At 69.4% G+C, this 230,686-nt stretch carries 194 protein-coding genes, 4 tRNA genes and 1 other RNA gene (2 of these 199 only partly in view); 79 read left to right on the forward strand and 120 right to left on the reverse strand.

Annotated features, from left to right (window positions below):
* The 5 genes in view from LSF15_RS11385 to LSF15_RS11405 are tightly spaced (at most 10 nt apart) and all read left to right on the forward strand, a layout consistent with a single transcriptional unit that may run on beyond the window.
* Positions 1–325 carry the final stretch of a biotin transporter BioY gene (locus tag LSF15_RS11385; protein WP_232498658.1) on the forward strand. The gene continues 341 nt to the left of window position 1, outside the view, so the window shows 325 of its 666 coding nt (coding positions 342–666); its start codon lies off the left edge, out of view; its stop codon occupies positions 323–325.
* Between the two features lie 10 nt (positions 326–335).
* Positions 336–1,574 (forward strand): AMP-binding enzyme, encoded by a 1,239-nt coding sequence (locus tag LSF15_RS11390; protein WP_232498659.1) that lies wholly within the window; start codon positions 336–338, stop codon positions 1,572–1,574.
* Positions 1,571–2,731: a thiolase family protein gene (locus LSF15_RS11395; protein WP_232498660.1), complete on the forward strand. Its 1,161-nt coding sequence runs from the start codon at positions 1,571–1,573 to the stop codon at positions 2,729–2,731. The genes LSF15_RS11390 and LSF15_RS11395 overlap by 4 nt, the downstream gene beginning before the upstream one ends.
* The gene (locus tag LSF15_RS11400; RefSeq protein WP_232498661.1) at positions 2,728–3,408 is read left to right on the forward strand and encodes an energy-coupling factor ABC transporter ATP-binding protein; all 681 of its coding nucleotides are present in this window, start codon (positions 2,728–2,730) and stop codon (positions 3,406–3,408) included. Before LSF15_RS11395 ends, LSF15_RS11400 begins: the two co-directional genes overlap by 4 nt.
* Positions 3,405–3,998: an energy-coupling factor transporter transmembrane component T family protein gene (locus tag LSF15_RS11405; protein ID WP_232498662.1), complete on the forward strand. Its 594-nt coding sequence runs from the start codon at positions 3,405–3,407 to the stop codon at positions 3,996–3,998. The genes LSF15_RS11400 and LSF15_RS11405 overlap by 4 nt, the downstream gene beginning before the upstream one ends.
* 72 nt (positions 3,999–4,070) lie before the next feature.
* Here the strand turns inward: LSF15_RS11405 and LSF15_RS11410 are convergent, their stop codons facing one another.
* Positions 4,071–9,890 carry a peroxidase family protein gene (locus LSF15_RS11410; RefSeq protein ID WP_232498663.1) on the reverse strand — a complete coding sequence of 1,940 codons (5,820 nt, stop codon included), beginning with the start codon at positions 9,888–9,890 and terminating at the stop codon, positions 4,071–4,073.
* A 330-nt stretch (positions 9,891–10,220) separates the two neighbouring features.
* On the opposite strand from LSF15_RS11410, the gene LSF15_RS11415 reads away from it, so the two are divergent.
* Positions 10,221–10,619, forward strand: a complete 399-nt coding sequence (locus LSF15_RS11415; protein ID WP_232498664.1) for an META domain-containing protein — start codon at positions 10,221–10,223, stop codon at positions 10,617–10,619.
* Positions 10,620–10,685: 66 nt separating this feature from the next.
* On the opposite strand, the gene LSF15_RS11420 is transcribed toward LSF15_RS11415, so the two are convergent.
* The 5 genes from LSF15_RS11420 to LSF15_RS11440 all read right to left on the reverse strand — a co-directional run bounded on the left by LSF15_RS11420 (position 10,686) and on the right by LSF15_RS11440 (position 25,249).
* Positions 10,686–10,758, reverse strand: a tRNA-Lys gene (locus tag LSF15_RS11420).
* Positions 10,759–10,926: 168 nt separating this feature from the next.
* Complete coding sequence (locus LSF15_RS11425) at positions 10,927–16,410, reverse strand: cell wall-binding repeat-containing protein (RefSeq protein WP_232498665.1); 5,484 nt, start codon at positions 16,408–16,410, stop codon at positions 10,927–10,929.
* A 201-nt stretch (positions 16,411–16,611) separates the two neighbouring features.
* Positions 16,612–18,828, reverse strand: a complete 2,217-nt coding sequence (locus tag LSF15_RS11430; protein ID WP_232498666.1) for an MMPL family transporter — start codon at positions 18,826–18,828, stop codon at positions 16,612–16,614.
* A 118-nt stretch (positions 18,829–18,946) separates the two neighbouring features.
* Positions 18,947–24,634 (reverse strand): cell wall-binding repeat-containing protein, encoded by a 5,688-nt coding sequence (locus LSF15_RS11435; protein ID WP_232498667.1) that lies wholly within the window; start codon positions 24,632–24,634, stop codon positions 18,947–18,949.
* A 234-nt stretch (positions 24,635–24,868) separates the two neighbouring features.
* Positions 24,869–25,249, reverse strand: a complete 381-nt coding sequence (locus tag LSF15_RS11440; RefSeq protein WP_232498668.1) for a hypothetical protein — start codon at positions 25,247–25,249, stop codon at positions 24,869–24,871.
* A 121-nt stretch (positions 25,250–25,370) separates the two neighbouring features.
* Between LSF15_RS11440 and LSF15_RS11445 the strand changes: the two genes are divergently transcribed.
* Positions 25,371–26,225 (forward strand): inositol monophosphatase family protein, encoded by an 855-nt coding sequence (locus tag LSF15_RS11445; protein ID WP_232498669.1) that lies wholly within the window; start codon positions 25,371–25,373, stop codon positions 26,223–26,225.
* Between the two features lie 107 nt (positions 26,226–26,332).
* On the opposite strand, the gene ssrA is transcribed toward LSF15_RS11445, so the two are convergent.
* Positions 26,333–26,702: a transfer-messenger RNA gene (ssrA, locus tag LSF15_RS11450) on the reverse strand.
* 177 nt (positions 26,703–26,879) lie between these two features.
* Between ssrA and LSF15_RS11455 the strand changes: the two genes are divergently transcribed.
* Complete coding sequence (locus LSF15_RS11455; protein ID WP_232498670.1) at positions 26,880–27,569, forward strand: SIMPL domain-containing protein; 690 nt, start codon at positions 26,880–26,882, stop codon at positions 27,567–27,569.
* Positions 27,570–27,587: 18 nt separating this feature from the next.
* Here LSF15_RS11455 and LSF15_RS11460 read toward each other — a convergent pair whose 3' ends face one another.
* From LSF15_RS11460 to ftsE, 4 genes are all read right to left on the reverse strand, one after another.
* Positions 27,588–28,325, reverse strand: a complete 738-nt coding sequence (locus tag LSF15_RS11460; protein WP_232498671.1) for a tyrosine-protein phosphatase — start codon at positions 28,323–28,325, stop codon at positions 27,588–27,590.
* Positions 28,326–28,389: 64 nt separating this feature from the next.
* Complete coding sequence (gene smpB, locus LSF15_RS11465) at positions 28,390–28,866, reverse strand: SsrA-binding protein SmpB (RefSeq protein ID WP_232498672.1); 477 nt, start codon at positions 28,864–28,866, stop codon at positions 28,390–28,392.
* An 85-nt stretch (positions 28,867–28,951) separates the two neighbouring features.
* The gene (ftsX, locus tag LSF15_RS11470) at positions 28,952–29,863 is read right to left on the reverse strand and encodes a permease-like cell division protein FtsX (protein WP_232498673.1); all 912 of its coding nucleotides are present in this window, start codon (positions 29,861–29,863) and stop codon (positions 28,952–28,954) included.
* A complete protein-coding gene (gene ftsE / locus LSF15_RS11475; RefSeq protein WP_232498674.1) occupies positions 29,860–30,999 on the reverse strand; it encodes a cell division ATP-binding protein FtsE in 1,140 nt (379 codons plus the stop codon). The genes ftsX and ftsE overlap by 4 nt, the downstream gene beginning before the upstream one ends.
* Before the next feature lie 109 nt (positions 31,000–31,108).
* On the opposite strand from ftsE, the gene LSF15_RS11480 reads away from it, so the two are divergent.
* Positions 31,109–31,861 (forward strand): gamma-glutamyl-gamma-aminobutyrate hydrolase family protein, encoded by a 753-nt coding sequence (locus LSF15_RS11480; RefSeq protein ID WP_232498675.1) that lies wholly within the window; start codon positions 31,109–31,111, stop codon positions 31,859–31,861.
* Between the two features lie 86 nt (positions 31,862–31,947).
* Here the strand turns inward: LSF15_RS11480 and LSF15_RS11485 are convergent, their stop codons facing one another.
* Both LSF15_RS11485 and prfB read right to left on the reverse strand, forming a co-directional pair.
* Positions 31,948–32,388 (reverse strand): iron chaperone, encoded by a 441-nt coding sequence (locus tag LSF15_RS11485; protein ID WP_232498676.1) that lies wholly within the window; start codon positions 32,386–32,388, stop codon positions 31,948–31,950.
* Between the two features lie 186 nt (positions 32,389–32,574).
* Entirely contained in the window at positions 32,575–33,684 is a 1,110-nt protein-coding gene (prfB, locus tag LSF15_RS11490) for a peptide chain release factor 2 (protein ID WP_232498677.1), read from the reverse strand.
* A 63-nt stretch (positions 33,685–33,747) separates the two neighbouring features.
* Here prfB and LSF15_RS11495 point away from each other — a divergent pair, with 63 nt between their 5' ends.
* From LSF15_RS11495 to LSF15_RS11505, 3 genes are all read left to right on the forward strand, one after another.
* A complete protein-coding gene (locus tag LSF15_RS11495) occupies positions 33,748–34,674 on the forward strand; it encodes a hypothetical protein (protein ID WP_232498678.1) in 927 nt (308 codons plus the stop codon).
* Between the two features lie 34 nt (positions 34,675–34,708).
* A complete protein-coding gene (locus tag LSF15_RS11500) occupies positions 34,709–35,998 on the forward strand; it encodes an MFS transporter (protein WP_232498679.1) in 1,290 nt (429 codons plus the stop codon).
* Positions 35,999–36,106: 108 nt separating this feature from the next.
* A complete protein-coding gene (locus LSF15_RS11505) occupies positions 36,107–36,703 on the forward strand; it encodes an NADPH-dependent FMN reductase (RefSeq protein WP_232498680.1) in 597 nt (198 codons plus the stop codon).
* Between the two features lie 5 nt (positions 36,704–36,708).
* On the opposite strand, the gene LSF15_RS11510 is transcribed toward LSF15_RS11505, so the two are convergent.
* From LSF15_RS11510 to LSF15_RS11540, 7 genes are read right to left on the reverse strand one after another with little or no spacing between them, the layout of a single operon-like run.
* Positions 36,709–37,155 (reverse strand): pilus assembly protein TadG-related protein, encoded by a 447-nt coding sequence (locus LSF15_RS11510; protein WP_232498681.1) that lies wholly within the window; start codon positions 37,153–37,155, stop codon positions 36,709–36,711.
* Positions 37,155–37,646 carry a TadE family protein gene (locus LSF15_RS11515; protein WP_232498682.1) on the reverse strand — a complete coding sequence of 164 codons (492 nt, stop codon included), beginning with the start codon at positions 37,644–37,646 and terminating at the stop codon, positions 37,155–37,157. Before LSF15_RS11515 ends, LSF15_RS11510 begins: the two co-directional genes overlap by 1 nt.
* Positions 37,621–38,019 (reverse strand): TadE/TadG family type IV pilus assembly protein, encoded by a 399-nt coding sequence (locus LSF15_RS11520; RefSeq protein WP_232498683.1) that lies wholly within the window; start codon positions 38,017–38,019, stop codon positions 37,621–37,623. The genes LSF15_RS11515 and LSF15_RS11520 overlap by 26 nt, the downstream gene beginning before the upstream one ends.
* A gap of 17 nt (positions 38,020–38,036) precedes the next feature.
* On the reverse strand, positions 38,037–38,204 hold the full coding sequence (locus LSF15_RS11525; protein ID WP_232498684.1) for a hypothetical protein: 168 nt from the start codon (positions 38,202–38,204) through the stop codon (positions 38,037–38,039).
* A gap of 60 nt (positions 38,205–38,264) precedes the next feature.
* Positions 38,265–39,212 (reverse strand): type II secretion system F family protein, encoded by a 948-nt coding sequence (locus LSF15_RS11530; protein ID WP_232498685.1) that lies wholly within the window; start codon positions 39,210–39,212, stop codon positions 38,265–38,267.
* Positions 39,200–40,060, reverse strand: a complete 861-nt coding sequence (locus LSF15_RS11535; protein ID WP_232498686.1) for a type II secretion system F family protein — start codon at positions 40,058–40,060, stop codon at positions 39,200–39,202. Before LSF15_RS11535 ends, LSF15_RS11530 begins: the two co-directional genes overlap by 13 nt.
* Entirely contained in the window at positions 40,057–41,289 is a 1,233-nt protein-coding gene (locus LSF15_RS11540) for a TadA family conjugal transfer-associated ATPase (protein WP_232498687.1), read from the reverse strand. Before LSF15_RS11540 ends, LSF15_RS11535 begins: the two co-directional genes overlap by 4 nt.
* A gap of 232 nt (positions 41,290–41,521) precedes the next feature.
* Here LSF15_RS11540 and LSF15_RS11545 point away from each other — a divergent pair, with 232 nt between their 5' ends.
* Entirely contained in the window at positions 41,522–42,145 is a 624-nt protein-coding gene (locus LSF15_RS11545) for a hypothetical protein (RefSeq protein ID WP_232498688.1), read from the forward strand.
* Positions 42,146–42,172: 27 nt separating this feature from the next.
* On the opposite strand, the gene zwf is transcribed toward LSF15_RS11545, so the two are convergent.
* Both zwf and LSF15_RS11555 read right to left on the reverse strand, forming a co-directional pair.
* The gene (gene zwf, locus LSF15_RS11550) at positions 42,173–43,573 is read right to left on the reverse strand and encodes a glucose-6-phosphate dehydrogenase (protein WP_232498689.1); all 1,401 of its coding nucleotides are present in this window, start codon (positions 43,571–43,573) and stop codon (positions 42,173–42,175) included.
* Positions 43,570–45,453 (reverse strand): glycoside hydrolase family 15 protein, encoded by a 1,884-nt coding sequence (locus LSF15_RS11555; protein WP_232498690.1) that lies wholly within the window; start codon positions 45,451–45,453, stop codon positions 43,570–43,572. The genes zwf and LSF15_RS11555 overlap by 4 nt, the downstream gene beginning before the upstream one ends.
* Before the next feature lie 123 nt (positions 45,454–45,576).
* On the opposite strand from LSF15_RS11555, the gene LSF15_RS11560 reads away from it, so the two are divergent.
* A tRNA-Leu gene (locus tag LSF15_RS11560) sits at positions 45,577–45,658 on the forward strand.
* Between the two features lie 130 nt (positions 45,659–45,788).
* On the opposite strand, the gene LSF15_RS11565 is transcribed toward LSF15_RS11560, so the two are convergent.
* Positions 45,789–47,216 (reverse strand): cation:dicarboxylate symporter family transporter, encoded by a 1,428-nt coding sequence (locus LSF15_RS11565; protein ID WP_269756396.1) that lies wholly within the window; start codon positions 47,214–47,216, stop codon positions 45,789–45,791.
* Positions 47,217–47,380: 164 nt separating this feature from the next.
* Between LSF15_RS11565 and LSF15_RS11570 the strand changes: the two genes are divergently transcribed.
* Positions 47,381–49,018, forward strand: coding sequence for an ATP-binding protein (locus LSF15_RS11570; protein ID WP_232498692.1), 1,638 nt, complete (start codon positions 47,381–47,383; stop codon positions 49,016–49,018).
* Positions 49,011–49,721, forward strand: a complete 711-nt coding sequence (locus LSF15_RS11575; protein ID WP_232498693.1) for a response regulator — start codon at positions 49,011–49,013, stop codon at positions 49,719–49,721. Before LSF15_RS11570 ends, LSF15_RS11575 begins: the two co-directional genes overlap by 8 nt.
* A gap of 75 nt (positions 49,722–49,796) precedes the next feature.
* Here the strand turns inward: LSF15_RS11575 and LSF15_RS11580 are convergent, their stop codons facing one another.
* Positions 49,797–50,669, reverse strand: coding sequence for an LLM class flavin-dependent oxidoreductase (locus LSF15_RS11580; protein WP_232498694.1), 873 nt, complete (start codon positions 50,667–50,669; stop codon positions 49,797–49,799).
* A gap of 59 nt (positions 50,670–50,728) precedes the next feature.
* Here LSF15_RS11580 and LSF15_RS11585 point away from each other — a divergent pair, with 59 nt between their 5' ends.
* Positions 50,729–50,866 (forward strand): hypothetical protein, encoded by a 138-nt coding sequence (locus LSF15_RS11585; protein WP_232498695.1) that lies wholly within the window; start codon positions 50,729–50,731, stop codon positions 50,864–50,866.
* 160 nt (positions 50,867–51,026) lie between these two features.
* On the forward strand, positions 51,027–51,785 hold the full coding sequence (locus tag LSF15_RS11590; protein ID WP_232498696.1) for a DedA family protein: 759 nt from the start codon (positions 51,027–51,029) through the stop codon (positions 51,783–51,785).
* Positions 51,786–51,948: 163 nt separating this feature from the next.
* Here the strand turns inward: LSF15_RS11590 and LSF15_RS11595 are convergent, their stop codons facing one another.
* The 4 genes from LSF15_RS11595 to LSF15_RS11610 form a co-directional block, all read right to left on the reverse strand.
* On the reverse strand, positions 51,949–52,788 hold the full coding sequence (locus tag LSF15_RS11595; RefSeq protein ID WP_232498697.1) for a carbohydrate ABC transporter permease: 840 nt from the start codon (positions 52,786–52,788) through the stop codon (positions 51,949–51,951).
* Positions 52,781–53,788: a carbohydrate ABC transporter permease gene (locus LSF15_RS11600; RefSeq protein ID WP_232498698.1), complete on the reverse strand. Its 1,008-nt coding sequence runs from the start codon at positions 53,786–53,788 to the stop codon at positions 52,781–52,783. The genes LSF15_RS11595 and LSF15_RS11600 overlap by 8 nt, the downstream gene beginning before the upstream one ends.
* Before the next feature lie 50 nt (positions 53,789–53,838).
* The gene (locus LSF15_RS11605; RefSeq protein WP_232498699.1) at positions 53,839–55,152 is read right to left on the reverse strand and encodes an ABC transporter substrate-binding protein; all 1,314 of its coding nucleotides are present in this window, start codon (positions 55,150–55,152) and stop codon (positions 53,839–53,841) included.
* Positions 55,153–55,291: 139 nt separating this feature from the next.
* Positions 55,292–55,897 carry a TetR/AcrR family transcriptional regulator gene (locus tag LSF15_RS11610; RefSeq protein ID WP_232498700.1) on the reverse strand — a complete coding sequence of 202 codons (606 nt, stop codon included), beginning with the start codon at positions 55,895–55,897 and terminating at the stop codon, positions 55,292–55,294.
* Positions 55,898–56,059: 162 nt separating this feature from the next.
* Between LSF15_RS11610 and LSF15_RS11615 the strand changes: the two genes are divergently transcribed.
* The 3 genes from LSF15_RS11615 to LSF15_RS11625 all read left to right on the forward strand — a co-directional run bounded on the left by LSF15_RS11615 (position 56,060) and on the right by LSF15_RS11625 (position 59,729).
* Positions 56,060–56,890 carry an SDR family NAD(P)-dependent oxidoreductase gene (locus LSF15_RS11615; protein ID WP_232498701.1) on the forward strand — a complete coding sequence of 277 codons (831 nt, stop codon included), beginning with the start codon at positions 56,060–56,062 and terminating at the stop codon, positions 56,888–56,890.
* Positions 56,891–57,005: 115 nt separating this feature from the next.
* Positions 57,006–59,507, forward strand: a complete 2,502-nt coding sequence (locus LSF15_RS11620) for a glycoside hydrolase family 2 protein (RefSeq protein WP_232498702.1) — start codon at positions 57,006–57,008, stop codon at positions 59,505–59,507.
* Between the two features lie 18 nt (positions 59,508–59,525).
* On the forward strand, positions 59,526–59,729 hold the full coding sequence (locus LSF15_RS11625) for a hypothetical protein (protein WP_232498703.1): 204 nt from the start codon (positions 59,526–59,528) through the stop codon (positions 59,727–59,729).
* Between the two features lie 104 nt (positions 59,730–59,833).
* Here the strand turns inward: LSF15_RS11625 and LSF15_RS11630 are convergent, their stop codons facing one another.
* The 9 genes from LSF15_RS11630 to LSF15_RS11670 all read right to left on the reverse strand — a co-directional run bounded on the left by LSF15_RS11630 (position 59,834) and on the right by LSF15_RS11670 (position 67,979).
* Positions 59,834–60,763 carry a cation diffusion facilitator family transporter gene (locus LSF15_RS11630; RefSeq protein ID WP_232498704.1) on the reverse strand — a complete coding sequence of 310 codons (930 nt, stop codon included), beginning with the start codon at positions 60,761–60,763 and terminating at the stop codon, positions 59,834–59,836.
* 67 nt (positions 60,764–60,830) lie between these two features.
* Positions 60,831–61,616 carry a response regulator gene (locus tag LSF15_RS11635; RefSeq protein ID WP_232498705.1) on the reverse strand — a complete coding sequence of 262 codons (786 nt, stop codon included), beginning with the start codon at positions 61,614–61,616 and terminating at the stop codon, positions 60,831–60,833.
* Entirely contained in the window at positions 61,609–62,910 is a 1,302-nt protein-coding gene (locus tag LSF15_RS11640; RefSeq protein ID WP_443592067.1) for a sensor histidine kinase, read from the reverse strand. Before LSF15_RS11640 ends, LSF15_RS11635 begins: the two co-directional genes overlap by 8 nt.
* The gene (locus LSF15_RS11645; protein ID WP_232498707.1) at positions 62,910–63,725 is read right to left on the reverse strand and encodes an ABC-2 transporter permease family protein; all 816 of its coding nucleotides are present in this window, start codon (positions 63,723–63,725) and stop codon (positions 62,910–62,912) included. Before LSF15_RS11645 ends, LSF15_RS11640 begins: the two co-directional genes overlap by 1 nt.
* 50 nt (positions 63,726–63,775) lie before the next feature.
* Positions 63,776–64,693: an ABC transporter ATP-binding protein gene (locus LSF15_RS11650; protein ID WP_232498708.1), complete on the reverse strand. Its 918-nt coding sequence runs from the start codon at positions 64,691–64,693 to the stop codon at positions 63,776–63,778.
* 163 nt (positions 64,694–64,856) lie between these two features.
* Entirely contained in the window at positions 64,857–65,477 is a 621-nt protein-coding gene (gene rdgB, locus LSF15_RS11655; protein ID WP_232498709.1) for an RdgB/HAM1 family non-canonical purine NTP pyrophosphatase, read from the reverse strand.
* The gene (gene rph, locus LSF15_RS11660) at positions 65,474–66,253 is read right to left on the reverse strand and encodes a ribonuclease PH (protein WP_232498710.1); all 780 of its coding nucleotides are present in this window, start codon (positions 66,251–66,253) and stop codon (positions 65,474–65,476) included. The genes rdgB and rph overlap by 4 nt, the downstream gene beginning before the upstream one ends.
* On the reverse strand, positions 66,250–67,101 hold the full coding sequence (gene murI / locus LSF15_RS11665) for a glutamate racemase (RefSeq protein ID WP_232498711.1): 852 nt from the start codon (positions 67,099–67,101) through the stop codon (positions 66,250–66,252). Before murI ends, rph begins: the two co-directional genes overlap by 4 nt.
* 11 nt (positions 67,102–67,112) lie before the next feature.
* On the reverse strand, positions 67,113–67,979 hold the full coding sequence (locus LSF15_RS11670; RefSeq protein ID WP_232498712.1) for a LysR family transcriptional regulator: 867 nt from the start codon (positions 67,977–67,979) through the stop codon (positions 67,113–67,115).
* 68 nt (positions 67,980–68,047) lie between these two features.
* Between LSF15_RS11670 and LSF15_RS11675 the strand changes: the two genes are divergently transcribed.
* Both LSF15_RS11675 and LSF15_RS11680 read left to right on the forward strand, forming a co-directional pair.
* Positions 68,048–68,959: an EamA family transporter gene (locus LSF15_RS11675; protein WP_232498713.1), complete on the forward strand. Its 912-nt coding sequence runs from the start codon at positions 68,048–68,050 to the stop codon at positions 68,957–68,959.
* Between the two features lie 16 nt (positions 68,960–68,975).
* Complete coding sequence (locus LSF15_RS11680; RefSeq protein WP_232498714.1) at positions 68,976–70,295, forward strand: nicotinate phosphoribosyltransferase; 1,320 nt, start codon at positions 68,976–68,978, stop codon at positions 70,293–70,295.
* Between the two features lie 541 nt (positions 70,296–70,836).
* Here LSF15_RS11680 and LSF15_RS11685 read toward each other — a convergent pair.
* From LSF15_RS11685 to LSF15_RS11695, 3 genes are read right to left on the reverse strand one after another with little or no spacing between them, the layout of a single operon-like run.
* Positions 70,837–71,124 (reverse strand): DUF3039 domain-containing protein, encoded by a 288-nt coding sequence (locus LSF15_RS11685; RefSeq protein ID WP_372459988.1) that lies wholly within the window; start codon positions 71,122–71,124, stop codon positions 70,837–70,839.
* Positions 71,125–71,145: 21 nt separating this feature from the next.
* A complete protein-coding gene (locus LSF15_RS11690; RefSeq protein WP_232498715.1) occupies positions 71,146–72,720 on the reverse strand; it encodes a hypothetical protein in 1,575 nt (524 codons plus the stop codon).
* Entirely contained in the window at positions 72,696–73,655 is a 960-nt protein-coding gene (locus LSF15_RS11695) for an ABC transporter ATP-binding protein (protein WP_372459994.1), read from the reverse strand. Before LSF15_RS11695 ends, LSF15_RS11690 begins: the two co-directional genes overlap by 25 nt.
* 502 nt (positions 73,656–74,157) lie before the next feature.
* Here LSF15_RS11695 and LSF15_RS11700 point away from each other — a divergent pair.
* A complete protein-coding gene (locus tag LSF15_RS11700; protein WP_232498716.1) occupies positions 74,158–75,009 on the forward strand; it encodes a hypothetical protein in 852 nt (283 codons plus the stop codon).
* A gap of 284 nt (positions 75,010–75,293) precedes the next feature.
* Complete coding sequence (locus tag LSF15_RS11705) at positions 75,294–75,986, forward strand: phosphocholine cytidylyltransferase family protein (protein WP_232498717.1); 693 nt, start codon at positions 75,294–75,296, stop codon at positions 75,984–75,986.
* A 73-nt stretch (positions 75,987–76,059) separates the two neighbouring features.
* On the opposite strand, the gene LSF15_RS11710 is transcribed toward LSF15_RS11705, so the two are convergent.
* Positions 76,060–76,599, reverse strand: a complete 540-nt coding sequence (locus LSF15_RS11710) for an ECF transporter S component (protein WP_232498718.1) — start codon at positions 76,597–76,599, stop codon at positions 76,060–76,062.
* Between the two features lie 84 nt (positions 76,600–76,683).
* Between LSF15_RS11710 and LSF15_RS11715 the strand changes: the two genes are divergently transcribed.
* The 3 genes from LSF15_RS11715 to LSF15_RS11725 all read left to right on the forward strand — a co-directional run bounded on the left by LSF15_RS11715 (position 76,684) and on the right by LSF15_RS11725 (position 79,498).
* Entirely contained in the window at positions 76,684–77,511 is an 828-nt protein-coding gene (locus tag LSF15_RS11715) for an ABC transporter permease (protein ID WP_232498719.1), read from the forward strand.
* Entirely contained in the window at positions 77,511–78,278 is a 768-nt protein-coding gene (locus tag LSF15_RS11720; RefSeq protein WP_232498720.1) for an ABC transporter ATP-binding protein, read from the forward strand. Before LSF15_RS11715 ends, LSF15_RS11720 begins: the two co-directional genes overlap by 1 nt.
* A 122-nt stretch (positions 78,279–78,400) precedes the next feature.
* Positions 78,401–79,498: a hypothetical protein gene (locus LSF15_RS11725; RefSeq protein ID WP_232498721.1), complete on the forward strand. Its 1,098-nt coding sequence runs from the start codon at positions 78,401–78,403 to the stop codon at positions 79,496–79,498.
* A 30-nt stretch (positions 79,499–79,528) separates the two neighbouring features.
* On the opposite strand, the gene LSF15_RS11730 is transcribed toward LSF15_RS11725, so the two are convergent.
* The 5 genes from LSF15_RS11730 to LSF15_RS11750 form a co-directional block, all read right to left on the reverse strand.
* On the reverse strand, positions 79,529–80,827 hold the full coding sequence (locus LSF15_RS11730) for a CDP-glycerol glycerophosphotransferase family protein (RefSeq protein WP_232498722.1): 1,299 nt from the start codon (positions 80,825–80,827) through the stop codon (positions 79,529–79,531).
* A gap of 100 nt (positions 80,828–80,927) precedes the next feature.
* Positions 80,928–81,845, reverse strand: coding sequence for a glycosyltransferase family 2 protein (locus LSF15_RS11735; protein ID WP_232498723.1), 918 nt, complete (start codon positions 81,843–81,845; stop codon positions 80,928–80,930).
* A 2-nt stretch (positions 81,846–81,847) separates the two neighbouring features.
* Positions 81,848–82,660 carry a CDP-alcohol phosphatidyltransferase family protein gene (locus tag LSF15_RS11740; RefSeq protein ID WP_232498724.1) on the reverse strand — a complete coding sequence of 271 codons (813 nt, stop codon included), beginning with the start codon at positions 82,658–82,660 and terminating at the stop codon, positions 81,848–81,850.
* Between the two features lie 5 nt (positions 82,661–82,665).
* On the reverse strand, positions 82,666–83,721 hold the full coding sequence (locus LSF15_RS11745; RefSeq protein WP_232498725.1) for a glycosyltransferase family 2 protein: 1,056 nt from the start codon (positions 83,719–83,721) through the stop codon (positions 82,666–82,668).
* Between the two features lie 113 nt (positions 83,722–83,834).
* A complete protein-coding gene (locus LSF15_RS11750) occupies positions 83,835–85,553 on the reverse strand; it encodes a S1C family serine protease (protein WP_232498726.1) in 1,719 nt (572 codons plus the stop codon).
* Positions 85,554–85,721: 168 nt separating this feature from the next.
* Here LSF15_RS11750 and LSF15_RS11755 point away from each other — a divergent pair, with 168 nt between their 5' ends.
* Positions 85,722–86,933, forward strand: coding sequence for a pyridoxal phosphate-dependent aminotransferase (locus LSF15_RS11755; protein ID WP_232498727.1), 1,212 nt, complete (start codon positions 85,722–85,724; stop codon positions 86,931–86,933).
* Here the strand turns inward: LSF15_RS11755 and LSF15_RS11760 are convergent.
* Entirely contained in the window at positions 86,849–87,793 is a 945-nt protein-coding gene (locus tag LSF15_RS11760) for a carbon-nitrogen hydrolase family protein (RefSeq protein ID WP_232498728.1), read from the reverse strand. The two genes, LSF15_RS11755 and LSF15_RS11760, sit on opposite strands and share 85 nt — an antisense overlap.
* 119 nt (positions 87,794–87,912) lie before the next feature.
* Here LSF15_RS11760 and helR point away from each other — a divergent pair, with 119 nt between their 5' ends.
* Positions 87,913–90,165 (forward strand): RNA polymerase recycling motor ATPase HelR, encoded by a 2,253-nt coding sequence (gene helR, locus LSF15_RS11765; RefSeq protein WP_232498729.1) that lies wholly within the window; start codon positions 87,913–87,915, stop codon positions 90,163–90,165.
* Here the strand turns inward: helR and LSF15_RS11770 are convergent.
* From LSF15_RS11770 to LSF15_RS11815, 10 genes are all read right to left on the reverse strand, one after another.
* Positions 90,125–93,214 (reverse strand): ABC transporter permease, encoded by a 3,090-nt coding sequence (locus LSF15_RS11770; RefSeq protein ID WP_232498730.1) that lies wholly within the window; start codon positions 93,212–93,214, stop codon positions 90,125–90,127. The two genes, helR and LSF15_RS11770, sit on opposite strands and share 41 nt — an antisense overlap.
* Positions 93,204–93,902: an ABC transporter ATP-binding protein gene (locus tag LSF15_RS11775; protein WP_232498731.1), complete on the reverse strand. Its 699-nt coding sequence runs from the start codon at positions 93,900–93,902 to the stop codon at positions 93,204–93,206. Before LSF15_RS11775 ends, LSF15_RS11770 begins: the two co-directional genes overlap by 11 nt.
* Entirely contained in the window at positions 93,899–94,576 is a 678-nt protein-coding gene (locus LSF15_RS11780) for an ABC transporter ATP-binding protein (protein ID WP_232498732.1), read from the reverse strand. The genes LSF15_RS11775 and LSF15_RS11780 overlap by 4 nt, the downstream gene beginning before the upstream one ends.
* On the reverse strand, positions 94,576–95,430 hold the full coding sequence (locus LSF15_RS11785; protein WP_232498733.1) for a hypothetical protein: 855 nt from the start codon (positions 95,428–95,430) through the stop codon (positions 94,576–94,578). Before LSF15_RS11785 ends, LSF15_RS11780 begins: the two co-directional genes overlap by 1 nt.
* A gap of 229 nt (positions 95,431–95,659) precedes the next feature.
* A tRNA-Met gene (locus LSF15_RS11790) sits at positions 95,660–95,733 on the reverse strand.
* Positions 95,734–95,969: 236 nt separating this feature from the next.
* Positions 95,970–98,132: an alpha-galactosidase gene (locus tag LSF15_RS11795; protein ID WP_308188465.1), complete on the reverse strand. Its 2,163-nt coding sequence runs from the start codon at positions 98,130–98,132 to the stop codon at positions 95,970–95,972.
* 9 nt (positions 98,133–98,141) lie between these two features.
* Entirely contained in the window at positions 98,142–99,470 is a 1,329-nt protein-coding gene (locus LSF15_RS11800) for an ABC transporter substrate-binding protein (protein WP_232498734.1), read from the reverse strand.
* A 53-nt stretch (positions 99,471–99,523) separates the two neighbouring features.
* Positions 99,524–100,330: a carbohydrate ABC transporter permease gene (locus LSF15_RS11805; protein ID WP_372459995.1), complete on the reverse strand. Its 807-nt coding sequence runs from the start codon at positions 100,328–100,330 to the stop codon at positions 99,524–99,526.
* A gap of 128 nt (positions 100,331–100,458) precedes the next feature.
* Positions 100,459–101,403 carry a carbohydrate ABC transporter permease gene (locus LSF15_RS11810; RefSeq protein WP_232498736.1) on the reverse strand — a complete coding sequence of 315 codons (945 nt, stop codon included), beginning with the start codon at positions 101,401–101,403 and terminating at the stop codon, positions 100,459–100,461.
* Positions 101,400–103,475: a beta-galactosidase gene (locus LSF15_RS11815; RefSeq protein WP_269756399.1), complete on the reverse strand. Its 2,076-nt coding sequence runs from the start codon at positions 103,473–103,475 to the stop codon at positions 101,400–101,402. The genes LSF15_RS11810 and LSF15_RS11815 overlap by 4 nt, the downstream gene beginning before the upstream one ends.
* Before the next feature lie 110 nt (positions 103,476–103,585).
* Between LSF15_RS11815 and LSF15_RS11820 the strand changes: the two genes are divergently transcribed.
* Positions 103,586–104,638: a LacI family DNA-binding transcriptional regulator gene (locus LSF15_RS11820; RefSeq protein WP_232498737.1), complete on the forward strand. Its 1,053-nt coding sequence runs from the start codon at positions 103,586–103,588 to the stop codon at positions 104,636–104,638.
* A 9-nt stretch (positions 104,639–104,647) separates the two neighbouring features.
* Here the strand turns inward: LSF15_RS11820 and LSF15_RS11825 are convergent, their stop codons facing one another.
* Positions 104,648–105,577, reverse strand: a complete 930-nt coding sequence (locus LSF15_RS11825) for a helix-turn-helix domain-containing protein (protein ID WP_232498738.1) — start codon at positions 105,575–105,577, stop codon at positions 104,648–104,650.
* A gap of 77 nt (positions 105,578–105,654) precedes the next feature.
* On the opposite strand from LSF15_RS11825, the gene LSF15_RS11830 reads away from it, so the two are divergent.
* The gene (locus LSF15_RS11830; RefSeq protein WP_232498739.1) at positions 105,655–106,620 is read left to right on the forward strand and encodes a phytanoyl-CoA dioxygenase family protein; all 966 of its coding nucleotides are present in this window, start codon (positions 105,655–105,657) and stop codon (positions 106,618–106,620) included.
* A gap of 94 nt (positions 106,621–106,714) precedes the next feature.
* On the opposite strand, the gene LSF15_RS11835 is transcribed toward LSF15_RS11830, so the two are convergent.
* Together LSF15_RS11835 and LSF15_RS11840 are read right to left on the reverse strand one after the other, a co-directional pair.
* The gene (locus LSF15_RS11835) at positions 106,715–108,856 is read right to left on the reverse strand and encodes a GAF domain-containing sensor histidine kinase (protein ID WP_232498740.1); all 2,142 of its coding nucleotides are present in this window, start codon (positions 108,854–108,856) and stop codon (positions 106,715–106,717) included.
* Between the two features lie 180 nt (positions 108,857–109,036).
* On the reverse strand, positions 109,037–109,669 hold the full coding sequence (locus LSF15_RS11840; protein WP_232498741.1) for a TetR/AcrR family transcriptional regulator: 633 nt from the start codon (positions 109,667–109,669) through the stop codon (positions 109,037–109,039).
* Positions 109,670–109,758: 89 nt separating this feature from the next.
* Between LSF15_RS11840 and LSF15_RS11845 the strand changes: the two genes are divergently transcribed.
* The 4 genes from LSF15_RS11845 (at position 109,759) to LSF15_RS11860 (ending at position 115,365) form a co-directional block, all read left to right on the forward strand.
* The gene (locus LSF15_RS11845) at positions 109,759–110,511 is read left to right on the forward strand and encodes an SDR family NAD(P)-dependent oxidoreductase (RefSeq protein ID WP_232498742.1); all 753 of its coding nucleotides are present in this window, start codon (positions 109,759–109,761) and stop codon (positions 110,509–110,511) included.
* A 67-nt stretch (positions 110,512–110,578) separates the two neighbouring features.
* Positions 110,579–111,484, forward strand: coding sequence for a TIGR03620 family F420-dependent LLM class oxidoreductase (locus LSF15_RS11850; protein ID WP_232498743.1), 906 nt, complete (start codon positions 110,579–110,581; stop codon positions 111,482–111,484).
* Between the two features lie 435 nt (positions 111,485–111,919).
* Positions 111,920–114,073: a glycosyltransferase gene (locus LSF15_RS11855; RefSeq protein WP_232498744.1), complete on the forward strand. Its 2,154-nt coding sequence runs from the start codon at positions 111,920–111,922 to the stop codon at positions 114,071–114,073.
* A complete protein-coding gene (locus LSF15_RS11860) occupies positions 114,070–115,365 on the forward strand; it encodes a nucleotide disphospho-sugar-binding domain-containing protein (RefSeq protein WP_232498745.1) in 1,296 nt (431 codons plus the stop codon). The genes LSF15_RS11855 and LSF15_RS11860 overlap by 4 nt, the downstream gene beginning before the upstream one ends.
* A gap of 16 nt (positions 115,366–115,381) precedes the next feature.
* Here LSF15_RS11860 and LSF15_RS11865 read toward each other — a convergent pair whose 3' ends face one another.
* From LSF15_RS11865 to LSF15_RS11895, 7 genes are all read right to left on the reverse strand, one after another.
* Positions 115,382–116,089, reverse strand: a complete 708-nt coding sequence (locus tag LSF15_RS11865) for a galactosyltransferase-related protein (protein ID WP_232498746.1) — start codon at positions 116,087–116,089, stop codon at positions 115,382–115,384.
* 10 nt (positions 116,090–116,099) lie between these two features.
* Complete coding sequence (locus LSF15_RS11870) at positions 116,100–116,666, reverse strand: class F sortase (RefSeq protein ID WP_232498747.1); 567 nt, start codon at positions 116,664–116,666, stop codon at positions 116,100–116,102.
* A 274-nt stretch (positions 116,667–116,940) separates the two neighbouring features.
* Positions 116,941–117,807, reverse strand: a complete 867-nt coding sequence (locus LSF15_RS11875) for a MurR/RpiR family transcriptional regulator (protein ID WP_232498748.1) — start codon at positions 117,805–117,807, stop codon at positions 116,941–116,943.
* On the reverse strand, positions 117,797–119,071 hold the full coding sequence (locus tag LSF15_RS11880) for a M20 family metallopeptidase (protein WP_232498749.1): 1,275 nt from the start codon (positions 119,069–119,071) through the stop codon (positions 117,797–117,799). The genes LSF15_RS11875 and LSF15_RS11880 overlap by 11 nt, the downstream gene beginning before the upstream one ends.
* The gene (locus LSF15_RS11885) at positions 119,072–119,878 is read right to left on the reverse strand and encodes an amino acid ABC transporter ATP-binding protein (RefSeq protein WP_308188466.1); all 807 of its coding nucleotides are present in this window, start codon (positions 119,876–119,878) and stop codon (positions 119,072–119,074) included.
* Complete coding sequence (locus LSF15_RS11890) at positions 119,875–120,861, reverse strand: amino acid ABC transporter permease (RefSeq protein WP_232498750.1); 987 nt, start codon at positions 120,859–120,861, stop codon at positions 119,875–119,877. Before LSF15_RS11890 ends, LSF15_RS11885 begins: the two co-directional genes overlap by 4 nt.
* A 55-nt stretch (positions 120,862–120,916) precedes the next feature.
* Positions 120,917–121,885, reverse strand: a complete 969-nt coding sequence (locus LSF15_RS11895; RefSeq protein ID WP_232498751.1) for an ABC transporter substrate-binding protein — start codon at positions 121,883–121,885, stop codon at positions 120,917–120,919.
* 262 nt (positions 121,886–122,147) lie between these two features.
* On the opposite strand from LSF15_RS11895, the gene LSF15_RS11900 reads away from it, so the two are divergent.
* Positions 122,148–123,449 (forward strand): cyanophycinase, encoded by a 1,302-nt coding sequence (locus tag LSF15_RS11900; protein WP_232498752.1) that lies wholly within the window; start codon positions 122,148–122,150, stop codon positions 123,447–123,449.
* Between the two features lie 56 nt (positions 123,450–123,505).
* Here the strand turns inward: LSF15_RS11900 and LSF15_RS11905 are convergent, their stop codons facing one another.
* Positions 123,506–124,057 carry a MarR family winged helix-turn-helix transcriptional regulator gene (locus LSF15_RS11905; protein WP_232498753.1) on the reverse strand — a complete coding sequence of 184 codons (552 nt, stop codon included), beginning with the start codon at positions 124,055–124,057 and terminating at the stop codon, positions 123,506–123,508.
* 81 nt (positions 124,058–124,138) lie between these two features.
* Between LSF15_RS11905 and idi the strand changes: the two genes are divergently transcribed.
* Genes idi through LSF15_RS11940 form a run of 7 tightly spaced genes read left to right on the forward strand, consistent with a single transcriptional unit; the run spans position 124,139 to position 129,792 of the window.
* Positions 124,139–124,768 (forward strand): isopentenyl-diphosphate Delta-isomerase, encoded by a 630-nt coding sequence (idi, locus tag LSF15_RS11910; RefSeq protein ID WP_232498754.1) that lies wholly within the window; start codon positions 124,139–124,141, stop codon positions 124,766–124,768.
* On the forward strand, positions 124,765–125,847 hold the full coding sequence (locus tag LSF15_RS11915) for a polyprenyl synthetase family protein (protein WP_232498755.1): 1,083 nt from the start codon (positions 124,765–124,767) through the stop codon (positions 125,845–125,847). Before idi ends, LSF15_RS11915 begins: the two co-directional genes overlap by 4 nt.
* Positions 125,844–126,728 (forward strand): phytoene/squalene synthase family protein, encoded by an 885-nt coding sequence (locus LSF15_RS11920; protein ID WP_232498756.1) that lies wholly within the window; start codon positions 125,844–125,846, stop codon positions 126,726–126,728. The genes LSF15_RS11915 and LSF15_RS11920 overlap by 4 nt, the downstream gene beginning before the upstream one ends.
* Positions 126,725–128,290, forward strand: a complete 1,566-nt coding sequence (gene crtI, locus LSF15_RS11925; RefSeq protein ID WP_232498757.1) for a phytoene desaturase family protein — start codon at positions 126,725–126,727, stop codon at positions 128,288–128,290. Before LSF15_RS11920 ends, crtI begins: the two co-directional genes overlap by 4 nt.
* Positions 128,287–128,616 (forward strand): lycopene cyclase domain-containing protein, encoded by a 330-nt coding sequence (locus tag LSF15_RS11930; protein WP_232498758.1) that lies wholly within the window; start codon positions 128,287–128,289, stop codon positions 128,614–128,616. The genes crtI and LSF15_RS11930 overlap by 4 nt, the downstream gene beginning before the upstream one ends.
* Positions 128,613–128,918 carry a lycopene cyclase domain-containing protein gene (locus LSF15_RS11935; protein ID WP_232498759.1) on the forward strand — a complete coding sequence of 102 codons (306 nt, stop codon included), beginning with the start codon at positions 128,613–128,615 and terminating at the stop codon, positions 128,916–128,918. The genes LSF15_RS11930 and LSF15_RS11935 overlap by 4 nt, the downstream gene beginning before the upstream one ends.
* A complete protein-coding gene (locus tag LSF15_RS11940; RefSeq protein ID WP_232498760.1) occupies positions 128,908–129,792 on the forward strand; it encodes a prenyltransferase in 885 nt (294 codons plus the stop codon). The genes LSF15_RS11935 and LSF15_RS11940 overlap by 11 nt, the downstream gene beginning before the upstream one ends.
* A gap of 50 nt (positions 129,793–129,842) precedes the next feature.
* On the opposite strand, the gene LSF15_RS11945 is transcribed toward LSF15_RS11940, so the two are convergent.
* The 5 genes from LSF15_RS11945 to LSF15_RS11965 form a co-directional block, all read right to left on the reverse strand.
* A complete protein-coding gene (locus LSF15_RS11945; protein WP_232498761.1) occupies positions 129,843–131,333 on the reverse strand; it encodes an SDR family oxidoreductase in 1,491 nt (496 codons plus the stop codon).
* Positions 131,334–131,413: 80 nt separating this feature from the next.
* Positions 131,414–132,169, reverse strand: coding sequence for an anti-sigma factor domain-containing protein (locus LSF15_RS11950; RefSeq protein ID WP_232498762.1), 756 nt, complete (start codon positions 132,167–132,169; stop codon positions 131,414–131,416).
* Entirely contained in the window at positions 132,153–132,713 is a 561-nt protein-coding gene (locus LSF15_RS11955; RefSeq protein ID WP_232498763.1) for an RNA polymerase sigma factor, read from the reverse strand. The genes LSF15_RS11950 and LSF15_RS11955 overlap by 17 nt, the downstream gene beginning before the upstream one ends.
* 131 nt (positions 132,714–132,844) lie before the next feature.
* Positions 132,845–133,003, reverse strand: coding sequence for a hypothetical protein (locus tag LSF15_RS11960; RefSeq protein WP_232498764.1), 159 nt, complete (start codon positions 133,001–133,003; stop codon positions 132,845–132,847).
* 5 nt (positions 133,004–133,008) lie between these two features.
* A complete protein-coding gene (locus LSF15_RS11965; RefSeq protein WP_232498765.1) occupies positions 133,009–133,845 on the reverse strand; it encodes a DUF4397 domain-containing protein in 837 nt (278 codons plus the stop codon).
* A gap of 250 nt (positions 133,846–134,095) precedes the next feature.
* On the opposite strand from LSF15_RS11965, the gene LSF15_RS11970 reads away from it, so the two are divergent.
* Positions 134,096–135,049 (forward strand): TIGR01777 family oxidoreductase, encoded by a 954-nt coding sequence (locus LSF15_RS11970; RefSeq protein ID WP_232498766.1) that lies wholly within the window; start codon positions 134,096–134,098, stop codon positions 135,047–135,049.
* Between the two features lie 131 nt (positions 135,050–135,180).
* Positions 135,181–135,501 carry a YciI family protein gene (locus LSF15_RS11975; RefSeq protein ID WP_232498767.1) on the forward strand — a complete coding sequence of 107 codons (321 nt, stop codon included), beginning with the start codon at positions 135,181–135,183 and terminating at the stop codon, positions 135,499–135,501.
* A 102-nt stretch (positions 135,502–135,603) separates the two neighbouring features.
* Here the strand turns inward: LSF15_RS11975 and LSF15_RS11980 are convergent, their stop codons facing one another.
* Positions 135,604–137,787: an MMPL family transporter gene (locus LSF15_RS11980; RefSeq protein WP_232498768.1), complete on the reverse strand. Its 2,184-nt coding sequence runs from the start codon at positions 137,785–137,787 to the stop codon at positions 135,604–135,606.
* A gap of 86 nt (positions 137,788–137,873) precedes the next feature.
* Here LSF15_RS11980 and LSF15_RS11985 point away from each other — a divergent pair, with 86 nt between their 5' ends.
* The gene (locus LSF15_RS11985; RefSeq protein ID WP_232498769.1) at positions 137,874–138,410 is read left to right on the forward strand and encodes a MarR family winged helix-turn-helix transcriptional regulator; all 537 of its coding nucleotides are present in this window, start codon (positions 137,874–137,876) and stop codon (positions 138,408–138,410) included.
* Between the two features lie 36 nt (positions 138,411–138,446).
* On the opposite strand, the gene LSF15_RS11990 is transcribed toward LSF15_RS11985, so the two are convergent.
* From LSF15_RS11990 to LSF15_RS12000, 3 genes are all read right to left on the reverse strand, one after another.
* Positions 138,447–138,818: a YdeI/OmpD-associated family protein gene (locus LSF15_RS11990; protein WP_232498878.1), complete on the reverse strand. Its 372-nt coding sequence runs from the start codon at positions 138,816–138,818 to the stop codon at positions 138,447–138,449.
* A 28-nt stretch (positions 138,819–138,846) separates the two neighbouring features.
* Positions 138,847–140,064, reverse strand: a complete 1,218-nt coding sequence (locus LSF15_RS11995) for an epoxide hydrolase family protein (protein WP_308188467.1) — start codon at positions 140,062–140,064, stop codon at positions 138,847–138,849.
* 171 nt (positions 140,065–140,235) lie between these two features.
* Complete coding sequence (locus LSF15_RS12000; RefSeq protein WP_232498771.1) at positions 140,236–140,958, reverse strand: alpha/beta fold hydrolase; 723 nt, start codon at positions 140,956–140,958, stop codon at positions 140,236–140,238.
* A gap of 131 nt (positions 140,959–141,089) precedes the next feature.
* Between LSF15_RS12000 and LSF15_RS12005 the strand changes: the two genes are divergently transcribed.
* Entirely contained in the window at positions 141,090–141,590 is a 501-nt protein-coding gene (locus LSF15_RS12005) for a CGNR zinc finger domain-containing protein (protein WP_232498772.1), read from the forward strand.
* A gap of 396 nt (positions 141,591–141,986) precedes the next feature.
* On the opposite strand, the gene LSF15_RS12010 is transcribed toward LSF15_RS12005, so the two are convergent.
* The 6 genes from LSF15_RS12010 to LSF15_RS12035 all read right to left on the reverse strand — a co-directional run bounded on the left by LSF15_RS12010 (position 141,987) and on the right by LSF15_RS12035 (position 150,150).
* Positions 141,987–145,046 (reverse strand): NEW3 domain-containing protein, encoded by a 3,060-nt coding sequence (locus LSF15_RS12010; RefSeq protein WP_232498773.1) that lies wholly within the window; start codon positions 145,044–145,046, stop codon positions 141,987–141,989.
* Positions 145,047–145,190: 144 nt separating this feature from the next.
* Positions 145,191–145,985 carry a glucosamine-6-phosphate deaminase gene (locus LSF15_RS12015; protein ID WP_232498774.1) on the reverse strand — a complete coding sequence of 265 codons (795 nt, stop codon included), beginning with the start codon at positions 145,983–145,985 and terminating at the stop codon, positions 145,191–145,193.
* Positions 145,982–146,800, reverse strand: a complete 819-nt coding sequence (locus LSF15_RS12020) for a carbohydrate ABC transporter permease (RefSeq protein WP_232498775.1) — start codon at positions 146,798–146,800, stop codon at positions 145,982–145,984. The genes LSF15_RS12015 and LSF15_RS12020 overlap by 4 nt, the downstream gene beginning before the upstream one ends.
* A complete protein-coding gene (locus LSF15_RS12025) occupies positions 146,797–147,702 on the reverse strand; it encodes a carbohydrate ABC transporter permease (RefSeq protein WP_232498776.1) in 906 nt (301 codons plus the stop codon). Before LSF15_RS12025 ends, LSF15_RS12020 begins: the two co-directional genes overlap by 4 nt.
* The gene (locus tag LSF15_RS12030) at positions 147,695–149,053 is read right to left on the reverse strand and encodes an ABC transporter substrate-binding protein (RefSeq protein ID WP_232498777.1); all 1,359 of its coding nucleotides are present in this window, start codon (positions 149,051–149,053) and stop codon (positions 147,695–147,697) included. Before LSF15_RS12030 ends, LSF15_RS12025 begins: the two co-directional genes overlap by 8 nt.
* Positions 149,050–150,150 carry a carbohydrate kinase family protein gene (locus LSF15_RS12035; RefSeq protein WP_232498778.1) on the reverse strand — a complete coding sequence of 367 codons (1,101 nt, stop codon included), beginning with the start codon at positions 150,148–150,150 and terminating at the stop codon, positions 149,050–149,052. Before LSF15_RS12035 ends, LSF15_RS12030 begins: the two co-directional genes overlap by 4 nt.
* Positions 150,151–150,288: 138 nt before the next feature.
* Between LSF15_RS12035 and LSF15_RS12040 the strand changes: the two genes are divergently transcribed.
* The 7 genes from LSF15_RS12040 to LSF15_RS12070 all read left to right on the forward strand — a co-directional run bounded on the left by LSF15_RS12040 (position 150,289) and on the right by LSF15_RS12070 (position 158,412).
* Complete coding sequence (locus LSF15_RS12040) at positions 150,289–151,038, forward strand: DeoR/GlpR family DNA-binding transcription regulator (protein WP_232498779.1); 750 nt, start codon at positions 150,289–150,291, stop codon at positions 151,036–151,038.
* Positions 151,035–152,363: a 6-phospho-beta-glucosidase gene (locus LSF15_RS12045; protein WP_232498780.1), complete on the forward strand. Its 1,329-nt coding sequence runs from the start codon at positions 151,035–151,037 to the stop codon at positions 152,361–152,363. Before LSF15_RS12040 ends, LSF15_RS12045 begins: the two co-directional genes overlap by 4 nt.
* Before the next feature lie 104 nt (positions 152,364–152,467).
* Positions 152,468–153,376, forward strand: coding sequence for a 5-deoxy-glucuronate isomerase (gene iolB / locus LSF15_RS12050; protein ID WP_232498781.1), 909 nt, complete (start codon positions 152,468–152,470; stop codon positions 153,374–153,376).
* The gene (iolD, locus tag LSF15_RS12055; RefSeq protein ID WP_232498782.1) at positions 153,376–155,304 is read left to right on the forward strand and encodes a 3D-(3,5/4)-trihydroxycyclohexane-1,2-dione acylhydrolase (decyclizing); all 1,929 of its coding nucleotides are present in this window, start codon (positions 153,376–153,378) and stop codon (positions 155,302–155,304) included. The genes iolB and iolD overlap by 1 nt, the downstream gene beginning before the upstream one ends.
* Positions 155,301–156,218, forward strand: a complete 918-nt coding sequence (locus tag LSF15_RS12060; protein WP_232498783.1) for a sugar phosphate isomerase/epimerase family protein — start codon at positions 155,301–155,303, stop codon at positions 156,216–156,218. Before iolD ends, LSF15_RS12060 begins: the two co-directional genes overlap by 4 nt.
* Positions 156,219–156,240: 22 nt before the next feature.
* Positions 156,241–157,251, forward strand: coding sequence for an inositol 2-dehydrogenase (gene iolG, locus LSF15_RS12065; protein ID WP_232498784.1), 1,011 nt, complete (start codon positions 156,241–156,243; stop codon positions 157,249–157,251).
* 78 nt (positions 157,252–157,329) lie between these two features.
* Entirely contained in the window at positions 157,330–158,412 is a 1,083-nt protein-coding gene (locus LSF15_RS12070) for a transaldolase family protein (protein WP_232498785.1), read from the forward strand.
* A gap of 197 nt (positions 158,413–158,609) precedes the next feature.
* Here LSF15_RS12070 and LSF15_RS12075 read toward each other — a convergent pair whose 3' ends face one another.
* From LSF15_RS12075 to LSF15_RS12090, 4 genes are all read right to left on the reverse strand, one after another.
* Positions 158,610–160,370 carry an alpha/beta fold hydrolase gene (locus tag LSF15_RS12075; protein WP_269756402.1) on the reverse strand — a complete coding sequence of 587 codons (1,761 nt, stop codon included), beginning with the start codon at positions 160,368–160,370 and terminating at the stop codon, positions 158,610–158,612.
* A 33-nt stretch (positions 160,371–160,403) separates the two neighbouring features.
* The gene (locus LSF15_RS12080) at positions 160,404–160,985 is read right to left on the reverse strand and encodes a hypothetical protein (protein WP_232498787.1); all 582 of its coding nucleotides are present in this window, start codon (positions 160,983–160,985) and stop codon (positions 160,404–160,406) included.
* Entirely contained in the window at positions 160,982–161,341 is a 360-nt protein-coding gene (locus LSF15_RS12085) for a helix-turn-helix transcriptional regulator (protein ID WP_232498788.1), read from the reverse strand. The genes LSF15_RS12080 and LSF15_RS12085 overlap by 4 nt, the downstream gene beginning before the upstream one ends.
* Before the next feature lie 49 nt (positions 161,342–161,390).
* Positions 161,391–161,467 (reverse strand) — tRNA-Met (locus tag LSF15_RS12090).
* A gap of 151 nt (positions 161,468–161,618) precedes the next feature.
* Between LSF15_RS12090 and LSF15_RS12095 the strand changes: the two genes are divergently transcribed.
* Positions 161,619–162,572, forward strand: a complete 954-nt coding sequence (locus LSF15_RS12095; protein ID WP_232498789.1) for a DUF1254 domain-containing protein — start codon at positions 161,619–161,621, stop codon at positions 162,570–162,572.
* Positions 162,573–162,707: 135 nt separating this feature from the next.
* On the opposite strand, the gene LSF15_RS12100 is transcribed toward LSF15_RS12095, so the two are convergent.
* The 4 genes from LSF15_RS12100 to LSF15_RS12115 all read right to left on the reverse strand — a co-directional run bounded on the left by LSF15_RS12100 (position 162,708) and on the right by LSF15_RS12115 (position 168,688).
* The gene (locus LSF15_RS12100; RefSeq protein WP_232498790.1) at positions 162,708–163,577 is read right to left on the reverse strand and encodes a hypothetical protein; all 870 of its coding nucleotides are present in this window, start codon (positions 163,575–163,577) and stop codon (positions 162,708–162,710) included.
* Between the two features lie 140 nt (positions 163,578–163,717).
* Positions 163,718–164,581 (reverse strand): class I SAM-dependent methyltransferase, encoded by an 864-nt coding sequence (locus LSF15_RS12105; protein WP_232498791.1) that lies wholly within the window; start codon positions 164,579–164,581, stop codon positions 163,718–163,720.
* The gene (locus tag LSF15_RS12110) at positions 164,578–167,442 is read right to left on the reverse strand and encodes a UPF0182 family membrane protein (protein ID WP_372459996.1); all 2,865 of its coding nucleotides are present in this window, start codon (positions 167,440–167,442) and stop codon (positions 164,578–164,580) included. The genes LSF15_RS12105 and LSF15_RS12110 overlap by 4 nt, the downstream gene beginning before the upstream one ends.
* 130 nt (positions 167,443–167,572) lie before the next feature.
* A complete protein-coding gene (locus LSF15_RS12115; protein ID WP_232498793.1) occupies positions 167,573–168,688 on the reverse strand; it encodes a YlbL family protein in 1,116 nt (371 codons plus the stop codon).
* A 217-nt stretch (positions 168,689–168,905) separates the two neighbouring features.
* Between LSF15_RS12115 and LSF15_RS12120 the strand changes: the two genes are divergently transcribed.
* Positions 168,906–170,225, forward strand: a complete 1,320-nt coding sequence (locus LSF15_RS12120) for a zinc-dependent metalloprotease (RefSeq protein WP_232498879.1) — start codon at positions 168,906–168,908, stop codon at positions 170,223–170,225.
* Between the two features lie 845 nt (positions 170,226–171,070).
* Here LSF15_RS12120 and LSF15_RS12125 read toward each other — a convergent pair.
* Entirely contained in the window at positions 171,071–172,834 is a 1,764-nt protein-coding gene (locus LSF15_RS12125; protein ID WP_232498794.1) for an ATP-dependent helicase, read from the reverse strand.
* Positions 172,819–173,775 (reverse strand): NAD(+) diphosphatase, encoded by a 957-nt coding sequence (nudC, locus tag LSF15_RS12130; RefSeq protein ID WP_232498795.1) that lies wholly within the window; start codon positions 173,773–173,775, stop codon positions 172,819–172,821. Before nudC ends, LSF15_RS12125 begins: the two co-directional genes overlap by 16 nt.
* Before the next feature lie 86 nt (positions 173,776–173,861).
* Here nudC and LSF15_RS12135 point away from each other — a divergent pair, with 86 nt between their 5' ends.
* Positions 173,862–175,157 carry a phosphotransferase gene (locus LSF15_RS12135; protein WP_232498796.1) on the forward strand — a complete coding sequence of 432 codons (1,296 nt, stop codon included), beginning with the start codon at positions 173,862–173,864 and terminating at the stop codon, positions 175,155–175,157.
* On the opposite strand, the gene LSF15_RS12140 is transcribed toward LSF15_RS12135, so the two are convergent.
* Positions 175,085–178,450, reverse strand: coding sequence for an ATP-dependent helicase (locus LSF15_RS12140; protein ID WP_232498797.1), 3,366 nt, complete (start codon positions 178,448–178,450; stop codon positions 175,085–175,087). The two genes, LSF15_RS12135 and LSF15_RS12140, sit on opposite strands and share 73 nt — an antisense overlap.
* Entirely contained in the window at positions 178,447–181,563 is a 3,117-nt protein-coding gene (locus LSF15_RS12145) for a UrvD/REP family ATP-dependent DNA helicase (RefSeq protein WP_232498798.1), read from the reverse strand. The genes LSF15_RS12140 and LSF15_RS12145 overlap by 4 nt, the downstream gene beginning before the upstream one ends.
* 93 nt (positions 181,564–181,656) lie before the next feature.
* Here LSF15_RS12145 and LSF15_RS12150 point away from each other — a divergent pair, with 93 nt between their 5' ends.
* Positions 181,657–181,881 carry a DUF3107 domain-containing protein gene (locus LSF15_RS12150; protein ID WP_232498799.1) on the forward strand — a complete coding sequence of 75 codons (225 nt, stop codon included), beginning with the start codon at positions 181,657–181,659 and terminating at the stop codon, positions 181,879–181,881.
* A gap of 2 nt (positions 181,882–181,883) precedes the next feature.
* The gene (locus LSF15_RS12155) at positions 181,884–182,189 is read left to right on the forward strand and encodes a hypothetical protein (protein ID WP_232498800.1); all 306 of its coding nucleotides are present in this window, start codon (positions 181,884–181,886) and stop codon (positions 182,187–182,189) included.
* Between the two features lie 45 nt (positions 182,190–182,234).
* Here LSF15_RS12155 and LSF15_RS12160 read toward each other — a convergent pair whose 3' ends face one another.
* Positions 182,235–182,945, reverse strand: coding sequence for a ferritin-like fold-containing protein (locus tag LSF15_RS12160; protein WP_232498880.1), 711 nt, complete (start codon positions 182,943–182,945; stop codon positions 182,235–182,237).
* A gap of 150 nt (positions 182,946–183,095) precedes the next feature.
* Between LSF15_RS12160 and LSF15_RS12165 the strand changes: the two genes are divergently transcribed.
* On the forward strand, positions 183,096–184,592 hold the full coding sequence (locus tag LSF15_RS12165; RefSeq protein ID WP_232498801.1) for a DEAD/DEAH box helicase: 1,497 nt from the start codon (positions 183,096–183,098) through the stop codon (positions 184,590–184,592).
* 96 nt (positions 184,593–184,688) lie between these two features.
* Here LSF15_RS12165 and LSF15_RS12170 read toward each other — a convergent pair whose 3' ends face one another.
* Both LSF15_RS12170 and LSF15_RS12175 read right to left on the reverse strand, forming a co-directional pair.
* Complete coding sequence (locus tag LSF15_RS12170) at positions 184,689–185,978, reverse strand: M20 family metallo-hydrolase (protein WP_232498881.1); 1,290 nt, start codon at positions 185,976–185,978, stop codon at positions 184,689–184,691.
* The gene (locus LSF15_RS12175; protein WP_232498802.1) at positions 185,978–187,678 is read right to left on the reverse strand and encodes an amidohydrolase; all 1,701 of its coding nucleotides are present in this window, start codon (positions 187,676–187,678) and stop codon (positions 185,978–185,980) included. Before LSF15_RS12175 ends, LSF15_RS12170 begins: the two co-directional genes overlap by 1 nt.
* A 128-nt stretch (positions 187,679–187,806) precedes the next feature.
* Between LSF15_RS12175 and LSF15_RS12180 the strand changes: the two genes are divergently transcribed.
* Both LSF15_RS12180 and LSF15_RS12185 read left to right on the forward strand, forming a co-directional pair.
* Complete coding sequence (locus tag LSF15_RS12180) at positions 187,807–188,949, forward strand: RsbRD N-terminal domain-containing protein (protein ID WP_232498803.1); 1,143 nt, start codon at positions 187,807–187,809, stop codon at positions 188,947–188,949.
* A gap of 216 nt (positions 188,950–189,165) precedes the next feature.
* On the forward strand, positions 189,166–190,494 hold the full coding sequence (locus tag LSF15_RS12185; protein ID WP_232498804.1) for an MFS transporter: 1,329 nt from the start codon (positions 189,166–189,168) through the stop codon (positions 190,492–190,494).
* 147 nt (positions 190,495–190,641) lie between these two features.
* Here the strand turns inward: LSF15_RS12185 and LSF15_RS12190 are convergent, their stop codons facing one another.
* The gene (locus tag LSF15_RS12190; protein ID WP_232498805.1) at positions 190,642–191,511 is read right to left on the reverse strand and encodes a PHP domain-containing protein; all 870 of its coding nucleotides are present in this window, start codon (positions 191,509–191,511) and stop codon (positions 190,642–190,644) included.
* A gap of 63 nt (positions 191,512–191,574) precedes the next feature.
* On the opposite strand from LSF15_RS12190, the gene LSF15_RS12195 reads away from it, so the two are divergent.
* Positions 191,575–192,597, forward strand: a complete 1,023-nt coding sequence (locus LSF15_RS12195; protein ID WP_232498806.1) for an endonuclease/exonuclease/phosphatase family protein — start codon at positions 191,575–191,577, stop codon at positions 192,595–192,597.
* A 43-nt stretch (positions 192,598–192,640) separates the two neighbouring features.
* Positions 192,641–194,209: an aminopeptidase P family protein gene (locus LSF15_RS12200; protein WP_232498807.1), complete on the forward strand. Its 1,569-nt coding sequence runs from the start codon at positions 192,641–192,643 to the stop codon at positions 194,207–194,209.
* Positions 194,210–194,236: 27 nt separating this feature from the next.
* Here LSF15_RS12200 and LSF15_RS12205 read toward each other — a convergent pair whose 3' ends face one another.
* Positions 194,237–194,935 carry a YflT domain-containing protein gene (locus LSF15_RS12205; protein ID WP_232498808.1) on the reverse strand — a complete coding sequence of 233 codons (699 nt, stop codon included), beginning with the start codon at positions 194,933–194,935 and terminating at the stop codon, positions 194,237–194,239.
* Between the two features lie 80 nt (positions 194,936–195,015).
* Here LSF15_RS12205 and LSF15_RS12210 point away from each other — a divergent pair, with 80 nt between their 5' ends.
* Genes LSF15_RS12210 through LSF15_RS12225 form a run of 4 tightly spaced genes read left to right on the forward strand, consistent with a single transcriptional unit; the run spans position 195,016 to position 198,934 of the window.
* Positions 195,016–196,344: a magnesium transporter MgtE N-terminal domain-containing protein gene (locus LSF15_RS12210; protein ID WP_232498809.1), complete on the forward strand. Its 1,329-nt coding sequence runs from the start codon at positions 195,016–195,018 to the stop codon at positions 196,342–196,344.
* Entirely contained in the window at positions 196,331–196,858 is a 528-nt protein-coding gene (locus LSF15_RS12215) for a DUF1003 domain-containing protein (protein WP_232498810.1), read from the forward strand. Before LSF15_RS12210 ends, LSF15_RS12215 begins: the two co-directional genes overlap by 14 nt.
* Positions 196,845–198,050 (forward strand): Mrp/NBP35 family ATP-binding protein, encoded by a 1,206-nt coding sequence (locus LSF15_RS12220; protein WP_232498811.1) that lies wholly within the window; start codon positions 196,845–196,847, stop codon positions 198,048–198,050. Before LSF15_RS12215 ends, LSF15_RS12220 begins: the two co-directional genes overlap by 14 nt.
* Complete coding sequence (locus tag LSF15_RS12225) at positions 198,047–198,934, forward strand: hypothetical protein (protein WP_232498812.1); 888 nt, start codon at positions 198,047–198,049, stop codon at positions 198,932–198,934. Before LSF15_RS12220 ends, LSF15_RS12225 begins: the two co-directional genes overlap by 4 nt.
* A gap of 54 nt (positions 198,935–198,988) precedes the next feature.
* Here the strand turns inward: LSF15_RS12225 and LSF15_RS12230 are convergent, their stop codons facing one another.
* Together LSF15_RS12230 and LSF15_RS12235 are read right to left on the reverse strand one after the other, a co-directional pair.
* Positions 198,989–200,536 (reverse strand): pyridoxal phosphate-dependent decarboxylase family protein, encoded by a 1,548-nt coding sequence (locus LSF15_RS12230; protein WP_232498813.1) that lies wholly within the window; start codon positions 200,534–200,536, stop codon positions 198,989–198,991.
* Positions 200,521–201,900, reverse strand: a complete 1,380-nt coding sequence (locus LSF15_RS12235) for an MFS transporter (protein WP_232498814.1) — start codon at positions 201,898–201,900, stop codon at positions 200,521–200,523. Before LSF15_RS12235 ends, LSF15_RS12230 begins: the two co-directional genes overlap by 16 nt.
* Positions 201,901–201,955: 55 nt before the next feature.
* Between LSF15_RS12235 and LSF15_RS12240 the strand changes: the two genes are divergently transcribed.
* On the forward strand, positions 201,956–203,506 hold the full coding sequence (locus LSF15_RS12240) for a succinic semialdehyde dehydrogenase (RefSeq protein WP_232498815.1): 1,551 nt from the start codon (positions 201,956–201,958) through the stop codon (positions 203,504–203,506).
* 12 nt (positions 203,507–203,518) lie between these two features.
* Here LSF15_RS12240 and LSF15_RS12245 read toward each other — a convergent pair whose 3' ends face one another.
* Positions 203,519–203,914, reverse strand: a complete 396-nt coding sequence (locus tag LSF15_RS12245; protein WP_232498816.1) for a sec-independent translocase — start codon at positions 203,912–203,914, stop codon at positions 203,519–203,521.
* A gap of 93 nt (positions 203,915–204,007) precedes the next feature.
* On the opposite strand from LSF15_RS12245, the gene LSF15_RS12250 reads away from it, so the two are divergent.
* The gene (locus LSF15_RS12250; protein WP_232498817.1) at positions 204,008–204,640 is read left to right on the forward strand and encodes an O-methyltransferase; all 633 of its coding nucleotides are present in this window, start codon (positions 204,008–204,010) and stop codon (positions 204,638–204,640) included.
* A gap of 97 nt (positions 204,641–204,737) precedes the next feature.
* Here LSF15_RS12250 and LSF15_RS12255 read toward each other — a convergent pair whose 3' ends face one another.
* The 3 genes from LSF15_RS12255 to dapE all read right to left on the reverse strand — a co-directional run bounded on the left by LSF15_RS12255 (position 204,738) and on the right by dapE (position 207,407).
* Complete coding sequence (locus LSF15_RS12255) at positions 204,738–204,911, reverse strand: DUF3117 domain-containing protein (protein WP_067875042.1); 174 nt, start codon at positions 204,909–204,911, stop codon at positions 204,738–204,740.
* 140 nt (positions 204,912–205,051) lie between these two features.
* Complete coding sequence (locus LSF15_RS12260) at positions 205,052–206,299, reverse strand: putative hexosyltransferase (protein WP_232498818.1); 1,248 nt, start codon at positions 206,297–206,299, stop codon at positions 205,052–205,054.
* Positions 206,300–206,309: 10 nt separating this feature from the next.
* On the reverse strand, positions 206,310–207,407 hold the full coding sequence (gene dapE / locus LSF15_RS12265) for a succinyl-diaminopimelate desuccinylase (RefSeq protein ID WP_232498819.1): 1,098 nt from the start codon (positions 207,405–207,407) through the stop codon (positions 206,310–206,312).
* A 135-nt stretch (positions 207,408–207,542) separates the two neighbouring features.
* Here dapE and LSF15_RS12270 point away from each other — a divergent pair, with 135 nt between their 5' ends.
* From LSF15_RS12270 to LSF15_RS12280, 3 genes are all read left to right on the forward strand, one after another.
* Positions 207,543–208,727 (forward strand): carboxylate-amine ligase, encoded by a 1,185-nt coding sequence (locus tag LSF15_RS12270; protein ID WP_232498820.1) that lies wholly within the window; start codon positions 207,543–207,545, stop codon positions 208,725–208,727.
* 69 nt (positions 208,728–208,796) lie between these two features.
* The gene (dapD, locus tag LSF15_RS12275; protein ID WP_232498821.1) at positions 208,797–209,762 is read left to right on the forward strand and encodes a 2,3,4,5-tetrahydropyridine-2,6-dicarboxylate N-succinyltransferase; all 966 of its coding nucleotides are present in this window, start codon (positions 208,797–208,799) and stop codon (positions 209,760–209,762) included.
* A 129-nt stretch (positions 209,763–209,891) separates the two neighbouring features.
* Complete coding sequence (locus tag LSF15_RS12280; RefSeq protein ID WP_232498822.1) at positions 209,892–212,489, forward strand: penicillin acylase family protein; 2,598 nt, start codon at positions 209,892–209,894, stop codon at positions 212,487–212,489.
* 46 nt (positions 212,490–212,535) lie between these two features.
* On the opposite strand, the gene LSF15_RS12285 is transcribed toward LSF15_RS12280, so the two are convergent.
* Positions 212,536–212,967 (reverse strand): Lrp/AsnC family transcriptional regulator, encoded by a 432-nt coding sequence (locus LSF15_RS12285; RefSeq protein ID WP_232498823.1) that lies wholly within the window; start codon positions 212,965–212,967, stop codon positions 212,536–212,538.
* Between the two features lie 121 nt (positions 212,968–213,088).
* On the opposite strand from LSF15_RS12285, the gene ocd reads away from it, so the two are divergent.
* Complete coding sequence (gene ocd, locus LSF15_RS12290) at positions 213,089–214,117, forward strand: ornithine cyclodeaminase (RefSeq protein ID WP_269756405.1); 1,029 nt, start codon at positions 213,089–213,091, stop codon at positions 214,115–214,117.
* 3 nt (positions 214,118–214,120) lie between these two features.
* Positions 214,121–215,110, forward strand: a complete 990-nt coding sequence (gene ctlX, locus LSF15_RS12295; protein ID WP_232498824.1) for a citrulline utilization hydrolase CtlX — start codon at positions 214,121–214,123, stop codon at positions 215,108–215,110.
* Here the strand turns inward: ctlX and LSF15_RS12300 are convergent.
* The 5 genes from LSF15_RS12300 to LSF15_RS12320 all read right to left on the reverse strand — a co-directional run bounded on the left by LSF15_RS12300 (position 215,095) and on the right by LSF15_RS12320 (position 218,996).
* On the reverse strand, positions 215,095–216,393 hold the full coding sequence (locus LSF15_RS12300) for a citrate synthase (RefSeq protein ID WP_232498883.1): 1,299 nt from the start codon (positions 216,391–216,393) through the stop codon (positions 215,095–215,097). The genes ctlX and LSF15_RS12300 overlap by 16 nt on opposite strands.
* Positions 216,394–216,559: 166 nt before the next feature.
* A complete protein-coding gene (dapC, locus tag LSF15_RS12305) occupies positions 216,560–217,675 on the reverse strand; it encodes a succinyldiaminopimelate transaminase (RefSeq protein WP_308188473.1) in 1,116 nt (371 codons plus the stop codon).
* Positions 217,676–217,677: 2 nt separating this feature from the next.
* Complete coding sequence (gene fdxA, locus LSF15_RS12310) at positions 217,678–217,998, reverse strand: ferredoxin (protein WP_231047122.1); 321 nt, start codon at positions 217,996–217,998, stop codon at positions 217,678–217,680.
* Between the two features lie 39 nt (positions 217,999–218,037).
* Positions 218,038–218,541, reverse strand: a complete 504-nt coding sequence (locus LSF15_RS12315; protein WP_232498825.1) for a hypothetical protein — start codon at positions 218,539–218,541, stop codon at positions 218,038–218,040.
* Positions 218,538–218,996, reverse strand: coding sequence for a hypothetical protein (locus tag LSF15_RS12320; protein ID WP_232498826.1), 459 nt, complete (start codon positions 218,994–218,996; stop codon positions 218,538–218,540). Before LSF15_RS12320 ends, LSF15_RS12315 begins: the two co-directional genes overlap by 4 nt.
* 139 nt (positions 218,997–219,135) lie before the next feature.
* Between LSF15_RS12320 and LSF15_RS12325 the strand changes: the two genes are divergently transcribed.
* Positions 219,136–219,951 (forward strand): enoyl-CoA hydratase/isomerase family protein, encoded by an 816-nt coding sequence (locus tag LSF15_RS12325; protein WP_232498827.1) that lies wholly within the window; start codon positions 219,136–219,138, stop codon positions 219,949–219,951.
* 147 nt (positions 219,952–220,098) lie between these two features.
* On the opposite strand, the gene LSF15_RS12330 is transcribed toward LSF15_RS12325, so the two are convergent.
* From LSF15_RS12330 to LSF15_RS12355, 6 genes are all read right to left on the reverse strand, one after another.
* On the reverse strand, positions 220,099–220,896 hold the full coding sequence (locus LSF15_RS12330) for a M23 family metallopeptidase (RefSeq protein ID WP_232498828.1): 798 nt from the start codon (positions 220,894–220,896) through the stop codon (positions 220,099–220,101).
* Positions 220,897–221,110: 214 nt separating this feature from the next.
* Positions 221,111–223,033 carry a translational GTPase TypA gene (gene typA, locus LSF15_RS12335; protein WP_232498829.1) on the reverse strand — a complete coding sequence of 641 codons (1,923 nt, stop codon included), beginning with the start codon at positions 223,031–223,033 and terminating at the stop codon, positions 221,111–221,113.
* A 239-nt stretch (positions 223,034–223,272) separates the two neighbouring features.
* Entirely contained in the window at positions 223,273–224,991 is a 1,719-nt protein-coding gene (locus tag LSF15_RS12340) for a dipeptide ABC transporter ATP-binding protein (protein WP_232498830.1), read from the reverse strand.
* Complete coding sequence (locus LSF15_RS12345; RefSeq protein WP_232498831.1) at positions 224,988–225,956, reverse strand: ABC transporter permease; 969 nt, start codon at positions 225,954–225,956, stop codon at positions 224,988–224,990. Before LSF15_RS12345 ends, LSF15_RS12340 begins: the two co-directional genes overlap by 4 nt.
* Positions 225,949–226,875: an ABC transporter permease gene (locus LSF15_RS12350; protein ID WP_232498832.1), complete on the reverse strand. Its 927-nt coding sequence runs from the start codon at positions 226,873–226,875 to the stop codon at positions 225,949–225,951. The genes LSF15_RS12345 and LSF15_RS12350 overlap by 8 nt, the downstream gene beginning before the upstream one ends.
* 133 nt (positions 226,876–227,008) lie before the next feature.
* Positions 227,009–228,628, reverse strand: coding sequence for a peptide ABC transporter substrate-binding protein (locus tag LSF15_RS12355; RefSeq protein ID WP_232498833.1), 1,620 nt, complete (start codon positions 228,626–228,628; stop codon positions 227,009–227,011).
* A 208-nt stretch (positions 228,629–228,836) separates the two neighbouring features.
* Between LSF15_RS12355 and LSF15_RS12360 the strand changes: the two genes are divergently transcribed.
* Positions 228,837–229,598: a CPBP family intramembrane glutamic endopeptidase gene (locus LSF15_RS12360; RefSeq protein ID WP_232498834.1), complete on the forward strand. Its 762-nt coding sequence runs from the start codon at positions 228,837–228,839 to the stop codon at positions 229,596–229,598.
* On the opposite strand, the gene LSF15_RS12365 is transcribed toward LSF15_RS12360, so the two are convergent.
* Positions 229,540–229,992 carry a hypothetical protein gene (locus LSF15_RS12365; protein WP_232498835.1) on the reverse strand — a complete coding sequence of 151 codons (453 nt, stop codon included), beginning with the start codon at positions 229,990–229,992 and terminating at the stop codon, positions 229,540–229,542. The genes LSF15_RS12360 and LSF15_RS12365 overlap by 59 nt on opposite strands.
* Positions 229,993–230,233: 241 nt before the next feature.
* Here LSF15_RS12365 and LSF15_RS12370 point away from each other — a divergent pair, with 241 nt between their 5' ends.
* On the forward strand, positions 230,234–230,431 hold the full coding sequence (locus LSF15_RS12370) for a hypothetical protein (protein ID WP_232498836.1): 198 nt from the start codon (positions 230,234–230,236) through the stop codon (positions 230,429–230,431).
* A 42-nt stretch (positions 230,432–230,473) separates the two neighbouring features.
* Here the strand turns inward: LSF15_RS12370 and LSF15_RS12375 are convergent, their stop codons facing one another.
* Positions 230,474–230,686: the 3' portion of a COG4315 family predicted lipoprotein gene (locus tag LSF15_RS12375; RefSeq protein WP_232498837.1), read on the reverse strand. Its footprint extends 279 nt past the window's final position; 213 of the gene's 492 nt are visible here — the last part of the coding sequence; its start codon lies off the right edge, out of view; it ends in the stop codon at positions 230,474–230,476.

Consider the following 230,686-nt stretch of genomic DNA (forward strand, 5'->3'; position numbering starts at 1 on the left):
CACGGCACGCCTCCTCCCCCGCTATCGTGTGCTGCCCGCGCTCGGCGCCACCGCGCTCGGCGGCATCCTCGCCGTCTACGCGATCGGCGTCCCCTGGGTCGCGGTCGCCACCGGCATCCCGTTCTGGGCGTCGCTCACCGGGTCATTCGCATTCCTTCCCGGGGACATCCTGAAGGTCGTCGTCACCGTGCTCGTCGCGAAGCAGGTGCACCGCGCCTGGCCGGGCCTCATCGCGCCGCAGCCGTGGCCGTGGGCGCGGGTCCGGGCACGCAACACCGACGACTCGACCACCGTCGACTCGCCCATCACCGCGCGCGCCGAGTAGGGGCATCCGCATGCTCGACTGGCTGGACGGCGACGGCGACGCGCTCCGGCTCGCCGGACGCCGGCTCAGCCGCGCCGAGCTGCGCGAGGCGGTCGACGCCGAAGCCGGCGCGCTCTCGTCGAGCGCAGGGCCCGCGATGGCCCGCGGCGACGACACGCTCGCGGTGCTCGTCACGACCCTGGCCGCCCTCGGGGCCGGTCGCCCGGTCATCGTGGCGGATCCCTCCGCACCTGCTCCGGTCGTCGACGATCTTCCGGCCGGTGCCGACCTCGTGCTCATGACGAGCGGATCCTCGGGAACCAGTCGGCCGGTCGCCAGGACGCTCGCATCGTGGACCACCTCGTTCGGGCCGTTCGCCGCCCTGATCGGAGCCGATGGACCCGGATCCGGTCGTCGCGGGCACCGACCCGACCCGACCGTCGCGCTCACCGGCCCGCTGCATGTGTCCATGCAACTCTTCGCGGCGCTGCACACGATCTGGCTCGGTGCCGTGCTCACCGATGATCGCGCGCGCGCCGACATCGTGCACGCGACACCGACCGTGCTCGCTCGGCTCGTGTCGCGCGGACTTCGCCCGCGGCGGGCGGTCGTCGCCGGTGCCGCACTGCCCGCAACGGTCCTCGCCTCGGCATCGGCGGCCGGCATCACGGTCACCGAGTACTACGGCGCGGCCGAGCTCTCATTCGTCGCAGCCGCCGACCGCGCGCTCGACGACGAAGGCGCCCTGCAGCCGTTCCCAGGCGTCGACGTGGAACTCCGCGACGGCGAGATCTGGGCCCGTTCTCCGTACCTCGCGCTCGGCTACGGCGGCGCCGCCGAAGGCCCCCTGCGCCGAGACCGGCGAGGCTACGCGTCGGTCGGCGACCGCGCTGAGGCCGGACCGAACGGCGGCCTCATCGTGCGCGGCCGCGGTGACTCCGCGGTCACCGTGTCGGGCACGACGGTGCTCGCCGAAGACGTCGAAGCCGCGATCGCCGCGATCGCCGGCGTCGCTGCCGTGGCCGTCGTCGCCGTGGCCGACGCCCACCACGGTCAGGTGCCGGCCGCGATCGTCGAGCTCGCTGCGCATGCCGATCGTGACCGGATCATCGCGACCGCGCGCGCGGCCCTCGCCCCGCCGCAGCGCCCCCGCGCGTGGTACTCACTCGCTGCGCTGCCCCGCACCTCCTCGGGCAAGCTCGCGCGGGGCATGCTCTCCACCGCGCTCGCCTCGGGGAGCCTCGACGCGGATCGGTTCGATCGCGCATGACCGGCTCGACTCGGATGGACGCGCCCGTCATCGTCGCCGCACGCCGCACCGCGATCGGCAGCATCGGCCGCGGGTTCGCACGCCACACCGTCGACGCCCTCGCAGCGCCCGTGCTCACGGCGGTCGCCGAAGCCGTCGCGCCTGCGGGTGTCGCGATCGACGACGTCGTGCTGGGCAACACCATGGGGCCGGGTGGAGATCTCGCCCGGGTCTCGGCGCTGCGCGCCGGCCTCGGGCACGACGTGCCGGGCGTCACCGTCGACCGGCAATGCGGCTCGGGGCTCGACGCCGTGCTGCAGGCGGCGTCGCGGGTGCGGGCCGGCGACGCGCGGCTCGTGCTCGCCGGAGGCGCGGAGTCGGCATCGACCGCACCGTGGCGGTACTGGCCGCCCGTGACCGGCGAGACGGGGCCGACCCGCCGCTACGAACGTGCCCCATTCGCGCCCGAGGGCATGCCCGACCCCGAGATGGGGCCCGCGGCCGACGACCTCGCGGCCAGGTTCGGCGTCAGCCGCGAACGACAGGACGCGTGGGCGGCCCGATCGCATCGTCTCGCCTCGGCAGCTCGGTCAGCCGGTCGATTCGACGCCGAACTCGTCGGGGTCGCCGGCATCGACGCCGATGACCGCCCCCGCGCCACCCTCGACGAGGCGAGGCTCGCCCGGTTCCGGCCGGCGTTCGGCCCGCACGGCACCGTCACGGCGGGAAACTCGTGCGGCAACGCCGACGGAGCTGCGGCGATGGCCGTGACGAGCGAGGCCGTGCGTGCCGAGCTCGGTCTGCCCGGCCTGCGGATCGTCGCGACCGCGGTGGCCGGGGGCGACCCCGCCCTGCCCGGCATCGGCGCCGCGCCGGCGATCGATCGGGTGCTCGATCGGGCCGGCGCAACCGTCGCCGACCTCGGGTTCGTCGAGATCACCGAGGCGTTCGCCGCGCAGCTGCTCGCCGTGAGCGACGCCGTCGGGCTCGACGAGGCGACGATCTGCGCCGACGGGGGCGCCATCGCCCTGGGACATCCGTGGGGCGCATCAGGGGCACTGCTGCTCGTGCGGCTCACCACCCGCATGCACGCCTCCGACGACGCGCGGCTCGGGCTCGCCGCGTGCTCGATCGGCGGCGGACAAGGGATCGCCATGCTCGTGGAGGCCGTGAAGTGAGCGTCATCGAGTTCAGCGGGGTGACGCACGCGTATGGTGAGCGCGAGGTGCTGCGCGGCATCGACCTCGTGCTCACCGAGCACCGCATCGGCATCGTCGGTGCGAACGGATCGGGCAAGTCCACGCTGGCCCGCATGGTGAACGGGCTCGTGAAACCCGACCGCGGCACCGTCAGCGTCGACGGGCTCGACGTCGCCCGCAACGGGCGCGAGGTGCGCCGCCAGGTCGGCTTCGTGTTCACCAACCCCGACAGCCAGATCGTCATGCCCACGGTCGCCGAGGACGTCGCCTTCACCCTGCGCCGACGCGGGCTCTCGAAGGCGGATGTCGCTGCCCGTGTCGCCGACGCGCTCGAGCGGTTCGGCCTCGCCGCCCACGCCGACCACCCCGCGCATCGCCTCTCGGGCGGGCAGAAGCAATTGCTCGCGCTGGCAGCAGTGCTCGTCGCCGAGCCGTCGCTCGTCGTCGCCGACGAGCCCACCACCCTGCTCGACGCGCGCAACGCCCGCCGCATCTCCGAGCTGCTCGACGCGCTCCCCCAGCAGGTCATCGTCGTCACACACCAGCTCGAGCTCCTCGAGGGCTTCGACCGGGTCGTCGTGATCGAAGCGGGCGAGGTCGTCGCCGACGGCTCGCCCGACACTGCCCTGGGCATCTACCGGAGCCTCATCGCATGATCGGCCTCTACGTTCCGGGCCGCTCGCTCGTGCACCGCGCACCCGCGGTGGTGAAGCTCGGCATGCTCGCCGCCGCGGTCGTGACGATCACGCTGCTGCGCGAACCGTGGCAGCTCGCCGTCGCGGCCGCCGCCATCGCGGCGCTGTTCGCGGTCGCGCGCGTCCCGCCGCGCGCGGCCGCGCGCCAGATCGTTCCCGTGCTCTGGCTTCTCGCGGTCGCCGTGCCCGTGCAGGCGTTCTTCGGCGGCTGGACCGCTGCCGTGATGATGGGCGGCCGTGTCGCGGCATCCGTGGCCCTCGCCGCACTGTTCACGCTCACGACGCAGGTTTCGGCGGTGCTCGACGCGTGCGTGACGCTGCTCGCGCCGTTCCGCCGCTGGGTCGATGCCGATCGCGTCGGCCTCGTGCTCGCGCTCACCATCCGCTGCGTGCCGCTGACCGCCGACATCGTGCGAGAGGTGCTCGAGGCCCGCCGCGCACGCGGGGCACAGGGCTCGATCATGGCGCTCGCCGTGCCGGTGATCGTGCGGTCGCTGCAATCGGCCGACGAGCTCGGCGACGCCCTCATCGCCCGGGGATTCGACGACTGACGTCACGCTGCCGCCATGCAGCGGAGCGAGGCCGGCCTGTTCGACCGACCCCGCTCCACTGCCGCGCTCTCTCTATGGCGTCGGTGACACCTGCACCGCCGTCGTGGTGTGCGCTGACACCGTCTCGTCGGTGCCCCGGAGATCGGTGTATCCGACGGTGACCTGCAGCCAGCTGCCCGCATCTTCGGCGACCGGACTGTAGGTGTTCCCCGTGGCCCCGTCGATGGGCGTCCAGGTGGGCGTGGCCCCGCCGACCGTCGGGTCGTCGGTCGTCCTCGCCCACTGGTAGGTGAAGACCTGGCCGTCCTCGCTGAACCCGTCGCCGTCGGCCGGCGAGCCGGCCGCGAGCGCGACCCCGACCTGCGGCACTGCCGAGCCGAGGGTCAGCGCACCCGGCTGGTTCACGTTCACGACGGTCGACGGGGACGTCGCCGACGTCGCCGTTCGGAAGAAGCCGTCGGCGTCGACGTAGCTCACCGTCACCCGGATGAACATGCCGACCGTCTCGTTCGTCAGGACGAACTCGTTCGATCCGGACCCGGCCGGGTTGATGACTTCCTCCCACTCGGTCACCGTCTCGGGAGTGTCACCCTCGCCGGCCCACCAGGCGTACCGCAGGGCGGTCACCGCGGAGGTGTCGAACGGAGTGACGCCGTCGGTCTCGAAGAGGCCGGCGGTCGCCGTGGTCCCCTCGTTGAACGGATCAGCCGCCTCGAGCGTCACGACCGCGCTCACCTCGCACGACTCCCACGTGTTCGTCTCGACGTTCACGGTTGCGCAACCGTCGGCGAACTGGAGTCGCTCGAAGCCGCGGATGACGTCGACGCCGTCGCTCTCCTCGGCCTCGCCGACCTGGGTGTGCTCGACCCTCCAGTAGCCCGAGCCGGCCGGACCGACCTGGGTGATCGTGTAGGACTCGAACGGGTTGCGGTAGAACGCGGTGTCGATCGCGCTCGCGCTCTCGTCGTAGACGATCTCACGGACGATATCGATGTCACCCGGGTTCAGGGTTCCGTTGAAGACCGCCGCCTGGAGCTGCGCGGCGCTGTCGAACCGCTGACCGGTGATGGTGTTCTCGAGCTGCACCCGGAGCATCGCGTCGCCGTCGAGGTAGTCGTTGCCACCGCGACCCTCGATGGTGTCGCTGCCCGGGCCGCCGATCATCACCTTGTGCACGCCGTCGGCGTCGAGGTCGGGGGTGCTGCGCATGAGCGGCAGTGAGAAGTCGCCGAGTGCGACCTGCACCCCGTTCACCTCGACCGTCGGGCGCAGCATCCCGGTGAGGCCGTCGACCATCGCGAGCGTCTCCTCGGTCGCCTTGTGCAGCGGGATCTCGCTCGGCGCGATGTCGTCGGCTTCGACGAGCGGACCGCGGAGGGTGTCGTCGCCGGCACCGCCCGAGAGCGCCTCGAGCTGGTCGAACCGCGACGGCAGCGGGTTGTTCGGGTCGGTCGTCCGCGTGAACGACCAGTCCGAGGTGACCGGCAGGGTCTGACCGTAATAGGTCAGCCAGTCGAAGCCGATGTTGCCCAGGTGCCGGTCGGTGCCGACGGCTGCGCCGACGAGGATGTCGTCGCCACCCTCACCTTCGATGTCGTCGTTGCCGAGTCGACCGATCACGACGTCGTTGCCGCCGATCACGTCGTTCTGGAACTGGTCGGCGTTGTCGCCCTGCAGGAGGTCGGCGTGCGAGCTGCCCTCGACCCAGTCCTCGTGTTCGCCACCGATGACGGTCGTGCGACCCGACGTGCCGAGCAGGATGTCGTTGCCCATGCCGGCGAAGAACGTCGAGCCGTCACCGCCGCCGTTCACGATGAAGTCGTCACCGAGGCCGCCGAGGCCGAGGTCGACGCCCGGACCGATGTGGATCGCGTCGTTGCCCTGCATGCCCTTGATGTTGTCGTCGCCGAACGAGTCGGTGATGATGTCGTGGCCCGGGCCCCCGACGAGTGCGTCGTTGCCGGCGCCCCCTTCGATGCGGTCGTCGCCCTGGTAGCCCCAGATGGCGTCATCGCCCTCGTCGCCCCGCAGGCTGTCGTCCCCGGTGCCGCCGTGGAGCTCGATGTGCTCATCGCCGCTCCAGCGCCACGTTCCGTCGACGTCCTCGATGAGTCCGGCGGGAACCGGGTTCGGAAGGTCGTCGATATCGAGGTCGACGCCGGGTTCGTGCCAGGCGAAGATGTCGGCCGGCAGGTTCGACGCATCCGTGTTCCGCTGGATCATGTCCGAGAACGTATTGCCCTCGAGTGCGGCGAACAGCTGCTCGCCCTGGTTGCGGAACAGGTAGTAGAACCGGTCGCCGAACTGCAGCGCCTCGAGTTGGGACTCGAACACGTAGTTGAACGTGGAGCCGAGCATGCCGCCGAACGGGTTGAGCCGCTCTGCCAGTCCGCCGATCCAGAACTCGACGTCCTCGAGACCGGTGACCGTCTCACCCGCGGCGTTCGCCCACGCGCCGGTACCGTTCATGAACGCCAGCCGGTCGGCGGGCGCCTGCTGCGGCAGCGGTGCGAAGCGGGCGAGCGCCAGCTCGACGCCCTGACTCACCGCGCCCGTGCCACCGAGGATGTGGATCTGCGCCGGTGCCAGTCGGGTGAGCTCCGCGCGCAGGGCCGGAGTGAGCCCGGTCGGCGGCACGAGGAGGATCGGAGCGCTGTTGATGCCGGCTGCCGCGGCCGCCGCGAGGGCGTCGGGGAAGTTGGCACCGGTCGCGAGGTAGACGCGGTCGGCTCCGGTCGGGAAGAAGTGCTTGCTGATCGCGATCGCGGTCTCGTACCGACTGCTCCCGCCGAGCCGCACCACGTCGCCTGACGTGTAGGCGTCCAGCTGGCGTTGGACCGAGTTGCTCACGGCCCCGGACGAGCCGAGCACGACGATCTCGGCCGGGTTCAGCCGATCGAGTTCACCACGCACGACCTGCGGGATCGTGTTCGGCTGCACGAGCAGGATCGGCGATCCATCGCGAGCTGCCACCGCTGCGCCCGCCAAGGCGTCGGGGAAGTTCATGCCGTTCGCGACGAACACGCGATCGACCGGCGCGTCGAAGGTCTCGGCGGAGATGTCGACGGCCGTCGCGAACCGGTCGCTGCCGGAGAGGCGCGTGACCGGCGCATCGACCGTGGAGAGCGCGTTGAGCGCCGCCACCGTCTTCGGACCGACGGCGCCCGGGCCGCCGAGCACCACGATGCGGTCGGGATTGAGCCGCAGGAGTTCGTTGCGTGTCGGGAGCGGGATCTCGCCCGTGTCGCCATTGGCGGTGAGGAGGATCGGTCCGTTGAGCGAGCCGCCCGCGAGTGCGTCGGGGAAGTTCATCCCGTTCGCCACGTACGCGACCTGCACCGAGTCCGCGGCGAAGTGCCGCTCGGAGATCAGCTGAGCCGTGTGGAAGCGGTCGGAGCCCGGGTAGCGGGAGATGAACTCCGCACCGGGGACCGCGCCGTTCACGAGCAGGGCGGCTGCGTCGCGCTTCTGCTCGATCGTCGTGGCCGCCGTCACCGTCGGGTGCGAACCGTACGCCGCGACGAAGTTCACGAGCGACGCATTGTTGCCGCCGCGCCCGAAGTTGTTGCCGTTCTTGATGTTGAGGCCGAAGTCCGTCCAGTTGGCATAGGGCCTCAGGTCGGCATCACCCGTCGCCTCGAAGAACGTCGTGCGCGCCGCTTGCAGCCCGGGGATTCCGAGGTCGCGACCGCGCAGGAGGTTGATCGTCGCGAGGTCGAGCGGAAGGCCGAGCAGGCTGTTCCGCAGTGTGTCGACGATGTGCTCGTCGATCTGGCTTCCCACCCGCGAGGTCGTGCCGTTCACGATGGATCCGGCGGCCTCCTCGGGAGAGAGCGTGCCGCCGAGGTTGAACGCCTCCGGATTGAGGAAGCCGTCGAGCAACGGCACATCCTCGAGACCCGGTGTTCCGCCGACGACACTCTCGCGGCCGATCTCCTCGGTCATCATCGAGTGGCCGAAACGGTAGACGACCTGCGAGAACTCCGCGGTGATCGCCGCGTCGACACCGGCGTTGTAGCTGTTCTCGTTGAACACCACCGCGTCGATCGTCGGGGCCACCTTGCGCGCGAACTCCTCGAAGACGAGGTGCTGGTACTGCATCTCGGTCGCGAACTTCGCGGCCTGGAAGAGCCGCTGCTGGTAGGTCCAGTCGTCGGCCTCGGCGCCAGGGAGCGTCTTCTCGGCCTTGGCCGAGCGGTACGCGTGGTCCTCTCCGCGGAAGGCCTTGCCGAACTCCTCGAGCTGCGCGGGGTCGGCCACGGTCTGGTCGTTCAGAAGCTCGGGCATCTCGCCGGCGAGGAGCCGCTCGATCTGGCCGGCCATGCGGTTGTGCTCGGCATGGAACACCGCGTGCACCGCCGTCAGGCCGATGTTCTCGTTGACGCGACCGTCGCCGGCGATGAAATGCTCACCCAGCGTGACGTTGTCGTATCCGGTGAGCGTCGGGTCGTTGACGGGTGCGCCACCCGCGTCGAACAGCGGGATACCCGGGTCGATGACGTTGCCGTCCTCGCCGAACTGCACGGGAACGAGGTTGCCCTCGGCGTCGAAGAGGGGCGTGGCGCCGTGCGCGATGTCATCGAGGAAGGCGTGACCCGTCGAAAGCGCGTTCGCCGTCGAGATCGGCGCTGCGGTGTCACCCTCGACGAAATCGATGCCGTCGACGGTCGCGTCCGTGGCGACGATCAGCTGCGGAAGCCCCCGCTCGGGGCCCGGGACGAAGTTGCCGTACGGGTCGGTGAGGACCTGCGGGACCGCGAGCACGTCGTCGTCGGTCAGGTTGATGCCGAGAACGTTCCGGGCCTGGGCCTTCACGTCGTTCCACGTCGCCATGCCGCCGCGCTCGCCGCCGCCGAGGTCGCCCTCGATGAGGCGGCCGGTGTCGACCCCGTCGGCGCCGTATTCACGGAGGAAGACCTGGTGCGACGGGTGCGACGAATAGGTCTGGTTCTGGTCGATGAACGGGGTCGTGAGGTTGGTGTACTCGTTGGTGGCGTTGCCCGATGCATCTTCGGCGCGGTCAGCGCGAGTGAGCATCAGGAAGTTGGAGTTCGAATCCGGGTCGTACAGGGGGTCGTCCTCCTCCAACGGAACGACGAGCGTTCCGTGACCACCCTTGGCGATGAGGTCGAGGCCGTGGTCGAAGAACTGGCCGAAGAAGCCCATGAACGTGTTGAAGGGGGCCGAGAGCTCTTCGTCGGCGGTGGTGTTCGGCGTGGCCACGCGGTCGGTGCCGGGGATGATCGACGCCGTGCCGGCGTCGAGTTGGTTCAGGATCGCCGGGTTGTTCGTCGTCTGGTCGACGACGAGGTTGCTGACCGTGCGGGGCTCGGAGTCGTACACGAAGCCCTCGGTCTGCGAGTAGCACGTCTGCGCGAAGGGCGAAGGGGGTCCGGGGTTCGCGCACACGGCGGTGTTCGCAGGATTGTTCGCCGGAGCGCCTGTCGGAACGGTCTCACCCTGGCGCCACTGGGGTTCGAGCAGTCGCGGGAAGGTGTTGTCCGAGGCCCCGAACTCGCTCTGGTCGACCACCAGGTTGTTGTAGGTGCCGTCGACCGTGCGCACGCCGAAGGTGTTCATGAGGTTCGGCACGCACTTGCCGCTCGAGTCGTCGGGGTCGGAGCAGAGCAGTTCGTAGTTCGACGGCTCGAGTGCGTCGGCCGCGTGCGCCTCGGAGATCTGGATCTGCCGCAGGATGAACTCGAGGTCGTTCTGGTTGAGCACGAATGCCGGGTCCTCATCGGTGACCGCCTGCGCCGGCGGTGCGAAGCTCGCCAGCGAGAGGGTGCCGATCAACCCGATCAGTGCGAGCAGCGCGATGAGGGTGCGCTGAAGTCTCGATTCGGGTCGGCGTCGTAGGGAGAACGGGCTGATTCCAGGCGATGCGCTCAATTTCAGTCTCCAGATGTGACGTGGCCGCCGATCCTGGTGGGTGTGCGACAGCACCTGTGCCCCCGCACAACCGGACCGTGAGGTCAAGGTTTCGACCTGTCTAGCCGCAACCCGAACGAGGCGGCCACCGTCCGAAGCGAAATCAACCCCGAACTGGGGTCGAACGAAGCGCCGAATCACCCCAGCCCTGAGGAACACTCAGGAAATGCCGCTGACCGGCCATTTCGCCGCAGCCAAGCAGAAGTGCCCGAACGAGGAACGCGGTTTCCCGATCGCATGCAGGTCATGCGATCCTGCGTATGTCCGGTTCAACCCCCGAAAGGCCTCCGCATGATCGCCACAGATCGACGACTCCCGACGACACTCATCCGCTCTCTGCTCGCCACTGCCGCGATCGGCGCCGCGCTCGTGCTGACCGGGTGCGCCGGCGACGACGGGCCGCTCGAGAGGTCGACCGTGGCAACGACATGGGGCTCCGAAGACGAGGGTCAGCCGCACCTCACGTTCGCCGAGAACGGCAGCGTCTCGGGCAGTGACGGCTGCAACCGACTCGCGGGCAACTGGACGCTCACGGAAGGCACGATCACCACCGACAGCCTCGCCACGACCCTCATGGCCTGCGACGGTGTCGACACCTGGCTCTCGGGATTCGCCACGGCCGTCATCGACGGCGACCGGCTCATCGTGAGCGGCATCGACGGTGAGCAGATCGGCGAGCTCCGGAACTGAGGCGGCGCCGCATCGACGGATGCATGAAAAAGCCCCGATCCTGGCGAGAGGATCGAGGCCGTTTCGTGCACCCCCAGGGACTTGAACCCTGAACCCACTGATTAAGAGTCAGTTGCTCTGCCGATTGAGCTAGAGGTGCGTGATTCCGGCGATCTTGCGCAACCGGAACCGAGGAACCACGTTATCAGGAGAACGGGCGGTGCGCGAATCGAGGTCGCGGATCGCGAACCGCTCGGGAAGGGCCGGTCTGCACGCCGGTGGGACCGGCTCGGAAGAGCCGGTCCCACCGGATTCGGCTGCGCCGATCCTAGGGAGCCGGGGCGGCCGCCACCGGATCAGGCAGTGGTGCTCCCACGATCGTTCGACTCTCGAGGACTCCGCCGACCAGCACCTGGTACTGGACGACCACCCGGATGAACTTTCCGACGTCGGTGTTCAACGGATCGGCCGCATCCGTACTCGGCTCGTACGTCGACACGAGCTCACCCGGCACGTCGGGACCGACCGGGCCGTTGGCGTCGACCGCCAGTGCCCAAGGCCCAGTGGCCACGGCCGAGGTCTGCCAGCTGAACTGGAGATCTCCGACCGGGGTCACTCCGTCGGGCAGCGTGACCGTCGCGGTGACGGGCTCGCCCTCGGTCGGCACCGTGATCGGGTCGGTGAGCGTGAGCGCGACCTCGCCGGCCGGTACGCACGAGACCGGCTCGTCACCCGTGATGTCGAGGCATCCTCCGTTGGCGAACAGCAGTTGCTCGACGTTGACGAGCACATCGAAGCCGTCCTCGGGGAAGATCGTCTCGGGATCGATCGGGCTGACGATCAGCGGCGGGTTGGCCGGATCGAGCGGTTCGACCCGCCAGTACCCTCCACCGAGGTTCGTGATCGAGTAGTCGAGCACGTCGCCGACGTACTGCGCGGAGTCGACGTCGGTCGCACCGGCGGCGTTCACGATCGAGCGGAAGATGTCGACCGCACCGGGGTTGATCTCACCCGAGAGCATCCGGGCCGAGATCTCAGTGGCACTGTTGAACCGCTCGTCGAGGTACCCGAGCTGAACCTGCAGCACCGAGTCGCCGTCGATGAAGTCGGAACCGCCGCGACCGTTGATCACGTCGCTGCCCGCGCCACCGAGCATGACCTGGTTCGTCAACTGCGGCTCGAGCGGGTTGAACGGATCGGCCGGCAGGAACGGCGCCGAGTAGTCGGCACCGGCCGGACGAAGCAGCGCCTCGAAGCCGTCGACCAGATCCAGCGCACGCTGCGAGAGCTTGTGGAAGATCGCATCCTCAGGTTGCAGGATGTCGCCGTCCACGAGCGTGCCGAGGATCGTGTCGTTGCCGGCGCCGCCCGAGACCGCCTCGAGCTGGTCGTAGCGGTCGCGCTGCGGGTCCTCACCGGTCTGCTCGAGGAAGATCGACAGATCGATGTCCATGTTCACGGTTTCGCCGTAGAACGAGACCCAGTCGTAGCCGAGGTTGCCGAGGAACCGGGTGGTGCCCGACTCGCGACCGACGATGATGTCATCGCCGCCCTCGCCTTCGACATCGTCGATGTTGCCGCCCGCGAGCACGACATCGTCACCGCCGAGGGTGTCGTTCTGCTGCTGGTCGGCGTTGTCGCCCTGCATCAGGTCGCCGTGGATGCCGCTCTCGAGCCAGTCATTGCCCTCGTTGCCCTGGACCACGAGCCGGCCGTCGGTGCCGAGCACGATGTCGTCGCCCAGACCGCCGAACACGCCCTTCTCGTCGGAGCCGTTGGTGATGAAGTCGTCACCGAGGCCTCCGATCGCCAGGTCGAATCCGTTGCCGGTGCTGATGACGTCGTTGCCCTGCTTGCCCTTGATGTTCTCATCGCCCTGGATATCGGTGATGATGTCATCGCCGGTGCCGCCGACGAGCGAGTCGGCTCCGGCGCCGCCCTCGATCCGGTCGTTGCCGCCGTAACCCCAGATCGCGTCGTCGCCCTCGTCACCGCGCAGGTTGTTCGCTGCGTCGTTGCCGTGGAACTCGACGTGCTCGGGACCGAACCATCGCATCGATGTCGCCGTGGCCTCGAGGGCGTCGGGCAACGGGTTCGGCAGCGCGTCGATGTCGAACACCTCGTCGGCGACCGAGAAGATGTCGGCCGGGAGGTTCGACGCGTCGGTGTTGCGCTGGATCATGTCGGAGAACGTGTTGCCCTCGAGTGCCGAGAACAACTGCTGGCCCGGGTTGCGGAACAGGTAGTAGAACCGGTCTGCGAACTGCAGGTTCTCGAGCTGCGTCGTGAAGACGTATTCGAACGTCGACCCCAGCATCGATTGGAAGGGCTGCAGCCGCTCCGCCAGTCCGCCGATCCAGAACTCGACGTCCTCGAGGCCGGTGACCGTCTCACCCGCGACATCCGCCCACGCGCCGGTCCCGTCCATGAACGCGAACCGGTCGGCCGGAACCACCGGGGATGGCGGCGCGAACGCGTTGAACAACTGCGCCTCGATGGCCGACGACACGGCACCCGTGCCACCGAGCACGCGGATCTGCGTGGCCCCGAGTCGCGCGATCTCGTTCATGACCGAAGCCGGCACCGCGCCACTCGGAACGAGCAGCAGCGGTGCGTTGTTCAGCCCAGCCGCCACGCCGCCCGCGAGGGCGTCGGGGAAGTTGGTGCCGGTCGCGATGTAGACGCGCTCAGCCGAGGTGAAGAACCGTTGGCTGATCGCGACCGCGGTCGCATACCGGTCGGCACCCGCGACCCGCGTGACCGGACCGTACGCCGTGAGCGCGTTCGCGACTCCCGAACTGACGGCACCGGTGCCGCCGACGATCACGATCTGTGCAGGATCGAGCGCCGCAAGCGCGTTCCTCGTGGCCTGCGGGAGCGTGGTCGGGGTGGCGAGCAGGATCGGCGATCCGTCGCGTGCCCCTACGGCGGATGCCGCAAGCGCGTCCGCGTAGTTCAGGCCGTTGGCGATGAACACCCGCGAAACGCCTGGGGCCGCGAATCCCTGGGCGATCTGCGCCGCCGTCGCGAACCGGTCGGATCCGCCGATGCGTACGACCTGGCCGTCGGTGTAGTTGGCGAGCGCGGTGAGCGAAGCCGTCGACACCGCTCCCGTACCGCCGAGCACGACGATGCGCTGCGGACGCAGGCGGATGAGCTCGCCGGCCGTGGCTGCTCCGATCTCACCCGGAGTGTTCGCGTTGGTGAGCAGGATCGGTCCGCCCTCGGCCGCCGCTGCCACGCCGCCCGCGAGGGCGTCGGGGAAGTTGAGGCCGTTGGTGATGTAGGCGACCGGGATCCCCGGTCCGTCGGCGGGCGGGGTCGGGAAGGTGTCGAAGCTGATCCTCGCCGCCGTCTCGAACCGGTTCGCACCGGCGAGTCGAGCGAAGAAGTCCTCGCCCTGCAGCTGGCCGTCCACGATCAGCGACGCCGCATTGCGCTTCTCGTCGATCGTGTCGGCCGCGATGATCGTCGGGTGCGTGCCGTACGCCGCCACGAAGTTGATGAGCGACGCCGTGCTCGTCGAACGACCGAAGTTGTCTCCGTTCTTGATGTTCGCTCCGAAGTCCCTCCAGTCGGCGTACGGTTCGAGCACTGCGTTGCCGGTGCGCTCGAAGAGCGTCTGGCGCACCTCCTGCAGCGGCGGCACGCCGGTGTCGCGGCCACGCATCAGGTTGAGCGACGGCAGGTCGAGCGGCAGACCGAGCAGGTTGTTGCGCAGCGTGTCGACCACGTGCTGGTCGATCTGGCTGCCCCTCGCCGCGGTCATGCCGTTGATGAGCGAACCGGCTGCCTCTTCGGCCGGCACCGTGCCGCCGTTGTCGTACAGCCCGGGATTCAGGAATCCCTCGAGCAATGGGACATCCTGGAACTGCGTCGGCGGAGCACCGCTCGTCGTCGCGTCGACCGCGGTGCGTCCGATCGTGTCGGTCATCATCGAGTGGCCGAACCGGTACACCGTGTGCGCGAACTCGGCGAAGATCGCCGGGTCGAGCGAGTTGTTGTAGCCGTTCTCGTTTCCGACGATCTCACCCACGGGGGCGAGCTTGCGAGCGAACTCCTCGAACACGAGGTGCTGGTACTGCATCTCAGTCGCGAACTTCGCCGCCTGGAAGAGTCGCTGCTCGTACGTCCAGTCGTCGGCCTCGGGCTGTGGCAGCTCATGGCCCGCCTTCGCGTCGACGGTGTAGTTGTGCGGCAGTCCGTGGAAGGCGTCGCTGAACGCCTGACGCACACCGTCGTCGGCCGCCGACTCGGGGTTGAGCAACTCGGGCCGCAGGCCGTTGAGCACGTCCTCGATCTGACCGACCATGCGGTTGTGCTCGGCGTGGAAGACCGCGTGAACCGCCGTCAGGCCGATGTTCTCGTTGACACGGCCGTCACCGGCCATGAAGTGCTCGTCGAGCGTCGCATTGTCGTAACCCGTGAGCACCGGCTGGCCGTTGCCGTCGAGAATGGGGTCGCCGTTCGCGTCGAACCGCGGCAGCAGGTTGCCGTTCGCGTCGACGACGGGAGTCGAGCCGTGCGCGATGTCGTCGAGGAACGCGTGCCCCGTGCCGACGGCGTTGTCGGGTACCGCGACTCCGCCCGGGCCGGCGGGCACCAGCGACGTGACGCCTGCAGCGTCGGCCACCACGAACTGCGGGTAGCCGTTCGCGCCGGGGATGAAGTTGCCGTACGCGTCGGTCGCCAGCAGCGGGATGTCGAGCAGGTCGGCGTCGGTGAGCTGGATGCCGAGGACGTCATTGGCTTGCGCCTTCACATCGCGCCACTGGGCCATGCCGCCCGTGACGCCCTCGATCAGGTGACCGGTCGCCTGCGGTTCGCCGCCGACGAGCGTGTACGCACGCAGGAACACCTGGTGCGACGGGTGCGACGCGTAGGTCTGGTTCTGGTCGATGAACGGGCTCGTGATGTTCTTGGTCTCGGTCGTCGGGTTGCCCGCCGCGTTTTCGACCCGCGTCGCCCGCGAGAGGGTGATGAAGTTCGTCGGCGAGCCCGCGACGAACAGTGGGTCATCGGGCTGCAGGGGCACGACGATCGTGCCGTTCCCGCCCTTGCCGACGAGGTCGAGGCCGTGGTCGAAGAACTGCCCGAAGAAGCCCATGAAGGTGTTGAACGGCGCCGAAAGTCCCTCATCGGGGGCGGTGTTCGGCGTGACCACGCGGCCGTCGATTCCGGGAACCTCGGATGCGAATCCCTCTGCGACCGCGTCTTGGATCGCGGGGTTGGTCATGTTCTGGTCGACGACGAGGTTGCTCACCGTTCGGGGGTCGGAGTCGTAGACGACGCCGTCGGTCTGCTGGTAGCAGGTCGTGCCGGCTGCGCACATCGCGGTCTGCGCCGGGGTGTTGGCCGGGAATCCCAGGGATGCGACCGCCGGGTCGGCCTGTCGCCAGTACGCCGGGACGAGCCGCGGGAACGCGACGTCGGCGGCGCCGAACTGGCTGCCTGCGAGGTTCGGGTTGATGTTGTTCTCTTCGCCGGAGACGGTGCGAAGGCCCGTGGGCTTCGAGTCCGTCGCCGCGCACTTGCGCGGTTCGGCGGGCGTCGGCGCGCACAGGATCGCGTTGCCGGCCGCGTGCGACTCCGAGACCTGGATCTGTCGGAGGATGAACTCCAGGTCGTTCTGGGTGAGCACGAAGGCCGGATCGTCGTCGGTGGCGGCGAACGCCGGTGGTGCGCTCGATGGCGACGTCAGGTTGCCGATCAGGAGGGTTGCGATCGCGGTGATCATGGCGATCGCCACGAGCCACAGTCGCCTCGGGTCACGCAGACCGTCAGCGGCTGGTAGGGCAGTTCGAGTACTCACGGGGCGCTCCTTGAGACGTGGCGGCCCTGACGGATCCGCCGGAATGAACCCACCCGGTGCCCCGACGTCGCTGCCGGGATCCCGCAATGGTCGGCGCATGAAACCGGCCACTGCGCCAGTTCTAACCCCGTTATCGAGTCATGCTCAAGATGCAGAAACCAAATTCCCCCCGTACTGGGGGACAATGTGAGGTTCGCTCAACTACCGGACAACGAGGTCCGTTTCGGCTTCGCGAGACGCGTCACGCGAGAGCGCGCCGGGCCACCAGATCCCCGGCCCGATGTCGTACGCCAGTGCAGGCACGAGCAGCGTGCGAACTACGAACGTGTCGAGGAGCACGCCGAACGCCACGATGAACGCGATCTGAGTCAGGAAGAGCAGCGGCAACACACCCAGGGCGGCGAAGGTCGCTGCGAGCACGATGCCCGCCGAGGTGATCACGCCCCCGGTCAACACGAGGGCGCGCAGCAACCCACGTCGAGTTCCATGCGCGAACGCCTCCTCGCGAGCGCGCGTCATCAGGAAGATGTTGTAGTCGACCCCGAGCGCGACGAGGAAGACGAATGCGAACAGGGGCACCGTGGGGTCTGCTCCGCCGAACCCGAACACCGTGTTGAAGATCACGGCCGAGAAACCGAGCGCGGCCGCGTAGGAGAGGGCGACGCTGCCGATCAGGATCAGCGGTGCGACGACAGCGCGCAGCAGCACCATGAGCACGACGAGGATCGCGACGAGCACGAGCGGGATGATGAGCGTACGATCGGCGATGGCAGCCTCGTTGCCATCGACGTCGATCGCGGTCTGGCCGCCCACGAGGATGTCGCTGCTCAGGGCATCGAGCGCCGACCTCAGCTCCATCACACTCGCCTCGGCATCCGTCGTGTCGGCCGCCGACGTGAGCGTCATTTCGAGCAGCACCCGGTCGTCGACGACGATCGGTGCGAGGGCGATGCCCGCGCCCTCGGCGAACGGTTGAACCCCCTCTGGGGTGATCGGTGTCGGCCCTCCGAGCGTCGCGATGCGCACCGAGTCCACCCCGTCGACCTCGAGCGCGGTCGCCGTGGCCTCGAGCATCGTGTCGACGTCCGACACCACGATCGCGGGCGTGCCGGCACCTGCGGGGAAGTGTTCGGCGATTACGTGCAGCCCGTCACGCGCCTGCGACTCGCCGAGCACGTACTCGCTCGACGGCGATCCGTCGGCGCGTAGCTGGGTCAGGCCGAGCGCCATGACCGCGAGCAGGAGCGTCGCGACGACCCAGACCGCGCGCGGTCGGCGGGCGATGGTCCGTGCCAGTCGCGCCCAGACGCCCACTCCCTCGAGCACGTCGGCATGCGTCGGGTCGGTGGCGACGGATTTCAGGTGTCGTGGCCAGAATGCGGCGCGACCAGCCCACAAGAGCAGCACCGGAAGCAGCGTGAACGCCGCGAGCAGCGCGAACACGATGCCGATCGCGGCGACCGGACCGAGCGTGCGGTTCGAATCGAGTTGGCTGAAGAGCAGCACCATGAGCGCGACGATCACGGTCGCGCCCGACGCGAGGATCGGCTGCCACGAACCCTTGAGCGCTTCGAGCGTCGCATCCCACCGCGAATCGCGTCGCGCGAGCGCCTCGGTGTAGCGCGATACGTAGAGCAGTGCGTAGTTGGTCGTCGCCCCGACGACCAGGATCAGCAGAATGCCCTGCGTCTGACCGGCGAGCAGGATGACCCCGCTGCGAGCCAGGGCTGAGACGACGAGCACCGCGCCGCACAAGGCCGAGAGACTGGTCACGAGCACGATGATCGGCAACATGACCGACCGGTACACGATGATGAGCACGAGCAGCACGGCGGCGAGGGCGACGAGCAGCAGCAGCCCGTCGATGCCCTGGAACGCGGTGATGATGTCGCTCGCGAATCCCGCCGGTCCGGTGACGTAGACCGCCGTGTCCTCGGGCACGAGGGCCAGCAGCCCCGCGCGCAACCCGGCGACGGACTCGTCGATCTCGCCGGCCGAGGCGACGGGGATCACGAGCTCGGCAGCCAAGCCGTCGTCGGAGACGATCATGGGCGTCGCGTTGAACGAGCGGACGCCATCGATCGCCGGCAGCCGGGTGACCGCCCGTTCGAGAGCGAGTTCGGTCGCATCATCGATGGGCGTCTCGCGCTCGAAGACGACGACCGCGTACGTCACGCCTTCGAGGGCGAACTCGCGCTGCAGCTCGTTCACCCGCGTCGACTCGGCACTTGCGGGCAGGAACTGCACCCGATCGTTCGTGGAGAGCTCGCCGAGCTGGCTGAACATGCGCCCGCCGACGAGGAAGACGACGATCCAGGCGAGCGTGAGCACGACGGGCACCCCGATGCGCACCCAGCGGTGCGGTCGATCGGGCCTCGCGGCCGGTGGGGCGGCCTGCGGGCGGGTTCGGGTCTTCATGGGACACCCTTTCGACGTCTCGACACGGCGCCTCTCTGCGCTGCGCCGACCATATACCGGGGAAGCGGAGTGCGGGGCCTGCAACGCAGACCCCGCACCCCGATGACTCACCCGATCATCAGACCGGCGGCGAGTACGCTGCCGACGTCGGGCTCTCCACGGTGCCGAACAGGTCGGTGTAGGTGACCTGGACGGTGATCGCCGTCCCGGCGTCTGCTGCCACCGGCGTGTAGGTGGAGTTGGTCGCCCCGTCGATCGCGACGCCATCACGGAACCACTGGTAGGTGAATCCGGGATCGTCCTCGTTGAACCCGTCGCCGTCGAGCGGTGCCTGCACGGTGAGCAGGCCGCTCGGCGACACGATGATCACCGGAGCGGTCGGCACATCGTTGACGTTGCCCACGGCGTTCGTCGTCGGTTGCGACGTCGCGATGTGGGTGACGCCGGTCGCGTCCTGGTAGGTGACCGTCGCTCGCAGGACGAACCCGACCGCCGAATCACCTGGCGTGAACGTCACCGGGCTGATCGGCTGACCCGCCGGGACCGCGACCGAGGTCAGCTGCTCCCACTCGCTGATCACGCCACCCTCGCCCTCGCCTGCCCACCACGTGTACGTGGCGTTGGTGAGGCCGGTGAGGTCGATCGGGTCGGTCGTTCCCGGTGCGACGAGCGTCGCGGTGAGCGACTCGTCCTCCATCGGGCTGTCGGTCGAGAGCGCGAGCTCAGCCGTGACCTCGCACTCATCCCAGCCGTCGCCTGCAGCGTTGATCGTCGCGCACCCGTCGGCGAACTGCAGCACCTCGAAGCCACGGATCACGTCGGTGCCGTCGGACTCCTCGGCTTCGGCGACGAGCGTGTGGGCGATCTGCCAGTACCCGTCGGGGAGCGCCGTGATCTCGTACGCCTCCGCCGGGTTGTTGTAGAACGCCGTGTCGCTCGATGCGGCCGCGTCGGTCTCGTCGATGACGATCTCACGGACGATGTCGAGGTCGCCCGGGTTGATCTCACCCGAGAACACCCTCGCCTGCACCTGGGCGGCACTGTCGAAGAGTTCACCGGTCGGGGTATGCACGAGCTGCACCCGCAGCATCGCGTCGCCGTCGAGGAAGTCGTTGCCTCCCCGGCCCTCGACGAGGTCGCTGCCGACGCCGCCGATGATGAGCTCGTGGACGCCGTCGGTGTCGCTCTCAGGAGTGCCCCGCAGGAAGGGCGCCGCGTAGTCGAACGGTGCGCCGGCCGGCCGCAGCAGCGCCGTCAGACCGTCGATGAGCATCAGGCTCTCCTCGGTGGCCTTCGTGAGCGGGATCTCGCTCTCGGCCAAGTCGTCCGGAGCCTTGAACGCACCGCGCAGCGTGTCGTTGCCCTGACCGCCCGAGAGTGCCTCGAGGTGGTGGAACCGCGACAGGAGCGGGTTGTTGTGCTGGAAGACGAAGTCGATCGAGAAGTCCGCCACTGCGTTGCCCGGCTCACCGTAGTAGGTCAGCCAGTCCCACCCGAGGTTGCCCAGGTGACGATCGGTGCCGACGGCCTTGCCGACGAGGATGTCGTCGCCGCCCTCGCCTTCGATGTCGTCGTTGCCGAACCCGCCGATGACGACATCGTTGCCGCCGAGCGTGTCGTTCTGGAACTGGTCGGCATTGTCGCCCTGCAGCAGGTCGGCATGACTCGAGCCCTCGATCCAGTCGTTCTGCTCGCCGCCGAAGACGAACGAGCGGCCCGTCGTTCCGAGGTAGACGTCGTCACCCATGCCGGCGAACACCGTGTTCTCGATGTCGCCGCCCATCATGAAGTCGTCGCCGAGTCCACCGATGGCCAGGTCGACGCCGGGACCGGAGTTGATCGCGTCGTTGCCCTGCTTGCCCTTGATGTTGTCGTCGCCGAACGCGTCGGTGAGGATGTCGTCGCCGAGCCCACCGACGAGCGCGTCGTTACCGGCGCCGCCCTCGATGACGTCGTTGCCGTCATAGCCCCAGAGCGCGTCGTCGCCCTCATCACCGCGGATGCGGTCGTCGCCCGGCGTGGCGTGGAGCTCGAGGTGCTCGTCGCCATCCCAGCGCCACGTGCCGTCGTCCTCCTGGATGAGTCCGGCCGGAAGCGGGTTCGGCAGGTTCTCGAGGTCGAGGATCGGGTCGTGCAGCGCGAAGATGTCGGCCGGCAGATTCGAGGCATCCGTGTTCCGCTGGATCATGTCCGAGAATGTGTTGCCCTCGAGTGCGGCGAACAGCTGCTGGCCCTGGTTGCGGAACAGGTAGTAGAACCGGTCACCGAACTGCAGGTTCTCGAGCTGCTTCTCGAACACGAAGTTGAACGTGGAGCCGAGCATGCCGCCGAACGGGTTGAGCCGCTCTGCAAGGCCGCCCATCCAGAAGTCGACGGTTTCGAGACCGGTGACCGTCTCGCCGCCCACGTTGGCGTACGCGCCGCGCGAGAACATGAAGTCGTCGCGGTCGGCCGGCGGCTCCAGCTGCACCGGTGCGAACTCCGCGAGTGCCTGCTCGGTCGCCGCAGTGACGACGCCGGTTCCGCCGAGGATGTGGATCGACTGCGGAGCGAGCCGTGCGAGCTCGGCCCGGATCGCGGGCGTGAGGCCGGTCGGCGGGATAGTGATCAGCGGAGCCGAGTTGATCCCGGCGACGGGGCTGCCGGCGAGCGCGTCGGGGAAGTTCGCCCCGGTCGCGACGTACACCCGGTCGGCTCCGTCGGGGAAGAACCGCTGGCTGATCGCCAGTGCCGTGGCGTACCGGTCGGCGCCGCCGACCCGCACGACGTCACCCGTCGTGAAGTTGCCGAGCTGTGTCGCCACGGCGGCCGACACCGCGCCCGTCTGGCCGAGTACGACGATCTCCTCCGGGTCGAGCGCGTTCAGCGCCGCGGCCGTGGTGGGGGGCAGCGACCCGGGCCGAACCAGCAGGATCGGCGAACCGTCGCGTGCTGCGACCGCGGCACCCGCGAGTGCGTCGGGGAAGTTCAGCCCGTTGGCGATGAACACCCGGTTGACCGGCGAGGTGAACTCCGCCGTCGCGATGTTCGCTGCCGTCGCGAACCGGTCGGCGCCGAAGATGCGCGTCACGGGAGCGTCGGTCACGGACACCTGGTTGAGCGCCGTGATCGTCCGCGGTCCGACGACCCCGGGGCCGCCGAGCACGACGATCCGCTCAGGCTGCAGCGTGAGCAGTGCCTGCAGCGTCGCGAGCGGGATCTCGCCCGTGTCGACCGGTCCGGCCAGCAGGATCGGCCCGCCGTTCTTCGCGGCAACCGGGCCACCGGCGAGTGCATCGGGGAAGTTCATTCCCGCGACGATGTACGCCACCGGAACCGGCGCTGCGAAGTGCCGTCCGGCGACGAGCCCGGCCGTGTGGAAACGGTCGCTGCCCGCGTACCGCTGGATGAACTCCTCGCCGAGCGGCGCGCCGTTCACGAGCAGGGCAGCGGCGTTGCGCTTCTCCTCGAGCGTGACCGCAGCCTCGATCGTGTCGTGCGTGCCGTAGGCCGCAACGAAGTTCACGAGCGACGCGTTGCTGCCGCCTCGGCCGAAGTTGTCGCCGTTCTTGATGTTCGCACCGAAGTCCCACCAGCTCGTGTACGGCCGTAGGCTGGGCTCGTTGCTCGCCGCGAAGAACGTGCGACGCGCCTCCTGGAGTGGCGGAACGCCGACATCGCGGCCGCGCAGCAGGTTGAGGGTGGGCAGGTCGAGCGGCAGGCCCAGCAGGTTGTTGCGCAGCACGTCGACGACGTGCTCGTCGATCTGGCTGCCCTGAATCGCCGTCGTGCCCTGGATGATCGAGCCCGCAGCCTCCTCGGGGGTCAGGGTGCCGTCGTGGTCGTACAGGTCGGGGTTCAGGAACCCGTCGAGCAATGCGACATCCGTGAAGTCCGTGGTTCCGCCCGCGACCGGTGCACGACCGATCTCCTCGGTCATCATCGAGTGGCCGAAGCGGTAGACGACGTGCGCGAACTCTGCGAAGATCGCCGGGTTGATCGAGGCGTCGTAGCTGTTCTCGTTGAAGACGACCTCGTCGATCGCCGGCTGCACCTTGCGCGCGAACTCCTCGAACACGAGGTGCTGGTACTGCATCTCGGTCGCGAACTTCGCCGCCTGGAAGAGCCGCTGCTCGTATGTCCAGTCGTCGTCTTCAGGCTGCGGGAGCGCCTCACCCGCCTTCAGCGACGGGTAGGCGTGCGCCTCGCCGCGGAACGCGTTCGCGAACTCCTCGATCGTGTGACCTTCGAGGTCGGGGTCGGTGCTCTCGAGCAGTGGCATCGCGCCGCTCAGCAGCGACTCGATCTGGTCGACCATGCGGTTGTGCTCCGCGTGGAACACGTGGTGCACCGCGGTGAGGCCGATGTTCTCGTTGACACGCCCGTCGCCCGCGACGAAGTGCTCACCGAGCGCGACGTTGTCGTAGCCCGTGAGCAGCGGGTCGTTCGGGGTGATCGGGTTGCCGTTCTCGTCGTACAGCGGGATGAGGTTGCCGTCGGCGTCGAGCACGGGCGTTGCACCGTGCGCGATGTCGTCGAGGAACGCGTGGCCGATGCCGAGCGCATCGACGGTCGAGATCGGGTTCGCCGTGTCTCCCTCGACCCAGACGAAGCCGTTCGGCGCGGTCGCGTCGGCCACGGCGAGCTGCGGGAGGCCGCGTTCTGCACCGGGGACGAAGTGCCCGTACTGGTCGGTCAGCAGCAGCGGCACGTCGAGCACGTCGGCGTCGGTGAGCTCGATGCCGAGCACGCTGCTCGACTGCGCCTTGACGTCGTTCCACCTCGCGAGACCGCCGCGCTCGCCGCCGGCGAGCACACCCTCGAGCAACAGTCCGTTGTTCGACGTGGCGTCGGCGTTGTACCAGCGTAGGAACACCTGGTGCGACGGGTGCGACGTGTACGTCTGGTTCTGGTCGATGAACGGGCTCGTGATGTTGTGGTGCTCGGTCGTCGGAACGCCGTTCGCGTCCTCGATGCGGTCGGCACGGGTCAGGGTCAGGAAGTTCGTGGCGGACCCCTCGACGTACAGCGGGTCGTCGGGCTGCAGCGGGACGATCATCGTTCCGTTGCCGCCCTTGTCGACCAGGTCGAGACCGTGGTCGAAGAACTGGCCGAAGAAGCCCATGAACGTGTTGAACGGCGCCGAGAGCCCCTCGTCAGGCGCGGTGTTCAGGATGTTCACGCGGTCGGTGCCGGGGACCCGGATTCCGGTGCCCGCGTCGAGCTGGTTGACGACCGCCGGGTTGTTCACGGTCTGGTCGACGATGAGGTTCGAGACGGTGCGCGGGTGCGCGTCGTAGACGATGTGGTCGCCGGCGGTCTGCTCGTAGCAGGTCGTCGCGGGGTCGGCGCACATCGAGGTGTCGCCCGGGTCGGGTGCACCGGCGGGCTGCGGGTCGGCCTGCCTCCACTCGGGAGTGAGCAGCCGCGGGAACGCATTGTCGGATGCACCGAACTCCGCCCGCCCGACGAGCAGGTTGTTCTCGGATCCGTCGACGGTGCGCACACCGAGGGTGCGCGAGTCGCCGTTCACGCACTTGCCCGACAGGTCGGTGTCGGAGGCGCAGCGCAGCGGGTTGCCGGCGGCGTGCGCCTCGGAGATCTGGATCTGCCGGAGGATGAACTCGAGGTCGTTCTGGTTGAGGACGAACGCAGGGGTTTCGTCGGTGACCGCAGCCGCCGGAGTCGTCGTGGCGAACGCCTGGAGCGAAAGCATGCTCGCCACCAACAGGATGGCGGTGAGCATGGCGATCGCGATCCGGCGGAGCCGGCCGGGGCGTTCGTCGTCGAGTGCGAGTGCCGGATACGACGGTGCGGATAGCTTCATTGCTCTGCCTCCAGATCGGTCTGACGTGTGACCAACTGATCGACGGAGGCGCGGCGGGTCGTCGTGCTCCAGCAAGGGCATGTCGGGTCGAGAGTCCCTCACCAATGCCTTTTTTAGGGCGCACCAAGACAGAGCGTCAATGCTTCGACAGTGAATCACCCTCGTTTTGGGGGACATGAGGGTCCCTCGGGGTTGAGGGTCGACCCCGCGCCGTCGCTCGCGAGCGAGCGACGATCACCTGGCCGGGGGGCCGCGTGCCGGCCGAGCGCGCACAGCCGTGCGCAGCACCCGGCTTCGACCGATCGCGGCGCCGGCGGCAGCCGAGGCGACGACGGTGATGCCCGCATCGGGGCTTCCGGACTCGTCGTCGCTCGCGATGTCGCGATGGTCGCGGGAATGCTCCTTCTGGTCGCGACCATCCTTCTTGAGGTCGCGACCTTCGCCCTTCAGCGGTTCGGCCTCGCCGGGCAGCACCCGCTGCTCGACGACGAGGGCGACGGCACCGGGGGCATCGAACGAGGGTGAGCTTGCGAGCAGCACGGCGACGAGCACGCCCAGGAGCACACTGAAAAGGCGCGCCACCCTGCCACGCTCGCCCCACGCATCGGTCGTCACCGTCGGTTCGCCTTCTGCATGCCCGGTCTCAGCCGGGGATGCCAGCACGATACACCTCGGGGGCGTCGTCGGATACGGCTGGCCCGGATGAGCGGCAAGCGCTCAGCGTACGCTGAAGGGCATGAGCCCGCTCGCCGACGACCTCGCCCTCGCCCTCGAACTCGCCGATCTCGCCGACGCCGTCTCGCTGTCGAAGTTCCGCGCGGTCGATCTCGACATCCGCACCAAGCCCGATCGCTCGTTCGTCACCGAGGCCGACCTCGCCGTCGAACGGGTGATCCGCGACCGGCTCGCGGCCGAGCGCCCCGGCGACGGCATCCTCGGGGAGGAGTTCGGCACGGCGGGCGATTCCACGCGGCAGTGGATCATCGACCCGATCGACGGCACGGCCAACTTCCTTCGAGGCGTACCCGTGTGGGGCAGCCTCATCTCGCTCGCGATCGACGGCGTCCCCGTCGTGGGTGTCGCCTCGGCGCCCGCGATGGCACGGCGCTGGTGGGCGGCGACCGGCATGGGCGCGTGGACGACGGCCTCGTCGGCCGAACTCGGTGAGAGCGTCGAGAGCCCCGAAGGGTCGGATGTCCCGTCGGGCGCAGCTCCGGGGGCACGACGCCTGCGCGTCTCGGGCGTGTCCGACCTGGCCGACGCGGCGTTGAGCTTCCAGAGCCTCGCGCAGTGGCGCGATGCCGGCTACCTCGATCAGCTCCTGACCCTGTCGGAACACGTGTGGCGCGACCGCGCCTACGGCGACCTCTGGTCGTACATGCTGCTCGCGGAAGGCCTCATCGACATCACCGGCGAGTTCGACGTGAAGCCCTATGACCTCGCGGCGCTGGTGCCGATCGTCGAAGAGGCGGGCGGCAGGTTCACCTCGATCACCGGCGAACCGGGTCCGTGGCACGGCAGCTCGCTCGCCACCAACGGGCGGCTGCACGACGTCGTGCTCGCACTCCTCGGAGACGCCGGGCGGGCGTGACGCTCGGGCAGCCCTCGACATGGCGAAGGCCGCCCCGATCGGGGCGGCCTTCGTTCCACGTCGTACGACAACGGCTCAGCCGACGGAGCGTTGCTCCGACTGGCATTCTGTGGAGATGGGGGGAATTGAACCCCCGTCCATCGCTGTGATTCCACGCCTTCTCCGGGCGCATCCTGTGCAAGCGTTCTGCTCGGCTCCGACCTTTGCCACAGGCACCCAAGTCGACGAGCCCAGCCTGAAGAAAGTCCCACGTGTCGCTCAGGCGACGACACGCAGCCAGTTCCCTAGATGACGCCAGCGACCGGGGCGGGAACAGACCCGGGCTGACGGACTATCGGACTCGCTTAAGCAGCGAGGGCGAAGTCAGACTGCGTCTTATTGGCAGTTATTGTTTTTCAGAGATCGTTAACGAGATAACCCTGAATCCTCGGCCCGCTTCTCGTGGGTTCGCAGACGATGTCGAAACCGATCATCCCCATGTGTCGCCGAGCGCCCGAGATCGAGCACCCTGACGGGCCGTTGTCGCACGCTGTGGAATTATCAGGACGGGCAGAACCCGAACCCGGGCGGCGCAAGTTGAGTCGAGAACCACCCGGCCTTACAGTCTAGAACAGGCGCGCCCGCTCCGCCATTCCCGTCCACGATTCCGAGCGGATGACCCGGGAGGTCGATGTGGCAACCGTCATCGCCGTGCGTGGCACCGCAGAGGAGCGCATCGAACCCGAGCTGGGCGCGGTCGCGCTGTCGATCGGAGCCTCGGCGCCCGACCGCGACGTCGCAGTCGGGCGCACCGCGGAGGCTCACGACCGGCTCATCGCCGAGGTGCGCGAGCTCGAGGCGTCGGGCGCGCTCGACACCTGGTCGGCGGGGCAGCTCCGGGTCTGGTCGCATCGGCCGTGGAACGCCGAGGGGAAGCAGTTGCCGTTGGTGCACCAGACGAGCGCCGAGGTCGAGGTCGTCTTCACCGATCTCGAGAAGCTCGGCGAATGGGTGAGCCGGGTCACGATCGGCGATGCCGTCACGATGGGCGGCATCGACTGGCGACTGACCGACGGCACGCGACGACGCGTGCAGGAACTCGCCCAGCGCGGGGCCGTCGCCGACGCCGTGTCGAAGGCGCAGGTCTATGCGGCCGCCCTCGGCCTCGGGGCGCCGTCGCCGGTCGAGCTCGCCGACACGGGGCTCCTCACAGCGCAGCCGGTGCCGCCCGGCGGTGGCGGCGGCGAGCGGATGTTCGCGATGCGCGCCGCCGCCGATATCGCCGGGCCGGTCACGGAGTTCGCTCCGGCGAAGCTCGTGATCGAGGCTTCCGTCGAGGCTCGGTTCGCGGCGGAACCGCAGTAGCAGCGCTCGCCGGCCGATTCAGCCCGCGTCGATCAGCAATGCCTCGAGCGCGCCGAGTTCGGCGAGCGACAGCCCCGCCGCGAGCAGGTACTCGCGCGTGCTGCCGTGGGCCCGCTCGACCGTGTCGAGCATGCCCTCGATGGCCTCTCGAGGACTGCCGCCCATGAGCACGCGCAACTCGGGAGTATCGGGAACGCCGTAGCGACCGACGAGGGCGACCATCTCTTCGAGCCACTCGCCGGCGAGGTTGCCCTCGGTGCGCGCGTAGTCGTCGACGACGGCATCACGCTCGACGCCGACCGCCATGAGCGTCAGTGCGACGACCACGCCGGTGCGGTCTTTGCCCGCGGTGCAGTGCACGACGACGGAGCGCTCGCCCGCGCTCGCGATCTCACGGAGGGCACTCACAACGACGGACCTGTGCTGCGTCACGATGCGCTCGTAGAGCGCGTCGAGCGAGATGCCGCCGGCACCCTGCGACGCACCCGAGCCCTCGAACACCGGCAGGTGGCGCACCTCGACGTCGAGCCCGTCGAGGTCGTCGGGCATGTACCGCAATTCGTTCTCGTCGCGCAGGTCGATGATGACGCCGACACCCCGCTCGCGCAACACGGCACGGCCGGCCTCGCCGAGGCGATAGAGGCCGTCGGACCGGTACAGCACACCGTTTCGAACCCGGCCGTTGCGCGCCGGCATTCCGCCGACATCGCGGAAGTTGTAGGTGCCCGGGACGGGAATGCGGGTCGAGGTCTTCATCGCGTCGAGCCTACCCGCGACATCCGACGGGACGGCTGGGAGGCAGCCCGGAACCCGACGAGCGTCAGTCGCCGAGGTTGCGCCGGCTCGCGATGGCGCGGTCGGCCTCGCGCTTGTCCTGACGCTCCCGCAATGCCTGACGCTTGTCGTACTCGCGCTTGCCCTTGGCAACCGCGATCTCGACCTTGGCGCGGCCGTCGGCGAAGTAGATCTGCAGCGGAACGAGGGTGTAGCCGCCCTCTTTCGTCTTGTGGCTGATCTTCACGATCTCGTGCTTGTGCAGCAGGAGCTTGCGCTTGCGTCGCGGCGAGTGGTTGTTCCACGTGCCCTCGGTGTACTCGGGGATGTGCACCGCATCGAGCCACATCTCGCCGCCGTCGATGAACGCGTACCCGTCGACGAGCGACGCACGCCCCTCGCGCAGCGACTTCACCTCGGTGCCGGTGAGCACGATGCCCGCCTCGTAGGTGTCCTCGACCGTGTAATCATGCCGCGCCTTGCGGTTGGTCGCGACGACCTTCTGACCGCGTTCCCTGGGCACGACGGACTCCTCGATTCGATGAATGATCGTCCCAGGGACATCCGGGGACGACCTTCCACTTTAGCCCACTCGGCCTCTCGCCCGCTCAGACCCGCAGGTACCTCGTGATCGCGATGCCCGCAGAAACGGCTGCGAGCAGCACGCCGACGACGACGAGCAACGGCACCACGAGCAGCGCGTCGTTGACCCCGACGAAGGTGAACGAGAGGTTGTCGGCGAGGTAGCCCTGCACGAAGAAGTAGACGATCGCCACGACCGCGCCACCCGCGAGCAGCGACCCGATGAGCCCGGCGAAGATGCCCTCGAGCACGAACGGCGTCTGGATGAAGCGATTGGATGCCCCGACGAGGCGCATGATGCCGAGCTCGCGCCGTCGCGAGAACGCCGAGAGACGGATGGTCGTGGCGATGAGCAGGGCCGCGGCGACGAGCATGATCGCCGCGATGGCGATGGCCGTGTAACTCGCGGCGTTGAGCACGTCGAAGATCTGGTCGAGGTAGTTGCGCTGGTCGAACACCTGCTCGACGCCGGCGAACCCGGCGAGACTCTCGACGAGCACCGCCGACTCCGACGGGTCGACCAGGTTGACCCAGAACGTCTCGTTGAGCACCTCGGGCGTCACGTAATCGGCCGCGGGTGTGCCCTCGAACTGCTCCTGGAAGTTCGCGAACGCCTGCTCGTGATCCTCGAAGTAGAACTCGTCGATCAATGGCTGCAGGATCGGGGAGCCCAACTGCTCCTCGATGGCGGCCTTCTGCTCTTCGGTCGCCTCGCCGTCGGTGCACCCGGCGGCCGTCGAGACCGTCGTGCAGAGGTAGACCGCCACCTGCGCGCGGTCGTACCAGAAGTTCTTCATCTGAGCGATCTGCAGCTGCAGCAGCGCGGCCGTGCCCACGAACGTGAGCGAGATGAACGTGACGAGCACGACCGAGACCACCATCGACGCGTTGCGCCGCAGGCCGTTCGCAGCCTCGCCGAGCACGAGCCCGATCCTCATTTCGTCGGCCCCACTTCTTGGTCGTCGTCGCCCTCGCGGGGCCCGCCGGGCGCCCGGAGTCCCAGCCGCTCGGCGAGGGTCAGGCGCGCTGACGCCGCGGGCCCGGTCTTCGCCCCATTCGGGTTCGCATCCGCCGCCACCGCATCGTCGGCCAGGGCGCCCCCGGCCGTGACGGGTACCGCAGCGGTGGCCGCCGCAGTGATGCGGGCAGCCTCGTCGGTGACCTCGTCGCGCTCCTCGGGTTCGACGTAGAGCGGTTGCGCCTCGCGCATGTCGTCGGTCGTCACCTTGGGAGCTGCCGCCTTCATGCGCTTCTTCTTCACGACCGCAGTCGAAGCTGCCGCCGCGGCGCCCGCGTGCTCTGGGGCGGATGGGGTCTCGGTTTCGGCGTCGGACTCGGATTCGACCTGGCGTTCGGCGGGCGGGGCCGGCTCAGCGTCGGTCTCGGCGAAGGAGGCGCCGTAGCCGGCGCTGCGCTCGTCGCGAACGATGTCGCCCGCGGACAGCTCGATCACGCGTCGCTGCATCTGGTCGACGATGCCGGCCTCGTGGGTGGCCATCACGACCGTGGTGCCACCCGCGTTGATGCGTTCGAGTAGCGTCATGATGCCGGCACTCGTGACGGGGTCGAGGTTGCCGGTGGGCTCGTCGGCCAGCAGGATCTGCGGCTTGTTCACGATCGCCCGGGCGATGGCCACACGCTGCTGTTCGCCACCAGACAGCTCATGGGGCATCCGCTTGCCCTTGCCGTCGAGCCCGACGAGCTTCAACGTCTCGGGCACCGCCGACTGGATGTAGCCGCGCGACTTGCCGATGACCCGCAGGGTGAACGCGACGTTCTCGAAGACCGACTTGTTCGGCAGCAGGCGGAAGTCCTGGAAGACGACGCCGAGGTCGCGACGGAAGTAGGGCACCTTGCGACTCGAGATCGACCCCAGGTCTTTGCCGAGCACGTGGATCTTGCCCCTCGTGGGCTTCTCTTCTTTGAGGATGAGCCGGAGGAAGCTCGACTTGCCCGAGCCGGATGCGCCGACCAGGAACACGAACTCGCCACGGAGGATCTCCACGCCGATGTCGCTGAGTGCGGGACGGGACTGACCGGGATAGGCCTTGGTGACGGAGTCGAATCGGATCATTTCGGATCGAGCCTAAGCAACACGGCGCTGTTCGCGCCCGCGACTCGCCCGATTCTCAGGTTGCGGCGGCGGTAGGTTGAAGGTGGTGCCCGAGCGCACCATGGGAGGAATGATGAGCGTCCCGTTCATCGGCATCGTCGCCGATCGCAAGTCCGCGAGTTACGGAGCGTGGGTCGACATCCCCACGGACGCGATCTCGCACACGTATGTCTCCGCCGTTCAGGAGGCAGGCGGGGCGCCCATCCTGTTCCCGAGCGTCGATGTGCACGTCGACGATCCCGAGCGCCTGATCGACCTCATCGACGGCCTGTTCCTTCCCGGCGGGCGCGACCTCGACGCCGAGCTCTACGGCAGCGTCGCGCATCCGTCGAACGACCCGCCGCTGCGCGTACGCGACGAGCTCGAGATCGCCCTGACGCGGCTCGCCCGCGAGCGGGATGTGCCGGTGCTCGGTGCCTGCCGAGGGATGCAGGTGCTGAACGTCGCGCTGGGCGGCACACTCGAGCAGCACCTCGGCGACCGCGTCGATCTCACCCCGCACCGCGACATCTACGGCGAGCACACGTCCCACCCGGTGTCGATCCACCCCGACACCCTGTTGCGCAGCATCACGCACGAGGCCGAGTTCGAGATCTCGTCGCACCACCACCAGGGCGTCGACCGGCTCGGCGACGGACTCACGGCGTCGGCGAGCGCGCCCGACGGCGTGATCGAGGCGATCGAGGCCGCCGACGGCGCGTTCTGCCTCGGGGTGCAGTGGCATCCCGAGGAACGGCTCGATCCCGAGGGCATCGCGCTCATCCGGGCGTTCGTGGCGGCGGCGGGCGCGCGATCGGAGGCGAAGCTCGCGGTGGCGTCGTAGCGCGAGCGCGCGACCGCGCGAGGGTGGGGACGCTCGCGGCGCCCCCCCACGTCGGGTCAGCGCCTGCGGCCCCGGAATCCGAGGCGTCAGCTGACCGCGCTGCGGACGAGCTCGGTGACCTTCTGCTCGACCGCCGGCGTCCAGTTGCGGATCGCGAAGCCCACGGCCCACAGGTCGCCGTCGTCGAGGCTCGCCCGGTCTTCGAACCCGATGGTCGCATAGCGCGTCTTGAACTTCTTGGCCGGCTGGATGAACACGAGGATCTTTCCCTCGCCGTTCGCGTAGCCGGGCATGCCGTAGTAGGTCTTGGGAACGAGGTCGGGCGCAACTTCGGCGACGACCTTGTGGAGCCCCTCGGCGAGCACCTTGTCCTCGGGCTCCAGCGCGGCGATGGCGTCCAAGACCGCCTTCTCGCCGGCGGCGCGGCTCTTGCCGGCCTTCTCCTGCTCGCGGAGCTCCTTGGCGCGCTGCTTGACCGCATCGCGCTCGTCTTTGCTCAGTCCACCGGAGGTGTCCGTCTCGGCCATGGTTTCTCCCTGCTGGATCTCATCGGCGGCGCCGCGCTGCACGGCGCTTCGATCTCAGACTATGGGGGGCCTTCACCGCGTGCTTCTTCGATCCTGCTTGATCCGGGTCATCCGTTGCACGTCGCCGACGATCTCCAGTGACGAGGTGACCGACTACGCGATGGTCGCGGTGTCGTCGACCAGGGCTCAGTCGTCGGCCTTCTGCTTGCGCCACTTGATGCCGGCGGCGATGAAGCCGTCGAGATCGCCGTCGAAGACGTGGCTCGGGTTGCCGACCTCGTAGTCGGTGCGCAGGTCTTTGACCATCTGGTACGGGGCGAGCACGTACGAGCGCATCTGGTCGCCCCAGCTCGCCGTGATGTTGCCGGCCAGCTCTTTCTTCTGTGCAGCCTCCTGCTCCTTCTGGATCAGGAGCAGTCGCGACTGCAGCACGCGCATCGCGGCGGCGCGGTTCTGGATCTGCGACTTCTCGTTCTGCATCGAGACCACGGTGCCGGTCGGGATGTGGGTGAGGCGCACGGCGGAGTCGGTGGTGTTGACCGACTGGCCGCCGGGGCCGCTCGAGCGAAAGACGTCGACGCGGATGTCGTTCTCGGGGATCTCGATCTCCCCCGCTTCTTCCATGAGCGGGATGACCTCGACGGCGGCGAAGCTCGTCTGCCGCTTGCCGGCCGCGCCGAAGGGGCTCATGCGCACGAGGCGGTGCGTGCCGGCCTCGACGCTCAGGGTGCCGAAGGCATAAGGGGCGTCGATCTCGAACGTCGCCGACTTGATGCCCGCCTCTTCGGCGTAGCTCGTGTCCATGACGGTGGCCGAGTAGTTGTGCTTCTCAGCCCAGCGCAGGTACATGCGCATGAGCATCTCGGCGAAGTCGGCGGCATCCACGCCGCCGGCGCCGGCGCGGATCGTGATGACGGCCGGGCGGTCGTCCCACTCGCCGTCGAGGAGGGTCTGCACCTCGAGGTCGCCGATCGCCTTCTGCAGGGACTCGAGCTCGACGCGCGCCTCAGCGGCGCTGTCTTCGTCGCCCATCTCGTTGGCGAGTTCGATGAGCACCTCGAGGTCGTCGAGTCGCGAGTCGATGCTCTTCACGCGTGCGAGCTCGGACTGGCGGTGGCTGAGCGCGCTCGTCACCTTCTGGGCACGCTCGGTGTCGTCCCACAGGTCGGGCGCGCCGGCCTGCTCTGAGAGGCGAGCGATCTCGGCTTCGAGGGCGTCGACGTCGACGACGGCACGGATGTCGCGGAAGGTGGAGCGCAGCGCGGCGATCTCGGGCGAAAGGTCAAGTTCCAACATGGCCTTCCCAGCCTAGTCGCGCTTGCTGTACGGCAGAATCGAACCATCCGAAGGCAGGTGGTCGTGGACGTCACGGAGTGGTTGCTCGACTCGGATCCGGCGATCCGTTGGCAGGTGATGCGCGACCTCACCGATGAGCCGGCCGATGTGGTCGCGGCCGAACGCGCCCGCGTCGCCACCGAGGGCTGGGGTGCGCGGCTGCTCGCACTGCAGGGCGCCGACGGGCAGTGGGGCGGCGGCACCTACTCCCCGAAGTGGATCTCGACCACGTACACGCTGCTGCTGCTGCGACTCCTCGGACTCGACCCCGCCTCGACACAGGCGCGTGCCGCCGTCGAGCGCGTTCGCGAGGGCGTGAGGTGGCAGCGCAGGAGCAGCGGTCCGTACTTCGCCGGCGAGACCGAGACCTGCGTGAACAGCATGGTCGTGGCGCTGGGCGCGTACTTCGGTGAGCACGGCCCCGAGCAGCAACGCCTACGGGAATGGCTGCTCGGCGAACAGCTCGACGACGGCGGATGGAACTGCGAGTCGCCCGCGCGTTCGACGAGGTCGTCGTTCAACACGACGATCCTCGCGCTCGAGGGCCTGCTCCAGGTCGAGCAGTCGGCAGGCGTCGATCCCGTGATCGCCGCCGCACGCACTCGCGGCGAGGAGTACCTCCTCGAGCGACGGCTGTTCCGCTCGCTGACCACCGGCGCGGTGGTCAGTCCGACCTGGCGGCTGTTCTCGTTCCCACCGCAGTGGCACTACGACGTACTCCGCGGGCTCGAGTACTTCCGTGCCGCGGGAGCACCACCCGACCCGCGGTGCGGCGAGGCCATCGACCTCGTGCGAGAACGACGGCGCACCGACGGACGGTGGCCGTTGCAGCACACCCACCGTGCGCGGACTCACTTCCCGATGGAGGACGGCGACGGCAAGCCGAGCCGTTGGAACACCCTGCGCGCCCTGCGCGTGCTGCGCTGGTACGAGCACGGGACCGTCGGCTGAGGATTCCCGCCGCCGCGGGTGTAGCGTCGAACCGATGACCGATGCGACGCCCCCGTTCTCGTGGCGCTCGATCATCCTTCCCGCGTTCCTGCCGACCCTGCTGTTCGCGCTCGGCGAGGGCGCGCTCATCCCCGTCATCCCCGTCGTCGCGACCGACCGCGGCGCCTCACTCGCGCTTGCGGGACTCATCACCGCGATGCTCATGGTCGGCCAGTTGGCCGGCGATCTTCCGGCCGGATGGCTCGTCGCCCGCATCGGGGAACGCAACGCCATGATCGGGGCGGCGATGCTCGCCGTCATCGGCGTGCTCATCGCGCTGGTCTCGCCCACGCCTGCCGCGCTCGGCATCGGTGTCTTCCTGCTCGGGCTCGCCACCGCCGTGTTCGGCCTCGCACGCCACGCGTTCCTCACGAGTTACGTGCCGGCGCGAATCCGTGCCCGCGCACTCTCGACGCTCGCGGGCGTGTTCCGGGCGGGGTGGGCGATCGGCCCATTCGTCGCCGCGGCGATCATCGCGTCGACCGGATCGTCCGAGCCCGTGTTCTGGGTGCTCGTCGCCAGCTGTTTCGCGGTGGTCGTCGTGCTCCTGCTGCTGCCCGACCCCGAGCGCGTCTTCGGTGCTGCGCGGCTCGCGCGCGAGACATCCGCTCACGGCAGTGAGACCATCGAGCGCGGGCTGACAGCCGGCGAGGCCGAAGCGGATGCCTCGTCGCACGGCGTGTTCCGTGCGATCGTGACCCATCGCGGGGTGCTGGCCCGCGTCGGCTCGGGCGTGGGCGTGCTGTCGGCGATCCGGGCGAGTCGCACCGTCATCCTGCCGCTGTGGGCCGTCTCGATCGGCATGCCCGCCGACATCGCGGCGATCGTGATCGGCGTGTCGGCGACGATCGACTTCGCCCTGTTCTACGTGAGCGGCTGGATCATGGACCGGTTCGGCCGGCTGTGGGGCGCCATCCCGGGTCTCATCGGGCTCGCGACCGGGCATCTCGTGCTCGCGCTCACCCACGACGTGCCGGCCGCCGACCTGTGGTTCACGGTGGTCGCGGTGCTCTTCGGCGTGGCCAACGGCATCACGAGCGGGGTCATCCTCACGCTCGGCGCCGACCTCGCCCCGAAGGCGAACCCGGCGCCGTTCCTCGGCGCATATCGCACCATCGCCGACACGGGCGCCGCGGCGGCACCCCTCATCGTCGCGGCGGTCACGAGCGTCGTGTCGATCGCGGCGGCGAGCGCGACCATGGGCGTGCTCGGGCTCGTCGGGGCCGGCCTGCTCGCGCGCTACGTGCCCCGCTACGTACCTCGGCGGCGACGCGGGTGGGGGTGACTTCGGCGCTCCGTGAGAGAACACTGGAACTGCGCGCGCCGTCCAACGAGTTCGCGCGTCGCGTCGCTCGACGACGAGCGTCGCGCCGGAACCGCGAAAGGCAGTGACATGGCCCAGATCATCGAACACGAGCCTCCCTACAACGTCGGCTACTTCGTCGGCAGTCTCGCCACGGCATCGATCAATCGAACCCTCTCGAAAGCGCTGATCCGCCTGGCGCCGGACGGACTCGAGTTCACCGAGATCGCGATCCGCGACCTGCCGCTCTACAGCTACGACTACGACGGTGACTACCCGCCGGTCGCTCGCGAGTTCAAGCAGGCCGTGAAGTCGTCCGACGCCATCCTGTTCGTGACCCCCGAGTACAACCGCTCGATCCCGGGGGGCCTGAAGAACGCCATCGACTGGGCGAGCCGTCCGTGGGGGCAGAACTCGCTCAGCCGCAAGCCCTCTGCGGTGATCGGCGCGTCGCCCGGTCACCTCGGCACCGCGGTGGCCCAGCAGAACCTGAAGAGCGTCTTGTCGTTCTGCGACTCACCGCAGATGAACGCGCCTGAGGCGTACATCCACATGACACCCGGGCTGATCACCGACGACGGAGAGGTGACGAACGACGGCACCGCCGCGTTCCTGCGCAATTTCATGGACGAGTTCTACATGTTCATCGAGCGGGTGCTGACGGTGGTGCCGCGACCGGAGCACTGAGCGCATCAGTGGAACACCGACCGCGCGGTCGCGGTCACCTCGATCGGCACCGCGATCGGCAGCAGCTCGGTGTGGATCGGCGCGTGCCACACGGCGCGCAGGGTGATCGTGGCGCTGCGGCCGTCGGCGGATGACGCCTCGACGAGTTCGACGTGCGCGAGTTCGTGCGCCGCCATGCTCAGGTAGTCGGCTGCGACACGCTGCACGTCGGCATCGTCGAGGTCGAAGGCGAGGTCGTCGCCGTCGACCCGTATGGAATCGAGGCTCCACGACTCGGCTGCGGCAAGCGCGGCGCCATCGGCAACGGTGAAGAGCCGCTTGCGGTCGAGGTAGAGCGACGTCGCCGCGGCGACGACGAGTACGAGCGAGAGCCCGAGGAACGAGAAGAAGATCGTCAGGAGCAGGGTCGATCCCTGCTCTCCACCGCCCATCCGGTCGCGCATCTGCGACATCACGACCCGCCTCGTGCGAACCGGGAGATGGTCTGCGTCGCACTCGCCTCGACCGGCACGCTGCCCACCAGGCCGAGTTCGAGCACGTCGGGCACCAGCGGCAGGCGCACCTGAGCCTCGACCGTGACTCGAACGCTCGTCCCCGGCGCGTCGCATCGCGCGCTCAGGCAATCGATGACGACGGATGCCGCTTCGGCGTCGACCCCGTAGTCCGCGAGCGTCACTCGCACCGCCCGGTCGACGGCGGCTTCGGCGCTCGAGCGATCACCCGTCTGCACCGCGATGCGCGCCGCCTGTCGGGCTGCGCCCTCGACCGCGAGTGCACCGCCCTGGACGGAGGCCAGTGCGAGCACGAGGTACACGATGGGCACGAGCAGGAGCATGCCGACGGTGAGGAACTCGAGGGATGCAGACCCCCGCTCGCCGTGCTCAATCGAAGCGTCGCGCTCGGGCGAAGTGTCGCGCTCAATCGAGCGTCTCGACTGCCGCATGCCCGGTCACCTCCAGCCCGCGCGCGAAGCCCAGCAGTCCGATGACCGGCATCGTTGTCCGCACCGTGATCGCCACGACCGGAACACCCCCGATCGCCGTGCGGCTCGCCGTGATGTCGCCGGCGAACTCGGTCGAGATCGCTGTGCCGATGAGGTCTCGGGTGCGCACGATTCCGGCCTGCTCCCCCGCCCCCGCCAGCGCGGCGTAGCGCGCCCCTTCGGCGGCGGCATCGAGCACCGTGTTGCGCACGTGCAGGGCGAGGGCGAGTTGCACGACGGCGAGCGCGACCACGGTGAGCAGGACGCCGACGAGCGTGAACTCGGCGACGGCCGAACCACGTTCATCGTCGAGGGCCCTCCGTAGGCGCGACACCTCGTCCCCGCGAGCGCTCAGAATCCGAGTACGCGGCTGATGGCCTGATCGAACACGCCGCTCAGGGCCGGCCCCGCGAGCCCCCAGATCACGATGACGAGTCCGGCGGTCATGAGCGTGATGAGCACCCAGCCGGGGACATCTCCCCGTTCGTCGAGCAGGCGCTCCCGTATCGGCGTTCGCATGTGCAGTCCTTTCGTCGGGGCCTGATCGCTTCAGGCCGGTGTTCCTCGTGGGCTCCGCCATCAGAACCCCGCCTGCAGCACCAGGTACCCCGGGAACAGTGCGAAGGCGATGGTCACGGGAAGGATCAGGAAGATGAGCGGGACGAGCATGGCGATCTCTTTGCGACCGGCCAGCTCGATGATCGTGCGCTTCGCCGCCTCACGCGCATCGCCCGCCTGGGATCGCAGCACCGCGGCCAGCGGAGCGCCGCGTTCGAGCGCGCCGAGCACCTGATCGAGCGCACGCGAGAGCGCGGCGTGATCGAGCGCGTCGCAGAGTTCGGCGAGCGCCTGACCGAGCGGCACTCCGGTGCCGACGGCCGCGACGACTCCGGCGAACTCACGGGGCAGTTCACCCGCACCGGCATCGGCGACTCGTCGGATGGCGTCGAGCATTCCTTCGCCCGCGGTGAGGCTCAATGTCAGGAACTCGAGCACGGTCGGCAGTTCGGATGAGATTCGTGCGAGCCGGCGCTTCGCGCGACGACCGAGCAGCCAGTCGCGCGCCGCCGCACCGAGCCCGGCCGCGAGGAAGGGCAGCGCAACGCGCACGACCATCGGCATGCTCGCGAACGATGGTGCCAGCACCGCGAGCGCCGCCGCGATCGCGAATCCCGCCGCCGCCCACGCGAGTTGTTCCCCTCGGAAGCGCTCGACGCTCGCGGTCGACCCGGCCTGTCGAAGGCGCTTCGCGATGATCTCGTTGCCGCCGAGCCAATCGGCCAGGAGGTTGCGCAGCGAATGCGTCAGCGGTGCCACGATGAGGCCGAGCACGGGCGACGGATCCGCCGAACGGCGCGCGACCATGACGCGAGCCTCGGCCGAGATGTCGGTGATGAACGGAGCGACGCGCTCTGCGAGTCGCGGCCGCCCGATGCGCGGCAGGGTCGACAGCACGAGCCAGAGGCCCAGACCCAGCACCACGCCGCAGAGCACGCCGAGCGCAGCGACCCCGTTCAGCGGAACCATCGGCGCTCCTCGGGGAGTCGGCCCAGCGCGAGCATCGAGCGATAGGCGACGAGGGTGACGGCGAGCCCGACGACGATGAGCGCGGTACCGGCGGGAGAGTCGTACGCGACGATGGTTTCGCGTCGGCTCGCGAGCACGACGAGCAGCAACCACGGCGCAGCGACACCGAGTCGAGCCGCGTTCCTGATCCAGGATTGCCGGGCGACGACCTCGGCGCGCAGCGATGCGTCTTCACGGAGGTACCCGGCGAGCCCTCGAAGCACGGCGGTGACGTCGCTGCCGCCCACCTCGCGCGCCATTCGCAGCGTCTCGAGGATTCGATCGGCGACCGGGTCGGCCAGGTCGGCCTTCAGCCGGTCGAGGCATGCCGAGAAGTTGCCGGTGCGGCGGTACTCGCGGTCGAACGAGGCGAAGGCGGTTCGTGTCGCGGTCGGCCCGAGTTCGGCGAGCGCGCCGACGCTCTCGGGGAGCGACATGCCCGCCCGCACGGACGCCACGAGGTGGTCGACGACGTCTGGCCACACGGCGCGGTTCGCGGCCCGGCGCCGGGCGGCGCGCGCACGAACGAGCGCGGGGATGAGCGCGAATCCGAGTCCGCCGGCCACGATCGTCAGGACCGGGACGGCGAACACCGCCTGAGCGATCGCCGCGGCGACCACGGCGAGCGCCAGCGAGACGGCGAGTGCGACCGCGATCGGCACACTGCCGAGTCCGGCGAGCGCGAGCTCGCCGTGAATGACGGCGCCGAGGTTCGATGCGTTCCGATCCCGGCGACGCGCCGGCCACATGAACGGAGCCGCGACGAGCAGCAGGCCGAGCCCGAGCACGGCTCCGAACACCAGACTCATCGGGCGATCCCGCCGAGCAGCATATCGGGGTCGAACCCGTGCGCGCGGTACTTCTCGAGTCGAGCGGGGCGAGTACCGGTCGGAACGAGCACGCCGTCGAGCGTCTCGAAGATCGTGTCGGCCTCGACCGACGCCCCGGTGCACGCTCCGGTCGGTGCGGCGATCTCGGCGATACGTCGCGCACCGGAGCGATCGATCGTGAGGTGCACGACGAGATCGATGCAGCTCGCAACGGTCGGAACGACGAACGACGAGTCGATGTTGCGCCCCGCGAGCAGCGGAAGCGTGCAGAGCTTGGTGAGCGCATCACGCGCGGTGTTCGCGTGGATGGTGCACATGCCCGGAAGGCCCGAGTTCAGCGCGATGAGCAGGTCGAGGCTCTCCGCCTCGCGAACCTCGCCGACGACCAGCCGGTCGGGGCGCATGCGGAGCGCCTCTTTGATGAGTCGCCGCAGCGTGATCTCGCCCGACCCCTCGAGATTGGGCTGGCGGCACTGCAGCGCGACGATGTCGCGAACGTCGACATCGAGTTCGAACGTCTCTTCGACCGTCACCACGCGGTCTGAGCTGCGAGCGCTCGACATGAGGGCGTTCAGCAGGGTGGTCTTGCCCGTGTGCGTTGCGCCCGAGACGAGGATGTTCGCGCCGGCGAGCACGCTCATGCGCAGGAATTCGGACGCCGTGGGGGTGAGCGAACCCAGCTCGACGAGCCGATTGAGCGTACGGATGCGCTGCTGGAACTTTCGAATGTTGACCGCCCAATGCGCCCGTGCCACATCGGGGATCGCGACGTGCAGCCGCGACCCATCGGGCAGCGAGGCGTCGACGAACGGCGACGAGAGGTCGACGCGCCTGCCGGAGTGCTGCAGCATGCGCTCGACGAGTTCGCGCACCTCGCGATCGGAGAGCACGACCGTCGTCAGCTCTGAGACGCCGCCCTTCGCGATGAAGACTCGGGTGGGGCCATTGATCCAGATCTCCTCGATCTCGGGGTCGTCGAAGAACGGTTGCAGCGGCCCGTAGCCGGTGAGCGACGCCACGACATCGCGTGCGGTGCCGTGCTCGTCGCCGAGGCCCGCATGCGCCCCGGTCAGTGCACGCTCGCTGTACCGCCGGACTTCGTCGCGGGCATAGCGCGACGTCACCGCGTCGTTGCCGGCCAGATCGATTCCCTCACGGAGCACGCGCGTGCGCACACGCTCGGCGATGGTGCGCACGGGATCCGACATGCGTCCATCTTGCGGTGAAGCGGATGACCCGCCCCGAAGTTATCCACAGCATGGGATGGGGCGGCCTCGGACCGGGCCATCCGTGCCCGTCCTGAGACCCGTTCGGGGTGCAACGGCGACCCGCCCAGGCGGCCGCACCGCGTGTCATCGTGGACGTGCGACCACAGAGCGCGCACGGCAGCTACATTCGCCTCATCTGCACCGACGCCTCAGGGCGGGATGGAGTTCGCGTATGGGTCCGCTCGAGCTGGATGAGCTCATCGACCAGGTCGTGGCCGAAGAGGTCGCGAGCCTGCGCGCGTCGTTCCTCGACGGCGCGGAGTTCGCGGTCACGAACATGCAGTCGCCGCGGCAGCGGTTGCTGCACCGTCTCGAGTGCACCGTGCTGGAGCCGTACCTCGACCGGAGTGCGCAGTGGACGGAGGCACGTCGCTCCCGCCTGTCGACCGACGCGCGCTACCGGCCGGCGCTTCCCACGCTCATCACGCGGGAGGCCGCGCGACAGCTCACCGTCGTACGGAGCTGCAAGGTGTGCTGGCCGAACATCCACGGGCGCGATCCGGCGCCACTGCGAAGGCTGCGCGCGGGCGGCCTGCGCGACTCCCATGGCGGCCGCATACTCTCGACCGAGGCCGGTGAGTCGCTCGGCGCCATCGCCCGCGTGTCGGCCCGCACCGGCCCCGACCTCTTCGGCCGGCCGGCCGACGCGATCGAGGTCGTGACCTCGTCACGCGTCTTCACCTACGCGCCGACTGAGCACGTGTTCCTCTGGAATCTTCCGACCGATGCCACGGTGATCGAGCGCAAGATGAGGTTATTCCAGCGCCTGGGCTCCGACCTCACGCCGGCGCGGTAGTTCGCCGCGTTCGGGCGACCGATCCGATCAGAGCCAGGGCTGGCGCCAGCCGCCATGGTCGGCCACGAGCGCGTCGGCCTCGGTGGGTCCCCACGTTCCGGGCTCGTACGGATGCACCGGCCCCGGCGTGTCGATGAGCGGCTGCATCACGCGCCAGGCGGCCTCAACGGTGTCCTGCCGAGTGAACCGAGGGCGGATGCCGCGGATCGCGGCCAGGAGGAGCACCTCGTAGGGCGTCGGCCCCTCGCCGCCCATGGCGGAAAACTCCATATCGAGCTCGATCGACCGGGGCTTCGGGGCATCCGCTCGCTGCGCGTTCAGCACGATGCGCACGCCCGTGGACGGATCGAGCCGGATCACGAGCTCGTCGGGCCGACTGCTCGCATCGCGCAACCCGAATCCGAGCTTCGGCGGACCCTTGAACACGAGTCGCACCTCCGTGGCGGTCACCGGCAGCAACTTGCCGGTGCGGATGAAGAACGGCACGCCCGACCAGCGCCAGTTCTCGATCTCGAGCCGAAGCGCGCAGAACGACTCGGTCGTCGAGTCGGATGCCACGCCATCGACCTCGCGGTACCCGTCGAACTGCCCCCGGACATAGTGTCGCGGGTCGGCGTCGGCGATCGCACGGAAGAGCAGTGTCTGCATCTCGGTGATCGTGCCGACGTCGCCGTGGGCGGGCGCCTCCATCGCGACGGCCGCGACCACCTGCATCAGGTGGTTGACCACGACGTCGCGCAGCGCACCGACCGGGTCGTAGAAGTGGCCACGGCCAGGGATTCCGAACTCCTCCGCCATCGTGATCTGCACGCTGTCGACGAAGTTGCGATTCCACACCGGCTCGAGCATCGTGTTCGCGAAGCGCAGGTAGACGATCTCCTCGAGACCCATCTTGCCGAGGTAGTGGTCGATGCGGAACAGCTGCGATTCGTCAAGATGCCGATGCAACTCGGCGGCGAGCGCTCGGGCTGACGCGAGGTCGTGCCCGAACGGCTTCTCGACGACGACGCGGCCGTGGCCACGCTCGGTGAGGCCGGCGCCGGCGAGACCCTTCACGACCGTGGCGAACAGGCTCGGGGGGATCTCCAGGTAGAACACTGCCGAACGCGCGTCGCCGATCGCCGCCGCCACGCGCGTGTAGGTGGTGTCGTCGGCGAAGTCGCCCTGCACGTACCCGAGCCGGGCCGCGAGGCGACCGAAGACCGCCTCGTCGAGCGACTCGCCCGCGCCGACGATCGACGAGCGCGCCCGATCGACGAGCTGGTCGATCGTCCAGTGGTCGACCGCGACCCCGACGATCGGGCACTCGAGCAGGCCGCGCGCCTCCAACCGGTAGAGCGACCGGAAGGTCATCACCCGTGCCAGATCGCCCGTGATCCCGAAGATCACGAGCACGTCGGCGCCGGCTGCACTCGATTCCGCGTTCATGTCATGCGGCGCCCCTTGCTCAGCACCGGATCCACGAAGCCCGATCCGTGATCGAGCTGGTAGTCGAGGTTCACGGCCGCGTTGATGAGCGAGAGATGGCTGAACGCCTGCGGGAAGTTGCCCAGCTGCTCCCCCGTCAGCCCGATCTCCTCGGCGTAGAGGCCGAGGTGGTTCGCGTAGGTCAGCATCTTCTCGAACACGAGCTGCGCCTCGTCGAGGCGTCCCGACCGCGCGAGGGCGTCGACGTACCAGAACGAGCACAGCGTGAACGTGCCCTCCGAGCCGCGCAACCCGTCGGGCGAGGCGCTCGGGTTGTAGCGGTAGACGAGGCTGTCCGAGACCAGCTCCTCGTCCATGCCGTCGAGCGTCGAGAGCCACATCGGATCGCGCGGGGCGACGAACCCCATGAGCGGCATCACGAGCAGCGAGGCATCGAGCACGTCGGTGCCGTCGTGCTGTACGAAGGCGCCGCGCTCGGCGTGCCAGTCCTTCGTCATGATCTGCTCGTAGATCGCGTCTCGCTGCTCGGTCCAGCGTTCGATCGAGGCCGGCCTGCCTCGAAGTCTGGCGATCCGGATGCCTCGATCGAGCGCCACCCAGCACATGAATCGCCCGTAGGTGAAGTTCTGCCGGCCGCCACGGGTCTCCCAGATGCCCTCCTCGGGCGTGTCCCAGTTGTCGCAGACCCAGTCGAGCATCTCGGTGATCTGGGCCCAGCCGGCGTGCGGCAGCTGCAGCCCGTGCGTGTCGGCGAGGTGGATCGAATCCATCGCCTCGCCGTAGATGTCGAGCTGGAGCTGGTCGGCGGCGCCGTTGCCGATGCGCACCGGCGATGAGCCGCGGTAGCCGGTGAGGTGGTCGAGCGTCTCCTCGACGAGGTCGGATGACCCGTCGACCCGGTACATGATCTTCAGCGGTCCGGATGCCTCGCCGACGCTCTCGTGGATGCGGTCCATCAGCCACTGCACGAACGCCTCGGCCTCCTCGGTGTAGCCGAGGCCGAGCAGGGCGTAGACCGAGAACGACGCGTCACGGACCCATGTGTAGCGGTAGTCCCAGTTGCGCTCGCCGCCCACCTGCTCGGGCAGCCCCGCCGTCGGCGCCGCCACGAGCGCGCCCGAGGGCGCGTAGGTCATGAGCTTGAGCGTCATCGCCGACCGGGCGACCATCTCGCGCCACCGCCCGCGGTACGTCGAGCGGTTGTTCCAGTCGCGCCAGAAGCGGCGCGTCTCCTGGAACCGCTCGAACAGCTCGTCCTCGTCGACCCTCTGCGGCGGTACTCCACCCGACTCGAGCATCACCCCGGTCATCTCGCCGGCATTGAGGGTGCCGGTGATCTTCAGGCCCTGGCCCGAGAGCTCGATATGCCCAGCCCGCCGCGAGTCGTGGATCACGGGATCGCCGACACGGTGCACCGTGAGCGACTGTTGGCCGGCCGAGAACCTCACGCCCGAGCCCGGCACCGCCTCGATCTCGTGCGGAACCCGCCCGTAGTCGAATCGCGGCTGGATCTCGGCCTCGAACTCCATCGTTCCCCGCACGACGCGCACCATCCGCACCAGGCAGTGCCGGTCGGTCGCCTCCCCATCGGCGACCGGCATGAAGTCGATCACCTCTCCGACGCCGGCCTCGGTCATGAAGCGCGTGACCAGGATCGCGGTATCGGGCAGGTACAGCTGACGTGTCACGTAGTCGGCACCGGTCGGACGGATGCTGCAGAATCCGCCCCGCTCGGCGTCGAGCAGCGACCCGAAGATGCTCGGCGAGTCGAAGCGCGGCGCGCAGAACCAGTCGATCGTGCCGTTCGTGTCCACGAGCGCAGCGGTCTGCAGGTCGCCGATCAAACCGTGGTCGGCGATGTTCGGGAAGTCCTCAGCCATGCCAGCCCCCATTCCCCCGCCCATCGTCTCACGCCGGTCAAGTGCTGGTCAGGATGGAGTTCTCGGGCGGGTGGCCCCACGGAGCGCCTGCCGACACTGACCGCCTAGACTGATCGGGCACTCGCGGGAGTGGTGAAATCGGCAGACACGCAGGATTTAGGTTCCTGTGCCTTCGGGCGTGTGGGTTCAAGTCCCACCTTCCGCACCGAGATCCAGCGCACCGAGAACGACCCGTCGCAGATCTGGGCGCGGCGGCCGTCACCGATGTGATCACCGCCGCCCTGCGCGAGCAGCGGCGGTGGATGCGGCCACGACCGCGACGACCCTCGGAGGGCTCAGCGGCGACGCTCACCCCGGGTCATCCGTTCGTCGAGGTCGCCGACGATCGCCACGATGGCGGCGGTCGACGGCCGCTCCTCGCGCTCGACCTCCACCTGCTCGTCGGGCGAGAGGTGATCGTCGACGCTCATGGTCGTCTCGTCGAACGGCTGCTCGCCGGCGAGCACGCCACGCAGCTGGTCGCGGTCGAGCTGCTTCGTCCAAGTGCCCACGAGCAACGTCGCGACCGCGTTGCCGGTGAAGTTCGTGAGCGCCCGCGCCTCGGACATGAACCGGTCGATCCCGACGATGACGCCGACGCCGTCGACGAGGTCGGGTCGGTGCGCCTGCAGGCCTCCGGCCAGGGTGGCGAGGCCGGCGCCCGTGACGCCCGCGGCGCCTTTCGAGGCGACCATCATGAACAGCAGCAGCCCGACCTGCTCACCGAGTGAGAGCGGAGTGCCCATCGCGCTCGCGATGAACAGGGAGGCCATGGTGAGGTAGATGGCCGTGCCGTCGAGGTTGAACGAGTACCCGGTCGGGATCGTGATGCCCGCGACCGGCTTCGAGACGCCCGCGTGCTCCATCTTGGCGATGAGGCGCGGCAGCACGACCTCGCTCGACGACGTCGAGACGATGAGCAGGTACTCCCGGCCGAGGTACTTCATCATGCGGAAGATGCTGACGCGCGCCACGACCCAGAGCAGTGATCCGAGCACCACGACGATGAAGAGCGCGCAGGTGAGGTAGAACGCGACCATGAGCGTGCCGAGCGCGAAGATCGCACCGATGCCCGTATTGCCGACGACCGCGGCGATGGCGCCGAACGCGCCGATCGGCGCGACCCACATGATCATCGCGAGAATGCGGAACACGAGCGCCTGGATCTGACGGATCGCGCCGAGGATCGGCGTGCCCTTCGTGCCCATCTTCTGCAGTGCGAAGCCCACGAGCAGGGCCACGAAGAGCACCTGCAGGATGTTGCCGTCGACGAGTGACGAGAGCAGCGAGGTCGGGATGACGCCGAGGATGAACTCCTCCGTCGTCTTCGCCTCGGTCGTGCCGGCGTCGTACGTCGCGTTCGCGATGTTGAGGCCCTCTCCCGGGTGGATGAGGTTGCCGACCACGAGCCCGATGCCGAGCGCGAAGGTCGACATGACGATGAAGTACAGCAGCGCGAGGCCACCGACCTTGCCGACCGTCGCGGCCTTCGCGATCGAGCCGACGCCCAGCACGATCGTGCAGAAGATGATCGGCGCGATCATCATCTTGATGAGCAGCACGAACGCGTCGCCGATCGGCTTGAGCCCCACCGCGAACTCGGGGGCCGCAAGGCCCACCGCGATGCCCGCGAGCACCGCGCCGATCACCGCGATGTAGAGGTAGTGCGAGGAGTCGATCCTGCGTCGGGGCATCGTGCCCGGGGTTCGAGACTGGAGCGCCATTGCCGTCTGCCTTCCGTTTCGGGTCATCGCCGGTCGACGATGAGGTCGGTATCGGGCAAGGATGCGCCGACATCTGCCGCGTCATTCGGTTGTGTTCATACTGTTCGCGGCACGTGGTCGAACACGCGCCTAGGCTGAAACTCGAGCAGCGTTGCGAGGTGGGCATGAAGGCGTGGATCAGCGGCTGGAGCATCGCCGCGAAGCTGTTCGCGCTGCAGCTCGCCATGATCGTGGCGCTCGCGGTGACCGCCGTCGCGTGGATCTGGGCCGACGCGCGCGCCGACGTGGAGCGCGATGCCGCGGCCAAGAGCACGGCCGTGGCCGAGACCCTCGCCTCCGACCCGTTCGTGCACACCGCACTGGGCACCGGCGACCCGTCGGCGCGTCTGCAGCCGTACGCCGAGGACGTGATGGCCGAGGCCGGCCTCGACTTCGTGACGATCATGGCGCCCGACCGCACCCGATACACGCACCGCGACCCCGCCCGGATCGGGCAGCAGTTCCTCGGCAACATCGACCGGGCCCTGGCCGGTGAGCCGTTCACCGAGACCTACACGGGCACCCTCGGCCCATCGGTACGCGCGGTCGTGCCGATCGAGGACGACGAGGGCGAGGTGGTCGCGCTCGTCGCCGCCGGAGTGACCGTGTCGAACACGCAGGTGGCGCTCGGCGGACGCATCGCGACGGTCATCCTCGCCGCCCTCGGCATGGTCGCGATCGGCGCCGTCGGCGCCTGGCTGCTGAGCCGCTTCCTGCGGCGCGTGACGTGGGGCCGCGGCGCCGAGGAGATGAGCCGCATGTTCGCTTACTACGAGGGCGTGCTGCACTCCATCGGCGAGGGCCTGGTACTGCAGGACCGCGCGGGCGCGGTGGTGCTCTACAACGACCGGGCCGCCGAGCTGCTCGGGCTTCCCCGCCGCGAGCGCGGACGTGACGAGTCGATCCCGCTCGACCGACTCGCCCTGCCCCCGGCGGTCGCCGACGTGCTCGGCCGCGACGGCGCGGTGGTCGACGAAATCGCCATCACGCCGACGCACGTGCTCGTGATCGACCGCGACGTCATCGTGTCTCGGGACCGCGACCGCGACCGTGGTGCGGCCGGCGCCGGGCGCATCGGCTCGGTCACGACCCTGCGCGACCACACGCAACTGCAGGAGCTCACGGGCGAGCTCGCGACCATGACGACGCTCTCCGACGCGCTCCGCTCGCAGGCGCACGAGTTCGCGAACCGACTCCACACGATCATCGCGCTCATCGAGCTCGATCGGGCCGAGGACGCCGCGGCCCTCGCGAGCTCCGAGCTCGCCCTCAGTCAGGCGCTGGCCGACCGCTTGGTGTCGGCGGTGGAGGAGCCGGTGCTGCTGGCGCTCCTCCTCGGCAAGGCCGCCCAGGCGAGCGAACGCGGGATCGCGTTCGAGATCGACCTCCCCGACCGCCTCGAGGCGACTGGCGTGCCGGCCCGCGACCTCATCACGATCGTCGGCAACCTCATCGACAACGCGCTCGATGCGGCATCCGCCACCCCGTCGCCGCGGGTCGACGTCTCAATCCGGGCGACGACCGACGAACTGCGCATCGCGGTCGGCGACAGCGGGCCGGGCCCGCGCGACGGCGACCGCGTATTCGACCTCGGCGTCACCACCAAGCAGGCGGCCGGGCACGGCATCGGGCTGGCGCTCGTGCGCCAGGCAGTGACCCGCCTCGGGGGCCGGATCCACATCGCGGGCTCGCGGTTCGACGTCACCCTGCCCGCCGCAGCGGCGCCGACGTCCACCCCGGCCGAGGTGGCCGCCGATGGCTGAGCCGAACGCCGCAGCGCTGCGCGTGCTCGTCGTCGAGGACGATCCCATCACCGCCGAGGCCCATGCCGCCTACGTCGAACGGGTCGACGGATTCCGCACCGCGGGCGTCGCGCGCACCGGGCACGAGGCGATCCGGATGCTGCGCGACGCCCGCGAGGGTCGCGCCGAGCCGTTCGACCTCATTCTGCTCGACGTCAATCTGCCCGACACCACCGGCATCGAGCTGTGCCGATCGCTCCGCGCGGCCGGCATCGAGATCGACGTCATCGCCGTCACGGCTGTGCGCGACGCCGCCGTCGTGCGGTCGGCCGTGTCGCTCGGCATCGCGCAGTACCTGATCAAGCCGTTCGGCTTCGCCGCCTTCGCCGAGAAGCTCGCGGCCTACCGCGACTACCACGCGCGCGTCGGCACCGCCGTCGTCACCGACCAGCAGGAGGTGGATGCCTCGTTCGCGGCACTGCGCACCGGTTCGACCTCCAGCCTCCCGAAGGGCCTCACACGCGAGACCCTCGACCTCGTGCGCGCCGCAGTGCGCGACGCGCCGACCGATGCGACATCGGCGACGGAACTCGCCGCGGCGCTCGACCTCTCGCGGGTCACCGCCCGCCGCTACCTCGAGCACCTGGCCGACACCGGAGTGGTCGAGCGCGCGAGCCGCTACGGCGCCCCGGGTCGCCCCGAGGTGGAATACCGCCGGCGCTGAACCCACGCCGCTCATCACGACCAGCCGGTCGACGCCGTCGGAATGCGCGTGCAGCATGCGCACAACCCAGGGGTGTCAGACCAGGCGCGGCGGCCCTGCCCGAAGCCGGTCGCGCGCGTACTCGGCGACCCTGTCGGCGGGCACTTGCCAGTCGGACTCGAGCCACCACGTCGCGCCGGCCGCGGCCCAGGGACCGACGACCGCGGCATCGGCGACGGGGTCGACACCACCCGTCGTGCCCTCGTGCACGACGTCGAAGGACCGGTCGGCGAGGCCGAGGCGCTCGCGCTCTGCCATGATCCACGCGATCGCCTCGGCGGCGATGTCGGGCGTGTACGTGCGCTGCTGCTCGAGCGGGTCGATGCCGGAGGCATTCGGCGGCGCGTAGTTCGGAATCCATCCGTCGTATCGGGCCACGCGCCGCATCGACGTCATGCGCGGCCAGACCCCGACCACCCAGGTGGGAATGCGCGGCTGCTGCACGATCGCCGGCGGCAGCATCGTGTCGGTGCGCTTCGCCCGGTAGTGCGCGGCTTCGTACTCGAACGGATGACCCTGCCAGAGGTGCTGCATGAGTTCGAGCCCCTCGTCGAGCAGTTCGGCGCGCACCTTGCGGCCGGGGTCGTCCTCGAAGATCCAGAACCGTTCTTCGACGTCTTGCGGCACGCCGAGACCGGCCGACAGGATGACTCGACCCCGTGACAGCCGATCGACGGTCATCGTCTGCCCTGCGAGCTCCCATGCGCGACGCCGCGGCACGGGCGTGAGCATCGTGCCGAGGCGGATGCGCTCGGTCACCATCGCCGCGGCCGCGAGCGTCGCCCATGGATCGGTTGCCCAGATGCCCTCCCAGACGAAGAAGGCGTCCCACCCGGATTCCTCGGCGAGCGGTGCGAGCTCGACGGCGAGTTCGGGGTCGGTTCCGGTGAAGATGAAGCCGTGCTGCATGCGGGCGACGCTATCGCGGGCCACCGACATGACCATCTCCGGCCGGCCCCGACGACGGCATGGTGCGCGACAGCCGCGGCTACCGCGAGGCCATGAACGCGCTCGCGCTCTCGCCCGACGAGGTCGACGTGCTCATCGAGGAGGTTCGCGCCTCGTTCCCCGTGAACGGTGGGATCTGCGAGGCGCTCGCCGCCTGAGCGAGCGGATGCCGCGTCCCGGGCTTCGCGAGGGTCATCCGCTCGGATGATTTCATTCGCGGATCCCGGTCGGCGCGGGCATCTGCTCGGTAGACTGCAACGACATCACGCCGCTTGTTGACCCGGCGTTCCGCCGCGTCCGACGACTGGAGCCTGCTGCATGATCCACACCGCACTGATCCCGTTCCTCGATCCCGAGTCGATCATCGCCGCGGCCGGGCCGTGGGCGCTGCTGGTGGTGTGCTTCATCGTGTTCGCCGAGACCGGGCTGCTCGTGGGCTTCCTGCTCCCCGGGGACACGCTCCTCGTCATCTCGGGCCTCCTGTCGAATTCCGAGGTCGTGCCACCGAACGGCGTCTTCGGCGTCTCGGTCTGGATCGTGGCGGTCCTCATCGCCGTCGCCGCGTTCCTCGGCGGCGAGGTCGGCTACGAGATCGGGCATCGAGGGGGCCCGAAGGTCTTCGAACGCAAGGAGAGCGGCCTCTTCAGCGTCAAGAACGTCGAGCGCACGAACGCCTTCTTCGACCGGTTCGGCGGGGTCACGATCATCCTCGCCCGCTTCGTGCCGATCGTGCGCACATTCGCCCCCGTGGCCGCCGGCGTCGGACACATGCCCCGCGGCAAGTACACGCTCTACAACTTCATCGGCGCGGTCCTCTGGGGCTTCGGACTCACGATGTTCGGGTACCTCGTCAGTTTCATCCCCCCGGTCGCCAACCTCGTGCGCGACTACATCGACGTCATCCTGCTCATCGCCGTGGGCGGCACTGCCCTCATCACCGCCTGGCACTACTTCAGCGAACGGCGCAAGGCGAAGAAGGCTGAGGCCGCCGGCCAAGACGTCGTGACCGACCACGACGAGGCCGAGCACCTCGTGCTCGACCCCGAGGTGTTCGAGCGCGGTCCCGAAGAACGATGAGCCCCGCTCGATCGAGCACGCCCGCCGGCTGAGACCTCGAGCCGGTGGCGTCGCATTCGCCGGGGCCGTCAGCTCGTGCATTCGCCGACTCGGTGTTTCGCGCGGTTGTTCTGAACGGCCGTGGTGGGTTGCGAGTCGTTCGCCCAGACGGACCGGCTTGACCTTACTTGACGGCGCCGGCGGAGAGCCCCGCGACAAGGTAGCGCTGAACGAACAGGAACGCGAGGATGATCGGCAGCGACACGGTGATCGATGCCGCCATGAGCTCGTTCCACAGCACATCGGATTCACTGGAGTACGACTGGAGCCCGATCGGCAGCGTCCGCGTGTCGTTGTTCGTGAGAACGGATGCGAAGAGCACCTCGCTCCACGCGTTGATGAAGGCGAACACCCCGACGGCGATGATCCCGGGCCTCGCAACCGGGAGGACGACCCGGAACAGCGCACCGAGCCGGCTCGACCCGTCGATCATCGCCGCCTCTTCGAGTTCGCGAGGGATGCCGCGAAGGTAGCCCGACAGCATCCAGATGGAGAACGGGAGCGAGAACGTCAGATACGTGATGATCAGGCCCAGGTAGTTCCCGTTGAGCTGCAGGCCGATGGCTCGCTGGATCTGAGTGAAGATCAGGAAGAGCGGCAGGAGGAAGAGGATTCCGGGGAACATCTGCGTCGAGAGGATGACGAGGCTGAAGGGCCGTTTGAGCGGGAAGGAGAGTCGCGCGATCGCGTATGAGGCGAAGATCGAAATCAGGACCGACAGCGCGGTGGCCGTCATCGTCACGATGACGGAGTTGACGAAGTAGTCCGCCAGGGGCACGGTCCGCCACATCTCGATGAACGGCTCGACGGTCAGGGAGCTCGGAATCCACGTGAATCTGCCGCGGACGTCTTCGAGGGGTTTGAACGCCGTCGCGACGATGATGTACAGCGGCACGACGACGAACAGGCTGAGCAGCGTCAGAACGATCGCTCTCGCGATACGGAACCCTCGTGTCTCAATCATCTTCTCTTCCCTTCGGCAGCACCATCCGGATGTAGACCGCCGAGACCGCGAGGAGGCCGAGGAGCAGGAGGAGGCTCATCGCGCCGCCGAGCCCGAAGTCCCACTGGAGGAACGAGTTCGAGAAGATGAGCGGCGAGACGAGCATCGCCTGGTCGGGTGAAGCCGGACCGAAGAGCACGAACGGAACGGTGAACTGATTGAAGAGCCACAGTGCCATCAAGAGGACGAGGGCCCCGTTCGCGCTGCTCACCATGGGCAGCGTGATGTGCCAGAACTGCCGCCAGTTGGATGCGCCGTCGAGTGCTGCGGCCTCGTACGCCTCTTGGGGAACATTCTGGATGGCGGCCAGGAGCATGAGGAATGCGAAGGGCCAGTAGCTCCAGATGCTCACGACGACGAGCGCGAAGAAGGCATTGTCGCCGATGAGCCAGAACGGATTCTCGTCGATCAGTCCGAGATCCGAGAGCAGGGTGTTCACCATGCCGTCGCGCTGGTTGAACATGAACGCCCAGGCGATGCATCCGACGTACATCGGAATCGCGTACGGGACGAGGAAGAGGGTCCGCAGGATCCCGCGACCCCGGAACGAGGAGTTCAGGAACACCGCCGCAGCCATGCCCAGGACCCACGTGAACCCCAGCACGATCACGACGTAGAGCACGGTGCGTCCCGCGGTCGCGAAGAACTCCGCCCCCGTGGCCGTGCCGGGGTCGAGTCCTCGGATGAAGTTGTCGAGCCCGACGAACGGCGCCTGCGTCCAGTTGCGGATGTGGCGCTGATCCAGGTCGTGGAACGCGATCCACCCCCCGATCATCATCGGGATGATGTGGATGGCGAGTTCGAGCGCCGCGGCCGGAACGATCAGCAGAAGCCCCAGCCGGGCACCGCGTCGGGCCTCGCCACGACGCCGCTGCCGTTTCGACGGCGGCCCCGGCGCCGGCTTCGGCTTCGAGGCCGACACCGACGGGGCCGCGGCCGCGGGGGCGGAAAGGGTGGTCATGAGTCGATGCCCTCCCGCGCCGGGGGCCTGTGCCCCCGGCGCGTGGTCGGTCAGTTGCTGTTGATCTGGTCCTGGGCGGTACGGAGGAGCGCGGCCAGATCCGGCTCACCACCCGTCGCGAACGTCTGGAATGCCTCGCGCACGGCGTTGCCGACGCCGGCCTCGATCTCGCCGATGTTCTCGACCGCCGGGAACCCGACAGCCGCGTCCGCGATCGTCTGTCGACGGACGTCGATCGTGAGGTCGTTGCTGCTGGCGAGCGGCTCCTCCTCGTATGCGGCTTCCACGACGGGGAGGACGTCGAACATCTCAGCGACGAAGGACTGCTCTGCAGCGCTCGTGAGGTGGGCCACGAGCTGGAACGACTCCGCCTTGTGCTGCGAGTCGGCGGACACCACGAGATCGATGCCGGCGATGTGGCTCTGGACGTTCTCGCCACCCTCGATGACCGGCATCGGAGCCGCCTCCCAGTCCACGAAGTCTCGGCCCTCGAACTGCGCGACCGGGTTCTGACTGAAGAGCATCGCAGCCTCGCCGTCGATGAACCGATCGGTGGCTTCACCCATGGCGCCGAGCTCGGCATCCGACGGCGACATGAGGCCGTCCTCCGTCATCAGGTCGAGGAGGCGCTGGCTCCCCGCTACTTGCGCGGGGCTGGTGAATGTCGCCGCACCGTCGGAGTCGACGAACGAGCCGCCCTCCTGCTGACCCAGGATGAACGACAGGTGCGCGTTGACGTTGACGGCCGCGGCCGGGTAGGAGATGCCCCACTGATCCGGCTGCCCGTCGCCGTCCTTGTCAAGGGTGAGGGCCTGACCGACCTCGACGAACTCCTCCCACGTCGCGGGCGGTCCCTCGATCCCCTCTGCCTCGAACAGCGCGGGGTTGTAGTAGAGCGAGTAGGCGCTGGACAGGTACGGAACGGCGACCTGACCCAGGTCGGGTACGACCGCGGCGTCCCACGTCGCGGGGATGAAGTGCTCCTCGCCCCCGATGGCGTCGAGGTACTCGCCCTCGACCGGCTCGAACCCGCCGGACGCCGTCAAGGAGGCGACCCAGGTCGACCCGATGCTCAGGACATCCGGGCCCGTTCCCGAGCTCACGGCGGTGAGGATGCGGTTGTACAGGTCCGCCCACGGGATGACCTCGATCTCGACCTCGATCCCGGTCTCCTCGGTGAATGCGGCCACACTCTCGGCCCAGGCCTGCTCCGACTCGGCGACGGATGCCGCCTGCTGCGTCGCCCACCAGGTGAGCGTCACCTCGTCGTCGGCCTCTGCGTTCGCACATCCCGCGAGTGTGCCCGCCGTCAACGCCACTGCGCCGAGCGCAGCGAGCACCTTTCCTCTTGCCGCCATGGTCATCGCCAGCTCCTCTTCGCGCCGACAACGGCGTCGGCCTCTGGGAACCCTGCCATCGAACCGCATGATTAGTCAAGTTGTACTAGTCAATCCGTATCAAAAGTTGCGCCGACGATGTCGCCCGCCCCGACCCGTCGACGCCCTACGCATCCAGCATGTGATGCGCAGTGCGACGCCAGACGTCGAGGTGCGGGTCGGTGGCGAAGTCCTTCGGCGCGAACGCGTAGGTGAGCGCGACGCCGCGCATGCTGTTGTGCAGGAGCGAGATCAGGTCGGCGAAGCGCGGGTGGGCCGTGTGCCGCTCGCCGAACAGGCGCTGGATGCGATCACGGTTGCGACGGCCGAGTTCCCGCTCGCGCGGGCCGAGCGTGGCCGCCAGCGCCGGGTTGTGCGCCGAGGCGACCCAGAGCTGGAGGGCCGCACGGAACAGCGCGCCGTGGAACATGCTCCACATCACGTCGACGGCGCGATCGATGTCTCCGCCGACGTCGAGGACTTCCTCGTCGACATCGAGCCCGCCGTCACGCTGCGCGGCGAGGTGATGGACGGCGGCGATCAGCAGATCCTCCCTGGAGGGGAACTGGTGCAGGATGCTGCCGCGGGACACTCCCGCGATCTCCTGTATGCGGGAGGTCGTGGTGGCGCTGTAGCCCTCGTCCGCGAGGCACGTCACCGCCGCGGCGAGGATGCGCTCGCGCGTGTCCCACGCGCGAGCTTGCACCGGAAGGGCAGGAGGCGAGGGAGTCACACTGTCACCATAGTCGGGGTGCGACGTCCGGTGACTAGTACAGATTGACTAATTCGTTCGTGGATGGCAGAGTTCCCGGGAGGCCGCCGGTGGCGTCGGCACGGAGAGGAACTTTTCGATGACGATACCCCGCACCACCCCGCCCCTTGCGGGAGTCTCCGCGTGACCGGACGATTGGAGGGGCGCTCAGCCCTCGTGACGGGCTCCGGTCGCGGCATAGGACTCGAGATCGCCCGCAGACTGGCGTCCGAAGGCGCCCGCGTCGTGGTCAACGACCTCGACCAGGCACCCGCCGACGAGACCGTCGCGCTCGTCCGCGAGGAGGGCGGAATCGCCGTTCCGTGCATCGGGTCGGTCACCGATCCCGCGTTCGCGGAGCGCGTGGTCGCCACAGCGGTCGACGCGTTCGGCGGGATCGACATCATCGTCAACAACGCCGGGTACACCTGGGATGCCATCCTGCAGCGGACGACGGACCAGCAATGGGATGCCATGCTCGACCTCCACGTGACGGCGCCCTTCCGCATCCTCCGCGCGGCGCAGCCCGTGATCGCCGCCGCAGCCAAGACCGAGATCGCCCAGACGGGATCGGCCCGCTGCCGCAAGGTGGTCAACATCTCGTCGGTCGCCGGTCTCTCGGGGAACCCCGGGCAGGCCGCATACGGCGCCGCCAAGGCCGGCGTGACCGGCCTCACGAAGACGATCGCGAAGGAGTGGGGCCGGTACAACGTCACCGTCAATGCCGTCGCGTTCGGCCTCATCCAGACGCGGCTGACCTCCGCGCTGGGGGACGGCGGCGAGATCGAGATCGACGGCAACCGCGTCCGCGTCGGGGTCAACGATCAGGTGCTCGAATCGGCCAAGCGCCTCATCCCGCTCGGCAGGGCAGGCACGCCGGCCGAGGCCGCCGCTGCCGTCGTGCTGCTCTGTCTTCCCGAATCCGACTACATCACCGGCGAGACGCTCGTCTGCGGCGGCGGCTGGAACGGCTGAGCTCGAGGAGGAGCACCATGACCACACCCCCATCCGGCGACCCTGGCACGCTCGTGCCGCTCCCGGAGTTCGGCCGAGAACGCGATCCCCAGTGCGAGCTGCTGACGGTGGACCGATGACGCTCAACGCCTGGGAGCTGCGAGACCTGCCCATCGGCACGGGAGACCCGGCCGTGCTGAGCGCCGACGCCGGGGACGACTGGATCCCGGCCGTCATCCCCGGAGGCGTGCACGAGTCGCTCATCGCAGCGGGGCGCCTCGTCGCCCCGCTGGGCGGTGACCATCTCGACGAGGCGCGCTGGGTGGAGCACCGCGACTGGTGGTACCGCGCGCGTTTCATCGCACCGGATGCCGGACCTGAGGCATCCGTCGTGCTTGTCGCCGAGGGGCTCGACACGGTCGCCGACCTCTGGCTCGACGGCCGGCCCCTCGGCGGTCATCGCAACCAGTTCCGGCCGGCGAAGTTCGACGTGACCGACCGCCTCGGCGACCCAGGTGCCCATCACGTGCTCCTGGTGCGATTCTCTCCTCCGCTGCCGCCCGGCGATGCCGGCCTCGACAACGGGCTGTGGGGTGCGGCGCGCCAAGCGGCCGGGGTGCGCAAGGCATCGTTCTCGTGGGGGTGGGACTTCGCGCCCCGCCTCCCGTCGATCGGCGTCGCCGCTCCGGTGCGGCTCGACGCGCGTTGCGGAGCCCGGATCACCGGCCACCACGCGGTGACTTCCTTCCTTGCCGGCGATCACTCCCACGCTGAGGTCGCCGTGCGGGCCGAGATCGACACAATGGGTGCCTCGTGTCCGACCGTCGTCTTCATCCTTACCTCGCCGGGCGGCGTCATGCACCGCGCCGAGGCACCCGTCGTCGCGGGGGCCGCGAGGGCGACGATCGCGATTCGAGACCCCGAACTGTGGTGGACGCACGACCTCGGCGCCCCGGCGCTCCATCGCCTGGACATCGAACTGCGCGACGCCGACCGGACCCTCGACCAGATGGACGCCCGTGTCGGCGTGCGCACGATCGCTCTCGACCGCTCCGATGAGCCGGTCGAGGGCGGGCGCCTCTTCCGGTTCGTGCTCAACGGCGTGCCGCTGTTCGTCCGCGGGGCGAACTGGGTGCCGCCCAGTCCGCTGGTCGGGGCTCCCGCCGAGACGCTGCGTCGCGAGCTCGTCCTACGCGCCCGCGAGGGCGGGATGTCGATGCTGCGCGTGTGGGGCGGCGGCATCTACGAGCACGAGGCGTTCTACGACGCTTGCGACGATCTGGGCATCCTCGTCTGGCAGGACTTCATGTTCGCGTGCATGGCGTATCCCGGGGACGACCCCACGTTCGTGGCCGAGGTAGAGGCGGAGGCACGCCACCAGGTGCAACGTCTGCGCAGCCGCCCGTGCCTCGCGCTGTGGTGCGGCAACAACGAGGTTGAGGCGCTCGAACTCATCGGTCGCGCGAATGGCGCGCCCCCGCGAGAGTGGGGCGAACGCCTCTTCCACGACCTGCTGCCCGCGGTCGTCGCCGAGCTCGACGGGTCCACGCCGTACTGGCCGGGCAGCCCCTGGGGTGATCCAGCCTCCGCCGAGGTGAACGGGGTACGTGACGGCGACCGCCACGACTGGGAGGTCTGGCACGGCAACACGCTCGCGCCGTATTTCACCGGTGGCGACCGCGCATACCCGACCGACGGCGATCGCCGCCACTGGCGTCGCTACGCCGACGACACTGGCAGATTCGTGAGCGAGTTGGGCATCCTGGCCGCACCTGATCGCGCGACACTCGACCGGTGGATGCCGGGGGCGGAGCTGCACGACGAGACGTTCGATGCGCACCTGACCGATCGCCCGAACACCAAGGTCGAGGAGCTTCTCGCCGTGACGACGGGATTGCCCGCGGATCTCGACGAGTACATCTCGCTCACGCAGTCGTTGCAGGCGGAGGCGCTGCTCTTCGCGTACGAGCACTTCCGTCGCCGGCAGCCCCGCACGGCCGGCGCGCTCGTCTGGCAGCTCAACGACTGCTGGCCCGCGGTGTCATGGTCGATGCTCGACGTCGACGGCGTGCCCAAGGCGGCGTACTACGCCTTCGTGCGCGCTGCCGCGCCGCTCACGGTCAGCTTGCGCCCGACGGACGACGACGGCATTGAACTGTGGCTCGTCAACAACACCCGCGCACGACGGACCGTCGACGTCGACGTCGAACTCGGCACGTTCGACGGCGCCGAACGCCGCACGGAGCGTCTCACCGCGAGCGCTGATCCAGGCGAATCCCGAATCGTCTGGACCGGAAGCGTGCCTCACGACGCCCGGCACTACGCCTGGGCGTCGAGCCCCGACGGAACCTTCCCGTCTGCGCGTCGTCATTTCGCCGAGCTCGGTGTCCTCGAGCTCGGCGTGAGCCGCCTCGACGCGATCGCTGGCGATGGCGGGATAGATATCACGTCGCACGGGTACAGCTACGGAGTGCGCATCTCGCAGCCGGTGCCGGGCATGCGGCTGAGCGACAACCACTTCGACCTGCGCGACGGCGAACGCCGCCGCATCCAGGTCACCGGCGCCGACGCTTCGTCCCTGACCGTCACCGCCACCGTGCCCCACGCTCGAGCGGGTCTGAGCCTCGAGCAGGGCTGAGGAGGACCACTTGACCGAGTGGACGTCGAAGTCGATCGGGACCCGATCACGGTGGCTTGGTTCGGCCGGGCCGGCGACGGCGCCGCGAACATGCTCTACGAGGCCGCGCACGCGCAGGCCGCCTGGAGTCGCAGCCACGACTGGCCACCGCGAATCACCGCGTTCGGCGGGGAGCCGCTCATTCGACGGATCCTCGACCCCGACGGGCACCTCGCGTTCTGAAGCGAGCACCGGCACGGGGGCACTTCCCGGCGATGGAGGCGCCCGACGCCCTCATCGGCGACCTCCGGGCGTACTTCGCCCGCCTGCTCACCGTGTGACGCCGGTCACGGATGCTGCGGCTGCTCGCGCTCGGCGCGACCCGCGGGCTCGAGCTGGAACGTGGAGTGCGCGACGTCGAAGTGGTCGGCGAGGCATCCGCCGAGTTCATCGAGCAGGGCACCCGTTCCGCCGGACTCGAAGACCGATGGCTGGACCTCGATATGGGCGCTGAACACCGGGGAGCCCGACGTGATCTGCCACACGTGCACGTCGTGCACCGCGACGACTCCGGGGGCGCCGAGCAGGTGCTCGCGGATCTCGGCGACGTCGGTATCGGCGGGCGCCGATTCGAAGAGCACGTGCATCACGTCGCGCAGCAGTGACACCGCTCGCGGCACGATGAGCACTGCGATCGCTATCGACGCGATCGGGTCGGCGGCATCGAAGCCGGTGGCGACGATCACGACCGCCGCGACGATCACGAGCGCCGAGCCGATGAGGTCGCCGAGCACCTCGAGGTAGGCGCCGCGCATGTTGATCGAGTCCTTGGCGCCACCGCGCAGCACGAGCATCGCGGCGATGTTCGCGAGCAGTCCGAGCACGGCGACGACGAGCATCGGCACACCCTGCACCTCATGCGCCTCGCCCTCGGCGCCGCTGAGCAGGCGACCGATCGCCGAGACGGTCACCGACACCGCGACGACGATGAGGATCACCCCGTTCACCAGCGCGCCGAGCACCTCTGCGCGCCGGTACCCGTAGGTCTGGCGGTCGGTCGCCGGCCGCGCCGCGACCATCGCCGCGACGAGCGCGACCACGAGGCCGATGAGATCGCTCGCCATATGACCCGCGTCGGCGAGCAGCGCGAGCGAGCCGCTCAGGATGCCGCCGACCACCTGCACGAGCATGAACGCGCCGATGATCGCGATCGCCACCCGGAGCCGAGCGCGATTGGTCGCCCCGTGAGCGTGTGCGTGATCGTGCGAGTGCGCCATGTCCCTTCCAGCGTAGGCGCGGATGTCGCGTGCACGCCGTGTTGGGAATGAGTCGCGTTCTCAGCTGTCACATGCCGGGGTCGCCGGATGGCCCCTCGGCTCGCGGGCCGCCCGGGGCACCCGGGGTGACCACGCCGGTCTCGTAGCCGAGCATGACGGCGTGCACGCGGTCGCGCAGCCCGAGCTTCATGAGGACCCGGCTGACGTGCGTCTTCACCGTCGACTCCGCCAGGTAGAGCGTCGACGAGATCTCGGCATTGCTCAGGCCGCGCGCGATGGCCGTGAACACGTCGGCCTCCCGTTCGGTGAGCGCGGTGAGGCGCGGATCGTGGCGGCCCGGTCGGGCAGGGTGCGCGTCGGTCGCGGCGCGTGGTTGCCCCGGAGCGAGCGTGCCGTCGGCCGGCAGCTGGGCCCCGAACAGATCGAGCAGGCGTCGCGTGATGCGTGGCTCGACGATCGCGTCACCGGCGGCCACCGTGCGGATCGCGCTGACCAGTTCTGCGGGGGGCGCGTTCTTGAGCAGGAAGCCGCTCGCGCCGGCACGGAGCCCCGCGAACGCGTACTCGTCGAGGTCGAAGGTGGTGACGATGAGCACCCGGGTGGTCGCGGTGCGCGCGACGATGCGACCGGTCGCGGCGATCCCGTCCATCCCCGGCATCCGCACGTCCATGATCACGACGTCTGGCGCGAGCTCGGTCGCGAGTGCCACCGCCTGCGCCCCGTCGTCGGCTTCACCCACGACCTCGAGGTCGGGCTCGCTCTCGAGCACCATGCGGAATCCCAGCCGGATGAGCGGCTGGTCGTCGACGAGCAGCACGCGGAGGACCCCGGCAGCGTGCCGTTCGTCAGCCATCGCCCGCACCTGCTCCCGTGGCACCATCGCCGGCCGCGGTACCGGTCGCGCCATGCGGGAGCACCGCGCGCACGCGCCATCCGCCCGCGTCAGCCGGTCCGGCCTCGACCGTGCCGCCGAACACCGCTGCCCGCTCGGTCATGCCGATGAGGCCGCGGCCGGACCCGACCGTCACCGCCGCGGGCGTGCCCGTGCCGTCGTCGGTCACTGTCACGATCGTCGTCGTCGTCCCGTAGTCGATGGTGACGGCGACATGCTCCGCGTCGGGCGCGTAACGCAGCGCATTCGTCAGCGCCTCCTGCACGACGCGATAGACCGCGAGCTCGAGCGCGGCACTGGCGATCGGAGCACCGGTGACCGAGTACCGCACGGGGAGGCCGGCGGTGCGGAATCGGTCGACGAGGACGGCCAGATCCGCGTATCCGGGGGCGGGCTCGCGACGCTGCGCGGCGTCGGTCGACTCGCGGAGCACCGACAGCGTTCGGTGCATGTCCCGCAGGGCCGACCTGCCGGTGTCGGTGAGCTGCGCCAGCGCCCGCCGCGCGCCCGCCGGGTCGCGCTCGAGCGTCGCATCCGCCCCGTCGGCGAGCGTGATCATGACGGACAGGCTGTGCGCGACGATGTCGTGCATCTCGCCGGCGATGCGGCTGCGCTCGGCGAGGGTCGCGATCTGCGCCTGGCTGTCGCGCTCGCGAGCGAGCTGCTCGGCGCGTTCGGTGAGCGCACGCACCCGTTCGGCGCGCTGCCAAGTGTTGGCACCGAGCAGCACGCCGACGGCGTCGGCCATCGCGATGGTGAGGAGCACGACGGGGATATCGAAGGCGGTCGGCTCCCCGAGACTGGCGGCGAGCTGCGGAAGCCGCACGAAGAGGCTCACGACGGTCACCGCGAACGCCGCCGCTCCCGCGATCCAGCCCACGGTCGGCGAACGGAACGCCGCGACCGCGTACAACGCGATCGGCACGGCGAGGATGAGGTTCGACTGCGCCGAGAACGTGACGACCGTCGTGAGCAGCACGACCGCGACGAGCACGGTGAGCGGCGCCCGACGCCGGAACAGCAGCGCGACGGCCGTGCCGGCGATCGTGACGACGTCCCAGACCGTGACTGCGGCTTGACCGGCAGCGACCTCGGAGGCGAGCGTCGCGGCGACGATCGCCGTGAAGACGAGCGAGACCGCCACGTCGACGAGCCACGGTCGCGCCCGGAGGAAGCGCCGCGGGGCGCCGGCGGGCGGGGACCCATCGGCCGACGGGACGTGTGCCCGATCAGCCGAGGGACCCCGCATGGCCATCACACGTCTCGTCTCTTGAAGGGCATTCCGCCCAGGACTGCCGCCCCTGCGGTCCACCCGAGGAGGACGAGTCCCCCGGTGACGATCGGCTGCCAGCCGACCTGGGCTGCGGATTGGAACAGCATCATACCCGCGGAGCTCGGCAGCGCTGCGGCGACGGTCGCGCCGATGCCGGGAATGATCGGAACCAGCGCCGGCGCGAACACGAGCAGGCCGAGCACGACGCCCATCGCCGCCGCGGTGCCGCGGAACAGTGATGCGATCGCGGTCGACAGGACGGCGATGAGGCCGAGGAACACTGCTCCGCCGGCGAGCGACTGGAGCACTTCCGCGTCGAAGAACGACGAGTCGAGCCCGAGTCCGGCGAGCGCCGGCTGCACGATGAGCACGGCCGCGGTTCCGACGACGAGCGCGATCAGGACGCCGATGCTCGCCGACACGAGGAGCTTCGCCGCGTAGACGGGAGTGCGCCGAGGCACCGCGGCCAGTGTCGTGGCGAGCAGACCGGTGGCGCGCTCGGGGCTCACGGCGAGCACCCCGAGGATCGCGACGAGTGCGTACGCGAACATGAAGGCGAGGCCCAGGACACCGACGCTCGGCGTCGCGCCGTAGTTCTCGGTGACGAGGCCGTTGGGGTCGGGGACGTCCGCCGCGGGCGCGAGCAGGACGAGGTAGAGGATGCCGACCGCGAAGAGCAGGGTGACGGCCAGGGTGAGGGCGGCCGTCCAGTACGTCGAGCGGACGGTCCCGGTCTTGATCCATTCGGAACGGATGACTCGCGCGAAGGTGACGCGCGGCGCGATCGAGGTGGACATGGGGCTGGATCTCCTGGGTTCTCGTGGTTCCGGTGCGTGGGTCCGGAACATCATCGGGTCGCCGCCGGGACCGCCTGGTACTCCAGCGCGGCGTCGGTCAGCGAGAGGTAGGCCTCCTCGAGGGAGGCGGTGCGGGTTGCGAGCTCGTGCAGGAGCACGCCGCGATCGCGGGCGACGGCGGCGATCGTCGCGGCATCGAGCCCGGTGATCTCGAGCTCCCCCGGGGCCACGCTCGTGACCGTCACCGCGGGGGCGGCGAGCGCGGCAGCCAGTCGGTCGGCGTCCGGGGTCTTCACTCCGACGCGTGTCGCGCCGACTCCGGCGAGCACCTGCTGCATGGGCGCGTCGGCGATGAGGCGGCCGCGGCCGATCACGATGAGATGGTCGGCGGTCTGTGCCATCTCGCTCATGAGGTGCGACGAGAGGAACACGGTGCGGCCCTCGGCGGCGAGCGCGCGCAGGAAGTGGCGCACCCACATGATGCCATCCGGGTCGAGTCCGTTGATCGGCTCGTCGAGGACGATGGTCTGCGGGTCGCCGAGGAGTGCGGCGGCGAGGCCGAGGCGCTGCGCCATTCCCATCGAGTACGAGCCGACGCGTCGCTTCGCGACGCCCTCCATTCCCGTGAGATGCAGCACCTCGTCGACCCGCGCACGCCCGAAGCCGTGGGTGGCGGCGAGCGCGCGCAGGTGCGCACGCGCGGTGCGGCCGGGGTGGACGGCACCGGGACCGAGGAGCGTGCCGACCTCGGTGAGCGGGGCGGCGTGGTCGGCGATCGGCCGCCCATTCACCCTGGTTGTTCCGGACGTGGGCCGGACGAGGCCGGCGATGGCCCGCATGGCCGTCGACTTCCCGGCGCCGTTCGGTCCGAGGAACCCGGTGACGGTACCGGGGCGAACGGTGAACGACAGGTCGTCGACCGCGGTCGTGGCGCCGAAGCGCTTGGTGAGATGTTCGACTTCGATCATGATGATCGACGGTTCCCTTCGAATCGGATGCCCCACCGGGAGGTCCCGGGCGGGAGTTCGTGATTCGAAGGTAGGAAGCGGGGTCGCCGACGTCGTCAGTCCACCGTGCCGAGATCGGGTCGCCGTGGTACCGCGGGAGGAGTCCCGGGGTGCCGTCTTCGGGTCAGCCGGCGAGCTGGGCGGCCACTCGCTCGAGCTCGGGCATGAGTGCGGCGAACGCGCGGGCCCGGTGGCTCTGTTCGTCCTTCTGCTCGGGCCGCAGCTCGGCTGACGTGACTTCGAGCCCTTCGGGCTCGAAGATCGGGTCGTAGCCGAACCCGTGCGATCCGCGCGGCTCGTAGGCGAGGTTGCCGCGCCAGCGGCCCTCGGCGACGAACTCGTGCCCGCCGGGCAGCACGGTGTCGGGCACGACGAGCGCGATGGTGCACCGGAACTCGGCGCCCCGGTGGGGGCGGCGGATGTCGGCGACCTGGTCGAGCAGCAGGCGCACGTTGGCCTCGTCGCCGGCCGCCGACCCGGCCCACCGTGCCGAGAAGATCCCGGGGGCGCCGCCCATGACGTCGACCACGATGCCCGAGTCGTCGGCGAGGGCGATGCGGCCGGTGTGAGCTGCCGCCGTGCGCGCCTTGATGAACGCGTTCTCGGCGAACGTCAGCCCTGCTTCGACCGGCTCGGGCCCGTCGTACGCCAGCACCGAGGCCTGCGGCATCCGATCGCCGATGATGCGCTGGAACTCGCGCACCTTCTTCGCGTTGTGGCTCGCGAGCACGAACTCGAGGCTCATGCGCCCGCCACAGCCTCGGCGCTCGCGGCGAGCGCGGCGACCTGCAGGCGTGTGAGCTCGTCGGTGCCGGCGAGGGCGAGGTCGAGCAGCGCGTCGAGCTCACGCCGGTCGAACGGCGCGGCCTCGGCCGTGCCCTGCACCTCGACGAACAGCCCGCGGCCGGTGGCGACCACGTTCATGTCGGTCTCGGCACGCACGTCTTCGGTGTAGGCGAGATCGAGCATGGGCGTGCCGTCGATGATGCCGACCGAGACGGCCGCGACGGTGTCGATGAGCGGCTTGGCCTTCTGGCCGATGAACTTCTGCTCTCGGGCCCACTCGATCGCATCGGCGAGCGCGATGTAGGCGCCCGTGATGGCGGCCGTGCGGGTGCCCCCGTCGGCCTGCAGCACGTCGCAGTCGATCTGGATCGTGTTCTCGCCGAGTCCCTTCATGTCGACCACGGCGCGCAGGCTGCGGCCGATGAGCCGGCTGATCTCGTGCGTGCGACCGCCGATGCGCCCCTTCACCGATTCGCGGTCGTTGCGGGTGTTCGTCGAGCGCGGCAGCATCGCGTATTCGGCGGTGACCCACCCCTTGCCCTTGCCGGTCATCCAGCGCGGCACGCCGTTCGTGAACGACGCGGTGCACAGCACCTTCGTGTTGCCGAACGAGATGAGCGCACTGCCCTCGGCGTGGGCGCTCCAGCCGCGTTCGATGGTGACCTCGCGCAGTCGGTCGGGCGTGCGCCCGTCGGCGCGCACGATGGTCGTGGGGGTTACGGATGCCTCGGTCATGCGGTTTCGCTCTCCTGTCGAAGCTGTTCGCGGTCGGGGATGGTGAGGGCGCCGGTGTGCACGAGTTCGACGCTCGGGATCTCGGGGGCGATGAGCCGGTGCGCAAGGTCGAGGAACGCGCTCGTCGAGTCGCCCGTGGCCTCGTAGCGGTAGGTGGGCGGGGTCGATGCGCGACGCTCGAGCCCGGTCGAGACGAGCACGCGGTACACGTCGTTCGCGGTCTCGACATCGCTCGAGACGAGCGTGACCTCTTCGCCCATGACGTACGAGATCGCGCCCTTGAGGAACGGGTAGTGCGTGCAGCCGAGCACGAGGGTGTCGACGTCGGCGGCCTTCAGCGGGGCCAGGTAGTCCCCCGCGACGGCCAGGAGCTCGTCACCCGTGGTGATGCCCGCCTCGACGAACTCCACGAATCGCGGGCACGCCTGCGAGAAGAGCTCGAGGTGCGGCGCCGCGGCGAACGCGTCGTCGTAAGCACGCGAGCCGATGGTGCCCGCGGTGCCGATGACGCCGACCCTGCCGGTCTTCGTGGCCGCGACTGCTCGGCGCACCGCCGGCTGGATCACCTCGACGACCGGCACGTCGTAACGCTCGCGGGCATCGCGCAGCATCGCCGCCGAGGCCGTGTTGCACGCGATCACGAGCATCTTCACGCCCTGCGCGACGAGGTCGTCGAGCACGGCCAGCGCATAGCCGCGCACGTCGGCGATCTTCTTGGGGCCATACGGCGAGTGCTCGAGGTCGCCGACGTAGAGGATCGACTCGTTGGGCAGCTGGTCTTTCACCGCCCGGGCGACGGTGAGCCCGCCGACCCCGGAGTCGAAGATCCCGATCGGTGCGTCCGTCACGACATCCAAGCTTAGGCGAGTCCGGACCCGTCGTAAGCGGCCCGGAGGGCGCGGGCCACCCGCGAGGCGAACGGATGCCGGTACCGGCGGTGCCACGCGAGGCGCACCTCGATCGGCGGGGCGTCGTCGATCGGGACGAACACGACGCCGGGGCGCGGATAGTGATGCGCAGTGCCCTCGGCCGTGACGCCGATGGCGTCACCCGCGGCGATGAGGTCGAGCCATTCCTCGACGTCGCCCGTCTCGGTCATCCGGGGAACGGCGAGCCCCACCGACGTCCAGAGCCCGGCCGACGTCGTTCCCGTGTGCCGGTCATGGGCGACCACGAACGGCAGGAGGTCCGCGAGCCCGACCGACGATCGGTCGGCCAGAGGATGGTCGATGGGGACCGCAACGACCCTCGGCTCGCTGCCGACGAGCTCGGAATCGAGCTCGGGGTCGACGCCGTGACGCAGCACCGCGAGGTCGACCAGCCCGTCGGCGAGGCCGCCGTCGCGGCGGTTCAGCCGTACGAGTCGCATCGGGCTGTCGACGTGCGCCCGGTTCCAGGCGCGGAGCACCGGGGTCGTGTGCGCACCCAGCGCGGCCCACTGGTACCCCACGCGGATCACCGAACGCTCGCCGCGGACGGCGGCGACCGCGCGGTCGAGCTCGGCCAGCACCCGCCGCGCGGTCGCAGCGAACGACGTGCCCGCCTCGGTGGGCTCGACCCGCCGGGTGGTGCGGTGCATCAGCCGGGTTCCGAGGTCGTGCTCGAGGGCGGCGAGGGACCGGGAGACCGCTGCCTGCGACATCCCGAGGATGTCGGCCGCCGCCGTGAAGGACCGCTCGTCGTCGACGGTCACGAGCACTCGGAGTTGGCGCACTTCCACATCCATGCTCCCAGCGTATCAATCAGCACCGATTGCATTTCTGCTTGCACGAATTCGCGCGTAGCGTGGCGAACATGTCACGGGATCCACTCGCCGCAGCAGCCGTCGTCGGCGGTGCCGCATCGGTGCAGATGGGCGCCGCGATCGGGGCCACGATCTTCCCGCTCGTGGGTCCTGCCGGAGTGGTCGCCCTGCGCCAATCCGTCGCGGCCGTCGCGCTGCTCGCGGTGTCCCGGCCACGACTGCGCGACCTGACGTGGCACGGCGTGCGACCGGCGCTGCTGCTCGGCCTGGTGCTGGTCAGCATGAACCTCGCGATCTACGGCGCCATCGAGCGTATCGGGCTCGGGCTCGCGGTCACCCTCGAGTTCCTCGGCCCGCTCGCGCTCGCGCTCGTCGGCTCGCGCCGGCGGCTCGACCTCCTGTGCGCCGCCGTGGCGGGCCTCGGAGTGGTGCTGCTCACCGGCACCGTGCCGGGCATCGACCTCGTCGGCATCGGCCTCGCGCTCGTCGCCGCCGCGTCGTGGGCGGCCTACATCGTCCTCAGTCGCCGAGCGGGACGCACGCTGCCGGGCGTGCAGGGCACCGCGCTCGCGAGCGTCCTGGCGGCCGTCGTCACGTCGCCGCTCCTCGTCCTGGCGGTCGCGGGGCTCGCCCCCGACGAGCTACTGCACGTGGCGGTCATCGGGCTGGCGATCGGCATCCTCTCCTCCGCGCTGCCCTACTCGATCGACCAGGTGGTGCTTCGACGGCTCCCCCAGCAGTTGTTCAGCGTCCTGCAGAGCGTGCAACCGGCGGCCGCCGCGCTGGCCGGACTCGTCGTGCTCGGGCAGACGCTCGGCGTCTGGCAGGTCGTCGGCCTCGCACTCATCTCCGTGGGAAACGTGATCGCCGTCTGCCGTCGAGCGCCGATCACCGCCGACGTCGAGCGGCCGCGACGGCGACGTTCGCCCCGCCCGTCACGTCGGCCGATCGCCGAAACCTGACCACTAGGCTGACCGTGTGACCGGCTCAGCTGCGCTCTTCACCGACCGATACGAACTGACCATGGTCGATGCCGCCCTGCTCGACGGCACCGGCCGCCGCGAGAGCCTCTTCGAGGCGTTCGCGCGGCGCCTGCCCGACGGGCGCCGTTACGGCGTCGTCGCCGGCACCGGGCGGCTGCTCGAACTCATCTCGCAGTTCCGGTTCGGAGATGCCGAGCTCGAGTGGCTTCGCGAACACGAGATCGTGCGGCCGGCGACCATCGACTGGCTCGCCGACTATCGCTTCAGCGGCGACATCTGGGGGTACCGCGAGGGCGAGGCCTACTTTCCGGGCTCACCCCTGCTGACCATCCAGGCGACGTTCGCCGAGGCCGTCATGCTCGAGACCATCGTGCTCTCGACCCTCAACTACGACTCCTCGGTGGCGAGCGCCGCCGCCCGCATGGTGTCGGTCGCGCTCGGCCGCCCGATCGCCGAGATGGGCTCGCGGCGCACCGGCGAGCGCTCGGCGGTCGCCGCGGCCCGCGCGGCCTACATCGCCGGATTCGACGCGACCTCGAACCTCGAGGCGGGCCGCAGTTGGGGCATCCCGACGATGGGCACCGCGGCGCACGCGTTCACGCTGCTGCACGACAGCGAAGAGGCTGCGTTCCACGCCCAGGTCGAGGCCTTCGGGCCGAAGACCACGCTGCTGGTCGACACGTACGACATCGCCCAGGGTGTCGAGACCGCGGTGCGCGTGGCCGGCACCGAGCTCGGCGCGGTGCGCATCGATTCGGGCGACCTGCCCACCGTCGTCGCATCGGTGCGTCACCAGCTCGACTCGCTCGGCGCAGTCGACACGCGCATCACGGTCACGAGCGACCTCGACGAGTTCACGATCGCCGGCCTCTCGGGTGCACCCGTCGACGCCTACGGCGTCGGCACTTCGGTGGTCACCGGCTCGGGCCATCCGGCCGCGGGCATGGTGTACAAGATCGTCGCCCGCCGCGACGACGCCAGCGAGTGGGTTTCGGTCGCGAAGTCCTCGAAGTCGAAGGCGAGCGTCGGCGGGCGCAAGAACGCCGCCCGCCGCCTCGATGCCACCCGCACCGCGCGCGAGGAGATCGTGTTCGTGGGCGATGGCCCCGACGGCGAGGCCGAGTTCGAGGCCGGTGACCGGCTGCGCCCGCTGATGGTGCAGCTCATGTCGAAGGGCGAGCCCGACCCGGCCTTCCTCGGCCACGACGGCACCGAGGCGGCACGGGCTCACCGTGCCGAGGTCATGCAGGAACTGCCCATCGAGGCGTTCCGGCTCGGTCGCGGCGAACCCGTGATCCCGACGACATACCGCTGACGCGGCGGTCGTGATCTCCCATTCACACCGCAGGGCCTTCGCGCGTTCAGCCGACTGCCGACGACGGATGTCCCGGGCCGCATCCTCCCCGCGAGCGCGGTGCTCGACGACGCTGCATCGCCCCGAAGCCGTTCGCCGAACTGCTGCGCTTCCACCGGTTCATCATGGAGTTGCCGCTTGGCGAACGACTTCGGAACTGGGCCGATCTCGTCGCGAGTCACCCTTCTACGACCAGCCGCACGTCATCCGCGCCTTCCACCGGTTCAGCGGCTACACGCCGGCCGAGTACGTCGCGAGAGTCGCCGAGTTCGGACCGGATGCCGCGAGCTTCGTTCCCCTCGAGGAGGTACCGCGTCACGCCTCGGCGGGCGGGTGAAGTTCGTACAATCGATACAACGTCGTGACGTTCTCGGTCATGGGGATGATCGTCGGCGCCATGCAGCGCACCTGAATCTGATTGCTCCGGTCGAGCAGCGCCGCCGAAGGCGAGGCGTCGCGCCGTCGAGGAGCGCCCCCTGAAGGCGAACGTGTATCGAGACCCCTACCCGGCCTTCAGCCGCTCGTAGATCTCTTTGCACGTCGGACAGACGGGGAACTTCTCGGGGTCGCGCCCCGGGGTCCACTTCTTGCCGCAGAGTGCCTTCACGGGCTTGCCCGTCAGCGCCGACTCGAGGATCTTCTCTTTCTTCACGTAGTGCGAGAAGCGCTCGTGATCACCGGGTTCGATCGCCTCGTCTTCGAGGAGTTTCTCGAGCTCGCGGTCGAGGACCGACGTGCCGCCCCCCGGTGCATCGGGGTCGGCGATGCTCATTCGCACGGTGTGGATCATGCGCTCGATTCTACGCGGGACTCACGCGCGCAGAGCCGCTGCGAGCATCTCGGGACCCCGGGCTGCGAACACGCGACCGCCGTACCAGACTCCGAAGGCGAGCACGAGCACTCCGAGGCCGACGCCGGCCGCGAACGATGCCGCGTGCCACGCCGGGTCGACGAAGAGCCCGAACGCGCCGAACACCCCGGCCGGGAGCGCGATGAGCAGTGCTCCGAACATGGCGAGCGTTTGCACGAGGGCGGTGATGGTGCCCGACGACTGCGGTTGCTGGAACGGACTGTCGCCCGGCTTGACGACCGGGTACGGGAGTCGGGCCGAAGTGATCGAACCGATGCCGAGCCCGCCGAGCAGCAGTGCCGTGCTGACGCCCAGGAGCGACGGCAGGAGGCGCCAATCGTTGAGAATGAACACCGTCACGGCACTGCCGAGCCCGATCACGACGATGCCGGCGATGAGCACCGGGATGAGCCGCCCGACGCGGTCGGAGGTTCCGCGAACGCCCGATGCCACGTGCAGCCAGATCGCCGTGGAGTCGTAGGCGATGTCGTTGTGCAGGCTCCAGCCGAGGAACAGGCAGACGAGCGGTACCGGGATGAGCCACAGGTAGAACTGGGGTACGCCTGCGAGCGCGAGCGGGATCATGACGAGCAGCGGCGCGATCGGCACCATGACGAACGACACCCAGTAGCGTGCGTCGCGGAACCAGTAGGTGATGCCACGGGCTGCGATTGCGCCGGTGGCGCCCTGGGGCATCCGGTCGAACCAGCCGAGCCCGCGGTAGCTCCTGCTCGAGGCCTCGCGCCCGGGCGTCACCAGCATCTTCGCGACGAGCGCCCGCCAGGCCAGCCAGATGACCCAGAGCGTCGCCGCGGCGATGAGGAATTTGAGGATCGACGCGCCCCACTGCCCCTCGGCCGCGTCGCCGGGCACCGCGAACGCGGCGCCGAGCGGGGTCCATCCGAGCACGTCGGCGAAGTCGCCGAGCAGGGTGAGCCCGGAGTTCGCCCAGTCGAGCGTGGCCAGCCCGACGACGATCGGTGCGGCCATCACGATGAGGAGCAGGCCGACCACGCCCATCACCTCGCGGGAGCGTCGCGTCGCGAGCAGGAACGAGGCGAGCGACGTGGTCACCCGGGCGATGAGCAGGCAGGTGCCGAACGCGAGGGCGGCCGAGAGGATCGCGAGCAGCGTCTCGGCGAAACCGCGCGACCACGTGACGACCGTGCCGAGCAGCACGATCCCGAGCACGAGCGCCGGAATGCCGATCAGCGCGGCGACGGCCAGCCCGAGCGCGAGCGTGCGGTCGGGCAGTGCGAAGAATGCGAACCGCCTCGGGTCCATGGTGTCTTCACTGCCGAACACGAGCGGGAGCACGATGAAGCCGATCACGGTCGCCGAGCCCGCCACGATGAGGACGTCGCGCACGATCGCGACGTCGTCGACGAGGCGCAGGCCCACGAGTGCGAAGAACAGCAGCGCCGCGAGCCCGAGCCCGTAGACGAGGCCGACGACGATGCCGACGACCTGCCAGGTGCTGCGACGGAAGATATTCGCCAGTAGGCGCAGTTTCAGTCGGAGAAACTGTGCAACCATTCCATGCCTTCCGCAGCCTTGCGTCCGCCCGCGAGCTCGACGAACCGTTCTTCGAGGGTCTGACCGGCGCGTACCTCGTCGAGGGTGCCCGAGGCGAGCACGCGTCCGCCGACGATGATCGCCGCAGAGTCGCAGACCCGCTCGATGAGGTCCATGCCGTGGCTCGAGAGCACGACGGTGCCGCCGCCGGCGACGTATCGCTCGAGGATCTCGGTGAGGTTCGCCGCCGAGACCGGGTCGACCGACTCGAACGGCTCGTCGAGCACGAGCAGCCGCGGCGAGTGGATCATGGCGCACGCGAGCGCGATCTTCTTCGTCATGCCCGCCGAGTAGTCGGCGACCAGCCGATCGACGGCGTCCTCGAGTCCGAACGCGGCGATGAGGTCGGCGCTGCGCTCGCGCACGGTGCGGGTGTCGAGGCCGCGCAGCACGCCCGAGTAATAGAGCAGCTGGGCGCCCGTGAGCCGGTCGAAGAGCCGAAGCCGATCGGGCAGCACCCCAGTCGCGCGCTTCGCGGCGCGCGGGTCGGCCCAGGCGTCGACGCCGTTGATGCTGACGGCGCCGGCATCGGGGCGCAGCAGCCCGGTGACCATCGACAGTGTCGTCGTCTTGCCGGCCCCGTTGGGGCCGACGATCCCGAAGAAGGAGCCGGCCCGCACGTCGAGGCTGATTCCGTCGACGGCCGTGTTCTCGCCGAAGCGCTTCACGAGCCCCGTGATCGACAGCACCGTCGGCGCGTCGGCCGCCGGTGCTGCTCGCGCCACGCGCAGCGACCGCTTCTTGCGCGGGGCACTCTGCTTTGGTGCGGGGATGACCGCGACGGCTTGCGCGCCGGTCGCGGATGTCTCTTCGACGGGCGATGCCTCCTCGACCGGCGGCACCTCATCGACGGACGGCACCTCCTCGACGGACGATGCCTCCACGACCGGCGACACCTCCTCGACCGGCGGTACCTCCTCGACGGACGGCACCTCATCGGCCGGCGATGCCTCCCCGACCGGCGGCACCTCATCGACGGACGATGTCGCCTCGACGGAGGGCGCTGCGAGCGCGGCTTCGGCTGCGACCGCCGCGGCCAGCGCGGCGGCAGTCGCTCGATCGATGGAGTCGGATCGAGCGGACCGTTCGGCCTGCTCGGTGTCTGCCACCGTTCGGACGGGATCGTCTTCCACGACCACGTCATCGTCGATGGTCAGTTCGGCGTCAACGACAGGGGCTGCCTCAGCGACAGCGGCGGTGTCGGTGACAGGGGCTGCCTCAGCGACCGCGGCGGTGTCGATGACAGGGGCGGTGTCGGCGACCGCGGCGTCGACCACCGGTGCCGCCTCGTCGACCCCCTCCGGCTCGCCGGCCGCGACATCATCGACCGCGGGCGCAGTCTCAGCCTCGGGCGCGGGCGTTGCCCCGACCTCGGCAGGTCGCGGCGTTCGCTCGGTGGTGATCTCGTCGATCTTCGACGCCGCCACCGCACCGGCGACGACGGGCGGCTCGTTCGCCACTGCGGCGATCGTCTGGTCGGCGGGGCGCTTCGAGGGTCGCTCGGCCGCCGTGGTCTCGGTGGTCAGTGCCGCCGCGGTGCGCTGCTGGCGCTGCGCCGACGCGGCCGTCGTCGCCCGGCTGCGCGCCGCGGGCGTGCTCGCCGTGCTCCTGGTGGCCGAAGCTCGGGAGGTGCGCGCGGCCTTCGCCGCCTCACCACGCGTCGCCGCCGCGCCCGCCGATGCCGTACGCGAAGCGGGGGTGCGCTTCGACGCGGGCTTGGGCGTGTCGGCATCGACCGCCTCGGCGGCCGAGGCGCTCTTGCGCGCGGCCGTCGACACCTTCGCCGCCGCAGCCTTCGCCGCCGCGTTCTTCGCAGCGGCAGCCGACTTCGCCGCGCTCGTGCGCGTCGACGCGGCACGCGCCGTGCTCGCGGGCTTCGGGGTCGACGACGTCGTGTCGCCGTTCGATGCCGTAGTGTCGCCCTTCGCCATGCTCGCGTTCGCCTTCGTCGTGCGCGGCTTCGCAGCAGACGATTTCGCTGCACCCGGCTTCGCTGCACCCGGCTTCGCAGCGGTCGGCTTCGCAGCGGTCGGCTTCGCGGCCGGCGTCTTCGCAGCGGTCGACCTCGCGGCGGCCGGCGTCGTGTCGGCGGGTTTGGCGGCCGCCGGCTTCGCGGCGCTCGACCGCAGCGCGCGGGACTTCGCCGCGGCGGTGCGCGGGCTCGATGCTGGACTGCCGGACTGGCCGGACCGGGATCCCCGCTGGTCGGACACCCCCGTGCCAGTGCCTTCGGCAGCCTCGTCGTCGTGATCAGGGCGCGAAACGGAAGTCACCCAAGACAACCTACCAACGACGGGCGGCGAATCGCTGCTCCCACGGCCGGACGAGCGGCTCGGTAGGCTGGGCATTGTCTGTGCGAAGTATCACGATCCCACTACGACGTCGGTCGCGCGCTCGTCGGCCGCGAGGGTCCCCCGGTATCCTGATGTGCGGCATAACGGCGTGTCCACATGTGAACTTCCGGGTGAACCGCAGGCGAACTCTCCTCATCGAGAGTGACGCGGCGGGTCATCCGCACCACCGAAGGAGATGCAGTGACCACCCAGATCGTGATTCTCGCAGCCGGCATGGGAAGCCGACTCGGGCGTTCCCTCCCCAAGCCGCTCACCGAACTCAGTGACGGCCGCACCATCATGCGCCAGCAGTTCGACAACATCGAGCACGCGTTCGGCGCCAATGCCAACGTGACCATCGTCGTCGGGTACAAGCTCGAGCACATCATCGAGGCGTTCCCGCAGGCATCGTTCGTCTACAACGAGGAGTACGACCAGACGAACACCTCGAAGAGCCTCATGCGCGCGCTCGCGGCGTCGCAGTCCGGCGGCGTGCTGTGGATGAACGGCGACGTGGTCTTCGACCCTCGCATCCTCGACCGTGCGCTGCCGTTCGTCGCGCGCGACCAGTCGTTCGTCACGGTCAACACCTCGAAGGTCTCCGACGAAGAGGTGAAGTACACCACGAGCGCCGAGGGCTACATCAAAGAGCTCTCGAAGACCGTCAAGGGCGGCCTCGGCGAAGCCGTCGGCATCAACTACATCGCGAGCCGCGACAAGGCCACCTTCCTCGCGCACCTGCAGCGCGTCGGCGACCAGGACTACTTCGAGCGCGGCCTCGAGCTCGCGATCGAGAAGAACGGCCTCCTCATCGAGCCCATGGACATCTCAGACCTCTACGCGGTCGAGGTCGACTTCGCCGAAGATCTCGAGCGCGCGAACCACTTCGTGTGACCTGCACCACAGCGCACAGCTGAGAAGAGCGGATGCCCCGGGGCATCCGCTCTTCTCGTTCGTTCGCGGCCGCTCAGGTGAGGCTTCTGGCGACGCCCGCCCGGCTGAGTGAGGCCGCGATGACGCGGCCGAGCCAGGTGAAGACGACGGGACTCAGCGCGAACAGCGCGAGGTAGAGCGCCCAGAACCACGGCGCGTAGTGTTCGGGGCCGAGGGCGATGAACGTGCCGGCCGCCAGCACGAGGCCCGACCCCGCTGCCGCGATGTAGTAGAGCCAGGGCGACCAGTTCTTGTAGCGGGTCACGAAGAACGGCAGCTCGAGCAGCGCACCGACGAGCAGGCCGGTGGCGAGGAAGCGCAGGATCCACTGCGGCGCGAATGCGGCGCCGACGAGGCCCGCGATGAATCCGGTGAGGATGCCGACACCGGGGCGTCTCAGCAGCGCGAGGGCGACGGCGCTCGGCAGGAAGTGCGAGCCGATCGTGATGCCGTAGAGCATCGGGGCGATTCCTGCGATGAGACCGGCGAAGTAGCCGGCTCCCGCGGCGAAGAGTCCGCCACCGACGCCGATGGCCGCGCAGCTGAGGATCACGCGGGTGCTGGTGGCGCGCACGACGCTCCTTTCGACTGGGCTCGGCAGGTCGCCACCCGTCAGCTTCAAACCTACCCCGGCTCGGCATCTACGATGAGAGGCGTGATGAGCACGGCAACTGTCGCGTACGGCGATGCGCATCCGCTGCAGCGCACCCCGCTGGCGCGGTACCGTCATGCCCTGTGGCTGCTCACCACTCGCGACCTCAAGGTGCGGTACTCGACGTCGGCGCTCGGGTATCTCTGGTCGGTGCTCGACCCCCTCGTCATGGCGGGCATCTACTGGTTCGTGTTCACGCAGGTCTTCCAGCGCCCGGTGGGCACCGAGCCGTACATCGTGTTCCTGCTGTCCGCGCTGCTGCCGTGGATGTGGTTCAACGGCGCCGTCTCGGACTCGACGCGGGCGTTCCTGAAAGACGCGAAGCTCATCCGTTCGACGAAGATCCCCCGCACGATCTGGGTGAACCGCATCGTGCTGTCGAAGGGCATCGAGTTCCTGCTCGCGCTTCCGGTGCTCGCGCTGTTCGTCATCGTGTTCTTCGTCATCGACCGCGGGGCGTCCGTGCACTGGGAACTCGCGCTGTTCCCCCTCGCGATCCTGCTCCAGGCGATCCTCACCGCCGGGGTCGCGCTCATCGTGGCGCCGCTCGTGGTGTTCTTCCGCGACCTCGAGCGCGCCGTGAAGCTCGTGCTGCGCTTCCTCTTCTACGCGTCCCCGATCATCTACGGCGTCACCGATCTGCCGAGCCAGCTGCACTTCTGGGCGGCGTTCAACCCGCTGTCGGGCATCTTCGGGCTCTATCGGGCCGGCTTCTACCCCGACGAGCTCGAGTGGTTCAACGTCGCGATCGCGGCCGTGATGTCGGTGGCGCTCCTCGCCGTCGGACTCTGGGTGTTCCGTTCGACCGAGCGCCAGGTGCTGAAGGAGATCTGATGACCGCATCGACTGCCATCGCACCGGTCACGCACGCGATCCGAACCGAGGGTCTGGGTGTGCGGTTCCGGCGCAACCGCCGCGGCCGCCGCTCGTTCAAGGACCTGCTCTCGGGTCGACGACGCAGAACGCGTCCGGGCGAATTCTGGGCGCTGCGCAACGTGTCGATCGAGGTTCGCCCCGGCGAGGCGATCGGCGTCGTGGGCCGCAACGGCCAGGGCAAGTCGACGCTGCTGAAGCTCGTCGCAGGTGTCATGCTGGCCGACGAGGGCACGGTCGAGGTGTCGGGCGGCGTGGCGCCGCTCATCGAGATCACCGGCGGCTTCGTCGACGACCTCACTGTGCGCGACAACGTGTACCTGACGGCGGGGCTGCATGGCATGACCCGATCGCAGATCGACGCCAAGTTCGACGAGATCATCGGCTTCGCCGACATCGGCGACTTTCTCGACACCCCCTACAAGCACCTCTCGAGCGGCATGAAGGTGCGCATCGCCTTCGCGGTGATCTCGCAGCTCGAAGAGCCGATCCTGCTGGTCGACGAGGTGCTCGCGGTGGGCGACAAGGCGTTCCGCGAGAAGTGCTACAAGCGCATCGACGAGATGCTCGCGGGCGGCCGCACGCTGTTCTTCGTGTCGCACAACGAGCGCGACCTGCGCCGCTTCTGCTCGCGCGGACTCTATCTCGACAAGGGCGCGCTCGTGCTCGATGCGCCCATCGACGAGGTGCTCGACCGGTACAACGCCGATCATGGGACGCCTTCGTAGCACGGAACACTGCCCAACACGGAACGTCTGCGCGGCACATGACATCCGCTGAGCGGTCAGCGCAACCGCTGTGCGCGCCGACCCGTCGGCGTTCCACCAGCAGCCTCCCGTATCATCGCGACATGGCCGACCGCGTCCACAAGATCACCTCGCTGGGTGGCGATGCGCCGAGCGCCGAGCAGCCGGCACAGCCGCACGCGGAGCACGATGCACCCCCTCAGACCCCGCCGCGCCCCGGTCGCACCGCGCAACCCGACGAGGGCCGTGCACACGGCGTGGAACGCGCCATCGACCTCGCGCTGTCGGTGCAGCGGCCCGTCGTCGTGGCGCACCTGCGGGGCATCCGCCGGCGCGTGCCGAACGCGACGCCCGACCAGCTCATCCGCATCCTCGAGCGCCGCTACCTGACCGCGGTCACCACGGGCGGCGCCGCCGTCGGCGCGACCGCGGTCATCCCTGGTATCGGCACGGGAGTGACGTTGGCACTGTCGGGTGTCGAGACCGCCGGGTTCCTCGAGGCCACCGCGCTGTTCGCGCAATCGGTGGCCGAGGTGCACGGAATCCCCGTCGACAATCCCGAACGCGCTCGTGCCCTCGTGATGACCCTCATGCTCGGGCAGGAGGGCAGCGACCTCGTGCGCCAGTTCGCCGGGCAGGCCACGGGCTCGGGAACCCCGCTCAACACCTACTGGGGCGAACTCGTGACCAACACGCTGCCGAAGGCGATGATGGGCACCGTCGTCGACCGCCTGCGCAGCGTGTTCATCAAACAGTTCGCGGTGCGGGGCGGCGCGGGATTCATCGGCAAGGCGATCCCGTTCGGCATCGGCGCGGCCATCGGTGGCATCGGCAACAACGTGCTGGGCCGGCGGGTGCTCGTGCAGTCGCGTCTCGCGTTCGGGCAGGCGCCGATGATCCTGCCGATCGATCTCGAACCGCGCGAGCGCGATGCGATGCTGCGTGCGACGGGCGTGCGGATGTCCCGTGCCGGCACCGCCGTCGGCGGCGCCGTGGGTTCTGCCGCGGTCGCCACCACCCGTGGCATCCAGGCGGCCGGGCGTGCCGCCGGACGGGCCGCGCGCGGGGCGATCACGAGGAAGAGGGGCGACGCACGCGCGAGTGGGGTGCCCGAGGCCGGCGCGGCGGTGGCCGAGGCGCCCGAGGCCCAGGCACCCGAGGCGGAGGTACGCGAGTCGTCCGCCACCGGCACCGACGGCTGAACGGGTCGACCGGCAGGCTCGCCGATGCGATCAGCCGACCGCTTCGGCGTCCTCCTCGGCGTCGGCCTCGACGTCGTGCTCGTCGATCTCGCCGTCGCCCGCGTGCAGCGCCGCGAACCGCTCCCACTCGGCCATGAGGTGGTCGATCGCCGCGTGGAACCGCGCGGTCGTGACCCCGGGGGTCGTGTCGCCGAAGTACCGCTCGACCCAGAACCCGAGCCGCGCGAGCGCCTCGGCGTCATGGGCGACCTCGTCGATGCGGGCGACCATGGTCGCCGCATCGGTGGCGTCGAGCCACTCGCACGCCTGCAGGTAGCCGCCCGTGTCGATCTCCGCCGCCGGATTCGCCGGGCGGGTGATGAGCAGCGGCCTGCCCGCCGCAAGGCGGTCGTAGACCATCGCCGAGATGTCGACGATCGCGACGTCGGCGGCGGCGAGCTGCCAGCCGAGCTTCGGTCCGTTGTCGAAGATGTGGTGCGCCGACGGGTCGGCGGCGTTCGCCGCGGCGAGCGCCGCGATGATGGCCTCGTTGGCCGCTCCGTAGGCGGGATCGACGACTCCCGAGCGGGGGTGCGGGCGGTAGATCACCCGGTGCCGACCCGTGGCGAGCAGTCCCCGCACGAGGCCGACCCCGTGCGACGCGATCGACCCGTAGGCGGCGGCATCGCGGTCGCCCTCCCAGGTGGGGGCGTAGAGCACGACGTCACGGTGGTCGGGTGTGTACGGCAGCGGCGATCCGTCGAGGTAGTGGTCGGCCTGCGGCCGCCCGATCGGAATGGCGCGCTTGTCGAAGTCGTAGTCCCAGAGCACCTTGTCGAGTCGCGACCTGGCCGCGTCGCCCGCGATGAGGGCGTAGTCGTAGGCCTTGAACTGGTTCGTGGTCATGTACATCTTGTCGGACTCGCCGTGGTTGATGAACACGTGCCAGCGGCGCCCGTACCGCATCATCTGGAAGTTCTTGGCGTTCTGGTTGACATACAGGATCACGTGCAGGTCCTGCTCGTGGATCACCCGCTCGAGGTCGGCGACGCGGCGCACGTAGGCGACCGGCAGCGGCGACTCCTCGAGCAGCTTCAGCGCTGCGCCCGACGCGCGGCTCAGGATGAGCACGGGGTGGCGCTCGGCCAGTGCGACGAGGGGGGCGTACCACTGCCGCAGTTGGTAGAGATTGACCCGGCCGTCGGCGAAGTAGACACCGACGCGGAAGCGGTGGGGCTCGAAGTCGGGCCGGTCGGCGAGCTTCACGCCGAGCGTGCGCTGCGCGCGCCGCGACCACATGATGTCCTTGGCGAGCTTCACGGCGCGACGCGCGTCTTTCCTCAATCCCACCGTCCAAGGGTAACGGGCGCTGCTCCTCCGGTGGATTGAGGAGGCGCGCCAGCGCCTCCTCGACCCACCGCCTTCGTCGCTCCTCAACCCGCGGAACGCGTCAGACGATCGGCGGCCGCCCGGCTCGGGCCATGCGCCAGACGGTGCGCCAGGACATCGGGCGTCGCTCGCCCGGATGCTCGCGCCAGCCGGCACGCCAGCCGCCGAACCACGCCCTCAGGGCCGAGGGGTTGCGCGCCCAGCGCAGCACCTGGATCACGGTCCACGAACCGACGTAGAGGGGCATCAGGACGGCCGGCAGGTTGCGTCGCGCGAGCCACACCCGATTGCGGGCGTTGAGCCGGTAGTAGTAGTCGTGCCTGGTCTGGTCGATGACCGGATGCCCCGCCTCGAGGTCGCCCGCGTACCACGCGACGTGGCCCGTGTCCCACACCCGCCACGCGAGCTCGATGCCCTCGTGGGCGTAGAAGAACGGGTCGGCCCATCCCCCGGCCGCGTCGAAGACCGGGCGCGGCATCAGCACGGCGCCCTCCCAGCACGAGAACACGTTGCTCGAGTGCGCGGCGTCACCCTTGCGGATGCGCGGGATCCAACGGCGCGGCGAGACGAGCCCCGTCGGGTCGACGACACGCGGCTGGATCAATCCGAGCTCGGGCCGATCGGCGAGCATGCGGCATCCGTCGGCCAGGAACGTCGCGCTCGGAAGGAACGCGTCGTCGTCGAGGAAGAAGAGCACATCGCCCTCGACCGTGGGAACGCCCCGGTTGCGACCGGCAGGGATGCCGAGATTCTCGGGCAGGTGCAGCGCCTTCACTCCGGCGGGCAGCGGTGGCTCGGCCGTCGCCGGATCCCAGCCGTTGCCGACGCACACGATGTCCGTCGCGACGCCGCGCTGGTCGAGCACGCTGCGGATGCCCCGGGCGAGGTCATCTGGCCGCCTGCCCATGGTGAGCACGACCACGCCGACACGGGGCGTGTCGGGGACGTGGGCGACATGCGACGGGTCAGTGGCTGCCATGATCAGGCGCGGACACGGCGCGACGCCATGATCGCGACGAAGTGCCCGAACACGGCGAGAACCGCGAGCGGCAGCAGCACCACGACGACCAGCCGGTCGACGAAGGGCTGGCCGACGAACAGCCCGATGACGGCGGCCGCCAGAGCGATGAGCGTGAGCTCGACGGAGTGGTACAGGCGGTGGAACGGCACGAACCGGGCCGCCTTGCGCAGCGCGGCCACGAGCCCGCCGCGGGGAGCGGTCTCGCCGTGCGTGTCGGCGAGCTTCGGCAGGCCGGCGTTCGCCCGGGCGACGTGCACCATGTCGTTGAGCGCCTTGTTGAGCACGATGACGAGCGCGAGCAGCGCCGCGAGGGTCGTCCACAGGAAGTCCGCGGGGAACTCGAGCGGGTAGGCGGCGGCGCGGATACCGAGCGCGAGCGGGATCAGCGCCTCGGTCGAGTAGTGGCCGACCTTGTCGAGGAAGACGCCTGCCGGCGACGACGTGCGGCGCCAACGCGCGACCTCGCCGTCGCAGCAGTCGACGAGCATCTGCAGCTGGCCGAGCACCACCGCGAGCAGCGCGCCCCAGATGCCGGGGATGAGCAGGGCCGCCGCCGTCGACCAGCCCACGAGGATCATGAGCCCCGTGACCCCGTTCGCCGAGATGCGGGTCTTCAGCAGCATCCACGTGAGGTACGGCGAGAGGTTGCGCAGGTAGAGCGACGCCGTCCAGTGCTCGGCGTTGCGGCGCCCTCGCACCTCGGGGGGCTGGGTGACCGCTCGAAGCTCGGCGATGCTCGACGGCCTCGTCGTGACCGGTTCGGCCTGTGACATCCGCGTCACCTTCCCGTGTGCCTGGCGATGTTGCTCGTCAGCGAGAGGTAGCCGAGCACGAACCCGACGCCCCACGAGACATGTATGCACGGCAACACTACGAGAAACCGGGCGGCGGTGCTGGCGCCCCGGCCTCGTGCGGCGATGAGCGTCGCGACGACGACGAAGATCAGGTAGACGACGGGGATCGCGAACCCGATGAGCAGCCACGGCGTCGCCCCGGCGAGTGCCTGGATGACGCCCCCGATTCCGGCGAGCAGGCCGAGCACGACGCCGACGACCATGAGCGGCGGGATGAAGTACCGGATGCCGTTCGCCGCGGGGAACCGCCGTGCGAGCTCGCCCCGCCACAGCCCGGTCGAGAGCATCTGGCGCGCGAGCCGGTCGAAGGTCGAGCGTGGACGATAGGTGACCGCGAGCTCGGGCGTGAACCAGACGGTGCCACCGGTCTCGCGAAGGCGGCGATTGAGCTCCCAGTCCTGGCCCCGCTTGATGCTCTCGTCGAACAGGCCGACGCGCTCGAGCGCGTCACGACGGAAGACCCCGAGGTACACGGTCTCGGCCGGCCCCTCGTCGCCGCCGACATGGAAGGCCGAACCGCCGAGGCCCACCCGAGTCGTGTAGGCGAGCGCGACCGCGCGCTCGAACGGCGTCTCGCCGCGAGCGTCCATGATGCCGCCGACGTTGTCGGCGCCCGTGCGCTCGAGCGTGTCGACCGCGATGCGGGCGTAGCCGCTCGGCAGCATCGAGTGCGAGTCGACGCGCACGACCACGGGGTACCGCGCGGCACGGATGCCGATGTTGAGGCCGGCAGGCGTCGACCCGACCTCGTTCTCGAGCACCCGGATGCGCGCATCGCGCGACGCGAGGTCGGTGACGAGTTCGTTCGTGCCGTCGATCGACGGGCCGAGCGCGATGAGCACCTCGACGGGGCCGGTGTAGTCCTGCCCGAGGATCGACTCGACTGCCGCACGCACGTGCGTGGCGTCGTTGAGCACGGGCATGACATAGGAGACGCCGACGAGCGACGGGGAGGCCGTCTCAGGGTGGTGCTCGGGCATGTTCCTCACTCGTGCTGGGGTCGATCGAGCCTAGCAGTCGAGGCGCCCGCAGACGCCGAAGGCCGAGGTCGCGTGGACCCCGGCCTTCGGCGTGCGATCGGCTCGAGCGGCGATCAGCCCTCGAACGTGTCGAGCGTCACCTGCGCGGTCTGCGCTTCGCCGTCGCGGGTGAACGTGATCTCGGCCTCGGCACCGCCCGGGAGTGCCCGCACCTGTGCGGTGAGGTCGGTCTGGTCGGTGATCGGCACGCCGTTGAACTCGGTCACGACGTCGCCGGATTCGAGGCCTGCGGCCTCAGCGGCGCCGCCTGCCGACACCTCTGAGATGAGCGCACCGACGACGTCGCTCGACCCCTCGGCCTCGGCCGAGGTCACGGTCGCACCGAGCAGGCCGTGCGTCGCCGACCCGTTCTCGATGATCTCGTCGGCGATGCGCTTCGCGAGGTTCGAGGGAACCGCGAACCCGACGCCGATGTTCCCGGCCTCGGCGCTCGCGCCGCCCGCCGAGAGGATCGCCACGTTGACGCCGATGAGTCGCCCCTCGGAGTCGACGAGCGCACCGCCCGAGTTGCCGGGGTTGATCGCCGCGTCGGTCTGGATGACGGGCAGCGCCACCTGGCCGGAGCCACCGCTCGGCGCCTGCTGCTGCGACTCGCCGCCGTCGGGATTCGGCAGGTCGAAGAAGAAGTCGAACGGGCTCTCCTCGGTGCCGTTGCCCTGGTCGCCCTGCCCGCCCTGCGAGTCATCGGGGGTCGTCGGCGCCGCCGAGGAGGCGACATCGATCGAGCGGTTGAGTGCGCTCACGATGCCGTTCGTCACGGTGCCCGCGAGGCCCAGCGGGGCGCCGATCGCGATCGCCGAGTCGCCGACGTTGAGCTTGTCGGAGTCGGCGAATTCGAGCGGGGTGAGCCCCGAGGCGTCGATCAGCTTGATGACCGCGAGGTCGCTCAGCGGGTCGGTGCCGATGAGCTCGGCCTCGTAGAGGCGCCCGTCGTTGGTCTTCACCTGGATCGCGGGGTCGCCGGTCGCGCCGTCGAGGGTCACGACGTGGGTGTTCGTGAGCACGTAGCCGTCCTCGGACAGGATGATGCCCGAACCGGTGCCGGCACCCTGGTCGCCCGCGACCGAGATCGTGACGACGCTCGGGCTCGCCTTGGCGGCGACCGCGGTGATCTGGTTCACGGACTCGGAGTCGTTGACGACGATGTTCTGCGCCGATCCGGCGGACTCGCTCGAGGCCGGGCTCTGGTTGCTCGTGATGAGCGCCGTGATGCCGGCACCCGACGCGCCGCCGATGAGCGCGGCCGCGACGATGGCCGCGGCGACGCCGAGGCCGACCCTGCGCGGCTTGGGCGCTGCAGGTGCGGATGCCCCGGGCGCGATGCCGTTCGGAACGCCTGCCAGCGGCACCGTGGGCTGGGCCTGCGGTGCCTGCGGGCCGCCGAACGCGGGCGGCACCGGACCGGGCTGGGGCACAGCGGCGGCGACCGGGGTCGGCGCGGTCTGCTTCGCGTACTGCGGCGCGTGGTACGGCTGCGGTGCCTGACCCGGCTCGTAGACGGTGCCGGTCGCGGTCGCGGCCTCGGGAGCAGCCGGCGCAGGAGCGGCGGGCTCGACCGGAGCGGGCGCCTCGGCAGCGACATCCGATGCCGGCGCCGCCGGGGTCTCGGCCGGAGCAGGCGCCTCGGCGACCGGAGTGGTCTCGGGAGCGGCTGGGGTCTCGGCGACCGGCGTGGTCTCAGGAACCTGGGCCTGCGCCGACGGTGCGTCGGTGGTCTCGGTGACGTCGCCCTCGCGGGGCTCCCCCGTGGCGCCGTTCGTGGTGTCAGTCATGTCTGCTCCTTCCAAAGCCATGCCAGCATCTCGCCGCAAGCTGTGCACCCGATCGGCGGAGTCTATGACTCTGCTATCTGCGAGCGGTGATTCCTCCGAACACGCGAACCCGCGTCACCACCGCCCCGGCAGAAGCGTACCTGCCCGACCCTCGCGTACGGTGTGAGCGTGAGCGACTTCTCCCCCGCACCCGAGCTGGCGCCCTGGCAGCGCACCGCGGCCGGCGCCGGCCTGCTCGCCGACGACGGGCGCATCGCCGCCACGATCTTCGCCGAGATGAGCGCCCTCGCGCTGCGCACCGGGGCGATCAACCTCGGCCAGGGCTTCCCCGACGAAGACGGTCCGGCCGAGGTGCTCGAGGCGGCCCGCCAGGCCATCGCCGATGGCATCAACCAGTATCCGCCGGGCATCGGCCTGCCCGTGCTTCGCGAGGCCATCGCCCGCCACCAGCACCGGTTCTACGGCGTCGACGTCGACGCGGCATCCGAAGTGCTCGTCACGGCCGGCGCGACCGAGGCACTCGCCGCGACGCTGCTCGCGTTCGTCGACACGGGCGATGAGGTCGTGACCTTCGAGCCCTACTACGACGCGTACGCGGCGCTCATCGCGCGGGCCGGCGGCGTGCACCGTACGGTGCCGCTGCACTTCCCCGATTGGCGACCCGACCCCGACGAGCTGCGTGCCGCGGTCACCGACCGCACCCGGCTCATCATCGTGAATTCACCGCACAACCCCACGGGCGTGGTCTTCGACGACGAGATCCTCGAACTCGTCGTCGAGCTCGCCACCCGCCATGACGCGATCATCGTCACCGACGAGGTCTACGAGCACCTCACCTTCGGGGTGGCGCATCGCCCGATCGCGACACTGCCGGGTGCCTGGGAGCGCACGGTGTCGATCTCGTCGGGGGGCAAGACGTTCTCGACCACCGGGTGGAAGATCGGCTGGCTCACCGCCCCGGCGCCGCTCGTGACCGCCGTGCTCGCGGTCAAGCAGTACCTCACCTACGTGAACGGCGCGCCGTTCCAACCTGCCATCGCCGTCGGGCTCGAGTTGCCCGACGCGTTCTTCTCGGAGGCGGCCGCAGCGCTCGCCAGGAAGCGCGACGTGCTCGTCGGCGGACTCACCGCCGCCGGGTTCGCGGTGTCGACACCGCAGGCCGGCTACTTCGTGATCGCGGATGCCTCGCCGCTCGGTGTCGACGACGGCGCCGCGTTCTGCCGTGAACTGCCGGAGCGCGCGGGCGTGGTGGGCGTCCCCGTGTCGGCGTTCGTGCACGGGGACCGCCATGACGTCTACCGCAGCCTCGTGCGATTCGCGTTCTGCAAGCGGCTGCCGGTGCTCGAGGAGGCGTCGGCGCGGCTCCGGCGGCTCGGCTGAGCCGACCCGCCGGCGGGCCGCTGCTCAGCCGGTGGATCGTCGCGGACGCGTTCGGTCACACCGAACCTCCGCAGCGCGAGCGCCGGGTTGATCCTTCGCACGGCCTCGATGCGCTCGCGGGAGACCCAGGCGACCGCGACATCCGTCGTCTCACCGATCGTGGCGACCTCGACGCCCATCGGGTCGACGACCATGCTGTTGCCGGCGCCGACCGGCGGCGCATGGTCGGCCGCGGCGACGAAGATCGTGTTCTCGAGCGCCCGCGCCGTCGTGAGCACTCGCCAGTGCGCCTCTTTGAGGGGGCCGCGCACCCACTCGGCCGGCATGCACACGACGTCGGCGCCCGCGTCGACGATGCGGCGGGTGACCTCGGGGAAGCGCGCGTCGTAACAGGTCTGCAGGCCGAACGTGAGACCGCCCGCCTCGAAGACCTCGGGCGACGCGATCTCGCCCGGCGCCACCCACTCGGACTCGCGCTGCCCGAAGGCGTCGTAGAGGTGCAGCTTTCGATACCGGGCGACGACGCCCGTGCCGGGAGCGATCGCGACGACCGTGTTGGCGACGCGGGATTCACCCTCGAGACGCTCGATCATGCCGGCGACGAGGTGCGCGCCGACGCGGTCGGCCAGCGCTGCGAGCGACTCGGTGAACGGTCCTCCGACGGGTTGCGCGGCGGCGGCCCAGTCGGCGCCCGGCTGCGGCGTGAAGTAGCTCGAGTACTCGGGGAAGACGACCAGTCGAGCGCCACGCGTCGTCGCGAGCTCGGTGAGTCGCGTGATCTCGGCGAGGTTCGCCTCGGTGTCGTCGGACGGGGCGAACTGGGCGACCGCGATCGCGAATCCGGCGGTGTCGCTGTGCATGGCCACAGCCTACGGTGCGTCGTCGCGCGGGGTACGAAGAAGGAGAGCACGCTGTGCTCTCCACTTTCAGATTATCGGGTACCTGGGGCCTTGCCGCAAGGCCCCGGTCCTGGCGCACAATGGTCAGTCGAATTCGACGCGCCAACCGCGTTCGACCACGTCAACGAGGAGCAGCCCTGACCACGAGCGTTTTCAACCTTCCCGATCGACTGACAGACAAGGCCGACCCGGCGCTGATCGCCGTCGATGAACAGCGCTTCGCGGCGATCGCCGCGAGCCTCGAGCAGTCGATCGCCGATCTGTCCGAGCGCCTCGCCGCGAAGCGCCGGGAACCCGGCGGCAGCGGCGAGCAGGCGCTGGACCGGGATCTCGAGATCCACCGGCTGACCACCCGCCTGCGCACCCTGCGGCGCTATGGTGTCGACCTGTGCCTCGGGCACATCGTTCCCGAGGGCGACGGCGAACCCGTCTACATCGGCCGACTCGGCCTCGCCGACAGCGCGGGTCGCCGACTGCTCATCGACTGGCGCTCACCCGCGGCCGAGCCGTTCTTCGGCGCGACGCATGCCGACCCGATGGGACTGGCGAGCCGCCGCAGGTATCGCTGGACCCGCGGCCGCATCAGCGACTACTGGGACGAGGTGTTCACACCCGATGGGTTCGAGGGCCACCGCGCAGCCCTCGACGACCAGTCCGCCTTCATCTCCAGCCTCGGAGGCAACCGATCGAGCCGCATGCGCGACGTGCTCGGCACGATCCAGGCCGACCAGGACGCCATCATCCGCGCCGGTTCTCGCGGGGGCCTCGTCGTCGACGGCGGTCCGGGCACAGGCAAGACCGTCGTGGCGCTGCACCGAACCGCCTACCTCCTGTACTCCGATCCTCGGCTGGGCCATCGCCGAGGCGGCGTGCTGTTCGTCGGCCCGTCCCAGCCGTACCTCGAGTACGTCTCCGATGTCCTCCCCGGCCTCGGCGAGGAGGGTGTGCAGACCTGCACGCTGCGCGACCTCGTCCCCGGCGGAGCCGCCGCCGCGATCGAGACCGATGCCGAGGTGGCCCGCCTGAAGTCCTCGGCCGACCTCGTGCGGGCGATCGAAACCGCGGTCGGGCACTACGAGGCGCCGCCCGCCGAGGAGACGGTGGTCGAGACTCCCTGGTGCGACGTCTGGATCAGTCCCGACGATTGGGCCGAGGCGTTCGAGGCCCCCGAACCGGGGACTCCGCACAATGAGGCACGCGATGAAGTCTGGGAGGCGCTGCTCGCGATCCTGGTCGACAACCACGAGCGTGAGGACGTGCCGGGACAGCTGCTCCGCCGGTCGCTCGCGCAGAGCACCGAGCTCCGCGCGTCGTTCAGCATGGCCTGGCCGCTCCTCGACGCAGCCGGCGTCGTCGCCGATCTGTGGTCGGTGCCCGCGTACCTGCGGGAGTGCGCTCCGTGGCTGACGCCGTCCGACGTCGCGGCGCTGCAGCGCGACGACGCGCGAGCATGGACGGTGTCCGACCTTCCGTTCCTCGACGCGGCACGGCAGCGCATCGGCGACCCCGAGGCGTCACTGCGGCGGCGACGTCTCGACGCCGAGATCGCCGCCGAACGCGAGCGGTACGCCCGGGTCGTCGACGATCTGATCGCTGCCGACGACAGCGAGTTGCTGTTGATGTCGATGCTGCGCGGACAGGACGCCCAGAATTCCCTGATCGACGAGTCCTCGCTTCGCACGTCGGCCCCCGACGTGCTCGCCGGCCCCTTCGCGCACATCGTCGTCGACGAGGCGCAGGAACTCACCGACGCCGAATGGCAGATGCTGCTCGTCCGCTGCCCGTCGCGCAGCTTCACGATCGTCGGCGACCGCGCGCAGGCCCGGCACGGGTTCACGGAGTCGTGGCACGAACGCCTCGCTCGGGTCGGCCTCGACCGGGTCGGGCTCGCTGCGCTGAGCATCAACTACCGAACGCCGCACGAGGTCATGACCGAGGCGGAGCCCGTCATCCGGGCCGTGCTCCCCGATGCCAATGTGCCGACCTCGATCCGCAGAAGCGGCATCCCGATCGAATATGGGGATGCCTCGGAGCTGGGCGCGATCGTCGAAGCCTGGCTCGATGCGAATCCCGACGGCATCGCGTGCGTCATCGGTGCCGATCACCCCGCGCCCGAGTCATTCGAGGAGACTCCCCGCGTTCGGTGGCTCACCCCCGAGGTGTCGAAGGGACTCGAGTTCGACCTCGTCGTCCTCATCGACCCCGAGACGTTCGGCACGGGTGTCGAGGGCGCGGTCGACCGCTACGTCGCGATGACCCGGGCGACGCAGCGACTCGTCGTCCTCACCTCGCTCACTCATCACGCAGGAGCTCGGTGGGCTTCAACGAGTTGACCAATCGGGACGCGACGATCGACGAGACCAGCGTCGCGCCCAGGACGAGCAGGATGATCGGGACGAGGTCGCCGAACGGCAGGATGTACGCCGGGGTCAAGACGAACAGCGGCCGAAGCACCATCACGAAGTAGTAGCCCATGACACCACCGACCAGGATCCCGCCCAGCGTCCCGGCCAGCGCGGTGAGCGCGGCCTCGGCGGATATCAGCGATCTGACGGTCGAGTGCCCCAAACCCTGCGCGCGGAGCGTGACGTACTCCCGCCGGCGCTGAAGCAGGATTCCGAAGACGAATACGACCATCGTCACGGTGGCCATGGCGAGAGCGAAGGCGGAGTCGAGGGCGACCAGCCCCGAGATGTTGAGAGCGGCGAGACTCGACTGGTCCCGATCCAACGTCGTCTCCCTGGTGTCGATCTGAAGCGTGTCGGCCGACCCGGGGCCGGCGCGGAGCTCATCGACCGCTCGGTCCAGCGCTGCTTCGTCGGGCCCGGTGGATGCGAGGAAGAAGTCCGGATCCTTCGACGGCACCAGTTCGGTGTGCCGGCCGAGGTTCATGACGGCGTCGGCCCCGTCGGGGAACCCCGGGACGCGCTCGAAGAGCGCGGCGATCGTCATCTGCACCTCGACCTGCTCGCTGGTGGAGCGAACGAGGAGGACGAACAGCGGGTCACCCACCTCCGCGTGGAGGTAGTCCGCCATCTCCACGCTGACCAGGATCGCATTCGGGTCGGTCTCGAGGATCGGCAGCGACGACGAGACGGCCTCATCCAGAGGCGCCACTGTCGCGAAGCCACCTGGGTCGAGTGCGACGAGGTTCGCCGGATCGGAGGTGCGGGCGCTGCGCAGGATGACGTTGCTCACCCCGTAGACGACCGGCGTCACCTCGGAGAGGTGCGCCGAGCGGAACACGTCGGCGTCAGCGGCGGCATACGTGCGGCTCGATGTCGGCCTCGGCGTGATCCTGATGTCCGACCCGTTGGCGTACCTGGCGTCGGCGGCCTTCGCGGCGTCGTATGACGCCGTGAAGGCGGCGAGGCTGACCGCCAGGCCGACGATCAGCGACACCACGATCGCGCCTGTACTGATCGCCCACGGACGCCGGCCGACGCTGCGGCGCACGAGTCCAGGCGCCGGTCGACCGAACACCGAACTCGACGGAGGCCGAAGGCGGGTCAATGCGCCACCGGTGAATCGCGCGACGACCAGGCTGCCGGCCAGCCAGACGGCGAGCGGCAGCAGCAGCAGCGCGAGGTTCAGTTGGACGGAGCGCCCGAAGTACACCGACCCCGACGCCCCGCTGAACGCGTTCATGCGCAGCGCGATCACCGTGCCGAGGACCAGCACTGCGACCGCGACGAGGTCGAGCCGGAGGCGCCGCCACAGCGGGGCTCGCTCTCGCAGGCGCGCTCGGTCGTCGTTGATCTCCTGGTCGATCGATCGGCGGCCGGTGAGGTAGAGCGCCAGCCCGGTCGCCAGGAAACCGCCGAGCGTCCCGACCCATGCCGACGTGATCAGGCTGGCGTTGCTGGCTCGGGCCAACGAGTCCTGTCCGAGGATGACACCGGCTGCGATGTAGCCGGTGATCAGCCCGACGACCGCGCCCACGGACGTCAGCAGAACGGTGCGGACGGCGAGCATGCCCAGCAGGTGGCGGCGGCTCGCACCCCTGATCCGAAGGGTCGCCTGCTCGCGTCGCTGGGCATGCGCGAGCACGCTGCCGGAATACGCCGCGAGGATCGCGGCGAGGATCCCTCCGGGCACCCCGAGGAAGACGAACAGGCTCTTCGCGGTGCCCGCGTCACCGGTTGCGACGTCGAGGGTGTTCGTGATGTTGTCGAGCAGGTGATCCGGACTCGGGGCGGCCACACCCATCACCTCTCCGGCGATGGCGCGGGTCTCGCCGACCGCCGTCGCCGGATCGGCATCGAGCAGCTCGCGGTCGACCGTGATGTCGATCTCCTGCAGGGGTGGGTTCTTGAACCGCCCCGCGCCCTCCTGCGCGATCGCGCGCTCGTACGCGGGGAAGACGCGCTCGGCGAACAGCGCCGGTGAGACGATCACAGAGTTCCGGCTGTAGATGAAGGTCTCGAGATCGCCGCCTCTGCGGCTCGAGAAGAGCGATCGCGACCGCGAGAGGTCCGCGACCCCGGTGACCTCGAGCTCGAGCTCGGACCCGTCGGGCAACGCAACGGTCACGGAGTCGCCCGGTGCCACGGCCAGCGCATCCGCGGCCTCTGCGCTCACGACCGCACCGTCGGCGCTGAGGGCACCGGCCACGATGGAGATCGTCTCATCGTTGCCGGCGTACGCCTCGTCGAACCCGAAGATCCTCGTCGGGCCGAACGCGGTCGACGATGCGGTCGTCAGGGTGTCCGAGCCCAGGTCCGCGAGGGAGAGCTCGCTGGCGTGGGCCACGCCGGGCAGTTCCGCGATTCGCACGGCGAGGTCGCTCAACCCGGCCGAGGGCGGTCGGTTCGCGGCCACCGGCAGGACGGACTCACGGCTCGAGTAGGTCGAAGCGACACTGGAGTCGTCGAGCTGCGTCTCAGTAGCCGATTCCACGGCGTACCGGATGCTGTGGATGGCTCCAGGTGCGAGCGTCCCGAGGTTGAACCCGGCCTTGCCCGGTCCCGACGCGAGGGGATTGTCGGGAAAGCCCGTGATCGGCCGTCCATCGAGCGCTGCCGACGCGACGACGAAGTTCAGGCCCTCTGCAGGCACCGACCTGATGGTGACGTCGTTGGACTGCACGGTGCCGTCGTTGCGGACCGTGAGGTCCACCCACGTGCGTTCGCCCGAACGGAGGATGCCGGTGCCATCGATCTGCTGCGTGAGGGTGATGCTGTCGGCGGCCTTCTCGGTGACGATGCGCTGCATGTCCAGCGCGAGCGGCTGCACCGCTCGCTGCGTCATCGACGCGGAGAGTCCGTCGACGAAGAACAGGACACCGCAGAACAGCCCGATGCCGAGGCTCACCCCGATCAGCGCCGAGAGCGTCCGGCGCGGGTTGCGCCACAGGTCGGTGACGACGTACCTAGTCAGCATCGGTCGCCGCGTCATTCAGGGCCGGCTGCTCGAGCGCGATGATCCTGTCGGCGCGAGCGGCGACCGTCGGGTCGTGGGTGACGAGCACGAGCGTGGCGCCGATCGCTCGCTGGCTGTCGATCAGGGTGTCGATCGCACGCTCCGCGTTGTCAGGATCGAGCGATCCGGTGGGTTCGTCGGCGAGGATGACCGCCGGTCGGTGGATCACGGCGCGCGCGATCGCCGCCCTCTGGCGCTGCCCACCGGACAGTTGGTCGGGGAGCCGATCGCCCAGTACGGCAAGGCCGAGATGTTCGAGGAGCGCGTGGACATCGCCGTCGGGATGCTGGCCCGGTCGGGCGATGGCCAGCTGCAGGCCGACGTTCTCCTCGACGGTGAGATGAGGCATCAGGTTGTCCTGCTGGTACACCATGCCCAGGTTCTCGCGGCGGAACCGGATACGAGCCTTCTCGTTGAGGGAGGAGATCTCTGTGCCGCCGATGGTGACGGTTCCCGATGTCGGTCTGGCGAGACCGGCGAGCAGCCCGAGCAGCGTCGACTTGCCGCAACCGCTCGGGCCCATGATCGCGACCGTCCCACCGCCCTCGACCACGAGACTGCTGTGGTTCAACGCCCGCACGGTTCCACGCGCGGTCCGATAGACGACGACGAGGTCATGCGCGCTCACGGAGTTCTCGGAAAGGCTCATCGGCGTCGCACCTGGTGGTCGGTGATCTGGTAGCGCGATCCGACGCGGTCGGCCAATGCGGTGTCGTGGGTGACGTAGAGCACAGCGAGGTCGACAGCGAGAACGGTGTCGATCACGTGCTCGGCGGTCTCAGCGTCGAGTTGGCCGACGACCTCGTCGGCCAAGAGCACGGCGGGACGGTTGGCCGTCGCCACGGCAAGGGCGACTCGCTGCGCCTCACCGCCCGAGAGATGCCGCGGGAGATGGTCGGCACGGTGACCGACGCCGAATTGCTCCAGAAGCTCACGTGCGGCAGCCGGCGCGCGACGTCGTGCGACCTCGCCGCCGAAACCGAGCGCGAGCTCGACGTTCTCGCTGGCGGACAGGAAGGGGATGAGGTTGTCCGACTGCAGCGCGATGCCGATCGTTCGCGCCCGGACGTCGGCCCGTTCACGCTCGCTCCGACTGGTCAGCGGCTTGCCGTCGATCTCGACCGTCCCGGAATCGGGCTCGAGCAGACCCGCGATCAGTGCGAGGAGCGTCGACTTCCCGGTGCCCGAGGGCCCGATCAGGCTCGCCTTCTCACCGGATTCGATCGTGAGGTTCACCCCACTGAGCACCAGGATCGGATCTGCCCCTGCCAGGGTGTAGGACTTGGACACCGCCGTCAGGTGCACGGCTGGTGCGGTACTCACTATTCCGCCCGGGTCGATATGGGTGCGGCGCCGAACACCTCCGGAGCGGCGCTTTCGCGGGCATGGGCTTCAAGGGCCAACACCATGTTGCTCGCCTCCGTCAGTCCGGCGGGGCTGAGCTCGACGAAGTTCAGCAGCTCGAAGCGGTCCTTGTGGATGCTCGCATCCAACGGCACGTTCTTGATCACCCCGACCCCTGGGGCGTACGACTTGTTCTCGTTGTCCGGCGCGCCGGCCGTGCCCTCCTGAACCACGCGCACATCGTCGTAGCATCCGAATGCCACGCACTGTTGCGTCCCGATCTCGGCGGGCATGCCCACCTCGGCGTCCTCGCCCGGTATTTCACCGATGCACCACATGGGCGTGTCGATCGTGACCTCGGCCGGGGCGAGGATGCCGAGCGTCTGGCCCTTCGCAGCACCGAGCCAGGCGTCCTCGGTGTTGGTGTACTCGCCCCCCTCGTAGTCCTCGGTATACGCACCGAGGATCCAGACGTTGCCATCACGGTCCAATGCGAAGTAGTCGATGCCCACCTGATTGATCTCGCCGGAATCCGTCCCCTCGTCGAGCATGGCGATGGCGGGGACCCCGTCGATGACCCGGATGACGTCGGTCATCGTGGAGATGACCTCGTAGGGCACTTCGCGTCCGCCCACCAGCGTCGAGCCGCCCCGAACCCATTGCAGCCCTGGTTGGGTCGGATAGTAGGGATTCGTGTTCAGCGTGGGATCGACGAAGTTCTGCGCATCGAACGGAACCTCGGTGCCGCAGCCCTGGGTCTGCGACCCGGATGCGTCGGGTGACCCATCGGTACAGCCGGTGAGCGCCGCGACGGTGGAGACGATCGCCGCCACGAGAACCGCGCGCCGTATTCTCGAAGCCCGAGTTCGGGCATCGTGTCGAGAAGGCACTTCAGTGTGTGGGCTCACGCAGGTTCCTCCCGTGTGGCTGGCACCCTCCCCATTGTCGCATCGAAGGGGTGTTGAAGCGTATCCGTGATCCGCTGAAACCAGCCTGAACGCGGTATTCGAACGTGCCGATGCGAAGGGCCGGTCAGAGTTTCTTCTGACCGGCCCATTGTTGTTGCGGGGACAGGATTTGAACCTGCGACCTCTGGGTTATGAGCCCAGCGAGCTACCGAACTGCTCCACCCCGCGGCACCGACTGCCTTTCGGCAGTCATCCCTCGAATGATCACTCGTCGGATCGAGATTTCTCGATCGAGCCATCTGCGATGGTCCACCCAGTTTACGTCACGGTTCGAGTCCGCTCGACCACCCTCGACCCGAATTGGGATCGGATCGCGCCGAGTTGTCGCCGAGTGATCAAATGCTCGGTGCCAGCGGGCCAGGCGGCCGCACCGCCACCGGGAGGTTCGCCGCGGCGAAGTGCGCTCAGACCGCCGATGGGTCAGACGCGGTATCGAGTTCGAGCACGATCGCGTTCTCAGGGGCGAGGAGCGGCATCGGGAGTCCGACCTCGCCGAGCAGCCGCCCGGTGAGCCGTGCCTCACCGGCGTCGAACCACCGAGGATTCGCGTCCTGCACCGTTCGGACGGGCCCGAAGTCCAGCACGCGCACCGTGTACGTCACGTCCGGGTCGAGACCCGGCATCCGCACCGCCGGGGGCAGCGCGGTGTCAGCAGATCCCGACATGGCGACCGAGAAGATCGCCTGACGGCGGTCGGATGCCACGACGCCGTGGACGAGTTGCGCCGGATCCGCGGCATCCACTCGCACGACCGTACCGGAGTGCAGCATCGGCCGCAGTCGCCGGTACGCGGCGACCCACCTGCCGACGGCCGCGAGTTCGTCCTCGGTCGCCGACGCGAGGTTCCATTCGATGCCTGCGCTGCCGAAGAGCGCCGTGGCGAACCGGAACGAGAGCTCCGCCGTCCGCCATGTCGTGTGCGCCCGGGAAGCGCCCAGGTGTGCACCGAGGTACTCGGGAGGCACGACGAGGCTCGTGTAGCGATGGATCGACTGCCGTTCGAGCGGGTCGTTGGTGTCGCTGGGCCAGACCCGGTCGGTTCGTTCGAGGATGCCCAGATCGATGCGCGCACCGCCCGAGGCGCAGGACTCGATCTCGACACCTGGGTGTGCGGCGCGGAGGCGATCGATCAGGTCGTATGCGGCGCGCGTCTGCGCGTGGGCGGAACCGCCGAGCAGGTCGCGATTGTGATCCCACTTGAGAGAGGCGATGTCGTACTCGGCGAGCAGCCTGTCGAGGCGATCGAAGACGTGGTCGGCGGCGCCCGGAGCGCTGAGATCGAGCACCCGCTGGTAGCGCCACTCGGGGTCCCCGTGGCGCCCGAGGACCCAGTCAGGGTGATCGCGCGCGAGCTCGGAGTCGACGCTCACCATCTCGGGCTCGACCCAGAGGCCGAAGTCCATCCCGGCGTCGCGAACCCGATGGATGAGCGGACCCAGCCCGGTGGGCCACACGGCCGTATCGACGGTCCAGTCGCCGAGTGCGCGGCGGTCGTCACGGCGGCCCTGGAACCAGCCGTCGTCGAGCACGAACCGCTCCACGCCGACGCGGGCGGCCGCGTCGATGAGGGGTTCGAGCCTCTCCATCGACTGGTCGAAGTAGACCGCCTCCCACGTGTTGAGCACCACCGGTCGTGGTCGACCCGTGATGGTGGACCACGAACGGACCCACGGGTGCAGCCGGTCGGACAGCCCGTCGAGCCCTTCCGACGAGTACACCGCCACCGTCCATGGCGTCTCGTACGACTCCCCTGCCGCGAGCGCCACTTCGCCGGGCGCGAGCAGCTCGCCGCCGCCGAGGGTCGTGGGCCCGAGTGCCGAGCGCTCGACCCACAGGTCGGTGTCGCCCGACCATGCGAGGTGCGCCGCCCATACCTCGCCGTGGCGGAACCCGAAGCCCGGGGTGCCCACTGCCATGAGGAACGCATCGTCGTGACCGCCTCGGCCGTGACGCGACTCCCGCGCATGCACCCCGTGCTCGAGGTCTCGTCGGATGGGTCGCCGCTCATGGCTCCACAACCCGCTGAAGTCCAGCACTTCGCGCGCACGCCGTGGCAGCGGCAGCACGGCGGCTGCACGACCCACGCCGAGCGGCGAACTCCCGTGGTTCTCGATGCGGTGGCGCAGACGCAGCACGCCGTGGGGCGCGAGCTCCACGCGGGTCGAGACCGCGACGGACGCGTCGGCGTCGACGAGGGCGAAGGTGAGCGCGCCGCCGTCCACGGCATCGCCGTCGCCGGCGATCGACACCGAATCGGGGAGGAGTTCGAGCCGCGGGGCACGTAGGGCTCGCGCAGCGGCGAGGCCGTCGGTACCCGCCGCATCGCGGAACAACTGGAGTCCGGGCCGCCCCGACCAGCCCTCCCCCACCGTGGGCAGAAGAGTGAGTCGCAGGGGCGTGTCGATCGAGGACGGGGGCACGGCGGGCACGGATGCCTCGGCGAGGGCCGTGAGGGTGTCAGCGTCCATCGCCCCGAGATCACGACCCCAATGCACGACGGCGGGCACGCCCGTGCCGCGGGCGTCGACGACCACGCTGACGCCCGCGGCACGGAGGTGATGGATCACGGCGGAAGGTTACTCCGCGACCGGGATCGACTGGGCCTCGAGGGTCGAGATCGTCGACTCCTGGCCCTTCGTGAGTGCGTCGAGCAGCGTGCCGTCACCGCTCGCGGCGGCTTTGAAGCCGTCAGCGACGTCGGCGTACGTCTGCGTCATCGTCGGACCCCAGACGAAGTCGGGGTTCACCTGGGTGGCCGCCTCGGCGAACACGTCGTAGATCGCCTGGCCGCCGTAGAACTCCACGCCCTCCTTGAGCACGGGCAGCTCGAGGCCGGCGGTGGTCGCGGGGTAGATCTGCGCCGTCTGGTTGAGCGACGTGAGGCCCTCTTCAGAGGTGTTCAGCCACAGGGCGAACTTGGCGGCCTCGTAGAGGTGCTCGGTGCCCTTGAAGACCGCGACCGACGAACCGCCCCAGTTGCCGGCGGTGGCGTCGCCCTCGTTCCACTGCGGTGCGAGTGCGACCGACCAGTTGCCCGACGTGTCGGGAGCACCGCTCGCGATGGAGTTCGCACCCCATACCGCCGAGTTCCAGCTCCAGACCTCGCCCGAGTTGTAGGCGTTGTTCCACTCGTCGGTCCAGGCCGGGTAGGTCGAGACGAGGTCGTTCGCGATGAGCTCCTGCCAGTAGTCGGCGACCTTGGTGGACTCCTCCCCCGTCAGGTCGACGGTCCACGCGTCGCCGTCGTTCTGGAACCACTGTCCGTCGGCCTGCCAGACGAAGCCCGCGAACTGGTTGATGTCGGTCTGCGAGAAGTTGGTGATGTACCCGCCGAGCGCGCGGATCTTCTCTGCCGCCGCCTTGTACTCCTCCCACGTCGCCGGCACCTCGATGCCGTTCTGCTCGAAGAGGTCGCTTCGGTAGAAGAGGCCCATGGGGCCCTGGTCCTGCGGCACGCCGTAGACCTCGTCATCGGTGCCGAGGGTCACCTGGCCCCAGGTCCAGTCGACGAACTGGTCCTCGGCTGCGACGACGTCCGCGCACGCGGCGAGGTCCTCGAGACCGTCCTGCACTCGGAAGTTCGGCAGCGCGTCGTACTCGATCTGGCCGAGGTCGGGTGCGTTGCCGGCCTCCAGCTGGTTGAAGAAGTTCTGGTACGTGCCGGCGTTGCCCGACGGCCCGGTCTGCACCTCGACCTGGATCTCGGGGTTCTGCTCGTTCCAGATCGCGACGGCGTCCTCGATGCCGGGGATCCAGGACGTGAACGTGAGGGTGACATCGCCGTCTGCGGGCTCGCAGGAGGCGGAGTTGTTGTCCGAAGCTCCGGTTTCGGCGGAGCATCCGACCAGCGCGAGCGCGACGGTCGAGAGCAGGGCTGCAGTGACCGCTCGTTTGGTGTGACGCATGGTGTTCCTTATCTCGGTGGGGTTGGCCGTCCGAATGCTGCCGGACGGGGTTCTCACTTCAGCGCGCCCGTGCCGAGGCCGGTGCGCCAGTACCGCTGAAGCAGGAGGAAGGTGACGATCAAGGGAATGATCGACAGGAGCGCCCCGACCAGCACGAAGCTGCGGAGCTCGGGGAACTGGTTGATGGACGAGTTCCACGCGTACAGGCCGAAGGTCACGGGGAACAGTTCTTCGCTGCGCAGCATGATGAGCGGCAGGAAGAAGTTGTTCCAGATCGCCACGAACTGGAAGAGGAATACCGTGACGAGCGCCGGGAACATCAGACGGATCGACACCGTGAAGAAAGTACGCACCTCACCTGCGCCGTCGAGGCGGCTCGCCTCGAGCAGCTCGTCGGGCACGGAGGCCTCGGCGAAGACGCGCGTGAGGTACACCCCGAACGGGCTCACCACGCTCGGGAGGAAGACCGCCCAGAACGTGTCGGTGAGCTGCACCCGGCTGAACAGCAGGAACAGCGGGAGCGCGAGAGCCGTGGCCGGCACGAGCACGCCGCCGAGCACGACGTTGAAGATCGCCTCGCGGCCAGGGAAGCGGTACTTCGCCAGTGCGTACCCGCACATCGCCGCGAGGAGCGTCGCGACGAGCGCGCCGAGCCCCGCGTAGAGCAGGCTGTTGAGCATCCACTTCAGGTACACGCCGTCGCGGTACGCGAAGAGCGCGGCGACGTTGTCGACGAACGCGAAGTCGGCGAACCACAGGGGGTTCGTGCCCAGGAAGTCGGCGCGGTCCTTCGTCGAGGCGACGACGAGCCACCAGATCGGGATGAGGAAGTAGAGCGTGAAGACGCCCATGACGAGCATCGCGCCGGCACGCGGGATGAAGCGCTCCTTGGGCCCCCGCCCGACGGGCGCGATGCGGCTGTGGTCCTCGTCGGACGACTCGAGGCCGCCCTTGGCGCCACGGGGGGCATCGGTGTCGATCGCGGCACTCATGCTTCTGCCTTCCGTCGGGTGATGCGCAGGAACGTGAAGGAGAGGACGAACGTCGCGACGGCGAGCACGACCGAGAACGCCGCGGCGAGGTTCACGTTCGGGATCGCGGAGGTCGCGTAGATCGTCATGTTCGGCGTGTAGGTACTCGTCACCGCCGAGCTGAACGACCGGAACACCTGCGGCTCTGCGAGCAGCTGCAGTGTGCCGATGATCGAGAAGATGGCCGTGAGGATGAGCGCGGGCCGCACGAGCGGGATCTTGATCGACCACGCGATGCGCGCCTGTCCTGCGCCGTCGAGCACGGCCGCCTCGTAGACGTCGGCCGGGATCGCGAGGAGCGACGAGTAGATGATGAGCATGTTGTATCCCACGAACACCCACGTCACGACGTTCGCGATCGACCAGAGCACCAGGTCCGCAGAGAGGAAGTCGACCTCGCGGGTGAGCGCCTGGAACGGCGAGAGGTTCGGCGAGAACAGGAACCCCCACATGATCGCCGCGATCACGCCCGGCACCGCGTACGGCACGAAGAACGCGAGGCGGAAGAACTTCTTGCCGCGCAGCAGGGGTGAGTCGAGCAGCAGGGCGAACAGCAGTGCGAGGCCGAGCATGATCGGCACCTGCACGACACCGAACATCAACATGCGGCCGACGGAGCTCCAGAACGGCTCGCTCTGGAACACGAGCGCGTACTGGGTGAGACCGCCGAAGACCTCGGTGGCCTCGCCGAACGTGCCCTCACGCTCGACGATGAGCAGCGACTGGTAGACCGCGTAGCCGATGGGCACGAGGTAGAAGAGCAGAAACAGGAGGCCGAACGGCGCGACGAACGCGATGATGGCACCCGGATGCTGGAGGCGTCGGCGGGTCCGCGTCGGCGAGGCATCGGTGCCAGTCGGGCCAGCGCGCCCGGCGGCGGGAGTGGTGACGGGGGCGGTCATGCCGAAGCTTCCTCTCTGATGACGCGCACGGCTCCAGCAGGAACCGTGAGCGATCCGGTCACGGCGTCGCCGGTGACGAGCTCAACGCCGCGTGCGGCGAGTTCGACGTCGTCGGCGCCGTGGTTCACGACGAAACGGTATGCCCGGTCGTCGCCGACTCGGCGGGTGATCTCGACCGTGGCGGATGCCCCGGCCTCGGCCTCGACGCCAGCACCGGCGATCACGTGTGCGACGAGCGCGCGCAGGTCGCCGGCCTCGAGCAGCGTGCCCAGGTACCAGGCGTCGCCGGCTCCGCTGCCGGATGCCCCGACTCGGCGCGTGATCGCGGGGCGGCCCGCGGCAGGGCCGTCGGCGAAGACGTCGACGACCGCGGCATCCGTCGCGGTGATGCGCTCAGCCCAGAGCGATGCTGAGGCGCCGGACTCGAGGGAGAGCGCGGTGCCGGGGAGCACGGGCGCGAACTCCTCCACACGGATGCCGAGCAGGTCGCGCCACGCGCCGGGGTAGCCGCCAGGGCGCACCCGGTCGTGCTCATCGACGATGCCGCTGTAGAAGGTCACCAGGGCGTGGACGCCGGCCGCAACGGCCGCGTCGACCGCTGCGGCCTCATCGCCGCGCACGAGATACAGGCCAGGCACCACGACGAGCGCGTAGCCCGTGAGATCGGCGCCCGGGCGCACGATGTCGACCGTGACGCCGAGCTCGTGGAGCGCGGCGTACAGCGCGTGCACCTGGTCGAGGTACTCGATCGCGTGGGTGGGCCGGTTCTCGGCGTCGCTCGCCCACCAGGCCTCCCAACTGAACAGCAGGGCCACATCGGCGACGACACGCGTGCCGGCGGCCTCCTCGAGGCGGTCGACGATCGCGCCGAGTTCGAGCACCTCGCGCCAGAGCTCGGAGTCCGTACCTGCGTGCGGGAGGAGGGCCGAGTGGAACTTCTCCGAGCCCTGCAGCGACGCGCGCCACTGGAAGAAGCAGACGGCGTCGGCGCCGCGGGCAACGTGGGCGAGGGAGTTGCGCAGCATCTCGCCGGGCGCCTTTGCAAGGTTGTGCGGCTGCCAGTTGACCGAGCCCGTGGAGTGCTCCATGAGGAGCCAGGGCTCGCCGCCGGCGAGTCCGCGGGTCAGGTCGGCGGCGAATGCGAGCTCGGTGCGCGGGTCGCCGAGCCGATGGTCGAGGTAGTGGTCGTTCGCGACGACGTCCATCTCAGGCGCCCAGGTCCAGTAGTCGAGATTCTTGACGTGCGCAGTGACCATGAAGTTCGTCGTGATCGGCCGGTCACTGTGCCTGCGGATGACGGCCGCCTCTGCCCGGTAGTAGTCGAGCAGTTCGTCGGACGAGAACCGGTGGAAGTCGAGAACCTGGCCCGGGTTGCGGGTCGAGACCGTCAGGCGCGGCGCACCGATCTCGTTCCAGTCGGTGTAGCGCTGGCTCCAGAAGCTCGTGCCCCACGCCCGGTTGAGCTCCTCGATCGTGCCATGCCGGCGCTGGAGCCAGGCACGGAACGCACGCACGCTCGTGTCGCAGTAGCACAGGGCGTTGTGGCATCCGAGCTCGTTCGAGACGTGCCAGAGGGCGACCGCCTCGTGGTCGGCGTACCGCTTCGCGACGGCCTCGACGAGCGCGAGCGCGTGTTCACGGAACACCGGCGAACTCGGACACCAGGCCTGTCGTCCGCCCGGGTGCCGCGTGGTGCCGTCGTCCATGACGGGGAGGATCTCGGGGTACCGTGTGGTCAGCCACGGCGGCGGCGACGCGGTCGCGGTGCCGAGGTTCACCCGGATGCCCGCGCCGTGCAACAGTGCGATGACCTCGTCGAGCGCGGTGAAGTCGAACGATCCATCGGGGCCCTGCAGTGCCGACCAGCCGAAGATGTTGATGGCGACGAGGTCGACACCGGCGTCGCGCATGAGGGCGACATCGTCACGCCACACCGCGGGCTCCCACTGCTCGGGGTTGTAATCGCAGCCGAACGCGATGCCCTGATGGACGAAGCGGGGACGGGCCGCTGCTTCGGCGGGAACGGGGAGCCCGATCGGGCTCGGTGCCAGCGTCGCTGCGTGGTGGTTCAAGGTGCTCCCGGGTCGCTGTGTGAGATCTCTGTGAACGTGCACAGTTTTCAGGAGACGAACTCGTCTTCGAGAGTCTGTGAACGTACACAGAATGCCAGCGCGTCGACCCGATGTCAAGCATCGATCACAAGTACAGTGAGTGCGTGAGCATCCCGACCCCACGACCGAAGCGCGCGACAGTTCATGACGTCGCCGTCGAAGCGGGCGTGTCGCGGGGTACCGTCAGCCGCTACGTGAACGGCGAGCGCTACGTGTCGGCCGCGGCGCGCGAGTCCATCGAGGCGGCTATCGTCAAGGTCGGCTACGTGCCGAACACGGCAGCCCGCAACCTCGTGATGCAGCGCAGCCAAGCCGTCGGCTTCATCGTGCACGAGCCCCACGCGCTGTTCGTCGAGGACCCGAACATCGGTGAGATCCTGCTCGGCGCGAACACCGCGCTCTCCGAGGCCGACCACCAGATGGTGGTACTCATCGTCGACTCCGAGCGCGACACCGACAGGGTCGCCCGCTACCTCTCGGGCGGCTTCGTCGACGGGGTCATCATCGTCTCGGCTCGGGCCAACGATCCGATCAGCCGCGTTGTAGAACGCCTCGCGGTGCCCGCCGCCTACGTCGGACACCCGCCGGGGGCTTCGACGGCATCGTTCGTCATCATCGACAACAGCGGTGCCGCCCGCGCGATCACCGAACGACTCATCGGCACCGGCCGGCAGCGCATCGGCATGATCGCCGCCGCGCTCGACCGCGACTCCGGCGCCGACCGGCTCGCAGGATTCACCGCGGCTCTCGGCGACCGCTTCGACGAGCGACTCGTCGAGGCTGTTCCGCTCTACTCCTACTCGGCCGGCCGCGACGGGATGCAGGCACTGCTCGAGCGCGCACCTGACATCGACGGCGTGTTCGCGGCATCCGACGCCGTGGCAGCCGGGGCGCTCGAGGCGCTGCGGGCCGCGGGCCGACGCGTGCCCGACGACGTGGGCGTCGTCGGCTTCGACGACAGTGCGTGGGCGAAGCGCACGCTGCCTGCGCTCTCGACCGTGCGGCAGCCGGCCGCCGGCCTCGGCCGCCAGGCGGCGCTCCTCGTGCTCGACCAGATCCGCGGTGTGTCAGCGCCCAACGAGATGCTCCTCGACTCCGCGATCGTGTGGCGCGACTCCGCCTGACGGCCCGCATCAGCGCGCAGACGCACCCAGACGACGACGATACGCGGCCGGCGGTTCGCCGCACCGCTGGCGGAAGCGCGCGTAGAACTGGCTCTGCGAGCGGAACCCCGCCGCGATTCCCACGTCGGACACCGGCAGGTCGCTCGTGAGCAGCAGGTGCTGGGCGTGCGCGACGCGGCACTGGGCCAGGTACTCCCCCATCGTGATGCCGAGCGCGGCGCGGAACACCGTCATCGCATACTGCGGGTGCAGGTGCACCTGCCGCGCGACGTCGTCGACGCGCACGTCCTCGTGCGCGTGCTCCGAGATCCAAGCGGCCATCTTCGCGGCATCGGGTCGAATGACGGAGGCCGCCGCCGCAGACGACCCGGGCTCGGCCGACGCGGCTCTGGCCGCACGCCGCGTGAACGCCTCGATCTCGAGGGTCGCGGTGCGCCGCTCGTCGTCGTCGCCCGCGAGCTCGGAGTGCCACCCGGGGACGCGTTCGTCGAGTGCGAGCGGGCGGCCGTCCCCGTTCGCGCCGCCCGCATCTGCATCGCGCGCGCCACCAACGTCGAGGAGCACGAACTCGCCCGCGAGCATGCTTTCGACGAACCGACGCTGCGTCCGCCAGCCGAGGAATCGCTCCAGCGGAACGGTGAGCCAGGTGACCGCGTGGCCGGTCGTGTCGCTCACGAGCTGGTGCGGGCGCGCTGCCCAGAACACCGCGAGGCGGCCGGCGGGGATCGCCAAGGGGCGTCCGTCGACCAGGTAGTCGAGGTCGACGTCGGCGAGGTTGAACTCGAGGTCGTCGTGCCGGTGCGCAATCGTCATGCGGCCCGCGGCGCCCTGCCAGCACGCGATACCGAACGAGTGGCGCCCGTGCGCGGCATCCGTCATCGTCTTGGTCTTTCGCTCCGCACGCCCGGCGCCGTCCTCATCATCCCGGAATTCTTGCATGCCAGACCGGAAGTGGAGCGGAATCCTCCGGCCTAGCGTAGAGGCATCCGCTCGCAATCCTCGAAGGAGCCCCCCGCATGACCCGCTCCGAGCCGGCCGCAGCCACGGCCGTCGCCGCCCCCGTCCCGCCGCGCGACTACCACCTCACACCCGAGCAGGTCGTACAGTTCGACCAGCAGGGCTACCTCGTGCTCCGCGGGCGCATCCCCGCCCCGCTGCTCACCCGTCTGCAGCACGCCGCCGACGTGTGGATCGCCGAGGGCCGGGCGATCGACGAGGGTGATCCGGCGGCATCCGATTACCAGTGGGCCGCCCGAGGTGGGGAGCGGCGCATGTTCCGCGTCGACTATCTGCACGGCAAGGGTCAGCCCGCCTCTCTCGAGCTGCTCGGGAGCCCGGCCGTGCTCGGCATCGCCGAGAGCCTCGCCGGGCCCAACGCGGTGCCCACCTACGAGTCGCTCGTGTTCAAGGACGAGGGCGACGGCGCCGCGATCGACTGGCACCAGGACGCCGTGCACCCGCGCACGCACCGCATTTTCAACATCGACGTGTACCTCGATGCATCGCGGGCCGGCGAGGGCGCGCTGCGCGTGGCGCCCGGCTCGCACTTCGAACCCGTCGACGTGTGCCAGTTGCAGGAGGAGTACGGGTGGGATGCGCCGGGCGTCATCCAGGTCGAGCTCGAGCCGGGCGATGTGCTCGTGCACGACGTCATGGTGGTGCACGGCTCCGAGGCCGTGACGGGCAATCGCCTGCGCCGCACGATCTACTACGAATTCCGAGCCGCGGAGCAGATCGCCGCCGAGGGTCCGTGGGATGCAGAGTGGGTCGACCGCCGCCTGCGGCTCATACCGCTCGGCCTGCGCGAGCACGTGCGCACCGACGGCGACGCCGAGCAGTTCACGTGGAACATCGCGCCGTCGCTCGCCCCCACGCTCGGCGACGACGACGCGGCCGAGTTGCGCATCGCGCACCTCGTGCACTCCCCCGGCTCATACTGCAGTGCCGGCAGCGTGCCGTCCGGAGCGGACGACGGCGCGTAGCGAGGCGAGTTCACCGGGCCGACCTCGCCGCATCCGCGGCCGCGAGCGGCCCGGGCGCGGCCGTCGGCGTACCCGCTGGTCTGGTCGAGAACCGTCAGCGGATGTCGACTGGGAACTCGGCGATGATCGTCGTGCCCTGCCCGGGCGGGCTCGTGATGGCCATCGTGCCTCCGAGCGCCTCGACACGGTCGATCAAGCCGAGCAGCCCGGAACCCTGCGACGGATCGGCGCCGCCATCGCCATCGTCGCGCACGAGCAGACGCAGTCGCCTCTCGGAGTGCTTCACTTCGACGACGGCCGCGGCGCCACGAGCGTGCTTGGCTGCGTTCGTGAGCGCTTCGGAGACCAGGTAGTACGCGGCGATCTCCACGGACGGGGTCAACGTCGGGATCTCGCGCATCCGCAGCGTCGCGGCGATCGGACTGCGCCGCACGAGGCCGCGCAACGCGCGCTCAAGGCCGCCTTCGGAGAGGATCGCCGGGTGAACGCCACGCGAGAGCTCGCGGAGGCTCTCGAGCGACTCGCCGAGTTGATGACGAACCTGCTCGATGGCCGACCTCGCTGGTTCGTCGGGTGGCAGGAGAGCGTGGATCCGGGCCAGCTCGATCTGCTGGGCGACGAGCCGCTGCTGGATCCCGTCATGGAGGTCCCGTTCCAGGCGGCGGCGAGTCTCGTCGACAGTCCGCACGATGCGGGCACGGGACTCGACCAACGCTGTGCGCGACTCGAGATTGCCGATCGCCGTCGCCACCAGCTCCGCGAACTGCCCCATTCGCCTCTCGGTCTTGTTCGGCAGGGGATCTGCCTGCAGTGTGACGACGACGATCACGCCCCAGAGTTGGTTGTCGACCCGGATCGGCACGGCCACAGAACCGGTTATCCCCGCTGCACGGGTCATCTCTGCAAGCTGGCCGGTGGCGCCCTCCCAGATGTCTTGACGGGCAGGTCGGCCGGTGCGTCGGGCGATCGCGGCCGGATTGTCTCCCTGCAGTGGGATGCGTGCGCCGACGTAGCCGGCCATGGCCGGTTCACCAGACCCTGATACGACGGTCGCACTCTCGTCCGGTTCGAATCGCAGCATCGCTGCTCCGTCGACCGAGCTGAGCGCGACGGCCTCATCGAGGATGGTCGTCAGGATCGCCGGCCGGTCGCCGCGGGCCACGGTCGTTGCGACCCGCCGGAGGGCGGCCTGCTCCTCGAGCAGGGATTGCAGTTCTGCTCGGGCCTCCAGATTGGACATGGCCAGTGACACCAGTTCGGCGAACTTCGCTATGCGTGCTTCGGTGTCGTGAGGCAGCGGTTGCGGATCTTCCGAGCCCACGATCAGTGCGCCCCACAGTCGGCCGTCGACGCGAATCGGCGCGCCGGCTGCCGAGCGCAGTCCCTCCGACCGCATGATCGCGCCGAGCGCCCCTACTACGGGCCCGAAGTCGTCCACACGGGACGGCAGCCCGGTGGCGAGTATCAGGCCGGCGACGCTGGTGCCGGTGGTCGGCACGGTCGTACCGGTCGGAGTTCCGGCAAGTAGCGGCCCCCAGCTGGCGACGAAGGTCCCGGTTCCGTCATCGTTGTAGCGGATCAGTTTCGCGCCGCGAACCTTGAACAACCGGCCGAGCTCTTCCGCCACGACGGCGAACACGTCGAACGGTGGGACTGCGCGAGCCACCGCCTCCGCGACGCGACGCAATGCCGCCTGTTCGTCCAGCAACTGCTGAAGCTGCGCTCGCGTACGGGCGTTGGCCACCGAGGCCGCGATCAGCCGGGCGAAGGCCTCGAGCCGGAGTTCTGCATCGCCCGGCAGATTCTCGCGCGTGGAGTGGACGAAGAGCGCCCCCCACACGTGACTTCCCAGCAGGACTGGCACGCCCACAGATGCGCGGACGCCGAAGCGATGTCTCAGCGCGACGCCGACCGCATCGTCGATCTTCGCCCATTCCTCTTCGCGCACCGAGGCGCCCTCGTCGATGAGCCGACGGGTGACCTGGTCTTCGGAGAGGGACCATCCGTCGAGCATCACGGTGGGGTCCCCCGTCGCGGCCCAGGCAGCCCGCACTTCGACGAGGTCGCCGGGCGAGAATTGCAGGATCGCGACGTAGTCGGCGCTCAGGAGTTGCGCGGCGAATCGGGCGACGGTATCGAGCAGATCGCGCGGGGATGCTCCGCCGGCAATGAGTGCTGCGGCGGCTTGGAGGGCGGCCCGCTCGGTATCGGATGGGCCGGCGTCCGACATGTTCATGGCAGGACCTCATCTGTATTCGAAGCCGTTCCTCGCCGGGATGCTGCCTACAGTGTCAGGATTGGCAGGGAGAATCCGGAGAGGGGTCGTGGTCGACATCCGGATGCCACCGCGCGAAGCCCCTCGCGGAGCTCACGAGTCGGGAACGCGAAGTCCTCGCCGTCGAAAAGTCGCCAGCCGCTATGCGGCGGGCCCGCCAAGCCCGCCGATGGGGAACGCGCTCAAGGCGCGGTCGGCGACGCGCATCAAGTCCGCTGTGCTGGCGCCGGCCGCGGCTTGCACCGCGAGACCTGCGCTCACGGTCGAGAGGAACCTCGCCAGATCTCGCGGATCTTCTGCGTCCGCCAGGTCCCCCTCGTGGATGGCGCGCGACAGCCGCGCGGCCAATGCCGACTCACCCTCGGCGCGCTTGTCCCGAAGGAGCTTGACCACCCCTTGGTCTGCGGTGCGCCCCGCGAGGCCCGCCTGAATCGAGAGGCAGCCTCTCGGCCGATCCGGTGCCGTGATGGCGAACACGTTCTCGTGCAAGTAGTGGCGGGCGACCGCTGCAGCCGTCGGCTGCGCGATGGCCTCCCCGACGTAGGCCATGTCAACGCGGGCGTAGCGATCCAAGGCGTGCTCGAAGATCTGCTCCTTGTGGCCGAACGCGGCGTACAGGCTCGGCCGGTTCACGCCGGTCGCCGCAGTCAGATCGTCCAACGTCGTGCCGTCGTAGCCATGGCGCCAGAACACCTCGATCACGCGGTCGAGCGCCTCGTCGACGTCGAACTCGCGCGGCCTCCCGCGCTTCCCGTGCAGTCCCGTCGTGGTCATACCCCATTCAACAACATCCCTCTTCCGGGAATTTCTCGACACCGTCGCTGTTTATGTACTGTGCAGAACACAATTAGGGAGATCGAGAAATGACCGAGAAGATGACCACATTGCAGGGCAAGGCCGCACTGGTCACGGGAGCGTCGCGCGGGCTCGGAGCCGGCGTCGCGAGGGAACTCGCGCGACAGGGCGCCCGAGTGGCGATCACCTACCGCTCGTCGGCTGAGAGCGCCGAGGCACTGGTGTCGGAGATCCGCGCCGCCGGTGGCCACGCGGTGGCGATCCAGGCGGACCACGCGAGCCCCGAAGGCGCGAAGGAGGGCGTTCGCCGCGCCGCCGAAGCACTCGGGGCCTTGGACATCCTGGTGAACAACGCCGGCGGCGGCTGGTTCGAGCCGTTCCAGGAAACTTCCGACGAGCACATCGACGCGACGATCGACCTCAACGTGCGTGGCACCGTCTACGCAACGCAGGAAGCGCTGAATCACCTGCCCGATGGCGGACGCATCATCACCATCGGCAGCATCTCGGGTGCGAGCACCCGCTTCGTCGGCGGCACCATCTACGGGATGAGCAAGGCGGCACTCGTCGGATTCACGAAGGGCCTGGCACGAGACCTCGGCGGACGCGGCATCACCGCGAACGTCATCCAGCCCGGCCCGATCGACACCGACGGCAACCCGGCCAGCGGTCCTGCCGGCGAGTTCCTCGCAGGGCTCACGGCGCTCGGCCGATTCGGCACTCCCCAAGAGGTCGGCACGCTTGTGGCCTGGATCGCCAGCGACGAAGCTCGCTACATGACGGGATCAACCGTCACCATCGACGCCGGCTGGTCGGCCTAGACCACACTCGGGATGGGCGCACCTGCGCCCATCCCGGTGATGGTTCGCACAGAATCTGGAGCGTGTGATGGACAGGACAATCGGGATCGGGAACGTCGGCATCTGGAGCTTCGAGCTCCGAGGGAAGACCGGCGCAGAAACAGACACTGCGGCGGAACTCCATGAGCGCGGCTGGGGGGCACTCTGGATCGCCGGAGCGGGCGGGCCCGGCATCTGGGCCGACGCGGAACGCCTGCTCGCCGCAGGCACAGCCGCAAAGGTCGCACTGGGGGTGCTCAGCATCTGGTCTCCGGATGCTGCGGTCGCCTCGAGCGAGCGAGGGCGACTGACCGGGCTCTACGGAAACCGGTTGATCACCGGACTCGGCGTGAGCAACCCGAGGGCGGCCGCTGCGGCAGGGCGGAGCTTCGACACCCCTATCCGGGAGATGACCCGCTTCCTCGACGAGCTCGACGCAGAGGGCGACCCCATACCGTTCGACGAACGGATCCTCGGTGCACTCGGACCGAGAATGGTCGAACTGGCCGGAGCGCGAACCGGGGGCATCCACCCCTTCCTCGTGACACCGGAGTCGAACGCGCGGTATCGGTCGATCCTCGGGCCCACGAAGCTGATCGCCCCTCAGCAGGCAGTCATCCTCGAATCCGACCCCGAGAAGGCCCGCGCAATCGCCCGCCGAGGCATCGGCATGTTCTACACCTTCCCCAGCTACCAGCAGAACCTGAGACGGCTCGGGTTCACGGACGATGACTTCACACGCGGCGGCAGCAATCGGCTGATCGACGCAACCGTTGCATGGGGCGGTCTCGACGCCATCAGGCAACGAGTCGCCGATCACCTCGACGCGGGCGCGAATCACGTCGCGCTGCAGGTGCTCACCGAGCACGACGCCATGCCGTCGGCTGAATGGCGCCAACTCGGCGATGCGTTGCTCGCTTCGCCCTCATCCGGGACGAATTCGGCACGGGTGTGAACGAGAACGGGAAGCACGCACCTGTGCGCTGGAACGTTGTCGTTCCCGCGGCGCACCGATGTTCTCAGTCGGCTGTGTGTGCGCCGGGCGCCGGGCCCGTCGAACGACCGGCGCGGATTGTGCAGATCGTCGATCACCTCACCATTCCGCGCCACCACCGTGACCCGATCCTGGGACAACCCTCCGCCCGCCCGCCTCGGCCACCTCCGAGTGCCGTCCGTCCGCTGCAGCCGTGTCCAGCCCACATCGCCGCGGGCGTTCGGCGCGCCCGAGCGCACCGGCCGAGGAACGGCCTGGTCCGACTGCATCCGTTCCGCCCACCGGCCCGGAAGTAGTGGATGAAGGGAGCGTCATAAAGGGATGCCGCGAGGCGGATGCCTCCCGGTCGACCGGCGGGCACCTTCGACGGGCCGCGCGTCGATGAGGAGGGACAGCTTGGGAGTCCAGACCGCGCTTGATGCTGTGAAGGATGCCGCTGCGATCGTCGATGCGATGCGGCTCGCCGACGATCTCGCCTTCGAAGCCGGACGCGACCCGGGCGTCCACACGATCCGCGTCCTCGCGCAGGCTTTGCAGGGTGACGACGAACTCGCCGCAATCGCCGCCACGCACGCGCTCGCGGAGGTGTCCGACGGCGAGGCCGGCCGGACACTGGTCGGGCTGCTCTCCGACGACCGCGCCTTCCTGCGCGAGCACGCGGCGTGGGCGCTCGGAGCAGGCCCACCTCGGGCGGACGCCATGGGTGCACTGGTCGGCATGGTCGTCGGCGGCGGCTTCGCGGGCATGCTCGCGCAGCGGACGCTCGAGCAATGGTCGTCGACGACGGCCGAGCTCGTGGTCGGAGCCGAGGGTGCCCTGCTCGGCATCCTCGAGCCCGAAGCCCGCGCCCGCGTGGTCGAGACACTCGGACTCGTACGGCATTCGATCGCGACGGCACCGCTCATGCGCCTCGCGTCGGATGCCGCGGAGTCCGAGGTCGTTCGCATCGCCGCCGTGTCCGCGCTCGGCCAGCGGCCCGCGGATTCACGGCTCGCCGAGTTCCTCCGACCCCTCGCGGCCGGAGGCGGACTCCTCGGGGATGTCGCCGGGCTCGCCCTCATCGACCTGCGAGCTGCAGCGGCGCCGCCGGCGGATCGCCGCGAGGGCCTGAGCGTCGCCCAGCTCTTCCTGCACGCCGACATCGATCCCCTGCTGAGCTCCGCCGGATCCGGCGACAACGGCGGCATCGCCACGCTGTTGGTGCGGTTGGGCGACGCACTCATCCGCGACGTCGACACCGGAGTCGGACGAGTCCTCACCCTGTCCCGCGGCTCCGTGCGCGAGGCGACCGCGGATCTCGTCGCGATTCAGGATGGCGGCGCCGGGCACGTCTACGGGCGTATTCCGCTCCTTCGCGACGCCATGCCGTCGGCGGCTGCCTGGCCGCTCCGCGTCGTGACCCACCGCGGCATCCGGCGAATTCTGCGTGCCGCCGGCCGCGTCGACCTGCTGCATCTGCGCATGGCCGACGTCGGCAGCCTTGCCGCCGCGGACGTCGCACGCGAGTTGGGCATCCCAGTCGTATTCACCATGGCACCCGACCCCCACGCAGTCATCGAGTCGCTCGACCGATCCGGCGCGATGGGTCGGCACGACTTCGGACGTGTCGATGTCACGGAGCACTTCTGGTTCCGTACCCGACTGGTCCAGCGCCTCGCAGCCGATGCCGCACACACCGTGCTGTTCCCCAGGCCGCATCTGCAGGAGGACATGCGCCGACTCGTGGGCATCGACTTCACGGCCCGTGCCGAACGCCACACGACCGTTCCCGAGGGAGTCGATCTCACGACCATCGACGAGGCGGTCGCCGACGCCTCGGCGCATGCGCACGGCGATGCGCCGGTGCCGGCGCTGGCCGAGCTGCGTGCACTCGTCGAGCAACTGGCTCCCGACCGTCACGGGCTGCCGCTCATCGTCAGCCTCGGGCGACTCCACCGGGTCAAGGGGATGGCGACGCTCGTGGAGGCCTGGGCCCACCACCCGCTTCAGCGACGCGCGAATCTCCTCATCATCGGCGGCAACCTCGAACACCCCTCGCTCGATGAACGTCAGCAGCTCGACCTCATCGAGCGGAGCGTCCCGCCCGCCGAACGAGCCGAGGCCGGGTTGCTGCTGCCGGGCCATCGCGCGAACGACGTCGCGGCCCGATGGCTTGCCGCAGCTCGCCTGGGGATGCCGGGCGCCGTGGCGCCGGGCGGAGCCTACGCCTGTGCGAGCCTCAAGGAGGAGTTCGGGATCGCGCTGCTCGAGGCCATGGCGACCGGCCTGCTCGTCGTTGCGCCCGACGGGGGTGGTCCGGCCACCTACATCGAGAACCGCGTAACGGGCATCCTCACGGCGACGTGGGACGTCGAGTGCCTTCGCTCCGCGCTCGACGAGGCTCTGACCAGGGCCGGCGGCGAGGACGACGACGCGCGCGCCGACGTGGCACGGGCGATGGTGCGCGACCGCTTCACGATCCAGCGCATGTCCAGCGCTCTCGCGGAGGTCTATCGAGAAGTCGTACGCGACGAAGCCGCACTGCTCGAGCAGCTGGAGGCGGCACGATGACGATCCTCGTCATCAGCCCCGATTACGCCTCGCACCTGCTGCCCCTGGCCACCCTCGCCACGGCGTGGCAAGCACGCGGCGAGCGCGTGGTCGTCGCGAGTGGGCCTGCGACGGCGGAACTCGTGGCAGGGTTCGGCTTCGAGCGTTCGGATCTCCGTCTCGGCCGGGGCTCGAATCCGGGGGTGATCGCAGCGGAGGACCAACCCCGCGACGAGGGCGACTCGCTGCGAGGATTCTTCGAGGCAACCCGGCGCGGCGCAGTGCCGACCCTCGAGTTTCAGGCCGCCGAGCGGCTGGTCGACCTCATGTGGGATCCGGCGGTGTCTGCCCGGAACACCCTGCGGATCGTCGAACGCGTCTCCCCCGACCGGATCCTCGTCGACCACCTGGCGTTCAGCGCCCGCCTGGGGCTCGACTCCGACGGCATCCCCTACGGCGACGTCGTGCTCGGACATCCGACGACGCTGCCGGTCGGCGATGAGGTCTACGGGTCACCACCCGTGTGGCCGTCGGCATTCCGCGCCGAGCCCCGCGAACTCGCCGAGCTGCGCCGGCTCTGCGAGCGGGTCACGAGTGGCTTCACCGCCGAATGGAACCGCGTGGGCCGCGAGCTCCACGCCGGGTTCCGGACCACACGCGATGCGTTCGCCGAGCACGGCGCGCTGGTGCTGTACAACTACCCCGACGAGCTGGTCGACCACGAGCGTCGACCGCTCCTGCCGCCGCATCGCTTCCTGGGCTCGACGCTGCGGGCCGAACCGGTCGATCCAGCGATCGAGGCGTGGATCCTCGGAGCAGGCCGATTCGCCTACGTCAGCTTCGGCAGCTTTCTCTCGGTGCGCGGCGATGTGCTGCGCCGGGTCGTCGACGCGGCCAAGTCACTCGGCGTGCGCCTGGCGCTCGCGAGCGGGGCGACCGATCCCGCGCAGCTGGGTGACCTGCCGCCGGACTGGCTCGTCCGCCGCTACCTGCCCCAGGTTCGCCTCCTGAGCGACGCTACCGCGGTGGTCACTCACGGCGGCAACAACTCGGTCACCGAGGCCGTCGGATCGGGAGTCCCACTCGTCATCCTGCCGTTCTCGACCGACCAGTTCGCCGGCGCCGCCGCGGTGGAGCGAAGCGGGTTCGGCGTCGTCCTCGATCCCAACGCCGCCTCGGTGCACGAGCTCGCGGTGAGTCTCGCCGCGGTCATGACGCTGGACGGCGAAGCCAGGACCCGTCTGGATGCCGTCGCGGCCCGTCAGGCGGCGCGACCGGGGCCAGAGCTCGCGTTCGACGCCCTGAGCGCCTGACTCCCGCGCTGCGACATCACGGATTCAGCGGATCAGAGCTGATCGAACGGTGAGCTCGGGCCACCTGGCCCTCGACCACGAGGCGCTCCATCGCCTCCCGGTCGCCAGCTGCGTTCAGATATCGCTGCATGAGCTTGGCATTGCGGTCATAGTCCGGGCCGGTCCGTGCCTCGACAGCGTGATGCAGCGCGTACACGCGGCCGTCGTGTCGCTGCGGTGGCGCGCCGAGGAGCGTCTCATGCGCGACGTACCATGCCTTGTCTTCGAAGCCCCAACCTCGGAAGCGTTCATCCTGGCCACCGTGGGCTTGCCAGCTCCGCCTCGTCGTGACATACACGCCGGAACACGCGCCAGGCACCAACTCGTAGTCGCAGTCGGCCGGCGACACGCCCTCGGCGAACTGGGCCGAACCGTCCGGACCCAGCCACCTATAGGCCGTATAGGGCAATTGCACCCGTCCGCTGCGAGCAGCTGCAGCGACCGCGGCGCGCACCGGTCCGGGTTCGGGAAACGTATCCGCATCACTGATCACGACCACTTCGTCATCATCCGCACTCGCCACCCCGAGGTTTCGCGTGCGGGCCAACGCGAACACCTCGTCGTCGGTGTCACACGTCACGATGCGGAACTCGGGCAGCATCCGCCGATACCACTCGAACACCCGCTCGAACGCCTCCACCCGCGAGGGCGCCGGTCGCCACGGAATGACGATGAGGCTTCTCATGTCGACGACTTCACCCGACCCTCGTCGCCGTGAGCACCAGGTTGCTGAGATAGCGGCGATTCTCGTAGTCGAACTCCCCACCGCACGTCACGAGCGTGAGCCGCGGAGGGCCGGAACGATCGAACGCGGCAGCCCAGTCCACGTCGGCCTTGTGCCGGACCTCGACGAGCTCGACCGCGTAGGGATGACGCGTGCCCGCGGCATCCGTCACGAACACCTGCATCCCGGCGACGGCGTCCTTGAGCCGCGCGAACGGGAGCAGGTTGTACTCCAGGGAGTCGACGTGGGCGGCGATCACCGTCGAACCGGTCTCGCTGGCAGGTGCGGGCCCCCACCGGTACCATGCGGCGACCGATGGATCCTCGATCAGTCCCATGCGTCCCTGCCCGTCGAGCTCGACGGGCTGCACGGTGACATCGATGCCGAGGTCGGGGATCTCCACCCGGTCGGGTGCGGGCGGCGCCACGGTGCGGTTGTCCTCGAGCGCCGCTGACCTGCGCGGCACTGCAGGAGCCCTCTCGGTCGGGGTGGGCTCGATCGCCGGCGGCGATTCCATCGCCCGTGCGGTCTGCGCCACCGGCGAATCCTGTGGCGTCATGCACGCGCACAGCGCGAACAGCACCGCAGAGGCTGCGACGAGGGACCCCATCACCCTCGACGCGGCCATGACCGGGCCCTCAGTCTTCAGTGCCGGTCCTCCGTTCGCCTTCGAGTCTGCCGTGGCACGTCGGCCACCTGCCTTCATCACGTTGTTCCGTCGCTCCGACGGCTTCGGATGCACCTGCGCGAGATCTTCTCCGCACGCACGCATGCAGCGAGGGCGTGCCCACGACGACATCCGAAGGGTTGGATCAGAAGAGCCCGAGCTCCTGTGCGTCGCGCTCGGTGTGTCGCATGCGCTGGGTTGCCGACTCGCCGAGCTGGTCGAAGCAGGAAGCGATCACGGCCTCGACGACCGCCATCGCAGGGGTCATCGCGTCGAACGGAGACGCGGAATCCGTCGCACTGGGGAGGACGACCGACGCGACGGACGCGACGGGCGACATCCAGTTGTCAGTGAAGAGGACCACCCTGGCGTGCCGCGCAGCGGCGAACTCGGCGAGCAACCGCGTCGGCTCCTCGTAGCGACGGAAGTCGAAGAGCACGAGGACGTCGCGACGAGTGAGCGTGCCCAGCTCCGCGGCCCTGCTACTCGTCTCGTCGGGAAGCATCGCGGCTCCTGGCCGCATCGCGCGCAGATGAAGCTCCAAGAACCTTGCCAGGAGCTGGCTGTAACGACCGCCCGCCAGCCTGATCTGCGCCTTGTGGTCGGTCAGCGCCTCCACGCACGCATGCAGATCGTGCGGGGAGATGGTCGCGAACGTGCGCTCGACCGACCCCACTGCGATCGCAGCGGCTTCTTCGAGCGCGGTCGGCGAGCGGGTTTCGGCGGCACGGTCATAGATCGCCAGCGGTGACGCCGAGCGCTGATCGAGGTCGTCACGGAGGGCTTGCTGGAACTCGGGGAAGCCGCGGTAGCCGAGCCGCGTCGCGAACCGCACCACGGTGGGTCCACTGACGCCGGCTCGCGAGGCGAGTCGTGCAACGGTCTCGAACCCGGCGGAGGGATAGGCGTTGAGCAGTGCTCGACCCACCTTGCGTTCGGCCGGCGTGAGTTCGCCCATGCGTGACCGAATTGCCTCGGCGACCGACGCCTGCGCCCGGGCTTCACTCGTCATCGTCGGATCCTCTCACGAGATCCCATCGCAGCGCAGTGGCGGGATCGGCCAAGTCCGCGATCAGGGCCGCCAGCAGCGCCACGCGGCTGGGCACGCTCTCGAGATCAAGCCATTCCGCCGCGCTGTGGTCGTCTCCCCCGATTGGTCCGAGACCGTCGAGCGTGGGCACGCCGCAGGCCGCGACGAAGTTCGCGTCCGATGCGCCGCCGGTCGCACTGGCGCGGACCTCGAACCCCAGACGGTCGGCAATCGACGAGGCGGCGGCGGCGAGGCGTGCAGTAGCGGCGCTCTCGAGCGGCGGACAGACGTCATGTCGGGTCGTGCGGATCGTCGTGCCGGGAACCTTGACCTTCGCCGCACGTTCGTCGATGTCGGCGAATACGGCCTCGAGGTCGTCGAGGCGTGCGGCGCGAACCTCGAGGCTCAGCTCTGCGAAGTCGGGAACGATGTTCGGGCGGGTCCCCGCGGCGACCGTGCCGACGTTCACCGTCACGTCGGGGCGGCTGCCGTTGAGTTCCAGCAGGTCGAGCACGAGGTGCGCCGCCTCCGCCGCTGCGTTCGCCCCACGTTCGGGTTCGATCCCGGAATGCGCGGCTCGACCCGTGATCTCCACACGGATATCCGCGATGCCCTTCCGCGCCGACACGAGGTCGCCGTTCTCGCGTGCGCACTCGAGCGACAGCGCGAAATCCGATTCCCTCGCCAACGCTGCGAGATGACTGCGACTGGCCGGCGAGCCCACCTCTTCGTCAGGCGTGAGCGCGATGACGAGCTCACCGTACCCGCGCAGACCGCAGGCGTCGAGCGCTCGCGCCGCAGCGATGCCTGCCAGCAGGCCGCCCTTGTCGTCGCTCACGCCGGGCCCGTACGCGCGGCCTCCCGACTCACGGTACGGCCGCCGAGCTGCTTCCCCCGTTGGGAACACCGTGTCCATATGCGCGAAGAGCAGCACCCGTTCTGTTCCGTTTCCGTGACGCCGCGCCACAACGACGTCTCCGTACGACGTCCCGCCGACGGGCTCCGTGCGGAGGCGGGAGACTGAGAATCCATCGCCGGCGAGCCGAGCCGCGCACCAGTCGGCGACGCGGTTCACGCCATCGGCGTCGGTGCTCCCCGAGTCGATCGACACCAGCTCCGCGAGGTCGGCCCGGTACTGGGCGGTCGCAGCCTGGGCGGCCGCGCGAAGCAGCGACGGCGACCACGAAGGTGCCGCGGGCCACGAGGGCGAGTCCACATGCTCGGCCCGACGAAGATCCAGGCGCACTCAGAGCACCTTCGACAGGAACGAACGTGTGCGCTCCTCCGCCGGATGCATGAGCACCTGCCGTGGATCGCCCTGCTCGACGACGACACCGCCGTCCATGAAGACCGCGACGTCAGCGACCTCTCGAGCGAACCCGATCTCGTGCGTGACGACGATCATCGTCATGCCGTTCTCGGCGAGTGCGCGCATGACGTCGAGCACGTCGCCGACCAGCTCGGGGTCGAGCGCAGACGTCGGCTCGTCGAAGAGCATCACCTCGGGCGACATGGCGAGCGCGCGCGCGATCGCCACCCGCTGCTGCTGGCCTCCTGACAGCTGGGCAGGATACGTCTCTGCCTTGTCGGCCAGGCCGACCTGGCCCAGCAGGTCGATCGCCTCCCGTCGGGCGTCGGCGTTCGATCGTCGGGCAACCTGGGTCGGCGCCTCCATCACGTTCTCGAGCGCGGTCATGTGCGGAAAGAGGTTGAATCGCTGGAACACCATTCCGACCTTGCGGCGCTGGGTCGCGACCTCCTTCTCGCGGAGCTCGGAGAGGCGGCCGTTCTTCTCGCGGTAGCCGACGGTCTCTCCGGCGACGCGGATCATGCCCGCGTCGACCTTCTCGAGGTGGTTGATGCAACGCAGGAGTGTCGACTTGCCGGATCCCGACGGACCGAGCAGGCACACCACCTGGCCCCGCTCGACTGACATGGTGACCCCGTTCAGCACCTCGAGGCTGCCGAAGCGCTTGTGCACCTCGATCGCTTCGACCATCGGTTGGTGGGGCGTGGCCGCGGCGGGTGCGGCCTGGGGAACGACGGCGGTCATGATGCCGACTCCTTCTTGGACGAGCGAGCGGGCATGGTGATGCTCTGCGTGAGGGTCGAGACGCGCGAGCCGATCGTGGTGCGCGCGCCCGTGAACCCGCGGCCGTAGCGCCGCTCCAGCCACATCTGCGGGATGGACAGGATCGATGTGAGCGCCAGGTACCAGATCGCCGCAACGATCAGCAATGGGATGATCTTGTAGTTCTGGGTGTATGCCTCTCGGATGTTGGACATGAGGTCGTCGCCGGCGACGATGGCAACGAGGGACGTGCTCTTCAGCATCGTGATTGTCTCGTTGCCCATCGGCGGGATGATCACCCGCATCGCCTGGGGCAGCACGATGCGGCGCAGGGTCTTCGCCGGCGACATCCCGAGCGAGTGCGCAGCCTCCGTCTGGCCCTGGTCCACAGACTGGATGCCGGCTCGCACGATCTCGGCGGCGTAGGCCATCTCGTTCAGGCCGAGCGCCAGAAGGGCCGCGACGGTGGCGGGGATCAGCTGGCTCGTCTCGAACGACCAGAACTCGACGCTGGTGAAGGGGATGCCCACGACGATCTTCGGAATGAACGCTCCGATGAAGCCCCAGAAGATGAGCTGCAGCAACAGCGGCGTGCCCCGGAATACCCAGATGAACAACATCGCCGCGACCGACAGCACCGGATTCGGCGACAGCCGCATGACGGCCACGACGATGCCGCCGAACACGCCGGCGATCATCGATGCGGCGGTGAGCCAGACGGTGATGATGACGCCGTTGAGCGTCAAGGGCTTGAAGAGGTACTCGCCGACCGTCGGCAGATCGAGGTTCGGGTTCTGCAGGATGGAAGCGGCAGACCCGATGAAGACCAGGAGCACGAGGATCGCGGCGATCCAGCGCCCTGGATGACGGAGGGGAACGGCTTCGATGGGGCCCTGCCGATCGGCGCGGCCGGAGCGTTGGGACTCGAGCGACGCCGTTGTGGGTGACGGCTGCGTTGCGGTCATGAGTGTCGCCTTCGGTTGGAGCGTTTCGGATACGCGGGGTGCGAACCGGGTGGGGTCAGGCCGCGGCGCCGTTGATGGTGGCCTCGTCGATGCCGATCCCGGTCACGCCGTACTGATCGAGGATGGCTTCGTACGAGCCATCGTCGATGAGCGACTGGAGTGCCCTCTGGATCGCCTGTGCGAATTCGGTGTTCTCCTTCAGCACGCCGATGCCATTGAGCGTGGCGTCATAGCCGTTCGGGGCCTCCGCGTCCTCCACTACCTCGAAGGTCGCGCCGTCGTTCGTGGTCTTCGCGACATAGCCGGCGCTCGGCTTCGTCAGGAGCGACGCGATGGCTTTGCCGCTCGTGATCGCGAGTTGGGCGTCGGCATCCGACGGGAATTCCGCGAGCTTGATCGCCTCGAGGCCCTCGGCCTCGCACTCGGCTTGCCAGGCATTGTTCACGAGGTCGACTTGGCTCGTTGCACCTTGCACCGCGACCTCCTTGCCACACAGGTCGAGGTAGTTGACGACGTTCTCGGGGTTTCCCGCCTTGACGAGGATGCCGGTGCCCGACGCCGAGTAGTCGACGAACGTGAGTACCTCCATACGCTCCACGGACGAGGTCATCGCCGTGATGGTGACGTCGAAGTTGCCGGCCTGAAGGGCGGGGATGATGCCGTCGAACGCCTGCTGCTCGAACTCGAAGTCGATACCGAGCTTCGCTCCGATGGCACGACCGAGGTCGACGTCTACACCGGTGAGCTCATCGGAACCCTCCTCGGTGAACATCTCGAATGGGGCGTACGGGGCATCCGTCGCCACCTTGACGATGCCGGCGTCGGCGATGTCCGAGGGCACGAGCGCCGCCGCGGCGTCGTCGACGGCGATCTCGACCCCGGCGATCGTCACGGTGTCCGATGGCGCGGGCTCATCGCCCGCGACATTGGAGGCGCATCCGGTGGCGAGGAGGGCGGTGGCCGATGCAAGCGACACCACCGCGACGATGCGGCGGGCGAACGGAGATTCGGAACGTGGTGACATGGGAGGCCCTTCGTGAGTGGTCATGGGGTGATGCTCGTGGTCGAGTATGAAACATATGTTTCAGAATTGCTAGATGTTTACCGTTCTGTAACATGACGGAGGTCCGGGTCGCTCACTCCTCGTCGGCGAGCACGTTGAATCGGCCGCCGCCCCATCGCTCGATTCGACGCGGCTCCGTAACGGACGTTACTTGTTTCGCTCTTGGATGGCTTGCTGTAACGTCTGGGCCAATCCCGCATCTCGCGGGTCTCGAAGGAGTGACATGAAACGCAGGATTGCCCCCGCTCTCGCTACCGGACTGGCCCTCTGGCTGATCTGCGGCTCGGTCCCGGCCCACGCGCAGCAGGCGGCCGCCCAGCCCTCGTCTCGCGACAGCGCTGGGTCGTTGGTGCTGATCGGTGGGAAGCTGTCCGAGAACGCGACGATCCTGTCGAAGATCGTCGAGCTCGCCGACCCCGACGGGGTGGGTCCCGTGGGACCCCGCATCGCCATCATCACCGCCGCCGCGGCACCGGCGACGACGTCGGAAGAGGGCACCGACCCGAACGAGAACAACGCGCAGGCCAACGGGCTGTACTACGCCGACCTGTTCGCGCAGTTCGGCGCCGAAACGTATCTCGTGCCGATCGACGAGGCGGTCGACTTCGAGGGCGACCCCTACGTTCCCGCCAACGCGCAGCGCGACGACGTCGCCGACGAGATCCGCGCCTCGACGGGCGTGTTCCTCGGCGGTGGCGATCAGATGCGCTACATCCGCTCGCTCCTCGAGTGCGACGGCGGGCAGGCGAACGAAGCGTACCGCCGGTGCTCCGACACCCCAGTGCTCTCCGCGGTGCGCGACGTTCTCGACCACGATGGCGTCGTCGCCGGCGTGAGCGCCGGGCTCACCATCCAGCAGAGCGCCGACATGGTCACGGGCGGCGAGTCGTACCAGGGCTGGCGCGACGGCTCATCCAAGGGATACCTCGACGATGCCACCGCGCTCGCCTCGATCCCCTACGGCGGCTTCGGCTTCTTCGACGAGGCGCTGCTGGACAGCCACTTCGGCACCTGGGGGCGTCAGGCCCGTATGATCAGGCTCGCCGCCGACACCGGCAATCCACGGATCCTGGGTGTCGATGAGACGACGGCGCTCGTCTACGACCGATCCGCGCGCACGGGCGGGGTGATCGGCGAGGGCGGTGCGTCGATCATCGACGTCGATCGCCGCGACGTCCGTGGCCAGACGGCCCAGGACGTGCGCTGGACGCGCCTCGTCGCCGGCGATGCCTACGACTTCGGGCGCGGGCGCGCCCTGCCGGGCACCGAGCGCACGAACACGGTCGGCACCGGCGCAGCACCGTCGGAGGTCGCGGACATCTGGGACTCCATCGACGGAGCAGGCAATTCGGGCACGCTCACCGAACTCGGTCTGGCACTCGTGACTTCGTCGGGCAGCGTCGCCTCCGGTGTCACCTTCGAGGGCGGCCCAACCTTCCGCACCACGCTGACCCGCGATCGGCACACGAGTTGGTGGCCGTCAGGCGGATTCGAACAGCTGCGAATGGATATCGCGGCGGAGTGAGCCGCTCGGTGTCGGCTACGCCGCGTGGGCGGAGCCGACACCGCCCCGCACCCGCCTCACGCCGAATCGGCCTCGGTGGCCGTCAACGCGTCGAGAAATCGGATCACGACCTCGCGCTCATCGGGTGACAGCGCGGCAGCAGCGGCGAACCGACGGGCATGCTGCCGACCCACCGATTCGCGGGCGACGATGCCCGTGTCATCCGACACCGAGATGACGAGCGCCCGGCGATCGGTAGGATGTGGCGCGCGCACGACGTGACCTCCGCGCTCGAGTCGGTCGAGGAGTTTCGTCGTTGATGCGCTCGAGATCCCGAGGAAGTCGGCGAGCTGGCCGGGCGTCACGCTCTTGTCCTGGTTGCGCGCCGCGATGAGGAACCGCACGGCGCGCATGTCGGTGGCATTCAACTTCATGTATCGCCGTGATGCCTCGGCCATGCGCCGGTCGGTCTCATGCCAGGCGCGCAGACTCTGCATCACGCGAACCACCTGGTCGATGTCGACGTCGTCGAGCCCATCCCTGCTCACGAGTTGCTCGTCGCGATCGGAGAGGCGAACGTCGAGCATCGCCTCAGCGATGTCGCGCCACGCGTCCCGCTCGCCTGTCATGGATTGATTCTAGCCATAGTACGATGTTTCTCGCTAAGCTAATTACTAGCAAAGTACGTTGACAACGACAAGGAGCATGCCATGACATCGAGCGAGATCGAGGAGGTAGTGCTCCTCGACGCCCAAGACCGACCCGTCGGCCGTGCACCGAAATCAAGCGTGCACGGCGCCGACACTGCCCGCCACCTCGCCTTCTCGTGCCACGTATTCAACGAGCACGGTCACCTCCTGGTGACGCGCCGGGCTCTCACGAAGCAGGCGTGGCCGGGTGTGTGGACGAACTCATTCTGCGGACATCCAGCGCCCGCAGAGACCCTCGTGCATGCGATCCGCCGTCGCGGAGAGTTCGAACTCGGTCTCGAACTCACTGACATCGATCCGGTGCTGCCGTTCTTCCACTACCGGGCGACCGACGCCTCGGGCGTGGTCGAGAACGAACTCTGCCCGGTCTACACGGCGCGCACGAGCTCGACGCCGGTGCCGCACCCCGGTGAGGTCATGGAGTGCTGGTGGGTCGATCCGGCCGATCTGGCCGACGCGATCCGAACTGCGCCGTGGGCGTTCTCCCCCTGGCTGGTGCTCCAGGCTCACCTGCTGCCGTTCCTCGGCGGGACGCTCGACCGAGCGCAGGGTGGCGCGCGCATGGGCGCCCCGGGCTCAGATCGCGACGAGGGCGGAGCGCGCGAAGAACACGGAGCCCTGGCCTCATGATCGGTACGACCCTCGATCACGCAGTCGATGGCCGTGTAGGTGTGGTCGCTGCGTACTTGGATGCGTTCTTCGATGAGCGCATCGACCGGGCCGCATCGCTCGGGGACGACTACGGTCGGCTTTGGTCCGCCGCACGCGATGCCGCTGCGGGCGGCAAGCGCATCCGGCCGGCGCTCCTGCTCGCCGCGAGCGAGGCGTTCGCGCGAGTCGGCGTGCCCAATGCGTCGCAGGCGGCAGCGGTGCCCCTCGCCGCGGCGTTCGAACTCCTGCATACGGCATTCCTCATGCACGACGACGTGATCGACCACGACTTGGTGCGGCGCGGCGTTCCCAACCTGGGAGGCCGATTCGCGCTCGACGGCGAGGCACGGGGACTCTCGACCGAGCGGGCGAAGGAGTATGGCGAGGCATCCGCCATTCTTGCCGGCGACCTGCTGATCAGCGCTGCGTTCCGGCTCGTCGCGGGTTTCGAGGCACCGGCCGACGTACGTCACCGACTCGTATCGATCGTTGATGAGTGCGTCTTCCTTGCTGCCGCCGGCGAGCACGACGACGTACGCCAGGCGACCGGGGCAGCGCCCGGCGAAAACGACATCCTGACGATGATCGAACACAAGACGGCGTCATACTCGTTCAGCGCACCCCTTCAGGCCGGAGCGGTGATCGGTGGAGCCTCGCCCGAAGCCATCGATCGCCTCGGCGAGATCGGCCGCCACATGGGTGTCGTCTTCCAATTGCGCGACGACGTGCTGGGCGTCTTCGGCACCGCCTCGGTCACAGGCAAGTCCGTGCTCGGCGACCTTCGCGAAGGCAAGGAGACCCTCCTGATCGCCTATGCGCGCGGCCACACCGCCTGGGAGCGCGTGTCAGCCTCGTTCGGTCAACCCGGCCTCGACGAGCCAGACGCCGGGCGCCTGCGCGCGGCGATCGAGGCGAGCGGCGCCCGGGCGCGCGTCGAGCGACTCATCGAAGCACGCCGCGACGACGCCTTGCGCGCCCTCACGACACCCCTCCTGCCCGCTTCGCTCCGCGACGAGCTCACCCTCACGGTGCACGACTCCGTCGAGCGTGAGCGATGAGCCGGCACGTGCACGGACTCGCCCTCTACGACCGCGCAGCGCGGCGCGGCGCGGCACAGGTGATCTCCCAGTACTCGACATCGTTCGGGCTCGCGAGCCGGCTCTGCTCTCCAGCCGTGCGCGTGCACGTCGCGGACATCTATGCCTTGGTCCGCATCGCCGATGAGATCGTCGACGGACCGGCCGAGGAGGCCGGACTCGATGCGACGACGCGCCGTCGCCTGCTCGACGCACTCGAGGCGGAGACCGAGCAGGCGATGGTGCACGGATACAGTGCGAACCTCGTCGTCCACGCCTTCGCCCGAACCGCGCGCGCCACTGACTTCGGATCCGAGTTGACCCGACCCTTCTTCGCGTCGATGCGCCGCGACCTCGACCCGGTCGAGTTCGACGATGCCGAGCTGCGGGAGTACATCTACGGTTCTGCCGAGGTCGTCGGCCTCATGTGCCTGCGCGCGTTCGTGCAGGGCCTGCCCGACGACCCGGTGCGAGATCAGCGCTGGGAGGCGGGCGCCCGTCACCTCGGCTCCGCGTTTCAGAAGATCAACTTCCTCCGCGATCTCGGTGAGGATTACGACACCCGCGGGCGGCGATACTTCCCCGGAATCGATCCCGGCACGCTGAGCGAGCATGACAAGAACCGCCTGCTCGACGACATCGATCGCGACCTCGCGATCGCGGGCGAGGTGATCCCCGAGTTGCCGAACGGGTGCCGGCGCGCCGTCGCCGTCGCGCACGCGCTGTTCTCCGCGCTCGCGGCGCGGATCCGCCGCACCCCGGCGGAGTCGCTGCTCACCACCCGCGTCAGCGTCCCAGCCGCACGCAAGGCGATGCTGTTGCTGCACGCGACCACCGTGCGCGGGCGAGGAGCGGTGGCATGAGCCGGATCGCGGTGATCGGCGCGGGAATCGCGGGACTCGCGACCGCCGCCCTGCTCGGCCGTGATGGGCACGACGTCACCGTCTACGAGGCGAACGACGAGATCGGCGGCCGCGCCGGACGCTGGGATGCGGCGGGATTCCGCTTCGACACCGGTCCGTCGTGGTTCCTCATGCCCGAGGTGTTCGAGCACTTCTTCAGGCTCATGGGCACGACCTCCGCCGACCAGCTCGACCTCACGCGACTCGATCCCGGGTACCGCGTCTACTTCGAGGGCCGCGAAGACCCGATCGACCTGTACGCCGATCGTTCGCGATCGGTGGCGGTGTTCGAGGCGATCGAGCCCGGCGCCGGCGGTGCGCTCGAGCGGCACCTCGACTCCGCAGCCGAGACCACGCGACTCGCGCTCGACCACTTCCTCTACAACGACTTCTCGGCTCCGAGCACGCTGCTGGCACCTGCGGTGCTGCGCCGTGCCGGCCGGCTCGGCCGGCTCCTGTTCCAGCCACTCGACCGTTTCATCGCCGGCCGATTCCGCGACGCGCGGCTTCGAAAGATACTCGGCTACCCTGCGGTGTTCCTCGGCACATCGCCGTCGGCAGCGCCCAGCATGTATCACCTCATGAGCCACTTCGACCTCGAAGACGGCGTGTTGTATCCCCAGGGCGGATTCCGCGAGCTGATCGACAGCGTCGCACGTCTCGCACGTGCGAGCGGCGCGCAGATCGTCACCGGTGCCCGGGTTACCGGCATCCGTGTCGAGCATCGCACCGCGCGCGGCATCCGGTATCTCGATGGAGCCGGTGTCGAGCACGCGGTCGAAGCAGACGTCGTCGTCTCCGCCGCCGACGTGCACCACACCGAGACGGCATTGCTGCCGGCAGCATCGAGGAGCCGATCGGATGCCTCGTGGGCACGCGCCGACCCCGGACCGGGCGCCGTACTCGTCATGCTCGGCATTCGCGGCGAGCTGCCCGACCTGCTGCACCACACGCTCTTCTTCACCGAGGACTGGGAGCTGAACTTCGATCGCATCTTCGGATCCGAACCCTCGGTGCCCGACCCCGCGTCGCTCTACGTCTGCAAGCCGAGCGCGAGCGACGCCGGCGTCGCACCGCTCGGGCACGAGAACCTCTTCGTGCTCGTTCCGGTGCCCGCGGACCCGTCGATCGGCCGCGGCGGCATCGACGGTGCCGGCGACCGCGTCGTCGAGCAGGTCGCGGATGCCGCGATCGCACAGATCTCATCGTGGGCCGGGATTCCCGACCTCGCATCCCGGGTCGTGGTTCGCCGCACAGTGGGCCCCAGCGACTTCGAGACGGACTTCAACTCGTGGTGCGGCTCGGCACTCGGGCCAGGGCACGTGCTGAGGCAGAGCGCGTTCCTCCGCGGCCGCACGGCCTCGAGCACGGTCAACAGACTGTACTTCGCCGGCGCGACGACGGTGCCGGGCATCGGCCTGCCGATGTGCCTCATCAGCGCCGAACTCGTGGCCAAGGCGCTCCGCGGCGACCGGCGTGCGGGCCCGATCCCCGAGCCGGTCGCCGGGCAGGTTCGCGCATGACCTACCTGTACCTCGGCCTGCTGCTCGCAGCGATCGCCTGCATGGTGCTCCTCGACCTCCGGTTCCGGCTCGTCTTCTGGTCGGCAGGCCTGCGGGCGGGCATCGTGCTCGCCGCGGGCGTCGCCTTCTTCCTGATCTGGGATCTCCTCGGCATCGGCCTCGGCATCTTCTTCCGCGCCGAGAACTCGGTGAGCACGGGCATCCTGCTCGCCCCCGAACTCCCGCTCGAGGAGCTCGTGTTCCTCACGTTCCTCTGCTACCTGACGCTCGTGCTGTATACCGGCACGCTCCGCGTCGTCGCAGCACGGAAGGTGGAACGCCGGTGACCTACCTGCTGCTCTCCGCCGTGTTCCTCGCGCTCGCCGCGATCGTGGCGGCCGTCGCATGGCGGAACGCACCTCCCGGGCACCTCATCGCGACCGCCGTCACCGTCACGACGCTCATCGTGCTCACCGCGGTGTTCGACACCGTGATGATCGCCACCGGCCTGTTCGCGTACGCGGATGAGCACATCTCCGGCGTACGAATCGGGCTCGCGCCGGTCGAGGACTTCGCGTATCCGATCGCCGGAGTACTGCTGCTCACCGGACTGTGGACACTCATGACGAGGCAACGAGATGCCGACTGAGACGCGGCGGGGCGTCATCGCCGACCTCATCACGGCGTCACGGCCGCTCAGCTGGGTGAATACGGCGTTCCCGTTCGCGGCGGCGTACCTGCTCACCACCCGCGAGGTCGACCTCACGTTCATCGTGGGCGCGTTGTTCTTCCTCGTCCCGTACAACCTCGCGATGTACGGCGTGAACGACGTCTTCGATTACGCCTCGGATGCCGCGAACCCGCGCAAGGGCGGAGCCGAGGGTGCACTCCTCGTGCCGGCCAGGCACCGCATCACGATCATCGCCGCGATCGTGCTGTGCCTCCCGTTCGTCATCGCACTGGTGGCAGTCGGCGATCCGGCCTCTTGGGCGGTGCTCGCGGTGAGCCTCTTCGCGGTCGCCGCCTATTCGGTGCCCGGCCTTCGCTTCAAGGAGATCCCGTTCCTCGACTCACTGACGTCGAGCGTGCACTTCGTGAGCCCGGCGGTCTACGGGCTGGTGCTCGCGGGCGCGGCATTCACGCCGCAATCGGTCGCACTCCTCCTCGCGTTCCTCGCATGGGGCATCGCGAGCCATGCGTTCGGTGCGGTGCAGGACATCGTGCCCGACCGCGAGGCCGGCATCGCCTCGATCGCCACTGTGCTCGGCGCTGCTCGTACGGTGCGGTTCGCGATCGTCATGTGGGCGGCCGCGGGTCTCTTGACGCTCGCGACCTCGTGGCCCGGCCCGCTCGCGGCGGTGCTCGTGCTGCCGTACATCGCGACGGCGGCGCCGTTCGTGAGGCTCGACGATGCGGACTCGGGCAACGCGAACGCCGGGTGGAAGCGCTTCCTCGCGATCAACTACGTTGTGGGATTTCTCGTCACGATGCTGCTGATCTGGTACGCGGCCATCACCGCGTGAACGGCCGAGCCTCGGCGAGGCGAGCCCGGTGGCTCAACTCACCCAGCCGTTCAGCGACTCGTGTCCTTCGAGCTGACAACCCGTGCCGCGGCTTCGGCCTCGGCCGTGATGCGATTCGCCATGCCGGAGAAGATCACGTCGTGGAAGGGTACGATCAGCCACCAGTACGCGCGGCCGGCCAGTCCCTTCGGGAAGAACACCGCGCGCTGTTGATACACAGCGCCGTCGCCGTCGACCGAGGCACCGAGTTCGAGCCAGGCGCGGCCCGGAATCCGCATCTCGGCGCGCAGGCGCAGGAAGCTCCCCCGATCGATCGCTTCGACCCGCCAGAAGTCCACGGCATCGCCGACGTGCAGCATCAGGGGGTCGCGACGACCGCGGCGAAGTCCGACGCCGCCGGTCAGCTTGTCGACCCAGCCCCGGATCGCCCAGAGCAACGGGAACGAGTACCACCCGTTCTCACCGCCGACACCTTCGATCACGCGCCACAGATCGCTCACGTGCGCCGTGCAGCGCTGCTCACGCTCGTCGACGTAGACCGTGTGCCCCGACCAGTCGGGGTCGCTCGGCAGCGGATCACTCGGCGCACCTGCGACCTCGGCATTGCGCCAGCTCGTCTCGACCTCGCCCTCGCGCTCCCGCTCGAGCGCGAGCCGGACCGCCGTGCGATACCTGAGCAGACCCTCGGCCGGCGGCGCGATGACTCGATCGATGTCGTGATCGTGCACAACGCAGTCGAACTGCAGCGACTCGATGATCGGCACAGCGAGTCGTCGTGGGATCGGGGTCACGAGGTTCACCCACTGCCCGGCGAGCCACGGGGTGAGCACCGGGAGTGCTGCGATCGGGCGCTGCGGCAGCCCTGCCTCCACCGCGTAGCCGTTCATCAGCTGCCCGTACCGGTAGATGTCGGGACCCCCGATATCGAACGCACGATTCACGACCGACGGCACCTCGAGGGCATGGATCAGGTAGTGCAGCACGTCCCGCACCGCGATCGGCTGAATGTAGCTGCGAACCCACCGCGGCGCCGGCATGTAGGGAAGCACGTCGGTGAGATGACGGATCATCTCGAATGAGGCGGAGCCCGAGCCGATGACCACGCCCGCCTGCAGGACGATCGTCGGCACGCCGGATGCCAGAAGGATCTCGCCCACGTCCACGCGTGATCGAAGGTGCCGCGAGAGCCGATCCACATCGGGATGCAGGCCGCCGAGATAGACGATCCGACTGACGCCGTGCTCGCGTGCGGATGCGGCGACGTTGTGGGCGATCGAGCGCTCGATGGCCGCGAAATCGCCGTGCATGCCTCCCATGGAGTGCACGAGATAGAAGACCGCGTCGATGTCCTGCATGGATCGGTCGACGGCTGCCCGGTCGGCGAGGTCGCCGGCGAGCACGTCGACCGAGGCCGCCCACGGCACATCGCGAAGCCGTTCGGGCCGGCGCACGAGTACCCGTACCTCGTGGCCGGCTTCGATGAGCCGGGGCACGAGCCGACCGCCGATGTACCCGGAGGCGCCGGTCACGAGCACACGCATGAAGCACCTCCCCCTGCTGACCGGCCAGATTCGGCGGAATGCGCAGCCGGGGACGTGTTCGCCGGTCCGCGGCCGGTCACTCAGACGCCCCGGAGCTGTCCGCGGACGATCGAGTCGCCGGAGTGCGCGGGGTCACCGTCTGACGGCTCGGATGACACGTCGACAACCGGGAATTCGCCGAGGTCGATGCCGGGTGGCAGGGCGAACGTACCGGTGGTGTCATCGAGGAGGCCGAGGCTCACCAGTCCGGTCGCGTCTTCGCGCAGCAACCAGACTTCGCGAAGCTGGCCGGTTTCGGCATCTCCATCGAGTTCGACCACGATCGTTCGCCTGCCGTCGCTGCTCTCCTGGATGACCGCCCGCCCCTCGGCTGTCCAGCCGGGGAAGGGATCGAGGCGTGCCTCAGCGACGATGGACTCGTTCGGCGATGATGGCGGCAGGCGCGTGCCGATCGCTATGCCGGCCAGCACCCCGATCACCACTGCAGCGGCCGCGACAGCGGGCCACCATCGCCAACCGCCTCGTCTCGACACGCCGCGGTCAGCGGCCCTGATCGGGGCAACAGAACGGGGCGTCTCGTCGCTCGCAATCGGATCGGACGCGAGTCGATCATCGAGCGACAGCTCGCGATGAATGCCCGCCCACACGGACGAGGACGGTCGTTCGAGGTCGAGATCGAGGTTCGCTTCAGAGGCGCGTACTTGCGCAGCCGCAGCCTGGAACGCCTCGTACTCGAACCGGCAGTCGTCGCATGCGCGCAGGTGTGTCGTCATGGCGGCGTCGGGTTCGCGCCCGTCGGCCGCGAGGGCGGCGAGTTCATCAGGCTCCGGGTGCATCCTCCACCTCCCATCGTTCTCGAATCCGAGTCAGGCTCCTGCGAATGTGGCTCTTCACAGTGCCGAGCGGAAGGCCGAGTCGATCTGCGATCTGCGAGTGCGTCATCCGGTCGTAGAACGCCAATCGCATGACTTGCCGCGGCACCGGGTCGAGGCGGTCGAGCGCCTCCGAGACCATCGCACGTTCGGCGAGATCCTCGTCGAAGACACCGCCGTCGATCACGGCCTCGCCGGCGAGCCTGGCTTCGATTCGGCTCGTTCGGGCACGAGCTTCGTGGGCGTCGGCGATGCGGTGTCGCGAGATCCCTATGAGCCACGATTGCAGCGAAGCGCGGGTCGGATCGAAGCGTTCGCGACTGCGCCAGGCGGCGATGAACACCTGTTGCGTGACATCTTCGGCGTCCGACCTGTTGCCGAGCGAGCGGGCCGCGAGCGTGTAGACGAGGGGCGCCCAGCGAGCGTATGCCGCCCGAAGTGCCGCTTCGTCGCCACTGGCGAATCCCTCAGCGAGCGTGTCGTCTTCAGCGAAGGACGGTGCGCTCATCGACCGGAACCCATCCTTTCGCTCATCCCGACGGTGTTCCGGGATGAGGGCTCGACGCCGACGGTCCTGGGCGATCACCGTTGTGCTCAGCATATCGACCTCGGCTCATCCGGTCTCTCGTGCGGTCACGATCACACACACCGCACGCGGCGGGCGACCCGGCTGATGTCGTCGACGTGGGAGGCTGCGCCATCGCCATCGCCATCGCCATCGCTACTCGGCGAGACGGCGGACGTGAGCAGGGCGAAGGCCGCGATCGGGAGACGAATCGCGGCCTTCTTGGGGAGCATCGGTGTCACTCCTTCTGTCGAGCGGCGGCACTGCGACGCATCAGCACGGCTGCGACGGCAGCCGCGCCCAGCAGCATCGTGGCTCCCGCGGCGAGCCAGACGCCCGCGCCCGCATCGGGGGCGTTCGTCGCGACCAGGCCGGCAGAACCCGCAGGGACACCGTCCGGGTTCGAGTGCATCCCGGTGACGGTCTGGATCGCGAGCGCCAGGTTGTCGTCGTCGAGGCTGCCCCAGGCGTACACGATCGTGTTCGCGCCTTCGGCGACCTCGACGTCAGCCGGGCCGAGCACCGGATCCGTCGTGCCGGCGGCAGCGACCGACGCGGAGACCGTACCGGCAGCCAGGTCGAGCTTCGCCTCATCGGGGTTGGCGAGGTTCGTGATCACCGCAGTTCCACCCGCCAGCACATCCACCGCGGGCGCAGCCGCGACATGGCGAACGGTGAGACGTCCCTCGCCTGCGGCGGTTTGGGCTGTGTCGTTCGTGAACAGCGTGGCGGTCGGTTCACCGGCTTCGGTGAGGTGCGCGACGGCCGTGTAGTTCATCCCTGACTCGAGTGCGAGGTCGACAGGGCCGATCGCGGGCGACGATGCATCAGCGGCATCAGAAGCGGTGATCGCGACGCTGTATGTCCCGGCCGGCAGCTCGAGGGGTCCCGCGAGATCCCCTGGTGCGAAGTCGTCGAGCGTGAGGTCATCGTTCACGTACACGTCTACGGTGAGGTCAGGCACGCCGTGCAGCACGGACAGCATTGCCGGTGCTTCAGATGCCTGGGCCGGGGCGAAGCCGGCCAAGGCGACGGCGGCGCCGGCGATGACTCCGGCGATGGCGGTGCGCTTCATGGTTCCTCCAGATGGATTCAGTGAAACGGTGCTTTCACGAAGGACTTCCGACGGTGCGTCGCGATCGGATGCAGCAGCATCGGATTCTGCTCGACTGCATCCATCCGACCTCGACCACGGGAATCATCTTTCGACGGCGCTGCACACGACATGGGGCGCCGCGGAATGCGGAATGAAGAAGGGCGGGTCGGATCCGCCGAGATCCGACCCGCCGCTCCTCACCCCATCGAGCTTCGAGAACGGAGTCGACATGACCACCGTGGTGATCGCCGGGTCATCCGGCATGATCGGCAGCGCCCTGACGCAACGTCTGCGCGCGGACGGAGTCTCGGTGGTGCGGCTCGTCCGTCGGCCCGTCCGACGCGGCGACGAGGTCGAGTGGCTCGCTGAGGGTCGACCACTCGACCCGCAGGTGGTCGCTGGAGCGAGCGCTGTCGTCTGTCTCAATGGGGCGAGCATCGGGCGGCTTCCATGGACGCGGAGGTATCAACGCACCTTGCGCGAGTCGCGCCTGCGCCCGACGCGGGCCCTCGCGACGGCACTGCGCGCACTCGGCGCTGAGGCTCCCGCGTTCATCTCGGCATCAGCCGTCGGCTACTACGGCAACCGACCGGGTGTCGAGCTCACGGAGAGGGCTGCTCCAGGCGCGACGTTCCTCGCCGATCTCTGCCGGGAATGGGAACGGGAGGCGAGGCGAGCCGGCGACGCGTGCCGTGTCGTCCGCATGCGCACGGCACCGGTGCTGCACCGCAACGGTGTGCTGAAGCCACTCGTCCGCCTCACGTCTCTCGGGCTGGGCGGGCCGATCGGGCGCGGGACGCAGACCTGGCCGTGGATCTCGCTGGAGGACGAAGTCCGCGCGATCAGGCACGTGATCGCAACCGACATCGACGGTGCGGTGAACCTCTCGGGACCGACACCGGCCACCGCGAACGAGATCGGACGATCCGTGGCTCATGCCCTGCGCCGTCCCTTCATGCTGCCCGTCCCGGAATGGGCGCTCGACCTCGTCATCGGGCGCGCGGCAACTGAGTCGCTGCTGACCGCCGATGCTCGCGTGACCCCTGCCGTACTCGAGAACACGGGCTTCACGTTCAGGCATCGCACGGCACGCGAGGCGACCCTGGCGGCCATTGCGCCGAACTCAGCCCCATTCGACCGCGACGAGCACTCGCGATACCGGGTGCGAAGGGAAGCTGGATGAGGACTGCAGCGGTGCTGTTCACTCGCGACCTGCGGGTGCCGGATGCAGGTGCGCCGTGGCCGACTGCCCGACGAGGTCGCGCGAGCAGTGCGCGAGTACAACACACACCCGCGATTGACAAGGAGACGATGATGACCGATGCACTACCCAACTGGGGCGACACGTACCTCTACACATTGCGGCCGACGCGTGTCGCGATGCTCACCGACGGCCCGACCGACAGGGAGAACGCCGCAGCAGCGGCGCACTGGGTGCGGCTCGAGTCCGAGCACGCGGCCGGGCAGGTCGTGTTCGCGGGTCGCACGCTCGTCAACGACGAGCGCAACTTCGCCGCCATCGTCTTCAAGGCGGGCTCGCTCGAGGAGGCGCGGGCGTTCGCCGAGGCCGACCCAGCGGTTGTCGCCGGGGTGTTCCGGCCGGAGGTGTATCGGTTCGAGGCGATGCTGGGGTGAGCGACCGTTTCTGAAACGGTCTTCGCAGCGCGAACGGACGTGGTCGAACATGGCGTCCAGGTCGGGTCCACGGGGCAGCGGGCGCTCTCTCCTGTCGCGGGCTCAGTCGGGTCGTGCGACTTCCTCCACTGGTCGCCCGCCAGCCGCGGCGCCGACCGACTCGGGCGCAGGTTCAGAATCCGCCGCACCGTCGTAGCGCGGATGGTACATCGCGTCGGCGCCCGAGGCCGAGGCCGCGGCGTCGGAGATGGAGGGCCGACGAGGCCACCAGAACTGGTCGCCCGCGATGAACGCCATCGCCGGCACGATCACCGTCCGTACGAGCAGAGTGTCGATGAGCACGCCGATGCACACGATCACCCCGATCTGCGTCAGCGTGATGAGCGGCAGTACGCCGAGGACGGCGAATACGGCGGCCAGCAGTATGCCGGCGCTCGTGATCACACCCCCGGTCGCGGCGAGCGCGCGGATCATGCCCTGAGTCGTGCCGAGCAGCGCGGCTTCTTCCTTGGCGCGCGTGACCAGGAAGATGCTGTAGTCGACGCCGAGCGCGACCAGGAACAGGAAGCTGAAGAGCAGGACGTTGACATCGATGGCCGGGAAGTCGAAGACCGGGGTCTGGAACAACCACCAACTCGCCCCGACGGCCGCGAAGAAGCTCGCGACGACGGCGAGCAGCAGCAGCAGTGGAGCCAGAATCGCCCGGAGGAGAATCACGAGCACGACGAGTACGACGACGAGGATGAGCGGGATGATGAGGGCCTGATCTCGCGCTTGTGCGGCGGACACGTCGAGGGCACGCGCGTCGAGCCCGCCGACGAGGCCGTCGCCCGAACCGACCGAGTCGAGCTCCGAGCGGAGGAGTTCGATCGTGGCGAACGCCTCTGGGGTCTCCGCGCCGGCCGAGAGCGTGACGTCGATCCTCGCAACGTCGTCGGTCTGGTCGCCGATGCGGGCCGCGTCCACTCCGTCGAGCTCATCCAGCGCGCCGGCCGTCTCGGCGGCCTCGTCGACGGGCACGATGACGGACGCCGGGGAGGTCGTGCCGGCCGAGAACGCGTCAGCGAGCACCTCCTGACCGCGGACCGCCTCGGGCTTCTGCAGGAATCGCTCATTCTGGGATAGACCGGTCTGCACGAAGAGGAGGCCGCTGGCGAGGACTCCGAGCACTGCGAACCCGCTGACGACCACGGCGACAGGGCGCTTCGAGACGGCCCGGCCGAGCCGGCCCCACGGGCTTCGGGAGATGGCGTCGGCCGAACCGAACCGCGGGATGTATGGCCAGAACAAGCCGCGCCCGAACAACACGAGGGCGGGCGGGAGCACGAGGAGCACGAAGAGCATCGCGACGACGACGCCGAGCGAGCAGGCGAGGCCGAGCGCGCGGGTTCCCTCGAGTTCGCCGAGAAGGAGCGTCGCGAGCGCGAGTGCGACGGTCGAGCCGCTCGCGATGATCGCCGGGCCCGCGCCGCGCACCGCTCGGCGCATCGCCGCACGACGATCGAGATGCCGCCGGAGCTCGTCGCGGTACCGCGCGATGAGCAGCAGCGCGTAGTTGGTGCCCGCTCCGAAGACCAGCACCGAGAGGATCCCGGTGATCGACGCATCCAGCTGCACACCCACCGCGGCGGCGGCCCGCTGTGCGACGATGCCCGCGACGCCGTCGGCGACGCCGATGACGGTGAGGGGCACGAGCCACAGCCACGGGCTGCGATAGGTGATGAGCAGGAGCACGCCCACGACGATTGCGGTCGTCAGCAGGAGCGTGACGTCGGCGCCTTCGAACACCGCGGCAACGTCCACCTCGAAGCCCTCGGCCCCAGTGAGATACACGCGTACCCCGTCGAGGTCCGCTGCTGCGGCTGCGCGAAGCTCTTGTGCGCGTTCGGCCTGTTTCCCGACATCCGAAAAGGGCTCAAGCGGAACCACCATCAAGGCGACCATTCCGTCGTCGGAAACCTGCACAGGCGGGATGAACCCGTCGGGCGCGAAGTCGGCGAGGTCGCCGAACGTCTTCGCCTCGAGTTGCTCGAGGTGCTGCGCCGAGAGCTTGCCGGCATCGGCAGCGAACACGAGCGCCGCCGAGGTCGCGTTGGCGCTGGGGAGCTCATCGAGCAACTCCGCGACCTGCTCCGACTCGGCGGACGCCGGCAGGCCGACCGAGGGTGCCGTCTCGGACGCGTTGCCGCTGCCGAGCGTGAAGAGGGCCGCGACGGCGAGGGCCGCGAGCACCAACGCGACCCAGGAAGTCTTCGCCGACGTCAGGAAACGAAGCAGCCGATCCACTGATCTTCCCCACTCTCTTTCGCCAAGATAGTAGTTTGATTATCTAGATATATGATCGGCTAGCGCAAGCCCCTATCCTTGGGTGCATGGATGACCCGGTCGTCGACGACTCACTCCAGGACTCGGCCGCCGCGCCCGAGGGCGAACGGTGGGTGCCCGTTGAGCTGCAGGTTGCCGGCCTGCGGCGAGCGACTCGCCTGCTGCGCGAGTTCCTGGTGGCGAGCGACCAGTTCGAACGCTCCCTTCGCGCTGCACTCTCGGTGAACGCGACCGACCTCGAGGCGATGGAGCACCTCATCATGGCGGGACCGCTCGGACCGAGCGAGCTGGCGCGCCGGGTCGGCATCTCGACCCCTTCGGCGACCACGTCCGTCGATCGGCTCGTCGCCCTCGGTCATGTGACACGCGAGCCTCACCCGACCGATCGACGCGCTGTGATGATCACGCCGACCCCCAGTTCGCGCGACCGCGCGATCGGCATCCTGATACCGATGATCCGGCATCTCGACGCGCAGCTCGACGGATTGACGGAGGCCGAGCAGACCGTGATCACGGCGTACCTCCAGCGCGTCGTCGACGCCTGCCGCGACCATGTGTCCAAGGAGTCCGCCGACCGGGGCTGAGCTCGGTGCACGCCGCAGTCCATCCACGCACCGGACTCACCGAGCCTTCGGCTGACGCCACTGGTTGGCGCGGATGTTCTCGCCCGCCTTCTCCACCGTTTCCCCGACACGCTTCTCGCGGGTCGCATTCGTCTTCGCAGCGTTGATCCACTCGAGGATGGCGCGCCTGGTCGATCGGGGGAACGCATCCCAGTGGCGCCGCGCGTCCGGCATCGCGTCGAGGGCATCCTCGAGATCGTCGGGCTCGCGGAGCTCCTCCACCTCATCGAGCGAAGCCCATGCTCCGTTTCGCCGCGCCGCCTCAACGACCGCGCGACCGGCGTCTGTCATCAGGCCCTCCCGGTCGAGCCGTTCGACCCGGCGCTTGTTCACGCGCGACCAGCTGCTGGATGGGCGGCGCGGCGTCACCAGCAACTGGGACCGGTCGTCGTCGAGTCTACGGCTCTCGGAGCTCGGCCAGGAACGCTCGGATGTCGTCGGCGATCAGTACCGGCTCCTCCCACTCGCCGAAGTGGCCACCCCGAGGAAGCTCAACCCACCGTGCGACCGGGCCACGCCGCTCGACCCACTCGCGGGGCGTCGGGAACATGTCCGCGGGCAGCATCGCCATCGCGACCGGCGCGCGCAACTCACCCCACATCGGCGGGTGGTGCGCGCTCTCGAAGTAGAGCCGCATCGACGACCCGATCGTCTCCGTCGCCCAGTACACCGTGAGGAACGTCAGGAGTTCGTCCTTCGAGAAGCGTTGTTCGACGTCGCCGCCGCAGTCGCTCCAGGCTCGGAACTTCTCGACGATCCATGCGGCCATGCCTGCCGGCGAGTCGTTCAGCGCGATCGCCGGCGTCTGCGGCTTGGTGGCATGGAGCCGTGCGTACGCGAACTCATTCCGCTGGAACGTGCGAGCGTCATCGACCATCTGCTGCTCGACAGGGGCGAGATCATCGGGGAGGTGGTCGTAGTCGGCCGACGGATCGCTTCCGCTGAGGTGCAGCCCCACGACCGCCCCGGGTCGTCGCATCGCCATCAGCGGGGCTATCCCTGCGCCGAGATCGCTTGCCCGGATCGCATAACGCTCGTATCCCAACCGATCCATGAGATCGAGGAGGACGTCGGCCACCTCGCCGACGCCCATTCCAGACTGAGTCGGCCGGCCAGAGAACCCGAAGCCCGGGAGGTCCGGTACGACGACGTGAAAGTCAGCGAGGCGGGGCAGGATCTTCAGCATCTGGATGAAGCAACTGGGCCACCCGTGGAGCAGGAGCAGTGGTATGGCTCCGGGGCTGTCGCTTCGGACGTGGACGAAGTGGATGATCAGTCGCTCGATCTCGGTGCAGAATTGCGGGACCTCGTTGAGCCCTGCTTCCTCCGCTCGCCAGTCGAACCGATCCGCCCAGTACGCGCAGAGCTCATGAATGTAGTCGAGGTCAGCGCCATAGTCCCAGCCGGCGCCGACGACCGCGTCGGTCCAGCGAGTCCGATGCAGTCGTTCACGAAGATCCCCGAGCACGTTCTCAGGAACACTCACTTCGAATCGCTCGATGCTGCGAGATTCGGGTGTTGCATCGCTCATTGCGGGCCCCCGTTCCGACGTGTGCTGTCTCGCCCCCTGCGGCAGCGTCGTGGCGTGCGAACGGTGCGCGCTCGCGCGACGCATCGAGGTGCGCACCCTCCTCCAAGTCTTCTCCCACTCGGCTCGATTCGGATGCGCGTGTCGAAGATGCGGCCGCGACGCCCGTGTGCCTCTCCGTGTGGTGGACGTCGATGATCATGAGCGCCGACGGGGCCGCCCGGCACGCATGCGGACGGCCCGATCATCGGCGGGGACTCAGCTGCCGGACTGCACCGAGCGGACGGCGCGGAGGATGGCCTCGGCGACGGGGTCGGGCTGCGACACCGGGAGGGCGTGCGAGGCGTCGGGAATTTCGACGGCCTCCACGGCGCCGGCGCGCTCAGCCATGAAGCGGAGCGCATCGACGGGGATGTTCTTGTCGCCGGAGGAGTACACGAAGTACGACGGCACGGTCTTCCATGCCGGCTCGGACGCGCGGCCGTTCAGCGCCTCGGTGTTGAGCGGACGCTGCGTGGCCGCGTCGAGGCTGGTCTGCTCCTCGGCGACGTCGGCCGCGAACTGGGCCCGGTACAGCTCCTGCCGGATGTAGAGGTCGGTCGTGCCGTCGGCGAGCTCGACCGGCGCCAGCGTGTCGCCCAGGGTGCTGCCCGGGAACTTGCCCGAGAGCTCGCCGATCGTCTCGCCGAGCTCGGGGGCAAAGGCCGAGACGTACACGAGCGCCTTGACCGACTCGACGCCGGTCGCGGCGTCGGAGATGACCGCGCCGCCGTAGGAGTGGCCGACCGCGACGACGGGGCCCTCGATCGAAGTGAGGATGCTGCGCACGAACGCGGCGTCGCCCTTCAGGCTGCGCAGCGGATTCGCGGCCGCGATCACGCGCAGCCCCTCGCTCTGCAGGCGCGCGACGACGCCGTTCCAGCTCGCGGACTCCGCGAAGGCGCCGTGGACGAGGACGACAGTGGGAAGGGGGTTGGACATTCCTGCTCCTTATTTGAATCTAACCGGCTTATGTCTTTGAACCGGTTGTACTGGTGACGAGTGAACCACGATTTGTCTAACCTGTCAAGTCCGGGAAAAGAGTTATAGAATGACTGCTGGAGGAACAGAGAATGAACGAGACACTGCTGCTCGACCTGGTGAACTCGCGCCTGGTCTCGAGCGATGGAGTGCACGATGAGCTGGCGGACGACCGTGCCGCGGTCGAATGGCTGCGCCGGCACGGCGCGCCGCACGGCCCGGTGCAGGTGGCGGATGCCCGAGCGGTCCGCGCGGCGCTGGTCCCGCTGCTGCGCGACGAGGTGCCGGTATCGGTCCTCGCGCCCTGGATCGCCGCGATGCGACGAACGGCCACGCTCAGCGCCGACGGCCTCGAGTGGGTCGACGGGACACCACCGGACAAGCAGGTCGGCAGCGCGGTCGTACAGGAGTGGGCCGACCTGCAGAATGCCGGCGGGCGTCCGCGGATCCGCCCCTGCGAGGCGGACGACTGCCAGCACTTCCTCATCGACCGAAGCCGCGCGAACAACCGGCGCTGGCACTCGATGGAGACCTGCGGCAACCGCGAGAAGGCGCGCCGCCACTACGCCCGCAGCAAGGAGGCCGCGGCATAACGGCGGGACTCCCCCGCATGCTCGCCATCGACGACGTTGCCAGGAGACACGCAGCGGAAGCAGAATTCCATGGATCCTGACAACCTGGCATCGGAGCCGGGCGCGACCTCTGACCTTGTCAGCCCTCGTCGTCGCCGTCAGCGAGCTCGCGCTGGGTCGCACTCTTCGCGCCGGACATTCCTAATGCGGTACATCCGGTCAACCGCCGAGCGCGACTGGGGCTGACTCGCCGGCCACGACCGATTCATCGATATCATCGCTCTCGCTGGCGCGTTCCGCCCTCCGTGGTCAAGTCCCCCGGCTATGCGGAGCGGCGCGTGGTCCTTCGCATTCAGTAGAACGCACTGAGGTGCGGACGAGTCTGGCTCGCCCGCACCTCAGGATTTCGATCGGGACTCAGCCTCTGCCGGGCAGTCGCGATTCGATCGGGAAACTCCACGCATTGACGCCATCACCCGAGGCCACGGTTGCGGCCTCCGCATAAGAGACGAGGATCCGCGCGTCGTCGGCAAGCGCAGAACGGATACTCGCATCAATCGGCACCGCAAGGCTGCCCTTGCCGGCGGCGACGTCCTGTTCGAACGACCCCAGAAGGCGGCCGCTCATGTCAGGAGCCCACGGCGGAGCCGCGCCATCCGACGGTGAGCAGGCGTCGAAGCCGTAGATGTCGCCGACACAGCTCGAGGTCCAGACGGGGATGAACGTTGTGTCGCCCTTCCAGAGGAAGACGCGCACGGTGCCGGCCTCTTCCGATCGGTAGGAGACCCGGACGTTCTTCTGCTGGATCTTCACGTCGGTTACGCTCAACGCTTCGCTCGGCTGCACCCCAGAGATGGTGCCCCCGCGGGTGGCCGACTGCGCGACCGTCTGCGGCGACTGCACGCCCTGCAGGGCGGTGTCGGGGATGATCGGCGCCGCGGCCTGGGTCGACCGGTCGGCCGGCGGGACGTATCCGTCAAGGTAGGCGTGGCCCCAGCGGTAGGGCTCCGACTGCTGGCTTCCGAAGGCCGACCACGCGGTGCGGGTCTGCCCGATGAAGTTCTGCGTGTCGGAGTCGTAGGGCGTGACGTTGAGTCCGAAGTACGACGGGTCGACATCGTTCTGCTCTGCGTCGCCCGTCGGGACGGCGCTCGTCGGACCGACCGCCGCCGGCAGCGCCGCGAGCGGCACCTTCACCTCGAGGTCGTAGCCACCGTCGGCGTAGCTGCCGTCGGCCTGTCGGGCGACCTCCACCGCGACCTCGACGCCTTCGGCGTTGAGCCCACCCTCGACGGTCTCGGCGAGCGGACCCGTCGAGAACCCCTGGTGGTTGTCGGCGTCGCGCGACCAGCACGGTCCGTCCGCCCCGTTGCCGTTCGTGCCATCGGTGTCATCGGTGAACGGGAACATGCCCAGCTTGAACGTCGTCGATGTGTCAACCGAGTCGCCGCGCGGGTCGAGCAGCAGCTCGACCGAGTCGACAAGCCAGTGACCGAAGCACCGGTCGGGCGTCGCCGCAGCGCTCGCCACGTCGTCGGTCACGCGGATCTGCGCGTAGAGGGCATCGTCGTACCAGCCGAGCTTCGCCAGGCTGCCGTCGCCGCAATCGACGCCGTCAGTGGCGCAGGCCGCGCCTTCCCATCGGGTGCCGACGTCGACCGGGTCACCGACATAGACGCCGTCGGCCGTACCGTCGACCGTCGGCGCCGAGGCCAGCTGCGGAATGACGACTGTCGGAACGAGGTATACAGTCTCGTTCTCGGTCGACGCGCCCGCGCCCGACGTCGTCGTCGCCGTGAAGGTCACCGTGCGGCTTCCGGCGTCAGCCGGATCGGTGTGCGTGACGACGAACTCGACTGTCACGGTGTCGCCCGGGGCGAGCCCGCTGAACGACTTCGACGCCGCATCGGCGACGAAGCCGGCGGGCAGCGCGAGCGCCACCTCGCCCGACTCGGTGCCGTCGGTGCGGTTGGTCACCTCGACCGGCACGGTCACGGTCTCACCTGCGCCCATCTGCGCGACGGCATTCGAACGACCGCCTACGTAGGCGTCGTGGTCGCGGGTCCACTGCTCGTACTCGGCCATGTTGCCCCAGCGCTCGAAGCGGCCCTCGACGGGCGCGACGAGCGCGATGCGGGTGTCGTTGTACGCGGTGACGTCGCCATCGAACGACGCGGCGAGCTTGTACACGCCCGCTACCGCGTCGGCGGCCGGGGTCACGGTGAACGTCGCATCCGAAGCATCCGCGTCGCCGATGCCGTCGATCTCGACGGGCTCGGAGACCTGCCATCCGGCCGGAACCACGAGGCTCACCGTGCCGCCGCCGAGGTCGCCATCGCCGGAACGCGCCGCGACCGTGACCTCGAAGGGCTCACCCGCCGCCTCGTAGTATTCGTCAACCGCGATCGAGAACTCGGAGCCGAGGGGCATGCCGCCTGGGTCGGCGACGACGGCGCCGTAGAGCACCGCGTCGTCGTTCGCCGATGCCGCCGAGTTGTTCGGCTGCATCGGCACGATCGACTGCGAGACGCCGTAGCGCTGGCAGCTGGGGTTGGTGAGGCCCTTCTCCATCACACGCGCCTGCGTCGGGTGTGCGCGGCCGCCTTCACGGCCGACCTGCGCCCACGTCTTAGCAGTGCCCGCCTGCTGGCCCTGCACATTGCCGTCGGCCCAGACGTAGGGCGAGTCGTAGCCGGTCCACGTGCCGACGACGGTGAATGGGTTCGTCGCCGCGGGCGTGAAGCCGGTGTTGCAGTTCGGTGCGAGCGTCCCGCCCGTGCCTGTGGTCTGTCCTCCAGCGAGGATCTTCTTGACCTGCCACGTTTCGACGGCGCCGAGGCCGCTGAGCTGCTCGGGGAACATGTTCGCGTCAGCGGCCGCGGCTGCGGCCTCCCAGATCATGCGGCCCTGGGCGTACTGGTGGTTGCCGTGCCCGGCCGCGAGCGACGGCGTGCTGCCGACGAGGATCTCGGGTTGGGTCTCGCGAATTATCCGCACGGTGCGGCGCAGGGTTTCCTCGGCGTCCCACACTTCTGCGGTCAGCGCCGCGGAGGTGTTGTAGAAGAAATCGACCCGATCGAGGTTGAAGATGTCGACGGACCCGGAACGGACGTGCGAGGTACGGTCCTCGTTCTCGCGACGCACTCCGAGGTCGGGACCAGCCTCGGGGCCGACTGAGTTCGAGCCGCCTTCGCCGCGCGTGGCCATGATGATGCCGCAGCGCACGCCGTAGAGATCGTGCCAGACGCCGCAGGGCGTTGTGAAGCCAGCGTCGTCGTCGGGGTGGGCCCAGATGCCCATGATGTCGATCTTGCCGCGCTCGGTCTTGGTGGCGATCGAAGGGTCACCGACTTCAAGCTGCACGGCAGGATCCGCTGGGCCTGGTTGCGTGTTGCCCATCGTCGCGGCCACCGCGTTCCCCGGCCCCATAAGGGCGGCGACGGTGAGCAGCGACGTGAGCAGGATTGCGCGTTTCATGCGTTCCTCCGTTGGACGCTCGGGACGACGGACTGCCTCCCGATGTTCTCCCTCAAGTTAGGGCAACTTCAGTCAATAAATCAACCATATACACGCATTAACGCGCATTTCTCCGCACGCATCTGCTCGCAAATCCGAATGAGCTCATAGCTCACCCGCTACCCTCGACCGCCCGTTGGAGAGGCGAACGGTGGGGAGGATGGCATCCGATTCGATTCCGGATGCTGCGTCGAGATCGACCAGCATGGTGACCGCGGGATGGTCATGCAGAGCCGATACTGGGAGGTCTGGTGTCGGGGGTGTCCTCACAAGCGCCGCCACCGGGGCCGACTTGGCCTGTCCTATCGCGACGAGGAGAATCCGTCGTGCGCTCAGGATCGTCGCGATTCCCTGTGACATCGCACGACGCGGCACCGCATCGAGGTCGCCTTTGAAGAAGCGAGCGTTGTCGCGGCGAGTTTGACCGGCGAGCTCGACGGCCCGCGTTCTGCTATCGAATGGAGTCCCGGGTTCGTTGAACGCGATATGCCCGTTGGCCCCGACTCCGAGCAGCTGCAGATCAATGCCGCCTGCGTTTGCGATGGAAAGCTCGAACGACGTCCCAGCGAGATTCGGATCGGCGCCTTCAGCATCCGGAGCCTGAACTCGTGAGATCGGCACGCCGAGCGGCCCGGCGAAGCTCCGCCGGATTACCTCGAGGTATCGCTCGGGATGCTCAACGGGGAGCCCGATGTACTCGTCGAGCTGGAACAGTTGCATCGTGCGGTACAGGTTGCGCCGACCGCCGTGACGCCGCGTCAACTCCGCGTATACGGGGTCGGTGGACGACCCCGTCGCCAATCCCAGTGTTCGGACTCCCGACTGCACTGCGCGATCGAAGATGTCCGCTGCACGAGCACCGACGGCCTCGGCATCTGGAAGCACCGCTATCTCTATCATTCGCGAACCGCGCCCTCGATCATGCCCTTGATGAAGTGCCGCTGGAGGAAGACGTAGAGGAGCACGATCGGCAGCGCGACCATGACCGCACCCGCCGCGAGCAGCGCTGTGCCCTGCGTGTACTGCCCCTGGAAGAAGGCGAGGGCGAGCGGCGCGGTGCGCACCGACCCGTTGGGCGACATCACGAGCGGTATGAGGAATTCGTTCCAGGTCCACATGAACGTGAGCAGCACGAGCGTGAGGATCGCGGGGCGACCGATCGGCACGAGCACCTGCCACAGGATGCGCATCGACCCGGCCCCGTCGAGGCGGGCGGCGTCGATGAGCGCGCGGCTCGAGGTGCGGAAGTACGTGCGCATCCAATACGTGCCGAACGCGATCGACATCGCGATCTGCGGCGCAGCGACGCCCCAGACGGTGTTCGTGAGCCCGACCATCCGTAGGTCGAAATAGAGCGGCACGATGAACGCCTCGGTCGGCACCATGATGCCGAGCAGGAAGACGTAGAACATGAGCGTGGCCCCGCGAAAGCGCATCGTGCCGAGCGCGTACCCCGCGAGGATCGACGCGAGCACCGACACGATGACGACGATCACCGCGACCACCACCGAGGTCTGCATGTACTGGCCGAACCGGCCGATCTCCCACGCCTCGGGGAAGTTCTCGGGATGGAACGGTCCGCCGTCGCGGGCGACGGAGGCGCTCTGCGGACCGAACGCGAGCGACACGATGACTGCGATAGGGCCGAGCACGATGAGCGCGAACGCGACGAGCACGACGTAGTTCGCGCCCCGTTCGATCGGGGACACCTTCACTTGCGGTCTCCGATCATGTTCACGACGCCGTTGATGGCGAAAACGATGAGGGTGAGCACGACGCCCACGGCGGTCGCGACCCCGACTTCACCGAGCTCGAACGCCCGGCGGTAGATCTCGTAGCTCGGCACGGTCGTCGACGTGCCCGGGCCGCCGCTCGTCGTGACGTAGACGAGATCGAAGGTCTTGAGCGCGGCGACGATCGTGAGCGTGAGTGCGACGGTGATCTCGCCGCGCACCATCGGCAGCGTGATCGCGAAGAACTCGCGCACGGGGCCCGAGCCGTCGAGTCGCGCGGCCTCGTAGAGTTCGCGCGGCACCCGGCTCATGCCGGCCATGAGCAGCACGGTCACGAGGCCCGTGCACACCCACGTGCCGATGAGGCCGACCGCGGGCAGTGTGAACGTGTAGTCGCCGAGCCAGGGGCGAGCGAGTGTCCCGAGCCCGATCATGCGCAGGATCCCGTTGAGCGGCCCGTCTGGCGCGTAGATCTGCCGCCAGGTGACGGCGACGACAACCATTGCGATGACCTGCGGCAGGAAAATGACGCTGCGGAAGAACCCGAGCCCGCGCACTTGGGCGCGGGTGAGCAGGCTCGCGAGCAGCAGACCGATCGCGAGCGGCAGCACCGCGTAGAAGAACACGAGCACGAGGGCGTGCCAGAACGCCTCGCGCAGGCGCTCGTCGTAGATGATCTCGACGTAGTTGTCGAGGCCGACGAACGTCGAGGCCCCGAGCCCGTCCCACTCGAAGAGCGAGAACTGTGCGGCCCGGGCGAGCGGGAAGAGCAGGAACGCCCCGTAGAGCAGGATGGCAGGCGCGAGGTACGCCCAGGGAGCCCACGCCGATCGGGCGGAGAGCCGCGAGGCGCTCCGCCCGATCGTGGTCGTACTGTCAGCCATTGCTCGCGACGAACTCCGAGTAGTCGGCCTCGAGCGTCTCGGTGAACTGCTCGGGCGTCGTCTGCCCGGCGAGCAGATCCTGCAATGCCTGTCCCATCGTGTCGCCGAAGGTCGGCGTCGCGTAGTCGAGGTAGGGCAGCAGGCTGCCGTCGCCGGTGACGTCGCCGAATACGGTGAACACGTCGGCCATCACGCCGTCGCTCGGGGCGAGCTCGGCGGTGCGGTTGACGGGCAGGTTGCCGGTGTCGGCGAGCACCTGCATCGCCTCGTCGCTCGTGATGAAGTCGATGTACGCGGCGGCGACGTCCGTGTTGTCGGCCGCCGAGGTGATCGTGAACGGCAAACCGGTGCCGCCCGTGGTGGCCGGGGTGCCGTCGCCGGTATTCGGGATGAAGAACCCGACGTCGTCGCCCATGGCATCGGCGAGGTCGGCGGCGAGCCACGACCCGCCGATGAGGAAGACGCCGTCGCCGGCTGCGAGCGACTGCCAGGCCGCGTCGTAGTCGGTACCGTTCACGCCGTCGTTGAAGTAGCCGGCGTCGACCCAGTCCTGCAGGGTCTCGGCGGCCGCGACGTTCTCGGGCGTCGTCCAGCTCTGTCCGGCGTTCCCGAGGCCCAGGTCGGTGATGACCTCGGCGGCGACGTCATCGCCCTGCACCGGGCCGAACACGTGCAGCGCGGGCCACTTCTCGATGTTGCCGAGCAACATCGGCGTCTCCCCCGCAGTCGTCGCGGCCTTCAGTGCCGCGTCGAACTCGGTCCAGTCGGTCGGCACTTCGAGGCCGAGCTCGTCGAGCTTCGACTTCGAGTAGAAGGCACCGACGACCTCGCCTACCTGCGGCAGGCCGTAGAGGTTGCCGTCGCCGAACACTTTCGCGTCCTCGCTGTATGTCGAGTACTGCAGCACCGAGGGGGAGTACCGGTCGAACCAGCCGTACTCCTCGGCGTAGTCGTCGAGCGGGCGCAGCTGCTCGGCGGCGACGAACTGGCCCATCGTGTTGCGACCGTTGTTCGCCTGCACGACGTCGGGCGCGTCGGCGTCGGTAAGGGCGAGCCGCAGAGTCGTGGCGAGGTCGTCGAACGATTGCGAGTTGCGGTCGATCGTGACGTTCGGGTACTTCTCCATGAACGCCTCGTTGAGCTGCTCCATCTGCTCGTTCTGGCCGCCGCGCACCTCCTGGTCCCACACGGTCAAGGTGACGTCGCCGACCCCTGAGATGTCGGTGCTGATGGCGCCCGTGTCGGCCGTGTCCTCAGGGCCCGCGCCAGTGCCGGGGGCGCAGCTCGTGAGGGCGACGACGAGTGCGGCGCTGCCAAGCGCCACCGCGGTCAGTCGGGTGTTCCGTCTCATGATGTACCTCTCTTTTTCTCGGGATTCGATCTCCGGGCCGCTGTGGTGCCGAAGTCGGCGAAGGGGAAGGTGAGCTCCGCTCTGCGGCGCATGGATGGTTCGGGGGCGGCGTCGTTCAGGAAAGCGAATCGCGCCGCGAGCTCGCGGTCTCCGCTGCCGCGCGCGCGATGCCACCAGTCGGCGACGTCGCCCCAGCCCGGCGCGCCGACGGCACCGCCGGGATGTTCGACGGCGAGCGCCGCACAGAGCGCCGCGAACGAAAGCCGATGTTCAAGCGGCCAGTCGCGCAGGGTCCCGACCACGAGGGCCGCGCCGAAGACGTCGCCGGCGCCCGTGGCGTCGCGGCCGTTCGCCGGCACGGCGGGCATCGTGATCTCCTCCCCGCGAGCAGCGTCGATCGCGACGGCGCCCTGCTCGCCCCGGGTCACGACGACGAGGGGCACGAGTTCGGCGAGCGCGCGGGCGGCGTCGCGGGCCGAGTCGGTGCGGGTGTAGCCCATCGCCTCGGTCTCGTTGGGGGTGAAGGCGAAGCAGTCGGCGAGCGGGGCGAGGTCAGCCGGATCCCAGCGTCCGCTCGAGTCCCAGCCGAGGTCGGCGAAGATCTTCGTGCCCGCGCGGGCGGCGCTCCGCCACCAGACGTCGGCACCGCGGACACTGCGCGTGGCGCCGAGGTCGACGAACGTGGCACGGGCGCTCATTGCGTCGCCGACAACCTCGCCCGCGGTGAATGGCGCCGGCTCCTCGCGGGTGACCATGCTGCGGTCGCTGCCGGAGGCGATCGAGACGGTGACTGGCGTGGGCCAGTCGGGCACGAGGCGGGAGCGGCCGAGATCGATGCCCTCGCGGTCGGCGAGGAACTCCCAGCACCAGCGGCCGTAGACGTCGTCGCCGAACGGCGCCGCCAGCGAGGTACTGAGGCCGAGTCGGGCGGTGGCGACCGCGAGGTTTGCAACGCCGCCCGGGCTCGACGCGAGGCCCGCCGCGTGCACCTCGGTGCCCGGCCGGGGCGTTCCGTCGACGCCGGTGAACACGAGGTCGAAGAAGACGGGCCCGGTGAGGAGCACGTCGACGGTGTCGTCGGCAGCCCATTCAGCCACGAATCCTCCATTGATTGCGATCGCCTGCGCGATCATCGATCGGCTTTGACTGAACATACTCTCGAATGGATGATCCTGCGTCAATTCATGCGCGAAATCGTCAATTCATGCTCGAAGTTGACTGCTAGCATCATGCATATGCTGACAGCAACGCGACAGGCGCACATCCTGAACTCCCTGCGCACCGACGGCGAAGTCACCGTCGAAGAACTCGCCGAGCAGTTCGGCGTCTCGCTCTCGACGATTCGCCGCGACCTCAACGCGCTGAGCGCCGAGGGCTTGCTGCGGCGCGTGCGCGGCGGCGGAAGCATCGAGCCCGACCAGATCCCGTTCACCGACGTCGAGCGGCAACACGCGCCTGAGAAGTCACGGGTAGCCGAGCGCGCCGCCGAGCTCGTCTCCGAGGGCGATGTTGTCATCATCGACATCGGCACGACCACCGCCCTGCTCGCGGCGCAGTTACGCGGCCGGCGCATCACCGTCATCACCGCGAGCCTCGCGGTCATTGACGAACTGCGCGACGACGACGTCGTGGAGCTCATCGTGCTCGGCGGGGCGGTGCGCAAGAACTACAACTCGATGATCGGCACGCTCACCGAGCAGGCGCTCGCGCAGATCCGCGCGACGACGTGCTTCCTCGGCACGAGCGGCATTCGCGCCGACGGCACCATCTCCGACACCACGGGCATGGAGGTGCCAATCAAGCGGGCGATGATCGAGTCATCCCAACGCACGGTCGTACTGGCCGACGCCTCGAAGTTCCCCGGCGTCGGGGTGCTGAGCGTGTGCGGCCCCGACCAGATCTCGGCGGTCGTGACGAACGACGACGCAGACGCATCTACGCTCGACCTGCTCCGCGAGGCGGGAGTCGAGGTGTTGGTCGCGTGAAGCTCACCATCATCGGCGGCGGCGGGTTCCGCGTGCCGCAGGTCTTCGAGGCGGTCGCCGCCGACGAGGCGCCCGTGCGCATCGACGAGCTCGCGCTCTACGACGTCTCGGCATCTCGGCTCGAGACCATCGGGGCGATCGTGTCGCGGCTTGCGCGCGGGCGTCGGCATGTGCCGGCGATCACGACGACGACCGACCTCGAGGAGGCACTGCGCGGCGCCGACTTCATCTTCAGCGCCGTGCGCATCGGCGGCACGCAGGGCCGCATCCTCGACGAGCGCACCGCGCTCGACCTCGGGGTGCTCGGCCAGGAGACGGTCGGCCCGGGCGGCCTGGCCTACGCGCTGCGGACTGTGCCGTTCATGATCCGGCTCGCCGAGACGATCCGCAGGGTCGCGCCCGAGGCCTGGGTGATCAACTTCACGAACCCTGCGGGCATCGTCACCGAGGCGATGCAGCGTGTGCTCGGTGACCGGGTCGTCGGCATCTGCGACACCCCGATCGGGCTCATGCGCCGCGCCGCCGCCGCGACGGGCAGCTCGGCCGATGCCATCGCGTTCGACTACGTCGGGCTCAACCACCTGGGTTGGTTGCGGTCGATCACGGCCGGCAGCGACGAACTGCTGCCGCGCCTGCTCGAATCGGATGCCTCACTCGAGGCGATCGAGGAGGCCAGGCTGATGGGCTTCGACTGGGTGCGCGCGATCGGTGCCCTGCCGAACGAGTACCTGTACTACTACTACTTCACGCGCGAGGCCACGGCACGAATCCGTGCGTCGGCCGCGACCCGTGGTGAGTTCATCGACCGCCAGCAGTCGGCGTTCTACAGTGCGCCCGGCGATGACCCGCTTGAGACGTGGCTGCGGGCGCGCCATGAGCGCGAGTCGAGCTACATGGCCGAGAGTCGCGACGATGACGAAGAGCGCCGCGAGTCGGATGTCGACGGCGGCGGATACCACCAAGTGGCGCTCGACCTCATGGCTGCGCTCGCGAGCGGGCGCTCGGCGACGATGATCCTCAACGTGCGCAACAACACGCTGGTTCCGCAGCTGCCCGACAACGCGGTCATCGAGGTGGGCTGCGTCGTCGACGCCGATGGCGTGCACCCGTGGTCGATCGCCCCGGTGTCGGGCGAGATGCTCGGGCTCATCACGCAGGTGAAATCGGCCGAGCGCCTTATCATCGGCGCCGTGCACGAGCGCTCGCGCGAGCTGGCCTGGCGCGGCTTCGCCGCGCACCCGCTGGTCGACTCGGTTGGGGTGGCGCATTCGCTCCTCGATCGCTACAGCCAGGCCTTCACCGAGATCGGCGCGCTCCTGCGATGAGGGAATCGAGTTTCGAACGCGCGCACCGCCCGGGGTTCGATGTCGCGGCATGCCATTGGTCCGCGGCATCCGTTCGACCGACGACATGACATGAAGGCGACCGCATGACGACCGACAAGCGCTGGTTTCATCGACGTGGCGACCTCGCCCGCGATGGATGGGAGAGCGTCGTCGATCGGGCGACCCCAGGGTGGCGGTACACCGGTATCCGCGTGGCGGAGCTCGCGCCGGGTGAGGCGCTCGCGCTCGACGGGACCGGCGTCGAGCGGATCGTGGTACCGCTGCGCGGCTCGTTCACGGTCTCGCACACTGAGGATGGGCGGCCCGCCACGACGCGGCTCGACGGCCGCGCCTCGGTGTTCGTGGGGCCTACTGACGCGCTGTACCTTTCATCGGCAGCGACAGGCGTGCTCGAGGGGGACGGCCGCGTCGCGGTCGCCACCGCGCCGACCGACGAGGTTCGGCCGAGCCGTTACATCCCGAAAGGCGACGTGCCGGTCGAGCAGCGCGGCGCCGGGGCGTCCAGCCGCCAGGTGCACAACTTCGGCACCCCGCCGACTCTGGATGCGGCACGACTGATCGTGTGCGAGGTGATCACGCCCGCCGAGAACTGGTCGTCGTACCCGCCGCACAAGCACGACGAACACATACCGGGCCACGAGTCATGTCTCGAGGAGATCTACTACTTCGAGGCCGAGCCAACTCGAGGCAGCACAGGCGGAACGTCCGCGGGCGCGTTCGGGCTCTTCAGCACGTATTCGTCGCCGGCCGGAGAGATCGAGATCGACGCGATGGTGCGCAGCGGCGATATCGCTCTCGTGCCACACGGCTACCACGGCCCTGCCGTCGCCGCACCGGGCTATGACCTCTACTACCTCAATGTGATGGCCGGGCCCGACCCCGAGCGGGAGTGGCTCATCAGCGACGATCCGGCCCATGCGTGGGTGCGCGATACCTGGAAGGGGCAGCGTGTGGATCCGCGGCTGCCGTACGGCAAGGAAGGTCTGCACTGATGGCGGCGACGAGAAGCATGACGGTCAGCCAGGCGCTCATCGAGTTCCTGGCGCATCAGTGGACCGTGGACGGCGAGATCCGTGAACGCACGATCCCGGGCGTGTTCGGCATCTTCGGCCACGGGAACGTCGCCGGCGTGGGTCAGGCGCTCAAGCAGCTCAACGTGGATCAGCCCGACCTCATGCCCTACCTTCAGGCGCGCAACGAGCAGGCCATGGTGCACCAGTCGGTCGGCTATGCGCGCATGCATCGGCGGCGCGGGACATTCGCGTCGACGGCATCCGTCGGGCCCGGCGCGACGAACATGCTCACTGGTGCGGCCCTCGCCACCACCAATCGCCTGCCCGTCCTCCTGCTGCCGAGCGACACGTTCGCCACGCGCGTGGCAGATCCGGTGCTTCAGCAGCTCGAGCAGCCGTGGGACATCGGACTGACGGTGAACGACGCATTCCGGCCGTTGTCGAAGTTCTTCGATCGGGTGCAGCGTCCCGAGCAGCTCTACTCGATTGCCCTCGGCGCGATGCGGGTGCTCACCGACCCTGCCGAGACTGGCGCGGTGACGATCGCGCTCCCCGAGGACGTGCAGGCCGAGACACTCGACGTGCCCGTCGCGTTCCTTCAGGACCGCGAATGGCACGTCCGTCGGCCGCTGCCCGAGCCTGCCGCACTCGCGCGGGCGGTCGCGGCGATCCGAAGTGCGAAGCGACCGTTCATCGTCGCCGGCGGTGGGGTGATCTACTCCGGCGCCGAGAATGCGCTTAAGACCCTTGTCGAGGCCACGGGCATCCCGGTCAGTACGACGCAGGCGGGCGGCGGTTCACTCGTATGGGACCATCCGCTGTACCTCGGCGCGGTCGGCGCGACCGGCACAACCGCGGCCAACCGGCTCGCCTCTGAGGCCGACGTCGTCATCGGCATCGGTACGCGGTACAGCGACTTCACGACCGCGTCCCGCGCCGCGTTCCAAGATCCGAATGTGTTGTTCGCCAACATCAACGTGGCAGCGTTCGACGCCTACAAGCATGGCACGCAGTTGCCCGTGATCGCGGACGCGAGGGAGACGCTCGTCGCACTGGCCGGGGAACTCGCCGGGCATCGAGTCGAGGGCCCCTACGCCGAGCGCATCGCGCGTGAGAAGGCCGAATGGGATGCCGCGGTCGACGCGGCGTTCGCGCCATCCGGTCGCGACCTGCCCGGCCAGCCCGAGATCATCGGCGCGGTGCATTCGGCGACAGCCCCTGAGGACGTCATCGTGCAGGCCGCCGGATCGCTCCCTGGCGACCTTCACAAGCTCTGGCGCGTGCGCGACCCGCTCGGGTACCACGTCGAATACGCGTACTCGTGCATGGGGTACGAGATCGCGGGTGGACTCGGCGTCAAACGCGGGCTCACCACGTTAGGTGACGACCGCGACGTGATCATCATGGTCGGCGACGGTTCCTACCTCATGCTGAACTCCGAACTCGTGACGGCAGTAGCCGAAGGGATCAAGGTCATCGTGATTCTCATCCAGAACCACGGCTTCGCCTCGATCGGCAACCTCTCAGAGACGGTCGGGTCGGAGCGGTTCGGTACCAATTACCGTCGGTACGACCCTGAGGCACGGAACTTCGAGGGCGACGAGGTCCTGCCCGTCGACCTCGCGATGAACGCACGCAGCTACGGCATCGACGTCGTCGAGATCTTGCCGGGGCCGGGGTCGATCGAGGCGCTGCGTTCGGCGGTCGTCGCCGCGAAAGCGTCCGACCGCGGCACGTTCATCCAGGTGCACAGCGACCCCCTTATCCACGCACCCGACGGCGAGGGATGGTGGGACGTCCCGGTGCCCGCGGTGTCGACGCTCGAATCGACGAGGCGGGCCCGCGCGGAGTACGAACGGCTCCGGCCGGCTCAGCGACCGCTCCTCGGGACGGAGGACGCACCATGAAGGCGACAGTGGCCGGCGCCCCCGTGAGCTTCGGGGTCTTCGAGCTGACGCCCGAGGGCGCCGAGACGGTCGCGCCCGACGACTTGCTCGCGATCCTCGTCGAAACTGGATACCGTGGGGTGGATCTCGGCCCCGTCGGCTACCTCGGCCGCGACGCCGCGCTTCGCCGCCGACTCGAGCGATTCGGGCTCGAGCTCGCCGGAGGCTGGGTGCAGCTGCCATTCTCCGACGACGAGGCGTTCGCCGCGGCGCTCCCGACACTCGACGAGGCCCTGCGCGCATTCGCCTCGGCGGCCGAGTCGGGGCCGACCCGGTTGCCGTGTCCGACGCTTGCCGACGATGGCTCAGCCGATCGTCGCGCGGCTCCCGGGCGTGGTGCTGAGGCCGACCCGCTCGACGCGGTCCGTTGGGATCGGCTCGTCGTGAACGCAGGGCGTGCCGCCGAAATCGTGCGCGCTGCCGGATTCGAGCCGACGTTCCACCATCATGCCGGGACGTTTGTGGAGTCGCAGGAGGAGATTGATCGCTTCCTCGCCGATGTCGACATCGACCTCACTCTCGACACAGGACACCTCTTCATCGCCGGCGGTGACCCGGTCGAGGCGGTGCGCCGATGGGGTGCGCGTATCAATCACCTGCACCTGAAGGACGTCGACCTTACAGAGCTGCGGCGTGTGCTCGCCGCGGGCGGCGGGATGCGCGAGGTCTGGCAGTCGGGCTCGTTCGTGACGTTCGGCAGCGGCGATATCGACCTGGCGGCGGTGATGGCTGGCATCGATGAGCACGAGTACGACGGCTGGATCGTCGTCGAGCAGGACGTGCTCAACGGTGACGACATCTCCCTCACCGCATTCGAGGCGGAGCGCGCAGAGGACCAGCGCCGGAACCGCGAGGCGCTCCGCCCTTGGGCGTGAGCCAGAAGGGAAGAGAGGGAACATGACTGCGCGCCCCATGCGCTTCGGACTCATCGGCACCGGCCGAATCGGGCAGGTCCACGCGGCAGGCATCGCCGCCGACCCAGACACTACCCTCGCGTGGGTGTGCGACCCCATCGTCGACGGCGCGCGTACCGTCGCCGCCCGATACGGCGGCACCGTCTCCGACACGGCCGAGGAGCTCATCGCCTCCGGCGAGGTTGACGCCGTGCTCGTGGCATCGCCGACACCGACGCACGTTGATCTCATCGAGCGGGCCGTCGACGCCGGCATCCCGGTGCTCTGCGAGAAGCCCATCGACCTCGACATCGCGCGGGTCGAAGCGCTCCGGCCCAAGATCGCGGCCTCGGGCGTCCCGGTGGCACTCGGGTTCAACCGCCGCTTCGACGCGGGATTTGCTAGCGCTCGCGCCCGCGTCGCGGCCGGCGAGATCGGCGAGCTCGAGCAACTCGCGATCATCAGCCGCGACCCCGCGCCGCCCCCTGCCTCGTACATCGGGGCGTCGGGCGGCATCTTCCGGGACATGACGATCCACGACTTCGACATGGCCCGCTTCTTTCTGCCCGACATCGTCGAGGTGTCGGCTGTGGGCACCGCCGCGTTCGACGTTGGAGCCCGCGAGCACGGAGACTTCGACACGGCGGTGGCCGTGCTTCGCGCGGCAACGGGCGCCATCGTCACCATCACGAACTCGCGACACAGTGCGGTCGGCTACGACCAGCGCATCGAGGCGTTCGGCGCCGGCGGGATGCTGCAGGTCGCCAACGCGCCGAGCAGCCTCGTGAGTCTCTCGACCGCAGAGGCGGTCGAGGCCAGACCGCCCTACCAGGAGTTCTTCGTCGAGCGGTACGCCGGTGCGTACCGTGCCGAACTGAGCGAGTTCGTGCGACTCGTGCGCGGCGAAACCTCGACAAGCCCGACGTTCGAGGACGGCCGGGCTGCGCTCATCCTCGCGGACGCCGCACAGCGATCCGCCACTGAGCACGTCGCCGTCCAGGTCGACCTCGACTGACGCGACGATCACTCCGACACATGCCCAACCAAACGATGGCCGGCTACGCGACCCGACCGAATCGACGAAAGGACTCCGATGTCCACACTCACTGATCGCACCAGGGGGCCACTGGAGCGCGCCGCCGTGACCGCGACCTCCCTCTGGAACGACTCCGCGGACCCCGACGAGCTCCGGCGCTCCATCAGCTTCGGCGCAGTTGGCGCGACCTGCAACCCTGTGATCGCCTACACGGTGATCAAACGGCATCCAGATGTCTGGGTGCCGCGCATCCGCGACCTCGCTGTCGAGCATCCGACCTGGGGTGAATCGCAGCTCGGCTGGGCCGCTGTCAAGGAACTCTCGATCGAGGCGGCCAGCCTGCTCGAGCCAGCGTTCGAGGCGAGCGGCGGGCGCGACGGCCGACTCTCGATCCAGACCGACCCCCGATTGCACCGAGACACCACGGCGCTCGTCGAACAAGCCGTCGAGTTCTCGCAACTCGCCGACAACATCATCGTCAAGCTCCCCGCGACCGCACCCGGCATCGCAGCAATGGAGGAGGCGGCGTACCTCGGCGTGAGCATCAACGCGACGCTGAGCTTCACGGTGCCGCAAGCACTCGCGGTGGGCGCAGCGCTCGAACGCGCCCTCGAGCGCCGAGCCGCGCAAGGCCTTCCCAACTGGGAGTTCGGCCACGTGGTTACGATCATGGGTGGCCGCCTGGACGACTGGCTGAAGCGGTGGACTGCCAACGAGGGCATCCTCACGACCCCGGGGGTACTCGACTGGGCCGGCGTCGCCGCCTTCAAGCGCGCCTACTCGATGTTCATCGAGCGCGGCTACCGGAGCCGGATGCTTTCTGCGGCGTTCCGCAGCCACCTTCAGTTCTCCGAATTCGTCGGCGGGGATCTGGTGATCTCGCCTCCCTTCGAGTGGCAGGAGCGCATCAACGCCAACGGGATCGTGGTCGACGGCCACCGGATCGACACTCCGGTTCCGGACCCGATCCTCGAGGAACTGAGCGGGCTCTCGGAGTTCCGGCGTGCGTACGACGCCGACGGCATGTCTCCGGATGAGTTCGAGCGCTTCGGCGCATCCCGCAACACGCTCCGGCAGTTTCTGGATGCGGACGCACAGCTCGACGCCCTCGTGCGTGACGTTGTCGTCCCGGCCGCGTGAGCTGTGCAGCCGACCGGCCGTCACGACGACCTGCGGCTGCTCGAGGAAATTAACAGGAGGGCAGCCATCTCCTCCAAGACGTCCGCAGGCGGATCCTTGGGTTCTAAGGATGGCGCCATCGATGTTGATGACACTCGCGCGCGGACGAGTTCGGTCGTGCCTGCATTTTCGGAAGGCGGCGAGTATGCCGCATCCATCTAGATCGTCCGGAGTACGGCCCAGATGGCGGACAGCGCGCCTCCCGCCAGCATGGTCGCGCGCGTGCGCCCGATCAGACCCATCAACGCGACGAATCCAACGCAAGCGCCGACGGCGAGCCCGCCGGCGACTGTCCAGGCGACCACGGGGTTACCGACGAACCTGCTCAGGAACCGGAAGAGGGGGTGCTCGGCCGCATTCCCGGGTGTGCCGGCGTCGCCCCGTACCAGGAACCCGGCGATCGACTCGATGTTCGGATTATCCGGCGGATCGACCCCAGTCGCCGTCGCCCCGAGCGTCTTCGTTGCTTCCTTCGGCGCCGGCGGCGGGATGAATGCCGCGCCGTGACCGCCTCGGATCAGCCCGCCGTCGCGCACGAGGTCGGGCGCGAACTCGAAGCCGTCGACGCCGGCGGTGCCTATGTCGCGACTGCCGAGACCGCGGAGCCACGAGCACAGGATGCCGACGGGGACGTCGGCAGTTGCACGATCGGTTCTCACACGCACCGACGACGTGTCCCGCCCCGCGAGCTGACCGCGGTCCACCACGTCGCCCCATGCGTAGTTGCGTGGCAGCACCGTCCCAGCGAGGTAGATGCGCTCGAAGTGCATCGCGGGGATGCGGTCGAGCGCGTGCGCCATCATGTACGTCCCGTTGCTGTGCCCCGCGAATCGGAAGCGGTCCGGCTCGGTCGACGCGTAGGCGTCGCCGTACAGTTTCAGGAACTCGTGAATCTTGCGCCGCCTCGTAAAGGGAAGCGCGAACTCGATCGCGCTGAAGTATCCGGTGTCGGGTCGCACAACCTGCACTTCGTTCTGGTCGCCCTCGGCCCGGCGGATCGCCGCCTCGAGGTCGCGGCCCCAGTCCTCATATGCGGACGCGCGGATCCCGTGCAGCACGAAGTAGGTCGGCGCGCTAGACAGGGGCGTAGGCGGCGAGGCCACCTCGTCGGCCCGGCCGAGGATCGCTCCGCGCAGCTGCTCCCACCGAAGGTCGGGGTCGGCGGCGATCGACAAGTCGATCAGGCCGAGGTGCGTCGCGCCGGGGATCTCGACGACGATGGTGTCGCCCATGTACCGCGTGTCTAGGATGTCCTCACGCTCGACAAGGTCGTCTCGGGTACCCAGTACCTGCACGACCGTCGGTGGGCGGGATGCATCACCCGCTTCAGCGTCGCGTGCGAGCCGACGGAAGGTCTCCAGCCACCTAAGGCGCAGGTTCGTAATCCAGTAGCCACCCACGACGACTTTCTCGATCGTGAAGTCCACGAACGGCGTCGTGAGGTACCAGGCGATCTTCCACGCCAAAGGCGTGTAGCGAGTATCGAGCCGGAAGCCAGCATTCGGGCTGCCGAGCAGCACGATCCGGTCGACCATTCGGGTCCATCGGCGGCCATTGAGGGACCGCGGATCGTTTGCGTCGAGCACGAACGCGGCGCGCGCGAGGACCCCGCCGAAGCTGTGTCCGATCAGAATGATCCGGGCGGGCGGTTCGACGCCCTCGGAGATCTCTCCGGCCCACCCGCGGATGTGCGCCGCGAGGTCGCGGACAATGCCGTCCAAGTCGGCTCGGCTCGTGGCCTTCTGCCCGTGATCGTAGACCTCCACACGCCAGCTATCGCCGAGGTCTCCCTTGAGGCGGCTGATCAATTGCGCGAATGACTGCGAGCCGCCCCCGCGCCGGTTTCCACGCTCACCCTGCGGCAGTCCGCGGACGAACACTACAAGCCCGCGGGCACCGTCGTCGTGCCACCCCGCCATCCCGTCCTCCCCATGGACAGTCGTGGCTGGAGCCTACTCCGTTGCCGAGCGGCGCGGTAACCCTGAGTCCTCGACGAACACGACGTCTTTAGACAGATCGGACGTGTGGGCTGTGCCATCCATGGAACCGGGTCGATCCCGTAACCGCGACGGTCGACTACTACCTGTCCTCGAACCCGTCATCACAATGAGCGATCCCGCCACGGTGACCTGCATCGGCGAGACAGTGTCGTCGATCTCGCACTTGCGGAGCGCCAGCGACTCTCCGATTCGATCGCTGGTACTACGGAGCATCACCTCGATGACGTCCTTCACCTGGTTCCCGCCGCGAGGTCGGAACGCTGCCAACACATCCTCCATCCACGCCTCGGCCAGTTCGGCGACGGTACTCTCGGGCGACAGTGCGACGCCGAACCCGGTCGCCGTGTTGCGCCGCTGGAGCTTGAGCCGCATGTTCTGCTTGGCCTGCTTCGCGGTTCCCGCCGAGGCGGTCACCTTGCGGATCATCCCGTCGCCGTCCCGATACCGCGCCTCCGCCCGGACCTTGCCGTGCCCGGTCCGGATGGTGCTGATGTCGCCGTGCGTCCCGATCTCCAGCCGGCCGCGACCGCTCATCGGGTGGCACCTTCGATGAGACCGGCGGCGTGGTCGTATGCCTCCATCCCTTCCACCCAGGCCTGTACTTCGGAGAGCCGAAAGCGCAGCTCGCGGCCGACCCGGAAGCCGCGCGGGCCGCGCTGGGCGTGCCGGAGGTCGTGGATGGTCTGCACCGGGACGCCGCGGTGGGCGGCGAGTTCGCTGGTCGTCAGCACCGGTTCCAGGCCGGGGAATGCGTGCGATGTCTCACTCACACCAGTGAGGTACGCCAGCGACTCCGAGCGATCGCGAGGGGGGTCGAGCCGCACCTGGCGCCGAGACGAGAAAATCCGGCGCAGCGTGACGCTGCGCCGGATTTGTGCCGAGTCAGTCATTCTTGGTTCCCTCTGTAGGGACCAGAAACCGAATCTGACCGGGACTTCTTGGTTGCGGGGGCAGGATTTGAACCTACGACCTCTGGGTTATGAGCCCAGCGAGCTACCGAACTGCTCCACCCCGCGGCACAAGAGATAACACTAGCATGCGGTTCAAACGCCGTCCAATCGGGCGCAGCCCGCAGGAGAGCGAGCGCGCCGCGGCTCGAGAACGGGTTGCGAAACGCCCGTGATTGCACCTCGGCGGATGATCGTCGCCGGGTGCGATGATCGAGTTGTGAGCATTCTCGTCAACACCGACAACTTCGCGTTCGCTGAGACCCACCGGATGATGCGTGACCTTCAGGGCAACGCAGGAGGCGTGAATCGATTCCTTCACAACCGTGAACCCGCGGCGATCGACGAGCAGACGGTCATACGCCTGAACAGGGATACGCTCTACAGCTTCGCGGTCGTCGACATCAGCGCTGGTGCGACGTTCACCATCCCCGAGCACGCCGGACGCTACCTGTCGGCGATGGTCGTCAATGAGCACCACTACGTCGACGCCATCTTCCATGATGCGGGCGAGCACCGCCTGTCGGTCGAGCAGTTCGGCACGCCTCACGTCGTGCTGGCGGTGCGCACCCTGGTGGATCCCGCGGATCCGGCCGACGTCGCCGACGTCGCGGCATTGCAGGATCAGATCCGACTCGACTGCGGCTCGTCGATTCCGTTTGAGATGCCCGACTATGACACGTCCAGCCTGGATGAGACCCGAGACGCCCTGCTCGCGCTCGCGCGCAATCTGAGCGACTTCGATCGCATGTTCGGCTCGAAGGGCGAAGTCGACCCCGTCCGTCACCTCATCGGCACCGCGGCCGGGTGGGGCGGACTGCCTTCGTCTGAGGCGAAGTACATCGGGGTCGACCCGCGCCTCCCGGTGGGGCAGTACGAATTGACCGTCGGGGAAGTTCCGGTCGATGGGTTCTGGTCGATCTCCGTGTACAACGCGGCCGGGTTCTTCGAACCGAACGAGCGCGGTGCGTACACGATCAACAACATCACCGGCACCCGCAACGATGACGGCACGATAACCGTCCGGTTCGGCAGCTATCCCGACGATGTTCCGAATGCGCTGCCGATCATGGAGGGATGGAACTACCTCGTCAGGCTCTATCGACCTCGCGCCGAGATCGCCGATGGCCGATGGGGTTTCCCGACCCTCACCCGTGAGCACTCGACGCGGTAGCCACCCAGTGGAGTGTGCGGCGAGGCAGAGCCCGGCGCGGCGATTGCGGGCCGCTCCACGACAGTGCGTCCGAGACGGCGGACTTGCTGCTCGTGGCCGAAATCGATGGGACGGCCGTCGAGCCACAGACAGGCCCTAGTGCGAAGGCGCCGTCTGGCTGTACACGCCTGCACTGACCTCGTACGCGTGCGCCTCGAGTGCCAGCGCTTCCGCGCGGATCGCCGCGAGCGCCTCGGGACTCAACTGCGTCGTGTTGCGCAGCTGCAGTTCTTCTTTCTCGTCAGGATCGCCCCGCCATCCGACGCGGACTTCACCGATGCCCCTGGCGTAGTGCTTGAGCTGGAAGATCCCCTCCTCGCCGAGGCTCGATTCGGCGATGACCAGCGTCTCCTCGTAGCAGCCGGAGTATGTGCACGTACTCCCGCCCACCTCATCGATGGTGCCGTAGTCGGTCCATTCCACAGACTCGGCATAGCCTTGGAAGTAGCTGGGCATCCCCATCTTCGGGTCGGCCCACATCTTGACACCGGGGCGCGCGTCGCCGGAGCCGGCGATCCAGGTCGGGGCGGCGACGACCTCCTCGTTCTCATACTCCACCGGGTGCTCGCCGAAGTACCAGACATCGCCCTCCTGGTTCTGGGCGTAGAAGGCGATCTCCTTCTCGACGATCTCGCCGTCGGCGATGTCGACGATCCACGCCACCGCCGTCTCGACTCCTTGAATCTCCTTCGTCAGGTCGGTGACCGTGAACTCGATACTGTGGGGGGTCGTCTCCTCGGGCGTCTCGAGGAACCCGTCGTAGGTCCACTGTGTGCCGGGAAGCATGGCGAGCCACGGGTTGTCGATGACCGCGGAAGAATCGTCGAAATCCGCCGGATCGAACTCGATGTGCTCCGGTTCCGCCGGGAGCGGCGTCGGCGGCGTGGCCGCATCGGGCGCACCCTCGCCACCACTGGTCTCCTGCGTCGAAGCGCCGACTCCGCAGGCCGAAACCGCGGCCAGCATCAGGAGCCCCAGCCCCGGAAGGACAACTCGACGATTTCTCATTTTCCTCGCCCCGTCCCCCATGGTACAGGTTGGTTCGCGAGAATCATGTGCCGATTCCAGTGCTCCGAAGTCGGGCGATCGGGCGGCTTCCCGGCTCGTCAGGGCGGCGATTCGGGTGCCGCGGCGACCAGTTCGAATGAGAGCGGCAGGAAGCGCGCGTCAGGCCAGCCGAACATGCCGTCGCCAAGGGGGGCCAGCACGGGGAATGCCTGCCACGGAACGCTGTACCCCTCGGTGTAGGACTCGATATCGAGGCCCGCACCGCGCACCGCGCCAAGCACCGTGTCGATCGGATGCGTCCACTCCCAGGTTCGGGCGTTCGTGATCACGGCGTCGGGGTCGGCATAGTCGCTGGGGTCGTCGATGACGTCGGGTGCGTCGTTCGAGTACGCGTAGGTGAACGTCGGCATTCCGTGGGCGCCGCCGGCCCCCTCGAACACCATCGCCACCGGATGCCCCTCGGCGAAGTACAGACGGCCACCGGGCTTCAGGAACCACGAGACGATGCGAGCCCATTCGGCCACGTCGGGAAGCCAGATGATCGTGCCCCACGTCACGAAGACGAGGTCGAACGACTCTGGCTCGGGCAGCATGTGCCGTGCGTCGTAGACGTTCGCCTCGATGAATCGGGCGCGGTGCGAGAGATCGAGTTCGTCGGCCATGCGCCTCGCCTCGGCGACGGCGGCCGGCGCGAAGTCGATGCCCACGACGGTCGCGCCGAGGTTCGCGAGCGACAGCGAGTCGGAGCCGAAGTGACACTGCAGGTGCAGCACGCGGACGCCCTCGAGCCCGTCGGGGTAGAGCCGCTCGATTCCCGCCCGGGCGACGGGGTCGAGCACTCCCCCGCCGGCCCGCAACGGCGTCTGGTCGTAGAAGTCGGATGCGAGATGCACGCCGACCCGCTCGTCCCAGCTGGCCCGATTGTCGTCGAGCCACTCGCCGCCGTTGAGGTCGGTGGTCATTCGCCGGTGTCTGCGGGGGCGTTCTGCGTGCCGGTGAGGGTGAGCAGGCTCGCGATGATCTCGGCGAGCTTCGCATCGGCCGCACCGTAGGCGGCCCAGTCGCCCTCGGCGAGCGCCGCCTGCTTGTTCTGCAGTTCTTGCGCCGCCTCGTTCAACAGGGCCTGCACCTCGTCGCTCGGCGCGACCGGTGTGGTCGGCGGGGTCTCACCCTCGCCCTCGGCGGGCGGGGTCGTCGGCGCGGCGGGGTCGACCTCCTCATCGCCCGCCGCGGCGCCGGAGTCACCGCCGAAGAGCACATCGAGTGCCTGGTCGAGCGTGTCCTGGAAGGCGATCTGGTCGCCGAACGCGACGAGCACCTTCTGCAGCAGCGGGAAGCTCGTGTTGCCCGTCGACCTGACGTACACGGGCTGCACATACAACAGGCCGCCGCCGACCGGCACCGTGAGCAGGTTGCCGTTGATCACGTCGGACTGGCCCTGCTTCAGCAGGTTGAGCGACTGGGAGACAGTCGGGTCGGAGTTGAATTTCGCCTGCACCTGCCCCGGGCCCGGCACGTTGTCGTCTTCGGGCAACGTCAACAGCCGCAGCTTGCCGTAGCCCTCGGCGCGTTCGCCGTCGGTGGCACCCGCGTCGGCGTCGACCGCGAGGTAGCCGCGCAGCACGTTGCGGCTCTGGTCGCCGCTCGCCTCGGGGATGAACGTCGAATAGAGCGAATAGGTCGGCGCGTCCTGACCGGGCATCTGCATCGTCAGGTAGTACGGCTGCTGCAGAATCGTGGTGTTCGCGCCCGCGGTCGGGTCCTTCGGCGTCGTCCATGCGTCGTCGCGCGAGTAGAACGAGCCGGCCTCGGTGACGTGGTAGCGGCCGAGCACGGCACGCTGCATCTTGAACAGGTCGGCCGGGTACCGCACGTGGCTCAGGAGGTCGCCCGACATCGCGGTCATCGGCTCGAGGGTCGCCGGGAAGACCTTCTGCCAGGTCTGCAGGATCGGATCTTCCTCGTCCCACGCGTAGAGCGTGACTGAGCCGTCGTAGGCGTCGACGGTGGCCTTGACCGAGTTGCGGATGTAGTTGACCTCATCGAACGCGAGCGTCGGCGCGACGCCTTCGCTGTCGGCGATGGCATCGCTCATCGAGACCTTGTTCGAGTAGGGGTACTGGTCGGACAGCGTGTAGCCGTCGACGATCCACACGATGCGGCCGTCGACGACCGACGGGTACGTGTCGCTGTCGAGCGTGAGGTATGGGGCCACCTTCTGCACACGCTGGATGGGATCGCGGTCGTAGAGGATCTGCGAATCGGTGGTGACCTCGTCGGAGAGGAAGATCTGCTCGGACTGGAACTTCAGCGCGTACACCAGCTTCGTGAAGATGTTGTCGAGCGCCGGCCCGCCATCGCCCTCGAAGGTCGTCTGCGTCTGCCGGTCGTTGTCGCCGCCCGCCGGGTAGTCGAGCTCGATCGGGTCGTTCCCCTCGGGTGCGCCGACGATCGAGTACTGCGGCGACCCCTCGCCGAAGTAGACGCGCGGCTCGAACTCGCCGAGGTCGCCCGTCTGCGGGATGCCCGACTGCAGGAAGACCGGCTGGCCGTCGACGGAGCGCTGGTTGCCCGCTGCGGCCACGAGGCCGTAGCCGTGCGTGTAGACGAGGTGCGAGTTGAACCACGTGTCGGCGTCACCGAGGCCCGAGACGTCCACGTCGCGGACGGCGACGACGGTATCGCGCGTCTCGCCGTCGATCTCGTAGCGGTCGACGTCGAGCGCCTCGGGGAACTGGTAGTACTGACGGAACTGCTCGAGCTGCTGGAACGCCGGCGCCATCACGAGCGGGTCCATGAGCCGGATGTTCGCGGTGGTCTGGGCGTCGGCGCGCAGCGCGCCCTGCTCGGCATCGGTCTTCGCCTCGAAGGGGATCTCCTCGACGTCGGCGACGCCGTAGGCCTCACGCGTGAGGTCGATGTTGCGTTGCACGTACGGCGCCTCGAGCGACTTCGCGTTCGGTTCGACCTGGAACCGCTCGACGACCCACGGGTAGAGCGAGCCGATGATCAGGCTCGTGACGATGAGCAGCGCGGTTCCGACGAGCGGAAGGCGCCAGCGACCGATGATCGCGGTCACGAAGAACAGGATCGCGACGACTCCGGCGACGGCGGCGAGGATGCCCCTGCCGGGGATCGTGGCGTTCACGTCGGTGTAGGCCGCACCCGTGATGAGCGAGCCGGTCTCGGTGACGGTTGCGTACTGGTCGAGCCAGATGCTCACGGCCTGCAGCAGCAGGTAGATGCCCGCGGTGACGGCGATCTGCACACGGGCCGACTTGGAGATGACGACCTCACGGCCGCTGACGCGGATCGCGCCGTAGAGGTAGTTGGTGGCGATGACGAGCAGCACCGAAAGCAGCACCACGGCCGAGGCGAACCCGACGATGGAGCGGTAGAACGGCAATTCGAAGACGTAGAACCCGATGTCGAAGCCGAACTGGGGGTCGGTCGTGCCGAACGGCGTGCGGTTCAGCCAGGCGAGCGTGCCCTCCCAACGGCTCGACGCCGAGACGCCCGCGAAGATGCCGAGCACGACCGGGATGCCGTACATCGCGAGGCGGCGCAGCGGCTCGAACACCTCTTGGTAACGATCGAGTTGCGAATTGAGTTTCGCGTACACGGGGCGGGTGCGATAGGCGATCTGGATCGACGCCCAGACCGGCACCGCCATCGCGAGGAACCCGATGACGAACAGCACGATGCGCGAGATCCACTCGGTCGTGAGCACCGGGAGGTAGCCGAGCTGGTCGTACCAGAGCACGTCGGCATAAAGCCCGGTGAACGCGAAGAACGCGATCACGAGCGCAGCCACCGCCCCGATGGTGATCGCGATCGGCGCGCGCCGTCGCGTGTTCCTCGGTTCTTGGGTCTGTGCTGACACTCTCGGCCTCAATGTTCGGTCGGATGGGATCGACAATCCATCCTATGGTCGCGATTCTTGGAACGGGCTGTCACCCGTCGACGCACATGGGGTACGAACCGGAGAGTTCGCCGTCGGCGACGTCTTCGACGATGGTGCGCGCCTCGTCGAGCGTCTCGACCGCGAAGACGGTGAGACCGTCGGGGACGTGGTCGACGACCTCGTCGCAGTTCGCCTCGGGAGCGAGGAACCACTCGGCGCCGGCATCGAGCGCGCCCCAGAGCTTCTGGCGAACGCCGCCGATGCCTCCGACCGCCCCGGCCGAGTCGATCGTGCCGGTGCCGGCGACGATCTCTCCGCCGGTCATCGCACCGGGCGTGAGCTTGTCGACGATGCCCAATGCGAACATCATCCCGGCGCTGGGCCCGCCCACGTTGTCGAGCTGCAGTTCGACGTCGATGGGGAAGTCGTAGGTCATGCGCACGCCGACTCCCAGCACGGCGGTGCCGTTGCGATCGACCGGGGTCACCTCGACCGTCTGCTCGACGCCGTCGCGCACGAGCACGATCGACGCCGGGTCATCCGAACCGTGCTCGCGCACAGCCCGCTGCAGCTCGCCGACCGAGTGCACCTCGGTGCCGTCGAGCGAGAGGATGACGTCGCCCTCTTCGATGACGCCATCGGCCGGTGAATCCTCGAGAAGCGTGACGACCGTGACCTCGCGCGGGAAGTCGCGACCGAGCTCGACGAGCGCGGCCGCGATCGCGTCCTGCTGCGAATCGACCATGGCGGCTTGATTCTGTTCGTCGCGCTGCTCGTTGGTGACGCCGGGCGGGAAGATCGCCTCGGCGGGGACGACCGAGCGGGTGCGGTCGAACCACGCGGCGAGCACCTCGAGCCAGTTCGGCGTCGCGCCCGGGCGCCCGACGACCGACACCGTCAGCAGGTTGAGTTCGCCGTCGGTCGGGTAGGTCGTCTCGTCGGGGATCTCGATGAGGGGCACCTCTTCGCCGTCGCCGTTCTCGGCGACGCCGAGAGTGTCGTAGACGGGGCCCGGTTGCTCGATCACGTACGGCGACGGCATCAGGGCGAACACGATCGCGATGACCGTTGCGAGGGTGATCGCGCCCCACCCGATGCGCTCGCGGCGCGAGCGTCGCTCGGAACGGGCATGCGACGACGCAGGCTCGTCGGAGAAGAGGGCCATCGGTGTTCCTTCCGGGGCGACGGGTCGTCGCAGATGCGCGCCGGGGCCGGCGCTGTTCGCGAAGGGCGGACACCCGGAACGCCCAGCCTAGGCCATTTCCCAGACATGCCGCCGTGCGGCGGCGTTACGGTTGAGAACACGAAATGTGGAGGTGACGGCAGTGGCCGATCAGCGCGACGAGCCCGGCGAGCCCAACCCCGAAGACGAGTTCCGCGAGATGCTCCGCGAGCTGCTCTCGGGCTCGGGCGGCATCGACCCCTCGAGCCTCGCGGGCGCCGCCGGGCTGCCCAGCGACCCTGCCGCCCTCGCTGCGCTCTTCGCCCAGCTGCAGCAGGCGATGAACAACGCCGACGACGGCATCGACTGGAGCGTGGCCCTCCGCCAGGGCGAAGAGCGGGCGGCTTCGGCGCAGACCCAGATCACCGCCGACGAACGCGCCCGCTTCGACCAGGCCTTCCAGGTCGCGTCGCTGTGGCTCGACGAGGCCGTCGACTTCTCATCGCTGCCCCAGACCCCCGAGGTGCTCACACGCCGCGCCTGGGTGTCGGCGACCATGGCGATCTGGTCGCAGCTCGCCGAGCCGGTCGCACTGTCGATCTCCGACGCGCTCACGCGCGTCATGACCGAGCAGGCGCCCGAAGAGATGCGCTCGATGATCGCGGGCGCGAGCCGCATGATGCGCGGCATCGGCGGTGCGCTCTTCGCGATGCAGCTCGGCCAGGTCGTCGGCCAGCTCGCGACCGAGGTCGTCTCCGGCGGCGACGTCGGCATCCCGCTCCTCGACGACGGTCGCGCCGCGATCCTGCCGCAGAACGCCGCCGAGTTCGGCGCCGGCCTCGACATCCCGAACGACCAGGTCGAGCTGTACCTCGCCGTGCGCGAGCTCGCGCACGCGCGCCTGTTCCGGCATGCGCGCTGGCTTCGCCTCCACCTGATCACCGCGATCACGGCCTTCGCACGCGGCATCGACATCGACACCGACCGCCTCGAGCAGCTCGCCGAGGGATTCGACCCCTCGAACACCGAAGAGCTCCGCAATGCGGTCGTGAGCGGCGCGCTCATCCGTCCCAAGAGCGAGGCGCAGCAGGCCGCGCTCGACCGGCTCGAGACCATGCTCGCCCTCGTCGAGGGATGGGTCGACGCGGCGACCGCCGACGCGACGTCGCGCCTGCCGAAGTCCGACGCGGTCGCCGAGTCCATTCGACGCCGACGTGCGTCGGGCGGACCGGCCGAGTCCGCCTTCGCGACACTCGTCGGCCTCGAGCTGCGACCGCGTCGACTCCGCGAGGCGACCGCGATGTGGCGCGCAGTCACCGAAGCGGTCGGCGTCGAGGCGCGTGACGCACTGTGGGCGCACCCCGACCTTCTGCCGACGGCAGCAGACCTCGACGATTCGAGCGCGCTCGTCGCCCGGCTCACCGGTGCCGACAGCGCCGGAGCCACCGCCGACGACGAGTTCGATCAGGCGCTCGAGCAACTGCTGCGCGGCGAGACGCCCGCGGCACCCGGCGAAGACGGCGAGGCCCCGAAGGGCTGAGCCCGGGCGCCCGACGGGTCTCGAGACGCCCCGCGCCTCGGCCAGTGGATTCGCCTGTGGAAGGATTCCGCGGCGATCCCGAGGATTCGGGCATGCTCTGGCCATGGCCCCGCGCATCGACCCGGCACTCCCCCTCGTGTGGCGCTCGCCCGCCGAGTTGCAGCTCGGCGGCCTGACCCCGCGCGTCGTGATCCGCGACCCGGGCGGGCTCGAGACCGGGCTGGTGGCCGCCCTGCGACACGGCGCCGGGTATTCGACGCTCCGCACGATCGGCGCGGGACTCGACGGCTCGCCCGCCGAGGTCGAGCGAGTGCTCGAGCTGCTCGCACCGGCCTTCGACGAGGCGACGGATGTCTCGTGCCGCACGGCCGATCGACGCACCGGCCGAGTCGTGGTCGACGCCGACGGCGAGGTCGCCCGCCTGCTGCTTGCGAATCTCACCGCGCTCGGCCACAGCGCGGTGAAGGTCGACGAAGTCGACGGCGATGCCGGCGGCAACGACGGCGACGAGGTCGCCCTCGTCGTGATCGCCGCGGCATGGGTGATCCCGCCGGCACGCCACCTGCCGTGGTTACGGCGCGACGTGCCCCACCTCGCCGTCGTCGACGACGAGCGCGGCATCACCGTCGGTCCGTTCGTCGAGCCCGGGCTCGGCCCGTGCCTTCGCTGCGTCGAGCTCGACCGGCGTGATGCCGACGGTGCGTGGCCGGCGATCGCGGCGCAGCTCGCCGGGCGACCCGCCCCGCACCCGGGCCGCCGCTCGGCGTTCGACGCGGCCGCGGCCGCGGCATCCGCCGTCGACGATCACCTGCGACTCGGCCGCAGCGCCCTTGCAGGGGCTTCGCTCACGCTCGCGGCCGGCGCGCCTCCGTCGGTCGTGACGCACCGGCCGCATCCCGAGTGCGGCTGCCGAGCTCCAGCAGGAACCTCGACGGCTCCCGTTCGCCCCGATGCGCGCCACCCTGGCGCGCCCAGCTCAGTTCGAGGCGTCGCCGTGCCCGCGTGATGCCGACGTAGAGCAGCCGTCGCTCTTCGTCGATCGCGTCGAAGCCCTTGGCGTAGGCGATGGGCAACATCCCCTCGCTGAGGCCGACGACGAACACCTCGTCCCACTCGAGGCCCTTCGCCGAGTGCAGTGTCGCGAGCGTGACGACCGCGAGCGCCGGTTCGTGCTGCGCCTCGGCCCGTGCCCGCAGGTCGTCGGCGAACTGCCGGAACGTCGTGCCCTCGGGCGCGTCGTCGACGAGCCGTGCGATCGCATTGAGCGACTCCCAGCGACTGCGCACTGCGCCCGGGGCTTCGGGCGGTTGCGCGCTCCACCCGAGCGATCGCAGCACGTCGCTCACCGACTTGAAGAGCGGCTCGCCCGAGATCGTGAGGGCGGCGGCGCGCAGCGCGTGCACCGCCTGGCGCACCTCGGGCTGGTCGAAGAACCTCGCGGCCCCGCGCACCCGCGACCCCACCCCGACATCGTCGAGGGCGCGCTCGAGGATCGCGGACTGCGAGTTCACGCGCATGAGCACGGCGATCGACTCGGGTGCCGCGCCCTCGTCGATGCGGTTGCGGATGCGGGTCGCGACGCCCCTCGCCTCGGCGAGCTCGTCGGCGTACGCGACGATGTCGGGCTCCGGGACATCCGCCCGGCTCTCGCCTTCGATCGCCGACTCCAGCCGCAGCGCACCCGCACGACCGCGCATCAAGCGGTTCGCGGTGCCGACGATCTCGGCGGTCGATCGATAGTTGCGTTCGAGCCGCACGACCGTGGCGTCGGCGTAGCGCCGCTCGAACCCCAGCAGGTACTCGGAGCTCGCCCCCGCGAACGAGTAGATGGTCTGGCTGGCGTCACCGACGACGCAGAGGTCGTCGCGATCGCCGAGCCACAGCTCGAGCAATTGCTGCTGCACGGGCGAGACGTCCTGGTACTCGTCGACGATGAAGTGACGGTAGCTTTCGCGAACGTGCATGGCGACGGATGCCTCGGACTCGATCATTCCCGCCGTCGCGAGCAGCACGTCCTCGAAGTCGAGCATGCGCCGCTCGTCTTTCAGCTGCTCGTACGCCTCGACGAGCGCGAGGAACTGGTCGGGTGTGAGGCTGCCGGGCGCACCGCGCGTCGCGAGTCTCGCGTGGAAGGCCTCGGCGCCGCGCCCGCCCACCTTGCGCCACTCGATCTCGGAGGCGACGTCGCGCAACGTGGGCACGTCGACCCTGAGCCGCACACGCTCGGCGGCCTGGCCGAGGAGGCGCCCCTTGTACTCGAGCACCCGCGGCGCCGACCCGCCCGCGACGATCGGCCAGAAGTGGTTGAGTTGCGCGAGCGCCGCCGCGTGGAACGTGCGCGCGTGCACGGCACCCGCGCCGAGTCGGCCCAGGCGTGCGCGCAGTTCGGCCGCTGCACGCGCGGTGAACGTCAGCGCCATGACCCGGGCCGGGTCGTACGACCCCGACGCGACCCCGTAGGCGATGCGATGCGTGATCGCCCGGGTCTTGCCGGTGCCCGCGCCGGCGAGCACGCACACCGGGCCGTTCAGCGCCTCGGCGACGACGCGCTGCTCGTCGTCGAGCGCCGCGAGCAGCGGATCGTCGACCGAGGTCACGACGTCGGCCATGCAGGCAGGCGCCCCTCGGGGTCGATGGGGCCGCCGTACCAGCGTTCGATGAGCCAGCGCGCGATCGACGTCTCGCCGGGCAGCACCACTCCGTCGAACGCCGCGGTGATCTCGTTGCGCGTGAACCAGCGCAGCTCGAGGATCTCGTCGCCGTCGGGCTTCGCCGCCGCGGGGTCGACGCCGGGTGCCAGACGCGCCGTGAACCCCAGCATGAGACTCGCGGGCAGTGGCCACGGCTGCGAGGCGACGTACTCGACGCGATCGACGACGAGCCCCGCCTCTTCGCCGATCTCGCGGACGACCGCGGACTCGAGCGACTCGCCCGGCTCCACGAATCCCGCGAGCAGCGAGAACCGGCGCTGCTCCCACAGTGCGTTCGAGCCGAGCAGCAACCGGTCGTCGTCGTCGGTGACGATCACGATGACGGCCGGATCGGTGCGCGGGAAGACGAGGTTGCCTTCGCGCTCGCAACGCCGCGCCCAACCGGCCTGCACCGGTTCGGTCGGTGCGCCGCATCGAGGGCAGAAGGCGTGACCGGCATGCCAGTTCGCGAGTGCGATCGACTCGACCGCGAGGCCGGTGTGGTTCGCGGTCAGCACCGGCGCCGCGGTGCGCAGCCCCTGCCAGCGGGCGGCCTCGGGCTCGATGAGATCGGCTGCGGCATCGTCGAAGACACGGAGCTCGACGGGCGTGTCGCCGTCGCGACCCAGGTAGCAGCGCAACGTCGGCGCCGGCAGGTCGGCGGGATGCCGCAGCTCGAGCGCGGGCTCGGATCCCTCGACGCGCTCGGAGATGAGCACCCGGTGGCCACGCACTGCGACCACCCGCGAGGCCGGATCGGCATCGAACCGCGCGGCGAACGCCGGGTCGTCGCGCTCCACCGCGTCTCGATCGATGACGGCGCGAGCGAACGGCGGCGCCGACAGGTCGGGATCGGTCACAGTGCACCCTTCGCGGCTCGATGCGGTGTCGGCCCGAACGCGTGGCGGTCGCCCGAAGCCGGAGATGCCTGCTTAAGCTGTGTGCCATGGCCAGACCTCCTCTCACCTTAGCCGCGTTGGCCACGGCGGCAGTGCCCGGCCTCGAGGTGCGCGCGGCACGATCCCACACGCGGCGCAGCCACGGGGCGTTCGACGCCGTCGAGTTCCACACCACCGACGACCGGCACCTGCTCATCCGGGTGCCGCGCTCGCAGGCTGCCGAGACCGAGCAGTCGGCCGACCTCGTCGCCCTTCGCGCGATGAGCCCCGGAATCCGCTCGCGGCTGGCGTTCCGCGTGCCCACGTTCGTCGGTCAGGCGCCCATCGACGGCACCCGCGGAGTCGTCACGGAGCTCATTCCCGGCGCGATGCTGGGCGCCGATGAGCTGACGGCACACGACCGGCTCGCGGCATCCGTCGGACTCGCGGTCGCCGCGATCCACTCACTGCCCACCGGATTCATCGCCGACGCCGGACTCCCCCGCCAGACCGCCGAGCAGTCGCGCGACGCGGTCGTCGAGCTCGTCGGCCGGGCGGCCGACACGGGCCGCCTGCCTGCCGCGATCCTGCGCCGTTGGGAGGAGGCGACCGACGATGCCGCGCTCTGGCGGTTCCGTCCGACCGTCGTGAACGGCGCCCTCACGGCCGACTCGATCCTCGTCGACGGAGACACCGTGAGCGGGGTGCTCGGCTGGGCGGCGCTCGCCGAGAGCGACCCCGCCCGCGACCTGCACTGGCTGCTCACGTCGCGCGGCCAGGCCGCCGAGTCGGCGCTCGGCGCCTACGTCGGCGCGCGCAACGGCGGTGCCGACTCCCACCTGCCGCAGCGGGCCCTGCTCTACGGCGAGCTCGAACTCGCCCGCTGGCTGCTGCACGGCGTCGACGCCCATGACGACGCCATCATCGACGACGCCGTCGGGCTGCTCGACGGCCTCGTCGAGAGCGTGCACGACCGGTCGAGCGAACCGCTGTCGCCCGAGACCGGCCCGATCCTCGCCGTCGGCGACGTCGAACGGCTGCTCGATGAGACGCCCCACGATCGGCTCGCACGCGAGCGCGGTGGCGCCCTGCTGACCGACAGCTACGACGTCTCGGAGTTCGAACGCCACGCGGCGGGCGAACGGCCGGCCCCGCCGATGGACGCGACCGCTCCGATGCCGCTCGACCTCAGCGACTGGGGTGATGCGGCGCCGCTGCGCCCCGCCGAGCGCGAGCCGGGCGCCGATCGTGCGGCGGCCGCCGATCGCACGGCGAGTAGACCCGACGGCGATCAGGCCGAGGGCGCGGCGGACGCCGCCGCCTCCACCGACGACCAGGCTCGGCGCAACGCGGCTTCGTCGTAGAGCCCGTCGGGCCTGATGACGCGGTCGTCTTCGACGAAGTAGAAGACCGCGTCGACCGACTCGGGGTCGATGCCGGCCCAGCTCGCGTATGCCAGCCGGTAGAGCGCGAGCTGCGTCTGCTTGAGCTCGAGGTCGCGTGCGTCGCGTGGAGATTTTCCGGTCTTCCAGTCGACGACCTGCACACGGATGCCCCGTGCCGCCAGTTCACTGTCGGGGTCGACGTCGTACACGGCGTCGAGCTTGCACACGAAGACGTTCGCGCCGATCGGCAGGTGGAGCTCGAGTTCGACGGAGCGCGGCTTGCGACGACCCCATTCGGAGGCGGCGAACGTCGACTGCAGGGCACGCAGCCGCTCAGGCGAGGCATCGTCGACCACCGCGCCGCGCCCATCGCCTCCACTGCGGTCAGCGGCGAGCCCGTCGGCGGCAAGCCCGGCGGCGGCGAGCCCGTCGGCGGCCATGCCGAGGCCGAGGCCGAGTCCGAACGGGTCGAGCCGGTCGAGGTCGTCGAGCGCCGATGCCGCTCCCTCACCGGTCGAGCGATGCTCGACCCACTCGTGGAAGAGCGTGCCGAGGCGAGTGGCCCGGAACGGCCGCTGCGGCAACGGCCGGCGCAGGGCCGCACCCACCGCGGCCGGGTCGTCGACATAGTCCTTGAACCGCGACGCCGGCACGCGGGCCGGGATCTCGATGACCGCGTCGCCCTCGTCGCGGCGGCGACGCTCTTCGAGGAGCAGCCGCAGGTGCTCGGCGAGTCGCGGCCCGATGCCCGATCCGCTCGGAAGTTCGGCCGCGGCACGCACGGCATCGGCTGCGGCCACGACCGCCGTGCGTCGTGCTGAGAGCGGGTCGAGCGGCCAGCGCGGCCGCTCGCCGAGATCGCCGCGGGGGTTCTCATCGGCGCTCGGTGCGGTCGGCAACACGTCGACCGGGATGATGTCGGCCTGGACGAGCTCGCGCAGGAACGGGCTCGGTTGCCGGGGCGCCTTCTGGGTGGACCACCATGAGCCGGTGAGCAGCAGCTCGGCGCGAGCGCGGGTGAGGGCGACGTAGGAGAGGCGTCGCTCTTCATCGGCGTGCCGCTCGCGGTTCTCTTCGGCGAACGCCGAGACCGCCTGATCGAACTCCGCCTGGCTCTGTACGCCGCGCCACTGCAGCTCGGGCAACTCGTCGGCGTCGCCCTTGAACTCGTTCGGCAGCTCGCCGAACGCCAGCCAGCCCCTGGCCGAACGCGGCTTCGACGGCAGTTCGGCGTCGACGAGCCTCGGAATGGCGACGAGATCCCACTCGAGTCCCTTGGAGCCGTGGATCGAGAGCACCTGTACGGCACCCGGTTCGGGATCGTCTTGGCGGGGTGCGAGGCGGTCGCGCTGCTCGGCCTCGGTGAGCCAGCCGAGGAACGCACCGAGCGTGGGGTGCTCGGCCACGTCGACGAATGCGGAGAGCAGCTCGTCGAACGCCTCGAGGCTCGGGGCCCCGAGCGGTTGTGCGGCATTCGCGGCGACCTCGATGTCGAGCAGCAGCTCCTGCTGCACGAGACTCACGAAGTCGACGAGGCCCAGCCCGGCACGCCGGCGCAGCGACTGCAACTGCGCGCCGGCTCGACGCATGCGCCCGAGGCCGATCGCGCTGAAGCCGCGAAGCGCCGAATGCGTGTCGGGTGCGTTCAACAGGAAGTCGAGGGCGTCGACGATCGAGGGCGACTCGTCGGCGGCGATCGAGGCGCGCAAGCCGGCGCGAACCTCGTCGGCCAGGCGACGTGTCGAGAGGTCGCGGTCGACGAGCCACTTCGCGAGGCCGTGGAGCGCGGCGAGATCAGCTGGGCCGATGCGCCACCGGGCGCCGCCGAGCACGCGGACGAGTTCTGACCCGGCGGTCGGGTCGTGCAGCACGCGCAACGCGCACACCAGGTCGGCGATGACCGGTTGGTCGAGCAGCCCGGCCATTCCGAGCACGTGCACCGGCACGCCCCGAGCGCGGAGCGCTGCGGTGAAGACACCCACGTTCGCGAAGGTGCGACAGAGCAGCGCCCCACTCGCCCCGTCGCCGGCGCCACGCCCCAGTCGCCGCTTGAACCATTCCGCGACCCTGTCGGCCTCGTCTTCGACGGTCTCGGCCCAGGCGACGTCGAGCCGGCCCGGCCCCGCGAAGGGCGACGCGGTGAGCGGCGCCTTGGGGATCCCGGCGTCGAGCGGGGCGATGAGCACGTTCGCCGCGTCGAGGACGATGCGGGGGTTGCGCCAGCTCGTGGACAGGTCGTACACGCTCGCCGACGCCTGTCGCGCGAAGTCACGCCCGAAGCGCGCGAGGTTCGCGGCGCTCGCGCCCCGCCAGCCGTAGATCGACTGGTCGGGGTCGCCGACCGCCATCACGGGTTGGTCGGCGAAGAGCGTCGACAGCAGTCGCGTCTGCACGACGCTCGTGTCTTGGTACTCGTCGAGCAGCACCGTTCGATACCGCTCACGGTGAGCCGCCACGACCTCGGGGTGCTGCTCGCAGATGGCGAGCGCGAGCGCGATCTGGTCGGAGAACTCGACGTATCCGCGCTGCTGCTTCGCCGTGGCGTAGGCGTCGGCGAGTTCGAGCAGCGGCGGCAGCGCGTCGACGACGCCGAGGGCGTCGACGAAGGACGCGAAGTCGGTGCGTTTGCGCGGCGCCTCGATCGGCAGGCCTCGCATCTGCAGGAAGTCGCGCGCCATCGCCCGCACGTCGCGACTGTCGGCGACGTTCTCGGCGAGCGATCGACTGAGCGAGAGCACCGCCGCCGTGATGCGGTCGAGTGTCGCGTCGAGTTCGACGAGCCGAGGGTCGGTCGACGCGGCGACGACCGATCGGGCCAACTGCCATGCGGATGCCTCGCCGAGCACGGCCGCGTCGGGCTCGCGCCCGATGAGCATCGCGTGCTCGCGGTAGATCGAGCTGGCGAACGCGTTGTACGTGCCGACCGACGCCGACTCCAGCGGATCGAGCGAGACGTCGGCGATGCCCTCGTCGACGAGTTGCGACACGCGCTGACGCACGCGGTCGGCGAGCTCGGCGGCGGCCTTGCGCGTGAACGTCAGCCCGAGCACCTCGGGCACGTCGACGTGGCCGTTCGCGAGCAGCCAGACGACGCGGTTCGCCATGGTCTCGGTCTTGCCGCTGCCGGCCCCCGCGACCACGATGCTCTGGCCGCGCGGGTCGGCCTCGATCACGGCGCGTTGCTCGGGGGTGGGCGCATGCAGCCCGAGCCGGGTGGCGATCTCGAGCGCGCTGAGCACTGCGCGGGTCGCTGCCCCGCTCGTACCGCTCACGCGGACACCGCCGGAACGAGGTGCACGCGGTACTGCCAGCCGGCGAATCGCGATCGGTAGCCGAGTTCGGCGGGCCCCTCGAACTCGCTGCCGGCCATCGTGTGCCCGACCGCGGCGAGCCGCTCGCGGAACGCCGCCTCGGCGGCCTCGTCGAACGGCTGCTGCACGCGCTCGGTATATGCCACGCCACGTGCGGGCTTCGCGAGGTAGACGAGCTTGGCTCCCCCCAGAACGCCGCCGCTCGGGATCTCGCCGACGCGAGCTGCGAGCTGGTAGGCCGCGAGCTGCGGATGCGCCGCGGTCTGCTCGCCCGTCGGCGGGGTGCGGCCCGTCTTGAGGTCGACGATGACCGTCGTTCCGTCGGCGGATGCCTCGACCCGGTCGATCGTTCCGGAGATGCGCACTCGATCGACGACGAGCGTGAACCGCCCCTCGGCTCCGAGCAGCACCTTGCCGTCGTCGGCGAAGTTCGCCAGGTAGTCGGCTGCGCCCTCGGCCATCTTGCGGGCGCCCCGCCGCTCGCGCTCGGCGACCCAGCCCGCATCGAACCGCAGTTCGCGCCACCGCGCCTCTACGGCCGACCAGATCGTCTCGATGCTCGTATCGCCGTCGTCGCGCGCGCCGACCTCTTCGACGACCGCGTGCACGAGCGTGCCGATCGACGCGGCGACGCCCGAAGGCGGCGAGGCGACGTGATCGATGAACCAGCCGAGCGGCGACTCCTCGGCACGATCGATCTGCGACGGCGAGATCGGCACGAGTGCCTCGGGGTCGCCGTCGAGATCGACGAGGGGGGCGACGGTCGATGGTTCGGCGAGGCCGTACCAGTCGGCCGGATCAGCGCCGGGCACGCCCGCCTCGGCGAGCAGGGCGAGCGCTGCCGGAGCCTCGCCCGACGGGGACGCGACCGCCTCGTGGCGAAGGGCGCCCACGAGCCCGCGCAGGTGCAGCGGACGCCGTCGACCCGCACGGATGCGATCGGGGGCGCAGCCCATGAGCATCGAGGGCTGCTCGTCGTCGTTGGCGGTGCAGCTGAGCACGAGCTGTCGCTCGGCGCGCGATGCCGCGAGCGCGAACAGGCGAAGCTCATCGCCGCGTACCGACGCCCGCGCGGCGGGCACACCCTCGGGCGAGGGCAACGGCACTCCCGACCGTGCGGCCGCCGCGGCTCGGGCGAGGAGGCCCGCGTGCAGCAGTGTGCCCCGCGGACGCAGGTTCGGCCAGACACCGTCTTGCAGGCCCGCGATGACCACCACCTCGAACGAGCGGCCGATGAGGGACGGCGGTGTCGCGACGACCACGGTCTCGGCACTGCGCTGGGGCGCCAGGGAGTCTTCGGGCAGCTCGCTCGCCAGGACCTCGTCGACGAACCTGGCGGCCGACCCGTCGGGCTCGCGCTCGACGTGGCGCTGCGCCGCGGCGAAGAGCGCGACCGCGGCGTCGAGCGCACGGTTCGCCTCATCGGCGAGCACGCCCGTGCCGCGCGCCTGCGCGCCCCACTCGGTGGCGAGCCCGCTGCCGTCCCACAGCGCCCACAGCACGTCCTCGATCGACCCCCCGCTCAGGGCGACCGCTCGTGCAGTCGCGAGCACCTTCGCGAGCCGAGCGGCGCGACGGGCGGGTGCTGCGTCGATCGTCTCGAAACCACCCGGCGCGGCGAGCGCGTCGACGAGCAGTTCGTCGCCCGTGCGATCGCCGCCCGCCGCGAGTTCGTCGTGCCGCAGCGCCAGGCGGAGCCGCCGCAGGCCCACACCGTCGAGGCGCCCGATGGGCCCGGTCAGCAGCGCGATGGCGAGTTCGGGGGTGAGCGGTTCACGCTCGAGCACGAGCGACGCCGCCGCGAGCAGGGCCGCCGCCGTCGGTGCGTCGCGCAGCGCCGTGCGCGCCGCGCTGCCGGCCGTGGGCACGTCGGCGAGCGCGAGCCCGCGTTCGAACGCGGGCACGTCGCCACCCGACCGCAGGACCACCGCCATCTTCGACCAGGGCACGCCATCGAGCAGATGGCGCTCGCGCAGCACGCCGGCGACGGCCTGGCATTCGGCGGCGTGCGACGGGGCCTCGATGCCGAGCACCGGGACGAGCGCGTCGGCCACCGGTGCGGAGGAGTCGTGCCGGGGCGCCACCGCCGCCGAGCGATGCCGGCCGCCGAGCGCCGTGCCGATATGCGCGGTCGTCGACTGCACGATGCCCCGGAGCGCCGCGTTTCCGCGGCGCACCGACGGCAGGTCGACGCGGCGCACCTCGGCGCCGTCGAGCACACCCGCGAGCGAGCCCAGCAACTCGGGGCGGCCACCCCGGAAGCCGTTGCTCGCGACGTCGGGGTCGCCGAGCGCCACGACCTGGGTGCCGCGCGCGGCGAAGGCGCCCAGCAGCGCGGCCGTGGTCTCGGTCGCCTCCTGCGCGTCGTCGACGACGAGCAGGCGCAACCCCGCCAGGGTGCCGAGCGCTCGCACCGCACCGGAATCATCGGCACTGCGCCGCACGATCGCCGCGGCGAAGGCGCCGAGCTCGCTCGAGTCGAACTGGGTCGGGCGCAGCTGCTCTTTCACCTCGGCGTACTCCGCGAGGAACTCCCCCGCGGCGACCCACTCGGGCCGCCCGGCGCGGCGACCGAGTTCTGAAAGTTGCACGGCCTCGACACCGTGCTCGACCGCACGCATCATGAGGTCGCGCAGCTCGGAGCGGAACCCGCGCAGCGAGCGCACCTCGGGTGTGAGGGGATCGGGCCACTCCGGGCCGAAGCCGTCGCGGATGCCGCCCTCGAGGAGCTCGCTGATGATGTGGTCGTGCTCGGCGCCCGTGAGCAGCGTGACCGGCGCCTCGGTATAGGCACGGACGAGTTGGAACGCGATCGAGTTCGCCGTGCGGGCGAGCGGACCCCGGGTGGTGACCCCGAGCCGTACCGCGAGCGCATCACGCAACGAGGTGGCCGCGGAGCGGGTGGCCGACACCACGAGCACGTCGTCGGTGGAGTACCCGAGTCGCTCGACGCGATCGGCGACGAGCTCGATCGCGAGGGTCGTCTTGCCGCTGCCGGGCGCGCCGAACACCGCCGTGTGATCGCCCGCGACGAGCTGTTCGAGGAGGTCGGGAACGGACCGGGTGCCCTGCATGGGCGCAACGCTAACCCGTTCCGCCGACAGTGAACGCGAACGGCTCGGCACGTCGGGTGTCGTAGTGTTTCAGCAACAGGAGAAAGGCGTACAGTGGACGTTCGCATCGGCATCCAGCACTCACCCCGTGAACTCGGCTTCGAGACTTCCCAGTCGGCCGCCGAGGTCGAGCAGGCGGTCGCCGCCGCCCTCGCCGGGCAGTCGCCGGTGCTCAAGCTCTCCGACGACAAGGGCACCGTCTACGTGGTTCCGGCCGCGGCGCTCGCCTATGTCGAGATCGGCTCCGAGGAGTCGCGTCGCGTCGGCTTCGTCGCCTGACGATGGAACTCCTCTTCGTCGCCGTCGGCGGAGCGATCCTCGGCGTCGCCGCTCATTTCGCCTTCCACTACCGGCACCTGCGCGGCGTCGTCGTCGTGCCCGCCATCGGCACTGCCGTCGCGGCGGTCGTCTGGGTCGGTCTCACCTGGCTCGGCTGGGCCTGGGACGGCGGCTGGATCTGGGTCGTCTCGCTCGTGGCTGCCGGCCTCGCATCCGCGGCGTCCGCGTACCTCATCGGGCCGGGTCGCGAGCGCGCAGACGTCGCGCTCTTCGAGCGGCTGTCGCGTCCGGGCAGCGGGCGCGCCTGAGCGGATGTCGCGACGCGGGTCGCGCTGAGGCCGGTCGGGTGCGGCTCAGGCGGTGAGACCGAGCGCGTCCATGCGACGCGTGTGCTCGGCGATGAGCTCGGTGAACACCGGTTCGACGCGTTCGCCCGACCGATCGGCCGAGTCACTGGCCCGCAACGCCGACCGCGCGATGAGCAATGTGTCGCCCACGATGCTGCGCCCCCACAGGGCGAGCCGGTCGGCAAGGCCAGGGTCGGCCCGGATCGCCGCGCGCAACTCGGATTCGAGCACGCCTGCGGCGCCCGCCTCGTGCAGGATGGCGCGAACCCGCGTGCCGAGTTCGGTGGGCAGTCCCTCGGCGAGGCGCGAGAAGTAGTCGTCGAGCATGCCCGAGGTGACGTGGATGCCGAGGAGCAGTTCGTACCAGTCGGCGCCCGCCGTCGACTCACCGAGCCGGTCGGTGGCGGGGGCGAACGGCGCCATCACGGCTTCGGGCTCGACGTCGAGTCGGCGCAGCTCGGCGATGAGTGCGTGGTGCTTGCGCAGTGCGACTCCTGCTGCGGCGCTCAGGCCCTCTTTCGCGGCGAGGGTCGGCGCCGTCGCCACCGCCCGCGAAAGGGACTCGAAGAAGTCGAGCTGGATGTACGCGGCCTGCCCCAGGAACGCCACCGGTTCGGGGACGAGCTCGGTGAAATCGACGCGGGTCAAATCGGTCGGCACGACTCGCGGGCGCAGCCGCGGCAGCTCGGGGCGCGCACCGCGCCGATTCGACCACATCACCACGAACACAGCCTATCCGAGGCTCACAGACTGTCTCCGATAGGGTAGAGGCTGCACGCGGGCGATGGAACCGCGGCCGTGCGCCTGGGGTTGAGAACGGGGCGCATCTTTCACCGTCACTTTCAGGCAACACCGACAGGCAGGCTTTTGAGCACATTCACCGAACTCGGCATCGAGTCCGACATCGTCGACGCACTCGCCGGGAAGGGCATCATCGATGCCTTCCCCATCCAGGAACAAACCATCCCCCTCGCCCTCTCCGGCCAGGACATCATCGGCCAGGCCAAGACCGGCACCGGCAAGACCTTCGGGTTCGGGCTGCCGATCATCCAGCGGCTCGGCACCGATCCCGACGCGGGCGTCAAGGCGCTCGTCGTCGTCCCCACGCGCGAACTGTGCGTGCAGGTGACCGAAGACCTCGAGCTCGCGACATCCAATCGCCCGACGAAGATCGTCTCGATCTACGGCGGCAAGGCCTACGAGGGCCAGATCGAGCAGCTCAAGGCCGGCGCGCAGATCGTCGTCGGCACCCCCGGGCGCCTGCTCGACCTCGCGTCGCAGCGCCTGCTCTCGCTCAAGAACGTCAGCGAGCTCGTGCTCGACGAGGCCGACAAGATGCTCGACCTCGGGTTCCTTCCCGACATCGAGAAGCTCGTCGCACAGACGCCCGCGACCCGCCACACGATGCTGTTCTCGGCCACGATGCCGGGTCCGATCGTCGCGCTCGCGCGCCGCTTCATGACGCGCCCCATCCACATCCGGGCCACCGACCCCGATGAGGGGCTCACGCAGGCGAACATCAAGCACCTCGTCTACCGGGCGCACTCGCTCGACAAAGACGAGGTCATCGCCCGCATCCTGCAGTCCGATGGTCGCGGCAAGACGATCATCTTCACGCGCACGAAGCGCGCGGCGGCGAAGCTCGTCGAGGAGCTCAACGACCGCGGCTTCAATGCGGCCGCCGTGCACGGCGACCTGAACCAGGACCAGCGCGAGCGCGCCATGGCCGCGTTCAAGGCCGGCAAGAAAGACGTGCTGATCGCCACGGATGTCGCAGCACGCGGCATCGACGTCGACGATGTCACCCACGTCATCAATCACACGATCCCCGACGACGACAAGGCGTACCTGCACCGGGTGGGCCGCACCGGCCGTGCCGGCAAGACGGGCATCGCCGTCACGTTCGTCGACTGGGACGACCTGCACAAGTGGGCCCTCATCAATCGCGCCCTCGAGTTCGGCCAGCCCGAGCCGACCGAGACCTACTCGTCGAGCCCGCACCTGTACCACGACCTCGACATCCCGGCGGGGACGAAGGGGCGGTTGAAGCCCGCCTCGGCCGTGGCCGCGCCGACGCGTTCGGCCACCGCCGGGCGCCACGAGTCGCGCAACGAGGCATCCGCTGACCGCCCGCCGCGCAACCGCACCCGCAACCGCACCCGCGGCGGCAAGCCCGTGAGCGCGACCGAAGTCGCGACCGAGACGCCCGCGGGCGACGCGGCTGCGCCGAAGCAGCCCGGCACGGGCACGCACGACGGCAAGGGTCACGAGCACCACGACGGCAAGCCCGCAGCCCGTCGCCGTCGGCGTCGCGGTGGCGGTGGCGGCGGTCAGTCGGCGCCGGCAACGGCCCCGCAGGCCTGACAACTGAGCGCACCCACCCGAATCGGCGCCTGAGTGCCCGATCGGCGAGCACGTGCGGCACTCACGCGCCGATTCGGCACTCGGGTGGAGTGGTGTTCAGGCCTCGGCGGCGACCAACGTGTCGGCGCGCGCCACGGCCTCGTCGGCGAGCTCGCCGGCGAGCAGTCGTCGCACCACATCGGTCAGCAGTGCCACCCCGCGCACGGCGTCGTCGTCACGGGTGAACTCCGCCTCGTTGTGCGAGACTCCGTCGACGCTCGGCACGAACAGCATCACGGTGGGCACCTCGTCCTTCAGGTTGGTCGAGTCGTGTCCGGCGACCGTCATGATGTCGACGTGGCTGAGGCCGAGCGACTCGGCACTCTCGCGCGCCAGGCGCACGCCTTCGGGCTGGTACGCCACGAGGCCCCAACGATGCGTCAATGCGGCCTCGACGCGCGTGCGCGAACGCCCTTCGACGAGCCGGATGCGGTCGGCGAGCTTCTCCATCGCGCGCTCGAGCACCCCTTCGCTCGGGGAACGCAGGTCGAGGTTCATGACCACCTCGCGCGCGATCGTCACGGGTGAGTTCGGCAGCACGTACAGCTCGGAGACCGACGAGTGCAGCTCCCCGACGGCGAACTCGTCGGTGAGGTCGCGGGCCGCCGCGATGATGAGCGATGCCCCATAGAGCGCGTCCTGCCGGTCGGCCATGCGGGTCGACCCCGTGTGCGACTGCTCTCCGTGCACGGTCACGCGATACTTGCTCGCGGCCCAGGTGCGGTCGACGAGCCCGATCTGCACCGACGTCTCCTCGAGCACCCGCCCCTGCTCGATGTGGATCTCGGCGTACCGTGCGATATCGTCCAGCGCCGGGGCATCCGTCGGAGCCCCGTGACCGTCGGCGAGCGCCTCGGCAACGCTCACGCCCGCCGGGTCGGTCGTGGCGAGTGCGGTGGCCGGGTCGAGCTTGCCGGTGAACACCGAGCTGCCCATCATGCTGGGGGTGAACCGACTGCCCTCCTCGTTGAACCAGTTGACCACTGCGACGTTGAAGCGCGGCTCGATCTCGCCCTCGTCGACCGCGGCGATCGCCCTGACGGCCGCATGCGCGCCGGCGAGCACTCCGTACGCACCGTCGTAGCGACCCGCGAGCGGTTGCGAGTCGAGGTGCGATCCGACGAGCACGTACGGCAGGCCCGGTGCGAACTCGCGGGTGCCGAACTGGTTGCCGACCTCGTCGATCGACTCGCGCAACCCGTGCTCGCGCAGCCAGCCGCCGAACCAGGCGCGGGTCGCGTGGTCGGCGGCGGTGCCGGCCTGCCGGTCGACTCCGCCGCCGTCGGTCGCGCCGTGCGTCGACATGATCTCGAAGTCGCTGAGGAACTCGGCGTCGGTGGTGGTCATCATCGGCCTTTCGTGGAGAGCGCCCGAGCAGGTCGCAGCGCGGTGACGGATGCGGAGTCGACGTGACGGCGAAGGCGATCGCCCCCGAACACGATCTCACCGCCGACGATCGTGGCGACGACGTCGATCGCGCCGATCTGGGACGGCTCGACCGCCGTCGGGTCGTCGGAGAGGAAGACGAGGTCGGCGAGCATGGCGGTGCGCACCATGCCCTTTCGTCCGCTCCACCCGGTCGCCGCAGCCGATCCGACCGTGTAGGCGGCGAGCGCCTCTGCGGCGGTGAGTCGCTCGGCCGGCGCATAGACCTCGCCGGCGGGGGTTCGACGCTCGATGAAGGCCTGCATCACATCGAGCGGCCGCCCGCCGGCGACCGGCCGGTCGGAGCTCGCGGGCAGCACCGCCCCGCGCTCGATGAGGCTCTTCGCCGGGTACGACCATGCGGTGCGTCGGGCGCCGAGGAGCGCAGACATCCCGTCGCCGAACTGGGTGATGAACGCCGGCTGCGGCACGAGCACGATGCCCGCCGCGGCGATGCGGTCGAGTTGCTCGGGTCGCACGACGCCGCCGTGCTCGATGCGGTTCGGCATCGCTCGCACGCCGTACACCTGCTGCGCCTCGGTGATGATGTCGATGGCGTGGTCGACGGCCCGGTCGCCGATGGCGTGCATCGCGATCGCCCAGCCGCCGCGGTATGCGGCGAGCGCCGAGTCGCGCAGCTCATCGGCGGTCATCTGCAGGTAGCCGTGGTTGTGGGGGCAGCCCTCATAGTCCTCGCTCAGGTAGGCCGTGCTGCCCAGCAGCGACCCGTCGCTGAAGATCTTGGTCGGCCCGATGCTCAGCCATTCGTCGCCGAGACCGGAGCGGATTCCCGCGTCGAGCCCGAGTGCGGGCAGGTCGTCGCGATGCCCGGTGAGCTCGTGCAGGGCGTCGATCGCGATCATCGGCTGCATGCGGGTCCGCAGCACGCCGGCGTCTCGGGCGTTCTGGTAGGCCTCGAGTTCCCGGGGGCTGTGCCCGATCCACCCGCCCGCGATGCCCGCGTCGGTCACACTCGTGATGCCCTCGGAGAGGTAGTGCGCCGTCGCGAGGTCGAGCGCCCGCTCGATCGTCGCGAGCGGGTACGGCAGCATGATGTCCTGCACGAGCCCCATGGCCTTCTCTTCGAGCAGGCCCGAAGGGCGACCGGATGCCTCGAGGCCGACGATGCCGCCCTCGATCGGTGCGTGCAGGTCGGTCGTCTCGGCGAGCAACTCGAGCACGACGCCGTTCACGCTGTAGGCGTGCCCCGACGCGTGCTTGATCCAGACGGGCCTGCCGCCGGATGCGCGATCGAGCGCCTCGCGGTCGGGTTGGCCGCCGACGAGCAGCGGGCTGAATCCCGACGCGATCACCCACTCATCGGGGTCGAGCCCCTCGGCGGCTGCAGCGACGACGTCGTAGAGGTCGTCGAGCGTGCGCGCCGATCCGGCGGCGGCCTCCATGAGCCCGAGCCCGAACCAGACGCTGTGCGCGTGGACGTCGTTGAATCCGGGCGTCACGGTGAGGCCCTGCGCATCGATCGTGCGCGCCGCGTGCACCTCGCCGGGGACCGGATCGACCGCGACGATACGACCGTCGTCGACCGCCACGCTACGTGCGAGCGGGTGCGCCGGATCCTGGGTGAGGATGCGTGCGTTCGTGATGAGCAGCTCAACGTTCATGGTCAGCCCAGTCAACTGTGGAGAAATGACCAAGACAATAGACAATGGACACCAAAATCGAGGACTGAAGTAGGCTTTTGCATAATCAGGGTTCGGTTCAACCACAGATCCCGTGCGAGGAGGCATCCGTGACCGAGATTCAGGCAACCGCTGCCGATTCCCCGCCCGCTGCACCCGATTGGAGCGTGCTGGTCGCGCGCCTCGCCGACGAGCGCGATGCGCTCGTCGACGACTTCCTCGAGCGATTCACCACGGCGGGGCACTACGAGCCCGGCCTCGTCGACATCGACGACGTGCGCGACAACGCGGTCGAGACGATGGACATGTTCATCCTGCTGCTCTCCGGGGCCGATGTGCCGCCGCATCTGGCAGAACTCCCCCATCGCGTCGGCTCCCGCCGCGCCCGTCAGGGCGTTCCGCTCGACGCGTTCCTCGAGGCGGTGCGCATCGACTTCCGCGTGCTCTGGAAGTCGCTCGAGCGGGTCGCCCGTCCCGACGCGCTGCACGTGCTCGTCGCGAATGTCGAGCGCATCCTCAACACCGTCGAGGCGTATGTCAGCGAAGTGCAGCAGGCCTTCCTCGACGAAGAGGCACGACTCACGCGCGATCACCGGCTGACGCGCGAGCGCACGCTCTCGCGGCTGTTCAACGCAGAGACGCTCGCCCCGGCGGCCGTCGCCGAACTCGGCCGTGCACTCGGCGTCGATCCCGGCGCCGAGTTCGAGGTGCTCGCGGTCGCGGGCGACAACGCTCGCACGGCTGCCGAGCGATTCGTCGACAGCCGGGGCGTGTTCGTCTATGACCGGGGCGGGGCGCTCATCGTGTTCCGCGCGCGCACGAGCGAGTCAGGGTGGCTCGATGAGCAGCTCGGCTTCTCGGGCGGGTACCTCGGCGAGGTCGACGGGCTCGGTGCCGTCCCCGATGCCGCGAAGACCGCGCTGCTGCTCGCCGGCACGGGCACCGGACTCGTCACCGTGACGAACGCCTGGATGCGCGTCGCCCGCGGACAGCTCGATTCGGTGATCCCCGGCTTCAGCGCCCGGGTGCTCGACGACCTCGCCTCGTGCACGCCGCACGAGCGGGCGCGGCTCATCGAGACCGTGCGCATGTACGCGTCGAACGGATCGGTGAAGGGCAGCGCCGATGCGCTGTTCTGCCACCGCAACACGGTCGTCAATCGCCTCCGCACGTTCCACGAGTTGACCGGTCTCGACGTCACCGTGCCACTCGACAGCGCGTGGGCGTTGGTAGCGCTCAGCGATCAGCCGTGAGTAGAGAATGTTCATCTGCACAGTAGATGGCGAGATTCTGGGTGATGTACGCCATTGTGATGCGATTTCTGTGCACTTAGGCTCGGGACACATTCACCCCAGCGCGCAACGTGGCCGCTCCCCCGGCCTCCTCGAAATCCGACGAGGCTCCCAGTGAGATTCTTCAGCGGAGGATGTCGCAGGCGCACTTCCCAGCATCCCGCGAAAGGCAAACCGGTGACCACCACCCAAGAACCCCTCGTCCCAGGCGAGAAACTCACGACCGTCTCCGGCGCCGATGCGGGCCGCATCGCCCGCGCCGCCTTCGTCGGCACCGCGCTCGAGTGGTACGACTACTACCTCTTCGGCACCGCTGCCGCGCTCGTCTTCAACCGGCTCTTCTTCACGGAACTCGACCCCACCGCAGCGCTGCTGGCCGCGTTCGCCACCTTCGGCGTCGGGTTCGCCGCGCGCCCGCTCGGCGCGATCATCTTCGGCTGGATGGGCGACCGATTCGGTCGTCGACCCGCCCTGCTGACCACGATCGTCATGATCGGCATCGCCACCGGACTCATCGGGCTGCTGCCCGACTTCGGGGCGATCGGCCTGGCCGCTCCGATCGCGCTCGCCCTGCTGCGCCTGGTGCAGGGCCTCGCGGTCGGCGGCGAATGGGGCGGGGCGGTCACGATGGCCGTCGAGCACGCGCCCGCCGAGAAGCGTGGACGCTTCGCCGCCCTCGTGCAGGTCGGCTCGCCCGTCGGCACGCTGCTCTCCTCCGGGGCGTTCGCCCTCGTGCTGATGCTTCCCCCCGAGACGTTCGACAGCTGGGGCTGGCGCATCCCGTTCCTGCTCGCATTCCCGATGCTGCTCATCGCGCTGTGGATCCGCATCAAGGTCGAGGAGTCGCCGATCTTCAAGGACCTCCTCGCGCACGAGGAGACGGTGAAGGTTCCCGCCCTCGAGGTCTTCCGCCACTCGTTCGGCCGCCTCGTCGTCGCGATCATGTCGGCGCTGCTCGGCGTCGGCGGGTTCTACATGATCACGACCTTCGTCACGAGCTACGGCACCAACACGCTCGGCGTCGACCGCCAGGTCATGGTGAGCGCCACGCTCATCGCCGCGGTCGCCCAGATCGTCGTCACGATCTTCGCGGGCCGACTGGCCGAGAAGATCGGTCCGGGCCGGGTCACGATGTGGGGCGGACTGCTCACCGCGGTCGCGGCGTTCCCCCTGTTCTGGCTGATCGACACCAAGGAGCCGGTCGCGATCATCGCCGCCGTCACGATCGGCATCATGCTCATCGCCATCGCCTACGCCGTGAGCGGCGCCCTGCTCACCGAGCTGTTCCCCGCGAAGCAGCGGTACTCGGGTGTGGCGCTCGGCTACAACATCGCCGGTGCCACGAGCGGGTTCATGCCCCTGCTCGCTACGGCGATGCTCGCCACGTCGGGCAACCAGTCGTGGGGCGCCGCGATCATCCTCGCCGCGATCGCGCTGATCACCGCCGCGGGCGGCATCATCGGCGAGCGCCTGCGGGTGCACGACAAGCCGATCGTCGTCGACTGACGAAACCGCGAATCGGATGCCCCGGCGAGCCTGGCTCGCCGGGGAATCCGTGCTCGCGCGCACGAACGATCGAATCGGCGCCTGAGTGCCCGATCGGCGAGTCACGTGCGGCACTCACGCGCCGATTCGGCGCTCGGAAGGGGATGATCAGGGCAGAACCGCCCGCGTTCCGGTGCCCTCGGCCAGGATCTTCGAGGTCACGTCGGGCGCCGTGCGGCACTCGCCCAGCCGGTTGGGCTTGCCCGTGCCGTGGTAATCGCTCGAACCGGTGATCTCGAGGCCGAACCGGGCGGCCAGCTCGCGCAGCCGCGGCTTCGCGTCGGCACGATTCTCGGGATGGTCGACCTCGAGCCCGAAGAGTCCGGCGTCGACGAGCTGTCGGAGCCGCCGCGGCGGGACGACCTGCTCGGCGCCGCGGGTGCCGGGGTGCGCGAGCACGGGCACACCGCCGGCCCCGCGGATCAGGCGCACGCCCTCGAGCGGGTCGGGCGCGTAGTGCGGTCGGGCGTAGCCCCACTGCGGATGCAGGATGCTCGCGAACGCGGCCGACCGATCGGTCGCGTGCCCGCGCGCCACGAGCGCGTCGGCGATATGCGGGCGACCGATGGTCGCGCCCTCGGCGGTCTGCGCGAGCACGTCGTCCCAGCTGAGGGGATAGTCGCGGCCGATGCGCCGCACGATGTCTTCAGCGCGCGAGAGCCGCGACTCGCGGATGCGGGCGGTCTTGTCGACGAGCGCCGCGTCGAGCGGGTCGATGAGGTAGGCGAGCAGGTGCACGCTCATGTAGCCCTCGCGCGTCGACAACTCCATGCCCGGGATGAGCGCGACGCCGGTTCGGGGCACGGCCGCGGCAGCCTCGGCCCACCCGCTCGTCGAGTCGTGGTCGGTCAGGGCGATGCCCCAGAGACCGGCGTTGGCGGCCTGCTCGAGCAGCCGCGCGGGCGACTCGGTTCCGTCGGACACCGTGGAGTGCGTGTGCAGGTCGGCCTCGCCGGCCGTCGCGGGGGCGTCTGACATTCCTCAATGCTAGTGCGGCGTCTCACCGCCGACTCTCAGCGCCGGAGCCCTATCGTGGATGGAATGCTCCCCCGCATCATCGGCTGGGCCATCGTGCTCGGTACCGCCGCCGTTGCGTTCGTGCTCGTCTGGCCGCAGGCGCTCGGCCTGCAGAACCAGTGGGTCGCCGCGCACGTCGTCGCGCTGCGCGGGCCCGCAGCGGCAGCCGGCATCGCGGCGGCGATCGTCTTCGCGCTCATCGCGATCCCCCGCCGCTCGCGTCGCTTCGGCATCGCGATGGCCACGGTGCTCGCGCTGTTCGCCGCAGGCAACATCGCCGTGCTCGCGGTGCGCGGCACGGGCAGTGCCGAAGCCGCCCGGGCCGCGACATCCGACACGGTCACCGTGCTCTCCTGGAACACGCTCGGCGAGGTGCCCGACGCGCAGACCATCGCCATGCTGGCGCTCGACGAGGGCGCCGACGTCGTCGTGCTGCCCGAGACGACCGACCCGCTCGGCGAAGCGGTCGCGATCGCGATGCGTGAGGGCGGGAGCCCCATGTGGGTGCACACGCAGGCGTACGACGACATCGCGAAGGCGCGATCGACGACGCTGCTCATCAGCCCCGACCTCGGTTCGTACACGGTGACGTCGGCCGAGTCGCCCGGTCCGCCCGGCAACACGAACACGCTGCCGAGCGTCGTCGCCGACCCGGTCGACGGCGACGGCCCGCGCATCGTCGCGGTGCACGCCGTGGCACCGATCAGATGGGAGCTGCGCAACTGGCGCAGCGACCTCGACTGGCTCGCCGCGCAGTGCGAGGGCGACGACGTGATCATGGCCGGCGACTTCAACGCGACGCTCGACCACTTCGCCGGGCACGGCACCGATGGCGGCGATCTCGGTCGCTGTTCGGATGCTGCGAATGCGGCTGATTCCGCGGCGCTCGGCACCTGGCCGACCGAGGTGCCGCCGTTGCTCGGCAGCCCGATCGACCACGTGCTCGCGACGCCGGGGTGGACCGTCGAGGGGTTCCGCGTGATCGACGACCTCGACGGCGCGGGCAGCGACCACCGTCCCATCGTCGCGACGCTCAGCCGCGGCTGACGCCCGATGCACTGCGTCCGCGGGCGGTGCGAGAATGGGTGGCATGGCGAATTCGAGCGACACCTCCACCACCGAGACCGCGGCTCCGGCCGTCACCGACGACGAGGCGGGTCGCAACGCGAATCGCTCGACCACGCCGAGCTCCGAGGGCTTCAAGCGGTTCATCGGCAACGGCTGGGCCGATCGTGACGAGACGCCGCCGTCGGCGCGCGAGCAGGCGTCGTTCGCCGCGGCCCGTCGCGAACGGGTCTCAGCTGCGTTCCCCGGCCAGCGCCTCATCGTGCCCGCCGGAGACATGAAGCAGCGGGCCAACGACACCGACTACCCCTTCCGCGCGCACTCGGCGTTCGCGCACCTCACCGGCTGGGGCTCCGACTCCGAGCCGGGCGCCGTGCTCGTCTTCGAGCCCACCGCCGACGGCCACGAGGCCACCGTCTACTTCCGCGAGCGCGCCGGCCGCGACTCCGAGGAGTTCTACGCCAACCCCGCGATCGGCGAATTCTGGATCGGGGCGCGCCCATCGCTCGCCCACGTCGCGGCCGACCTCGCCGTGGCGACCCGCGGCCTCGGCGAGTTCGACCATGTCGTCGACGCCGTCGACACCGCGACCCTCGTGCTGCGCGAGGCAGATGCATCCGTCACCGAGCGCGTCGACCACGCGCGCATCCGGTTCGCCGCAGAGCAGGCGCTCTCGACGAACGCGGCCGACGCGCCGTTCTCGATCGAGGTGGGCGCCTCGCACGAGCCCGACGGCGAGCTCGCGCGGGTCGTCTCCGAACTGCGCCTCGTGAAAGACGAGTTCGAGCAGGCCGAGATGCGCGCCGCGATCGCGGCGACCGAGCGCGGCTTCACCGAGGTCATCGCCGAGCTGCCGCGCATCACCTCCGAGGTCCGCGGCGAGCGCGTCATCGAGGGCGTCTTCGCCACCCGCGCCCGGCTCGAGGGCAACGACGTCGGCTACGGCTCCATCGCCGCGGCCGGCCCGCACGCGACGATCCTGCACTGGACCCGCAATGACGGTCCCGTGGTGCCCGGCGACCTCGTGCTGCTCGACGCCGGCGTCGAACTCGACAGCTACTACACGGCCGACATCACGCGCACGTTCCCCGTCAGCGGCACGTACTCGGCGGTGCAGCGACAGGTCTACGAGGCCGTGCTCGAGGCCGCCGACGCGGCGTTCGCCATCGTGAAGCCCGGAGTGGTCTTCCGCGAGGTGCACGCCGCCGCAATGCAGGTCATCGCCCGCAAGACCGCCGAGTGGGGCTTCCTCCCGGTTTCGGCCGAGGAGTCGCTCGAGCCCGACAACCAGTTCCACCGGCGCTACATGGTGCACGGCACGAGCCACCACCTCGGCCTCGACGTGCACGACTGCGCCCAGGCTCGCCGCGACCTGTACATGGACGGCGTGCTCGAGGCCGGCATGGTCTTCACGATCGAGCCCGGGCTCTACTTCCAGCCCGACGACCTCACCGTGCCCGAGGAGTTCCGTGGCATCGGCGTGCGCATCGAAGACGACATCCTCGTCACCGCCGACGGCGCCGAGAACCTCTCAGCCGGCATCCCGCGCACGGCCGACGAGGTCGAGGCCTGGGTGCGCGGCGCGTCCCGTTGACCCGGGCGTCACGCGATCAGCGCGAGATCAGTCGCCCGCGCTGCGGCGCTCGCGCGCGGCACGGCGCGCGGCGTCCTGCGCCTCGCCATAGGTGAGACCGCGCGGCTCGTCGTCGACCTCGGTGGTCGACGCGTCGGATGACCCTGCCTCGGCATCGGCCGTCGACTCGTCGGTCGAGCCTGCTGCCGGTACGGGCGCGACCGGCGCGGCGGGTGACGGGACCGGCGCGGCCGGGGCATCCGTCGTACCGAGCACCTGACGCGCCCTGGTGACGTGCGCCGGCTCGGCGATGATCGCATAGCGGGTGGCGAGCACCTGCATGGTCGAGGTGAAGTCGCGGCGACGACGGTTGACCGAGTACGACACGAGGCCGAAGATCATGCCGAAGCCGGCGCCGAGCAGGATCGCCGAGATGAGGATGCCCACCGAGGTGCCCGTCGGCGAGAAGATGAAGAACAGCAGGCCGAGGAACGTTCCGAACCACGCGCCCGAGATCGCGCCTGCGCCCCCGGCCCGCCCCCAGGTGAGCTTGCCGGTGATGCGCTCGACCGTCGTCAGGTCGGTGCCGACGATCGCGAGCTCCTTCACGGGGAACTCGGCCTTGGCGAGCGCGTCGACCGCCGATTGCGCCTCGGGATAGGTCTCGAAGGTCGCAACGGTCTCACCCTTCGGCAGGGTGGGGTACTGGCGGCCCATGCGGCCGCCGAACGGCGATTGGTTCGTCACCTCGCCATTCTCCCATGCCGGCAGTCGGCGGCCTTCCGTGCAGCGGCGGGGTTCGGGCATGCGGGGGCTAAGTTGGAAGCGTGAGCGCCACGAGAGTCTTCGTCGCCCGACTCGCCGGGTGTCCCGTCTTCGACCCCAACGGCGAGCGGGTCGGCAAGGCGCGCGACGTGCTCGTCGTGTACCGCAGGAACGACCCGCCGCGGGTCGTCGGCCTCATCGTCGAGATCCCCGGCAAGCGGCGCGTCTTCGTGTCGATCGGGCGGGTCACCTCGATCAGCGGCGGCCAGATCATCACGACCGGCCTCATCAACCTGCGCCGCTTCGAGCAGCGCGGCGGCGAGGTGCGCGTCATCGCCGAGATGCTCGGCCGCAAGGTCGACTTCAACGACGGCTCCGGTGTCGCGACCGTCGAAGATGTCGCGATCGAGGAGCAGGAGCCCGGGGAGTGGGAGGTCGACCAGCTCTTCGTGCGTCGGCCGAAGGGAGCCTCGCCGTTCTCGAAGGGCCAGTCCGCGTACGTGACGTGGCGCGAGGTGCGTGAGGCGAACGCCCCCGGCGAGGCGCAGTCGGCCGAGCAGCTCATCGCGACCTACTCCGAGCTGAAGCCCGCCGACCTGGCGAACACCCTGCTCGACCTGCCCGCGCAACGACGGCAGGAAGTCGCCGAAGAGCTGCCCGACGACCGGCTCGCCGACGTGCTCGAAGAGATGCCCGAGTCCGAGCAGGTGACCATCCTCGCCGGGCTCGGCGACGACCGGGCCGCCGACGTGCTCGACCACATGCAGCCCGACGACGCCGCCGACCTCATCGCCCAGCTGCCCGACGAGCGAGGCGAGCACCTGCTCGAGCTCATGGAGCCCGAAGAGGCCGACGACGTGCGGTTCCTGCTCTCGTACGGCCCCGACACGGCGGGTGGCCTCATGACGCCCGAGCCGATCATCGTCTCGGCCGACGCGACGGTCGCCGAGGGGCTCGCGCTCATCCGACGCCACGACCTGCCGCCCGCGCTCGGTGCGGCGGTGTGCGTCACGCTTCCGCCGTACGAGCCGCCGACCGGACGGTTCCTCGGCATCGTGCACTTCCAGCGCATGCTGCGCTACCCGCCGCACGAGCGTCTCGGCACGCTCATCGACCAGGGCCTCGAACCCGTCAGGGCCGACACCTCGGCCGCCGAGGTCAGCCGCATCCTCGCGAGCTACGACCTCGTGTCGGTGCCGGTCGTCGACGAGAAGCATCGACTCGTCGGGGTGGTGACGATTGACGACGTGCTCGACTACCTCCTGCCCGATGACTGGCGAAGTCATCCCGAGGAATCCGATATGGGCCGCCGCGCCGCGGCGCGTGCCCAGCTGATGACCGGAAGCATCCCGATCCCACCCGGAAGGAGGGCAGGAGATGGCACGCACTGACGTCGACGATCGTCGATTCGACACCCCGAAGGGCATCCGCCGCACCGCACCCTTCCGCGGGTCGGGCGACAGCGACCGATTCGGGCGCTTCACCGAGTGGGTCGCGCGTGGCATGGGCACCCCGGGATTCCTGCTCGCCCTCTCGGTGTTCGCGATCGGCTGGATGGTGTGGAACACGTTCGCACCCGAGAACCTGCGGTTCGACTCGATCGCGATCGGGTTCACCGCGCTGACGCTCGTGCTCTCGCTGCAGGCGTCGTACGCCGCACCGCTGATCCTGCTCGCGCAGAACCGGCAAGACGACCGCGACCGCGTGCAGATCGAGCAGGACCGCCAGCGCGCCGAACGCAACCTCGCCGACACCGAGTATCTCGCGCGTGAGGTCGTCGCGCTGCGCCTGGCCATGAAAGACCTGGCGTCGCGCGAGTTCATCCGTGCCGAGCTGCGCGCGGTGCTCGAAGAGCTCGACCGACGTGATGAAGAGGATGAGGCGGCGGAGCATGCCGGACGCTGACCCGCGCGGGCACGACCCGTCGCCGCTCGACCCGGCTGCACTCGAGGCGGCGGTCCGCGCCGCGCTCACGAGCGTCATCGACCCCGAGATCCGCAAGCCCATCACCGAGCTCGACATGGTCGACCGCGTCGTCGCCGGCGACGACGGGCGCGTCGAGGTCGGCATCCGCCTCACGATCGTCGGATGCCCCGCCTCCGACCGCATCGAACGCGACGTGCGACAGGCCGCCGAGACGGTCGCCGGTGCGGGTAGGGCCGTCGTCGAGCTCTCGGTGATGACGCCCGAGCAACGGGCCGCCCTCACCGAGCGGCTGCGCGGCGGGCGGGCGCGCACCAACCCGTTCGGGCCGGGCACGCTCACCAAGGTGCTCGCGGTCACGAGCGGCAAGGGCGGCGTCGGCAAGTCGACCATCACCGCGAACCTCGCGGTCGCGCTCGCGGCGCGCGGGCTCGCGGTCGGACTCGTCGACGCCGACGTGCACGGCTTCTCGATCCCCGGGCTGCTCGGTCTCGTCGACGACGCGGGCCTCGCCGCGCGGCCGACGCGGGTCGACGAGATGATCCTGCCTCCCGTGGCGCACGGCGTGAAGGTGATCTCGATCGGCATGTTCGTCGAGCCGAGCGAGGCCGGCGGCCGCGCCTCGTCGACCGCGGTCGCCTGGCGCGGGCCGATGCTGCACCGCACGCTGTCGCAGTTCCTGACCGATGTGTACTTCGGCGACCTCGACGTGCTGCTCGTCGACCTGCCGCCCGGCACGGGCGACATCGCGATCTCGCTGGGGCAGCTGCTGCCGAACGCCGAAGTCGTCGTCGTGACCACCCCGCAGCCCGCCGCGGCAGATGTCGCCGAGCGGTCGGGCGTGGTCGCGCGGCAGACCGGTCAGCGCATCGTCGGCGTCATCGAGAACATGGCCGGCTTCCTGCAGCCGGGCGGCGAGGTGCTCGAGCTCTTCGGGGCGGGCGGCGGTCGGCTCGTGGCCGAGCGGCTCTCGTCGGGGCAATCCGAGCCGGTGCCGCTGCTCGCGAGCGTGCCGCTCAGCATGGCGCTGCGGCAGGGCGGCGATGCCGGGGTGCCCGTGGTCATCGCCGCACCCGACGATCCCGCCGCCCGCGCCATCGAGGCAGCGGCCGCCCAGCTCGCCGCACTCCCCCGCGACCTCGCCGGCCGGCGGCTGGACGTCAGCCTGCGATGACTCCCACGCCGCGCGCCCGTCTGATCAGCCGGCTCACGGTCGGTTCGGTGATCGCGGTCGTCGCGGTCGGTCTTGCAGGGTGCGCGACACCGTCTGCCCCGGCCGCCGTGCCCGATGGGATCACCGCCGAACTGCGCCAGGGGCGCTTCGACGTCGAAGCCCGTCAGCTCGTCGTGCATGTCGAGAACGGCAGCCCTTCCCCCGTCGCCATCGACGGGCTCGTGGTCACTGCGCCCGTGTTCGTCGCGCCGCTCGAACACGACGAGCCGTTCAAGCTCTCGGTCGGCCAGGGCATCGACATCCGTATCGACCTGCCCGACCCGCAGTGCGGCAGCGGTGAAGACGAACCCCTCGTCGACCTGCGGGGCGGGTCCGGTGATGAGGCGTTCGACGGCTCCGTCGCCCCGACCGACCCGTTCGGCACGCTCGAGCGCATCGGCGCCACCGACTGCCTCACCGCCTCGGTCGACGCCGTCGCCGCGATCACGCTCCCCGAGCACCTGCGCACGACCGGGGACGGGGCGGCGCAACGCGCCTGGATCGACGTGGTGATCACCCCCGAGCCGACCGGCGACGCGTCGTTCGTCGTCGACGTCGTGCACGGCACGACCCTGCTGGGCGCCGAAGACGGCCCCGAATGGCCGCTCGGGCTCGAGGTCGCCGCAGGCGGCGAGCCGATCACGGTGCCGCTCGCGGTGCGCCCGGCACGGTGCGACGCGCACGCGATCGCCGACGACAAGCGCGGCACCATTCTGCCGTTCGAGATCACGACGGGCGACGGGCTCACCGGCCGCATCGACCGATCGTCGGACGACGCGCTGCAGGCCGACCTGTACGACTACGTCACCGAGCGCTGCGGCCTCGGCACCGCGCCGGTCGAGTAGCGACGAAGGAGCGTATCGAGACGCACGCGTCATCTCGATGCGGCGCGTGCGCGCCTACTCGATCGACGACTGCGGCTCCACCACTCGCGCGAGCAGTTCGATGAGCAACCGCTCGGTGAGCGCCCCCGGCAGCGCCTCGACGAGCGCGAGCACCGGCGCCAACTGCGCAGGCAGCGCACCCCCATCGGGCGCGCCGGCATCACCGAGCAGTCCCGCCGCCCGCAGCAACGCCGCGGCGTTGTCCGAGTCGAGCCCGCCCCCGACCGCGGCCGCCGCCTCGAGCGCCCCTGCGCCCCCGGGCAACGCCGCCGCAAGTCCGGCCGCAACGGCCGAGCCATCGACCGGCGGCACCCCGCGCACCCTCTCGGCCGCGTCGTCGAGCGCTGCAGTGAGTTCAGGCAGCACCGCCTCGGTGACGGGCGTCACCGTGAGGTGGGTGGTGTGCGGCAGCCGGCCGCCGTCGGCTTGGACGAGCCCCGGCTGCAGCTGCAGGTGCCACCCCGACGCGCGGGCCGCGTCGGCCCAGTGATGCGGGTCGACCCGGCGCTCGACAGGCACCGAGTCGTCGGTCGCAACGGCGAACAACGGCCCGGCCGGTGCGCCGATGACCCGCAGGCCCTCGATGTGCTCGACGCACGAGCGCAGCGCGGTGGTCGCCCGTGCCGCCCGGCCGGTGAGTTCGGCGAACCCGGGCTCGCCGAGCGCCTCGATGATGGCCCACGCCGCGGCGAGCGGGCCGGCGGGCTTCGACCCCGTCATGGTCGGGTTCACGACGGGGTAGCCCGGCCACGCGGTCGTCGCGAAGTACTGATGCCGTTGCCGATCGCGTCCGCGCGTGAGCAGCACCGAGACGCCCTTGGGCGCGTACCCGTACTTGTGCAGGTCGGCCGAGAGGCTCATCACGCCTGGCACCGAGAAGTCCCACGCGGGCAGCCGATCGGGCCAGAACGCGAGCGCGAACCCGCCGATGCACGCGTCCACGTGCAATGCGATGCCCCGTACAGCGGTGATCGCCGCGACATCCGCTACCGGATCGAGGCTCGCGAACGGGTACGACGGCGCGCTGACGACGACGAGCGCGACGTCGTCGCCGAGCCGCTCCGCGATCGCGGCGACGGCGGGAGCCCCGGTCGCGGGGTCGACCGGCACGAGGTCGAGCTCGAGCCCGAGATAGTGCGCGGCCTTGTGGAACGCGGCGTGCACGGTGACCGGGGCGACGATGCGCGGCACTCGCGGCGTGCCGAGGCGCGCCGACCGCCACGCGTCGCGGGCGGACTTCACGGCGAGCAGGCAGCTCTCGGTGCCGCCCGAGGTCACCGAGCCGACCACGTCGTCGTCACCGCCGAACACCGTCCGTGCGAAGCCGACGACGCCGGCCTCCAGCGCGGCGACCGAGGTGAACGTCGTCGGGTCGAGCCCGTTGACCGGCTGCACCAGCCGGGCCGCCGCGGCCGCGAGGTCGTCGAGTTCGGGAACCCCCGAGTCGTACACGTACGAGAGCACGCGGCCGCCGTGGGTGGGTGCGTCGCCGGCGCGCAGCGCCTCGAGATCGCTGAGGATGTCGGATGCCTCGCGGCGCAGGTCGATCACTGGGTGCTCCATTCGCGCGAGGCGGCGGCATCGGCGTTCACGTCGGCCCGTCGCAGCGGGTAGGCGCGAAGCACGACCACGCTGACGAGCACGAGCGCTGCGGGAACGACACTGAACGCCACGGCGATGCCGGCGATCGCGGTGGGCGACTGCGTGACCGTCTCGGCGCCGACCGACTCGATATAGCCGGTGAGGGCGAGCACGACCGTGAGCAATGCGGCACCGAGCGCCATGCCCGCCGTCTCACCCGCGGTCCACACCCCGCCGAAGCTGCCGGCACGATCGACGCCGGTCTGCCGCGCATCATGCGAGATGACGTCGGGCAGCATCGCCATCGGCAGCGACTGCATGCCCGCGTAGGCGGCACCTGCGACGGCGACGGGCAGGTACACCCACGGGCCAGGCGCCCACACGAGCACGACCAGGCTGAGCGCGGCGCCGGTGAACACGAGGCTCGCGAGGCGGAACCCGCGCTCCTTGCCGATGCGCCCGGCGACGCGCTGCCACACGGGGGCGAGCAGCACGGCGGGCGCGATGAGGGCGATGAAGAGCAGCGTCACCGCCGCCTCGGAGTCGAGCACCCACGTCGCCACGAACTGCGCCCCTGCGAGCATCAGTCCCGTCGCGAGCCCCTGCAGCACGAATGCGCCCAGCAGGGAGCGGAACGGTGCGCTGCGTCGGAGCGCGCGGAGGCCCTCACGGTACCCGTCGTCCGGCTTCGACACGACGGGCGAGGCCGGCGGCGGGACATCCGATCGCTTCGCGGTGCCCGCGCTCACGAACATGCCGGCGCCGATCACGAGGCCGGCCACGATCGCCATGACCAGGTAGCCGACGTGCTCGTCGGCGAACGCGCGACGTACCTCGGGCCCGCCCGCGCCGAACAGGAGGATCGCGATCGTGAGCACCACGACGCGCCACGTCAGCAACCGCGTGCGCTCGTCGTAGTCGGCGGTGAGCTCGGCAGGCAGCGCGATGTAGGGCACCTGGAAGAGACTGAAGGCGGTCGCCGTCGCGAGGAACGCGAGGAAGACCCAGACGGCGGATGCCCCGGGCGTGAAGCCCGTGGGCACCGCGAACGTGAGCGCGAACCCGGCCGGAAGGGCGATCGCCCCGACGAGCATCCACGTGCGGCGGGTGCCCGTGCGGGCGAGGGCGCGGTCGCTGCGTGCGCCGATCCACGGGTCGATCACGACGTCCCACACCTTGGCCGCGGTGACGACGAGGCCGGCGATCAGCGCGCTCACGCCGAGGGTGTCGGTCAGGTAGTACACGAGCACGAGGCCGGGCAGGGTCGCGAAGCCGCCGGTGCCGATCGAACCGATCGCATACCTGGCCACGACCCCGCGCGCGAGAGGTCGCTCCACTGCGGTCATGGAGGCAGTGTACTCACTACCCGGCGAAGTGGGTCACTTGACCTAGACTGTGCTGATGCGAGCCGCGATCGCCTCCCCCGCCCTGTTCGAGCGCCTCACCGACGACGTCGTCGCGTCGGGCGCCGAGACCACCGCCGTGCCCACCCCGTCGACCGGGGAGGTGCTGCACCACCTGCCCCGGTCGAGTGCCGACGACGTGCGCGACGCCGTCGCCCGGGCGCGCCTCGCACAGCTGGCATGGGCCCGCGCGGGGTTCGCCGCGCGTCGGCGCGTGCTGCTCGCCGCGCACGACCTCATCCTCGAGCGGCGTGAGCTGCTGCTCGACCTCGTGCAACTCGAGAGCGGCAAGACGCGTGGCCAGGCCTTCGAGGAGATCTACCAGGCGGCCGGTGCCACCCGCTACAACGCGCTCGCGGCGCGGCGTGTGCTCGGCGCACGCCGCACGCGGTCGGGGGTGCCGACCATCACGACGACCCGGGTGCGCTACCGCCCGAAGGGCGTCGCGGGGGTCATCACCCCGTGGAACTACGCGCTGAGCCTCGCGGCGATGGACGTGGTTCCCGCGCTCGCCGCCGGCTGCGCCGTCCTGCAGAAGGCCGACGACCAGGGCGCCCTGACGATCCTCGCCCTGCGTCGCGCGTTCATCGACGCCGGGCTTCCCGAGGCACTGTGGGCCGTCGTCGCCGGCCCCGCCGCCGAGGTCGGCGAGGCACTGACCGACGAGGTCGACTACATCTGCTTCACCGGATCGACCGCCACGGGTCGCACGATCGCCGAGAAGGCGGGGCGACGCCTGGTCGGGGCATCCCTCGAACTCGGCGGCAAGAACGCCCTGCTCGTGCTCGACGACGTCGACCCCGTGCAGACGGCGGCGAGCGCCGCGCACGCCGCATTCTCGGCGATGGGGCAGCTGTGCGTCTCGATCGAGCGCATCTACGTCGACCAGAAGGTCGCTGCGCCGTTCCAGCGCGCCCTCATCGGGCGCCTCCGCGAGGCGAAGCTCGGCTCGGCCCTCGAGTACGACGCCGACTACGGCTCGCTCGCGAGCGCCGCGCAGCTCGAACGGGTCGAGGCGCACCTCGCCGATGCGGTGGCGAAGGGGGCGACCGTGCTCGTCGGCGGCCGGCACCGACCCGACATCGGGCCGTGGTTCTTCGAGCCGACCGTGCTCACCGGGGTCACCCCCGACATGGCCGTGTACGCCGAAGAGACCTTCGGTGCGATCGCGTGCCTCTACCTCGTCAACGGCGACGACGAGGCCCTGCTCGCCGCGAACGCGAGCGACTACGGGCTGAACGCGGCGGTCTTCACCCGCTCGCCGCGCCGCGCGCGACGCATCGCCGACGCGCTCGACGCCGGCAGCGTGAACATCAACGAGGGCTACCGGGGCGCGTTCTCATCGATCGCAGCGCCCATGGGCGGCATCAAGCAGTCGGGCCTCGGACGTCGCAACGGCGAGGTGGGACTGCTGCGCTTCGTCGACCCCGTGACGATCTCGTCGACGACCGGGCTGTTGCAGCTGCCGCACACCGCCTCCGAGTACCGCGGCCTCGTGCCGCCGCTGCTCCTGCTCGCTCGGGCCCTCAAGGCAGCCCGCCGACGCTGACCGCGTGGTGCGTCAGGTCGCCTCGGAGTCGAACGGCGCGGGCTCTTCGGCGCCGAGTGCTTCGCGCTTGCGCTTGCGCTGCAGGTAGGCGGAGTTCTCGTTGACGGCGGCTCGTCCGACGACGGGTGCGGCCGACTGCTCTTCGGCGAACGGGTCGACGTCGGTGAGGGCCTCGCGGATGATGCGGCGCGGATCGTACTGGCGCGGATCGAGCTTCTTCCAGTCGAGGTCGTCGAAGTCGGGGCCCATCTCTTCGCGCATGCGGTCTTTCGCCCCGGTCGCCATGTCGCGCAGCGAGCGCACGAGCCGCCCGAGCTGCGCGGCGTAGTGCGGCAGCCGTTCAGGGCCGAGCAGGAAGACGGCGATCACCCCGATGATGAGGAGCTTCTCGAACGTCAGACCGAACATCCCTACAGGATAGTCGGCGGCGAGGCGTACGAACGCCACGTCTCCTCACCTTTAGGCTGGGGACTCGAGAGATTCACCCGGGAGCCGAGAAACGTGTCCGATCACGACCTGAACTGGAAGTACGTCGACGAGTCCGTCGTCGAGTCCGAGCCCATCGTGAAGGCCCGCCAGCAGTCGCTCGAGCTCGGCGTCGAACCGGTCTCGCCGGCGGTCGGTGCGCAGCTCGCGGTCATCGCCGCGTCGACCCGGGCGGGCTCGATCATCGAGGTCGGCACGGGTGTCGGCGTCTCGGGCCTGTGGATGCTGCAGGCGTCGCCGCGCGCACAACTCACCTCGATCGACACCGAGAACGAGTACCAGCAGCACGCACGAGCGCACTTCGCCGACGCCGGCATCGCCCCGGCGCGAGTGCGGCTCATCGCGGGGCGGGCGGGCGAGGTGCTCCCCCGCATGAACGAGAGCTCGTACGACATCGTCTTCGTCGACGCCGATGCACCGTCGGTGATCGAGTACGCCGAGCATGGCCTTCGCCTGGCGAAGCCGGGCGGCTGCGTGCTCGTGGCGCGGGCCCTGTGGAAGGGCCGGGTCGCCGACCCGTCGAAGCGCGACGAGGCCGCGAGCGCGTTCCGCACGCTGATCGGCGAGCTCGCCGCGTCGACTGCGGTCGCGACGGCGATCTCGCCCGCGGGCGACGGCCTCCTGCAGATCGTCAAGCTCGGCGCCTGAGACGGCTTCCGCGGGTTGAGGACGCGCCTCCTCGACCCACGCGCTGGAAACACCACGGGCCCCGAGTCTCCTCGGGGCCCGTTGACGTAGGTGTGACTCAGGCAGGGTTCACGACGCCACCGAGGACGTCGTAGAGCTCCTTGGCCTCAGCGTCGTTCACCGAGACGACGAGACGGCCTCCACCCTCGAGCGGAACCCGCACGATGATGAGTCGACCCTCTTTCACAGCCTCCATAGGCCCGTCTCCGGTGCGTGGCTTCATGGCCGCCATTGAGCTCCCCTTTCGTGGCTGAGATTCCATTATCTGTCATCAGCGGCGGTGCTGGGAAATCGCCCGGAATCCGGGGGCCATTCCATGAGCTCGCATGAAGGTGCCGCAGCCCTGAAACCGGTAGGCGTTTCCCGGGCCGATCAGGGAGGAGTCCAGTCGACGCCGTCGATGCCCCACGCGATCATCAGCCAGCCGACCTGCAGCGCGACGAACACCACGACGATCGCCCACCGGTACCACCGCGCCCGCGGCACGGCGAGCGCCCCCACCAGCGGGAACATCGGCGCGAGGATGCGGAAGGTGCTCGACTGCGGAAAGAACACCGCGAGCAGGTAGAGCCCGTAGCTCGCGAGCCACAGCCTGATGTCGATGCCGAGCCGCTTGACCGCGGGCAGGAACAGCATCACCGCGAAGCTCACGACGAACACGACGACGGCCGCCATGCCGAGCCATGCGGGCAGCCGCACCCATTCGGCCCACCACGCGGCACCCTGGAACCACGCGGTGAACGGCACGAGCTCGTGATACCCGATGTAGGCCGAACGCCACGCGAGCTCGGTCGCCATGTACCCGTCGAATTCGCCGGTCACGAGCCACACGATTCCCGGCCACGCGAATCCCACGACGACCGCGAAGGCGGTGACGGACGCCGCGACCATGCGCTCGCGCATCGGGAACGGGTCGCGCCCACGGTGCCACCACCGCCACACCCAGTGCAACCCGAGCGTGAGGGCGAACGCCAGCGCCCCGGGCCGGGTGAACGCCCACGCCGTGAGCACGGGCACGAGCCATCCGTATCGCCGGTCGACCAGCAGCAGCAGCGCGAGCGCGAGCCACAGGAATCCGAGCGATTCGGCGTACCCGAACTGCATGATCGGCGACACCGGCGCGACGGCGAACAGCACGACCGCGAACAGCGCGCGGTCGGGTTCGAGGAATCGCGACATGAGGCGGTGCAGCACGAGTGCCGCGCCGAGCCCGGCGAGCACGGCGATGGTGACGGATGCCACGTTCCACGGCAGCCCGAGCCACGTCAGCAGCCCCGACAGCACGGGGAAGACCGGCAGGAACGCCCACGCGTTCTCGCCGACCTGCCCGGCGTCGGTGACGGGCAGCTCGCGCGGGTAGCCGCCGATCCAGATGATCTGGTACCACCGGGCGTCCCACAGGTTCGCGTATTCGAAGTACCCGGGTTTCGGGCCGGTCCACGGGTTCGCAGCCTGCCCGCTCGCGAGCACGAGCACGATCGTCGTCGTGATGAGCCGGGCGCCGAGGTAGATGGCGATGACCTTCGCCCACCACGGCGTGAGCCGCCACCGCACGCGCATCGACCAGCGCGTCGCGCGGAACGGGTCGTGCTCGCGCGCGGCCGCCTGCGAGGTGCTCATGCGCGACCGGTCAGTGCGCCGCACCCGTGAGCCACGCCCGCAGGGCGTGCTCGGTCGAGCGGATCTGGTCGAGGGCGACGCGTTCGTCGTCGGCGTGCGCCTTCAGCGGATCTCCGGGGCCGAAGTTCACGGCGGGCACGCCGAGGGCACTGAACCGCGCGACGTCGGTCCACCCGTACTTGGGTCGGGCCTCGGCGCCGACCGCACGCACGAACTGCTGCGCGAGCGGCGCGTCGAGTCCGGGCCGGGCTCCCTCGGCACCATCGACCACGGTCACCTCGAAGCCGTCGAAGAACTCGCGCACGAACTCGGATGCCTCGGCCAGGCTGCGGCTCGGAGCGAATCGGTAGTTCACGTCGAGCACGGCCTCGTCGGGGATGACGTTGCCCGCGACACCGCCCCGCACGACCACGGCGTTCAGTCCCTCGCGGTAGGCGAGCCCGTCGACGTCGACGGTCTCAGCCTCGTACTCGACGAGGCGGGTGAGCGCAGGCGCGAGCTTGTGGATCGCGTTCTCGCCGACCCAGCTGCGCGCCGAATGCGCCCGCAGCCCGGCGGCGCGCACCTCGGCGCGCAGGGTGCCGTTGCACCCGCCCTCGACCTGCCCGTTCGACGGTTCGCCGAGAATGGCGAAATCGCCCTCGAACAGGTCGGGGCGGTTGCCCGCGAGCCGCCCGAGGCCGTTGAGCCCTGCGGCGACCTCTTCGTGGTCGTACCACATCCATGTGAGGTCGACGATGGGTTCGGTGAGCTCGGCTGCGAGTTTCAGTTGCACGGCGACACCGGCCTTCATGTCGACGGTGCCGCGCCCCCAGAGGTAGTCGACGCCGTCGACGGTCTCGAAGCGGGTCGGCAGGTTCGCGTTGATCGGCACCGTGTCGAGGTGCCCGGCGATCACGACCCGGCGGTCGCGGCCGAGGTTCGTGCGCGCGACGACCGTGTCGCCGTCGCGGATGATCTCGAGATGGGATGCCCCGCCGAGTGCCGACTCGACGAGGTCGGCCAGGGTCGTCTCGTCACCTGAGACGCTCGGCACGTCGCAGATCGCCCGTGTGAGCGCGACGGAGTCGGCGGACAGGTCGAGCGAGGTCGGAGTCTCGGCGGGCATCCCCCAAGTCTATGGGCGTTGATCGGGCGTGCCATGTGGCAGTCAACCCCTTCCGCCACCGACGCCGCGGCCGCACACTGGATGGGACAGATCACGTCGGCACGGCGTGATCACGTTGGCGAGGGGTTGCGGCGCATGAGGCGCTTCGGCATCGAAGAGGAGTTCATGGTCCTCGATCGCCACCGGCTGGCTCCGGTGGCGCTGGGCGAGCGCATGCTGCGCACGCTGCGCGACGGCGCGTATGGTGAGCGCGTCACGGGTGAGTTCCTGGCCGCCCAGGTCGAATACGCGACCTCGATCCACCGGCATCTGCGGCGCGCCGCCGCCGAGCTGCACGGGTTCAGAAGGGAGCTCGCCTCGATCGCGCAGGACCTCGATGTCGTCGCGGTCGGCAGCGGGACGCCGTTCGATGCGTGCGACTCGTCGACGATGGTCACCGAGAAGGAGCGCTACCGGCGCATCGCCCGCAACTTCGGCGGCCTCGTGATCGACCACCAGGTGAACGGGCTCCATGTGCACGTCGAGGTCGAAGACCGCGAAGCCGGCGTGCGTGCGCTCAACGGGGTGCGACTCTGGTTGCCGTGCCTGCTGGCCCTCACCGGGAACGCTCCGTTCTGGCGCGGTCATGACACCGGGTTCGCGAGCTGGCGCACGCTGATCCTGCGGCGACTGCCGACGATGGGATGCCCTCCGCAGTTCGCCGACGCTGAGGACTACGCCGCTCGCTCGCGTGCCCTGGTCGCGACGGGCGCCATCACCGACCTGCAGGCGCTCGGCTGGGCCGCGAGACTGTCCGAGCGGTTCCCCACGATCGAAGTGCGCGTCTTCGACGCGCAGCTGACCGCGGCGGAGTCGCTGCTGGCGGCGGTGCTCACGCGTTCCATCGTCGCGACCGTCCTCGAGACCCCACCGCTCACTCGCCTTCCGCAGGAGATCCTCGACGGCTCGCTCTGGCTGGCGGCACGCAACGGCATGGCCGCCGATCTCGCCGACCCCTTCACGGGCGATCCCGCGACGGCGTGGTCGGTTGCCGACGCGCTCGTCGACTACATCGGCTCTGCTCTCGTCGGGCACGACGATCTCGCGTTCGTCACCGAGTCGCTCGCACGCATCCGCGCACGCGGCACCGGTGCGCAACGACAGGTCGAGGTCTTCCGGCGAGACGGGCCGATCGCATTGCGCCGGTGGTACACCGACACGCTCACCGAAGGTGGCGGCTCCACGCGGAGCGCCGCCCCGGGATCTGAGACCTTCAGGCGTGCCCGGATCGACGCCCCCACCCGGCTCGCGCCCGACGAGCAGAGCACGGTGGCCGGCTAGGCACGCGCTGCACCCACCCCAGGTGCCTCCCAGCGTCACACGCCCGAGCCGCCTCGCTACGCTTGAAGCATGCCCGCGAACGATGCCGCCACCGCTCCTGTCCGCACTGCCCACGGCGCCGGTCTCGCGACCGTCGCGGCCGACGGCATAGTGCTCGACGCGTGGTTCCCGAACCCCGGCCTGGTGGTCGAAAGCGGCGGCGAGGCATCCGCTCTCGCACCAGAGCATCTCGCCCTCGTAGGGTCCGACGAGCGACGCAACGTCACCGTCGAAGCCGTCGATCTCACGATCGACCTCGACGCCGCGCCCGCGGGCACGGCCGACGCGTACCTGCGCCTGCACCTGCTGTCGCACCTCGTCGTGCGCCCGAACACGATCAACCTCGATGGCATCTTCGCGCACCTTCCCTCGGTCGTGTGGACGAACGCAGGGCCGGTGCATCCCGACGACTTCACCCGTCTGCGGCCGGCGCTGCAGCGCGCCGGAATCCACGCCGAGGGGCTCGACAAGTTCCCGCGGCTGCTCGACTACGTCACGCCCGACCGCGTGCGCATCGCCGACGCCGCCCGAGTGCGCCTCGGCGCGCACCTCGCACCCGGCACGACCGTCATGCACGAGGGCTTCGTGAACTTCAACGCCGGCACCCTCGGCACCTCGATGGTCGAGGGGCGCATCTCGCAGGGCGTCGTCGTGGGCGACGGCAGCGACATCGGCGGCGGCGCGTCGATCATGGGCACGCTCTCGGGCGGCGGCACCCAGCGCATCGAGATCGGCGAGCGCGCGCTGCTCGGCGCGAACTCGGGCATCGGCATCTCGATCGGCGACGACTCGGTCGTCGAGGCGGGCCTCTACGTCACCGCCGGCACCAAGATCGTGCTGCTCGGCGGCAAGGGCGAACGGCCGAGCACCGTCAAGGCCGTCGTGCTCTCCGGGGTGCCGAACCTGTTGTTCCGGCGCAACTCGCTGAACGGCCAGGTCGAGGCGTTGTCGCGCTCGGGCGAAGGCGTGACCCTGAACGCCGCGCTGCACGCCTGAGCACAGGTCTCGATACGGCGCTGGCGCGCCGACTCGACCGGCGGCGCTGGCGCGCCCACTCGACCGACGGGAGTCCCGCCATTCCTCGGATACAGTGGTGCTTCCGATCACGCAGCACGAAGGAGTGACGTGGGTACCGACGCACCCAGAACCAGCAGGCATCGAGGGCTCAGCTTCCTGATCGGCCTGCTCGTCACCGTGCTCGTGCTCGCCGCGGTCGCCGCGGGCGTCGGGTGGTGGACCGTGCAGCGCTCGTTCCCCACGACGAGCGGCCGCGTGGACGTGCCGGGCCTCACCGCGTCGGTGACCGTGTACCGCGACGACGCGGGCATTCCGCAGCTCGTCGCCGAGACCGACCACGACCTCTTCTTCGCGCAGGGCTACGTGCACGCGCAAGACCGCTTCTGGGAGATGGACTTCCGCCGCCATGTCACCGCAGGCCGACTCGCCGAGCTGTTCGGCGAGTCGCAGGTCGGCACCGACGCCTTCATCCGCACCCTCGACTGGCGCGGCATCGCCGAGCGCGAATACGAACTGCTCGACCCCGCATCGAAGTCCTACTACGACGCCTACGCCGACGGCGTCAACGCGTACCTCGACGAACGCGGCGGCGCCGACCTCTCGCTCGAGTACGCCGTGCTCGCACTGCAGAATCCCGGCTACTCCCCCGAGCCGTGGTCGGCGATCGACTCGATCGCGTGGCTCAAGGCCATGGCCTGGGACCTGCGCTCGAACCTCGGTGACGAGATCGATCGTGCCCTGCTCGCCACGACGCTGACGCCCGAAGAGGTCGACTTCCTGCATCCCGAGTTCGCGTGGGGCGAGGTGCCCACGATCGTCGGCGGGCCGCTCGCCGCGGCTCCCGCCGCGACGTCGATCACGCCGCTCGGGGCCGCAGGGTCCGAGCCGGCCGCCGACCCGCTCGACGCCGACGCGGGCGAGGAGGCGGATGACCCACCCGCCGGCATCGGCGACGCCCTCACCTCCCTCAGCGCGGCGATCGACGGGTTGCCCGAACTGCTCGGTCCCGAGGGTGGCGATCTCGGCTCGAACTCGTGGGTGATCTCCGGTGCGCTCACCGAGTCCGGCCAGCCGCTGCTCGCGAACGACCCGCACCTCGGGCCGGCCATGCCCTCGATCTGGACGCAGATGGGCCTGCACTGCGCCGAGGTGCGCGACGACTGCGCCTTCGACGTCTCGGGCTACACATTCTCGGGGCTGCCCGGCGTCATCATCGGCCACAACGACCGCATCGCCTGGGGGTTCACGAACCTCGGCCCCGACGTCGCCGACCTGTTCATCGAACGCGTCGATGGCGACACCTACGAGCTCGACGGCGCACAGGTGCCGCTCACCACCCGCGAAGAGACCATCGAGGTGGCGGGCGGCGAGCCCGTCACGATCACGGTTCGCTCGACTGCACGCGGCCCGATCGTCACCGACATCAGCGACGACTTCGGCGACGTCGCAGCCGACTACCCCGCGGCATCCGGTTCGCCCGACGGAGACTACGAGGTGTCGCTGCAGTGGACCGCGCTCACGGCAGGCACGACGCCGCAGGCGGTCTTCGCGATGAACCGGGCGCGCGACTGGAACGGGTTCCGCGCCGCGGCCGAGCTCTTCGACGTGCCCTCGCAGAATCTCATCTACGCCGACGACTCCGGAAACATCGGGTACCAGGCGCCCGGTGACATCCCCGTGCGCCTGTCGGGCGATGGCACGGTGCCCCTGCCCGGGTGGACGAGCGCGAACGGATGGTCGGACAGCATCGCATTCGACGACCTGCCCTCGGTGCTGAATCCCGCCGCCGGCTACATCGTGACCGCGAACAACCCGGCCGCCGGCCCCGACGGCCCGCTGCTCACCGAGGACTGGGACCACGGCTACCGCGCCGTGGGCATCGACCGGCTCATCCGCGAGCGCCTCGCCGACGGCGGCAAACTGTCCGCCGACGACCTCGCCGAGATGCAGCTCGACACCGCCGACGCGAACGCGTCGACCTTCCTGCCGCTGATCGGCGAGCTCGACCTCGACGGCGACGCCGCCCGCGGCGCCGCCCTGCTCGACGGCTGGAACGGCCGCGCCGACGTCGAGAGCGCCGAGGCGGCCTACTTCGCCGTCTTCTGGCGCACCCTGCTCGACGACATGTTCGCGTCGCTGCCCGAACCCACCCGACCCCAGGGCGGCGACCGCTGGTACAAGGTCGTCGGCACACTGCTCGGCGAACCCGATTCGAAGTGGTGGAGCAGCAGCACGGGCGACACGGGCCGCGACGCCGTGATCGCCGGGGCGCTCGCCGCCGCGTGGACCGAGGCGTCCGCCCTCATGGGTGACAACCCCGACGGCTGGCGCTGGGGCGAGTTGCACACGCTGACCCTCACCAACGCGAGCTTCGGCGAGTCGGGCATCGGGCCGATCGAGTGGCTCTTCAACCGCGGACCCTACGAACTCGGCGGCGGCTCGTCGATCGTCAACGCGATCGGGTGGGACGCGACGCTCGGCTACGGCGTCGACTGGGTGCCGTCGATGCGCATGATCGTCGACCTCGACGACCTCGACGAATCACGCTGGATCAACCTCACCGGGGCGTCGGGTCACGCATTCAACCCTCACTACGACGACCAGGCGCCGTTGTGGCAGCGCGGCGAGCTGCGCCCGTGGCCGTTCACCATCAATGCCGTGCAGGATGCCGCGAATGACACCCTGCAGCTGCGCCCTGTCGGCTGACGGCCGGCTGACCGCCTGCGACCGCCGACTCACCGCGGGCTGACGACTACCGGAGCACCGAGCTCAGCAGCAGGCTCGTCTCGCTGTTCACGACGCCGTCGATCGACCGGATGCGCCCGAGCACACGGTCGAACTCGGCGAGGTTCTCGGTGCGCAGCTCGGCCACGAGGTCCCACCCGCCATTCGTCGTGTGCAGCGCGATCACCTCGGGCATGCCGCGCAGCCCGAAGATGACGTCGTCGGTCGTGCGCCCTTCGACCTCGATGAGCGAGATCGCGTGGATGGCGAGCGGTTCGAGCTCGTCGCGTACGCGCACCGAGAATCCGACGATGATTCCGGATGCCACGAGCCGATCGATGCGGCTGTTCACGGTCGCCCGTGCCACGCCGAGGGTGCGTGCGAGGCTCGCCACCGGCGCTCGCCCGTCTTCGCGCAACGCGGCGAGCAGCCGCCGGTCGAGATCGTCGAGCACTGTCATGCACAGATCGTACAGCTGCTCTTTACGTTCTGCGCAGCTTCGCGACGATTCGTGCACGCTTCTGGCGTTGCCGTTGCATATCGCCGAAATCTAGGCTCGATGCACGACCGAGAGGACCGCAATGACGAGTTTCGTCGATGTACGCAGCATGGCCGCCTGGGTGGCGAGCTCGGGGCCCGAGCAGGTGATCGCCGGCCTGGTCGACGAGCTCGACCGCGACTTCCGGCGCTGGGAGTCGTTCGACAAGGCGCCTCGGGTCGCGAGCCACACGCCGTTCGGCGTCATCGAGCTCATGCCCACGAGCGACCACGAGACCTACGGCTTCAAGTACGTCAACGGACACCCGTCGAACCCGGCACGCGGCTACCAGACGGTGACCGCGTTCGGCGTCCTCGCCGACGTGCACAACGGCTACCCGAACTTCCTCGCCGAGATGACGATCCTCACGGCACTGCGCACCGCGGCCACGTCGGCGCTCGCCGCCCGCGCACTCGCCCGCCCCGACTCGCGGGTGATGGCGATGATCGGCGCAGGAAGCCAGGCCGAGTTCCAGGCCCTCGCCTTCCGCACGACGCTCGGCATCGAGCGACTGCGCGTCTACGACGTCGACCCCGATGCCGTCGCGAAGCTCGCCCGCAACCTGCTGCCCCTCGGCTTCACGATCGAGGTCGCCGGCAGCGTCGCCGAAGCCCTCGACGGCGCCGACGTGGTCACCACGTGCACCGCCGACAAGGCCCGTGCCACGGTCATTCCCGACGAGCTCGTGCGGCCCGGAATGCACCTCAACGCGATCGGCGGCGACTGCCCCGGCAAGACCGAACTCGACGCCGCGATCCTCGACCGCAGCGCGGTGTTCGTCGAGTACACCCCGCAGACCCGCATCGAGGGCGAGATCCAGCAGCGAGGCGACGACTTCGCGGTCACCGAACTCTGGGAGGTGCTCACCGAGCGGGCCCCTGGCCGCACCGGCGACGAACAGGTGACCGTGTTCGACTCGGTCGGCTTCGCGATCGAGGACTTCTCGGCCCTGCGCTACGTGCGCGACCGCGTGGTGGGCACAGGATACGCGCAGGAGATCGATCTCGTGGCCGACCCAGACGACCCGAAGGACCTCTTCGGGCTCGTCGGCGCGTTCTCGCCGGTGGGCTGAGCCATGTCGGTCCAGGCACCGTCGGCGGTCGTCATGGTGCGGCCGCACCGCTTCCGCCCGAACGAGGCGACGCTGGCCGACAACGGCTTCCAGACCGACGCCGAAGGCCTCGACCTCGCCCGAGTCGCGGCATCCGCCTTCGACGAGGTCTCCCGCGCCGCCGACGCGCTCGACGCGGCCGGCGTCACCGTGCACCTCTTCGACGACGAGCGCGACGACCGGCCCGACAGCGTCTTCCCCAACAACTGGATCTCGACGCACTCGGGCGGCCACGTCGCCCTCTACCCGATGTTCACGCCGAATCGGCGGCTCGAGCGACGCGGCGACATCGTCGAGTTCCTGAAGGCGCAGTACCGGGTGCAGGACGTCATCGACTACTCGGGGCTCGAATACGACGACGTGTTCCTCGAGGGCACCGGCGCCATGGTGCTCGATCATGAGTACCGCATCGCGTACGCGACGCGGTCGAACCGCGCCGACCCGTTGGCCCTCGAACGGTTCTGCACCAACTTCGGGTACGAACCGATGGTGTTCGACGCGTCCGACGCTCGAAGCATCCCGATCTACCACACCAACGTCATGATGGCCGTGGCCACCGAGTTCGCCCTGGTCTGCCTCGACGCGATCGCATCACCCGTGCGCCGCATCGAAGTCGCCGACCGGCTCGCCGGTCGCGGACGTCGCGCGGTCATCGCACTCACGACCTCGCAACTCGACGAGTTCTGCGGCAACACCGTCGAGCTCGAGGCGCGCGACGGTCGCGTGCTGGCGCTCTCACGCCGCGCTCACGATGCGCTCACCGCAGATCAGCGCGCCCTCATCGAACGCAGTGCACGACTGCTGCCGCTCGACGTGCCGACGATCGAGCTCGCGGGCGGCTCGGTTCGATGCATGCTCGCCGGAGTGCATCTCGACCCGCGACCGCAGCGGGCACCGGAACACGAGAGGTCGATGGCCGGCCGTGAGGCCGCGCCCGTTCAGATGCCGGGGTAGTGCCGCTCGGGTTCGCCGATGTACAGCTGCTGGGGGCGGCCGATCTTGGTGGCCGGATCGAGGTTCATCTCGCGCCAGTGCGCCATCCAGCCGGGCAGGCGTCCGATGGCGAACAGCACCGTGAACATGCGGGTCGGGAAGCCCATGGCCTTGTAGATGACTCCGGTGTAGAAGTCGACGTTCGGGTACAGACGGCGCTCTTTGAAGTAGTCGTCCTGCAGCGCGAACTGCTCGAGCTCCTGCGCGATGTCGAGCAGCGGGTCGCTGACGCCGAGACCGGCGAGCACCTCGTTCGCCGACTGCTTGACGATCTTCGCGCGCGGGTCGTAGTTCTTGTAGACGCGGTGCCCGAAGCCCATGAGCTTCACGCCGTCTTCCTTGTTCTTCACACGCTCGACGAACTTGCCGACGCCCTCGCCCGAGTCGCGGATGCGCGCGAGCATCGCGAGCACGGCCTCGTTGGCGCCGCCGTGCAGCGGGCCCGAGAGCGCCTGAATGCCGGCCGAGATCGAGGCGTAGAGGTTCGCTCCGGTCGATCCGACGAGACGTACGGTCGAGGTCGATGCGTTCTGCTCGTGGTCTTCGTGCAGGATGAGCAGCCGGTCGAGGGCCTTCGCGAGCGTCGGGTCTTCGACGTAGCGCTCGGCCATGTTGCCGAAGTTCAGCCGCAGGAAGTTGGGCACGAAGTCGAGCGAGTTGTCGGGGTACAGGAACGCCTGCCCCACGCTCTTCTTGTGGGCATACGCCGCGATCACGGGCAGCTTCGCGAGCAGGCGCACCGTGGTGAGCTCGACGTGCTCGGGGTCGTGCGGGTCGATCGAGTCCTCGTAGTAGGTCGAGAGCGCCGAGACCGCGCTCGAGAGCACCGACATGGGGTGCGCCGTGTGGGGCAGCGCTGAGAAGAAGCGCTTGAGGTCTTCGTGCAAGAGGGTGTGGCGGCGCACCTTCTCGTCGAACTCGGCGAGCTGGTCGGCGGTGGGCAGCTCGCCGTAGATGAGGAGCCACGCCACCTCGAGGAAGGTCGAGTGCTCGGCGAGCTCTTCGATCGGGTAGCCGCGGTAGCGCAGGATGCCCTGTTCGCCGTCGATGTAGGTGATGGCCGACCGCGTCGAGGCGGTGTTCACGAAACCGTAGTCGAGGGCGGTGAGCCCGGTCTGGCGGGTGAAGGTGCCGAGGTCGAGGCTCGAGTTGCCGTCGACCGACCGCTGGATCGGGAACTCGGCCCGCCCGCCGGGGAATGAGAGCGTTGCAGCTGCGGGGTTCTGCCCCTCTGCATTGTTCACGACGTCGCTCACGGCGCCTCCTGTGATCGTCACTTGCGCGGTCACCTGCCTTCTGGCGGCGCGCCGGTCGGCGCGCAGCCCGAGATACAGCCTAGACGTGCCATCGGCACACTGTCGCATCCGCCAAGAGAATCGGCCATCCGTTGGAGAGGCGCACAGACGGATGCTACGGGCGCGCGGCCGCCCGCAGCCTCGACGCCGCAGCCTGCACGCGCTCGTCGGTCGCGGTGAGCGAGAGCCGCACGTGCTCGGGGAAGTGCACCCCGTAGAAGTGGCCCGGTCCGCCGACGATGCCGAGGTCGGCGAGACGGCCGATCGAGTCCCACGCGTCGCGACCCTCGGTGGCCCAGAGGTAGAGCCCCGCCTCGCTGTGGTCGATGCGGAACCCCGCCGCCTCGAGTGCAGGCTTCAACAGGTCGCGGCGCGCGCGGTAGCGCTGCTTCTGCTCGGCCACATGCACGTCGTCGCGAAGCGCCGCGATCATCGCGTGCTGCAGCGGCTGCGGCAGCATGAGCCCTGCGTGCTTGCGCACCGCCGTGAGCCGAGCGATCACGGTGCGGCATCCGGCGACGAACGCCGTGCGGTACCCGGCCATGCTCGACTGCTTCGAGAGCGAGTAGATGACGAGGGTGTCGCGACGGCTGTCGCCGACGACGCGCGGATCGAGCAGGCTCGGCACCGGGCCGTCGGTCCACTCACCCTGCCAGCCGAGCTCGGCGTAGCACTCGTCGCCGACGATGACGGCACCCAGCTCGAGCGCACGCTCGCGGGCTGCCCGGAGCTCGTCGACCGTGAGCACCCGCCCGTCGGGGTTGCCCGGGCTGTTGAGCCACACGAGCTTCGTCGCCGCGGGCCAGGAGGCGGGATCGTCGGAAGCCATCGCGGTCGCACCCACGAGCACGGCACCCATCTCGTAGCTCGGGTACGCGGCACGCGGATGCACCACCACGTCGCCCTCGCCGAGGCCGAGCAGGAACGGCAGCAGGGCGACGAGTTCCTTCGAACCGATAGTGGGCAGCACGTGCTCCGGCGTCAGGCCGGTGACCCCGCGTCGCCGCTCGAACCACTCGACGATCGCCGCCCGCAACTCATCGGTGCCGACGGTCGGCGGGTATGCGTGCGCATCGGTGGCCGCGGCGAGTGCCTCGCGCACGATCGCCGGAGTCCCGTCGACCGGCGACCCGATCGACAGGTCGACCACGCCGTCGGGATGCGCGGCGGCGCGCACCCGGAAGGGCGTCATGAGATCCCACGGGTAGTCGGGAAGCGCCGCACGCCCCACGATCAGTGCGCCTGCGGCGGCAGTGCGGCGATGACGGGGTGGTCCTTGGCGATGACGCCGACCTTCGCGGCGCCGCCGGGCGAGCCGATGTCGTCGAAGAACTCGACGTTCGCCTTGTAGTAGTCGGCCCACATCTCGGGCAGGTCGTCTTCGTAGTAGATCGCCTCGACCGGGCAGACCGGCTCGCAGGCACCGCAGTCGACGCACTCGTCGGGGTGGATGTAGAGCGAGCGTTCACCCTCGTAGATGCAGTCGACCGGACACTCGTCGATGCAGGCACGGTCTTTGACGTCGACACACGGCAGGGCGATCACATAGGTCACGGCTGTTCGGCGCTCCTTCGGAAGGGCTGGGATTCCAGTCTAGGCGTCTGCACGACCGTCGGCGGCTGGATGGCTGCCGGTGTCTGGGTGACGGGGTGTGTCGGGGCGTCGCCGGGCCGGCAGCTCGGGCCAGGCGACCACCAACACGGCGATGAGCGCGGGGGCGATGCTCCAGATGGTGCCCGAGAGGTCGCCGACCACCAGCACCGAGCCACCCGGACCCGGAAGCGTGAGCAGCGCGATGGCGATCACGACGCCCGCCGCCGCGGCGGCAGCCGTCGAACGGCCGGGCACGACGAGGCGGATGCCGAGGATGAGCGCCGTGACGCCCACGAGCGCGGCGACGAGGCCCCACGGGATCGCCACCTCGCCGATGCGCAGTGTGGCGCGGTGACCGATGGTCGCGACGGCGCCGTACAGGACCCCGATGGCGAGGGCGACCAGGAGGGTGCCGATGCGGCCGCCGACGGTTCCGCTCGACGCCTCGGCGGCGGTGCTCGACGACGAGCCAGACGACGACGGGGCGCTCGGTGCGACGCTCACTGCTGCGCCGGCTGCGGGGTGACGGTGTACGTGACGGTCTCGCCCTCGCCGGCGAGCAGCACGACGTGCTCACCGTCGGAGTACACGACCGCGCCGCCGCCACCGCCCGAGAGTTCGGTGTCCTTCGTGAATCCGGCGCCTTCGAGCGCGGCCGCTGCGTCGGCCATGGGGTCGGCCGCAGTCGAGTTGATGATCACGATCCAACCCTCTTCGCCACCCGCCCCCGCACTGAACCCGACCTCGCCCTCGATGAGCGGGATGGACTCGGGGAAGCCGGCGGGCAAATCCCCGCCGAGACTCACGTCGCCGCCGGTGGCGCCCTCGACGGCGTCTTCGACGCCCTGGTCGACGAGGTCTTCGACGGGGTTCGAGAAGCAGCCCGTGAGCAGCGCCGAGGTCAGGGCGGCGAGCGCTGCTGCGGCAGCGGCCCGGCGGGCGAATGCGGTGGTGGGCATGGTGGCTCCCTCATCGAGTGTGGCGGCGGCATCGAGCGACATCGGCCGGCCGCCGCTCCGATTCTACCGACGTGGGATGAGCCGACCCCATGCCGTAGCGTGGTGCCGACGCCCTGTCGCATGGAGAGGATCGACGACGATGACCGAGACCACGACCGATGACACCGCGGGCAGCACGGATGTGCGCATCGAGCGCGACGGCGCGATCGCGACGGTGATCATCGATCGTCCGAAGGCCCTCAACGCCCTCTCCCCCGCGGTGCTCACCGCCCTCGCCGAGGCATTCGGCGCCCTCGCCGCCGAGGGTGCCGCCGTGCGCGGCGTGATCCTGGTCGGCGCGGGCGGGCGCGCGTTCGTCGCCGGGGCCGACATCCGCGAGCTCGCGGGCTTCACGCCCGAGCAGGGCGAGGCGACCGCGTTGCTCGGGCATCGGCTCGCCGCCGTCATCGAGGCGCTCCCGGCGCCCGTCATCGCATGCGTCGACGGATTCGCGCTCGGCGGCGGCCTCGAACTCGCACTCGCCTGCGACTTCATCTACGCGACGGATGCCTCGGGGTTCGGCCAGCCCGAGGTGCGGCTCGGTCTCATCCCCGGGTTCGGCGGCACCGTTCGACTGCCGCGTGCGATCGGGCTCGCCCGCGCGAAGGAGCTCATCTACTCGGGGCGTCGAATCGGCATCGACGAGGCCGTCGAGATCGGACTCGTCGTGCGCCGGTTCCCCGACCGCGACGCCCTGCTCGCCGGTGCACGCGAGACGCTCGGCCTCGTCGCCCAGAACGCGGCACCGGCTGTGGGCCTCGCCAAGCGGGTGCTCGTCACCGCGACCGGCACGCCGACCGCGACCGCGAGCGGACTCGAGGTCGAGGGGTTCCGCGACGCGTTCCGCACCGACGACATGCACGAGGGGGTCGCCGCGTTCCTCGAGAAGCGCGAACCGGTGTTCACCGGGTCGTGAGCACTTCAGTGGGTTGAGGAGCGACGAAGGCGGTGGGTCGAGGAGGCGCGCAGCGCCCGTCTCGAGACCAGGGTCTCGAAACCCTCGCTGCGTGGCGAGCGGGTTTCGAGACGCTCGCTTCGCTCGCTCCTCAACCCACCGGATCGATCAGCCGACTCGCTCCGAGAGCCAGGCGAACCCGTCGAAGCGAACGCCGTCGGCGCCGAACATCTCGAGGTGCAGGTGCGGTCCGGTCGATTGGCCGGTCGTGCCGACGAGGCCGATCTGCTGACCGGCGGTCACGCGCTGCCCGACCGACACCGCGAGCGAGCCGTACTGCATGTGCCCGTACGAGCTCGTGATGAGCTCGCCGCCGATGTTGTGCTGCACCTCGACGAGCACGCCGAGGCCGCCGCCGTTCTCGGTGGCGGTCACGACGACGCCATCGGCTATCGACATGACCGGGGTGCCGTCACCGGGGTTGAAGTCGATGCCGTCGTGGAACGTCGAACAGCCGCCACAGGGAGCGCTTCGCGGACCGAAGCCCGAGGCACGGCGATCATGCGAGGTCACGGGCCACACGATGGCGGCGCCCTCGGCGATCGAGACCGATCCGCCGCTCGAGCCTGCGCTCGGGACCTCGACGACGATGGGCGGCGGGGCCGCTTCGACGTCGTACGACTCGGCGGCGAGCGTCGAGATCACGGCCTCCTCGCTGACCTCGAGTGCCTGCGGTTCGTAGCTCACGGTGTCTTCGCCGACGGGCGCGTAGACGGATGCGGTCTCGGTGCCGTCGGTCGCGGTGACCGCGAGTGCGGGCACGCTCGTGGCGAGCATCATCGCGGCGACGAACGACATGGCGAGGGCCGAGAACGTCGGGCGTACCGTGCGGCGGGGGCGGCGCTGGAGTCGGGGGCGGGCAGGGGCTGGGGCGGCCGCACGGCGGCCATGCATGGGGGAAGTCATCAAGCGTTACGTATCTGCGATCCGGGTTTCGAGGCGAGGAATTGCCTCGAGGTCGAGACAATCTCAGCTACCGTACGCAGTCATTCTGGGAGGTTCATGCGTACGTCATGCATTTCCGCCGAGTATCTGTGAGAGCGATCTCTGCCAACAACGGCGCGGGAACGCCGAAGCGGATGTCGCGGGCTCGGCCCGCGACATCCGCTTCGAGGCTCGCTCAGCCCTGCTTCTTGAGGCGCGACGTCGCGCGTGCGCGGGCGGTCGCGTCGAGCTCGACCTTGCGGATGCGCACCGCCGCCGGGGTGACCTCGACGCACTCGTCTTCACGGGCGAATTCGAGGCATTCCTCGAGCGAGAGCTGCCGTGACGGCGTCATCGACTCGAAGGTGTCGGCCGTCGAAGAGCGCATGTTCGTGAGCTTCTTCTCCTTGGTGATGTTCACGTCCATGTCGTCGGCGCGCGAGTTCTCGCCGATGACCATGCCCTCGTAGACCTCTTCGGTGGGGTTCACGAAGAAGGTCATGCGCTCCTGCAGGGCGATGATCGCGAAGGGGGTGACGACGCCGGAACGGTCGGCGACGATCGACCCGTTGTTGCGGGTGACGATCTGCCCGGCCCACGCGTCGTAGCCGTGCGAGATCGCGTTCGCGATGCCCGTGCCTCGCGTCGTGGTCATGAACTCGGTGCGGAAGCCGATGAGTCCGCGGCTCGGAACGATGAACTCCATGCGCACCCACCCGGTGCCGTGGTTCGACATGTTGTCCATGCGGCCCTTGCGTGCGGCGAGCAGCTGGGTGATCGCACCGAGGTACTCCTCGGGGGCGTCGATCGTCAGGTGCTCGTAGGGCTCGTGCGTCTTGCCGTCGACCTGCTTCGTGACCACCTGGGGCTTGCCCACGGTGAGCTCGAAGCCCTCGCGGCGCATCTGCTCGACGAGGATCGCGAGCGCGAGCTCGCCTCGGCCCTGCACCTCCCAGGCGTCGGGGCGGCCGATGTCGAGCACCTTGAGCGACACGTTGCCGACGAGCTCGCGGTCGAGGCGGTCCTTCACCATGCGGGCGGTGAGCTTGTGGCCCTTGACCTTGCCGACGAGCGGCGAGGTGTTCGTGCCGATCGTCATCGAGATCGCCGGCTCGTCGACCGCGATGATCGGCAGCGGGCGCACGTCGTCGGCGTCGGCGAGGGTGTCGCCGATCATGATGTCCTCGAAGCCCGCGACCACGGCGATGTCGCCGGGGCCCGCGCTCTCAGCCGGATACCGGTCGAGGGCCTTGGTGAGGAAGAGCTCGGTGACGCGCACGTTCTGCACAGAGCCGTCGTGCTTGACCCACGCGACGGTCTGGCCCTTCTTGATGGTGCCGTGGAACACCCGCAGCAGCGCGAGGCGGCCGAGGAACGGCGACGCGTCGAGGTTCGTGACGTGGGCCTGCAGGGGGTGCTCGTCATCGTAGGTCGGCGCCGGGATGTGCTGCAGGATCGCCTCGAAGAGCGGCTCGAGGTCGTCGTTGTCGGGCAGCTCGCCGTTCTCGGGCTTGTGGTGGCTCGCGGCTCCGTTGCGTCCCGATGCGTACACCACCGGCACGTCGAGGATCGCGTCGAGGTCGAGGTCGCCATCGGTTCCAGCAGACGCAGCGTCGTCGGCCAGGTCGGATGCGAGTCCGAGCAGCAGGTCCTGGCTTTCGGCGACGACCTCGTCGATGCGCGCGTCAGGACGGTCGGTCTTGTTCACGAGGAGGATCACCGGCATGTGGGCCTCGAGGGCCTTGCGCAGCACGAACCGGGTCTGCGGCAGCGGGCCCTCGCTCGCGTCGACGAGCAGCACGACACCGTCGACCATCGAGAGGCCTCGCTCGACCTCGCCGCCGAAGTCCGCGTGCCCGGGGGTGTCGATGACGTTGATCGTGACGGGGCTGCCGTTCGAGTGCACGCCGTTGTACGAGATCGCCGTGTTCTTGGCGAGGATCGTGATGCCCTTCTCGCGCTCGAGCTCGTTGGAGTCCATGGCGCGCTCTTCGACATGGGCGTGCTCGGCGAACGAGTGCGTCTGGTTCAGCATCGCGTCGACGAGCGTGGTCTTGCCGTGGTCGACGTGGGCGACGATCGCGACATTGCGCAGGTCGTTGCGGGTGGCGTTCGCCATGGTTCGGTCCTCTGGGATCGGTGGGCTTCGCGCAGCGCCCCGGCGGCCGCGACGGGCGGCACGATGGGAGCGCGGGAAGCGCTGTGTGAAGGTCTGTGGGAGAGCGCGAGACGCCGAATCGACGGCGCGCGCCGGTATAGCCTACCGTGCGCTCCATGCAGAAGCCTGCGAACGCCGAACGCCCGGCATCCGAGAGGACGGATGCCGGGCGTTCGCGTGCCGATCAACGGCGCCGAGAGCTATGCCCCGAGCGGGATGTTCGCGCCTGGGATGGCCGCGAGCAGGTCGCGGGTGTACTGCTCTTTCGGGTTGTCGAACACCTCGTCGGTCGTGGCCGCCTCGACCACGCGCCCCCGCTGCATCACGCAGACGTTGTCGGCGATGACGCGCACGACCGCGAGGTCGTGGGTGATGAAGAGGTACGTGAGGTTGAGCTCGGCCTGCAGGTCGGCGAGGAGTCGCAGGATCTGCGCCTGCACGAGTACGTCGAGCGCCGAGACCGCCTCGTCGAGGATGACGATCTCGGGCTTCAACGCGAGCGCCCGCGCGATCGCGATGCGCTGGCGCTGGCCGCCCGACAACTCGTTCGGGTACCGGCTGACGAGTGTGCGCGGCAGCGACACCTGGTCGAGCAGTTCGAACACCCGCTCACGACGCGACGCCTTGGTGCCGACCTTGTGCGTCGACAACGGCTCGGAGATCGTGTTGCCGATGTTGCGCAGCGGATTGAGCGAGCCATACGGGTCTTGGAAGACCGGCTGCATGCGGCCGCGCAGCGCGAACATCTCTTTGCTGCTCACCGTGGCGAGGTCGTTGCCGCCGACGACGATCTTGCCGCTCGTCGCGTCTTCGAGCTTCAGCAGCATCTTCGCCACCGTCGACTTGCCCGAGCCCGACTCGCCCACGAGCGCCGTGGTGGTGCCCTTCGCGATCTGGAACGAGACATCGTCGACGGCTGTGAACTCACCGGCACCGCGGATCTTGTAGACCTTGGTGAGGTTCTCGACGACGATCGCCGGCGGCTGGGCCGCGGCGGCCTCGAGGACTTCGGCGCGGTGCTCCGCGGTCGCGATCAGGTCGATCGTGTCGCCCGCGGCGGTCGCCGCATCGGCGGCCATCGCGGTCTCGGCCGCGGCGAGGCTGCCCGACGCCTGGATGCGACGCGAGGCGAGGCTCGGCGCCGCGGCGACGAGTCGCTGCGTGTACGGGTGCTGCGGGTTCTGCAGGATCTCGACCGACGGACCGGCCTCGACGACCTGCCCCTTGTACATGACGAGCAGCTGCTCGGCACGCTCGGCCGCGAGGCCGAGATCGTGCGTGATGAAGAGCAACGTCGTACCGAGTTCGCGGGTGAGCGATTCGAGGTGGTCGAGGATGACTCGCTGCACAGTCACGTCGAGCGCCGAGGTCGGCTCATCGGCGATGAGGAGTTGCGGGTTCGCCGCGAGGCCCATGCCGATGAGCACGCGCTGGCGCATACCACCCGAGAACTGGTGCGGGAACTGCTTCAGCCGACGGTCGGCGTCGTGCAGGCCGGCCTCTTTCAGCACCTCGATCGCGCGCTTCTTGACCGCCTTCCTGCCGGAGGCGATGCCGTTCGCACGGATCGCCTCCTCGACCTGGAAGCCGATCGACCACACCGGGTTGAGGTTCGACATCGGGTCTTGCGGAACGAACCCGATCTTGCGACCGCGGATCGACTCCATCTCGTGTTCGTTGGCCTTGGTGAGGTCTTGGCCGTCGAGCAGGATCTGGCCGCCCGAGATGAACCCGGTGCCGGGGAGCAGGTTGATGATCGCGTGCGCGGTCGTCGACTTGCCCGAGCCCGATTCGCCCACGATCGCGAGGCTCGAACCACGCTCGAGGGAGAAGCTCACGCCGCGAACGGCCTGCACCAGACCGGTCTGGGTGCGGAACGCGACCTCGAGGTCTTTGACTTCGAGAAGTGGGGTGCTCATCGCTGTGCCCTCGCCTTCGGGTCGAGGGCGTCGCGAATGACTTCACCCATCATGATGAACGAGAACACCGTGAGCGAGAGCGCGATCGACGGGTAGAGCAGCACCTGCGGTGCGGTTCGCAGCGTCGTCTGCGCCTGCGCGATGTCGTTGCCCCACGACATGAACGTGGAAGGCAGGCCGACGCCGAGGAACGAGAGCGTCGCCTCGGCCACGATGGCGCCTGCCAGCGCGATCGTGGTGATGACGATGACCGGGGCGATCGAGTTCGGCACGACGTGCGCCCACATGATCTTGAACCGCGGGACGCCGATCGCCGTGGCCGCGGTCACGAAGTCGGAGTTCTTCACCCGCAATATCTCGGATCTGAGCACGCGAGCGGTGACCGGCCACGCGAAGAGGCCGATCGCCAGCGAGATGACCCACACGTTCCGATAGTCGGCGAGGACCGACATGATGACCACGGCCGCGAGGATGTAGGGGATGGCGAAGAAGATGTCGCCGATGCGCGAGAGCAGGCCGTCGACCCAGCCGCCGTAGAACCCCGCGAAGGCGCCGAAGAGCACACCGAGCGTGAACACGAGCATCGTCACGATGATGCCGACCGAGAGCGACGTCGAAGCGCCGTGCACGATGCGCGACCAGACGTCGCAGCCCTGACGGGTGAACCCGAGCGGGTGCCCCTCGGTGGGTGCACCGTTGCTGTTGGCGAGCTGGCAGTTCGAGTTCGGCGGCTCGCTCGTGAACAGGCCGGGGAACAGGGCGATGAACACGATCACGAGGATCAGTGCCGCCGAGATCCAGAACATGGGGCGCCGACGCAGGTCGGCCCAGGCGTCGATCCAGAGGTTCGACGGCTTGCCCTCGGCCTTGATGGTGTCGATCGCCTCGAGCGGGGTCTCTTCGAGCGGAGCGACGAAGTGCTCGGGGCGCGGCTTGGATGTTGTCGTATCTATCGAATCAGGCATAACGGATCCTCGGGTCGAGAACGGCGTAGAGAAGGTCGACCAGCAGGTTCACGACGAGGTAGAGCAGCACCATGACCGTGACGAAGGACACGATGGTGGGGCCCTCGCCGCGAAGGATCGCCTGGAAGAGCGTGCGACCGACACCGGGCACGTTGAAGATGCCCTCGGTCACCGTTGCACCGACGAGCAGCGTTCCGAAGTCGGTACCCAGGTACGTGACGACCGGAATCAGCGAGTTGCGCAGGATGTGCACGGGGACGATGCGTCGTCGCGTGAGCCCCTTGCTGTATGCCGTGCGCACGAAGTCGAGTCCGGCCGTCTCGATCACCGATGACCGAGTGAGCCGCACGATCTGCGCGAAGCTGATGCTCGCCAGCACGATGGCCGGCAGGATCAGGTCTTCGAGCGGGGCACCGGCCCCGACGGTCGGACTGAACCAGCCGAGCTGGATCGCGAGGAAGTACTGGGCGACGAAACCGACGACGAAGATCGGGAGCGAGATGAGCACGAGGCTCACGCCGAGGCCGGTCGCGTCGAAGATGCCGCCCTTGCGCAGGCCGCTGATGAGGCCGACGAAGATGCCGAAGACCATCTCGATGAAGACCGCGAGCAGGGCAAGGCGAATGGTCACCGGGAAGGTGCGAGCCAGGACGTCATTCACCGACTGACCCGAGTAGGTGACGCCGAAGTCGCCCTGGAAGATGCCGATGAGGTAGTAGAAGTACTGAACGATGAACGGATCGTTGAGGTGGTATTGCTCGCGGATCTGGTCGATCACACCGGGCGCCGGCGGGCGGTCACCGTAGAGCGCCGCGATCGGGTCGCCCGGCATGGCGAAGACCATGAAGTAGATGAGGAATGTTGCTCCGAGGAGCACGGGGATGACTTGGAGGAGACGCTTACCGGTGTACCAGAGCATCAGCTCTCCTCAGTTGTTGTTGCTGAGAGCATTATGAACCGCAATCACAAGAATCGAGCATAGATCAGCAAGATGTCCGGGGCGTCTCCGCCCCGGACATCTTGCCTCAGGGATTATACAGACGGGTTACGTCTCAGCCCTTCGTGATCTCGGTGTAGAGCGGGACCGAGTCCCAGCCGAACACCACGTTGTCGACGGTCTCGGCCGAAGCGCCGGTCACGTTCGAGTACCACAGCGGGATGGCGGGGAGGTCCTTGAGCAGGACTTCCTGAGCCTCCTGGTACTTGGCGGTCGCCTCGTCGACGGCAGGCGCCGCGGCACCCTCGTCGAGCAGCGTCTCGAACTCTTCGCTCGAGTAGCCCTCGTAGTTCGACCCGGCACCGGTGCGGTACAGCGGCGCGAGGAAGTTGTACAGCGAGGGGTAGTCGGCCTGCCAGCCGGCACGCGTGCCACCGGTCAGCTTCGCGTTCGAACGGTCGTCGAGCGCCGCGGCGAAGGTCGGGTACGGCTTGCCGACAGCCTCGATACCGAGGGTGTTGGCGATGCTGTTGACGACCGCGTCGACCCAGGCCTGGTGGCCGCCGTCGGCGTTGTAGGCGAGGTCGAAGACCGTGTCACCGTAAGGCGCGATGGCGTCGGCCTCGGCCCAGAGCTTCTGCGCCTCTTCGGGGTTGAACTCGAGGACCTCGGCACCCGCGAGGCTGTCGGACCAGCCGTCGATGACCGGCGACGTGAAGTCGGAGGCCGGGGTGCGCGTGCCCTGGAAGATCACGTCGGTGATCTCGTCGCGGTTGATCGACATCGAGAGCGCGGCACGACGGAGCTCGCCCTCTTCGCCGCTCCAGTGCTCGAGGTAGTACGGCATGTTGAAGCCCTGGAAGATGGCTGCAGCCTGGTTGACCGCACGGTCGCCGAACTCGTCTTCGAAGGTCGCGAGCGCCGAGTCGGGCACTGCGTCGAGCACGTCGAGGTTGCCCGCCTGCAGGTCGGCGTACGCCGTGTCCTGCGAGGTGTAGAAGACGATCGTCAGGCCGCCGTTGACCGGCGTGCGAACACCGTCGTAGTCGGGGTTCGTCACGAGGTCGATCTTCTCTTCGTGCGTCCACGCGTCTTCGCCGGCGAACATGTAGGGGCCGTTGCCGACGGGGTTCTCGCCGAAGGCCTCGATGTCCTCGAATGCGACCTCGGGCAGCGGGAAGTACGCCGTGTATCCGAGGCGCAGCGGCCAGTCGGCCTCGGGCGCGACCAGGTCGACCGTGAAGGTCAGGTCGTCGACCACGTTGAGGCCGGTGAGTTCGCTGTCTTCGGTGTAGCTGAAGCCCTCGATGTTGTCGAAGAAGTACGAGGCGCTCTGCGCGTTGCTGTAGAGCGCACCATAGTTCCACGCGTCGACGAACGAGTTCGCGGTGACCGGCGAGCCGTCGGTGAAGGTCTTGCCTTCCTTGAGCGTGACGGTCCAGCTCTGCGAGTCCTCGGACTCGATCGACTCAGCCATGTCGAACTCGATGGCGCCCTCGGCGTCGTACGAGACGAGGCCCGCGAAGAGCGACGTCACGATCTTGCCGCCACCGGTCTCGGTGGTGTTGGTCGGGATCAGCGGGTTCTGCGGCTCGGAGCCGTTGGTCGTGATGATCGCCTCGGGGTCACCGGCCGGGGTCGAGGGCTCCGCTTCACCGGTCGAGCAGCCAGTGAGCGCAAGAGCGCCGGCGGCAGCAAGAGCAATGGCGGCAACGCCGAATCTCTTGATCTTCAATGTTCCTCCTGTGAGATGTGCGCGAGAGCAGGACGGTTCGTGGCCGCCTGAGCGCTTAGTGCCTTCGACAATACGAATCGTTCCTGAGACTTGCCAACTCGAGCCGGAAACCGTTACCGATGCGCAACCTTGCCGCTCGGCGACTGACGGATTCCGTCGTCGATACGCACGATTGTTGCGTTCTCACCCGCCATGCGATGATTGCGGCATGCGTTCCGACAGTCGACTGCGACTCGAGGTGGGCATCGTGCTCGGGCTCTCGCTGGGGGCAGCCGCCGTCTATTCGATCGTCTCGATCGTCGCTCGCGTCACCGATACTCGTCCGCTCGCCGAGCAGTCTGCGGCGCTCAACCAATCGCGATCGAGCCGCGAATGGCTCGACTTCACCTACCAGTTCCTCGATGTCTTCTTCGGACTGTTCGTCGTGGCGCTCGCACTCTACCTGCTCTGGCAACCCGGTCGCAGTCCGTTCCGCCGCATCGGCCTCGACTTCACGCGACCCGGCCGGGACGTGGCATCCGGCCTCGCGCTCGTCGCCGTCATCGGCATTCCCGGGATCGCCCTCTACGCCATCGGACGACTCGCGGGCTGGACCGTCGCGGTCGTCGCCTCACCGCTCGACGCACACTGGTGGACCGTCCCGATCCTCGTGCTCGCGGCGCTGAAGGCGGCGCTCACCGAAGAGGTGATCGTGGTCGGCTACCTGTTCACGCGGCTGCGCGAACTCGGCGTCGGCCCATGGGCGACCATCGTGTCGAGCGCGCTGCTGCGCGGCACGTACCACCTCTACCAGGGCTTCGGGCCGTTCGTCGGCAACGTCGCGATGGGGATCGTCTTCGGCTGGTGCTATCAGCGCTGGGGGCGCACCATGCCGCTCGTCATCGCGCACTGGATGCTCGACATGATCTCGTTCATCGGCTACCCGTTGGCGGTCGGCTGGTGGCCAGGGCTGTTCGCTCCGCCCGAGTAGTCAACAGACGTCGGATGCCCCTCACGAGACGCCGTCGCGGACGCGCACGCCTGGCGACGAGGTGCCGCCCCTGAGGTGCGGCCGCGACTGCCGCGACTGCCGCGGGCTGCTCGGGGAGCACGGTCACGGGTTCCACGACCTCTTCGTCGCCGCTCAGGTGCAGGCTGCGGCGCGACGGCGTGCAGATGATCGCGATCGTCTCGAGCCCGAAGAACCCGCCGCGTGCGAGGTCGGTCACGGCCTGCGCTCGACGCACCGCCTCAGCCGTGGCGGGGTCGCCCCGGTCGAGGTGCCGCAGCCGCTTCTCGATACCGGTGACGTCGGCCGTGGCGGCGCTCACTCCGATGAAGGCCACGATGAATCCGATGACCGTGAGGACGTCGAGGGTGAGCATGCTGCACCTCCCTGTGCGAATGATCCTCAGTTTATCGCGCAAACGAGTGCGGCGACATGGGTTCCGGAGGCGTGCTCGGGACGCGAACCGGTGCGTGAGGTCGGCATCGACGACGCACCCTGAACTCGGTGCACGCCCGGATGGGGCATTCGGGGCTGCCCGGATCCGCCACGCAGCGACCGCGACCAGCATGGGAGAGAACGCGGCCGATTTCCGCCGCACCGACGAAACGAACGGAACCATGGATCTCGCACGCGCCATCACCGCGGGCGGCCTCGCCGCCCGCCGGACCGACCGCCGGTTCACCGCGACCGAGGCGGAGGTCCGCGCTGCGGAGCGCCGCTCCCTGGATCGGCGCCTCGGTGCCGTCGCCGCAGCCGGCCGCCGTGAGTACACGGAAGCCGGCCGGCACGCGGCGCCCCGACCCGCGCGCGCCTGAGCGGCGCCCGACGCGCTCGCCGGGCGACCGCTCGGGCGTGCGTCAGCCGCCGATCTTCTCGCCGGCCGGTGTCAGCACCCACCAGACGTCCTGGACGCCCTGGCCGTTCGTGTCGCCGGCGGCCTCGTCGCCGATGAAGTAGTAGAGCGGCCATCCGTTGAGCGTGACCTGTGTGGAGCCGTCGACGCCCGTGATGGTGCCGACCTCGCCGGTCACCCCCTCGACCTCTGGGCTGTCGGAATCCGCGGTCACCGC

This window comes from Agromyces humatus, from assembly GCF_021228295.1.
Lineage (GTDB): Bacteria > Actinomycetota > Actinomycetes > Actinomycetales > Microbacteriaceae > Agromyces > Agromyces humatus.

Coding starts and splice junctions, on each gene's coding strand:
- LSF15_RS11390 (WP_232498659.1), top strand. CDS start 336: ATGCTCGACTGGCTGGACGGCGACGGCGACGCGCTCCGGCTCGCCGGA.
- LSF15_RS11395 (WP_232498660.1), top strand. CDS start 1,571: ATGACCGGCTCGACTCGGATGGACGCGCCCGTCATCGTCGCCGCACGC.
- LSF15_RS11405 (WP_232498662.1), top strand. CDS start 3,405: ATGATCGGCCTCTACGTTCCGGGCCGCTCGCTCGTGCACCGCGCACCC.
- LSF15_RS11415 (WP_232498664.1), top strand. CDS start 10,221: ATGATCGCCACAGATCGACGACTCCCGACGACACTCATCCGCTCTCTG.
- LSF15_RS11430 (WP_232498666.1), bottom strand. CDS start 18,828: ATGAAGACCCGAACCCGCCCGCAGGCCGCCCCACCGGCCGCGAGGCCC.
- LSF15_RS11435 (WP_232498667.1), bottom strand. CDS start 24,634: ATGAAGCTATCCGCACCGTCGTATCCGGCACTCGCACTCGACGACGAA.
- LSF15_RS11445 (WP_232498669.1), top strand. CDS start 25,371: ATGAGCCCGCTCGCCGACGACCTCGCCCTCGCCCTCGAACTCGCCGAT.
- LSF15_RS11455 (WP_232498670.1), top strand. CDS start 26,880: ATGACCCGGGAGGTCGATGTGGCAACCGTCATCGCCGTGCGTGGCACC.
- LSF15_RS11460 (WP_232498671.1), bottom strand. CDS start 28,325: ATGAAGACCTCGACCCGCATTCCCGTCCCGGGCACCTACAACTTCCGC.
- ftsX (WP_232498673.1), bottom strand. CDS start 29,863: ATGAGGATCGGGCTCGTGCTCGGCGAGGCTGCGAACGGCCTGCGGCGC.
- ftsE (WP_232498674.1), bottom strand. CDS start 30,999: ATGATCCGATTCGACTCCGTCACCAAGGCCTATCCCGGTCAGTCCCGT.
- LSF15_RS11480 (WP_232498675.1), top strand. CDS start 31,109: ATGATGAGCGTCCCGTTCATCGGCATCGTCGCCGATCGCAAGTCCGCG.
- LSF15_RS11485 (WP_232498676.1), bottom strand. CDS start 32,388: ATGGCCGAGACGGACACCTCCGGTGGACTGAGCAAAGACGAGCGCGAT.
- prfB (WP_232498677.1), bottom strand. CDS start 33,684: ATGTTGGAACTTGACCTTTCGCCCGAGATCGCCGCGCTGCGCTCCACC.
- LSF15_RS11500 (WP_232498679.1), top strand. CDS start 34,709: ATGACCGATGCGACGCCCCCGTTCTCGTGGCGCTCGATCATCCTTCCC.
- LSF15_RS11505 (WP_232498680.1), top strand. CDS start 36,107: ATGGCCCAGATCATCGAACACGAGCCTCCCTACAACGTCGGCTACTTC.
- LSF15_RS11510 (WP_232498681.1), bottom strand. CDS start 37,155: ATGTCGCAGATGCGCGACCGGATGGGCGGTGGAGAGCAGGGATCGACC.
- LSF15_RS11515 (WP_232498682.1), bottom strand. CDS start 37,646: ATGCGGCAGTCGAGACGCTCGATTGAGCGCGACACTTCGCCCGAGCGC.
- LSF15_RS11525 (WP_232498684.1), bottom strand. CDS start 38,204: ATGCGAACGCCGATACGGGAGCGCCTGCTCGACGAACGGGGAGATGTC.
- LSF15_RS11530 (WP_232498685.1), bottom strand. CDS start 39,212: ATGGTTCCGCTGAACGGGGTCGCTGCGCTCGGCGTGCTCTGCGGCGTG.
- LSF15_RS11535 (WP_232498686.1), bottom strand. CDS start 40,060: ATGAGTCTGGTGTTCGGAGCCGTGCTCGGGCTCGGCCTGCTGCTCGTC.
- LSF15_RS11540 (WP_232498687.1), bottom strand. CDS start 41,289: ATGTCGGATCCCGTGCGCACCATCGCCGAGCGTGTGCGCACGCGCGTG.
- LSF15_RS11545 (WP_232498688.1), top strand. CDS start 41,522: ATGGGTCCGCTCGAGCTGGATGAGCTCATCGACCAGGTCGTGGCCGAA.
- zwf (WP_232498689.1), bottom strand. CDS start 43,573: ATGAACGCGGAATCGAGTGCAGCCGGCGCCGACGTGCTCGTGATCTTC.
- LSF15_RS11555 (WP_232498690.1), bottom strand. CDS start 45,453: ATGGCTGAGGACTTCCCGAACATCGCCGACCACGGTTTGATCGGCGAC.
- LSF15_RS11565 (WP_269756396.1), bottom strand. CDS start 47,216: ATGGCGCTCCAGTCTCGAACCCCGGGCACGATGCCCCGACGCAGGATC.
- LSF15_RS11570 (WP_232498692.1), top strand. CDS start 47,381: ATGAAGGCGTGGATCAGCGGCTGGAGCATCGCCGCGAAGCTGTTCGCG.
- LSF15_RS11575 (WP_232498693.1), top strand. CDS start 49,011: ATGGCTGAGCCGAACGCCGCAGCGCTGCGCGTGCTCGTCGTCGAGGAC.
- LSF15_RS11580 (WP_232498694.1), bottom strand. CDS start 50,669: ATGCAGCACGGCTTCATCTTCACCGGAACCGACCCCGAACTCGCCGTC.
- LSF15_RS11585 (WP_232498695.1), top strand. CDS start 50,729: ATGGTGCGCGACAGCCGCGGCTACCGCGAGGCCATGAACGCGCTCGCG.
- LSF15_RS11590 (WP_232498696.1), top strand. CDS start 51,027: ATGATCCACACCGCACTGATCCCGTTCCTCGATCCCGAGTCGATCATC.
- LSF15_RS11595 (WP_232498697.1), bottom strand. CDS start 52,788: ATGATTGAGACACGAGGGTTCCGTATCGCGAGAGCGATCGTTCTGACG.
- LSF15_RS11600 (WP_232498698.1), bottom strand. CDS start 53,788: ATGACCACCCTTTCCGCCCCCGCGGCCGCGGCCCCGTCGGTGTCGGCC.
- LSF15_RS11605 (WP_232498699.1), bottom strand. CDS start 55,152: ATGACCATGGCGGCAAGAGGAAAGGTGCTCGCTGCGCTCGGCGCAGTG.
- LSF15_RS11620 (WP_232498702.1), top strand. CDS start 57,006: ATGACGCTCAACGCCTGGGAGCTGCGAGACCTGCCCATCGGCACGGGA.
- LSF15_RS11630 (WP_232498704.1), bottom strand. CDS start 60,763: ATGGCGCACTCGCACGATCACGCACACGCTCACGGGGCGACCAATCGC.
- LSF15_RS11635 (WP_232498705.1), bottom strand. CDS start 61,616: ATGGCTGACGAACGGCACGCTGCCGGGGTCCTCCGCGTGCTGCTCGTC.
- LSF15_RS11640 (WP_443592067.1), bottom strand. CDS start 62,910: ATGGCCATGCGGGGTCCCTCGGCTGATCGGGCACACGTCCCGTCGGCC.
- LSF15_RS11645 (WP_232498707.1), bottom strand. CDS start 63,725: ATGTCCACCTCGATCGCGCCGCGCGTCACCTTCGCGCGAGTCATCCGT.
- LSF15_RS11650 (WP_232498708.1), bottom strand. CDS start 64,693: ATGATCGAAGTCGAACATCTCACCAAGCGCTTCGGCGCCACGACCGCG.
- rdgB (WP_232498709.1), bottom strand. CDS start 65,477: ATGAGCCTCGAGTTCGTGCTCGCGAGCCACAACGCGAAGAAGGTGCGC.
- rph (WP_232498710.1), bottom strand. CDS start 66,253: ATGACCGAGGCATCCGTAACCCCCACGACCATCGTGCGCGCCGACGGG.
- LSF15_RS11670 (WP_232498712.1), bottom strand. CDS start 67,979: ATGGATGTGGAAGTGCGCCAACTCCGAGTGCTCGTGACCGTCGACGAC.
- LSF15_RS11675 (WP_232498713.1), top strand. CDS start 68,048: ATGTCACGGGATCCACTCGCCGCAGCAGCCGTCGTCGGCGGTGCCGCA.
- LSF15_RS11685 (WP_372459988.1), bottom strand. CDS start 71,124: ATGATCCACACCGTGCGAATGAGCATCGCCGACCCCGATGCACCGGGG.
- LSF15_RS11690 (WP_232498715.1), bottom strand. CDS start 72,720: ATGGTTGCACAGTTTCTCCGACTGAAACTGCGCCTACTGGCGAATATC.
- LSF15_RS11715 (WP_232498719.1), top strand. CDS start 76,684: ATGAGCACGGCAACTGTCGCGTACGGCGATGCGCATCCGCTGCAGCGC.
- LSF15_RS11720 (WP_232498720.1), top strand. CDS start 77,511: ATGACCGCATCGACTGCCATCGCACCGGTCACGCACGCGATCCGAACC.
- LSF15_RS11725 (WP_232498721.1), top strand. CDS start 78,401: ATGGCCGACCGCGTCCACAAGATCACCTCGCTGGGTGGCGATGCGCCG.
- LSF15_RS11735 (WP_232498723.1), bottom strand. CDS start 81,845: ATGGCAGCCACTGACCCGTCGCATGTCGCCCACGTCCCCGACACGCCC.
- LSF15_RS11740 (WP_232498724.1), bottom strand. CDS start 82,660: ATGTCACAGGCCGAACCGGTCACGACGAGGCCGTCGAGCATCGCCGAG.
- LSF15_RS11745 (WP_232498725.1), bottom strand. CDS start 83,721: ATGCCCGAGCACCACCCTGAGACGGCCTCCCCGTCGCTCGTCGGCGTC.
- LSF15_RS11750 (WP_232498726.1), bottom strand. CDS start 85,553: ATGACTGACACCACGAACGGCGCCACGGGGGAGCCCCGCGAGGGCGAC.
- LSF15_RS11760 (WP_232498728.1), bottom strand. CDS start 87,793: ATGCACAGCGACACCGCCGGATTCGCGATCGCGGTCGCCCAGTTCGCC.
- helR (WP_232498729.1), top strand. CDS start 87,913: ATGGTCAGTCGAATTCGACGCGCCAACCGCGTTCGACCACGTCAACGA.
- LSF15_RS11770 (WP_232498730.1), bottom strand. CDS start 93,214: ATGCTGACTAGGTACGTCGTCACCGACCTGTGGCGCAACCCGCGCCGG.
- LSF15_RS11775 (WP_232498731.1), bottom strand. CDS start 93,902: ATGAGCCTTTCCGAGAACTCCGTGAGCGCGCATGACCTCGTCGTCGTC.
- LSF15_RS11800 (WP_232498734.1), bottom strand. CDS start 99,470: ATGCGTCACACCAAACGAGCGGTCACTGCAGCCCTGCTCTCGACCGTC.
- LSF15_RS11805 (WP_372459995.1), bottom strand. CDS start 100,330: ATGCTCGTCATGGGCGTCTTCACGCTCTACTTCCTCATCCCGATCTGG.
- LSF15_RS11810 (WP_232498736.1), bottom strand. CDS start 101,403: ATGACCGCCCCCGTCACCACTCCCGCCGCCGGGCGCGCTGGCCCGACT.
- LSF15_RS11820 (WP_232498737.1), top strand. CDS start 103,586: ATGTCAAGCATCGATCACAAGTACAGTGAGTGCGTGAGCATCCCGACC.
- LSF15_RS11825 (WP_232498738.1), bottom strand. CDS start 105,577: ATGCAAGAATTCCGGGATGATGAGGACGGCGCCGGGCGTGCGGAGCGA.
- LSF15_RS11830 (WP_232498739.1), top strand. CDS start 105,655: ATGACCCGCTCCGAGCCGGCCGCAGCCACGGCCGTCGCCGCCCCCGTC.
- LSF15_RS11835 (WP_232498740.1), bottom strand. CDS start 108,856: ATGAACATGTCGGACGCCGGCCCATCCGATACCGAGCGGGCCGCCCTC.
- LSF15_RS11840 (WP_232498741.1), bottom strand. CDS start 109,669: ATGACCACGACGGGACTGCACGGGAAGCGCGGGAGGCCGCGCGAGTTC.
- LSF15_RS11845 (WP_232498742.1), top strand. CDS start 109,759: ATGACCGAGAAGATGACCACATTGCAGGGCAAGGCCGCACTGGTCACG.
- LSF15_RS11850 (WP_232498743.1), top strand. CDS start 110,579: ATGGACAGGACAATCGGGATCGGGAACGTCGGCATCTGGAGCTTCGAG.
- LSF15_RS11860 (WP_232498745.1), top strand. CDS start 114,070: ATGACGATCCTCGTCATCAGCCCCGATTACGCCTCGCACCTGCTGCCC.
- LSF15_RS11865 (WP_232498746.1), bottom strand. CDS start 116,089: ATGAGAAGCCTCATCGTCATTCCGTGGCGACCGGCGCCCTCGCGGGTG.
- LSF15_RS11875 (WP_232498748.1), bottom strand. CDS start 117,807: ATGACGAGTGAAGCCCGGGCGCAGGCGTCGGTCGCCGAGGCAATTCGG.
- LSF15_RS11885 (WP_308188466.1), bottom strand. CDS start 119,878: ATGACCGCCGTCGTTCCCCAGGCCGCACCCGCCGCGGCCACGCCCCAC.
- LSF15_RS11890 (WP_232498750.1), bottom strand. CDS start 120,861: ATGACCGCAACGCAGCCGTCACCCACAACGGCGTCGCTCGAGTCCCAA.
- LSF15_RS11895 (WP_232498751.1), bottom strand. CDS start 121,885: ATGTCACCACGTTCCGAATCTCCGTTCGCCCGCCGCATCGTCGCGGTG.
- LSF15_RS11900 (WP_232498752.1), top strand. CDS start 122,148: ATGAAACGCAGGATTGCCCCCGCTCTCGCTACCGGACTGGCCCTCTGG.
- LSF15_RS11905 (WP_232498753.1), bottom strand. CDS start 124,057: ATGACAGGCGAGCGGGACGCGTGGCGCGACATCGCTGAGGCGATGCTC.
- idi (WP_232498754.1), top strand. CDS start 124,139: ATGACATCGAGCGAGATCGAGGAGGTAGTGCTCCTCGACGCCCAAGAC.
- LSF15_RS11915 (WP_232498755.1), top strand. CDS start 124,765: ATGATCGGTACGACCCTCGATCACGCAGTCGATGGCCGTGTAGGTGTG.
- LSF15_RS11920 (WP_232498756.1), top strand. CDS start 125,844: ATGAGCCGGCACGTGCACGGACTCGCCCTCTACGACCGCGCAGCGCGG.
- crtI (WP_232498757.1), top strand. CDS start 126,725: ATGAGCCGGATCGCGGTGATCGGCGCGGGAATCGCGGGACTCGCGACC.
- LSF15_RS11930 (WP_232498758.1), top strand. CDS start 128,287: ATGACCTACCTGTACCTCGGCCTGCTGCTCGCAGCGATCGCCTGCATG.
- LSF15_RS11940 (WP_232498760.1), top strand. CDS start 128,908: ATGCCGACTGAGACGCGGCGGGGCGTCATCGCCGACCTCATCACGGCG.
- LSF15_RS11945 (WP_232498761.1), bottom strand. CDS start 131,333: ATGCGTGTGCTCGTGACCGGCGCCTCCGGGTACATCGGCGGTCGGCTC.
- LSF15_RS11950 (WP_232498762.1), bottom strand. CDS start 132,169: ATGCACCCGGAGCCTGATGAACTCGCCGCCCTCGCGGCCGACGGGCGC.
- LSF15_RS11955 (WP_232498763.1), bottom strand. CDS start 132,713: ATGAGCGCACCGTCCTTCGCTGAAGACGACACGCTCGCTGAGGGATTC.
- LSF15_RS11960 (WP_232498764.1), bottom strand. CDS start 133,003: ATGCTCCCCAAGAAGGCCGCGATTCGTCTCCCGATCGCGGCCTTCGCC.
- LSF15_RS11965 (WP_232498765.1), bottom strand. CDS start 133,845: ATGAAGCGCACCGCCATCGCCGGAGTCATCGCCGGCGCCGCCGTCGCC.
- LSF15_RS11970 (WP_232498766.1), top strand. CDS start 134,096: ATGACCACCGTGGTGATCGCCGGGTCATCCGGCATGATCGGCAGCGCC.
- LSF15_RS11975 (WP_232498767.1), top strand. CDS start 135,181: ATGACCGATGCACTACCCAACTGGGGCGACACGTACCTCTACACATTG.
- LSF15_RS11985 (WP_232498769.1), top strand. CDS start 137,874: ATGGATGACCCGGTCGTCGACGACTCACTCCAGGACTCGGCCGCCGCG.
- LSF15_RS11995 (WP_308188467.1), bottom strand. CDS start 140,064: ATGCGTCGCGCGAGCGCGCACCGTTCGCACGCCACGACGCTGCCGCAG.
- LSF15_RS12000 (WP_232498771.1), bottom strand. CDS start 140,958: ATGTCCAACCCCCTTCCCACTGTCGTCCTCGTCCACGGCGCCTTCGCG.
- LSF15_RS12005 (WP_232498772.1), top strand. CDS start 141,090: ATGAACGAGACACTGCTGCTCGACCTGGTGAACTCGCGCCTGGTCTCG.
- LSF15_RS12010 (WP_232498773.1), bottom strand. CDS start 145,046: ATGAAACGCGCAATCCTGCTCACGTCGCTGCTCACCGTCGCCGCCCTT.
- LSF15_RS12015 (WP_232498774.1), bottom strand. CDS start 145,985: ATGATAGAGATAGCGGTGCTTCCAGATGCCGAGGCCGTCGGTGCTCGT.
- LSF15_RS12025 (WP_232498776.1), bottom strand. CDS start 147,702: ATGGCTGACAGTACGACCACGATCGGGCGGAGCGCCTCGCGGCTCTCC.
- LSF15_RS12030 (WP_232498777.1), bottom strand. CDS start 149,053: ATGAGACGGAACACCCGACTGACCGCGGTGGCGCTTGGCAGCGCCGCA.
- LSF15_RS12040 (WP_232498779.1), top strand. CDS start 150,289: ATGCTGACAGCAACGCGACAGGCGCACATCCTGAACTCCCTGCGCACC.
- iolB (WP_232498781.1), top strand. CDS start 152,468: ATGACGACCGACAAGCGCTGGTTTCATCGACGTGGCGACCTCGCCCGC.
- iolD (WP_232498782.1), top strand. CDS start 153,376: ATGGCGGCGACGAGAAGCATGACGGTCAGCCAGGCGCTCATCGAGTTC.
- LSF15_RS12060 (WP_232498783.1), top strand. CDS start 155,301: ATGAAGGCGACAGTGGCCGGCGCCCCCGTGAGCTTCGGGGTCTTCGAG.
- iolG (WP_232498784.1), top strand. CDS start 156,241: ATGACTGCGCGCCCCATGCGCTTCGGACTCATCGGCACCGGCCGAATC.
- LSF15_RS12070 (WP_232498785.1), top strand. CDS start 157,330: ATGTCCACACTCACTGATCGCACCAGGGGGCCACTGGAGCGCGCCGCC.
- LSF15_RS12075 (WP_269756402.1), bottom strand. CDS start 160,370: ATGGCGGGGTGGCACGACGACGGTGCCCGCGGGCTTGTAGTGTTCGTC.
- LSF15_RS12080 (WP_232498787.1), bottom strand. CDS start 160,985: ATGAGCGGTCGCGGCCGGCTGGAGATCGGGACGCACGGCGACATCAGC.
- LSF15_RS12085 (WP_232498788.1), bottom strand. CDS start 161,341: ATGACTGACTCGGCACAAATCCGGCGCAGCGTCACGCTGCGCCGGATT.
- LSF15_RS12100 (WP_232498790.1), bottom strand. CDS start 163,577: ATGCTGGCCGCGGTTTCGGCCTGCGGAGTCGGCGCTTCGACGCAGGAG.
- LSF15_RS12105 (WP_232498791.1), bottom strand. CDS start 164,581: ATGACCACCGACCTCAACGGCGGCGAGTGGCTCGACGACAATCGGGCC.
- LSF15_RS12115 (WP_232498793.1), bottom strand. CDS start 168,688: ATGGCCCTCTTCTCCGACGAGCCTGCGTCGTCGCATGCCCGTTCCGAG.
- LSF15_RS12120 (WP_232498879.1), top strand. CDS start 168,906: ATGCTCCGCGAGCTGCTCTCGGGCTCGGGCGGCATCGACCCCTCGAGC.
- LSF15_RS12125 (WP_232498794.1), bottom strand. CDS start 172,834: ATGGCCGACGTCGTGACCTCGGTCGACGATCCGCTGCTCGCGGCGCTC.
- LSF15_RS12135 (WP_232498796.1), top strand. CDS start 173,862: ATGGCCAGACCTCCTCTCACCTTAGCCGCGTTGGCCACGGCGGCAGTG.
- LSF15_RS12145 (WP_232498798.1), bottom strand. CDS start 181,563: ATGCAGGGCACCCGGTCCGTTCCCGACCTCCTCGAACAGCTCGTCGCG.
- LSF15_RS12155 (WP_232498800.1), top strand. CDS start 181,884: ATGGAACTCCTCTTCGTCGCCGTCGGCGGAGCGATCCTCGGCGTCGCC.
- LSF15_RS12160 (WP_232498880.1), bottom strand. CDS start 182,945: ATGTGGTCGAATCGGCGCGGTGCGCGCCCCGAGCTGCCGCGGCTGCGC.
- LSF15_RS12170 (WP_232498881.1), bottom strand. CDS start 185,978: ATGACCACCACCGACGCCGAGTTCCTCAGCGACTTCGAGATCATGTCG.
- LSF15_RS12175 (WP_232498802.1), bottom strand. CDS start 187,678: ATGAACGTTGAGCTGCTCATCACGAACGCACGCATCCTCACCCAGGAT.
- LSF15_RS12190 (WP_232498805.1), bottom strand. CDS start 191,511: ATGTCAGACGCCCCCGCGACGGCCGGCGAGGCCGACCTGCACACGCAC.
- LSF15_RS12195 (WP_232498806.1), top strand. CDS start 191,575: ATGCTCCCCCGCATCATCGGCTGGGCCATCGTGCTCGGTACCGCCGCC.
- LSF15_RS12200 (WP_232498807.1), top strand. CDS start 192,641: ATGGCGAATTCGAGCGACACCTCCACCACCGAGACCGCGGCTCCGGCC.
- LSF15_RS12215 (WP_232498810.1), top strand. CDS start 196,331: ATGGCACGCACTGACGTCGACGATCGTCGATTCGACACCCCGAAGGGC.
- LSF15_RS12220 (WP_232498811.1), top strand. CDS start 196,845: ATGCCGGACGCTGACCCGCGCGGGCACGACCCGTCGCCGCTCGACCCG.
- LSF15_RS12225 (WP_232498812.1), top strand. CDS start 198,047: ATGACTCCCACGCCGCGCGCCCGTCTGATCAGCCGGCTCACGGTCGGT.
- LSF15_RS12230 (WP_232498813.1), bottom strand. CDS start 200,536: ATGGAGCACCCAGTGATCGACCTGCGCCGCGAGGCATCCGACATCCTC.
- LSF15_RS12235 (WP_232498814.1), bottom strand. CDS start 201,900: ATGACCGCAGTGGAGCGACCTCTCGCGCGCGGGGTCGTGGCCAGGTAT.
- LSF15_RS12240 (WP_232498815.1), top strand. CDS start 201,956: ATGCGAGCCGCGATCGCCTCCCCCGCCCTGTTCGAGCGCCTCACCGAC.
- LSF15_RS12245 (WP_232498816.1), bottom strand. CDS start 203,914: ATGTTCGGTCTGACGTTCGAGAAGCTCCTCATCATCGGGGTGATCGCC.
- LSF15_RS12255 (WP_067875042.1), bottom strand. CDS start 204,911: ATGGCGGCCATGAAGCCACGCACCGGAGACGGGCCTATGGAGGCTGTG.
- LSF15_RS12260 (WP_232498818.1), bottom strand. CDS start 206,299: ATGAGCACCTCGCAGGCGGCCGCGCGCGAGCACGACCCGTTCCGCGCG.
- dapE (WP_232498819.1), bottom strand. CDS start 207,407: ATGCCCGCCGAGACTCCGACCTCGCTCGACCTGTCCGCCGACTCCGTC.
- LSF15_RS12270 (WP_232498820.1), top strand. CDS start 207,543: ATGAGGCGCTTCGGCATCGAAGAGGAGTTCATGGTCCTCGATCGCCAC.
- dapD (WP_232498821.1), top strand. CDS start 208,797: ATGCCCGCGAACGATGCCGCCACCGCTCCTGTCCGCACTGCCCACGGC.
- LSF15_RS12285 (WP_232498823.1), bottom strand. CDS start 212,967: ATGACAGTGCTCGACGATCTCGACCGGCGGCTGCTCGCCGCGTTGCGC.
- ocd (WP_269756405.1), top strand. CDS start 213,089: ATGACGAGTTTCGTCGATGTACGCAGCATGGCCGCCTGGGTGGCGAGC.
- ctlX (WP_232498824.1), top strand. CDS start 214,121: ATGTCGGTCCAGGCACCGTCGGCGGTCGTCATGGTGCGGCCGCACCGC.
- LSF15_RS12320 (WP_232498826.1), bottom strand. CDS start 218,996: ATGCCCACCACCGCATTCGCCCGCCGGGCCGCTGCCGCAGCAGCGCTC.
- LSF15_RS12325 (WP_232498827.1), top strand. CDS start 219,136: ATGACCGAGACCACGACCGATGACACCGCGGGCAGCACGGATGTGCGC.
- LSF15_RS12330 (WP_232498828.1), bottom strand. CDS start 220,896: ATGACTTCCCCCATGCATGGCCGCCGTGCGGCCGCCCCAGCCCCTGCC.
- typA (WP_232498829.1), bottom strand. CDS start 223,033: ATGGCGAACGCCACCCGCAACGACCTGCGCAATGTCGCGATCGTCGCC.
- LSF15_RS12340 (WP_232498830.1), bottom strand. CDS start 224,991: ATGAGCACCCCACTTCTCGAAGTCAAAGACCTCGAGGTCGCGTTCCGC.
- LSF15_RS12345 (WP_232498831.1), bottom strand. CDS start 225,956: ATGCCTGATTCGATAGATACGACAACATCCAAGCCGCGCCCCGAGCAC.
- LSF15_RS12350 (WP_232498832.1), bottom strand. CDS start 226,875: ATGCTCTGGTACACCGGTAAGCGTCTCCTCCAAGTCATCCCCGTGCTC.
- LSF15_RS12360 (WP_232498834.1), top strand. CDS start 228,837: ATGCGTTCCGACAGTCGACTGCGACTCGAGGTGGGCATCGTGCTCGGG.
- LSF15_RS12365 (WP_232498835.1), bottom strand. CDS start 229,992: ATGCTCACCCTCGACGTCCTCACGGTCATCGGATTCATCGTGGCCTTC.
- LSF15_RS12370 (WP_232498836.1), top strand. CDS start 230,234: ATGGATCTCGCACGCGCCATCACCGCGGGCGGCCTCGCCGCCCGCCGG.